Below are 230,192 nucleotides of genomic sequence, written 5' to 3' on the forward strand. Positions count from 1 at the left end.
ATGGTGGTTCCACCATTCTTTAAATTCCGGGCTTCTTTCAGTTAACTCATCGATCAGCTCTTTTATCCATGCTTCCCCAAGAAACCGGCTGGCTGTCGATCGAAACTGTGCGATCAGTTTTTTGGCGTGGCTTTCCCAGTCGTCAAGCAGATTCCGATACTCCTTCGAGGTGAAACATCGCCATATGGCATTTCTTTCCTTTCTGCTCATTTGGCCAAAATTGCCGAACACAGCACAAGCTGCTGTGTTCCAAGCAATAACGTCCCACTTTTCGTCAGTCACATAAACAGGGCAATTGGTTAAATGATCAATAAAGTGCCGTACAGCCAGAGGAAGGCTTTTATTTTCTTCATCCTGATCATCTAAAGGAACATGATGGCCCGCCAACAGAAAGACATGGCGTTTTTCCTCGTAATTCAATTTGAGCACTCTCGATATGCTTTCCAGTACCTGTGTAGATACCCGAATATCCCTTCCCTGCTCAAGCCATGTGTACCATGTGACACCTATACCGGACAGCTGGGCTAATTCCTCTCTCCTCAAGCCTGTCGTTTTCCTTCTGGTGCCCATAGGCAATCCAAACTCTTGCGGAGAAATCTGTGCCCTTTTAAGTTTTAAAAACTCCCCTAGCTCTTTCCGTTTTTCTGCCATACTGTCCACATACACACTCTCCTTCTGCATAGAATTTCCTATTAGTATTCTACATAAAAAGGAGAAGGTTTTTATATTATTTGTTTCGTTCTGCAAATACTTCCGCGGCCACAGGAAGAATGGTATTCAGCGCATTCGGGAAACCTGAATAAATAATCATCTGCATCATCACTTCTATGAGTTCTTCTTGTGTCCATCCGACATTCAGGGCTCCGTTAATATAGAATTTTAGCTGCTGGGTATTGCCCAATGCAGTCAATCCAGCAACGGTTGCTAATAATCTGGATTTCAGATCAAGACCTGGTCTTGAAAAAATCTGACCGTAGTTAAACTCCACGGCAAGCACACCAAGGTCCGGAGCGATGGAATGTTTAAAATTGTCCACGATCGCTTCATAGTTCTCCTCATCAATTTGTTTCAGAATATCTAACCCTTTTTTATAACGTTCACTTGTTTGCACCAGCTTCTATCTCCCTTCCAATATCGCTTTTTTAGTAGTACGATTTATGGTAATCCTTGAACTGAAGGCAATACCGACCATGATCATCCCCATAATACAAACGCCGTTCCAATGAAACAGCATCCAGACTGCACCCCCTGCATACGATCCGAAGGCGCCGCCTAAAAACGTGCTGACCATAAAGATGCCATTCAATCTGCTTCTCATTTCAGCCGACAATTGGAAAATCTCCGCCTGACACGCCACCTGATTCGCCTGAATGCCCATGGTGATGAATAAAGCGCCCAATACAATCACAATCAATGAAGTCTGGCCTGCCATTAATAAAACAAATGACAATAAGGTAAACGACATACAAAGCTTGTTGGAAAAAGCAGCTCCTTTTTGATCAATAATCCGGCCGATCAGCGGCGTTGCAAAAGCCCCGCCAATTCCCACCAAACCGATTGTTCCGGCAGTCTGGCTGCCAAACGAGAATGGAGGTTCACTCACCATAAACACTAACGCCGTCCAAAATAAACTGAAGGCGCCGAACATGAAGCCTTGGTTTACACATGCTTTTCTTAACACTTTCTCCTTAATCAAAAGGGGAAATAATGAAGAAATGAGCTTTCCGTAATGAAATGCATGTGTCCCTTTGCTTTTCGGAAAGCAGAAGTAAATGATCAACATAATGATGACGGCTGCCGCACAGGCAATCCAATACATCACGCGCCAGCCATAATGGGCATCTATCGCCCCGCTGACTACTCTCGCCCCTAAAATTCCGCAAACCAAGCCGATGGCTACGTTTCCGAGTACTTTTCCTCTGTTCCTGTCGTTTGCTAAACCTGCCGCAAACGGCACAAGGATTTGAGGAATAATCGTGAAGAATCCCAATAATAAATTTGTGATGACTAGCCATGGAAAGCTTACAGCTAACGCTGAAGCGGCCGAACAAACCCCCACTAAAAATAGCAGGCTCACAATGAAGCGGCGGCGTTCAAAAAGATCTCCCAATGGAACAAGCAGCAGGTTCCCAGCCGCATAGCCAATCTGCGCCAATGTAGCAATCATTCCCGCTTGTGCCGGCGTCACATGAAACGTGCCTGCCATGCTGACAAGCAATGTTTGATTGATATAGACATTAGCTACAGTAAACCCGCAAGTCACCGCTATAAGAAAAATCAAACCTCTCGATAATGAAATGGAATGGCTCATGTTTACCTCCTTTCTTCATGCATGATAAAGCAGGTTCAATCATGGCAACAGAAGTGAGTTTATACTGGTATAAAAAGTACTAGCAAAGCAAAAAAGCGAAACCCTGTCAGGCTTCGCTTTTGTAAAACATTTTGTTTATCAATCCACTTCTTTCTTAATACCCAGCATTTTCTCATCTAGGTAATGGGCGATTTCCGCGGCTTCCTTCAGCTCATCTGTTAATTGCTTTGGAACATCATTGTTTAATTTATAGTAAATTTTATGTTCAAGGCTCGCCCAGAAATCCATCGCGATCGTCCGGATTTGAATTTCTGCTTTGACGTATTCCACACGATTCGTTAAATTCACAGGCATCTCAATGATTAAATGCAGGCTTCGGTAGCCATTCGGTTTGGGTGTCTGGATATAATCCTTTACCTTTACGATTCTCAAATCTTCATGCTGCTTCAACACATTTACGACATTATAAATGTCAGAAATAAAGGAACAGATGATGCGCACGCCGGCAATGTCGTGAATATGCTCCTTCATTTCCCTCGTCGTAATTTCGCATCCCTTTCTCATTAACTTATTCACGATGCTTTCAAAGCTTTTGACACGGGATTTGGTATGTTCAATCGGGTTGTGTCCGTGAATGAGGTTATATTCCTGGCTGATAATTGAGAACTTTGTATCGAGTGCATCTAGCGCAAATTTATAAACTAATAATTCATTTTTCCAATCTTCCATTACTGTTTTTAAATCGTCCATATGTGTTACAGATAAATCCATTTTCGTCATCTCCTTTAACGGAACTTTATCCGCTGTCCATGTACTAGACGTCCCTGTCAGCTGCAAGGTTCTATGAATTTTTTTACAAAATGCGGTCGATTGTAACAAAAAAAGACCGCACGAAACGAGCGGTCTTTTTTTTATCGGAAATAGCTGATCAATAAACCGATTGAGAGCAGGAATCCGAAAAATGTATTTGTTTGGGCTGTTGATTTCATTGCGACAATCATATTCATCGGCATTTCTTTCTGGACGAAACCCTTCACTGCCTGAACCGGCTTAGGCACGCTCAAAAAGACGACAAACAGCCACGGGCTTGCGGCACCGGTAATAACCAAGCCGACAACCCAAATATAAGCGACGGCAAACGACGCAGCTAACAGAGTAACAGCTCCCTTATGCCCCATCAAAATCGCCAATGTTTTGCGCCCGCCTTTTTTGTCCTCTTCAATATCGCGAATGTTGTTTGACAGGTTAATCGCGCCGACAAGAATCGCAATCGGGATCGAGATCAAAATGCTTTGCATATTGATTTTATCTGTCTGAATAAAAAACGAAATCAGCACAAACACCGAACCCATGCAAATGCCTGAGAATAATTCACCGAACGGCGTGTACGCGATCGGCAGCGGCCCGCCTGTATACAGGTAGCCGATTGCCATGCCGACAAGGCCGATCAAAGCGAGCCACCAGCTGCTGCTCGCGCAAATATAGACACCGAGCAAAATGGCAATCCCGTATGATGCGAGGGCTAATTGCAAAATCGTTTTAGGCTTCATTCCGTGGCGTACAATTGCCCCTCCGATTCCGACTGATTCTGCTGTATCTAACCCGCGTTTAAAATCATAGTATTCATTAAATAAGTTCGTCGCGATCTGGATCCATAGGCAGGAAAACAGCATAGCCAAAAACAGCAGCAGATCAACCTTTACATAAAACATCGCCAAAACGGTTCCGAGCAGCACAGGCACAAACGATGCGGTTAACGTATGAGGACGGGTTAACTGCCAAAGGATCTGCCCCATGCTTTCTTTTTGCGGCGCTGTCTGACCCTCACCCTTATTTGTTTGGTTCATCTTCCTCTTCCTTTCTATTAAAAGGCTTACTTTTTTCAGCCGGCAGCTTAATAAAAAACTCCTTTTGCTTCCTTATCTATCATAATGACTTCTCCCTTATTTCACAAGATACCGCAAGAAGGCGTTTTCTTTCTTATTATACGCTTCCGCCCCGATTTCATTAGGTTTCTGCTTCCACTTGATCGAACAGGTACAGAAAAATTTTTTTAAGTACATTACGCTTTTTAAAAGTTAAAAAGATCTTTTGACTCCATGTATCTTTTCCTTTATTATGAATCAGCTCGAAACATTCCATTCTTGCCCCTGCAGGTATAAAGATTCATTTTTAAAAACAGACGCCGATATATTAATTTGAGGGAGTTTAGGGAAAAAATGAAACTTTTTGAGCATCTGATCGTCAAATAATCATGTGATTGTCGAAAAAACGGGAAGGGAATTTTTGATATGCTGCAATTAATGAAACAGCTGTATGAAAAACCCGCTGTCAAGTGGACATGTCATACAGGCTTTTATTTGATGATACTGCTTGTTTTGTTTTTTATGTATGGTTTTCACACCGCGAATACCGGTTCATATATTTATAACGATTTCTAATTGGAGAGAGAATAACTATGAAACTTTTACATGCTATTCAAACACATGCGGAAACTTATCCGCAAACCGATGCCTTCCGCTCTCAAGGCCAGTCGCTCACGTATCAGGAGTTATGGGAGCAGTCTGACCGCGCGGCTGCCGCGATCCAAAAACGCATTTCTGGGGAAAAGAAATCTCCTATCCTTGTTTACGGCCATATGGAGCCGCACATGATCGTTTCCTTCTTGGGAAGCGTCAAAGCGGGACATCCTTATATTCCGGTTGATCTGTCCATTCCGGCTGAACGGATTGCTAAAATTATCGAAAGCTCTGGAGCAGAGTTGCTGATCCATGCAGCCGGACTTCCAATTGATGCAGTCAGCCAGCAGATTCAAGCCGTTTCAGCGGAAGAACTGCTGGAAAACGAAGGCGGCTCTATCACCGAAGATCAATGGGTCAAAGAACACGAAACGTTTTATATCATTTACACTTCTGGAAGCACAGGAAATCCGAAAGGCGTGCAGATTTCCGCTTCTAACCTTCAAAGCTTCACAGACTGGATTTGTGCAGACTTCCCAGTCAACGGCGGAAAAGTATTTTTAAACCAAGCGCCATTCTCATTTGATTTATCTGTCATGGACCTATATCCGTGCCTGCAATCAGGCGGGACTTTACATTGCGTGACAAAGGATGCTGTGAATAAGCCGAAAATCTTATTTGAAGAGCTGAAGAAGTCCGGGCTGAATGTGTGGACATCAACACCTTCCTTTGTGCAAATGTGCTTGATGGACCCGGGTTTTTCACAGGAACTGCTGCCTGGTGCGGACACATTTATGTTTTGCGGAGAGGTTCTTCCGGTTTCTGTGGCAAAAGCGCTGCTTGAGCGTTTTCCGAAAGCAAAGGTTTTTAATACGTACGGCCCGACTGAAGCGACAGTGGCTGTCACATCGGTTGAAATTACAGATGACGTGATCAGCCGCAGCGATTCGCTTCCAGTGGGCTTCGCCAAACCAGATATGAACATTTTCATTATGGATGAACAGGGACAGCCGCTTCCTGATGGAGAAAAAGGGGAAATCGTCATTGCAGGGCCGAGCGTAAGCCGAGGCTACCTTGGTGAGCCGGAACTGACGGAAAAAGCGTTTTTCTCTCATGAAGGCCAGTGGGCATACCGGACTGGCGATGCCGGCTTTATTCAAGATGGACAGATTTTCTGCCAAGGGCGTTTGGATTTTCAGATTAAACTTCACGGCTACCGAATGGAACTGGAGGAAATCGAGTTTCATGTCAGACAGTCACAGTACGTTCGCTCTGCTGTCGTGATTCCTTATCAGCCAAACGGAACAGTTGAGTACCTGATCGCTGCTATTGTGCCTGAGGAGCATGATTTCCAGAAGGAATTCCAGCTGACAAGCGCTATTAAAAAAGAGCTTGCCGCTTCTCTTCCGGCATATATGATCCCGAGAAAATTTATCTATCAGGATCACATTCAAATGACGGCTAACGGCAAAATTGACCGAAAACGCATTGGCGAAGAGGTTCTTGTATGACGCCTTACAGCTCGTTTTTATTCTTTATACTGCTTGGCATTCTTCTCCTGCCGACGATCATCCTCGGCTTAAACGGAAAAAGATTTCAAGCATACAACATGTTCATATCTATCATTATATTGGCTTTAATTTTTTCGCACGACTTACATGGGGTCATTGCACTGTGCCTGTTTACAATATGGCAGGTGTTCTTGGTCAGCGGCTATCTGGCATACCGGCAGAAAGCGAACAGCGGCTTTGTGTTTTGCGGGGCTGTTATCGCGTCGATTCTGCCTTTATTTCTGTCAAAAATATGGCCGTTTCTTTCACACCCGCAGCCGCATCATCCGCCGCATAACCTGATCAGCTTTTTAGGGATCTCTTATTTAACCTTTAAAGGCGTTCAGCTGATTATGGAAGCAAGAGACGGACTGCTGAAAGAACAGCTGCCATTGCACCGCCTGCTGTATTTCATCCTGTTTTTCCCGACGATCTCCTCCGGTCCGATCGACAGATACCGCCGGTTCGTCAAGGATGAACAAAAGGCTTGGACGAAAGAAGAATACGCCGACCTGCTGTATACGGGGATCCATAAAATCTTCATCGGTTTCCTGTATAAATTTATTATCGGCTACGCGATCAATACGTACTTCATCATGAATCTTCACGCAATCACGCACAATAAGATTCTTGGGAACCTGCTGTACATGTACGGCTACAGCATGTATTTATTCTTTGATTTCGCCGGCTACACGATGTTTGCCGTCGGGGTCAGCTACATTATGGGCATTAAATCTCCAGAAAACTTTAATAAACCGTTTATCAGTAAAAATATTAAAGATTTCTGGAATCGCTGGCATATGTCTCTGTCATTTTGGTTCAGAGATTATGTGTTTATGAGATTCGTATTTTGGATGACAAAGAAAAAGTGGATCAAAAACCGCATGGCTGTCTCAAACATCGGGTATTTCCTGCTGTTTATGCTGATGGGGGTTTGGCACGGGCTTGCGCCGCAATATATCATCTACGGCCTTTATCACGCCGTGCTGATGACATGTTACAACTTTTTCGAGAAGTGGAATAAGAAATATAAATGGCTGCCGTCCAACCGCTGGACAACCATTCTTGCTATTGTGATCACGTTCCATTTCGTTTGCTTCGGATTTTATATTTTCTCAGGAAAACCATTTCATCACCACCATTAAAGGAGATTAGAAAGCTATGGATTTTAAACAAGAGGTATTAGACGTTTTAGCAGAGGTTTGCCAGGATGACATCGTAAAGGAAAATCCTGATATTGAAATTTTTGAAGAAGGTTTGCTTGATTCTTTTGGAACAGTAGAATTGCTGCTTGCGATTGAAAACCGTTTTGATATTTTAGTGCCGATCACTGAATTTGACCGGGACGTTTGGAATACCCCTAACAACATTGTAAATCAGCTGTCTGAGTTGAAATAATGAAAAAGCGTTTTTTCGGTCCAATTATTTTGGCGTTTATTCTATTCGCAGGCGCCATCGCAATTCCATCTTCATGGCTGACAGGCTTCATCACCGATAAGCGTGTGAAAGAGTCAGCAACAGCCTTGAATCCGAGCATGTTTCAAGGGCTATATTTACAAGATCAGATGCTCAAAGATCCGACATATCTTCCGATTTACGGATCTTCTGAGCTTTCACGGCTGGACGAGTTCCATCCATCTAATTATTTTCAGGTAAACAATGAGGGATTCACGCCATACCTTGTCGGCAAAGGCGGGTCTCAATCATTGATTCACTCTTTAAACTTCGCTGCCCATATGGATCAGCTGAAGGGCAAAAAAATCGTATTCATCGTGTCTCCGCAATGGTTTATTAAACGCGGGTCTGATGAACAGCATTTCGCGCCGAACTATTCTGCGCTGCAAGGGCTTGATTTGGCGTTTAATGATCAGATCGATCCTGAAATAAAAAAGAAAATGATGAAACGCATGCTGCGCTTTAAGGCTGTGCAAAACGATGCGATTCTTTCCGAGCTGTGCAAAGCAATCGTAAACGGCCAGACGTGGAAAGTGAATGCGCTAAAGCCGGCGGCGAAAGTGTATTACAGCATGCTGGAAAAGAAAGATCTGTATTATTCAACAACGGACTCATCCGGGCCAAAACGTTATATCTCACAATCAGTGAAGGATAAGTCATGGTCTGAATTGAATAAACTGGCGGATCAATCAGGCAAACGCCACTCTGGGTCTAATGATTTTCATATCGACAACCCTGTCTATAAAAAGCTGAAGCCGAAAGTGCCTAAGCTGAAGGGGAAAAACAAAGGCAAATCGTACGCAGTGTCCCCAGAGTACGGCGATTTTGAAATGATGCTTGATATTCTGAAGGCTGCGGGGGCTGAACCTATGTTTGTCACCATTCCTGTTAACGGGAAATGGTACGATTACACAGGCTTCCCGAAAAAAGGACGCACTGACTATTACAAAAAGGTAAATAAACAAATCAGAGCCAAGGGCTTCCAGGTTGCTGATTTCTCAGGGCATGAATATGACCCGTATTTCATGAAAGACACCATCCACATTGGCTGGAAAGGCTGGGTGTATGTCGATAAAGCAATTGACGAATTTTATAAAACCGGTAAAGTCACTTCATCCTGAGCATCTCATAGGACGCGGCTGTATATTTCCTGCTAAGATTTGAAATAGTAAAGAAATCACAGCCAACTGAATAAGAGGTGTTATATCCATGAAGATGACAGGCAATACGGTTTTAATCACAGGGGGTTCTGCTGGCATCGGGCTTGAACTGGCCAAGCGCCTGCTGGAGCTCGGCAATGAAGTTATCATTTGCGGACGCAGCGAAGCACGTCTTGCAGAAGCGAAGCAGCAGCTCCCAAACATCCATACCAAGCAATGTGATGTTGCAGACCGGTCGCAGCGGGAAGCATTGTTTGAATGGGCGCTAAAGGAATTTCCGGCCCTGAATGTTCTCGTCAACAACGCCGGCATTCAAAAGGAAATTGACTTTAAAAAAGGGACAGAGGAGCTTTTTGTGGACGGAGACGAAATTGAACTTAATTTCCAAGCGCCTGTCCATTTATCCGCCCTTTTTACGCCTCATTTGATGAAGCAGCCCGAGGCGGCAATCGTGCAGGTTACATCCGGGCTTGCGTTTAACCCATTAGCTGTTTATCCGGTGTACTGTGCAACAAAAGCGGCACTTCACTCGTTCTCGCTTACGCTCAGACACCAGCTTCGCGATACAAGCGTGGAAGTGATTGAAATGGCGCCTCCTATGGTGGACACGGGCTTAAACCAAAAATCGCGCGATAAACAAGGCCTGACGTACCGGGGCATTTCAACTGAAGAATATGTTCAATATTTCTTGGATGGCTTGAAGGAAGGCAAACAAGAGATTACAAATGAACGTGTTGAAGGTCTTCGAAATGCCACTCGCGCCGATTATGACAGGGTATTCGAGCAAATGAACTCGCAGGAGAATTAATTTCTCCTGCTTTTTTCATATGAATTTCTTACAAATTTGAGCAAACCTATTGCGATTATTTGTTGAAGGTATACAATAGAATATAATTATTTTCAAATAAGTTTGATAATATAAACAATTTAACAGCAGGGAGATTGACCATGACTAAACAAACGATTCGCGTTGAATTGACATCAACAAAAAAACCGAAACCAGACCCAAATCAGCTTTCGTTCGGAAGAGTGTTTACAGACCACATGTTTGTAATGGACTATGCGGCAGATAAAGGTTGGTACGATCCAAGAATCATTCCTTATCAACCCTTATCAATGGATCCGGCCGCAATGGTCTATCACTACGGCCAAACCGTGTTTGAAGGGTTAAAGGCTTACGTGTCAGAGGATGACCATGTTCTGCTTTTCAGACCGGAAAAAAATATGGAACGCCTGAATCAATCAAACGACCGCCTCTGCATCCCACAAATTGATGAAGAACAGGTTCTTGAAGGCTTAAAGCAGCTTGTCGCAATTGATAAAGACTGGATTCCAAATGCGGAAGGCACATCCCTTTATATCCGTCCGTTCATCATCGCAACCGAGCCTTTTCTTGGTGTTGCGGCATCTCACACGTATAAGCTCTTGATCATTCTTTCTCCGGTCGGCTCTTATTACAAAGAAGGCATTAAGCCTGTCAAAATCGCTGTTGAAAGTGAATTTGTCCGTGCGGTAAAAGGCGGAACAGGAAATGCCAAAACCGCAGGGAACTACGCTTCAAGCTTAAAAGCGCAGCAGGTAGCCGAAGAGAAAGGATTTTCACAAGTGCTTTGGCTGGACGGAATCGAAAAGAAATACATCGAAGAAGTCGGAAGCATGAACATTTTCTTCAAAATCAATGGTGAAATCGTAACACCGATGCTGAACGGCAGCATCCTGGAAGGCATTACGCGCAATTCTGTCATTACCTTGCTTAAGCACTGGGGCTTTCCTGTTTCAGAACGAAAAATTGCGATCGACGAGGTCATCCAAGCCCATAAAGACGGCATCCTGGAAGAAGCCTTCGGAACAGGTACAGCAGCCGTTATTTCGCCAGTCGGCGAGCTGATTTGGCAGGGTGAAACACTGTCAATTAACAATGGTGAAACAGGGGAAATCGCAAAAAAACTATATGACACGATTACAGGCATTCAAAAAGGCGCTGTCACAGACGAATTCGGATGGACGACCGAAGTTGCAGCACTGACTGAAAGCAAGTAAGAAAAAAGCCGGCCCATTACAGGCCGGCTTTTTTTACGCTTCAATTTTGTTGAAGAACTGCGGCAGATACGCTTTGTGCGCCTCCAGCATGTCGTCTAAAATCTGTTTGGCCACAGTATCGGACGGGACAAGCGGGTTAATCGTCATGGCAAGGAGGGCGGTTTGATAGTCACCTGTAACTGCCGCTTCTGCCGCGACACGCTCAAAGGATTTGATTTGCTGGACGAGGCCTCGGACAGACACCGGCAAGTCGCCGACAGCAATTGGCTTAGGGCCTGTTTTCGTCATCACACAGTTCACTTCAACTGCGGAATCGTCTGGAATGCTCGCTATTGCACCATTATTGATCGTGTTCACCGGCTGAATGTCATGTTTATCATTGTAAATGGAGCTGATTAGGTTACATGCTGCATCACTGTAGTAAGCTCCGCCCCGTTTTTCCAGCTGCGGCGGTTTGATCGCAAGGTTCGGATCTTTATAGAGCTCAAACAGCTCTTTTTCGACCTTTTGCACGACTTCAGCGCGGGTGCCCTCCGTTTGTGATGCTTCCAGTTCGTGCTCCAGCATTTCTTTTGTTTTGAAATAGTAACGGTGATAGCCGCAAGGGATCACATTGAGCGCTTTTAAGAAATCCGGTTCCCATTCGGCGCCTGAGATATTTTTCATCGTCATCGCGTTTTTCGGGTCACCCATCGCCTCGATGACTTGCTCTTTCACACTTACGCCGTCCAAGAAAACATCCAGCCCGAACACCATATGATTCAGTCCGGCGAATTGGACTTCTACGCGGTCCACATCTACATCAAGCGCTTTGGCTACGCCCATTTTAATGCCGATTGGAACATTACAAAGACCGACGACTTTCTTCAGGTTGGAGTAGCGAAGCAAGGCTTCTGTTACCATGCCGGCAGGGTTTGTGAAGTTAACAAGCCAAGCGTTCGGGCAGAGCTCTTCTATATCCTTTGCGATCTCAAGGATGACCGGAATCGTGCGTAATCCTTTAAACAGGCCTCCCGGACCGTTTGTTTCCTGGCCAATTACTCCGTATTTTAGTGGAATGCGCTCATCCTTTGCTCTTGCCTGCAAAAGTCCGACACGGAATTGAGTCGTGACAAAGTCTGCGTCTTTCAGCGCTTTTCTCCGATCGAGCGTAAGATGAATGTCGATCGGGACGCCTGCTTTTTCAACCATCCGTTTGGCGAGTGTGCCGACAATATTCAGCTTTTCTTCGCCCTCAGGGATATCGACGAGCCATAATTCACGCACAGGCAGCTCATCATACCGTTTAATGAACCCTTCCACTAGCTCGGGCGTATAGCTTGAACCTCCGCCAATCGTTACAATCTTCAATCCTTTTGTCATATGCTTGCTCCCCTTTGCTCGGTGATTTTTTCATATAACTCAATGATCTCTGCAGCCATATCCTTCACTGTCATCGCATTCATTAAATGATCCTGTGCATGAACCATCAGAAGCGTCATTTCCGTCTTATCTCCGCCTGCTTCATTTTGGATCAGCTCTGTCTGATAGTGATGGGCTTTTGACAATTCTTCAGCAGCGTCTTGAAGCTTTTTCCGCGCTTCTTCTGCGTCACCGCTTTTCGCTGCGGCAATGGCCTCCATTGCGGAGCTCCTTCCGTTTCCTCCGTGAAGGATAATTTGAAAAATGATTTGTTCCATTTTCTCATTCACGCGATTCACTTCCTTTCTCTACAGAGCCGCTTCCTTGTCATCTGATGCAGCAGGTGTTTGAACCAGCTCGAGATCGTTTTCTTCTTTCAGCTTCTGCTTATCCCACATTCTGAAGAATGGGTAGTAGACAACAAAGGATACGGCGATATTAATGGCTTGCATGACCGCGCCTGAGACTTTTCCTCCTGTCGCCAAGTAGCCTGAAAAGATCGGCGGCATGGTCCACGGCACTGCGATACCCGCCGGTTTGGCGACAAGGCCGGTGCTCATTCCGATGTACGTGAGTGTCACTGTGACAAGCGGCGTGATGATAAACGGAAGTAAGAGCATTGGGTTCATGACGATCGGCATTCCGAATATAATCGGTTCGTTAATATTGAAGATGGCCGGGCCGATCGCAAGTTTTCCGAGCTGTTTCATTTGTTTGCTTCGGGCACGCAGGAACATCGTGACAACCAGTGCCAATGTCGCGCCGCTTCCGCCGATATTGACCCAGATATCGAAAAATTGCTGGGTGAAAATCTTAGGAAGCTCCTCTCCTGCTTGGAACGCAATTCGGTTGGCATCCATTGCACCGTACCAAATCGGTGCCATGACGCCGCCGACAATATTGGCGCCGTGAAGTCCGCAGGCCCATAAAAGCATTTTGACGGCTTCGGCGACAAGGCTTCCTCCAAGACTTCCTCCAAGAATGGAAAGCGGAGTCCCCAGTAAAACGCTTACAATATTATGAAGGCTTTCAAACGGTGTCGCTTCAACTGCCAGCCGGGCTGCCCAAATCAGAAAGATGACGGCAAAGCCAGGAATTAAAGCGACAAATGACTTGCTTACCGCCGGCGGAACGCCGTCCGGCATTTTGAAGACTAAATTGCGCTGGATAATGAGGCGGTAAATCTCTGTGGACACCATCGCGATAATCATGGCGACAAACAGGCCTTTGCTTCCCATGAGCGAAAGCGGAATCCCGCCGCCGACCATGATTTCTTTCGTCGCTCCATCCGGTGTAAACGGCACTTGATAAGGTGTTGCTAATAAAAATGCCGCAAGGGAAATGGCTCCGGCCGACAAAGCATCGACGCCGTATTTCTCGGCGAGCCGGTAGGCGATGCCGAACGCGGCGACTAGCCCCATAATTTCAAAGGTGGCGTCAACTGGGTAGGCCAGTTTTTCAGACCAGGAGCTGCCAAACGTTTTTGCCATAAACTCAGCATACCCCGGGATTGGGAGATTGCCGATGATAAGGAAAAAGGAGCCGATGATAATCAGTGGCATCGTGAGGATGATACCATCACGCAGCGCCTGCAAATGACGCTGTCCTGCAATTCTTCCTGCTATAGGCATGACCTTTTCTTCTAAGATCTGATTGACTTTATTCACATAGCCCGCCCCTTTCTATGACACATTTCCAAGCTGTTCAGCTGATTTCAGCACTTCTGCCCCGTTGCAAGTGCCATAATGGACGGTATTAATGACGTCTACCGGAACCCCCTTTGACTCTCCTAATTTTTTGAGCTGCGGAAGCATATAACGGACTTGCGGCCCGAGAAGCAGTACATCCGCTTTATCGATATGATTTTGTACAGAATCGCCTGAAACTGCCCAAATGGTATAGTCTTTTCCTTGTTCCTTCGCACTTTTTTCCATCTTGCTCACCAGTAAGCTAGTAGACATGCCTGCTGCACAAACGAGTAATATATTCATGTAAAAGACCCCCTAGAGTTTGATCAATCTTGTTATATCCTGCTGTTGCTATCATCATATTATGAAATCGCTTTCATAAACACTCAAGGTTTTTCCGCAGGAAACGGAAAAAAGGTATATACAGGCTGTCAGCCCAGCTTTTTTTGGTCAAACACATCCGAAAGCTCTTGATACGAACGGCATTTGATCAGCTGGTTCACCGCCGCCGGGTCATCCAAAATGCTGCCCAGAAGTTTATACATGCTTTGCAAATCCGTTGTGTTCTCCTTCTCGACACAAAGCAGACAGACAAATTGAACACGCTGATTCTCCCAATCGATCGGTTTTTTGAGCGTACAAACGGCCCAAAACGTAGTTTTTGTCTGCGGAACGAGCGGGTGCGGGATGGCAACTAGATTGCCAAAGCACGTTGGCGACATGTCTTCTCTTTCAAAAATGGAATCTATGATTTCTTCATCTGCATAGCCGCATTCGACCGCTTTCTGCCCTAAAAATTGAATCACTTCTTCTTTTGTGCGCAAATTCTCCTGAAAAAAAACGAGTTCCTTTCTTAGATAGCGGTCTGCTTTTTCCTTTTCATCACTTAGAATGGATTCTATTTTTGTAAAGTCAGTTCCGCCTAAAAGTGTGTTAACCTTCAGTACGGGTACAGGGAGCTCTTTTTTCATCGGAATGGTGCTGATGACAAAATCAATGGATTCATAGGATATTTGGTCAAGACTGTAATACTCAGCCGTTCCAAGAATATCGAGCCGATTGCCGAAATGGGAACGGAGTTTTTCGCGCAGAAGCTGGGCGCTTCCGGCACCCGAAGCGCATACAATGATACAGCGTTTCGGCGGGCTTTCTGTTTTTTTTCGTTCAATCGCGGCGCCAAAGTGGAGAGCCAAATATCCAATTTCGTTTTCATGAATGTCGATGCCTGTTTGTTCCTTTATCACCAACCCCGCAATGATCCCAGCTTCAAAAGCGAGCGGGTAATGTTCCTTGATCGCTGCCAGCATCGGATTTCGAAGATTCATGCCATATCGGTTGCGGCTGATCGCCGGCTTCACATGCAGGGCCAATCCGATTTTCAGCTCTTTGTCATGCAGAATGCCGAGCTTCAGTTCACGATCAACGGCTTTGATCATGGCAAATGTCAGCTGATCGGTTTCTTCTTCTATTGAAAATGTGTCCTCTCCGCATTGTGGTTGTGTCATTCGTTTTGTGCCAAGGAGATGCATGGTGATGTACGCTGTCTCGTCTTTCGGAAACGTAACGGCAAGCGCTGATTCCAGTTCTTTTACGATGGCTTCTGCAGCCTGGTATTCTTTTTGATGCAGGATATGATCCATATCTTCAGGGAAAAGAGATACATAGTTTTCCGTTCTGATCCGTTTACAGGCGATAGCGATATGGATAATGAGGTTATTCAGTCCCAAGTTGGACAGAGGAATGCGGTCGTTTCTCATTTTTTTCAGGATGGCGGAACGGATGATCTCAATTTCTTCTTTTGGCAAGATATCAGCCTTTTCATTCAAAACATCCATCTCCGTTTCTCTTTCATCGACGATGTACTCCGCCATACAGTACCTCATCTGCACCTCGTCCCCGCGCAGCTTGAAGCCATAATTCGGACGTGTTTCCATGACGATGCGGTAAGGCAGCAGACGTTTCTTTACTTCCTTTACATCCGATTGGAGTGTAGATTTTGAGATAAATAGTTCTTCAGCCAGTTCATCGAGCTTGAGGTAATAATCCGCCAGCAGCAGACGTTTCATTAGATAGGCCATTCTCTCCTCCGGCAATACCGGCAGGCCCTTTTTTTGCTGAAACACATCTTGCAGAAGCACCCTAAAAGTCTGCTCGTCATTAATGATGAGCTTATAGCCCGAGCCTCTTACCGATTGTACAAAGGCACCGTGGCCGCTTAGTACACCTTGCAGTTCCTTTATATCATTGCGGACCGTCCGCGTCGTTACATTTAATTGCGTGGCAAAAAACGAGCTTGTCAACGGGGCTTCAGCCGCCATCAGCAAGCGCAGAATATCACGAAGTCGCCCATGAAGCATGAGAAAAACCTCCTATCTAGTAGATGCAGGGATTCAGTGAATAGGCAGAAAGGATGATGAAGGGATGCGAAATGTATATAAATTCTATAATGGAGAGAATGGCAAGTCAATGAACATCCGGAGGACGAGAGGAAAACTGACCCATAAAAAAACAGCCGGGGTCAGCCGGCTGTTCTGGATGTTGACATATTCTTTTGTTTAGATGCCTTTCGATCCTTCATGATTTTTCGAACAATCGGGTAAATGAGCGGCGCCCATTTGATAACGGTTTTGATCATCTTTTTCAAAGCTTCGATTCTCCCTTCTTTTTTCTCAACCATTCCCCTGATTGCCTCTTCCTTAAACATGCTAACGCGACACGTACCTGTTTCCCGTCACCCAGAAACGCCATGGATAATCGCGGGCCTCCCCGCTGTTGTCGATGCCGATGCGCGGACCGGTTGAAATCTGCTCCGGTGTGTACCCTTTTTCAATGTAAAGCGGCTCTTCCGTGATCCATCGCCCATAGTCATTCATCGTGACGCCAAGCGCTTTTGTGAGCTTTCCGGGACCGTTTGTCCATTCCCTAGGACTCCTGCCCGGTCTTCTCTCCTCCATTAACAGCTGGCCTTCATGCGGCTCAATCGCCCTGATTAATACCGCTTGCGGGACATCCTCTTCCGCGGCAACGACATTCAGCAATGTATGGGTGTGCATCACATATGTATACACCCGCCCAGCTTCTGCAAACATGATTTCAGTCCGCTTCGTCCGGCGGTTGTTAAAGCTGTGTGCCGCTCTGTCCCCAGCCCCCATATAGGCCTCTGTTTCCACAATATAGCCTGACGCTATGCCTTCGTCTGTTTCTTTTACAAGAAGGCAGCCGAGAAGCGACGGGGCAAGCTCAAGAGCGGTTTTTTGATAAAACGTGATGGACAGCGGATTTTTTTCTCTCGTCACGAATCGACCTCTCCTTTTACCGATTTTTGTACATTGTACCATTCCCGAAGCAGATGAAAAAAAACGGCTGTTTTAAAATCTTTCCATTCAGGGAATATTGTTACCGTTCAAAAAAGGAGGGTCAACCCATTGAAAGATGATCATCATAACAAGCAGCACGGATCAAATGCCCGGGGCAGCGAGGATGCGCTTTCTCATAAGACGTCCGGGAAAAATGAGTCAGAGGATACCTTAACGAATAGGCAGGGGCATCCTGTTACTGACAACCAAAATGTGAGAACCGTCGGGAACAGAGGGCCTACAACGCTTGAGAACTATGATTTTCTCGAAAAAATCAGCCACTTCGACCGGGAACGCATCCCAGAGCGCGTTGTTCATGCCAGGGGAGCAGGTGCACACGGGTATTTTGAAGCGTACGGAAGCTTCGGAGACGAACCGATTTCAACATACACCCGGGCCAAGCTCTTTCAGGAAAAAGGCAAGAAAACACCGGCATTTGTCCGTTTTTCAACTGTGAATCATGGAAAACACTCACCTGAAACATTGAGAGACCCGCGCGGTTTTGCCGTAAAGCTATATACAGAAGACGGAAACTGGGATTTGGTCGGGAACAACCTGAAAATCTTTTTTATCCGCGACCCGCTGAAATTTCCGGATCTTGTACACGCATTTCAGCCTGATCCAGTGACCAACATCCAGGATGGTGAACGTATTTTTGATTTCATTTCTCAGTCTCCTGAAGCGACGCATATGATCACTTTCTTGTTTTCGCCTTGGGGCATTCCGGCCAACTACCGGCAAATGCAGGGTTCAGGGGTACATGCCTATAAATGGGTAAATGAGGAGGGCAAGGCCGTTCTCGTGAAATACCATTTCGAACCGAAGCAGGGTATCCGCAACCTGACACAGAAGGAAGCAGAAGAGATCCAAGGGGAAAACTTTAACCATGCCACACAGGATTTATATGACGCGATCGAAAATGGCGATTATCCGGAGTGGGAAGTGTATGCCCAAATCATGAGTGATGATGAACATCCTGAACTGGACTTTGATCCTCTTGATCCGACAAAACTGTGGTATAAAGACGATTTCCCATGGAAACCGATCGGCAAATTGGTGCTTAACAAAAATCCGGAAAACTACCATGCGGAAGTGGAGCAAGCTTCATTTGGAACGGGGGTGCTTGTCGACGGTCTTGATTTTTCCGATGACAAACTGCTTCAAGGGCGGACGTTTGCCTACTCTGATACGCAGCGCTACCGTGTAGGCGCAAATTACCTGCAGCTCCCGATCAACTCGCCGAAAAAACATGTCGCCACCAACCAAGAAGGCGGGCAAATGCAATATCGGGTTGATAGAGCAGAAGGACAAAACCCGCACGTCAACTATGAGCCATCCATTATGGGCGGGCTGAATGAAGCGAAGCAGGATGGAAAAGACCATACCCCTCATGTCGAAGGTGATGTAAAGCGTGAAGCAATTGACAGAACAAACAACTTCGGACAGGCTGGGGAAACGTACCGGAGATTTACTGAATTTGAACGGAACGAATTGATTACGAATTTGGTGAATACGCTTTCTACGTGCCGAAAAGAAATTCAGGATCAGATGATTGAGAATTTCACAAAAGCTGATCCTGACTATGGAAAACGCGTCGCGGAAGGGCTGAAAAAAGCTTCCGAAAACAACAGCAACGGGCCGATCGGCACAACTGAAACGGAACAGGCTGCAAAGCAGGCTGAACAGGAGAGCCATCCATCTGATCCGTATTAAAAACAGCGAACAGGGCTTTTTTAGAAGTCCTGTTTTTTATTTTTCTATTGAAACGCTTTCAATAATTGTGTTGTACTGGAAGGAAAGGGGTGGAGAGAACAATGGAATTACAGCAGGACTTGATTCCTCAGAAAAAAACAATCGGCGCCTTAGATCACGCCGTTTTTTTATGCATGGTATTTTGTTTCTGGTTTTCAGGCTATATTTATGTGCCTGTATTCAGCCTGTATTTGGAGGATCTGCACTTTTCATACGGCGCAATCGGCATCATTCTCGGCAGCTACGGGGTCACGCAAATTCTTCTGCGCTTCCCGCTCGGCCTTCTGTCAGATATCCTGTTTTCTTTGCGCAAGCAATTGTTAATTGCCGGGTTCGGCTTTTCCGTCCTAAGCAGCCTGCTATTTCTGGTGTTTGATTCATTCTTCTTCGTGCTGGCCGCCCGGCTGTTTGCGGGAATTACTGCTTCTATGTGGGTGATGGCGACTATTTTATACGCACATTATTTCAATAATGGCAATGCATCAAAAGCAATGGGCATCATGCAGTTTTTTACCGTCATGCCCCAGTTTGTCAGCATTGTGTTCTGCGGACTCGCCGCAGCCCATTTAGGCAGACAGATTCCATTTTGGATGGCGCTGGCAGCCTCTGCCGCAGGTCTGGTGATCTGCTGCTTTATTAAAGATCCGTCTGCTCCTCCGGCGAACGGTGATACAATCCGGGTCAAACAATACATCCAAGACACATTGCGGCTGCCGAAGCTGAAGCTTTTCACCATCTTGTCTATGACGGCTCATGCCGTATTATTTATGACAGTGTTTGGTTTTACGCCGCTTTACATCAATCAGCTCGGAATGGGGGACGCAGAGCTGCTTTGGGTGATGAGCGCCTTTTTCCTCCCCCACGCAGCCGCCACATTAAGCTTTGTGTTTCTGCGCTTTACAAGCCCTATCGCCTACTCCGTGATGCTCATTAGTTTTGCTGTCACCGGGGTCTGCTTGCTATATGTTCCTTATTCAGCCACATTGTTCACGGTTTGCATCACACACGCCTGTATCGGGCTGGCGCTCGGCTTCGTTTTTCCTCTGCTGCTAAGCCATGTCGTCGAAATCAGTTCTGTCCGTTTAAAAATGTCAGTAATGGGGTTTTATCAATCATTTTATGCGCTAGGCATCTTCCTCGGACCCCTTTTTGCCGGGAAAATTGCACAGCTTTTCGGGCTTGCGGGAGTTTTTTATGGAGCCGGGTCGCTGGCATTTGCCGCCTTTTTTGTGATGCTCGCGCAAAAACGTAACATGATCAGTTAATAGCTTTCATACCGCTGGAAGCGCCACACAGAAAACATGGCAAGAAGCATGATGCACAGTATGGAGAAAGTGAGTGACCATCCGAAAAAATCTGCACGCTCTCCATGAAGAAGGATATGCTCCGCCTGCTTGCAAAGCTCGGCCGGAAGCCACTTCGCATAATCTGGGAATAGTGGGACAGCAAAGGAAACAGCTGCTGTGAAGCCGATCCCGCAAGCCGCAGCTGCTCCGAGAGACCGGAATATCGTGCTTCCGGCAAGGCCGGCAGTCACAATAAATATCACCCAAAGAGCGTAAAGGCCAAGACTTGCGGCAAAGCGGCTGAATGATGCGTCCTCAAACAGCAGCCGGACGTAATAATAAGCAAGCCCGTATCCAGCTGCGAACGACAGAATGCCGATCACACTTTGGGTGAGCCATTTACTCACGATATAATGGGCTGCCGTCACAGGCCGTGACATGATCAGCGCCGTTACCCCTTGATTCCTTTCATTGGCTACACAGCCCATCACGCTAAAGATGATCAGAGCCATGCCAAGCGTGTTGAATTGAGAAAGCGTGCTGACCATCACTTCAGACCCGGAGGGCACCGTAAAACTGATTTTCATGCCATCAGGAAGGTTTCCTCCATGTGCGATGATGTCCGGCATATAATAAATGGTCAGCGGCTGTGTCAGCCCGACGATCATCATCGCAATCGGCAGCCAAACCAGCTTGCCGCTTTTCCATCCTTCCAGCCATTCCTTCTGCAATAGCGCTATCATTACCTTCATGCGTGCACCACCTTGAGGTAGACGTCTTCGAGAGACTCGGTTTTCTGTTCAAAACGGGTGACGGTCAATCCCTTCCGGATACAATCACTTAATAAGGACCGGCCAGCGTGTATATCAGGCAGCTCGAAAACAGCTTGGGATTGATTCTTATAGACAATAGCTGAGATGTAAGGCTTCTCTTCAAGCCAGCCCTTCAGCTTCTCTTTCACTGTAAGGGTAAAAACGTTCGTTTGATGCTGTTTTTTCAGCTCCTGCAGCTCACCTTTCCATGAAACCTCACCGTTTTTCATAATCACCACTCGATCACACACCTGCTCTGCATCGTGCAAAACGTGTGTTGAAAACAGAACGGCCATATGCTTCTTCAGCTCCCGCATCATGTCCAGCACCTCGAACCGTCCTGTCGGATCAAGTGCAGACACCGGTTCATCCAATATCAAAAGCTTCGGTTTATGGAGCAGTGCCTGTGCCAGACCGAGTCTTTGTTTCATGCCTCCTGAATAGCCCCCGATCCTTTTGTGTGCCGCTTCGTGCAAACCGACAAATTCCAGCATCTCACCGATCTCCTCTTGGCACTTTTTCTTTGGAAGACCGGATAGTCGCCCGGCAAATATTAAAAATTCATTTGCGGTCATCCACGAATAAAAAGCAGGATACTGCGGGAGGTACCCAATCAAACGCCGATCCAGCTTTTTTTCTCCTAACAGCTTAATGTTTCCGGAGGTTGGCCAAAGCAGTCCGGCCAGCATTTGCAGAGTCGTGGTTTTGCCGGCTCCATTAGGTCCTAATAGTGCGACACACTCATTTTCATTCACGTGAAAACTGACATTCTTTACAGCTTCATGATGCCGATATGTTTTGCATAATGACTCAATAGACAGCATGCCATTCACCTTTGCTTTCTGCCGACGGTGAAAAATAAAATCGGCCCGATAATATTGATACATACGATGATTGCAGCCCACATCCACTTTGGCCCGTTTGTCCGCTCTTCTTTTATGCAGCTGATGAGAGCAAACACCGCCAAAGCCAACTGTAATACAATCAGCGGCAAAATCATTTCCCAAGAAATATTCATTGCTTGATCCCCCTTTTCTTCCGATCCGGCCTAATGACAAATAAGTAATAACAAATCAGCGGCATCGGGGCTGTAATCAGTCCGACAATCCCCCAAACCCATGCCATGCGATTTCGTTTTTTCGCATCAATAAATAAAAAGATTCCCTGCGCCAATACGATGAGATAAGCCGCAACCGTGATGACAATTTCTGTTTGTGTCATCGGCGCTCCACCTCGCATTCCCCGAGCTGTCTTTTTTTCTCGGTCACAATCAAAATCGGCAGGGTAGCAAGCACACAAACCTGAAGTACAATAAACACAGCGGGAGCTTGAGTGAATGCCAGGATCGCCGCACTCACAACCATCAGCGCGCAGAATACAAATAAAATGATCTCTTTTAGCAGTTTTCTTCTGCGTTCAGCTTTCATTTGTGACAGCTGGTAAAGCAGTTCTTTTTGATTCGGTATAGAGGGATTGGCTGTTTCATCAATTTTCTGCAATTCTGATTTTAAATGAAGAGATACTTTTTCTTTATTCATCGTCCCACTCCTTTCTGATTTGCTGGAGCCCTTTATGCACTCTGGACTTCACCGTGCCTTCCTTGATCTGCAGCATCAGCCCGATTTCGGCGTAGGTATAGCCGTAGTAATGCCTTAATAAAACCGGCGTGCGCAGTTTAGGGTCCAGCTTTGAAAACAGATCGAGCGTTTCGCTCCATTCTGCTCCTTTCACTGACACGTCCCACTTGATCTTGCGGATTGCTTCCTCCGTAACCGCCTGATTCCGTTTCCATTCTCTCTTTCTCTTTTTTTGGTGATCGAGGTAGAGCCTGGATGCAATAGAAATCAGCCACGTGGAGAATTTGGAACGGCCTTGGAAGCTTCTTAAATGAATGTACCCTTTCAAAAAGGTTTCCTGAACGAGCTCCTCGCTGAGGTCAGGATGAAGAGAAAGTTTTAGCAAATATTTATATAAAAAAGAATAATGATAGTGGAAAAGAGCTGTAAACGCTTCGTCGTCTCCCTCTTTCGCCTGTTGTATCAGCTGCTGTTCTTCGTGTGTATCCAATGGCCGCGATCCCCCCTTTTTTTGTTTTTCTGCCTTATGTGACGACACCGGATTTAAAAGCGTTCATCTTTTTTACAATTCTTTTCAGCCATTGACAGATCAGGCTTCCCAGCCGTTTGGCTGCATATCCTTATTTGTAAACCCCCTCATAGTCTGTTAAGCTATGACTTTATGTCGATTTCAAAAAAACATCCAATATGGAGGACGATGCATTGAAAGTAGAAAGGCGAACGATTGAATATATTCCGAATGAAGAAAGACATGGTAAAGCGAAAGATTTATTTCCCGTATGGTTCGGGGCTAATATGCATATCACCACGTTAGTGACCGGCACGATTCCCGTTGCAATGGGACTTAATTTGTTTTGGAGTGTTGCCGCTATTATTTGCGGAACCTTAATCGGTGCCATATTTATGGCGTCTCATTCCGCGCAAGGCCCTCAGCTTGGCATCCCGCAAATGATTCAAAGCCGTGCCCAATTCGGCGTAATTGGAGCGATTCTTCCCCTCTTCTTAGTCATGTTTATCTACCTTGGTTTCTTCGCAAGCAGCACGATTTTGGCGGCCGGAACCTTAAGCAGCTTTGTTCCCATCCCGGGATCATGGAGCATTATAGGCTTAAGCGCCGTATGTTTTTTACTCACCATTTTCGGCCATGATTTGATTCACAAAATGCAAAAAATCCTTTCTTGGACCTCTTTTGCTGTGTTTTTCGCTGCAACGATTCTTATTTTTCAATTGCCTATTCCGGCAGGCAGCTGGATTCCCGGAGCAGTTGATCTGCCCATTTTCTTGGTGGCAGTCAGCGCAGTTGCGACGTGGCAGCTTGCCTACGCGCCGTATGTTGCCGATTATTCAAGATATTTGCCAGTACAAACACCGGCTTCAAAAACATTTTGGTACAGCTATGCAGGTACATCTGTCAGCTCCATCTGGATGATGCTGCTCGGCGCTTTGCTGACAACTGCACTGCCTGACTTTACGGCAAACTCAGGAAGCCAGATTGTCCAATTGTTCGGCCCCTTCTCATTTATTATGCTGATCATTGTGTTATTTGGACAAATGGCAATCAATGTTTTTAACCTGTATGGAGCTTTCATGTCCACGACAACAACGCTGGAGCCGTTTCTGAAATTAAAAGTCACGCCCAAAGTCAGAATTACCATGATCCTGGGTGTCACGCTTGTCGGCACAGTCTTAAGCCTGCTGGGGCAAAGCAATTTTATGGAGCTGTTTTTGAGTTTTATCTTTTTCATCAGTTATTTCTTAATTCCATGGACGGCCATCAATTTAGTCGATTACTACTTCGTCCGCCACGGAAAGTATCAAGTCAAAGCCATGTTCGATGTAAACGGGCCTTATGGAAAGGTCAATTGGATCACCACGATTGCGTTCGTTCTGTCCATCTTGTTGGAAATTCCGTTTATCAATACAACCTTTTACATCGGACCGCTAGCCAAAATGTTTGGCGGCGGAGACATCGCATGGATTATCGGCTTGGCTGTTCCTTCTGTGCTTTACTATGTATTAATGAAACCGCGTTTGAAAAAACGGGCGGGGTATCAAGAAAAGCTGTCTTCTCTATGAAGACAGCTTTTTATCATTCAAATCGCTTCCACACGCGGGGCAGCATGTCAGAAAGCTCGTGAGCAAGCAGCGTATGAGCGGAATGCTCGTCCGTCCAGAGCTCGGCGCACGCGCCGTGCAGATAGACTGCGTTTAATATGGCGTGCTTTGAGTCCTCATGGCAGCAGAGCATCCCCAATATCATGCCCGTCAGCGTGTCACCGGTTCCGCCTTTGGCGAGCGACCCGTTTCCGGTTGGGTTGAGCCAGCAGTCGCCATCAGGAAACGCGATGACGGTTTGATTTCCTTTTAATACAATGATAGTCTGCAGCCGAGCCGCCCACTCCTTTGCATGCTCCGCTCTTTTGTTTTGCAGCTCGTTCACTGGCACTCCTGTCATGCGGGAAAACTCGCCCGGGTGCGGCGTAAGGATGACAGGCGCCTCCCGTTTCGGATATGTGCGCTTTGCCAACGCTCCGGCATCCAAAACAACAGGGCAATCCGCCGCAAGTGCATGATCGACTGCCTGCTGTACGTTTTCCGTTTGCGGAAGACCTGATCCGATGGCAATGGCCCGGTACTTCTCTTCAAGCTGAGCCTCCGCTGCTTTTTTCCAGCCGTTACGCCAATAGGTCGCCTCAGGCAGAACAGGAACAATCAGCGGGATCACGCTTTCAGACGTGCCGATGACAAGCTTGCCGAGACCGCTCCGCATCGCCCCGAGCCCCGCCAGAAGCGCCGCGCCCGGCATGTCGTCGCTTCCCGCCAGCAGCAAGGCCGTACCGTACGTGCCTTTATGGCTCTCGGCATCTCTTTCAGGGAGCGAGGCCCTCACATGCTCCTCCGTCCAAAATGGAACATTCATCTCTATCCCTCCTCTTCTTTCTCTTCCTATTTTTCCTGCACCTTTTCTTTTTCAAACAAAAAAGACAGCCTTTTAGGGCTGTCTTTTATTTTACAGGAACATCAAGGTGATATAGGCGGCGGTATCGTTCGTTTGCCGCCAACAGCTCCTCATGGGTTCCTTCCATTTCCGTTTTGCCGTTTTCGAGAAATACGATTTTATCGGCTGCTTCCACTCCCGCGAGATGGTGTGTAATCCATAGAATCGTTTTTCCTTTCAGCACCTCAAACACCGTTTCCATCAATTCACGCTCAGTGATGGGGTCGAGGCCGACTGTTGGCTCATCAAGGATGATGATCGGCGTATCCTGCAGCAAGATCCGCGCAAGTGCGATCCGCTGGCGCTCTCCACCAGAAAAACGGATGCCCGTTTCCTGTACAGAGGTATGATATCCGTCAGGAAGCGACTCAATGTAGTCATGCAGCTTGACCTGCTTTGCGGCACGGCGCACATCCTCGTCGCTTGCTTCTCCGTTTCCGAGCCTGATGTTGTTCAAAATACTTGTATCAAACAGGTGCGGTTTTTGATTTAACACAGCCACCGCATCAGCAATCTGATCCTTTAACAGCGCTGTCTCCACTCCGTTTAACGTCACAGAACCGGAGTCCGGTTTTAAGGCGCCTTCGATTAATGCAAGCGACGTTGATTTCCCAGAGCCGCTTCGGCCAAGCAGCGCCATTTTTTCTCCTTGGCGCAGCGTAAAGGAAAAGTTGTCAAGCACTTGGCTGCTGTTGTCATAAGAAAACGTCACATCACGAAAGGACAGGGTAACATCTTGGAGATCAAGCGTTTGTGCTCCTGATTCTGTTTGTGATGCCTCCGCCTGAGGAGCCACCCTGTTCATGCGTTTGATAGAATCCTGATAGCCCGGCACTTCGCCTAAGGCATCCGAAAGCGGCAAAAAAGCTTCCGTCAGCGGGAACACCACAAGCACAAAAGCGGCAATCATCGTTTTAGCGAGCTCGCCGTCCGCTTGCTGTCCTGCTGCCCAAAAGAGCATCAGCAAAATAAGGCCGGCGACAAGGCATTGCGCAGCAAAGTCCCGCCATCTTGTAAAGCGTTGTTTTTTCCGTTCAAGCTCAAACCAATCATGCTCCTCTTTTTCATACGCATCAATAAAAGCATGCCGGCGTCCGCTGAACATCCAATCGCTGACACCCATCACGGCATCTGTCAAACGGCTGTACAGCACATTCCGTCCGCTTTTCAGCTTCGCATTCCTCGCTCTCGTCACGAGCAAAGACACAACCGGAAACAATACAACAAGAACAAACAAATACAGCGCAATCAATATGGCAAACGGCCAAGAGAAGAAGCCGAGCGCTATCACTGACACAGCATACAGTAACAAGGCTGAGATCGCAGGAAAAATCGTTTTTAAGAAAGCATCCTGCAAATGTTCAATATCCTCAGACAAAATGCCGAGCATATCCCCTGTGCGAAAACGGGAACGCAGCATCAAGGCACCCGGCTCAAGCATATTGTAAAGGCGGACGCGCATGTCAGATACGATTTTCAAAATGATGTGATGGCCGACGAGCCGTTCCACATATCGCGACACAGACCGTGCAATCCCAAAGGTGCGCACAGCGACAATCGGCACATAAATAAGAAGAATATTTTCCGGCCTTGTCGCTGCTTTAGAAATCAAGAACCCTGAGGTGAACATAAGGAAAGCAGCAGAAAAAATCGTCACCGCACCCAAAAAGATAACCAGAACGAACAGGCGGGCATTTTGCTTAATATACGGCAAAATCCATTCTTCTTTCTTCATGCTCTTTCCCCCAGTTGTGCCTTCACGAGTTTGGTGTACACACCGTTTTTCTTCAGCAGTTCATCGTGAGTCCCGATTTCCGCAACCCTGCCCCCGTCAAGCACGATAATTTCATCCATATCAAGCATCCAGTGAAGGCGGTGAGTCGCGAGAAAGACGAGCTTATCCTCAAATAAATCCAGCATCGTTTCTTTTATTTCATATTCTGTTTCGATATCAAGATGGGCGGTCGGCTCATCCAGCAGCAGAATCGGGCGGTTTCCCAAAAAGGCGCGGGCCAGCGCGACACGCTGTGCTTGTCCGCCGCTGAGCGCCCGGCCGCCTTCCCCGATTCGCCCCTCTAATCCGTCAGGAAGCTTATCCACCAGCTCCGTCAGACCCGCCGCAGCAGCGGCACGGACTGTATCCTCTGCCAAAGCGCTTGGGTGGTAGAAGCGAATGTTATTGCTAAGCGTATCATCAAAGATGTACGGATGCTGAGGGATGTACAGAAGATTTTTCTGCCAGCTGCCGTCCTGCAAATGGGACCGGCTTGTGCCATTCACCTCAATCATCCCGCCATCCGGCTCTAAAAATCCGCCGAGGATATCAATTAATGTTGATTTTCCGGCACCGCTTGCACCGATAATGCCGATTTTTTTCTTACCTTTGAATGACAGATCAATATCAGACACCGAACGGCCGACTGATACGCCTGACAGCTTCAGCTCATCCTGATCACCCCAAGTCTCGAGCTGAAGCGGCGTCTCTTCTTTAAAACCAGGCTGTGACAAAATCTCTTGAATGGTTTTTCCTGCTTCCTGGCCGTTCAGCGTTGCATGATAATCATTCCCCACTTCCCGCACCGGCAGAAAATACTCAGGCGCCAGAATAAGCGCCGTTAAAGCGGGACCAAGCAAAATATCGCCGTCAATCAGGCGCAGGCCCAGAAACACCGCGACTGTCGCCACCGACAGCATCGTGAAGAAATCGAGGGCGAATGATGATAAAAACGCCACCCGGAGTGTGCTCATTGTTGCTTTGCGATACCGCTCACTCACGTAGAAAATATTTTTGCTGTGTGACTTGCTCAAACCTAGGAAACGCAATGTCTCCAGCCCGCGAAGAGAATCAACAAAATGATTGGAAAGTCTCTGATAGGATTTCCACTGGCGATCCGCTTTTCTCTGCGCGACAAGGCCAAGGAGAATCATAAAAATGATCAGAATCGGCATCGCTGCGACTAAAATGACGGCCGACGTACGATCCTGGAAAAACACATAAATGACAACCGCCGCAGGCACAATCGCCATACTGACCATTTTCGGCAGAAACAGCTCCAGGTAGCGGCGAAACTGGCTGATGCCTTCCATCGCCAGCGTCACCATTTGCCCCGTCCCCTCTTTCTTTGCAAAGCGGGGGCCTAAACGGAACAGCTGATCAAGAAAACTTTTTCTCAAATCTGCTCCTGTTCGGGCGGCATATTGATAGACGATTTTCTGGCGCGCCACCGTCACCCCGTGCCGGGCGATAAAAGCGATGAGGAAAAAGCCGATCACCGGAAACAGGGAGGCAATGCTCTTCCCATTGAACAGTCCGGTTACGGCTTCACTCAGCCACTCTGCCTGCATAATAATAGCGGCTGTCTGAATCAGCGTTAAACAAGTAATCACGGTGAGAATCCGCTTCATTCCTTTATATCGAAACAGGTCTTTTCCCATTAATAAGTCATAGGCTCCTTATGGCTGACGCGCTTCCGGAAGACATAATAGCTCCAGATCTGGCTGCCGATGACGAACGGCAATAGCGTTAATGCTGCAATTGACATGACTTTAAGCGAATAATCACCGGAAGAAGCGTTAGCTACTGTTAAATCGTATGCGCTTTTAAGCGAGCTGACCATTACGCGAGGGAATAGGGAAATAAAGATCATTCCCACGGTCAGCGCAAGACCAGCGCCTGTCATCCCAAATGTCCAGCCGTCTTTTTTCTTACGGATAAATACAGCCGCGAGCATAAAGCAGATGACAATCAAAACAACGAGCGGAATGGTAATTTCTCCGCGGCGTGTAAACATGTCTGTCTGATATGCAGAAAGAGCCGCGAAGGCAAGAACCGCTACAAAAACAACACCCATTATCTTTTGCGCCATTTTCCGGGCGCGGTTTTGCAAATCACCAATCGTACGCAGCGTGATAAACATTAATCCGTGCTGGAAGCAAAGAAGTGTTACCGTCACACCGCCAAGTATAGAATATACATTGATATAATCAGATACATGTGCGTGAATGTTCATGTCGGCATCAATCGGCATTCCGCGGAATAATGTCGTAAAAAGAACACCAAGCACAAACGGAGGAATCAGACTGCCGAAGAAAACAACCCAGTCCCAAACCTTTACCCATTTCAAATGATCCACCTTGCCGCGGAACTCAAACGCGACCCCGCGGCCCATTAACGCAAGCAGCACAATGACAAACGGAATGTAATAACCGCTCAGCATCGTTGCATACCAGTTTGGGAATGCCGCGAAAATGGCGCCCGCGCCAGTCAAAAGCCACACTTCATTCGCGTCCCAGAACGGCCCGATCGTGTTGATCAGCACTCTGCGTTCTAATTCATTATGGCCAAGAAAACGGGTCGCCATGCCGACCCCGAAATCAAAGCCTTCCAAAAAGAAGAATCCTACAAACAATACAGCAACGAGTATAAACCAAAGATCATGAAGAGATGCCATGGTATACCTCCTGACTAAATGGATCTGTTGATACAGGCACTTCATGATGATCATCATGCTCGGCACCTTTTTTAATCTCACGGATAAACAAGAAGACAAGCAGCGCGCCCAGAATCATGTACATCACACCGAATGCGATGATTGAGAATAACAAGGAGCCCGCTGTTACGTTAGGCGACACGGATTGAGCCGTTGTCATCAAGCCCATAACCGTCCAAGGCTGACGCCCGATTTCTGTCATAATCCAGCCCGCGGAGTTCGCAAGAAACGGGAAGGATATCAAAGCGATCATGATGCGCAAATACCATTTGCTGTTTTCAAGCTTTTTGCGGCGGTTCAGCCAAAGGCCGCCTAACGCTGCAAGAATCATGACAACGCCTGCGCCAACCATGATGCGGAAGCTCCAGAATGTCGTTTTGACCGGCGGAATATAGTCGCCTTTTCCGTATATTTTTTCGTACTCAGCCTGAAGTGTCTTCATCCCTTTGACACTTCCGCTGAATTTCTGATAAGCCAAGTAGCTCAAAGCATAAGGAACTTTGATCTCATTTGAGCTTTTTTCATTTTTTGTATCGATCGTCGCAAAAGCGGTCCAAGCAGCAGGATCACCGCTATCTTCCCACAGGCCTTCACTGGCAGCCATTTTCATCGGCTGTGATTCCATTAAGTGCTCAGCCTGCATGTGTCCGCTAAGGCCGACGCCAAGACCTGCACAAAGGCCAACGATCATTGCGAGTTTAAAAGATTGCTTAAAGAACGGCACTTCTTTTTTCTTCAATAGTTTAAAAGCACTCACTCCGGCAATAAAGAAAGCCCCGGTGGCAAGCGCACCGAAAATAACGTGCGGGAATTCAACCCAAAGCTGAGGGTTTGTGATCAGCGCGCCAAAGTCGTTCATTTCCGCGCGGCCGTTTTTGATCGTAAAGCCGACCGGCTCCTGCATAAAGGAGTTTGCTGTTAAAATCCAGAAAGATGACATGATCGTTCCGAATGATACGAGCCATATGCAGAGAGCGTGAATTTTCTTCGGCAGGCGATCCCAGCCAAATATCCATAATCCGATAAAAATAGATTCCATAAAAAACGCCAATAGGGCTTCAATCGCAAGCGGAGCGCCAAATACATCTCCGACAAAACGGGAATAATCAGACCAGTTCAGTCCAAACTGGAATTCTTGCAAAATCCCCGTTACAACACCGACTGCGAAATTTATTAAGAATAAGTGTCCCCAAAACTTTGCCATTTTGAGATACAGCTCATTTTTCTTCACAAGATAAAGAGTCTCCATCAACGCAACCATAAACACAAGCCCGATAGACATCGGCACAAACAAGAAATGAAACAACGTTGTAGATGCAAATTGTATGCGGGCTAATACCAATTCACTCATGCTTTCTCCTCCATTTCCGGTTGAATCTGTTAATTTGCTCACCACTTCACAAATAGAACCAAAACTTTGATCAGTAATTCACAAAATAGACGAAAAAAATATTGTTCAATATTTCACAAATGTGTCAAAAAGTCGTCCAATATGATGCAAGATTGCTAGACTGACAAAATGACACAATCTCTGACTGGTTCATATTAAGTACTTTACAACGATTCATTTCAAAAATAAAGCCTAAAACACCTAAAAAGTCCCATACTATGTGACGGTTTTTTGTCTATTTTGTTGCTTATTTATGTCGGCTTCTAGGATAAATGACCCTTTATCATCGTACATCAACACATCGTTCCTTGCGAACAAAATGCTCACACCCGCTTCAGCACTCGAGTCTCTGCATTCCGTCATAAACCGATTTTAGTCAGAATGCCTCTTTCCATTTAAGCCGGCAAGAGGAGAAAAGCTGAATAGTAAATTTTTAATATATTAATAATTTCAATTTTTTAGTATACTTAACATAGTGAACAATTTCACTGCATCAAGAATAGGGGAGGTTTTTCAATGGGAGAGCTTCAAACACACATGCAATTGCAAACGGATACAATTCACGAAGGGGTTCGAAAAGAGAATTGGTTTGCGAAAGCCATGAATATAAAAGTAGGCATCATACCGCTTCCTGTGTATGCCTTGCTGTTTATATTAATCACTGTTTTTGTTATGCATCACGATGTAAAAAGTGACATTCTGACATCCATTGCCGTCATGGCGTTTTTCGGATTTACCTTTGCTCAAATCGGCAAATCGATACCGATTGTTCGGTCTATCGGCGGCCCGGCCATCCTAGCTACTTTCATTCCATCCGCTGTCGTGTACTATCACCTGCTGCCTAATGATATCGTCAAATCCACCACAGAATTTACAGAAAACTCAAACTTTCTATATTTGTTTATCGCCGGTATTGTCGTCGGAAGCATCCTCGGCATGAAAAGAGAAACACTCGTAAAAGCATTCATGAAAATCTTTATTCCGCTTATTGTCGGTTCTGTCACAGCCGCTATTGTCGGACTGGCTGTCGGGACATTGCTCGGACTCGGGTTTCAGCATACACTGCTGTATATCGTTATTCCTATCATGGCCGGAGGAGTCGGAGAAGGTGCTATCCCGCTGTCCATTGGCTATTCTGACATCATGTCCATTTCTCAAGGGGAAGCGTTTGCACTTGTTCTCCCATCGATTATGCTGGGCAGCCTGTGCGCGATTATTCTAGCGGGCTTGCTGAACAGAATCGGAAAGAAAAAACCGGAATGGACTGGAAACGGCAAAGTGGACCGCTCTGAAGAAGAGTCCCCTGCGCTGGAGGAATCACAGAGCGGTCAGCACATGTTCAACCTTTCTTTATTTGCGTCAGGCGGCATCCTTGCTGTTTCTTTATACTTAGTCGGCATGCTCGCCCACGATTTTTTCGGATTTCCGGCACCCGTTGCCATGCTGTTACTGGCTGTTCTAATCAAGCTGTTCAGATTGGCGCCTGCCTCAATTGAAAATGGCGCGTTTGGAGTATCCCGCTTCTTTTCAACAGCTGTGACCTACCCGCTGCTCTTTGCGATCGGGGTATCCATGACGCCGTGGGACAAGCTTATCGCTGCTTTTAACCTCAGCAATATCATTACAATTCTGTCTGTCGTTGTGACCATGATGGCCGTCGGCTTCTTCACCGGAAAATGGCTGAACATGTATCCGATTGAAACCGCCATTATTAATGCATGCCATTCAGGGCAAGGCGGCACCGGTGACGTCGCTATTTTAAGCGCGGCGGAAAGGCTTGAGCTGATGCCGTTCGCCCAGGTGTCTACCCGCATCGGGGGAGCGATTACAGTATCCTTAACCTTATTGCTGCTGCACCAATTTTATTGATACACCTCGGAGCAAGTTCTTCGGAAAACGAAAGAGCTTGCTTTTTGCATGTCCGTGTTTTTGCAAGTTCCCATCCCATGCTATAGTAATAGTTGGAAATACTAGATAGAAAGGAATTTGGCATGCCTATGGGAACTCATCTATTTCTCTTTATGCTTCTCGGGCTGGGATTTTATTTGATATCAGCCCTGGCTGCAAAACTCATTCCGGCCATAGACTTCTGGATTGATATTGTGCTATGGATCGGCGCTGCAGTTTACATCTTCTCTCATCTCTCATTCATGGACGGCATTGTCTCAATCGCGACAATGTTCTACTGCTATTGGACCGCAATGGATCTCATTGTTTCAGAGCGTGCGGAAAAACCTTCGGGAGACTGGCAGGAAATCGAGCTTGCCAGAAACAAAACACGTCTCCTGTCAGACATTACGCTGACTGCCATTGTGTTTGCAGGAGCTGTTATTTTTTTCATCTATGGACCTGACCCAAGCCCTCTCAAATATGTGATCCTTCTCGGCATGATCTCCGGCGGAGGGGCACTGGTGAAGCGAATACTGAATGTTTTCAGCGTAAAGGTTTTTTATTCAGCAGCCTTAGAAAAATTGCATATCAGCTCACACTATGAAACCCGGTCATACCCGCTTTCCGATTTGAAGGACATTCAGCTTGAATCAACGGCTGATCTCTTAAAGCTCCATCCGCTTATGACGATGTATTCATCACGTTTAGATTTGACAACAAGCTTTCAGCAAGTCATTAAACTGTCTCTTCCCGGCGAAACACTGTTTCTGACGGTGAAGGAACCGCAAAAATGGAAAACGATTTTCCGAGAATACGCAGATGAAGAAATCAATGTGGACAATGTGATTTCTGTTTTGCCGTTTTATCATAGAAAAAATGTGAAGCGGCTGCTCGGGAAGCTTTATTTTGCCGCCAGCGTAAAAGGGATATCCGCTTACGCCTTATTGGTGCTCGTGTTATACGCATTACACGCCTCTCCATGGGTCATGGCTGCAGCGGTTATCCTGTATTGGGTATTCAACATGTATATGTCAGACCGTGTGTTGCGGGCGGCGATGGACGCCAAGCCCTGTCATCATCCGCATGTACAGGCAGCGGCTGACGAGATTTTCCGCAAGGCCGGCATTTCCCATGTCCGCATATACGAAACGGAGAGTGATGATTACAACGGAATGGCAGTCGGCATGAATGTCGGAAGGTCAATGGTCATTCTGACAAGCGCCACACTAACCCTGCCGCTGCGTGTCATCGAGGGCATTCTGGCCCATGAGGCGATTCATATTAAAAAACGTGATGTACTGTCATCACAGATTTTGCGTTTTCTCTATCTTGGAGCTGTCGTTGGGATTATCCTCTTGTTTGAGCAGCATATCATCCACCCCGAGGCCCACAAAATTGCGCTTTGGGCTTTCATTATGGCAATCATTATCCTGTTTCAGCTCTATCAATCCTTTTGTTCACAATGGATGGAGGTGCGTGCTGACAACCTTGGCGCATCCTTGCTGGAGGGCGGTTACAAACAAATGGCTGAAGCTTTGAGGGTCTTGGCGGTTCGGCAAGATGAGGACATACAGAAACAAAGTGCCTATAGCGCTGAAGCAGATGAAGACGAGCTTCAAATTGACTCTCTCACCCGGGATAAAAGCTGGCTTTTCAGATTGATTGATTTTCAGTTCGCCCCTCATCCTCCTATGTATTGGCGTGTCGGCACTTTATTGTCAAACAAAGGACACGGGGTGCTGAAGCGTTGGCTCAGAGACCGCCTGAAAGAATCGATCACTTTGAAATGAAACCGGTCAGCGTTTCATCCGTATAACAGATATGGTGAAAAAAGGGAGTGACGAGAAGTGATTGTGATCATCTTATTGTTTATATCTATTGTTGTTTTTCTTTCAGTCATTCAGCCGCAGCCATCGGAGCATAAAAGCCGCCAGCAGGCGGACAGCGGGTATTTCGGCTATTCAGACAATGGCTCACACCATGATGGATGCAGCAGTGACGGGGGTTTTAGCGATTCCGGATGTGGCGGCGGAGGCGATTGAGCGCCTCCTTTTTTTATTTCATTGATTCGACGTACGCGCCAAAAGCCGAGCCCGACATGCCTGGGGACACGCGCACGCGATGGAGGGCGTACATTCCCTGGTCTCTCGAAGCCGCGCCCGGTTCTGTCGTCACGCCCATTTGATAGCCCGTTTCTTTGGCGGCCTTCAGCGTCTCTTCATTGTAGCGTCCTACCGGATAGCTGATGATGGTGGTTTTCTGATGAAACATGTGGTCAAACAGTTTTTTCGAATCTGCCATCTCGCTTTGCTGCCGTTGAGGCGTTAACCCGTTCAGTTCAAGGTGGTCAATTGTATGGCTTTCAATCGATATGCCGTGCTGTGTCATTTCTTTCATTTGGTCCTCTGTCAGATGGTGCTTATGTCCGATCGATTTGCCGATCATAAAAATCGTCGCCTTCATCCCGTACTTTTTCAGCACCGGATACGCGTCTTGATAATTGTCGGTGTAGCCGTCATCAAACGTAATTAGCACGCATTTCTCACACGGCTTTTTATCCTGCGTCAGCATGAGATACGCCTCTTTTGGCGTTAATGTCTGATAGCCGTTATCGTGCAGCCACTTCATATGCGCTTCGAATTCTTTCTTTGGGACACGAAGGCTGTTTCCTGAGGAAATGCTGTGGTACATCAAAATCGGCAGCTTTGCCGGTGTCTCTGTTTTGATCCATCCGGCTGTATCGTTTTCTTTTTTCTGAACTTGTACTGCTTTTTCTTCCGGTTTCTTTTGTTCCGCTTTGGGCATCGTCTGCTCTGCATTCGCCTCTTGATCAGCGCAAGCCGCAAGAGCCAAGCAGCTTCCCACAAGAAAGATGCTTAAGATAAAACGTTTCATCGGTTCCCTGCTTTCTGTCTATTTCTTCCTCCTTTTTCATCGGTCTGATTCTGAGATTTTCAATAGCAAAAAACCGGACATGAAATCATGACCGGCTCACATTTAAGAAAACTGATTCAAAACCAGCGAGGTTAACAGGCCGAGTGCGGCGATTAAACCTGTCATCGGACCGCTGTCTTCGTACGCCTCAGGCATCATCGTTGAAGCAATCATCGCAATGATGCCTCCGCCCGCAAATGCTGCAATCGCTGACATGCCTTCTTCAGAAGCGCCGTCGAGAAAGAAAAATCCTGACCATGAGGCAAGAATTGAAATCACGAGCACCGCGGCCCAAAGCAGCATAATTTTCGTTTTCGAGTACCCGCTGTTTTTCAGTCCTGCTGTACTAGACAGCCCTTCAGGGATGTTGCTGATAAAAATGGCGATCACCAAAAGAAAGCTGACCGATTGTTCTTCGAGAAGGCTGGCGCCAATCATAATCGATTCTGGGACAGCGTCCATGATCGTGCCGATAAAAATGGCGATTCCGCCGCCGGCAGCTGTTTGTCCCGATCTTTTTCTTTGTGACGCGCCCCGTTTGGAAACCGCGCAGTCAAAAATCGTAAACACAACAGCTCCCGCAATAAATCCCGCGCCTGTCGACACGATTCCGCCCTCTGCTACTGCGTCCCCAAGAAGCTCGTAAGCGGCCGCGCCTATTAATACACCTGTGCCAAAAGCCATAATATAGCCGATGATCTGTTTGCGAATCGGAAGAAACATGGACGCCAGCGCGCCCAGCAGTACAGCAGAGCCCGATATCCCGCCCCACATTGCCGCATTCCACATCTCTATCTCCCCTTTCTTACCAACCACTACCCGCTGCCGTTTTTTCCGTAAACCTCGCAAACAAAGAACACAAAAAACCGGACATGTCTCCATGTCCGGTTTTGCTGATCTTATCGAATTCTCACTTCTGTCTCACTGTCAAAGAAATGGCCTTTATTCATATCAAATGCAACCGTCAGCTCATCGCCTGATTGAATATCGAGGCGGGCGTCGATCCGCGCAATAAAGTCTTGGTTGTCGATCTGCGAATAAATCATGATTTCTGAACCGAGCAGCTCTGCGACATTGATTTTTGCTTTAATCGAGGAGTTCTTATACGATTCCACGACAATCAATTCATCATGAATATCCTCAGGACGGATGCCGAAGATAACCTCTTTGCCGATGTAGCCTTTTTCACGCAGCACCTTCATTTTTCCTTCCGGGACGGTTAATGCCGCAGAACCGATTTTGATTAAGCCATCCGTGAGCTTTCCTTTGAAAAAGTTCATCGCCGGTGATCCGATAAACCCGCCGACAAAGACGTTTTCAGGAAACTCGTATACATCCTTCGGCGTCCCGATCTGCTGGATTTTCCCGTCTTTCATGACTACGATCCGTGTCGCCATCGTCAGCGCTTCTGTCTGGTCATGCGTCACATAAATCGTTGTGGTTTGCAGTCTCTGGTGGAGCTTAATGATTTCCGCCCGCATTTGCACCCTCAGCTTCGCGTCCAGGTTTGACAAAGGCTCATCCATCAGGAACACCTTTGCATCCCGCACGATTGCCCGCCCAAGCGCGACCCGCTGTCTCTGTCCTCCTGACAGCGCTTTCGGTTTACGGTGCAAATATTCCTCAAGCCCGAGAATTTTAGCGGCTTCCTCTACTCTTTTTTTAATTTCTGGCTTCGGCATTTTCCGAAGCTTCAGTCCGAACGCGATATTATCGTAGACCGTCATATGCGGATAGAGCGCGTAGTTTTGAAACACCATTGCGATATCCCTGTCCTTTGGCGCTACATCATTGACCCGTTTTCCTTCAATATAAAAATCGCCTTTCGAAATTTCTTCAAGTCCTGCAACCATTCGCAGCGTCGTTGATTTTCCGCAGCCGGACGGGCCGACGAATACGATAAATTCCTTATCGGCAATATGAAGGTTAAAGTCATCAACCGCCGGTTCCTTCTGATCATAAAATTTATAAATGTGCTCCATCCGCAATTCAGCCATCTAACATCCCCCTTTGTTATTGTAAACGCTTTCTTATATTGAGTGTAACAGCAATTTTCTCCCGCTAAAATGGGCAGCGTTCATAAAATCACCCAGCCCTTTTTCGTGCATATTTCCAATTTATTCTGAACTTTCACTTTGCAGGCAGATAAAATAGGCAAGAAGCGCGCCTTTGTACGATTTGATATCTATCCCTGACCGCTCAATAAATTTATCAATCCGATATTGCAGACTGTTGCGATGCAGATGCAGCTTTTTTGCTGTTAATGTGACGTTTGAATTGTTTTCAATAAACAGCTTAATGGTCTTCCTTAGCTCAGATTCACTTCCAAATAAAAGCTCAGCTTCTTCTGATAGCAGCGTTGCCAATTTTTCTTTTTCTGTTTCTAATAATATGAAAGGAAAAATCATCTCAAAGGTCACACTCTGCACCTGAGGAAGCCGTTTTTCAGCAAACAGGAAATACGCCTGTTCACGAGCGTAATGTTTTCGCAGGCACTCATCCGGCTCGTAAAATCTTCCCGCGTAAAAACGGACACTGAAGTAGAAATCACTTTCAAGAACCTTAGCGAGCGATTCCAGTTCGTCCTTCTCCGCCGCCGCTTCACTTTCCTGCTCAACAATGACGCCTCTGTCCTCATGGATCCACACAATCACAAAAGACACCGGCCAAAAATGGCGTACCGCTTCCGTAAAGGACGTCCTGTCTATTTTGCCGAATAAATGAAAGTGAACAAACCTTGTCCGTTTCTTTATATTCGCCGGCAATTCTCCTCTTGAAAAAAGGAACGAAAACCACTTGTTTTCCTCCGGTGATTTCATAGACATTTGATTGCCCTCATCCGCAGCCGTCAAAAATGACTGCAGCACCAATACCTCTTTTTCGCTGATCTCTGTTTTCGGAATGGAGATGTATCTCTGACTGCTCTCATCAAAAAAACATAGACAGCCTTCCCTTATGCAAAGCTCCTCAGACACAGTCGAACCGGGATAAATAGCCAGCAGCGATTTCATAGAGTCTCCTCTCTTATGTAAGGATCTGTATATTCAGTATAAGGCGAAATACACATGTTCTCCACTAAAAAAGAGTATATCCGGTATAGATAGACGAAAAACTTAAAGGGAACCTCATTCGTTTACATATTGGCGTCAGCGGAAATAGAAGAGGATATGCGGGACCAAAAGGAGGGTCATCTTATGAGTTTCGAAACGTTAAACAAAAGTTTTATCAACGGAAAATGGACTGAGGGAGAAAGCGGACGTACGGAGGACATTTTGAATCCGTATGACCAGTCTGTGATCACAACAGCATCTTTGGCAACGGGCAAACAGCTGGAGGATGCGTTTGACATTGCACAGAAAGCCCAAAAAGAGTGGGCCAAAAGCACGACGGAAGGCCGAAAAGCCGTGCTGCAAAAAGCGCGCGGCTATTTACAGGAAAACCGTGATGACATCATCTTGATGATTGCCCGCGAAACTGGCGGAACGATTATGAAATCAACGATTGAGCTGGAACAAACGATTGCCATTTTAGATGAAGCCATAACGTATACTGGTGAATTAGGCGGCGTCAAAGAAGTTCCATCCGACATTGAGGGGAAAATCAATAAGATTTACCGCCTTCCGCTCGGTGTCATTTCATCGATTTCTCCATTTAATTTTCCGATGAATTTATCTATGAGAACGATTGCGCCCGCGATTGCGCTGGGAAACAGCGTTGTTCACAAGCCTGATATCCAAACCGCTCTTTCCGGCGGAACCATCATTGCGAAAGCGTTTGAGCACGCTGGTCTTCCTGCCGGTGTCCTTAACGTCATGCTGGCGGATGTAAAGGAAATCGGGGACGGCATGCTCACCAATCCAATCCCGAGATTAATCAGCTTTACGGGATCAACAGCAGTCGGGCGCCACATCGGTGAAATCGCCGGCCGTGCCTTCAAACGGATGGCACTTGAGCTCGGCGGCAACAATCCATTTGCCGTCCTTTCAGATGCGGATGTCGATCGTGCTGTGGATGCCGCGATTTTCGGAAAATTTATTCACCAGGGACAAATCTGTATGATTATCAACAGGATCATCGTTCATCAGGATGTATACGATGAGTTTGTAGAAAAATTCACCTCCCGTATCAAACAGCTTCCGTACGGCGATCAAACCGATCCGAAAACCGTTGTCGGCCCGCTGATCAACGAGCGCCAAATCGAGAAAGCGCTGGAGATCATTGAGCAGGCAAAGGCAGACGGCATAGAGCTTGCGGTTGAAGGAAAACGTGTCGGAAACGTACTCACGCCGTACGTCTTTGTCGGTGCGGACAACAACAGCAAAATTGCCCAAACGGAGCTGTTTGCCCCAATCGCAACCATTATCAAAGCCGGCAGCGATCAGGAAGCGATTGACATGGCAAATGATACCGAGTATGGCCTCAGCTCTGCGGTTTTCACATCTGATTTAGAAAAAGGCGAAAAGCTCGCCCTGCAAATTGACAGCGGCATGACCCATGTCAACGACCAGTCCGTCAATGATTCACCGAATATTGCCTTTGGCGGAAACAAAGCAAGCGGTGTCGGCCGCTTCGGCAATCCGTGGGTCGTCGAGGAATTTACTGTGACGAAATGGATTTCGATCCAGAAGCAATACCGCAAATATCCGTTCTAAACGAAAAAATCCCTCTGCTTCAAGTACAGAGGGATTTTTCTTTATTTTGATATGTCCACAAATCCTTCACCAAACACGTCGCGTACATCATGAACGATCACAAACGCTTTTTTGTCGCAGCTTCTAATGATTTTTTTCAGCATGGACAGCTCCTGTTTGTTAATGACGATATATAAAATCTCTTTTGATTGGCCCGTATAATTTCCCTTCCCTGATAAAATCGTCACGCCCCGATCCATCAAGGTATTTACCTGCTCTGCAATCTCACTCTTATTTTCCGAAATCACCGTAATGGCTTTTTTCGTATTCAAACCTTCAATAATGAAGTCCATCACTTTCGTACCGATATACAGCATCACGATCGTAAACATCATTTTTTCCGCACCAATAATAAAATAAGAGCTAAATACTACGATTAAATCAAAAAACAAGAGCGCATAACTGATATTCCAATCTAAATATTTATTAGCAATTCTGGCCAGAATCGCGGAACCGGCTGTCGTCCCGCCGACCCGGATAATCATACCGATCCCGACTCCCGCAAATACACCTGCGAAAATCGTATTAATAATCAATTCATCAGATGGAATGCTCCACCCATGTGTCAGATGAAGAAAAAGCGAATTTGCCGCGACCGCAATGATCGTATAAACGGTTGTTTTTCCATCCAGAAACTTATAGCCGATTAAAAGCAAAAACGCATTTAAGATAAAGTTCGTGACACCGGGAGACCATTGAAACAGATAATACAATATCAGCGTAATCCCAGTGACTCCGCCTTCCCCAAGATCATTGGGGATCGCAAATAAATTAACCGCAAGCGCGAAGAAAAAAGCGCCAATCACAAGCATAAGTACATCCAGCATTCTCTTTTTCATCACGAAAACACTCCTTCTCATAGTTCTGTTCTAGCAAATAAAAAAACCCAGGAGAACGCTCTCGAAAAAGAGCAGAAACTCCTGGGCTTTTATCCCACCGTGTCATAACAGCCAAGCTGCTATGTGTTTTCTCTCGGTCACAGTCCAATTTGCATTGCGGAACCCTAGAAAACCACTGTTTTGATCATATCCTTTTCACTTTCCAATATTAGCATTATACGGGACGGCTCGAATTGGTTCAAGGGGTATTTGCGGAGATTTCATCAGTAAATTAATAGAATTAAAAAGATGGTCGCTGTTAATAAATAAAAGTTTTAGTCGATATGAAACAAAGTACCCCCTTTTAAGAAAAAAACTAAAATCACATTTCTAATTTATCATTGACTATATGAGATTATATAGGCAAAATAGAACATATATATTAAACAATTAATTACATAGGAGGAAATATAATGTCAGGTAAACTATTGCACTGCAAAGCTTGCGGTCAAGAGATTGCAAAAGGTGTTAAAAAATGTCCAAATTGCGGTAAAGACCAACGCAACTTTTTTATGAGACATAAAATCATCACGTTAATTCTAGCAATAGTAGTCATTATCATTATTGCAAACCTTGGAAACAGTGGAGACTCTCAAGCTTCTACTACAACAACCAGCTCCACATCTAAAAAGTCGACAAAAACAGTGCAAAAGGCTGATATAGAGAAACTATATACCAATGCCAATCAATTCAAAAATTATAAAGTTGATCTGTATGTAAAAGTTTTTGACGTTGAACAGGACGATGATGGTACATATCTTCAAGGCTACAATAATCCAGAAAAGTTAAGCAAAAATACGCTTATAATGAGCGACGACTCTGATTTAGACATTAAAGATGACGACATTATTCATGTAGTCGGTACGGTGAAAGACAAATATGATGGTGAAAATGCTTTGGGCGGTTCCGTTTCAGCACCGAGAATCATTGCCGATTCCATTGAAAAAAGCGACTATGCAACAGCTTTTGCTCCAGCTCAAAAAACAATTAACGTGAATAAAACACAGAATCAGCACGGATTTGCACTCACGCTTCAAAAAGTGGAACTTGCTGAAAAAGAAACTCGCCTTTATGTAAAGATAGAAAACAAATCACAAGATGAAATCAGCTTTTATGACTTCAATGCCAAAATTACGGCTGATAATAAACAGATTGAGCCTAAATCCGACCTTTCTGAGTATCCTGAAATTCAAAGTGAAATCTTACCGGGAGTTAAAACTGAAGGAATTATTGTTTTCCCTAAAATCGACAGCAAAACGGCAAACATTATTTTAGAAGGATCTTCCGAAAACTACGATATTACAATCAATCCATTTACATTTGAAGTAAACTTAGATAAATAACAAAAGGCTGGGGAGAACCCCAGCCTTTTGTTATTTTACACTCTTATACCCATTCACATTAGAAGACTGCCATCTCCAGGAATCTGCACACATTTCCTCAAGGCCGCGTTTCGCTTCCCAGCCCAGTTCCCGCTTGGCTTTCGCAGGATCTGCGAAGCATGTGGCGATGTCTCCCGGGCGACGGTCCGCAAAACGGTACGGAACCTCTTTCCCTGACACTTTTTCAAAGGCTTTGACCATTTCAAGCACACTGTAGCCTGTGCCTGTTCCAAGGTTGTATGCATCGGCCCCAGTGGAGTTCAATACTTTTTCCAACGCTTTGACATGGCCTTCTGCGAGATCAACGACGTGAATATAATCGCGTACGCCTGTCCCATCTTTTGTCGGATAGTCATTTCCGAATACGCTTAATTGCTCAAGCTTGCCGACGGCTACCTGTGCCACATACGGCATGAGGTTATTCGGAATTCCGTTCGGGTCTTCACCGATCCGTCCGCTTGGATGGGCACCGAACGGATTAAAGTAACGAAGCAGCGCAACGCTCCACTCCTTGTCGGCTGTATGCAAATCACGCAATATTTGTTCCAGCATGAGCTTCGTCTGTCCATAAGGGTTTGTCGCGCCTAATGGAAAGTCTTCCGTAATCGGCGATGTTTCCGGAACGCCGTACACTGTCGCAGATGAACTGAATACGATTTTCTTGACGCCGTATTTCTCCATGGTCTCGCATAAAATAAACGTTCCTGTCAGATTGTTATGATAATATTTGAGCGGAATCGCAACAGATTCACCGACTGCTTTTAACCCCGCAAAATGAATCACAGCTTCGATTTCATTTTCAGCAAAAACGGAATCTACCGCTTCCCGGTCCAATAAATCCGCTTCGTAGAACGTTAAATCTTTTCCTGTAATCTCCTTTACACGGTTCAGCGCTTCAGCCGAACTGTTGGACAGATTATCAAGAACAACAATCTCGTAGCCGCTGTTCAATAGTTCAACACATGTGTGGCTGCCAATGTATCCGGCACCGCCAGTAACAAGTATTGCCATGATGTAAACCCTCCTAAAAAATGACCTGTTTTCATTATATAGTGTTTAGAACCGGTCCACATCCATTTTCAAGAAGTTTAATCGTTTATTAATAGTTTCTTCATATATTATCAGCATTTTCATACCTTTATGCAGCGCGAACAAGTCTAGCAGCTGAAAAATCAATCTGCCGGTTGACGTTTTTCTTTCCTATTTTCGCTATGCTTAATGCAGAAAGGATTTGATGACATGGCGATGAGCCCTTATATTTTTATTGTCTTTATTCTTATTGTTTTATCGATGTACCGGGAGAGAACTGTCAGACCCGGGAAGTTGCTGATCATTCCGCTGCTGCTCTTATGGGGCGTATCCGCATCGTTTCAGCCGGCGTATTTTCATTCCGTATTACATGTTGCGATCAGCGGCATTTTATTACTGATCGGGCTGGCCTGCGGGTTTGGCATTGGAAAGATGGTAAACGTGCGGATTCACCCGGAAACCGGAAAGGTCACTTCACGCGGCTCCCTTGGAAGTGTTATTCTCATTCTAGTGATACTTTCTTTGCGCATGGCCGCGAGAACATGGCTTCCGGAGAGCAACGAAATGTTTATTGCCATTATTCATTCTATGTTCTTCATTCCCCTCGGCACCATCACAGCCCGTAACATTATGCTTTATAAAGCATACAGACGGCTGACCGCTGGCAAAGTATCCATTCAATAACTGAAAGAAGGACCAGCATGAACGGACTATCTCCGGCTCGGCACTACAAGAAGCTTGTGCCGAGCCTTATTCTCATTTTGAATTGCATACAATTTTTATCTCACCCAGCCAAAGCCGACCCCATTTTGTTGGCATTTGTATTCGCGGTGTACTTAGCATTCATTTGGGTCATTCCCTATGTGGCATCCGCTGCTGTTCATTTGAGCATATTCGTCGGGCTTTGGCTCCTGACCGTTTTTCTTTGGGCTGTTTCAGGACAAGAGCAGGGAGCCGCCTTTTTCTTACTCGTATTTTTAATGGTTTATGCGGCCATAAAGCTCCCTGCACGGCTGTCTTTGATCTTTACAGTGTGCCTAATTGGGGGCAATGTTTTCTTTTTGTATACTGTTTTTGACACCAGCTGGGACGATATCGTCAGCAACATCTCGATCATGATCGGGTTGTACGTCCTCTTCTCCTCCATGCGTTTCAGACGAGAAGCGAGAAAGGAGGCTGAACGAAATCATGCTGAATTGGCGAAAATGCATGTGCAGCTGGAGCATGCTCATCAAGAACTCCAGAAAGCGCATGCAGAGCTGCAGGAGGCATCTGTTCTTTCATTAAGGTACGCGGTCCTCGAGGAGCGTACAAGAATTGCCCGAGACATTCATGACAGCATCGGCCATGAGCTGACTTCTGTGATTGTTCAGCTTCAATCTCTTCCCTATATCCTCAAAAGCAGCGAGGAGGATTCAGAAAAAGTCATTCAAAATGTACTGAGTGTCGCCAGAGAATGTCTTCAAGAAGTGCGGTCTGTCGTTCATCAAATGGGCCGAAGTGAATCGATGGTGGGACTTACCGCTTTGCGGGGGCTGATTCATCAAGTGGAGGAACGGAGCGGCTTGCACGTTTCTTTAGATACTGCCGGACTGTCAGAAGAGTCTTGGCCTCAAAACATAAGCGAAACGATTTACCGCATCTTGCAGGAAGCGCTGACCAATATCATTCGTCACGCCGACGCTTCTCATGCGGCGACTGTCATTTCTAACGACGAAACCCATCTCTATGTCACAATCATCGACGACGGACAATTCACCGGCAGCCTTACTTATGGATTTGGCCTGACAGGAATGAAAGAACGCGCTGAAAAAGCAGGCGGTTCCCTTACCTTTAGCGCCGTGCAGCCGAGCGGCCTGCAAATTGAGCTGTCATTGCCGCTCACGACAACGAATAAGGAGCAAAAAGATGAACAAAGATAAAATACGCGTCGCGCTTGCCGATGATCAGCCGCTTGTGCGTGAAGGCTTCCGGTACGTCATCAACGCCCAGACGGATATGACAGTTTCCGGCGAGGCCGGCGACGGTCACGATATTATAGCACTCGCAAAACAAACAAAACCTGACGTCATCCTCATGGATGTCCAGATGCCGCATTGCTCAGGCATCGAAGCGGCGAAAGACATTATGTCCGCCCTTCCAGATACAAAGATTGTCATTTTAACGACCTTTGACACGGAGGAATATGTATTTGAAGGCATCCGTGCGGGCGCAGTCGGCTATTTGCTGAAGGATACGCTTCCTGAAGAATTGATAGATGCGATTCGCGCTGCGGCCAGAGGCGAGGCGATTTTCCGCACAGTCACAGCTGCTAAAATTATTAGTGAGACATTTCGGGCGAAACAGCAAACTCATGTCGAAGAACTAGCAGAACCGTTCACCAAAAGAGAGCTCGAGGTTCTTCAGCAAATGGCCTACGGGCTGAGAAATGAGGACATTGCGGAAAAGCTTTTCGTCAGTGAAAGCACCGTGAAAACCCACGTGCACCGCATCCTGCAAAAATGCAATGCCCAAGACCGGACACAGGCAGTCGTTTTTGCCATTCGAAACGGTATTGTGCAATAGAAATCTCTCAACCCGCCATGATAAAATAAGACAAAGGAGATGATTGGAAATGAAAGAAGAAATCATTGAACGGTTTACTACATATGTAAAAGTCGACACACAGTCCGATGAATCCGTTGACACCTGCCCTTCCACACCCGGCCAATTGACATTAGGAAACATGCTCGTTGATGAGTTGAAGTCCATCGGCATGCAGGATGCAGCCATTGATGAAAACGGCTATGTCATGGCGACGCTCCCCTCCAATACTGAAAAAGACGTGCCGACAATCGGCTTTCTCGCTCACGTCGACACCGCTACAGACTTTACCGGCAAAAACGTGAATCCGCAAATCATCGAAAGCTATGATGGTAATGACATCGTTCTTAACGAACAGCTGCAGGTTACCCTGTCACCTGATCAATTCCCTGAGCTGTCTGGCTATAAGGGCCACACACTCATCACCACAGACGGCACCACCCTTCTCGGCGCAGACAATAAGGCCGGTATCGCTGAAATCATGACGGCCATGGATTACCTCATCAAACACCCTGAAATCAAGCACGGCACAATCAGAGTCGCCTTTACGCCTGATGAAGAAATCGGAAGAGGACCGCACAAATTTGATGTGAAACGGTTCAATGCATCCTTTGCCTACACGGTTGATGGCGGCCCGCTCGGCGAGCTTGAATACGAAAGCTTCAATGCCGCTGCCGCGAAAATTACGATTAAAGGCAACAACGTACATCCCGGAACGGCAAAAGGGAAAATGGTCAACTCTGCGAAAATCGCGATGAAGCTGAACAGCCTGCTGCCGGCTGACGAAGCGCCTGAATATACAGAAGGCTATGAAGGCTTCTACCATCTGCTGTCGATTCAAGGAGACGTAGAGGAAACAAAGCTTCACTACATTATCAGAGACTTTGACAAAGAGAACTTCCAAAGCAGAAAAGAAACAATGAAGCGCGCCGTTGAAGAGCTTCAGAACGAATACGGGCAAGACCGGATTTTGCTGGATATGAACGACCAGTACTATAACATGAGAGAGAAAATTGAACCTGTCATCGAAATCGTCAACATTGCCAAGCAAGCGATGGAAAACCTCGGCATCGAACCGAAAATTTCCCCCATCCGCGGCGGCACCGACGGATCGCAGCTATCCTACATGGGACTTCCGACGCCAAACATCTTTACCGGCGGGGAAAACTTCCACGGCAAATTTGAATACATCTCAGCTGATAACATGGTCAAAGCCGTAAATGTCATCGTTGAGATTGCAAAGCTGTTTGAAGAGCAAGCGTAATGCCAAAAGCCAGTCCAAAAAAGGGCTGGTTTTTTTTATGTGAAAATGAAACATTTTAAACACGTCCTCCGTAAAACAAGTATCAACAAATGAGGAGGAAAAACAATGACAAAACATGCAATTGCTGCAAAGAGCCTATTGAAAAAATGGATCATTTCCAGGCCGCTTAACACGCAAAAGAAATCCAGCCCATTTCAAAAAATCAGAAAAATGTTCAAACGCTTCTTCTGACCAGTCATCCAAATCCCCAAAACAAAATCCGCATTCTCTCGTACCGCCCAAATGCTCCGTAATTTGGGTTTTTTGTGTTCAATTCCGCAAAATAGGGTATAAACTAATTAAGAAAGATAACGGCATCCAAAAACAGGTAATTTGAATTACTTTAATTTAGGTTAAAAGTTATATAAAGGAATTCATTTTATCGTCGATAGTAACTATAGAACCAATCATCAACAAGAACAATCACCATAATTCAAGACTATTTTCAGGTCATCAGGTTAGACTGTTTTTGAGGGGCAGTTATTTATTTTTATTTGATTTAGAATTTTTTGAATACTTTTTGACTTTTTATCCGTACAATAGAGAGTACCAAAACTTTTTTTGGGAGGTATGTAATATGATCCTATTTATTATCATCGCTTTATGCGGCTATCTTCTTTTTTCTTTCAGCAAGGACAATCGCCGCAAACCGCAAAAGACAAGCCCTCTTCCAGCAGCCGCATCTCATCACAACAACCTAATCGACCTTGACGCTATCCGCCAAAAACGCCGGATGCATCTTTCCTAATTCTATATTTCAAACGAAAAGGCTGCGGAATGACGCAGCCTTTTAAAATTATGTTGAGATAGAGCCTGAAACCTTTTTATCCTCTATCCGTAATTTCATACAAGGCAAATCCAAAAGGAGACTTCTGCAATGATCGAGTTATTTATGAAACAAAAAATGTTCTCATTTAAAGATGCATTCCACATTTATGACCGGGATGAACAAGAAATCTTCAAGGTGGAGGGGCGTTTTTTCTCGTTAGGGGACTCATTACAAATGACAGATTCATCCGGGAAAACGCTCGTTTCCATAGAACAAAAACTCATGTCTTTATTGCCGCGCTATGAGATTTCAATTGGCGGGAAAACAGTTTGTGAGGTAACGAAGAAAGTAACGTTTTTCAAACCGAAATTTGTGATTTCCGGCCTTAACTGGGAAATCGATGGTGACTTATGGAGGGATGAATTCCAGCTGACGGACGGGGAAAATGTCCGGATGTCAGTGAGCAAAAAGTGGCTCAGCTGGGGTGATTCCTATCATTTGCAGATTGCAAACGAGGAAGATGTTCTGATTTGCACTGCCATCGCGATCGTGCTTGATATGGTTTTATATAACGATGAAGATGAAAGTATTTTCTAAAAAGCATTGACAATTGATCCAAAAGTAATAATATTAAGATAATTGAAATCTAAATATGAAGTTGTACCTTATCAAGAGAGGTGGAGGGACTGGCCCTATGATACCCGGCAACCGCTGTTTCAAACAGAATGGTGCTAAATCCTTAAGAACATTGCGTTCTTGCAGATGAGGCGGAGATTTGATCGTTCAAGCTCTTCCTTACACAAAGGAAGAGCTTTTTACATGCTCAATAATTCAGAAAGAGGCGAATAACATGGCCCAACAAACGAATGTTACAGGACAAAAAACAGAAAAACAACGCAAAGCACCTTTCCGCGCCGATCACGTCGGCAGTTTGCTTCGTTCCGCTACGGTGAAGGAAGCCCGGCAAAAAAAAGCGGCAGGTGAGATAACAGCGAAACAGCTTCGTGATATCGAAAATCAAGAAATCACCCGCATCGTGGAAAAACAAAAAGAAATCGGTCTTGAAGTGGTAACAGACGGGGAATTCCGCCGTTCCTGGTGGCATTATGACTTCTTGGAAGGACTTGACGGAGTGGAACCCTTCATCCCGGCTGAGGGGATTCAGTTCCATAACGCGAAAACGAAAGCGCGCAGCATCAAAGTGACGGGAAAACTCGATTTTACGAGCCACCCAGCACTTACTGATTATCAATTTTTACATGAAGTTGCCGGGGGCGCGATACCAAAGCTGACGATTCCGAGCCCGAATATGCTGTTTTTTGGCGAAAAGGCGGATAAAGGCATCTATGACGATCAAGAGGAATATTTTCATGATTTGGCCCAAGCGTACAAAAAGGCAATCAAAGCCTTCTATGATGTTGGCTGCCGTTATCTCCAGCTTGATGATACGTCATGGTCTCTCTTCTTTGAGGAAAAAGGCAGAGAGGTTGTCCGGGCACTCGGAGGCGATCCAGAAACATTGCCCGCCTTGTTTGCCAAAACGATTAACGATGCAGTGGCAGACCGGCCTAATGATTTAACGATCACAATGCATATTTGCCGCGGCAACTTCCGCTCAACCTGGGCGGCATCAGGAGGGTACGACGCTGTAGCGGAAACGATTTTGGACGGCTTAAACCTTGACGGCCTGTTTTTGGAATACGACGATGACCGCTCCGGAAACTTCGATCCGCTCCGTTTTGTGAAACGCAAGGATCTGCAAATCGTGCTTGGCTTGATCACATCGAAATACGGCGAGCTTGAAAATCCAGAGGATGTGAAACGCCGTATCAATGAAGCGGCGCGTTTTGTCAGCTTGGATCAGCTGTGCCTCAGCCCGCAGTGCGGTTTCGCCTCTACAGAAGAAGGCAACCTTTTGACAGAGGAACAGCAATGGGCCAAGCTTCGCCATGTCATCGACATCGCCAACGATGTGTGGAGATAATCTATCATTGACAGAAATAGAAAATGTGTGAATAATAGATACTATCAGAAAATTTCATAAAAAGGTTTTCCTTATCAAGAGAGGTGGAGGGACTGGCCCTGCGATACCCGGCAACCGCTGTTTAACAGAATGGTGCTAAATCCTTTAGAGCAATGATTGCTCTTGAAGATAAGGTTGAGATTGTCACGCAAGCTCTTCCTTATCCAAAGGAAGAGCTTTTTTATATTTGAATGGAAAGAAGGAATGGACAACATGTCACAACAAACAACACCCGCAGAACAAAAATCACTTCAAAGAAAAAAACCGCCGTTTCGCGCGGATCAAGTCGGAAGCCTGCTGAGATCTGAGCCCGTCAAAAAAGCGCGGCTGCAAAAAGCGGCCGGCGATATTACGGCTGAGCAGCTTCGCCAGATCGAAAACGATGAAATCATCCGCATTGTGGAGAAACAGAAGGAAACCGGCCTGAACGTCGTGACAGACGGTGAATTCCGCAGAGCGTGGTGGCACTTTGATTTCCTTGAAAACTTAGATGGCGTTGAGCCGTTTACTCCTGAGCAAGGCATTCAATTCCATAACGTACAGACAAAAGCACGCGGCATTAAAGTCACAGGTGATATCGATTTTTCAACTCATCCAATGCTTGAAGATTATTCATTTCTCCATAGCATTGCCGGTGACGCGACGCCAAAAATGACGATTCCAAGCCCGAATATGCTGTTTTTCCGCGGAAAACTGGAAAAGGATGCGTATAAAAACGACTATCATCTTTTCCAGCATGATGTATCCAAAGCATATAAAAAAGCGATTCAAGCGTTTTATGACAGAGGCTGCCGCTACCTCCAGCTTGATGATACGGCGTGGGCCGTTTTCTTATCAGAAAAAGGCTTAAAACAAATCGAAGCGTTCGGAACAACGCCTGACGAGCTTCGCCAGCTGTTTGCGAAATCCATTAATGACGCGATTGCAGACCGTCCGGATGACTTGACGGTAACCATGCATATTTGCCGCGGCAACTTCCAGTCCACTTGGACAGCAGAAGGCGGCTATGACGCAGCAGCCGAAACCATTTTTGACGGCTTGAATCTTGACGGCCTTTTCTTAGAGTATGATGATTCACGCTCAGGCGGATTTGAGCCGCTCCGTTATGTGAAACGGTCTGATCTTCAGCTTGTCCTTGGCTTAGTGACATCTAAATTCGGTGAGCTTGAACATCCGGATGACGTGAAACGCCGTATCGAAGAAGCGTCCCGTTATGTCAGCTTAGACCAGCTTTGCCTCAGCCCTCAATGCGGATTCGCTTCAACTGAGGAAGGCAACAAGCTGACTGAAGAACAGCAATGGGCGAAGCTCCGCCATGTGGTTGAGATCGCGAATGATGTTTGGAAATAAGCAAAGAAAAAACACACTTGATTCCTAGCGGAGCAAGTGTGTTTTTATGTCATTGTGCGGTGTAGCCCCCATCAAGGACGACAGCCTGCCCAGTGACGCCCTTCGCCTTCTCGCTTGCTAAAAACACGGCATAATCCGCAATTTCCTTGACGGAAAGAAGCCGTTTTTGCGGCACAAGCGGAAAAATGACCTCTTCAAGTACCGAGTCGTAAGGGACATTTCTTGCTTTTGATAGATCGCTAAGCTGATTGCGGACAAGCTGGGTATCGACATAACCCGGACAGAGCGCATTGACTGTAATGCCGTGGGACGCGCCTTCCAGCGCCCCGACTTTTGTGAGTCCAATGACGCCATGCTTGGCGCTATTATAAGCGGATTTTCCCGCAAAGCCGACTAAGCCATTAACAGACGCGATATTAATGATTCTGCCATACTGCTGTTTTTTCATGATCGGAAAAACATGCTTCATTGCAATAAAGGGCGCCGTCAGCATAACCTTGATCAGCTGTTCAAAGGTTTCTGTCGGAAACTCTTCAATCGGGGCGACGTGCTGCATACCGGCATTGTTCACCAAAATATCCAAGCGGCCGTATCGTTTTTGGATGGTGTCCACCATATCAGCAACTTGCGCTTCTTTTGTCACATCACACGAAATGGCCGCCGCGTCAAAGCCTTCTTCTGCAAGCTTAGAGGCTGCTTTTTCGCATGCTTCCTGACGGAGGTCTGAAACGATGACGCTGGCGCCTTCACGGGCGAATTCTCTTGCCATTTCGAATCCGATTCCGCCGGCAGCCCCAGTCACCAAGGCGACTTGTTTTCTCATGTCAAACACCTTCCTATTAAGAATTGAGTACAGACTGGCTTACTGCGAAATTCGCTTCTGTTTTTTCATAAACCTCTTCAATTGTGACGCCATCCTGAAGCTCCGTCAGTGTCATGCGGCCGTTCACAAAATCAAAAACAGCCAAATCCGTAATCAGCCTGTGCACGACTTTCTGGCCTGTCAGCGGCAGAGAGCATGTTTTTTTTACCTTTGATTCGCCATGCTTATTGACATGCTCCATGATGACAACGATTCGTTTCGCCCCGTTGACGAGATCCATGGCGCCACCCATCCCTTTTACCATTTTGCCCGGGATCATCCAATTGGCCAAATCACCCTGCTCCGAGACCTCCATTCCGCCAAGGATAGCCAAATCGATATGCCCGCCTCTTATCATCGCGAATGATTCAGCGCTGTCAAAATAAGAAGCGCCCGTCACTTCGGTAATTGTTTCCTTCCCCGCATTGATCAAATCCGCATCTTCCGTCCCTTCCAAAGGATAGGGGCCGATTCCGAGCAGGCCGTTTTCTGACTGAAGCATGACGTGAACGCTATCGGGTATCTCATTTGCGACAAGCGTCGGCATTCCAATCCCGAGATTCACATTCATGCCGTCCTTGATTTCTTGTACAGCCCGTTTGACCATCCGTTTTCTCGCTTCCTTCACTTCGTCTCACCCTTTCCCGATGCTTGCTGAACTGTTCGCTTTTCAATCCGTTTTTCTTGGCTCGTGCCAAGCACGACATGCTGTACGTAAATTCCCGGCGTATGGATATGATCTGGATCGAGCTCTCCCGCTTCCACGATTTCTTCCGCCTCGGCAATCGTGATCTTGCCTGCCATGGCCGCAACAGGATTAAAATTTCTCGCCGTTTTTCGAAAAACCAAATTGCCCATGGTGTCCGCTTTCCACGCTTTGACGATCGCCACGTCACCGGTAATGCCTCGCTCCAGCACATATGTCCGGCCGCCGAATGTTTTATGTTCTTTTCCCTCGGCTATGCTGGTGCCGACGCCTGTCGCCGTATAAAATCCCGGTATGCCCGCACCGCCTGCACGAATTCTCTCAGCGAGCGTTCCTTGGGGAACAAGCTCGACCTCAAGCTCTCCGCTTAAAAACTGCCGCTCAAAAATTTTATTTTCACCGACATAGGATGCGATCATTTTCTTGATTTGCCTATTTGCCAAAAGCAAACCGAGCCCCCAGTCATCGACTCCGCAATTGTTGCTGACAACGGTTAAATCCTTTACTCCTCGATTTCTTATCGACAAAATGAGCTGTTCAGGAATGCCGCACAGCCCAAATCCTCCCGCAATCAGCGTATCTCCATCATGAATCAATTTCGCAGCTTCTTTAGTAGATGACAACACTTTTCCCATATTGATGCCCCTTTCGTTTTCTCTTACACTAGGCCGGTCAGGCTGTAAATCGCGATCACAGCAAATACGGCAGCCGTTTTGATGAGCGTGATCGCAAAAATATCGCGATACGATTGCCTGTGAGTCAGTCCCGTCACAGCCAGAAGCGTAATGACGGCGCCATTATGCGGCAGTGTGTCCATCCCGCCTGACGCCATTGAAATGACTCGATGCATCACCTCTGGCGGAATATTGTAAGCCTGAATCGCCTGTAAGTATTGTTCTGACATCGCGCTTAGCGCAATGCCCATACCACCTGAAGCCGAGCCGGTGATTCCCGCCAGCGCAGTTGTCGTAACGGCGCCATTGACAAGCGGATCGGTAAAAGTATGAGAAATTCCGCTGCTCAGCTTATGAAACCCCGGCAGCGCGGCGATAATGCCGCCGAACCCATACTCGGCACCCGTATTCATAGATGCCAGCAAGGCTCCGCCGATCCCTTCATTCAGCCCTTCCTTCATTTGGGCAAACACGCTTCTCCAATCAAATAAAATCGTTGTGATGATGCCGATCACTAAAGCAATCTCCACCGACCAAATGGCAGCGGCAGAAGAAATATCAAGCCTGCCGAACTCCTTTAATCCTATGGAGGAAAAATCAAATCCATTCGGATACCACTTTGGCAGGTAAATGGTGAAGCATTTATTCACTGCACCGACAAGAATAAGCGGGACAAAGGCAAGTGCATCCCGAATCGGGCTTTTGTCCGGTTTAGCACGGGACTCAGTCGATTCAGGCGCAACATTCAGCGAATCAAAACCGCCATAACCCTCGCCAGATGCCTGCGCTTTTTTTCGCCTTGATTCCAAATAGAGCATCCCAGCTGCCAGCACAATGACTGCGCCCATCAAACCCAGCCAAGGGGCGGCATAAATGTCTGTTTTGAAAAACGCCGTCGGAATGACATTTTGGATTTGCGGCGTTCCCGGAAGCGCGTCCATCGTAAACGTAAAAGCCCCTAAAGCAATCGTTCCCGGGATGAGGCGTTTCGGTATGTTTGCTTCTTGGAACATGTTTTTCGCAAAAGGATATACGGCAAATACGACAACAAACAGGCTGACGCCGCTGTACGTCAAGACAGCGCCCATCAGCACAATGGCAAGTATCGCTCTTTTTGCCCCGACAAGCCTGACAATCGTTTTCGCGATCGATGCCGCAAGTCCGGCCATTTCAACGACCTTTCCAAAAATCGCACCGAGCAAAAACACTGGGAAATACAGCTTAATAAACCCTGCCATCTTCTCCATAAAAATTGATGAGAAAAAAGGCAGCACATGGCTTGGGTCTGTTAGCAGCACCGCGAATAACGCGCAAATCGGCGCAAACAATATGACAGAAAATCCCCGATATGCCGTAAACATCAGCAAACCTAACGCCAATAGAATGATGATCAGTTCCACACACATCCCCCATTTCCTCCAACTAGAAAGCGTTTACAAAACCTGTCCGCATCGGCTGTTTCCGTCCCCTTTCCATATGTACGAGAAGTGTGGGCCAACTATTCCGATTAAAAAAGGAAAGCCCCTTTTTTCGGAGCTTTCCTCTGCCATTCATTTCATTCCTATTAGGATATCAACATCAACCGTAATATCGGCTGATGTCATTTCTTTCAGCAGGCTGACTCGGTCTTTCGGCGCCGACCAGGCAAGCGGCGTCATCTTGAGAAGCCAGTGGATCGCCTGCCGGTCAAGCGTTTTGATATAGCGGAGCCTGACAGGACGGCTGTGCGCCGCATGTGCTGTAAAACGCTCAACAGCTGCCGCATTAGAGTACGTACGCCTTGGTGAATCAGTATATAAAAATTGCCTTAATTCTATTAAATAATCGCTTCGCGGCACTACTTTTATGAGCATGCCATCATCCTTCAGCAGTCTATGAAACTCTGCATAATTGGATGGCGAAAAAATAGATAAAACAACATCAAATTGGCGATCATGAAATGGAGCACGCGCCACATCGGCAACCGCCCACATCTGATCTTTGAATGCCTTAGAAGCTTTTAAGATCCCATCCTTCGAAAGATCGATGCCGATTCCCATCGCTGCTTTCCCTGCATAATCAAACCCGCAAAGCGCATTCAAATGAGAACCCTCCCCGCAACCGCTGTCCAGGATGGTGAATACCTCTTGACCGGATTTGGGATGGCTGATGAGTTCTGCTATCGTATCATGGAGCGGCTCAAAAAAACCACATTCTCCAATCAGCCTGCTTCTCGCTTCAAAAAGCTCGGCACCGTAACCGGATTTGACCGGCTTCGTCAGGAAGTTCACGTAGCCGTGCCGAGATAAATCAAATGTATGCCGCCGTTCTGTACAAATCAAGCTTTTTCCTGATGCCGCATCCATGGAAGAACCGCAGAGCGGACATCGAAACAAGCTGAAATCAACGGTTTGCTTCATGATAAAAAACACCTCATTCATTCATTTTTAGATAAATGAAAAAGGCATAGACAAATAAACCTAGGCCTATCTCAAAAATTGGCCAGGTCTGGCAGTTTGTCTACACCTGTCTTTATCTATAACGAATGAATTGGATAATCATGAAAAAACTCCCTTTTTGCTGTATGGGTTTCCCCTCTCCTATCATACAACAATTACCCAGAAACCGGAATGAGATGTTCAACGACTGCTTGTTTTCCAAAGTCATCCTGATTCAGAAAATGAAGTAATGCGTCTGCGGTTTCTTCAGGAGACTGTAATTTCCCCGCTTTCTCTAACTGAATGAATTCATCAACATAAGGAAAATCTTCTTTGCGGACGGAGCGGATTTCAGTTTGCAGCCGAGTGTCCACCACCCCGGGATAAACCGCTGCGATTTTCACTGGATTCCGCTGATTCTCCTGTTCTAAATTGATGCTTTTCGTAAAGGAATCCAGCCCCGCTTTTGACGTGCTGTAACAGCTTTGTGAGGGCATTAAATATTTGGCTGAAGCTGACGAGATATTCATGATTCGCTTATCCGTTTCGATGTGCTTCGTGTGCTGCACAAAATGGGAGGTCATAACCATCGGGGCAATTAAATTGATCTGCATATGCCGGGCAATATCCTCCGCTTTATTATGTTCTATCGGCGCCACAGGTGACAGCACGCCGGCATTATTGATCAAATAAATGCCTTCCGGATGCGGATCTCGTTTGATATGTGCAAACAAATTTTGAAAGAATGCTTCAATTTTGTGGGTCTCTTTGAGGTCGAACGAGTAATATTGCATATGGTTGTCCTGATCTATCAGGTTTTGATTAGGACGTCTTGATATACAATACAGCCGATGGTTAGAATCGATGAGCTTTTGGGCTAAGGCTTCTCCAATTCCTCTTGACGTGCCCGTAATGATAATATGCTTCATTATTTTTCCCCTCCTGATTTTCAATCATCATATCAACATAGCAATCCAGCATGTTTTTCCTTTATTTTCTCATTTCAGAATATAAATTTTATTATTGTGAAAATAGTTAAAAAGGTTGATTTTCAAAAAGTGAAAGGATAAAATACTGCTATCATCTTAGAAAAAGACATTCTTGTATATGATCAGTAATATGGTCTGATTGTTTCTACCTAGTAACCGTAAAAAACTAGACTACAAGAAAGTTTGAATAAATTTGAACGAGTTGAAAAGGACAAGTTCTTTTCTGTTTGCTCTTATTTTTCACACTTTCTGCACTTCCAGAATTTGTGAAGGATAAGAGCTTTTTTTGTTTCCATAATAACCCTCATAGGAGTTGCTATCATGTACTTTTTACTAAACCTTGTTGGTCTCATTGTGATTATGGCAGTTGTATTCCTATGTTCTCCGCAGAAAAAGAAAATCAAGTGGCGCCCGATCATGACATTAATTGTTCTGGAATTGCTGATTACTTGGTTTATGCTGGGAACAAAAGTCGGAAGCTGGGCCATCGGTAAAATTGGTGATTTCTTCACTTGGCTGATTGCTTGCGCCAGTGACGGTATCGCGTTTGCCTTTCCGTCAGTGATGGCGAATGAAACAGTAGACTTTTTCTTTAGTGCGCTTCTTCCAATTATCTTTATCGTCACATTCTTTGATATTCTAACATATTTCGGAATTTTGCCTTGGCTGATTGATAAAATCGGATGGGTGATTTCAAAGGCTTCCCGCTTGCCGAAATTAGAAAGCTTTTTCTCTATTCAAATGATGTTCCTGGGAAATACCGAGGCACTTGCGGTCATCCGCCAGCAGCTTACGGTATTAAATAACAACCGCCTGCTTACATTCGGTTTAATGAGCATGAGCAGCATCAGCGGCTCTATTATCGGATCTTACCTGTCAATGGTGCCGGCAACATACGTGTTTACAGCGATTCCTTTAAACTGCTTAAATGCGCTGATTATCGCAAACCTGCTGAACCCTGTTCACGTGCCGGAGGATGAAGATATCATCTATACACCGCCTAAAGAAGAAAAGAAAGACTTTTTCTCTACGATTTCTAACAGTATGCTTGTCGGCATGAACATGGTTATCGTAATCCTGGCCATGGTGATCGGATATGTCGCACTAACGTCAGCAGTGAATGGCATTCTTGGCGTTTTCGTACACGGCCTGACCATCCAGACGATTTTTGCTTATCTGTTCAGTCCGTTCGCATTCCTGCTTGGATTGCCAGTGCATGATGCGATGTATGTTGCTCAGTTGATGGGCATGAAATTGGCAACGAACGAGTTTGTTGCGATGCTTGACTTGAAAAACAATCTCAAATCCCTTCCGCCTCACACCGTTGCGGTGGCGACGACATTCCTGACGTCCTTCGCAAACTTCAGTACGGTCGGCATGATTTACGGCACGTACAACTCGATCCTTGACGGAGAAAAGTCAACGGTCATCGGGAGAAACGTGTGGAAGCTCCTCGTCAGCGGAATTGCGGTATCTTTATTAAGTGCTGCTATTGTCGGCCTGTTTGTGTGGTAGAAACATTGAGCCATATCCCTTTTCGGATATGGCTCTTTTGATTATTGATAAATAGAGGCTGGAACCTGGACATCCCGAATTCCTGCTACATAAGGCCCCAAGTCATACTGGCCGAAGACGATGGCGATCCCGTTTGCCGTAAAGTAAAACATTGTGTTTTGGTTCAGGGTGATATCCTCTTTCTTTACATCAGGGAAAAACAGCTCATCGTGTTTTTTGATATAACTATACAGATAATCTCTCGTTTTGCTGACTTTTGTTTTGGTGTTCAGAATCTGATTCAGCGTCACGCGCTTTTGTGTGTTCAAGTCATAGTTGAAAGACTGAACAGACGTTAAACCATGGGCACCGCCTGAATAGATATAATTGAGCGTTTGAATGCTGAGCTTGCCCGCCGCATTGTACTTGACGCTGAAGGATGTTTGATATTCCGTTTTGAAGCCTTGTTGTTCACCTGCTTTTTTGTTTTTCAGATATTCCTGATACGATTGTTCAATGTAGGCTTTCAGCTCTTGATTGATTTTCTTTTCAAAAGCGGCATTCCCGATGTGATGCACTTGTGGATACTTTAATTCCTTGATTTTTTTGTACGTATGGGTGCTGACAGTTGGTTTTTTCGTTTGAACTGCGTTTAAAGATGGGGCTGCATATGCAAATACGGAAAAAAGCAAGACTGCAATCCCCGCAGCTTTCAGTATGTTTTTCCACTTCATTCGATCTCCTCCTTTGATGTCGCTGTTTATCATTCCCTTATTTAAGCAATTCACACTTTTATAGACTGATTAAGTCGAAAGAAGTTTCTAGGTCTAACAGCATGATTTTTCCCACTAAAAAAGAGACACAGAATGTCTCTTTTTTATCGCCCGGAAATCGCTTCATGAACAGCTTGTGCCAAATCTGTATTTCCGAACATCTCTAATACCGCAATGACAGTCTGGTTCGGAATGTGCTCTGCTTCGTGTTTTGGCACGACCAGATCGTCCATGGTTTTTTTCAAGCTTTCATTCAGCTTTTGCTGCGGATACGCTTTGGCGTACAGCTCCATCGGATCAAGGTCATGGTTCACGCACCATTGGGCAAACACCAAAATCATCATATTTTCGTCGCGTTCGTAAGCTTCAGCGAGCTGTTTTTCGTTCATTTGTCATGCTCCTTATGAAAAGTATCTTTCTTTAAGATACAGGAGCCGATCAAATTCGTCTATCCCAATGGCGATGAGCGGCAACCGCATCAATAAATGTCTTGCTGAATGCGGTGTAGTCAGATTCATCTTTAGCCGTCACGATGCCTGGTCCCTCTGTTGTTCCGACAGAGGATTGAAGAAGGTCAATTCCTTCATTTGCCGCACCGATCGCCTTGTAGTGATTGTAAGCTTCCCTGATAAATGCCATCGCTTGTTTGTTGTCTTTTAACTCCGGCCCTCCTGCGGCATAGACGGCATCATACAGAACAGAGTCAACAGTCAGAAACGTGCCGCCGGCCTCAAGCTGCTGGCCGCTGTCGCTTGTCATATACCCTAGATTTTGACTGATGATATCCACTATGACTCCTTCATTCTTTAAAGCATCCAGCACTGTTTGCAGCTCTTTTTCATGAAATCCGTTTCCAGCAAGTACAGCGACTTTTCTTGTTGACGCGGTTTTCACTGTACGGGCTTGGCTTAACGCAGGCGAAGTAAGAATTTCTTTAGATGCTTTACGCTTCGCGGGCGCCGCCACGCCTACTCCTTTGGCGATTTCTTGCGCCAAATCTTCATCGACATTGCTGAAGACATCAACGACTTGCCGCTGGACGTCCTTGCTTTTGACCTTCCCGACCTCGAAGCAGAAAGCAGAAATGATGTGTTGCTTTTCCACTGGAGACATGCTGTTCCAGAACAGCTTCGCCTGTGAGTAATAATCGTTGAAGCTGTCGCTTCGCTGGCGGATTTTTTTGCCCTCGACTTTTTCCTGATAGTGGACGTATCCGCCTTCTTCAGCTGTCGCAGGCGACGGATCATTGTTTTGCAGAGAGTTTTTATGATAAGAGACAGGTCCCTTATTGATCGTCATCCGGTGATAGCCGTCGTACTGGTTGTTATGGAACGGACATACCGGCCGGTTAATCGGAAGCTCATGGAAGTTCGGGCCGCCAAGACGGATGAGCTGTGTATCTGTATAAGAGAAAAGCCGCCCCTGCAGAAGCGGGTCATTTGTAAAATCGATGCCCGGCACGACATTTCCAGGGTGGAATGCGACCTGTTCTGTTTCCGCAAACACATTATCCTGGTTGCGGTTCAGCGTCATTTTCCCAATGATTTTCACCGGCACGAGCTCTTCCGGCCACAGTTTGGTCGGGTCAAGAATATCAAAATCAAACTTGAATTCATCCTCTTCGTCAATCATCTGCACGCCAAGCTCGTATTCAACCGTGCCGCCGTTTTCAATCGTTTCCCACAGATCGCGGCGGTGGAAATCGGGATCTTTCCCGGCAATTTTTTGCGCTTCATCCCATACGAGAGAATGCACGCCGAGCACCGGTTTCCAATGGAATTTCACGAAACGCGCCTTTCCTTGCTCATTGACAAAACGGAACGTGTGGACGCCGAAGCCTTCCATCATTCTGTAGCTGCGCGGAATGCCTCTGTCTGACATCGTCCACATTACCATGTGAGCCGACTCAGGGTTATTGGCGACAAAATCCCAAAACGTATCGTGGGCGGTCGCAGCCTGAGGCATTTCATTGTGTGGCTCAGGCTTAAACGCGTGAACCAAATCCGGGAATTTGATCGCATCCTGAATGAAAAACACCGGAATGTTATTACCCACAAGGTCATAATTTCCTTCTTCAGTATAAAACTTTGTCGCAAAGCCTCTGGCATCCCGCACCGTGTCTGCGGAGCCTTTAGAACCCGCAACCGTAGAGAAACGGACAAATACCGGTGTCTTCACTGAAGGGTCCTGAAGAAATTTGGCCCGTGTGTACTCGGTCATCGGCTCGTAAACCTGAAAAAAGCCATGCACGCCATACCCGCGCGCATGCACAACGCGCTCCGGAATCCTCTCATGGTCAAAGTGCGTCATTTTCTCCCGGAAGTGAAAATCCTCCATTAGGGTCGGGCCGCGAACCCCGGCCTTTAACGAATGCTCATCCTCCGACACCCGCACGCCTTGGTTTGTCGTCATTTTCTTCCCGCTGTTATCGGTCCTGTACTGTTCAAGCTGCTCGTCCTTTGAGTGTTCATTTACACGTTTATTTTGATCATTACTCATGTCTGTTCCCCCTTTTTAAAACGAAACATTCTACAGCACATTTACCCGTGGCGTTCTTGATATAAACTGCCAATCCGCTCAATAGGATTTTAGGTCTACATATCAGGATGAGGTCATACACATTTGAAATAAGCCTTCTTTACAGAAAGAAAGTATGGAAGCGCTTACGAAAAAAAGCTGTTGAATAGGGGAGGTCATATCATGCTTGCCATACTCGGTTTTGTGATGATGATTGTTTTTATGTACCTTATTATGTCTAACCGGCTTTCCGCACTTATTGCTTTGATTGTCGTTCCTGTTGTGTTTGCCCTGATCAGCGGATTTGGCAAAGATCTTGGCGAGATGATGATTCAGGGTGTTACAGACCTCGCTCCTACCGGGATTATGCTGTTATTCGCCATCCTGTATTTCGGCATTATGATCGACTCAGGCCTGTTTGATCCTCTCATTGCCAAAATCTTATCGTTTGTCAAAGGAGACCCGTTAAAAATCGCCGTAGGCACAGCGGTTCTGACTATGACCATTTCGCTGGACGGAGATGGGACAACAACCTATATGATTACGATTGCGGCGATGCTGCCACTGTACAAACGGCTCGGCATGAATCGTTTGGTGTTAGCGGGAATAGCGATGCTCGGTTCGGGGGTTATGAATATTATCCCGTGGGGCGGGCCGACTGCGAGGGTTTTGGCCTCCTTAAAATTGGACACGTCAGAGGTCTTCACGCCGCTGATTCCCGCTATGATCGCCGGCATTCTCTGGGTGATCGCCGTTGCTTATATCCTCGGAAAGAAAGAGCGGAAGCGGCTCGGCGTCATTTCGATTGATCACGCACCGTCTTCCGATCCAGAGGCTACGCCGCTGAAGCGTCCCGCTCTCCAATGGTTTAACCTGCTGCTGACTATCGCTCTGATGGCCGCTCTGATCACCAGCCTGCTGCCGCTCCCTGTTCTTTTTATGACCGCGTTCGCCATCGCCTTGATGGTCAACTATCCAAATGTCAAAGAGCAGCAGAAACGAATCTCGGCGCATGCGGGTAACGCGTTAAACGTTGTCTCAATGGTGTTTGCGGCAGGGATATTCACAGGCATTCTCTCCGGCACAAAAATGGTGGATGCCATGGCGCATTCTCTCGTTTCACTCATCCCTGACGCCATGGGTCCGCATCTGCCGTTGATCACTGCGATCGTAAGCATGCCCTTCACCTTTTTCATGTCGAATGACGCCTTTTACTTCGGTGTCCTTCCCATCATCGCCGAAGCCGCTTCCGCTTACGGAATAGACGCCGCTGAAATCGGAAGAGCCTCCTTGCTGGGTCAGCCCGTGCATCTGCTCAGCCCGCTCGTGCCTTCCACCTATCTATTAGTCGGAATGGCAGGCGTCAGCTTTGGCGACCATCAAAAATTCACTATTAAATGGGCCGTGGGGACAACGATTGTGATGACGATTACGGCGCTTTTGATCGGGATTATTTCGTTTTAATCAAAAAAGGATTTCCGCTGGCGGAAATCCTTTTCTGTACATTATTTTTTTGTATAGCGCACCCAGTCGTAATGAGCGTATAGCGGATTTACACCATTGTAGGAACCGAGCCATTCATCGACACCCGTGCCATTCCACAAGTTCATCATGATTTTTCCTGGTGTTGTCGGAATTTGGTTTGTTGCAGTATGTTTTAATTGCCCATCGACATACCATTTAATAGAGTTTGGCTGCCAATCGAACGCATACGTATGATAGGCATTGGCTGCATCAAACCCGAGATCCACAATCTTTTCATGGTTTCCTGCACCATTTGTATAATAGTTAAATTGAACCTTTGTTGTGTCTTTTCCTAAAAATTCGATATCAATCTCATCCCAAGGGGTTCCATCTGTCGGACCTGTGTAAGTGAAGAACGATGAAACGATCCCTGTGTTTTTAGCTGGTTTCATTCTGACTTCATATAATCCATAGCCATATGTTTGGACAGAGCGGTTTTCCCCGCAATCAAACTTGTTATAAGATGGACTTGTTAGCGCCAAACGCATTTCACCCAATGACGTCATTGATACGTTGTTAGCACGCCAAGTGCAGTTGAACATATCTCCATTTGAATAACCATCTGCTTTTTGCCAAAAGCCAGAGTTATAGCCGTTAAAAGGGTCAAAAAACGATCCACCTGTTTGAGCCGAGGCAGTAGAAGTGACTGCAAACAAACTCATAAACAATCCAGTGACAAGAAGCAACAACACTCGTTTCAGATAAGGCATATTGGCATTCCCCTTTCATTGAAAGCGTTTTCTATGTTGATCTTACATGATTCTTTTAAAAGGGAACATCGGTCAAAATAATGATAATAACGAATCTTACTGATTACTATGATCGCCCTCCCTCTAAAAAAATAAAAACCTAAATTACCATTAGCACAGATAAATGATCCGCACTCATTGTAATTTAGGTTTTGCCTGCTTTATCAGTAACAATCCTACCATCATCATATTGAAATGTAAGAAAAAACGAACACACGAAAATAAAAATGTCAGCGCTCTCATTATGCTTGTTTGACTATCCTCTCTATGTGAATCGTTAAATACAATAGCTCGTCACTGGTGAGCTTGTGCTCATACTCCCGCTTAATGTAGGTTTGGATTTTCTTCGTGCAGTCATACGCCCGATGATACTTTTCTCTCACTGTCTCCAGCAAAAAATCATCCTGGCTTTCCATATGTGTACCGTTAAAAAGACGCTGTGCGAAAAACTTTAAGTGGGTGACGAACCGATAATAGTGAAGCGATTCTTCATTGAATTCAATTTTAAAATGGTATTTTACAATACTCAAAATCTCTTGCATGACTTTTGTAATGTTGATGATATTGGGCATCTCTTCATTCAGCTCGGCATTGACAATATGCAGAGCAATAAAGCCTGCTTCATCCTCTGGCAGAGACACGCCAGTCTTGTTTTTTACCATGGCCAACGCTTCTTTGCCAATGGCAAATTCGTCTTTGTACAGCCGTTTTGTTTCCCACAGCAAGGCGTTTTTGATATCAAGCCCTTTCTGATTGCGCTGGATGGCAAAGTTAATATGATCGGTCAGCGACACATAGATGCTGTCGTTGAGCTTTTTGCCGAGCTGTAATTTTGCGTAGCTGATAATCTCTTCGGATACTTCCATGCACTCGATCGGTATATCATACAAAAGGGTTTTAAATTTTTCTGATACATCCTTGTTATCGAGCGTAAACACCTTCTCAATGCGGGCTTCATCGACATCATCGCCGGACTTTTTCTGGAACGCGAGCCCCCTGCCCATGACAACCAACTCTTTTCCCTGTTCATTGACCACGCTGATCACATTATTGTTGATCACCTTCGCAATTTTCATGACATGTCCCTCCAATCAACTAAGAACAGGCTATATCTTGATTGTACATCCTTTTTGCACTAGGTCAATATCATCAGGGAAAGACGGGAACCAGTTAGTACAATTCACTCAATACCGGCTGTCCGGGCTGTTTTTGAAGCAGCGCCTCCAGGTAGCGTTCAAATAATGCCTTATCCGCTTTCTGCTTTTTGACAATGCTATTTATGATTTTGACGCTTTCAGCGCTGTATTGTGTATATTGTTTTTTCAGCTGATCCAGCTGCTGTCTTGTCGTCTTCGCGTTTTTCGGTGTGACTTGACTGATGAGGTTGATCATACGGCCTGTGATCTCAAAAAAAGCGGCTCTATTTTCTTTCAGCTGCTGAATTTCGCTGCGGATCATGTCTTGATTTCGCGTTTTTTCAAGCAAGGCGATCGCCTCGCTGTTTTGTTTTTTGAGCGATTTGCTTTCAATTTTAATCGATTCAAGGTTCTCTTTCGCAATGTCTGCTTCTTCTTCAGTCATGCTGCTTCGCACGAAGTATTCTGGATTGCCGATCCCATAATCAAATGCTTCGCTCACTTTGATCATGGAACTGAACACAATGGCCAGCTGCCTTTCGCTTGCAAGGGCTTGGAAATCCTGCTTTTTCTTACTGCTCATCGGTTTGGCTGCGGTTTGTTTTACTGTCTTTTGATCACAGTCTGCGAACGTCTGAGCCTCACCTTCACTTTCGCATGCGCTCATCACAAGAACTGTGACCAGCAGGCTTATACACAAGCCTATTCGCCTCATGCTCTGTCTCCTCTCTGCTGAATCCTTCTGGAAAATACCATAAAATATAGTTAAATGGTACCAGATGCACCTAACCCCAGCAATAAATCAAAAGTATGATTTGAAGCGAAAAAACATAAATATTTTGTAAAAATTGACGTGCATTCCATTCTTTTCAGGACCATTTCTCGTACAATAGAAGTATCGTTACCGGAGAGGGGCTCTGATGATGAAACGTTTTACGAAACAAGAAAACAGCTGGGTATTATATGACTGGGCAAATTCGGCTTACTCAATTGTCGTGACCACCGCGGTGTTTCCGTTATTTTATAAATCAGCGGCTGCGGAAAGCGGTGTCAGCGCCGCTCAATCGACTGCCTATCTGGGCTATACCATTGCGATTTCAACGTTTATTCTTGCATTGCTCGGGCCGATCTTAGGCACGATCGCCGACTATGAAGGGTGCAAGAAAAAGTTCTTCGGTTTCTTTGTGTCAGCCGGTGTCGCCAGCACCGCGATGCTCGCCTTTATCCCTAGTGAACATTGGCTGCTATTGTTGCTGTTTTATACAATATCGGCTATCAGTTTTTCCGGCGCCAATGTGTTTTATGATGCCTTTCTCGTTGACGTCACGCCTGAGAAACGGATGAATCTCGTCTCGGCACGGGGTTTTGGCTTAGGATACATTGGAAGCACAATTCCATTTATCATCAGCATTGCTGTCATCCTGCTCGCTCAAGCAGAAACAATTCCAATGTCTGTATCGGCTGCAAGCCAGCTGTCCTTTTTTATAACGGCTGCTTGGTGGGGGCTGTTCACCATCCCGATGATCAAGCATGTCCATCAGCGCTATTACATCAAAAGAGAACCTCATATCGTCATCAACAGCTTTAAACGGCTCGGCCAAACGATGAAACGGATCAGGCAATACCGGGCACTGTTTCTCTTTTTGCTCGCTTATTTCTTTTATATCGACGGTGTCGGCACGATTATTACGATGTCGACATCCTATGGATCAGATTTAGGGATCGGCTCCTCAAGCCTTCTGATCATCCTGTTTGTCACCCAGGTCGTTGCCGCGCCGTTTTCGATTGTCTACGGAAAACTGGCAGAACGCTTCACGGGAAAGACAATGCTGTACGTTGGGATCGTTATTTATATGATTGTCTGCGTGTACGCCTATTTTATGGAGACAACGATTGATTTCTGGATACTGGCCATGCTTGTCGCTACCTCGCAGGGCGGTATTCAAGCCCTCAGCCGTTCCTATTTCGCCAAGCTTGTGCCAAAGCGCCACGCCAATGAATTCTTCGGCTTCTACAACATTTTCGGGAAATTCGCCTCAATTATGGGACCACTGCTCATTGCCGTGACCGCCCAGCTGACCGGAAAATCCTCGACTGCGGTGTTCAGCCTGATCATTTTGTTTGTGATTGGCATTGGGATTCTTGCCTTTGTTCCGGAGGAGACCAGCGCCGATGTCAGCCAGCAGCAAAATGACCTGCCCCTTTAACTGGGAGCAGGTCATTCATCATTTATTCGCTTTATTCACCTTGAGCTTTTTCCCTTTGACGGTTGTGTTCTTCATCACTTGGAGAACATGAGGTCCTTTCCCATTTAAAATCTCAACGTATGAGGCGTTATCCATAATCGTGATGATGCCGATGTCATCAGCTGACACACCATCAATTTTGGCAATCGTTCCTACAAAATCAACGGCTCTTATTTTCTTTTTCTTTCCGCCGTTAAAATACAGCTTCATAATGTCTTTATTCAGCTCTTCGCTTTTGTCCTTTTTGCTTTCCGGCCGGTCATTCATTTTAGCTAGAAATTCAGGTTTCTTTCTAGCCACTTCCTCTTGAGAAGGGGCTTCCATTTTTTGAATCTCAAATCCGATATATTCTTCAATGTCGGCTAAAAACCGTTTTTCGAAGGCCGCGACAAACGAAATGGCCTTTCCTTTGTTCCCTGCGCGACCTGTCCGGCCTGTGCGGTGCACGTAGCTTTCCTTTTCAAGCGGCAGATCATAGTTGATGACAAGGGAGATATTTTCAATATCAATCCCGCGCGCGGCGACATCTGTCGCGACTAGGTAACGGTACTCGCCCCGTTTAAATTCATTCATGACGTCGAACCGGTCTTCCTGAATCATTCCGCCGTGAATTTTATCGCATGGATATCCTAAGTCATCCAATTCATCGGTCAGCTGATTGACGTGCTCTTTCGTTCGGCAGAAAATGATGCAGCTATCGGGATTCTCCGTCATCAGCACATCTTTCAGCAATGAAAATTTATTCTCTTCTCTTACTTGAATCACCGCATGTTCAATATTTCTTGTGGTAAGCCCAGCCGCTTTGATTTCGATATGCTCCGGTTTTTGCATATATTGACGGCTCAGCTTCTCGATATCCTGCGGAAGCGTCGCCGAAAACAGCATCGTCGTGCGCTCAGTCGGCAGATGCTTGATAATCGCCTCGACCTGCTCGATGAAGCCCATATTCAGCATCTCATCCGCTTCATCAATGACCAAATAAGAGAGACGATCCAACGGCAGCGTGCCTTTTTCGATATGATCCAGAACACGTCCCGGCGTGCCGACAACAATGTGGCTTTTTTGCTTAAGCTCGGCTTTTTGTTTATCAAAGGAGGACTTTCCAAATACAGCTGTCGCTTTGATTCGTTTAAATCGTCCGATGTTCGTGATATCCTCTTTTACTTGCACCGCAAGCTCACGGGTCGGTGTTAAAATAAGCGCCTGCGGCTTGTTTTCATCCCAATCCGCCAGCTCACAGAGAGGAATCCCGAACGAAGCCGTTTTCCCGCTTCCCGTCTGTGATTTGACGACAAGATCCTTTCGTTCAAGGGCAGCGGGGATCACGCTCTGCTGCACCTTGGTCGGTTCTGTATATCCCAGTCCTTCCAGTGCTCGTAAAATGTCATGACTGATTTGATAGTTTTTAAAATGACTCATGTATAAACTCCTGTCTCTTGCAGATGTTCTCATTATACTCTAATTGACGAAGGCGTATGTGTTTTGTCGAAAAAATGACGTGTTAAAAGCCATCGATTCCCTGGCGTTTTAGCTCCTGAACAGCCAATCGCGCCAGTGCGTCGGCCCCCGTGCGGTTCGGATGCAGCGTATCTCCGTCCATATAAAGCGCGAGTGTTTTTTCCGGACCGATCGATGTAAAGTATGCCGAGCTGAGGACATTTAAGTCAATGAGGTATGTTTTTTCCTCTTCGGCCAAAGCCAAAATAGAGGCCCTGTACCATCTGTTTACAGACGAATGGATGCCTTCAGAAGTAAAATCGGTCGCCCGGCCCTGAGGCGTTGATAGGATGACGTCCGCTCCTTTCGCTTTCACCTGGCGGATCATATCACGCATCATCTCTTTAAACTCCGCTTCAGATTCATTATGCTTCGGATTTGTGTCATTAATGCCAAGCTGCAAGATAAAATAATCCCCCGGCTTGATGTACTTCAAAATCGCCTCCAACTGCCCCTCATTTCTGAATCCTCTCGCGATCTGTCCGCCAGACGCCATGTTTCTCACTTGAAAGGTGTGTTTATCGATATAGTGAGGCAGCATCTGCCCCCAGCCCGCCTGCTTGCTGCTGTTGAGCGGATAATAATTGCACACCGTCGAATCGCCGCCGACATAAATGGTTCGGTTCGTCACCGACTGATCAGACAATTTCTTTATTTTCAAGGCGCTGAGCGTAAAAGTGGTGCCAGCTTTCCCCTCTGTCACCAGCAGATTCAGCTGCCCGTCGGTGACAGGAATTTGGAACGTATCCTCCGCGCCGTCCCCCGTCATATTGATGACCTGAAACACGCCCTCCGCCGCCACACTGGCCCTTGCCGTATTGCCAAGCATCACCTTCACCTCGTAAAGGCCGTTCGGGAGATCCACTTGAAACGTGTTATTGCTTTTCGTCCCATACGCTAAAAATTGAACCGCATCACTCTTCACACCAGTCCCGGATGCCGCCACATCCTTCATATTCTCCGGTGTTTGAAAACCGTATCCCTTTGACGGGTCATACCGATCAGACGCCCTGACACCAATATAACCAGGCTCAACCGAACCGCTCCCAAAATCAAACTGATACACCTTCGGCTCCGCCGCCTTCACACTCTCATTCCCGTCAAAACACAACATCAGCATCATCACAAAAACCGCTACAATCCATTTTTTCATCAAGACTCCCTCCTCTATAAAAACGCATACATTAAGGCATACTCGATGATTGTTTCTTTATGATGACTGAAGGGAGAAAAAAATGGCGTTGAGGAATAAAAATGAGGGGAGAGTCTCAAGAAGGGGAAAATCAGTGTGACTCCTTGTCACACTTGATCACATCCCAACCTCCGCAATAGAAGCTTATTTGGTCTTCTTCGTCATACACATAATAACGGAGTCTTTCCCATTGATCATCAGTCGGTTCAATCTCCAACTCAACCGCATCGATGGATTCAAGGTCATCCAGCTTTGATGCACTAATGTTTTCAAACCGCAATTGAATGTCACAGGTTTGAGCAGATAGTTTTAATTCAAACACAGGAATTTGAATATAACGATCATCTTCTTTCATATAGAAAGAAAACTCGTTTAATGTAAATGGACCTGTATCCTCATCAGAAAGATGCTTTTTCAATTTCTCGTATTGTGTGATATTCAAATGAATTCCCCCTATCCTTAGTTACCGCCAACCATATAGATGTCTACAGCATCGTATTCAAACCACATGATCCGTTCGCCTGAGTCCGTTAGACACTGGAGCTTCCCTTCTGAAAAATAACTTTTATCCGGTTGAGGATCAGTGATCAGAAAAACATCATCATTGATGGAAGCGAGCAGAAAGAGAAAATCTGCAATATCCCTGTCTGCTTCCTGTAATATGGATTGGAAATGGAATTCCCTTTTGGCCAGCTTCGTCACCTTGTAAGCATGACCTTCAAAGTACTCGGACAGGCCTTCTATAAATGAACCAGTCGTTATTACCTGTATCATGATTCGATCGTAGGCAAGCCCTTCCCAAAAACGATAAAACGACTCTGCATCTTCAAGTTCACAAGACATAACAACTTGGTGAGGCTTAAGAACGATCATGTCCAAATTGCCAATACTGCTTATAGAGGTTATTTCCATAAAATCTTCCCCTTATCAGTTGGATAGCGCAACGCAAATCTCTTGTCTGACTTGTTCATACAAGAGAATGTGATGATACAGATCCTTATCGTTTTTGATCATATCCGGAAGTATGTCAGGATACAGCTCAAAAAAGCTTTTCTCCAACGAACGCCGCTGATGCCGGGGCATCCTTTTATTCGCCAGCACATAATCCAAACTGCCATCAACTAGCATAAAAAACTCATAGATGTCCTCTTCAAAGCCGTACAATTCATCAGGGTACGGCTTTTCTTCAAGCTCTCGCTGTCTTTTTTTCAGTTTTTGAAGCACGTTGATCCTCTCCTCAACCTATTCAACTTCCATCACCTCATATTGCCGGCAATAAAAACGGAACGTCTCCTCTTCCCATTCTTCCACAAGGTAGATGCCTTGCGGCTGCGATTCAATGCTGAGAAGGCAATCAGACATATCCGAAAGGGTTTCGATTTCTCGTATCGTAACGGCTGAAACGTCTTTGAATATGACAACAATCGTGCGTGAATGATAAACAGCTACTAGCTCAATCGTATAAATGGCACCAAGCACGTGATCTGTTTCCCGATAAAAACGCCATTTCTTGATATGCTGAAACAAAATAGGAGTAGCTCCTGAAATACTCAATTTTGATTCCTCCGTTGATAGCGTCTTTATACTCCATACTCACAGTAAGGCTTCAAATCAGGAAAAGCATCCTTCAACATTCTTTCTATGTTTTCATCGGTCACTGTAAATATAATATCTGTTGAATCAAAGAAACCGACTTCAAAAATACACTCTTTCACAGGAGAAACATAATCATCTACATAATAGTCAACATTCCCATCGACAAAAGGCACATTTGTTAGATTATAGGGTAACGTCTCTTTAGGTACAGCTGTTAAAGTAGAAAAAATCACATAAACCTTAAATTCATTTAATATTCGATGAAACTCCTCACCTGTGATAAAAAGATAGTCTTCACGCCCGCCAATGATATCGTTCCAATGATCTTTATCCTCGGATACATCCATCATATTCAAAATATCGCCAATGACCCAATGATACTCAGTGATAGGGAGAGGGAATTGTTTGAAAAAATCACTTAAAAGAAAAAGTTCAGAATTCGCATATGCCAGACAATACCTGCTCATATGTACCTCCCCACCAATAAAACCCTTTTTACAACTCATACTTGATCAATTCCTCCATCGAGGTTCCTTTGAAATATTGATAAAGAATATCCTCGATACTTAAATGACCAAATAGCCCAATCGGATTGCTAAACGTCTTCCCCCGCTTTTCATCAACCTCTATTAAATCACTCTCTGCCGCTAATGAATCGTCTTGGCTAATGAGGTATTTTCCATCTTCATACATAACAAATGTTATAGTAGAATGATCAAATTTTTTCATCAAATCTATCGGCACCTTGGAAACAACCTTCCAATTCCCCTGAAGAAAGCCTGTATATCCTGTATTCGCAATAAAAAGGGTTCTTTGCTTTTCTGCCATCATGAGAGAAATGTCTTTTTTACTCAAGCGTTGATCTGTAAAAATATCAAAATACTGAATGAGAAGATCATCATTTTTATCTGTTGCTAAATCTCCTTTTACCACTAATGCATATGTAAACTGATTGATTTGCCGTAAAGGGATTTCAATGACAACACCAGGCCTAACTTCACTTAAAGTAGTTCTTTTTTTCATCTTTAGGTTGATATCGGTGACTTGTTTTCCTTCTAATTCTTTAAAAAGCGAATCGCCGTCTGAGTTTAATACCTGAAAGAGAGTATAAATAAATTCATTTAGAGTAGGCTTGCGATCCAATTGTTCCAAGAACACAGCGTGAAAATCTTCGATGGCGTCGTGACAAATATCCAAACCATCATCACTTACGAATATCTTTTTATTTTTATATTTCTCTTCCCAAAAGCCCATGTTTCACCTCCGTTTTTCAGAACACTCATCTATTTTGAAACAGAATCGGCGGATATTTATCTATCGCCTCCAACAGCTCTTCACCAAACACAGTGATTGTCAATTTCCACGGGTCTCCCAAAAGTCCCCAAGAGAAGTCCTGATGAAAAAAGAAATAATAGTCTCCATTTGGAAATACGGGAACAGGCATTCGCCAAATTCATCCTTAGGCATTGCCTGATGAGGACTAAAGGTATATCCGTCATGCTGCCAATCTAGTGCGTACATTACTTCGTTCTTTCCAGTACATAATTGAAATGCTTTTAAAATAGAAGTCTCTAAATCACTCAGCACTCCGCTCACATCATTATGACCAGCTTTACTGCTCATCTCGCTTGAGATATCAAACACTCGATATGGATCAGGCGGGATGATGTGATGACATTTGTTTCCGGGTTTCCATTTTATGAGCTTGTTCACTTCTGACCAGATGCGGTCTTGTTTTGTCTGACTTAAAGCGCGCCAATTCATCATGATCTCATCCCTACGCCTATTGGATATCCTGTTTATAAACACCAGAAGAGGCCACTGCATAAACAGCGTTACTTGTCAGTTTCAGCTGTTGAACGTCTAGGGCTTCACCGTTAGAGTCACAGCATGTTATCTCTTCCATCTCTTGACTCACATCGGCAGAAATTAAATAAAGAGACGACTCGAGCTCTTCACTGTAACAATTGAACGTCCCAACCAAAAAACCTTCTTCAGATATCGCAAGCTGATAAAATGCTTCTGAGTTCGGCTCTTTATCCGACAGAATCCATACCCGCCTCACGACCGTGTCGTCAAACGCAGCAATGACTGCATCTCCGTAATACAGCATATAAATCAAGCCGTTTTTTTCTGCAAGCCCATAACAATCATCTACAGCCGGCGCATCCATTTCTTCGAGCTTTCTATCAATGTGTATTTCCTTCTGCTGACCATCTAACGTAAAACACCACACACTATGGCCGTTGGGATTTTCATCATCATAAATGCCTTCATCATTTAAACCCACCCAAAGGTTTTGTTTCTCATCCAAAAGACAGCAGGAAACCCCTGAAGGCAAGTGAAAAGCACTTTTCACCCTTCCCTCTTCTGAAAAAACCTTTACCTTCGGCTCGTACGATTCGTAATAAACGAAGACATAGCCATCTGCACATTGTTGAAAGAGCTGAATATCGCTGTATGCAATCTGCTCTTTCACTCTAAAATCCCGAACGTCACCGGAAGGATCATAGATTGAAATGGTGATATCTCCTTTCTCACCTTTTCCAATGTAGACACACCCCTGTGGATCGGCATGGAAAAAACAATCTTGGGTGTCCGTGTTGATGATTTTATTCATTTTTAATTTTTTCATTGGTTATGCTCCTAGGTTATAAATTCTCTTATTCGTTAACCTTATACGCATAAAATTGTTTTGAATCAAAAGAAACAGTCTCAGCCTCTACAGCTATTAATCTTCTGTTTATGTCAACGAGAAAATTTGCATTTGATTGATACTCTGGAATTACAGGATTTGATAGGTTTCCGATTCCTTCCGGATGATAACTAATCTCGAAAATTTGCCAATTAAACTCCTCCGGAACAGCCCTTTCCAATCGAATATCCCCATCACCTCCATTAACATAAACAGAAGCTACATTTTGAAAAATAATATTATGCGTATATTCAGCTTTATTTTGAACAACCTGAATCTCAAGTAAGAGTTCTTTTTTAAAGAACTGATAATCGACCTTTAAAACATTGCAACCCCCATCAATATAATCTATCCATTGTTCAATTGTTTTGTACATTCTTCCTCTCCTGACTAATCTCTGTTTATATATCAATAATTCCAGACAAATTATTTAATAATTGTTAAATGATATTTGGAATATTTTCTCTTTTTATTGATCCTATTCTGATAGTCTCGGAGTCTATTATTTCTATATGGCAGAAGACCACATTCAGTAAATCTTTAACAAGTGTTTTTTCTGTTAAATGAACTCTGCTCAATATATCTTTTAACTCAACATTTTTTTCAATAAAATGATATTCTCATGAGCAACAATTATGTTTTAAATTCTTCTGCTGATGTTTTCATAAAAGAAATTTTTTTATAATTAAACAAAGAATTAGTTTTTAAATTCGCAGAGTATATATAATCATTGCTATCATTTTTTGATACCGAGTAAGAGTATATTTCATATTGTTCATTTTCTATATTTTTCAATACATCGAATATTATATACTCTATTGTTTTATATTCTTTTTCAAGCCAATCATAGTCATTAAGAGTTGATATTTCATAAAATAGTACATTCACTTTTCCCCTTACCGCAATTGTGAAAGCCTTTTCCCCACCAAGAATTTGAAATAACTGTATTATTGATTTAACATGTTAGCGTCATTGGAATAGGATTACAATATTTTTCTGGAATGTTTATATTATTTTAAGAATCAAAAAAAGGCCGCATAGGCCTTTTTACATTTTTTCATTATTGGATTTGTTCAATATCCGTACCTTCAGCTGCCACATTCTCCTTCCCCCGCCTCCTGACAAGCGTCAAGGCCATGCCTGCAAAGATCAGCACGATGCCGAGCGTTTGATAGAGGTCAGGGCGGAAACCTGTGAAGACGGTATCGAGCACGATCGCGACAGCGGGGTCGAGAAATACAATGATTGAAATAAATTTCGTTGATAAAAATCGCAAGCTGTCAAAAAACAACAAATATACAATACCCGTATGAATAATACCGGTAGATACCACCATAATCCAGTTTCCCTGAGAAAGGTCAGCAAAAGCGCCGAAGTGAATAAACGGAATCAGAATGATAACCCCTAAACCCGTTTGCAGGAAGGTGGTCGTGTAAGGGCTGAGGTTTTGAATGCCTTTTCCCAATAAAGTGGTGAACGCATAAAACAGGGCGGCGAGAACGGCCCAAATGATCCCTGATCCCATCAGCTGCGTCAATGAAGTATTGCCGTTAATCCCGGAAATCAGCGCAGTTCCCAGAAAACAGATGATAATGGAGCTGACGGAGATGACATGTAATCTCTCTCTGTAGATGATGCTTCCCAGGAGAAGAACAAGCACCGGTGCTAGGTGATAAACGGAGATAGCAATTGTAACGGACGTTTCTTCAAAAGACTTAAATAAGAACACCCAGTTGAATACAAGAAAGAAACCGCACGCCAATGTTTGCAGCACGTCTCTCTTTCTCCATTTTTCGGTTTTATATTGGCCGGACGCCAGCCAGCAAAAGCTTAAAAATAGCGTCGCACAAAGGCAGCGGACAAAGACCAATTCAAATGACGGCAGATTGGTATGCTCTGAGAAAAAGCCGATGGAGCCGAAAATCACCATAGAGATGACCATTTTGATTACGGCTGTTGATTTTTGTTTTGGTGTGATTGAGAGATCTTGCTGCATCAAGCGTATTCTACCTCCAGTTATGTATAGGGAAAAGCACCCCAACTGCAAGGTGCTTTTCCCTTTTTTATAGTTTCTTGCCGGCCGTCCAGCCGCCGTCTATGACAAAGTTTGAACCTGTAATAAAGTGCGCCTCATCAGAAGCCAAATACTTCATACAGGAAACAATATCACTCGGCTGCCCCCACGTATGAAGGGCATGGTTATCCTTGATCAGCTGAACCATTTCATCGTCTTGAAAATACTCTTCCGTTAATTCTGTTTGGATCACGCCCGGTGAAATGCTATTCACCCTGATCCCCTTTGATCCAAATTCCATAGCGAGCTGCTTCGTCAGTCCGATGACCGCGTGCTTGGAAGACACATAGGCAGCCCGCGCAGGCTCTGCCATCAGACCGGACACAGAGGCGATGTTGATTATACAGCCTCGTTTTCCCAGCTTTGACCACAGCCTTGCCGCATCTCGGGAAAGAATAAAGGCTGCCGTGAGATTAATGTCTATGACCTTTTTGAATGATTCTGCCGATAATTCAAGAACAGGGGTGATTTCTCTTATCCCTGCTGCATTGATCAAAATATCCGGGATCAATCGGCTTTGTTCAAGTTTTGGCATCAAAGATTCCGCCTGCTGGACATCAGACAAGTCTGCTTTTTCCATGTGAAACTCACTGTTTACTATAAATTCTGACATTTTATTCGTTTGAATATCCACTCCAACGACTCGAAAGCCTTCTGTTAGAAATTGCTTTACTGCCGAAAAGCCGATTCCGCTATTTGCCCCAGTGATCATTATATTCTTTTTCTTCATCATTTTACATTCTGCCTTTTTTCATTTTGGTAATTTGTAATAATCTGAATATTATTATTTGACAATATATTACAAATAATTTAGCATTGCACTACATCCTCTATTTTCCACATTTTCTATCATACAGGAAATTACTAAAAAAATCATCACTTTTTAAGGAGAGATTCATATGGTTCAAGTTTCAAACGTACAAAAAGAGTTGACATCCGATATTTCTAAATATGCTTCTTTTTTAAAGGAAAACGGTTATTCGTATATTCCAGCAGATTTCTACCGGCAAAAAACTACAGACGCCGCAGTCCGCAAATTACAGCTTACATATGATGCTTTGAAAGCTGACCCTAAAGGAGGCGGCCGTTACAGAGCGCATTCCCGCTACATTTTGGCTCCTCACTCCGACACTCTTGAATTAGATCCGGATAATGGATATTTCCAATCAAAAGAATATAATTATGATGATGGCGGTATCGTCAGACAATTTGAAAAAATATCAGATGAGTTTCTACAGCATCCTATTACGCAGCAAATGATACATTCAAATGTAGAAATGGCCCGCCAAACCGATTTTGTAGATTGGGAGAAAGAAGTGATCGTCGGGCTTCACCAAGTCAGATATCAAGTGACACCTGACGCGCCTTCATACAGCTCACCCATTTGGCTGCATCGTGACGATGAACCGCTTGTTTTCGTCCATCTATTTCAGCTGAGCGAGGATGCTATCGGAGGAGATAACTTAATTGCTCCGTCTGTTAAGCAAATTGATAAAGTGCTGCGGCTGACAGACCCGCTTGAAACACTTGCTCTCGGGCAAAAGGTCTTTCATGCGGTTACACCGGTCGGCACTGCAAATAGAGATGGTGCGCATCGAGATATATTATTAGTTACATTTTCTAATAAATAAAAAAAGCGCCCAAGGGGCGCTTTTTCAATAAATCTATCGAACAATCAAAACCGGGCAGGTTGATAATTGAGACACTTTATGGCTGACGCTTCCAAGCATCATTTCTTTCAGGCCGCTGATCCCCCGGCTGCCAACGATGATCAGGCTGACGCCTTTCTCTTTTGCATGATTTAGTATTTCATGTGCCGGCTCGCCATTCGCGTAAATGATTTCAGCTTGAACACCGTTATCGGCTGCTTTTTCTTTTGCGTTCTCTAGGATTTTCAGGCCTTCTTTTTTAACTTCGTTCCTGATTTCATCAATAAAATGTTCAGGCACATAGACAATTCCCGTCAGAGAAGAAGTCGTGACGACGGCTTCTCTCCCCACATGAAGAATGCTTAGTTCCGCTTGCTGCTCTTTGGCCAAATGCACTGCGGCATCAAGCGCTTTTTCACTCATATCTGATCCGTCAATCGCAACTAACATTTTGTTAAACATGCTCTTCCCGCCTTTCGGACTGTGGGTGGTTCATCTTTCTCTTTTATTGTCCGCCTGCTTTTCGTTATTGTCAATTGAAGCGCATGAGTTTTCAAAAAATTGTCAGAGACTCTCTCCGTTTGTAGCGATGACCTGCTGATACCAGTTGAAGCTTTTTTTCTTGATGCGGTTTAATGTTCCGTTTCCTTCATTGTCCCGGTCCACATAAATGAAGCCGTAGCGTTTTTTCATTTCCGCAGTAGATGCACTGACAAGGTCAATTGGCCCCCATGATGTGTATCCGATTAATTCAACGCCGTCCGCAATGGCTTCGCGCACTTCAATTAAATGATCACGCAGATAGTTGATTCTGTAATCGTCCTGAATTGAGCCGTCATCCTCAACTTTGTCTACAGCGCCCAAGCCGTTTTCAACAATGAACAGCGGCTTCTGATAGCGGTCGTATAATGTGTTGAGCGTAATGCGCAAGCCTTTCGGGTCAATTTGCCAGCCCCATTCTGATGATTTCAGGTAAGGGTTTTTAACTCCCCCCAGCAGGTTGCCGCCTGATTTTGCAAGCTCTTCCGGATCAGTGCTCGCCGCCATCGACATGTAGTAGCTGAATCCAATGTAATCTACCGTATGTTCTTTCAAGAGCTCTTCATCGCCTTCAGCCATTTCAATTTCAATATTGTTTTCAGCCAGATAGCGTTTCATATATCCCGGGTACGCGCCTCTTGCTTGAACGTCTGAGAAGAATAGTGTTTTGCGCTCATTCTCCATTGCCGCGAAGACATCCTCCGGCTTAGAGGTCATCGGATAGGTTGTCGTGGCCGCTATCATACAGCCGATTTTCGAATCAGGAATGATTTCGTGACCCGCTTTGACAGCAAGAGCACTGGCGACAAATTGGTGGTGTGCCGCCTGGTACATCGCGTTTCGTTTGTTTTCTCCTTCTTCAAAGACAAGACCGCCTCCGGTAAACGGGGCATGGAGCACCACATTAATTTCATTGAACGTCATCCAATACTTCACTTTGTGTTGATAGCGTTGGAATACAGTTTTGGCATAGCGTTCATAAAACTCTATGACTTTGCGATTCTTCCAGCCGCCATACTTCTTCACTAAATTGTGCGGCATTTCATAATGAGAGATGGTTACGACAGGCTCAATATGATGCTTTAACAGCTCATCAAACAGATCATCATAAAATCTAAGACCTTCTTCATTGGGCTCCTCTTCATCGCCATTCGGAAAAATTCTCGTCCATGCTATTGATGTACGGAACGCTTTAAAACCCATTTCCGCAAACAAAGCGATATCCTCTTTATAACGATGATAAAAGTCAATCCCGGCGTGATACAGATTCAAGGAAGTCATTGATTCATCAAATGGAGACATAATCCCGTTCGGCGATACGTCAGCTGTCGAAAGCCCCTTACCGCCCTCGTTATAAGCACCCTCCACTTGGTTGGCAGCAACCGCGCCGCCCCATAAAAATCCTTCTGGAAATCGTTTTGCATTTGAACTCATATTGATCACCCCATCAGTTTTTTAAGATAAAGCAAGCAGCGCTTCTTTTGTCTGCACTTTACCGATCTCTTTCACCGGCGAAAACGAATATTGGTCTGTATTGGTCACAATCACCGGGGTAATGACGTCATATCCCGCGGCTTTGATTTGCTCCAGGTCAAAGGATACGAGCGGATCTCCCGGTGCGACCTTGTCGCCTTCTTTGACGTGAGCCGTGAACCATTGTCCCTCCAGCTTCACCGTGTCCAATCCAATGTGTATGAGAATTTCAGCTCCCTGATCACTCGTAATGCCAATTGCGTGTTTTGTTTTAAAAATGGTGGTAACACTTCCATGAACAGGCGAGACCACTTCTCCTTCTTCTGGCTCTATAGCAAATCCTTTTCCCATGATCCCGGCAGAAAACACCCCATCTTTGACTTCGCTTAAGGCTTTCACTTCTCCCTTAATCGGGCTGTGAATGATTTCTCCGCTGCCTTCATGCACTGCCGGCTGCTGGCTGCCGTCAGAAGACACATCCTCGAATCCAAGCAAATACGCAGCTGCTGTTCCCGCCACAAATGCAATCACGAGACCGAGCATCGCGTAAATAAACGTTGGCCCGATAAAGACAGGGATGCTCGGCAGTCCTGCATTTCCACCGACGATATAGGAAGCAACACCCGTCATGCCGTAAAACGCGCCACCTGCTGCACCGCCAATCAAAGCGGCCGCAAACGGCTTTTTCAAACGCATATTCACGCCGTACATCGCAGGTTCTGTGATCCCCATCAGCGCTGTGATGCTCGTGGTAAGCGCGAGTGATTTGAATTTTTTGTTTCTGGAGCGAAGGAAGACGGCAAATGATGCCCCGGCCTGCCCCATATTCGCCAAAAACATAGCCGGCAGTAAATAATCGTGTCCGTTTTGAGCGATGTTGTTGATCATAATTGGCACAAAGGCATAATGCATGCCCGTCATAATGATTAAAGAGAATGTTCCCGCCAGCAAAATCATCGCCACAAGCCCTGCATGATCAAACAAATAATTGACCCCAGAAGACAAGTATTCTCCTAAAATAGCACCAAGCGGACCGACTGTAATCAATGTCAGCGGCACGACAATCAATAATGTCAACGTCGGAACCACAATCAATTTGAGAGACGAGTGTGTAAAACGGTCAATCCATTTTTCCACGTAGGAAGCAATCCAAATCGCCAGCAAAATCGGAATGACTGTTGACGAATAAGTGGCAGCGGTTACAGGAAGCCCGATAAAGGAAATCGGTTTCCCCGCACCGAGCAGGGCTGTCAAATCCGGGTGCAGAATCGCCGCCGCAATGGCTGCCGCTACGTACGGATTGCTTCCGAATTTTCTCGCCGCACTCATCGCAAGCAGGAGCGGCAGGAAGTAGAACGCGCCATCACCGACAGCCGTCAAAATGACATGAACCTGGCTCTTCTCCGCCATCCAGCCAAACGTAACTGCCAGCGCAACAAGCCCTTTGATCATCCCCGCTCCCGCAATCGCAGGCAGAATCGGAGTAAACACACCAGAAATCACATCAAAGACCGCACTCAGCACATTCTTTTTCTGAGAAGATGAACCAACGCTCTTTTCATCACTGAGATTGCTGTGCCGCACAATCGCCTGATACACCTTCGGCACATCGTTTCCGATAATGATTTGAAACTGCTCGCCACTGATATTGGTGCCCATCACCCCCGACAGCTGCTCCAGCTGACTGCGATCTGCCTTCGCGTTGTCATGAAGATTAAAACGCAGTCTCGTCATGCAGTGAATCACGCGCTGAACATTTTCTTCCCCGCCTACGAGTTGTAATATGTCTTTCGATAATTTATCATAATCCATGTGTATACCTCCTTTTTATGAGGGGACTGCTGGATGAAAGGTGGCCGCCTTTCACCAGCTTTTTTTGTATCAACTGCCGCATCACCTCCTAAAAGAGAATAAAAAAAACCTAAACGACACAGATTGCGAGAGTCTCCTCCTGCACCTGCACCATTTAGGTTTTGCCTGCTTTCGCAGTAACAATCCTGACGGGTCGTTTTATTTGTTTGTAGGTATACTTTAGCACTAGATTTGCGTGATGTCAACGCTTTCATTTTTGGTATTGGCTAAGGCTATTACTCAATAAGGACTATTTTTTATAACGGTAAGCCATTTTGTATATTTTGTTTCTCCTTTACTAAAAAATCTTGAAACAAATTGCATAATCTATTTATATTTTTTTCATAGGAATGTAAATGCGGGTTGCATCCGTTATTAGAAGGATGATAATGAATAAAACCCTCCATATCTTCAGGATAATTCATATCTGCATAAACTTCTGCAAGCTTGCTCAAAAGTTCAATTGCATGATCACTATACTTTGATTTTACTTCAAGAAGAATAACATATCTCCATTTTCTTTTTTCAATAGCATAGAAACTATTTTCTTCAACTCGTAATATATTCAGTATGGCTTCTTCAATATCATCCTTGTCTCCCCAAGCCAGTTTTAGAATTTCTTCTTGTTGTACACCGGGATGGTTCATCAAATATTCAACAGCATAATTCATTACTTCAATTTTGTTTATCCACCCTTGCTTCAACCCAACGTAAAGAGTTTTCCAATCGTATTTTATATGATGTACTTTGAAAGTATTTAAGGCAATTTTCATTTTCTAACGTCCTTGCTTTCATATATGTCGTTAAACAAAAGTAATTCCAAGTTGCTTTTTAAATATAACCTTTACCTTTGGTTCGTTATGAATATATATAAATAGATCAGAATTACATCTTTTTAATTGAGTAACATTTATAAACTTAGATTCAAAAACAAGCAACTCATTGAAGGTGAGACTTAGATTGCACTCCAAAGCGTATACATCCATTGTCAGAATCAGTCTAAAGCCTTTCATATCTTGGATAGAGTACATAAATATTTCTGCAAGGGGGTCACTCACCACGCTTATTGGCTCGCTATCAAACAGTTCTAATAAATCATATTCATTGTAAGTAGTGAACATTTTTAAACTGCCCCTTAACTTTTTATTTGTTGTTGCTAGAAAAAGATGATAATTGTCAAAAACCTTGAAAGGTTCACCCTTCAAAGTTTTTCTTTATTATTATTTTAATGCCTGTTCTAATATGTTGATTTCATTATCTCCTACATCGTTTATAATGACACCACAAATATTGTCATCACAATCCAAACAAAATAATACGTGATTATTTTCTATAAGAGATTCTATCTCATGAGCTGAAAATTGAATATAAACTGTCTTATCTGTTATATATACGTTTAATATTCCTTTTTCATCGATATACGTTTCATTCTGTTGTCGGTCTACGCTAAGAACAGGAAGCCCTTTTATTGGTTCAATGTTTTTCCATTCTTTAGATTTATAAACACTTTCACACAGAGTTAATGTAATAGAACGAATTTCTCCTGTTTTTTGTGTAAATCCTACTTCGATTAATGATTTTATAAAATCTCCGGTTCTCCAGTATACCGTTTTATCTTCTGGTATATTCCTGTTTCCAAATTCTATATTAATTGGTGTAGAGACATCAAATTCTACTTTCATAGGCTTTTTATCTCTACATTCTAATGTTTTTAACATAATTTCAAATGACCTTCTAATAATAGTTTCAAATCCTATTCCCGGATGACTTTCTTGAATGGATTTTTTTCAACCCAATGGCTCTTAGACTGTACGTTCACGTATTAGAAACTTATTGATATCCGTCTAAATCATTTAATTTTTTTATAAGTATTCTTTTCCTAAATATATAAATACCTAAAGGGAACAAAAAGAAAAATACACCATATGAAAAACCAGCAATTACATATAACTCTATATCGTTAACTTGATTGGTATTTGCTAACCAGATTGTCGTGATAGTTAGAACTATTCCTGCTAGGGGCAAAACAATCTGAATGATTAATAATGATTCATTTATTTTTCTCAATAAAAATTTCTCATCTATCTTCTTCACTCTCTACAATCACCTTATGTATTTCTTCAGCTATTATTTATGGGAGTGTCAATCAAGGTTTCCTTCATTTGTTTTTCCTAATTATGTTCAAAAACAAAACCTTTTCATAAAAGAATTTAAATTTCCAATGTTTATAAACCTTTTATTTTTTATATTTAAACAGCCTCCCTTAAAAATTCTATACTTATCCTGTCAACCTTCATCTCAACATTTTTCCCAATTAAATGAGGATATTCAGAAGAATACTGATCTTCATCAGTAAGAACGATTCCTGCATAAATTGAATCTTCTTGCAAAATTCCCCTAATATAATATTGATATCCTAATCCAATCCGTTCTAATTCTTTTGTTTTTTCTTTATTTTCACGAATAACTAACTCATCCAAAATTGTAAAACCAACTAACACAGGATATTTTTTCCCCACTTCAATTTCATAAGGATAGACAGAAGAAAAACCTGTGAATTCAATACCATCAATTTCGAGTATCACTTCCTCTTCTATATGTGGATCAAGTCCTTTAACAAGTGCTTTATATATCATAGGAGAACCTCTTTGATTTTTATTATATTGAATGCAGATTAAAACCTTGAAAGACGTTTTGCCAATCAAGGTTTTATTATATGCAAGACTCAAAAGCTGTTTTTTCTGGAAATACACCTCCTTCTCTTACTAAACAAACAGCTAATCTTTGTGCAGCTCGATCAAAATAAAATGTTGACGGGAGATCTTTATCAGGAATTTCTCTGAAAACTTCCTAGTTATTTTATAATCTCATTTTGCCCATAGTATTTTCATGAGGCCCGAATTTGTAAACCACAGTTTCATTATCTTCATATTCTTTTAGTTTTTAAAATGTATACCGCCACTGTTTATTCCTCAATTAGTAAAATTCAATTCACTCCACTTTTCTTTTATCCATCCCATTCTTTCATCAGCTTCTTCTGTTGCTAAAACATCTCTTTTGTTTTTGTACTTAATACTTTCTTTTGCCTAGATTAAAATAATCTTGATATATTCCACCAATACAATGAGTATTTTCCAATCTTACTTAATTGAGATTATTTTTCTCTCAGTTTCTAGAAATTCTTTCAGGAGTTCTTTTACTGTATATTTCGAATCGGAAGGATAATAAAATGCATCCGATACCTTTCTAAAAAAATTGTGCATATGTTCAGTTGTATTAAAAATAGAAAAAATAATTTTAATGTCGCTAAACATAATATCATCAGAAGAATTAATATATATCCTTCAAAACGATGTATAACCACTTATGATACTCTCTATTCAAGACTTCAGAACGGCTATTAGAGACTATGTGTTCTAATAATGCATCTGCTCTTTCTTCAGTTTGTTCCCACGGCAATTCAAAGATATTCTCATCTTTAATATTAGGATTATTCTCTAGATAATTAACCGCATAATTTGTTACATCTTGTGAAGAAATTAACTTAAACTGCCTACTAATAAACAATGTAACAGTTACATTCAAATTCGTTTTTCTTGATTATCTCAACTGTATGCACCGTCTATCTCTTTCTTGTGGTTTATTTTACCTGATGCCTTTAAAATTAGGAGCTGATTCTGCAATAGGAAAAGCTTATTCCACTCCACATCACTGTGTGAGAATAAGCTTTAAAAAGTTATCATTGACTTTTAAGCATTGTTGCATAAACAATTCTATAACAAATTATAAAGAATGAACCTTCTCAAGGAAGTCTTCAAGTATTTTCTTTACTGGGGCACTTGCTTTTGGCAACTTATCATTTATTCGCTGAAGTATGGATGGATCGTTCAATATCATTTGTTTACTCTCGGGAGTGACAAAGCTTCTTAGAGAATCTATGCATACCTCAAATAGCTCATCATCATCAATACTAAGTAGTGATAGTAATATTGAAAATTCATGTGAACTTCCGTTATTATTCATACAGTAAGCCAGTTTTTTTTGCCATTCCAAAGGTTTAGTAAGTGCTTCGTTTTTTAATTTCCCCCAATCATCTGCTCTAAAATCTGACAATATATCACTTGCAATTATACAACCATCATCGTACCATGAGTCCTCAGTTGTTTCAGCAGATAAAAGATTATCCAATTCTCTATACATTTTTTATCACCTTTCAATTTACATCTTAAAAACCTGATGGACGAGGCGCATTTACCTTTCCTGTTGGGTAACCACTAGTTACATCGTCACCATTTTTGATAACATCTATTTCCACTCCATTTTTTGATGCTCTATGCCAAGTTGATCTATCCCTCAACCTTGTAGATATAGGTGGTGTATTTCCAACCTCTATAATACTCTTAAGAATCTGATCATCATTCCACGATTCCGGAAATAATGTACTCTTTTTAATTTTAGAAATATTACCATCTACAAATTGCTTAGTAAACATAACATTTTTCGTCCCATCTGCATTAGCAGATAGTACTTCCACTGCGAAATTATCATTAGCATTGTTTATACTTGAGGAATGTCCACCTATTAAAATATTTTTTGGAACTTTACGTTGTCCTTCCAATATTTTCGCTTCCATATCTGAGCTAATAACCGTCTTTGAAGATACCAATTTCCTACCTTCACTCGCACCCTTTGAAGCAACCTTATTAACTTCACCCTTACTTTCCTTCTCCGCTACATGTTTAGCAACATCTGTGACAACACGCTTCCCGCCTCGAACCGCCAATTTTTTAACAGCGCCCTGAGGGCTTACCCACTCAATAAATTCATACTGCGTTCCAGCGAGAAATGAATCAAGTGACTCGGCTCCGCCTACGTTATCCTCTGGAATGTAAGACACTTCTTCTAGCCGCTTTTTCCCTCCGGCGTAGAATTCTCTCACAATTTGGCCGTTTGCATATACAAAATATTTGCCGCCGACGTAGTCGATGCTTGCAGTATCGCGAGTTAGTTCGTCAATCACTTCTATCGTATCTATCTTTTTTAATCCTTTATGATTATATAGTTTATCATTTATCACCCGTATGTCTCCATAGACTTTCGGATGGGCCTCTGCTTCTTTTTGCAGAACTGTTACGTTACTGTCATCACCATAAATCTCACGCTCAATCTTCTGTTGTTTGCCATCCTTCATCACGGTATCAACGTTGGACTGCTTATGTTTCTCCAGCTTCTTCAACATCATCTCCATCGGTGAATCATCCGCCTGCTTCATTTGAGAGTTAATAGCGCCGAAGGTTTGGTTGATGTTTTCTTCTTCCTGTGATTTCAGGATGGAGCCGCTTTTGTAGCCTGTGATTTCAATTTTCGGGCCAGTGTACATGGCTTCGAGCTGATCAATGTATTTTTTCATCGTTTGAAAATCTGATTTTGCAGTTTCTAGTGCTTGGGTTTGCTGGCCGTCAAATTGAAAGAGCTTATGCAGGGTGTCTGAAATCAGCCGCTCAGCCTGTTCTGTTTCCATACGGAAAAAGGTATCATTGACTGTCGGCAAGCTGACGATGTGGCCGATGGCTGATGTCTGGCGATTGACTGCGTCTGTGAGCTGCTCTGTCACTTCTCGTGCATGCTTAACCCCATGTCTCGCATCGTGTGAGAGAAAAGCCTCTGCAATCATGCCGTGGGAGTCAGATTCTACAGAAGAAATCGCATGCTGGGTTTGTTTCAGCACTTTTTTGTATTCGTCGATAAACATGCCAAAGAAAAGGAGAAAAGGCTTGTGGCACTCCTCGTAAAAGGTCCGGATGGCGTCTCCACCTTTTCCTTTTAGCGCATCCTTCATGCCTGCCAGATGCTCAACGCTTTTTTCCAGCTTCTCCAGCTGCTGTTTTTGCTTGTCCAGTTTCTCAATCGTATGCTGAATGCCCTCGTGAAGAGCGTGGACATCTAATGTTTTCAATCCCTTGTCCTCCCGCGCTTTATTTCATGGAAGATGATATGTTTTCATCCGTTTCCTTCATAGCGTTTACTGCACTTTCCGTTTGTGCAATATGCTTGGCCAGAACGGACGCATATGCTTCAGTGAGCTCTTTGATGTCCTCATTTAATTGCTCGATGGACTTCACAACATTCAAATGGTTTCTGCCTGAGAGATGACCGGGCAAGGAGGATTTGAGTTCAGCTGAATTCTTAAGCTGAGAAAGCCCTTGCTTCACTGTGCCATAGACCATTTTAATTTCCTGTGCCATTTGTGCTCACCTCACTTTTTATGTTTTTCCTTCTCTATTTCATGCTCTATCCTCGTGATTTGGTGTCTGATGGAATACACATCGCTCTCTAATGAGTGGATTTTTCCTTCTATGCTTTCGATGATTCCGCTGACTTGATCGCTTTTGATTTGCTGATATGCTTTGTTCATTCCTTCACGAATATCTTCAAACCGCTCCGCATGTGTTCCTCTCCATGCCTCCCGGTGAAGATGAGGCCGGTGAATGAGATGCTGGGCCTCAGAGAAATCGTGTTTGATTTGCCTAATTTCGTGCAGCACTCGTTTTAATTGATGGATCTGTTCCTGCTTTTCATGTAAGTCGGCTTTTACCGAATGTAACAACATTTCACTATGCATGCCGCAACACCTCGTGTTTCTATCAAACTGTGTCAATTCTTTACAATACAGACTATTTTCATATTACATGATGGGTCATATTGGATAAATAGGTAAAAAGGTTTGTCTTAAGGGAAGTTAAAGCGGTTCTAATTTGCTAAAAATACGTTTTTTACGATTTCACAAGAGGGCGAATAATCACAATAGGGACTTTTCATTCAGGTCTTTCATCTCACTATCATTTACATTTCCCCCTCGTGCTTAACTGTTACTATTAGTCAATAATAATCATAAAAAAACGCCTTCCCTCGAAGGCGCTTCTTCATCTTATTTAGATCCCCAAACAGCCTCACCGCTGCCATTCAACACACTAAACGTCATCACCTTCTTCTCTCTCACCGAATCCCACTGGCGTACAAATACCCCGTTATACTTCTTGCCCGCTAATGTGATCTCAGCTGTGTTTTTTCCGGTTTTCTTCCATGTTCCGGTCATTTCCCCGGAAATGGTGTGGTTTTTGTTGAGCTGGATGTTGATGGTTTTTTTGATGTCGGCTGAGATGTCTTTTCCGTGCTGGATGAGTTTGTACGTTCCTGTGATGTCTTTTTGTTTTACTTCTTTCAATGTTTCGCCTGCGTAACGATATGGCGCTGCTACCGGCCAGCCGTCTTTGTTCATGAACAATTGGTGGACTCTGACTTCGTGTTCTTCACCTCTGCCCGGGAAGCGGGTGTGGAAGATTAAATAGGAACGCCCGGTTTTCTCGTCATAGTATGCGGAGTTGTGGCCTGGTGAAACGTACCCGGTGCCTTTTTCATTTTCTGTTTCAAAAGTGTAGCTGCCCATGAGTTTGACGCCATATGGTTCGATGGAGCGGTCGTCGAAGAATGTGCCTTCTTTGCCGCGGACGTCGAGCATTGGATTGCCTTCTGCATCATAGTAAGGACCGTCCGGTTTCTTGGAGCGGGCCACACGGATGTTATAGCCGCCTGTTGCATCGAGACCGCCGAATGACAGGTATAAGTAGTAGTATTGGGTGTCTGGATTGTAGAGAACATACGGGCCTTCGATTCTGCTGTGATTGCCGCCGAGCAGTTTTTTCCCGTATCCCTGTCCAGGAAGCGGGAAGCCTGTTTTCGGGTTCATTTCAAGTATGAAAATGCCGCCTGAGTATGATCCGTACACCATCCACAGCTTGCCGTCTTTATCAAAGAAGGTATGCGGGTCGACAACATTCGGGTGTTTAGTTGCGTCATACGGTGTTCCATCGCTGCTTGTGCCTTCCATTCCTGACTTCAAAAAGATGCCTTTGTTTTTGTATGGCCCTTCGATGTTGTCAGCGACGGCAACACCCATGGCGGACCTAGGCGAGTCGCCGCGGCAGGCGTTGTAGTACATGTAGTATTTGCCGTCCGCCAGCTGCGTGACGTCAGCCGCCCAAAGAGTGTCGGATTGGGCCCATTCGAAGGTTTCTTTTAATTCTTCATAGACATTCGGAATCAGTGGGTTGTCATTGCTTACGCTGGTGGTCAGCTGCTGCCATTGCATGAGGTCATTCGTTTTTGCTGAAGCGAGATGAGATCCAAAAACATAAAAGGTGCCGTTCGTTTCAATGATGGAAGGGTCATGGACGCTAACTTCTTTAAATACTGGTTTTTGTGCATAAACGGAGTTTGGGAGGGTGAAGGCCATGATAAGAGCCGCAAGAAAACATACACGGAACAATCGGTTGAACATCTAAACAATTCGCCTCTCTTTTTTATTAAATTTTAAACGCTTACATTTCACTATGAAAATACCCCGCCTATTAAAAACAGCCGAATGTTTTCATATTCAAACAAATAGGTGATTTCTCTTACATAGTCAGACTGATGTCTGTCAGTCTTGCGCAGAACTGCTGCTTGCATATCCTCTCCTTCATAGTTCAACTCTTTTGCTGTTTCTCCTTCTTTCATCACTCTGTTTTCATTCGCATACATGTAATAACTGCTTTGTCAGGTTTTGCATCGACTGTGATACAGCCATTTCGTTGTCGGCGTTTTTTAAGATGATGGCTGATTGCCCGTCAACACCTGAGGCAGTTGGCTGGCTCTTTAGAAAATGCCTTGCGAAAAATACGACGTAGTAAATGCATATTGAGAGTAAAACAGCGGCGCTTGCCTCCTGTCTGGATATCTTGTCTGCGTCTCGCTATCACAATAGCAATCTAACTTGTTAAAGACTGTAAAAAATCTTTTGACTTCTGCTGCTGAACCAATTAATATAATACTCAGTTAATAGTTATCAGAATTTTTAGGAATTGAGTGATTCATATGACACTGCACAAAGAGCGTCGGATCGGACGGCTGTCTGTTCTCCTGCTGCTGAATGAGGCTGAAGAGAGTACGCAGGTTGAGGAGCTGGGGCGAGACGGATGGAAGGTCTGTCTTGGCAAGGTAGGATCAATGGACGCGCATAAAGTAGTAGCCGCAATTGAAACCGCTTCCAAAAAGAGCGGTGTCATTCAATCTGAGGGTTATCGGGAGTCACATGCGCTTTATCATGCGACGATGGAGGCTTTGCATGGCGTGACCAGAGGTGAAATGCTGCTTGGATCACTGCTTCGGACGGTGGGCTTGAGGTTTGCTGTTTTGAGGGGAAATCCTTATGAAAGTGAAGCGGAAGGCGATTGGATTGCTGTCTCGCTTTACGGAACAATCGGGGCGCCGATTAAAGGTCTTGAGCACGAGACATTCGGTGTTGGAATTAATCACATATGAAACAGCCCATAGATCATAGACGATAGGGGGCTATGCGTGAAAACAGATGTTCACAGCATAGCTCCTTTTTGTATGGGCGCTTTACCAAAGTAAAGAAAAAGGAGTTGGGCTTATGGTGACTTTAGACGGTTCTTCATTGACAACAGCCGACGTCGCTCGTGTGCTGTTTGATTTTGAGAAGGCAGTGGCTTCCGAAGAAAGTATGGAGCGCGTGAAAAAAAGCAGAGCGGCGGTGGAACGGATTGTACGTGACGAAAAGACAATCTACGGCATCAACACCGGATTTGGCAAATTCAGCGATGTCCTGATTCAAAAAGAAGACTCGGCGGCGCTGCAGCTGAATTTAATCCTCTCTCATGCCTGCGGTGTCGGCGATCCTTTTCCTGAGTGTGTGTCCAGGGCAATGCTGCTTTTGCGCGCCAATGCGCTGTTAAAAGGCTTTTCCGGTGTACGCGCTGAGCTGATCGAACAGTTGCTTGCTTTTTTAAATAAACGCGTCCATCCTGTCATTCCCCAGCAAGGATCACTTGGCGCAAGCGGAGATTTGGCGCCGCTTTCCCACCTGGCGCTTGCGCTGATCGGGCAAGGAGAAGTCTTTTTTGAGGGGGAAAGAATGCCGGCAATGACAGGCTTGAAAAAAGCCGGTATTCAGCCGGTAACGCTGACATCCAAGGAAGGGCTTGCCTTGATTAACGGGACTCAGGCCATGACTGCAATGGGAGTGGTCGCCTACATTGAAGCTGAGAAACTAGCCTATCAAACAGAGCGAATTGCCAGCTTAACGATTGAAGGCTTGCGGGGAATTATCGATGCATTTGACGAGGATATTCACTTAGCCCGCGGCTATCAGGAGCAGATCGATGTCGCAGAACGAATTCGCTTCTATCTATCTGACAGCGGCCTGATAACCTCCCAGGGAGAACTGCGGGTGCAGGATGCCTATTCATTGCGCTGTATCCCGCAGGTACACGGTGCAACTTGGCAGACGCTAGGCTATGTTAAAGAAAAATTAGAGATTGAAATGAACGCCGCTACAGACAATCCGCTTATTTTCAATGATGGTGACAAAGTGATTTCCGGCGGAAACTTTCACGGACAGCCGATCGCCTTTGCCATGGATTTTCTGAAAATCGCAATTTCAGAGCTTGCGAATATCGCAGAGCGCCGGATCGAACGACTTGTGAATCCGCAGCTGAATGACCTGCCGCCGTTCCTAAGCCCTCATCCCGGTCTGCAATCCGGTGCAATGATCATGCAGTATGCCGCGGCCTCACTCGTTTCTGAAAATAAAACACTGGCCCATCCTGCAAGTGTGGATTCTATTCCGTCATCCGCAAACCAAGAAGACCATGTCAGCATGGGAACCATCGCTGCTCGGCATGCTTATCAGGTGATCGCAAATACAAGGAGAGTCATTGCGATTGAAGCGATTTGCGCATTGCAGGCAGTTGAATACAGAGGCATAGAACATGCAGCGTCCTATACGAAACAGCTTTTTCAGGAAATGAGAAAAGTCGTGCCGTCCATTCAGCAGGACCGTGTTTTTTCCTATGACATTGAACGCTTGACTGACTGGCTGAAGAAAGAATCTTTATTACCTGATCATCAGAATGAAGAACTAAGGGGGATGAACATATGACTGATGTAAAAAAATCAATCCGTGCCAACAGAGGAACAGAGCTTGAATGCTTAGGGTGGGAGCAAGAGGCGGTGCTTCGGATGCTTCGGAACAACCTTGATCCGGAAGTCGCCGAAAAGCCAGAGGATCTCATCGTATATGGCGGCATTGGCAAAGCCGCACGGGATTGGGACGCTTTTCACACCATTGAGCATTCCTTAAAAACACTAAAAAATGATGAAACCTTGCTCGTGCAGTCCGGAAAGCCTGTTGGCATGTTCCGTACACACCCGCAGGCCCCGCGCGTGCTCTTAGCAAATTCTGTTCTTGTTCCGAAGTGGGCAGACTGGGAGCATTTCCACGAGCTGGAGAAAAAAGGGTTAATGATGTACGGACAGATGACGGCTGGCAGCTGGATTTACATTGGCTCACAAGGCATATTGCAAGGAACCTATGAAACCTTTGCTGAGCTCGCACGACAGCACTTCGGAGGCAGCTTAAAAGGAACATTGACGCTGACAGCGGGTCTCGGCGGAATGGGAGGCGCCCAGCCGCTGTCTGTCACGATGAATGAAGGCGTCGTCATTGCCGTCGAGGTTGATGAGAAACGCATCGACAAGCGGATCGAAACAAAATACTGCGATCGAAAAACAGCATCGATTGAGGAAGCCTTAGCGTGGGCTGAAGAGGCAAAATTGGCAGGAAAACCTTTGTCCATTGCGCTTCTCGGAAATGCAGCTGAGGTGCATCACACACTTTTGAACCGCGGTGTCAAAATTGATATTGTGACCGATCAGACATCTGCCCATGACCCTTTAATCGGTTATGTTCCCGAGGGCTATTCACTTGATGAAGCTGACCGTTTGCGTCAAGACAATCCAGATCTTTACGTGCGCCTTGCGAAGCAAAGCATGAAAAAACATGTCGAAGCCATGCTGGCCTTTCAACAAAAGGGCTCTATTGTATTTGACTACGGCAACAATATCCGGCAAGTCGCAAAGGATGAAGGGCTGGAGAATGCCTTCGATTTTCCGGGGTTTGTCCCTGCCTACATCCGCCCCCTATTCTGTGAAGGAAAAGGACCGTTCCGCTGGGCGGCGCTTTCCGGTGATCCGGCAGATATTTACCGTACGGATGCGTTATTAAAAGAACTGTTCCCGACAAATAAAGCCCTTCACCGCTGGATTGATATGGCACAGGAAAAAGTCACCTTCCAAGGCTTGCCGTCCCGTATTTGCTGGCTTGGATATGGAGAACGAAAAAAGATGGGCCTCGCCATTAACGAGCTGGTTAGAACCGGGGAGCTAAAAGCGCCTGTCGTAATTGGGAGAGATCATTTGGACTGCGGGTCTGTCGCCTCTCCAAACCGGGAGACAGAAGCGATGAAGGACGGAAGTGACGCTGTCGGCGATTGGGCTGTGCTGAATGCGCTTGTCAACACGGCGGCGGGTGCAAGCTGGGTTTCCTTCCACCATGGCGGCGGCGTCGGAATGGGCTATTCCCTGCATGCCGGTATGGTTGCCGTTGCCGATGGAAGTGAGCTGGCTGACGAGCGGCTCGCCCGTGTCTTAACGAGCGACCCGGGAATGGGCATTATCCGCCACGCTGATGCCGGTTATGAACGTGCCGTTGAAGTAGCGAAGGAACAGGACATTATCGTGCCGATGCAAAAATAAAGGAGTGATGATATGCCAAAGCAAATTGATACGATTCTCACCAACATCGGTCAGCTTTTAACGATGGAAAGCAGCGGCCCGCGTGCAGGCAAAAGCATGCAGGATCTTCATATAATCGAAGACGCTGTTGTCGGCATCCATGAACAGAAAATTGTGTTCGCCGGACAAAAAGGGGCTGAAGCCGGTTACGAGGCAGACGAAATCATTGATTGTTCGGGACGCCTTGTAACGCCGGGACTCGTCGATCCGCACACCCATCTTGTATTTGGCGGATCTCGCGAAAAGGAGATGAACCTTAAGCTTCAGGGCATTTCATATTTGGATATCCTGGCGCAGGGCGGCGGGATTCTGTCTACAGTCAAGGACACCAGGGCAGCATCAGAAGAAGAGCTGCTGCAAAAAGCCCATTTTCATTTGCAAAGAATGCTGTCCTACGGCACGACCACGGCAGAAGTGAAAAGCGGCTACGGCTTGGAAAAAGATACAGAGCTGAAACAATTGCGTGTCGCAAAAAAACTGCATGAAAGCCAGCCAGTTGATCTTGTTTCCACATTTATGGGAGCCCATGCGATTCCTCCCGAATATCAAAACGATCCAGATCAATTTCTTGATCAAATGCTTTCCCTTTTGCCGGAAATCAAAGAACAAGAGCTCGCCAGCTTTGCTGATATTTTTACAGAAACAGGCGTTTTTACAGTCAGCCAATCCCGCCGTTATTTACAACAAGCAGCTGAGGCGGGCTTCGGATTAAAAATACACGCAGATGAAATCGATCCGCTTGGAGGAGCCGAATTAGCAGGTGAGTTAAAGGCTATATCAGCCGACCATTTGGTAGGTGCATCGGACGAAGGCATATCGAAAATGGCCGAGGCAGGAACGATTGCCGTCCTCTTGCCGGGAACAACATTTTATCTTGGCAAAAGCACATACGCCAGGGCAAGAGCTATGATCGATGAAGGGGTATGTATCAGCTTGGCAACGGATTTTAACCCTGGCAGCTCGCCGACTGAAAATATCCAGCTGATCATGTCGATTGCCGCGCTTCATTTGAAGATGACAGCAGAAGAAATATGGCATGCGGTCACAGTCAATGCCGCATATGCCATAGGAAAAGGAGAAGAAGCCGGTCAGCTCAAAGCTGGCCGCTCAGCTGATCTTGTCATTTGGCAAGCCTCGAACTATATGTATATTCCGTATCACTACGGGGTCAACCATGTACATCAAGTCATGAAAAACGGAACAATTGTTGTCAACAGGGAGGGAGCCATTCTTGGATAAGTACCCTTTTCTTAGAGAAGCCGGTTATTCGTTTAAGGACCGGGATGTCACAAAAATGAGCGACCTCATCGCAGGATGGGACGGCCAAGACATTAAGGGACCGGCGTTGATAGGTGTCCCCCTATCAAAATCATCCATCAGTCATTCCGGCGCTTCCTTTGCACCCGGAACAATACGTCAGGCTCTGAAACATTCATCAGCCTATTCTGCTGAGCTTGGAGAGCACATCATATCAGATCTTCTATATGATCTGGGGGATATCGATATTCATGTCACTGATATCGTAAAGTCACATCATCACATTTTCCAAACCATGCATGCTCTGCTTTCGGACCATCCGGATTGGGTGCCGCTCGTACTCGGGGGAGATAACTCGATCAGCTACTCCACCATAAAAGCGATAGCACAAACAAAAGGAACGACAGCAGTGATTCAATTTGATGCCCATCATGATGTCCGCAATACGGAGGACGGGGGGCCGACAAACGGCACTCCCTTCCGCCGCCTTTTGGATGAAGAGATTATTGAAGGCCAACATTTGATCCAGCTGGGTATCAGAGAATTCAGCAACAGTCAGGCCTATGAAGCTTATGCAAAAAAGCATAACGTGAACATTCACACGATGGGCATGATCCGGGAAAAAGGACTACTCCCAACGATAAAAGAGATTTTGCCTGCCGTTCAAAAAAGAACAGATTTCATTTTTATATCTGTTGACATGGATGTCTTAGACCAGTCCCATGCACCCGGCTGTCCAGCGATTGGCCCGGGCGGTCTCTATACAGATGAGTTGCTTGAAGCCGTCAAGTTCATCGCACAACAGCCCAATGTCGCCGGGATTGAAATCGTTGAAGTTGATCCTACCCTTGATTTTCGAGATATGACAAGCAGAGCTGCAGCCCATGTTCTGTTACACGCATTAAAAGGAATGAAACTCTCCCCATTCAAGTGATCTTCTGGCAGGTTGTATTTTGGGTATGAGAAACTCATCTGCCTAATGAATGGCAGCTAAAAGGAGGGCGAGACAGTGAATCTTCAGGAGAACAGCGGCCAACAGCTAAAACGCACAATGAAAAGCAGGCACTTATTTATGATCTCATTGGGAGGCGTCATAGGCACAGGACTTTTTCTCAGTACAGGCTATACGCTGCATCAAGCCGGACCCGGCGGTACGATACTCGCTTATGTAATCGGTGGGTTGATGATGTACCTCGTCATGCAATGTCTCGGCGAATTGTCGGTTGCCATGCCGGTAACCGGCTCTTTTCAAAAATATGCGACAACATTCATCGGCCCATCAACCGGTTTTATGGTCGGCATTATGTATTGGATCAATTGGGTGGTGACGGTAGGTTCTGAGTTTACCGCATCCGGTATTCTCATGCAGCGCTGGTTCCCGGACAGCAGTGTGTGGATGTGGAGTGCGATTTTTGCGGCTCTTCTTTTCGTATGCAACGCATTTTCAGTTAAGTTATTTGCGGAAACTGAATTTTGGTTTTCCAGCGTAAAGATTGTCACCATTATTTTATTTATCATTTTAGGAGGAGCCGCCATGTTTGGCCTGATCTCTTTAAACGGGATGGCGGATGCTCCTATGCTGTCAAATTTCACAGACCATGGCGGGCTGTTTCCGAATGGCTTTCTCGCCGTTTTTATCGCGATGATATCTGTGAGCTTCGCCTTTTCCGGTACAGAGTTAATCGGCGTTACAGCAGGAGAATCAGCAAATCCTCAAAAGGATATTCCGCGATCCATCCGTAATGTCGCATGGAGAACAGTCATTTTTTTCATTGGCGCTGTCTTCGTCTTATCCGGGTTGATTTCGTGGCAGGACGCAGGCGTGATTGAAAGCCCGTTTGTCGCCGTATTTGCGGAGATCGGAATCCCTTACGCCGCGGACATTATGAATTTCGTGATATTAACAGCCTTGCTGTCTGTCGCCAACTCAGGCTTATATGCTTCGACCCGTATGATGTGGTCGTTAGCAAATGAAAACATGATCAGCTCCCGTTTTAAGAAAGTCACATCGAAAGGGATTCCTTTAAATGCCTTAATGATCAGTATGGCTGTATCTTGTTTATCTCTCATTTCGAGTATCGTGGCCCCCGGAACTGTCTATGTGGTGATGGTTGCAATTGCTGGATTTGCAGGAGTCGTGGTCTGGATGAGCATTGCCTTGTCCCAGCTCTTGTTTCGAAAGAGGTTTCTGAAAAAAGGGGGAAATGTAAAAGACCTGACATTTCGCACCCCGCTTTATCCTCTTATGCCTATAGCCGCTCTCTTATTATGTTCAGCTTCTTGTATCGGTCTTGCTTTTGATCCCAATCAAAGAATCGCACTTTTCTGCGGAATTCCTTGTATCATCCTTTGTTATCTCATCTACCATTTTAAAAGAAATGTTTCAAAAACGAAAAAAATCAGCCAAGAGGAATATCCGGCTGATCACATCCTATAATCAAAAAAGCACACCCCCGCTCAGCATGGGATGTGCTTTATTTTTTATTCTGTAATCAACGTATGAATCAGCTTCGGCGCCTTCGCTTCCGCGGCGAGGCGGATGTTGCCATAGACTTTTGCGATGACTTCATCGACGTTTTCGCGGTTGGCGTAAAGCGTCACGAGCGGTTCGCCTTTTTCTACTTTGTCGCCGACCTTTTTGCGGAGCATGATGCCGACGGCTAAATCAATTTCGTCTTCTTTTGTGGCGCGTCCGGCACCCAGCAGCATTGCTGCGACGCCGATTTCGTCCGCGACGATTTCGGAGACGACACCCGCTTCTTTCGCAGGCACCTCAATTTGATATGCCGCTTGCGGAAGCTTAGACGGATCGTCAACAATTGAGCTGTCGCCGCCTTGGTTTTTCAGGAAATCCTTGAACTTCTCAAGCGCTTTGCCGTTTTTCATGACTTCTTCCAGCTTCGCTCTCGCTTCGTCCAATGTGTCGGCTTTTTTTGCAAGCACAACCATCTGGCTGCCGAGCGTTAAGACAAGCTCATGAAGATCCTCAGGCCCCTCGCCTTTGAGCGTGTCGATCGCTTCTTTGACTTCAAGCGCGTTTCCGATCGCAAAGCCAAGCGGCTGGGACATGTCTGAAATAACAGCCATTGTTTGGCGGCCGACGTTATTTCCGATGCGTACCATTGCTTTGGCAAGTTCAGCTGCGTCTTCTTCTGTTTTCATGAAGGCGCCCGCTCCCGTTTTTACGTCAAGCACGATGGCGTCCGCCCCGGCAGCGATTTTTTTACTCATAATCGAACTTGCAATGAGCGGAATGGAATTGACCGTTCCCGTTACGTCACGAAGCGCGTACAGTTTTTTATCAGCCGGCGTTAAATTGCCGCTTTGGCCGATGACCGCAACCTTGTCGCGGTTCACAAGCTTAATAAATTCATCCTTCGTCAGTTCCACGTGGAAGCCGGCGATTGCCTCTAATTTATCAATCGTCCCGCCCGTATGGCCGAGACCGCGGCCAGACATCTTGGCAACCGGCACATCAAGAGCCGCAACTAGCGGGGCGAGAACGAGCGTTGTCGTGTCGCCGACGCCGCCGGTGGAGTGTTTATCCACTTTAATTCCTTCAATGGCAGAAAGATCAATCGTTTCACCGGAGTTCACCATAGCCATCGTCAAGTCCGCGCGTTCACGGTCACTCATATCCTGGAAGAAAATCGCCATAGCAAGCGCGCTTGCCTGATAATCAGGAATGCTTCCGTCCGTATAGCCGTTCACGAAAAATTGAATTTCTTCAGTGGTGAGTTCTTTTCCGTTTTGTTTTTTGATGATGATATCTACCATTCTCATGTTTGGTCACCGATCCTTTTCGATTAAGTTCAGTAAATCAAGCCCACAATTGCTGCTGATAAAAAGCTGACAAGCGTAGCACCGTATAATAATTTCAAGCCGAAACGAGCGACGACATTTCCTTGCTTTTCATTCAGTCCTTTTACGGCACCGGCAATGATTCCGATTGAGGAGAAGTTCGCAAATGACACAAGGAATACCGATACGATTGCTGTTGTACGGCCACTGAAATGGAAACCATTTTGCGTAAGCGACGTCATGGCGACAAATTCATTCGACACCATTTTTGTTGCCATAATGCTTCCCGCATTAACAGCTTCATTCCATGGGATACCCACAAGAAAAGCGAATGGAGCAAACACATATCCAAGAATGCCTTGGAACGAGATACCGAATACTGCATTAAAAATGCCATTGATCAAGGCGATAATCGCGACAAATCCAATCAGCATCGCAGCGACGACAACCGCTACTTTGAAACCGTCAAGGATGTATTCTCCGAGCACTTCGAAGAAGGATTGTTTTTCTTCTTCCTCAACACGAAGCATATCCTCTTCTTTTGCAACCTCGTACGGATTGATAATAGAAGCGATAATGAAACCGCCGAATAAGTTCAAAACAAGCGCTGTTACAACATATTCCGGTTTCAGCATTGTCATATACGCGCCGACAATCGACATTGATACAGTGGACATCGCAGATGCGCAAAGCGTGTACAAGCGCTGCTGATTTAAAAGACCCAGTTCTTTCTTCAAGGAGATAAATACTTCCGACTGACCTAAAATCGCAGAAGCCACTGCGTTATACGATTCCAATCTTCCCATACCGTTTACCTTGCTGAGGGCAAGGCCGATATATCTAATAATAAACGGGAGGACTTTCCACTTTTGCAGAATCCCGATCAGAGCAGAAATAAACACGATCGGCAAGAGAACATTCATAAAGAATGTCGTTTGGTCCGCATTCACCAAGCCGCCAAACACAAAGTTGATTCCCTCTGCCGCGTATTCAAGCAGGTAACCGAATCCTTTTGCAAATCCTCCTACGAGGAAATTCCCTATCCCGGTATTGAGGAGAATGTAGCCAAGGATAAATTGCAAGATGAGCATAACAACAATTGGGCGGATCTTAATTCTTTTTTTGCCGCTGCTCGCGATCCACGCGAGGCCTAAAAACACGATTAAACCGGTAATCCCAATCAAATACTTCATATGTGTTTCTCCTTTATTTGTATTCGCTTACAATCACTTTTTCCTCAGAAAACGGAAAGCAGTCTGCCTTCCGTCAGCTTTTTAATAGTTGTCCCCGCTTGATGCGTTTTCTCCTTTTACGATGGAAACGCCCGCACTGGCGCCGATTCGGCTTGCTCCGGCCTCAACCATTGTGTCTACATCTTCTTTCGTTCTGATTCCGCCAGATGCTTTCACGCCGATATCAGGACCTACTGTTTTGCGCATTAAGGCGATATCTTCCTTCGTTGCGCCGCCTGTAGAGAAGCCTGTTGATGTTTTCACGAAGTCCGCTCCCGCAGAAACCGCTAAACGGCACGCACGTTCTTTTTCTTCATCGGTCAAAAGGCATGTTTCGATAATGACTTTGACAAGCGCTTTTCCGGCTGCAGCTTCCACCACACCGCGGATATCAGCCTCCACCACATCGTCTTCCTTGTCTTTCAAAGCGGCAATGTTAATGACCATGTCCACTTCAGTGGCGCCTTTTGAAATCGCGTCTTTTGTTTCGAACGCTTTTGTTTCAGTTGTATTGGCACCGAGCGGGAAGCCGATGACCGTACAAACGTCGACTCCAGTTCCCTTAAGCTCTTTCGCAGCAAGCGCCACCCATGTCGGATTGACACATACTGAAGCAAACTTGTATGTTTTCGCTTCTTCAATAAGTTTGAGAATTTCCGCTTTTTGTGTATGCGGTTTCAAAGCTGTATGATCAATTATGTTAGCTAATGACATCCTTCGCACACTTCCTTTTTTGTTAAGATATTTTTTAGCATAACCGACTTTTGAACATATGTAAATTGGTAATTGAAATTTTGTTCAGCGAACGGTTTGAACGTGTCACAAATCATTAACAAGCACCCTTGCGGTATGCTGGTCAATGATTAAAACATTGGCATATTTTCCGGTTAATGCTCCGTGAATGGAAGATACTTTTCTGCTTCCGCCGGCCACTAAAATCGAGCGTTCCTTCAGTCTGAGGTCTTCAAGCTCAACACCGATGGTCCGGTCATTGATGGCACTGCTGCAAATATTCCCTTTCGCATCAAAAAAGCGTGAACAAATATCCCCAACGGCCTGTTTTTTCAGCAGGGCTTTCTCTTCTTCGTTAAAATATCCGAGCCGAAACAACAGCGCTTCATCACGGACAGTCCCGACCGTGAAGAGAGCGATATTCGCCTGCTTGCCCATTTCAATAATCCGCTCAATATGACGGTCTTTCTCTACCATTCGCTTCACATCCGCATTATCAAACACGACGGGAAGCGGGAGATAGCGCGGCATCGTTTGAAAAGCCTCCGCAAACAGCTGAATTGTTTCAGCGGAATACGTGTTCACCCGCGAGTGGCTGATACCGCCTTTCAGCTGGACGACCTCGACGCCTTTTACCTGCTTCGGCTGCATGTTTTGCGCGATTTGATACATGGTGGTTCCCCAGCTGACGCCGACAATGTCGCCGTCTTTTACCGTTTCATGCATATATTCTGCACCATAGCGGCTTAGGTCATGTGTAATTCCTGCATAATCGGGTGTCGGGGAAAACACAACATGAGCCTCGAGGAGACCATATTTCTCTTCAAGCATGGAACCGAGCGCATCCAAATCCTCAAAAGGGTCCATGACGCGAATCTGGACATACCCTTTTTCCTTTGCATATTGCAGCAGCCGGGAAACGGTTGGCCTTGAAATGTTGAGCTGCTCAGCAATTTGCTGCTGACTGTAGTCAGACTGATAGTAAAGCCTTGCCGCTTCTATGCTTAATTGTTGTTTTTCCCGATCCATTCCGCACCTCCTTGTGGATCAGTCCTGATGAAAACTGCTTTTGATTTGCTTTTATTATACAGGCTGGCGCCAGCTTTCATCCACCTGATTTCAGAGAAACTGAAAAACGCCCTTGGCGCGGACCTGCCCAGAGCTCACTCCTCCCATGTCATGTGCTGATAAATGCCTTTCATAATGGCATACATTCCATATAAGATCAGGCCTAAAGCCAATATAGACAGAATCAATTTGCCATGCGGCTGCTGCGCGAGTTCGGCGAGCGCGCCGTCAAAGCCTCTTGTGTCGTCGGGATCAGCGGTCATGGCTGTTTTGATGAGAAAATAGCCTATAGCCGAGAAAATAATGGCCCGGGCGATATTGCCTGCACGTCCGGTGTTTTTCGTAATGCATATCATCTGTTTGTTCATTTTTGACGTATCGAATTCTTTCATAAAAGCAGCCCGAACGCCTTTCATAAATTGAACAATCGCAAATACGATAAAACCCGCACCCGTAAGCCCTGTAAGCCATTGGCCGAACGGCTGCGCCAATATGTAAGCTGACCACGTCTGTTCTGAAGTGCCGCCTTTCCCTTGGCCAAACACAAATCGCAAGGCATTCCAAGCGATGGATGCGTAAACGGCGGCACTGAAAAAGTTTCCTATTCTCCGTGACAGGCCGCGCCTGCTGTTTCCGTGGCCCTCCGTGTCCTTGATCGCGCTTAACACCATCCAGATCACATAGCCGATAAGGCAGACACCTATTAAAAAAAGCAATAACGATCCATACGGCATATGTGATAGCGTTTGGAGCGCTCCGCTCGAGTCTTTCGCGCGGCCTGCCCCGGCAGCCGTCATAAATGCCAAAATCCCAAGCAGAATAAAAACGCCGCCGAATGCAAAATAACCAAGCCTCCCGAATCGTTTGATCCAAGGCTTGGTTTCCTGTTTTATTTTTGACACGTACTGGTCTTTCCCCGCCATGTGTCCAACCCTCTTTCACAGAAATCTTTACTGTAACATTCCCGATTGGACAAAGTTGAAACAGCTTCTGCCTCAGCTGTGGCCGGCTGAGATACGTTTTTGCTGATCAGCTGATTGTGCAGGCATCATCCAAGCAGCCGCCGCGGCAGCTGTGACTCCGCCAGCTACTTTTCCAATGATCATGGCCGCCGCCATTTCTTTTTTCATTCCGGCTACAAAACCGAGATGGCTGCCGAGTACAAAGGCGCCGCTGACCGCAAACGCAACATTGATGACCTTTCCTCTCGGCGTCATATCCTTTAATGAAGCCAGCATCGGGATATGATGCGCCAAAGAGGTCACCAAGCCTGCTGTTGCTGTCTCATCTAAATGAAGGCATTTCCCAAGAGCCTGAAGCGGTTTTTTAAAGGTTTTTGTAATAAAAGCCGTCATCGGAAACGCCCCTGCCAGAGCAATGGCGATGGTCCCTGTCGTTTGTATCCCAGTCTCGACATTCTCCATTCCCGGAATCAGCACAATGCCTGTCAGCGTTTCAACGGAGACAGCCGCAAGCCCGATAATCGCAACCACACTGACCGCTTTCCCGAAGAGATGAAACAACCGAATCATACTGTCGGTATACCGCCATAACCCAAAAGCGATCACAGCAGATAACAGACTTGGGATCAGAAGGTTTTTACCTATCATGCCGATGTCAAAGCCCGCGCATAATCCGCCGGTGAAACAACCGATCGGCACTGTGCACAGCCCGATTAATATGCCTTTCGCAAAATACGGATGGTCCTCTTTTTCGATGATGCCAAGAGCGACGGGAATCGTGAAGACGATTGCCGGTCCCATCATTGTTCCTAAAAACACCCATGAAAACAGCCCGGCCTGCGGATCTTTCGCCATTTCTCCGGCCAGCGCATATCCTCCCATATCAATCGCCAAAATGGTGTTCGCAAAGGAAGAAGGGTCCGCGCCAATCGCTGTGTAAACCGGAGAAACAATGGGAATCAGGATTGCCGCCAGCACGGGCGCCAGTGACACAATACCGATCATGGACAGCGCCAGCGGCCCCATAGCTTTAAAGCCGTCCGCAAACCGCTCGCCAAGCCCCCATCTGTTTCCCAAACAATAATCCGCCGCTCCCCATAGTAAAAAGGCAGCCAAAATGAATACAACCGCGTCATTCACCGTCATGGTTTTCTCCTTTTTCAAACGTATGATTGGTTTTATCATATCATCTGAAATCATCGAATAGAGCTGAATCTTATTCTATATGAGCTAAAAATTCTTTGATATCGGCTTTTTCAACAGCTGTTATAATGCGTCGCGTTTTTTCCTGCGGAACCGTTACTCTCAATTTTTCTTTTATGTCTTCTTCCGACAGCTCATTTCCTGGAGCCCCTTTTGGACAGTCCACACGCGCTTCGCAAATCCGGCCGTCTGATAAATAGGCCCGGACAATCGTGAAACGGCCTTTCGGAACGGCATGTGGAGCCGGCTGAATAACATTGTCATATACCCGATGAATTCGCCCAATTGTTGTTTGAATGTTGCTAGGGATCGGCTGGTTGTTGAAATGTTCAACGGTCAGCTCGTGTCCATGCAAAGCAAGAGCAATCACATATTCAACGCTGAAACGGCCTTCCTCTCCAGTTTTCGGAGACCGTTCCGTCAATGCAGCATCTCCGCCTGGCGGAAAAACCACTTCAATCCGCTCGGTATTGGCAGCAGAAATGGCTTCTTCAGAGATAAGCTTTCGTACCGCGTCTGCAGCATGGTGTGCCGCGGAACAAAATGGATAAATTTTAAACCATAGGCCCGGCTTTACGATTCTCCACGGTCCGCCCCAATCGTATAGCAAAGTGTGTTGTGCTTTTTCCAAATCACCGTACAGATTGAAAAAACCAGCTTCTCCATCAAGTGCCGTACGGGACCCGCCAAATTCTGATTGGGCCAGCTTAACGGCCAGCAAGCCAGCCTGGGCCGCCAGACCGGCGTGCAGCGGTTTCATTTCTGTTCCAAATTGCATCCTCATCCCAGCAGATTGCGTAGCCGCAAAACCAATCGCTTTTTCCAGCTCTTTTTGAGGCAGTCCCTCAGCATAACCTACGGCGCAGGCGGCAGCAATCGCACCAAGCGTTCCTGTATTATGCCAGCCCTTTTCATAGTGGCGGCTGCCAATTGATTCGCCCAGCCGTGCCATTACTTCAACACCAACAACATAAGCGCCAAGAAGCCGCTCGTCATGTCCGCGAGCGGCAGAAGCCATAAGAGCAGGCACGATGACCGCACTAGGATGCCCTCTTACATCGGAGTGGACATCATCAAAATCCAATGCATGAGCGATAAACCCATTGAGCATCGCGGATTGTAATGGCGCGGCCTTTTTGCCTTGTCCGATAAGAGGAACAAGGGGCAGGCCTCCTTCATCCTCTATCAGACGGAGGAGCTTTTGAATGCCTTTATCTTCTCTTCCTGCAAATGAAGCGGCAGTAAAATCAAGTAATCCTTTTTTTGCTTCGCGAATCGCGTCAACTGAATGCTCCGGCTGTGACGTTCTCACAGCCTCTGCAAGACCTGCTGTCAGTCCTTGTTTGCTCATTTGATAGTCCCCAATACAATAACCGCCAGCTCCGCAAAGTAGTGAGAAGCAACCGTAAGGGCTTCTTCATCCAGGGTAAAGGCCGGATGGTGCCACTCCTCCGTTCCGTTCGTTCCCATCCAGACAAAAAATCCCGGGATCTTCTCTTGATACAGAGCGAAGTCTTCTCCGCCCGGAGACTGCTCAGCGTGAACAGTTTGGCAGCCAATCCGTGCCGCAGCTTCGGATGCCGCATTCAAAAAGGTGCCGTCATTCTGAACGGAAGGCAAATAAGGAAACCACTTGAATTCCGCTTGTGCCCCATAGCCCGCTGCAATTCCTTCAGCCACCCGTTTCATATGCTCCGGAACAGCCTGCCTCGCTTCTTTTTGAAAGGTTCGAACCGTTCCCTCCATTTCAGCTTGATCTGGAATCACGTTCCACGACGTGCCCGCCTGTACTCTTGTGATACTGACGACTGCGTTTTGCAGTGAGCTGATGTTGCGGCTGACCACAGATTGCAGGCCGCTGATGATTTGTCCTGCGGCAGCGATTGGATCAATACTGTTATTTGGGATGCCGGCGTGTCCGCCTTTCCCTTTGATGACGATCTCAAACCGGTCAACACTTGCCATTAACGGACCTTCCTTTACACCAATGGTCCCGACAGGCAGATCCGGCTTATTGTGCATGCCGAAAATGGCGGAAACACCATCAAGCACGCCAGCTTCTATGACCTTTCTTGCTCCCGCGGCAATTTCTTCGGCCGGCTGAAAGATAAAGCGGACGGTACCTTTCAGCTCGTCCCGTCTTTGGTTCAGCAAAATGGCTGTGCCAATAATTGAAGCGGTATGAAAATCGTGCCCGCACGCATGCATCGTACCGTCAACCTTAGAAGAAAACGGCAAGTTCGTCTGTTCATGGATCGGGAGCGCGTCAATGTCCGCCCGTATCGCTATCACGGGGCCGTCTTCCCGTCCTTTGATTTCCGCAATCACACCAGTCTCCAATTGAGGAACGTCCAGTATTTCGATTTGCTCCTCCTCAAGCCAGCGGCGGATTTTTTTCGTCGTTTCAATCTCTTGAAATGACAGTTCAGGATGTTCATGAAGATCACGCCGCATATTGATTAAACGGGTATGAAACGTTTTGTCGGCCATTGTTCTTCTCCCCTTCTTATATAATCTCTGCAGGCTCTCCCACCTGCTTGATAAACCGTTTTGTCCGTTCGTTCTTTGGATGGTCAAACAGTTCTTCTGGCGTTCCCTGTTCGATAATATGGCCGTCTGCCATAAAAATCACTTGGTCAGCGACCTCTTTTGCAAACGCCATTTCGTGTGTCACGATGATCATCGTTGTTTGTTTTTCCGCAATGGATTTGATGACCTGAAGCACTCCTGCGACGAGCTCAGGGTCAAGCGCTGACGTTGGTTCATCCAGCAAGATCGCATGCGGATTGACCGCAAGCGCCCGAGCGATGCCAATTCGCTGCTGCTGGCCGCCAGACATTGTGATCGGATAGCTGTCAGCCTTATGCTCCAGACCGACTTGTTTCAGAATCTCCATTCCAATGCGTTTTGCTTCGTCGCGTGATTTGTGTTGAGCCACGATTAAAGCTTCTGTAATGTTTTGCAGAGCCGTTTTATTTTTAAACAGATTGTAGTTTTGAAAAACCATGGCCGTTTGCTGGCGAAGCCGGTGTGCTTCTTTGCGTGTAAATTTTTCCGCGTTCAGTTTGGCTTCTCCGATTTCAATGAGGCCTTGATCCGGACGTTCTAATAGATTCAAGCACCGGAGAAGCGTTGATTTTCCGGAACCGGACGGACCGATGATCGCCACCACTTCTCCGCGCTTCACTTCTAGATCGATTCCATCTAGCACGACGAGATCTTTAAACGCTTTGCGAATATTTTTTACTGTTATCAACTGATTTCACCTCTAAGTCCGGTATGGCTTGCTCATGGCGCGTTCAAACAAGTCCTGCAACATGCTGTAGATAATGGTAAGAACCCAATAGACGATCGCAACCGCCAAGTACGTCTCAAAATATTTGAGGTTTCCTGAAGCGTACATCTTCCCTTGGGCGAACATCTCCATGACCCCTAATGTAAAGGCCAGTGACGTTTCTTTCAGGAGTCCGATAAATGTATTACCCGTTGCCGGAATCGCATTTCGGATCGCTTGCGGCAAAATAATCCGTCTGTATGCCTGAAGTTTTGTCATGCCGACAGACAGACACGCCTCCAGCTGCCCGTCATCAACAGAATTGAGGGCCGCCCGGAATATTTCTGCCAAATAAGCTGCGTTTTTTAAGCTTAACCCGATGATGGCGGCAGTGAGAGCTGTCATTTTGCTCATCTCTGGAAACAGCTGCGGCAGCCCGTAATAGATTAAGAACAGCTGCACCAGTGTCGGCACGCCTCGGAAAAAGGATATATACAGCTTTGACAGCTGATGAAGCACTGGAATTTTGTTCTTTGTAATGAGTGCGAGAATAAGTCCACCGATAATGGCAAAAATCATAGCCGCTATGGCCATCAACAAGGTGATCGGAAGGGCCTGAATTAAAGTCGGGAACGCTGATATCATGAATTCCCAATCAATCGTGTTCATTCTGGTGATTCACCGCCGTTTCTTAATGCTTCTGTTCTACTGTGATATCTTCATTAAAGTATTTTTCAGAGAGTTTTTTCAGTGTTCCGTCTTTACGCAATTCATCAAGCGCCTTATTGACTTTTTTGCGGAGCTTGTCGTGCGCATCGTCCTTGGCGAATGGGAATGCAACCTGTTCGTAAACAATCGGATCTCCGGCAAGCTTTAACGGTAAACCGGTTTTCTTGATTTGCGCGATCAATACAGTTCGGCTGTTAACATAAGCGTCAACACGGCCGTACGCAACATCCTTCAGCGTGCCCTCTTGTGTTTCGTACGTTTTGATATTGATTTTTTTATCAGGATCTTTGCTTTCAAGGTTTTTCGCGTGGTTTGAACCGAGAACGGCCGCGACTGTCTTCCCTTTTAAATCGTCTACTGATTTGATATCTGTATTGTCTTTTTTGACGACAATCTGTGTTCCCGCATAAGCGTATGGTTTCGTAAAGTTATACGTTTCCTTGCGTTCGTCTGTCACAGCTACCTGGTTGGAAATGGTGTCAAGCTTGCCTGTTTGAAGCTCTCCCATCAGCCCGCTGAATTCAAGCAGCTTCCAGTCCAGCTTCATATCAATTTTCTTAGCGACCGCTTCCATCACTTCAACGTCAAAACCTGTCAGCTTTCCGTTTTCTTTATAAGCAAATGGGTAACTTTGTCCTGTCGCACCGACATGAAGCACATTGTCATCCTCTTTACTGCTGCTGTTTCCATTGCCGCAAGCGGAGAGCACCGCTAATAATGCAGCAACGACCAACAAAGTCCATTTTTTCATTTTCATTTGATTTTCCCGCCTTTTCTTTTTTTTATAGATCATGTCGCAATTGTTTTTTCATATAAACTGTGATATGCCCTTTGCCAAGGTCTTGTTCACCTGCGCGAACATACCCTTTTCGTTCGTACATCTCAATCAGCCACGGATGCTTATTCGCTGTTCCGAGTGAGACAAACGGAACCTTTAACGTATCGCGGAGGATTGTTTCCTCCAGCCATTGAAGCAGCTTTGTTCCGATTCCTTTTTTACCGGTGTCAGGGTCCACAGCGAACCACCAGATATGCGGAACGCCATACGGTCCCGGCTGCTGTCCCCACGGCATTCTTAAGGAGATGGTCGCGATAATCCGCCCGTCTTCTTCCATGACGTAGCAGGCGTTTTTCCGGATATTTTTCAGCACCAAATCCAAATCCGCATGAGCGGCGGCAAAACGAATGCCAAGCTTTCGAATCGGTTCATAAGCCCGCAATGTCAGCTCGAGAAGCTGTTCAGCATCACGTTCAACTGCAAGGCGATATTGTGGCTTCATCTAGCGTTCCTCCTTACTTTGCATAGCGGTTGACCGGCTTTTCCAAACCGAAGTGCTCTCTTAATGTTGTGCCTTCATATTCTTTTCTGAACACGCCGCGCTCCTGTAAAATCGGAACCACTTGATCAACAAACACTTCAATTCCTTCTGGTAGAAGCGGAGGCATGATATTAAACCCGTCACACGCTTCCTTATCCACCCATTCCTGCATCTTGTCAGCGAGCTGCTCCGGCGTGCCGACGAAGATATGGTGTCCTCTGGAGCCTGCAACGTATTTGTAAAGCTCGCGTATCGTCATATTGTCTCGCTCAGCCATTTCCTGAACAAGCTTGAAGCGGCTTTTTACCGCATTGGAAGCATCTGCGTCAAGCTTCGGCAGAGGCCCATCAAGCGGATACGCCGACAAATCAATTCCGCCTAAATAATTTTGGAGAATTTGCAGACCGACGGATGGAATAATCAGGTCTTGAAGCTCCTTGTATTTGGCTTGTGCCGCTTCTTCGGTATCAGCAATGATCGGGAAAATACCCGGCATGATGGCGATTTTCTCTGGATCACGTCCGAATTCTGCAGCCTGTTCTTTAATGGATTGATAAAATTCTTGAGCGGATTCCAGGTGGTTTTGCGCTGTGAAGATCACTTCTGCTGTTCTGGCAGCCAGCGCTTTTCCGTCTCCTGATGATCCTGCCTGGATAATGACTGGCTGGCCCTGCGGCGTTCTTGAAACGTTCAGTGGCCCGCGAACCGAGAAATATTCTCCTTTGTGGTTCAGCTCATGCATTTTTTCCTTCTCAAAGAATTCACCTGTTTCTTTATTGCGGATAAAGGCGCCCTCTTCCCATGAATCCCAAAGCCCCTTTACAACCTCGACAAATTCCTCTGCCCGCTTGTAGCGCAAATGGTGTTCAAGGTGTTTTTCACCGCTGAAATTCAGCGCTGTTGATTCAATCGATGAAGTGACGACGTTCCATCCGGCACGGCCGTTGGACAGATGATCCAATGACGCAAACTGTCTGGCAATGTGAAACGGCTCGCTATATGTAGTGGAGGCTGTTGCTGTCAGTCCGATTCTTGATGTGACCTGCGCCAGGGCAGAGAGCAAGGTGAATGGCTCAAACCTTGTTAATACATTTGGATGTGATTTACTGTCAATTGATAGGCTATCTGCTAAAAACAGCATATCCAGCTTGCCCCGCTCCGCTGTTTTCGCAAGCTCTTTAAAATAATCCAAATTCATGCTCGCATCTGAAGGCGCGTCAGGATGCCGCCAAGACGCGACGTGATGGCCTGTGCCTGCTAAAAATACCCCTAATTTGATTTGTTTCTTTTTGCTTGTCATGGCGATACTCCTTTTATCATGTTTTAGGCTGAATAATCCGAAAAATAAACTCCTATATTCCTAGTCGTTTAATATGAATAAATCAAAATGTACCTTTGTCTTGGACGTTTGTCAATGAGTTAAGATCAAATTTTTCTTTTTAAGCTGAAAAGAATCTCGCAGCATCATGGAGCGGCATTTGTGCAACCTGTATCCTTACAAAACAGCCTGATGATGCTGAGACTCGTTTTGATTCAAAGTTTTATATAAATGCATATCTGTACTTCCGACCATACGCGTTTTGCCGCCGCTTTTGCTCTTTGCTAATAAACGCACGTGATCGCCGTCGCAGATCGGTCCACTTTGACTCATTCAGAAGCTGAGACATCGCATAAAAAAATGAGCTGATCCCGGATTCATACCGAAATCAGCTCATTGTATCTTAATTAAGTTCTAGAATACTTTCTTCCGCTTTAGCAGAAAACACTTTAGGCTCAAGGCGGTCTAGGTCTTCATGAAATAAACTTACTTTTTGGATTTGCCGATTGTCGTAGTGGTGAAAGTAGTAGTTTCCCGTGTCGCTGCACATCACAGAAGTGTATTGCGTATAATCAATTTCGTCTTCTTCCGTTATCACAACACCCTTGGGTATCGCCATGTTTGCCAAAAGCTGAAAAGCTGCTGATACACCTTTCGTTTCATCTGCCGCAGGCTCTAGATGTTCTTTCAGAAAACAAGCTCTGACAAACCGTGAAGGCGGTGTATAATCTCCCGGCAGCCCCACTGTACCCGAGCCTTGGCCAAAAGCGGACAGCATCAATCCGCCCAACTCCTTGCTCTCGAATTGTTTCGGCCGTAATCCTATATATTGCCGAAGATTGGCCACATGCCATAAAAAGTCGGGGCTGTTCGTCATGACACCTGGTTGATTGTCAAAGATTTTGATGCCGTCTGCTCTCGGTTCGATCGTCAGGCTGCGTCCCGTCCGGTCTGACAATATCCAGTGCAGCGGTAAAACGGTATCCAATAGATCTAATTTCTTCTCCACAATCGTTAAAGAGTGGATCTTTTCTTTTACGTCATCCAAAGACTTACAAACTGATAGCGCCCATGTTACAAATTCATGCGGGGCAATATGAACGCCGTCTCCCCGAAGTGTTTTTTCGTACTCCGCATATCCCATAAAATAAAGCGCCGCACAAGATAAACCGCTTTCATTAACTCCGTCGGCAAATAATATATTTCCAAGTTTTCTCCCCATACCGATAAACGCGTACTGTGTTTGATGCACCCTTCCGTCAGCTTCACTCTTCCAGCTGTAACGGCGCGGATAGAGAATGACCTCCGTCCCCAGCTGAAATGCAAAATCCATTGTTCTCGCTAATAAATGATTCCGGTCAGCAGTTTCCAATGTAAGACTTGTGCACATCTGATCCAGTCCCCTTTCCATTCAGGCTAAAATCATACATTTTGTGAACAACTTGTTTTATCAGCATAACGAAAGACAAAGAGATTCGTCAAAAGATTGACATCACCTTCCAACATAAAGACGAAGAGATTCTTTCAATGTACTATGCTGATGTTTATGGTGAAAGCTTCCTTTTTATTTTTACTAGCCCCTGCTGTATCAGAGCCAATCAGAAATGTTGCAGTTTCATGATCAATCGCTGATATTATAAGGCAGCAGGAAAAGAAGTTGTAGCGTCCATTCCGCAAAAAGGCTTCATGGCGCTTACAGACCGGCCGGGCACAACATAACAAAAAATCCAGCCTAAAAGGCTGGATTTCATTATTATTTCGCCAAAACAAGCTCTTGAATCGCATGCGCAACCCCATGTTCATTATTGGAGCGTGTTTGAAAGTTCGCGGCTTCCAATACTTCTGGGATGGCGTTTGCCATGGCCACCCCGCAGCCCGCCCATTCGATCATTGTCAGGTCGTTCCCGTTGTCGCCTATGCACATGACTTCCGCCTGTTCAATTCCAAGCAGCTGTGCCAGCTGGCGTACAGCATTTCCTTTGCTGGCTTCCGGGTGCAGAATTTCGTAAAAGAACGGCGCGCTTCTGACCATTGTATATTTTTCTCTCACGTCTTTTGGAATCGATGTAATGACGCGGCTTAAGTTCTCCGGTTTATCAATAAACATCACTTTCGGGATGAGGATATCTTTAGGCACCTCGTCAATCTTGCGGAAATGAAGCGGCACCTGTGTCACATAGGATTCGTATACGGTAAATTCGCTAATATCCCGGTTAGGCGTATACAAATGAGATGAATCAAAGAAATGCATCGGCGTCTTCAGCTCTAAGCTCAGGTCATATAATGAAGCCAAATCATCATAGCCGAGAGACAGCTCTGAGACCACTTCATTTGTATGCGTATTTTGAACAAGCGCTCCATTATACGCGATGACATAGTCGCCTTCTTCAATTAAATTCAGTTCATCTAAGTATCTCCGCACACCCCCGATAGGCCGGCCGGTGCAAAGCACGATTTTGACACCTTCCGCTTTTGCCGCGTGAAGCGCGTCGCGGACCTCCTCTGTTACTTCATGATGATCATTTAAAAGTGTTCCATCCATATCAATTGCAATGAGTTTGTACATCCTGCATCTCCTTCATGTCGTTTTCAGTCTATAGTCCCATCATATCGTTTTTCCTTTTTGATATTCAACCGGAAGAGATGGTTTTCTCCGGATTCTGTTTAGACGCCGCCCTTGTCTTCGGATACGTTTTCGTGGTTCCCGCTTTCTTTCTGTTTTCACGACGTTTTCTGCTTTTTTCTGTTTCATCAGCATAAAGCCGGCAGCTAAAAACGGAATGCCGGTTATATTCAAGATGGCAAGCTTCACACCAGCCGCGATGAAAAAGAACCCCCATGATGATGCAGGATTCCGTCTGATCATAACGTAAGCCGCCATTTCCAGAACGATCAGGATGGCATGAAGCACGATGCCATAAATAAGCAATACAAGGGCAAAAAACAACACATAATTCACGATTGCCCCTGAGTACACCATAGCGCGCATCATTTGTATAAACGATAAGGACTGCATGGAGCCGCTGATGACATTAGGGTTATAGATCGTATAGTCACTAAATAAATGTTTGACCTTGAGAAAAGCCCATAATATAAATATCCACTGAATGATATGTAAAACAAGTCCCGCTGCCACCAGTCTTTCAGCTTTTTTATGTCTCATCTTTTTCCTCCCTGCCGGTCTTTTGATTCGATTCTTGTCATCGTTTTTGTCTGTCCATTTTGCTCCCATATCAACGTCCCTTTTTCTCCTCTTTTCAGCGTGCTTTTGAGCGGATAATAGGGGCCGAGATACTGAATCTCGATAGACCCGTCAGCGCTTTGGGAAATCACCTTGTATGCCATAAAAGGCAGCTGAACCTCTCCTCTTCCTTCCATCACTTCCGTTTCCACAACCTCGTCTTTGGTAAATGTGACCGTTGCTGATTTCACGCCGTCCGTTGGCCCGGGAGCAATTCCCTCATCCCACGTTCCGTAATAAAACGGCGTCTCTTCTTTTTGCTGCTGGCAGCCGGATACCATCATGCATACAGCAATGAATAACAAAATGCCATATTTGTTTTTCAAGGAGATCCCCATCCTTTCCTCCTTTTTTTAGGCGAATGCCGTGGCACTGTGCCAATGACTACATAAGTTATAAGGAATTCACCCACAAGGAGATTGATCATAATGAACCCTTATCAATATTACAGCCCACAGCTGCCTCAGCAGGAACCTTACTATAGCCACTATGAATACAGCCCTTATCCACAGCAGGATATATACGAGCCATACCAAATGGAAAGACAGCCTGCATTGGAAAGAAGAATCGCGGCACTTGAACGGCAAAATGAACAGCAGTCGAGAGAATTAACCCGTCTGACAAACGAAGACCGCCGTCAAAATCGGGAAATTGCACGGATTGCCGAACAGGTCAATCAGCTAAGCCAGGCTGTTGAACGCCATACACGCCGCTTAAATCGGCTCAATCAGCGCCTCCGCACAGTAGAAAACAGACTGAATATCCCATTTACTGCAGGGGAAGGCGGTTTCTGAGCAAACAAAGAAAAAAAGCGGAAGACGATTCTCCCAATTCAGGGTTTCGTTTTCCGCCATTCTTATATGTTAAAACGGAACATTTACATAAAAAGGGTTTGTACCCAGTATACAATCTTTACCGTTTTCATTCAAAGACAGAGGGGCCGAGGAAAATAATTGTAGTTCCTCTTTGACAGAATTTCTTTTCATGCCAGTTGCATGATAATACCGACTCACGTCAATCGATCACATGGAGGAATGATTTATGCATCATACACAACACGGCTTGCAGCAGCTGAACCAATGCCGCCAAACTGCTCAGCAGCTCATTCAGCAAACACAGCAAAGCAGCCAGCAATACCGCCAAATGCTTCACCAGGAGCAGCAAAACATCCAAATGCTGCAGCAAATTCTAAACCACGAACAACAAGCTGCACATACGATTCAACAAGCGCTGCACGGACATGACATGGCGATTCAAAAATGCCAGCAGGTTGTCAACATGTGCAACCAAATGCAGCAGGAACTTACTGGACAATCCAGCGTGATGAATACGAATGTGTCTACACTTCCATTCGGCCAAAATACGCCATTTCAACAGCAATCCTACCAGCAGTAGGATAGAAAAAGCTCAACACAATGCGAGTGTTGAGCTTTTTTTTCTTACTGTTCCTTGCGAATATGTATATCCTGAATAGACTGTTTCGGCGCATGAAATCTGCTTTCGGCTTCACTTCTTGCCTCGGCAAAAGCCCGTGCCTCCACATGATCCTTGTAGACATCCAGCTGAATCAAATACAGCGGGCGCACTTTAAAGCCGTGAATAATGGTCACAGCCCACAACGGGAGCACAACAAAAACGCCAGGCAGATCGGGCAAAACAAAACCAAACGCAAAAATGAAAAAATAAATGATGCCGTACATCATCCACTTTCTATTTCTAACCTTGATGCCAATAAATAAAAAGGCAAAAAAACTGGTAATGGCAAAAGGCATGAAAATAAACAGCATCCACCAGCTATGCAGCCATTCCCAAGCGGCACCTCTTTTTGTAATTCCCATATTTTCCTCCTCCTATTTTCCTATAATAATCGATTAGGCATACCGCGTCACCTATAAATGAAAAAACGTTCTTCCTTGAAAATAGTGATAGACGGAGAATGGGTTTCTTGCTATATTATTAATTGATAATGATAATCATTACTAATCTATTCACATACATATTGGGAGGGTTTTTGATGAAAAAGAACACATTGCTCGTGGGCATGCTTGTGCTGCTTCTCATGTTTGTCAGCGCTTGCAGCGGCACGGCTTCTAAAGGGAGCTCAAGCGATTCTGCTTCCGAAAAGACAGAAATGAGGACATACAAATCACCTAAAGGGAACGTCAACATTCCTGCACATCCAAAACGCATCGTCACTGATTTTTATGCCGGTGAATTGCTTTCTGTCGGGGCCAATGTAGTCGGCTCAGGCTCGTGGTCATTTGATAATCCGTTTTTAAAATCAAAGCTGAAAAATGTGAAGGATGTCGGTGATCCAATCAGCGTTGAAAAAGTGATGGAGCTTCAGCCTGACCTCATTGTTGTCATGAATGAAGAGAATGTCGATAAATTAAAGAAAATCGCTCCGACTGTTGTCATACCTTATAACACTGCGAAAAACGTCGAGGACACTGTCAGCATGTTCGGAGATATCGCAGGTGCGAAAGACAAAGCAACCTCATTTATGGCTGACTTTAACAAAAAAGCGGACGCAGCTAAAAAGAGAATTGCCGGCGTCATCGACAAAGATGCGACCTTCGGCATTTATGAAAACACAGACAAGGGCGAATTCTGGGTATTCAATGACAATGGCGGACGCGGCGGCCAAGCTGTATACAATGCGCTCGGGTTAAAAGCGCCTGAAAAAATTGAACAAGATGTCATCAAAAAAGGAGAGATGAAACAGCTCTCTCAAGAGGTGATTCCTGAGTATGCCGCAGATTATATGTTCATTACGGACTACAACCCGAAAGGCGAAAGCAAAACACTCGACAAGCTGGAGAACTCCTCTATTTGGAAGAACCTTGACGCTGTTAAACATAATCGCGTGTTTATCAATGACTTTGACACGTTCTACCCGTACGATCCGATTTCTGTCAGCAAACAGGTGGATATCATCGCCGACATGCTGATCAAACGGGCCGAAGAAAATAAAAAGTAAAGAAAAAGGCACAGTCCCATGGATACTGTGCCTTTTTTATGAATCATTTTAATGCTGACTGTACGGAGTCCGGCATATCTTCAAACCTGACTTCCTCCCAAGTCTCGACATACTTTCCTTTCGCCTTCACCTTCAAATACGCGTTCTTCCGAAGCTCTTTGCCGGCGAAAAAGGTCACTTCTTCTTTTTTCCCGGATGCATTGTATCCGTCTAATGTATATTCAGTACCGCCCGGGCTAAGATGTCTGCCATCTCGATCAATCTGCACATAGACATCTTGCTGGTGAATAAACGGATTAAATCTGTCTGTAACATCATTATGAAAAAAGAGAAGACCACATATTACGGCAGCAGCCGCCAAGACGGCCAGGATCGCCAATGCTTTTTTCATCTTTGCACTCCCCTTACTTGTTCATTTTTTTCAAATAGTTTGATCGCACCACGAGGAAGAACAAAAGCTGAAAAATGAAAAACCCTCCGATCGTGAGACTGAGCGGACCCGCTACATCGGAATAGCCTTCGACGGCCAATGTTCTCAGGGCAAACAGCGTATGCATGACGGCAATGACAAATGGAAAGAAAAAGAGAATCGCCAATTGTATCGTCACGCTTTGTGACATTTCACGCTCACTCAGGCCGATTTTGGCCAGTGAACGGTAGCGCTCCCGATCTTCATCTAAATCGGTGAACAGCCTGAAATATAAGAAACTTGCTGCAGCGACAAAGAAGACGATCGCGATAAACAGCCCGATGAATAAACTCAAGCTCGGCAGCTGCACCGTATCATAGTAAGTACCGGCTTTTGCCATAAAATCAGAATGCACGTCGATATAGTTGCCGTAAATCTCATTTTTCAAGGATTGGCTGATCCCAAGACTGTCTTTCCAATGATCATAGCTGTAGCCGTATAATGACGCTTTATCACCTAGTGATTTAAGCTGATCAAAGGTTTGATCGTTAACCGCGATGATAGCATTCAATGAAATCAGCGGTTTTTGGACTTCTTTTACCGACAGTTTTTGATCAGACGGCTTGCCTTTTTGATTCAGCAGCTTCAGCTGATCCGGCGCTTCGTTTTTGAAATTGCGATCATACGTGCCCGGAAAATAGACAGCCTCATCATTTTTCAGGCCGTTCAGCTTAACATGGAAGTATTTTGATACATCCGATTCGCTGATCATGTAAACAGGGGGAACAGTTTCTCCTTCCTGATAGCGAACATAGGAAACATCTATTTTGTCTTTCTTATACGTAAAGCCGTGTGTTTTCAGTTCATGGTCAATATCTTTCAAATGAGTCTGTTCTTTTGGATTGTTGCTGAAAGATATATATTCCATCTCATAAGCGGACTCTTCAGCCCCGACAGTCGATTTGTACATGGCGAGCACGCCTGTCGCCGTAAACGCAACCGCGGAAATAATGCTGACAATAAAGAACAGGCGGGCGTTGTCTTTTAAACGATAGACAAGATCAGAAACCCAAATGACATTTTTCCCGCGCAAATAAAAGGTTTTCCACTTCTTCAACGCGCGCAGAATCCAGATGCTGCTTTGGCTGAAAAAGAAATACGTACCGATGACGGTGAGCAGTAAAATGATAAACGGTTGAGTCCCGTGAACATTGCCTTTCAGAACCATTCCGTACCCGCCGCAAAGGCAGGCGATGCCGAATAAGGACAGAAGCACGGACGGCTTCGGCTCCGGCTTGATCTTGTCAGTGCCCTTTATTAATTTGATAACGGTATTTGATCTGACAAAAAGGATCGTAAACTGCGATAAAAGGAAAAATAAGAGCAGAAATCCGCCGGCCGTAATGCCTAGCGCTTTCCAAGGCATATACAGAGGCAGCGCGTCCATTTCTAAAATATAAGCGCCGACCGTAAAGAACGTCTTTGAAAAAATGAATCCTCCGATAATCCCGGCTGCAATCGACATGACGCCAATGATCATGTTTTCCGCTGTAATGAGCTTTCTCAGCTGCACCGGCGTAATACCCTGCATAAGCAAAATGCCGAATTCTTTATTTCTCGATTTCAAAAATGCATTAACCGAATACAGAACAAATAAGAAAGAAAAAACAAAGATCATCCATTCCGCAGCAGTTAAGCCTTTTCTGGCGATGTTATTCAGGTAGCCTTCCTTTAATGCCGGATGAAACAGGAACATCGCAAAGGTAAAGAAAATCAAAACGGAAAAGGCGCTGCTTAAAAAGAATGCAAGATAGGCTCTTTTGTTTCTCGTGACGTTTTTATAAGCGAACTGAAGAAAGGTCATTTGCGTTTCCCCCCAGCATAGACAGCACATCAAGAATTTGTTCATAAAAGACTTGGCGGTTTTCTCCGCGGTAAATCTCATTAAACAATTCGCCGTCTTTTATAAAGATGACGCGGCGGCAGTAGCTTGCCGCAACCGGATCGTGGGTCACCATCAAAGCCGTGACATGATCATCCCGATTCAGGCTCTGCATCGTTTCCATGACGTCTTTTGACGCTTTGGAATCAAGGTTTCCCGTCGGTTCATCAGCCAGAATGAGCGATGGCTTATGAATGACCGCTCTTGCAATGGCGGCCCGCTGACGCTGGCCTCCGGATACTTCAAACGTCCGTTTGTTAAGCAGGTTTTCGATACCGAGCTTTGCCGCGATGGCGTGCAGTTTTTCTTCCATGACAGACGGCGCTTCTTTTTCAAGCGTTAACGGCAGCATGATATTTTCACCGATTGTCAGCGTGTCCAGAAGGTTGAAATCCTGAAACACAAATCCGAGCTGCTTGCGTCGGAAATGAGCGAGCTTTGTCCGCTTCAGGCGATGCGGGTTTTCTCCGTGAATCAGGATATCGCCTGAATCTGGACGGTCAATCGTTGAAATGATATTCAAAAGCGTTGTTTTTCCGGATCCGGACGGCCCCATCACCGCCGTGAACCCGCCTTCTTCTATTGAAAATGAAATTTGTTTTAAAGCTTGATAGGACACTTGTCCTTTATAGGTTTTATTTATATGTTTGACTTCAAGCATATTCGCCATGAGAATCCTCCTTATGATTTTATTCTTGTTGATCTGGACTGCTTTCATGTAGTGCCGGGGCATTTAACATAAAAATCCCCTTGACGTAAATCCATGTTATCAAGGGGAAACAAAACGAGCTATGTTGTTTTCTTAACGCAGCCTTACATTTTTGTAAGAAATGAAAATCGAACCGATGTCCCTTCACCGGGAGACGAGCTGATGTCCACCGTATGATTGAGTTTGTCCGTAATTTCTTTGACGAGATGGAGGCCGATTCCCGTAGATTCTTGGTAACGCCGCCCGTTTTCACCGGTATAATAAGGGTCAAACACCCGCTTGATGTCTTGCGAGGGAATGCCGACACCGTAATCTTTGACTTCAAGCACCGTCCTGTATTCATCGCGGAAGACATTCAGCTCCAGTCTGTCACTCTTGCCTGCCGAATACTTGACCGCATTTGTAACCACTTGGCCGATCGCAAATTTGAGCCATTTTGCATCAGTGTATATCTGATGGTCATCGCGAATGTCCATTTTCGGATAAACGCGGTATTGAATAAAAAATCGTTTATAGCTTTGAATGACTGATTGGAGAAGCTCTGATAAGGAAACCGCTTCGACTTTAAAATCCCGCTCAAACAGGTCGAGCCTTGATGAATAAAGAAGCGTCTCCAGCCCGAATTCAATCTGCCGAACCTCTTTTTTGATTTGTTCAAAAACGGGTTCATCCTCTTCCTGAATGATTAAATTAATGACCGACAGCGGCGTCTTCACTTGGTGCACCCATTGATTCATATACGTCACCCGCGCTTCTAGCTTAGCTTCGGTCTCGTGGAGCTTCTGGTGCTGCAGCCGGATCAGCTCCATCTGCTTTTCATATAGCTCTGAACAAAACACTGAAGAACCGAGATACGGGATGTCCGTCCCTTCCTGCTCCGAGCTGAGCCAATGATACACGCCGCGGTCTTTGTACCAGCGATAGGCAAGATAGCCCGCCAAAATAAGAAGCTGGACGCCTAATATGTAAAACAGGTGAGAAAAAGAATGAAGACCTGCAAACCAGTAATAAAAGAAGACAAACAGCCCTTGAAGGAGAAAAAGCAGAATCAGCACTGCATGAGACCGGAGAAACAGCTTCATGACTGCGCCCTCAGCTGGTAGCCTTCGCCCCGCACCGCTTCAATAGAAACAGGCGCATTCAGCTCCCGCAGTTTTTTTCTGAGCCGCGTGATATACACGTTAAGTGTATTATCATCGATGAATATGTCGGTGTCCCACGTCTTTTCCATGAGACGGTCCCGACTCGTCACCTTTTCTCCCCGCTCCAGCAGCACTTCTAAAAGCTTGCTTTCTTTTTTAGAAAGCTCGCTTTTTTCATCCTGAAAACGCAGTTCAAACCGTTCCACAAAGAGCTGGACGCCGGCATATTCAACCACTTTCTCCCCCTGCTTTGCGGCATACTCTCCGTACGCCCTCCGGATCTGGCTTTTGATTTTCGCCAGCACAATATCGTAGGAAAACGGTTTTTCGATATAATCGTCTCCGCCGTTTTCAATCGCCATCACCTGATCCATTTCCCCGCTTCTGGCTGAAATGAAAATGATCGGGCTTGTGGAGTGCTGGCGGATCTGGCGGCACCAATAATAGCCGTCATAGGACGGCAGGTTGATATCAAGCAGCACCACATCAGGCTTTTCCCGCAAAAAGACATCAAGAACAGCCGTAAAATCCGCGGCTACTACTGTTTGATATCCGTATTTTTCAAGGTAATTCTGCAATAGTCCGCGAATGTCTTCACTGTCTTCCACAATCATGATTTTATTCAAACTGAACCACTCCCGTTTCTTACACTGCTGCCATCATCATAATCGTTTTGGGTGTATGGACGCAACACCGCGCAAAAAAACCGCCATCCCGGCGGTTTCTGATCTCTTCAGCCGACCTGCTGCTTAGCTGCTTTACCGGCTGATCCGAACTCTCTCATTTTGCTTCGCACTGTCTCTTCCACGGCTTCAATGCCGGGTGTCATATAGCCGCGCGGTTCGTACAGATCGCTGTTTTCCTGAAACATGCGGCGTGTTTTGTCTGTCCAGGCGACCATACATTCCGTATTGATATTGATCTTCGCGTGGCCGAGCGTGATGGCTTTTTTGATCTGATCCTGCGGAATCCCGGATGCCCCGTGAAGAACGAGGGGAATATCAGTCATGCGGGAAATAGCCTCCATTTCCTTAAATCCGAGATTCGGCTCACCCTGATATTTGCCGTGTACAGAGCCGAGGGCAGCGGCCAGCGCGTCGATATTGGTTTCTTTGACGATCCGCTCACATTCTTTGATATCGGCATAGCGGACCCCGCCGACCAGGCCGTCTTCCATTCCGCCGACCGTGCCGACTTCCGCTTCTACTGACACGCCGTGCTTTGCGGCATAATCGGTGACTTCTTTTGTCATCGCGATATTCTCGTCAATCGGCTGATGGGAGCCGTCGATCATCACCGAGCTGAATCCCGCGTCAATGGCCTGTCTGCAGCGTGCCGCACTGCTTCCGTGATCAAGATGAAGCACCACGGGAACGGTAATCGCCATGTCCTCCATTAACGCGCCGACCATGGCGGCAATCGTTTTAAATCCGCCTAAATAGTCGACCAGTCGATCGGAAGCCGCGGCGATGACTGGTGATTGCTCCTTTTGCGCCGCCTGCAAAATCGCCTTCGTCCACTGCAAACCGTTGATATTAAACTGGCCGATCGCATACTGCTCCCGCTTTGCATCTTCAAGAAGCTCTTTCATCGATACAAAAGCCATGTCCACCCCTCCTTTTTCCATTAGATATTGAAGTATTTTGATACGACGTCCACTGTTGTTTGTTTCGCTGTTTGAATGGCTTCCTCAGCACTCAGCTTATAGTATTCAGGGCGGAAGAGCTCAACCGATACAACATCTGAAAAACCGATTTCTTTCAATGCTGATAAGTGGGCATCTAAGTCAATCGCCCCTTGTCCCGGCCAGACGCGGTCTTCATCCGTTAAAAAGCCGATCGGGAAGTCTTCGGTATCATCGATATGATAGATGAAGATTTTCTTTCCGTCCGCCTGCTTTAAGCTCTCAATGTTCGAACCCATGGCGTGGAAGTGGAAACTGTCAAGGACAAGCCCGACATTGTCCCGGTTGACTGTGTTTATGATGTCATACGCCTGTTCAAACGTATTGACCGTACATTGCGGATGGCCGACAAATTCAAGCGCGATTTTTACGCCGTACGGCTCCGCGATATCTGAAAGCTCAGTCAGCACCTCTACACTGCTCTTTTTGATCTCTTCTTTTACAATCTTCTGCTCTGCCACAAGCGGAACGGCCACGACATAGTTCACACCGAGGGTTTTGCACGTTTCCATCATGCCTTTAAACTCAGTAATGATCTCATTATGGCCCTTTTCATCACGATTGTTGAAGAAAACAAGTGCATTTAAGGCAAGCGGCTTGATGTGATGAGTTTGAAAATACTCCACAAGCTCAGCCAGTGAATGGTCTTCTAAGTACTCCGGCAGCTTATCCATTGTGCGGATTTCAATATAATCATAGCCGTACTTTTCGCATAGCTCTAAATCCTGTTTAAGGTTTGAGTTTTCCAATGTTGTGGCTTCATTAAAACAAAGTTTCATGTCAGACTCCCCCATCTGCGTGTTAGATATGAAGGGAGTTCGGCAGGAAGGCTGTTCGCCATATCCCGCCGAACTCCATGCTCAGCTTATGCCAGACCTAATTCTTCTTTCATTTTTTTAAGCATAAATCGGCTTGATTCATCCGCTCTTTCGTCGACCCAAGCAAATACGGCATTCGTCGCAATTCCGTCGAACTTCATCTCTCTCAGTTTTCTGAAAATCGTCTCAAAATCAACTTCGCCTTGGCCAATGTCCAAATGCTGGTGAACCGTTACTTTCGCGTCAGGCGGATTGACGATGTAGCGCAGGCCATGAGCCGCTTTATGATTATAGGTGTCTGCAAATAAAACATGTGTGAGGCGGTCCCCGGCTTCGTCAAACATGGTCTCAATATCGCCTTTGCCGTCATCATAGAAGAACGTATGCGCAGTCGAGTAGACAAGATTGATCCAATCCTTGTCAAGCGCACGGATCATATCCATCGCACCTTTGTGCGTTTCGATAAAATCGTATGGGTGGGCTTGAAGATTGAGTTTAATGCCTTCTTTTTCAAAGACTGGGAGAAGCTCATCCATGGATTTGATAAATTTTTCTTCACTTGTTAAAGGATCATACTTTGATCCGCTGAATTCACTGTTCATCAAATCCACTTCAAGTTCAACCGCAATTTCGATCGCCCGCTTCCAATTGCGCACCGCTGCCTGCCGGCGGTCTTCATCAGGACCCGCCCAGTGGTAAAGCGGAAGGAGTGATGAAAGCTTAACACCTGTATCCCTTAAAAGGCGCTTTAATTGTTTGATCTTTGCTGAATCGACTTTCGGATATTTATAGAATGGACAAAAATCCTCTCGCGGCGAAAGTTCGATATATTCGTAGCCAAGCTCCGCCGTTTTATAGACCGTTTCCTCCAAAGTTAAATCATCACGATACATGGATGGATCTAATGCTAACTTCATATTTTCACTCCTCTGTTTTTTAGTTTTGAACTGTTGTATAAGATTGATAGAATTCCGGTCTTTCTTTCAATTCAACCTTTTCTTTTTGTCCGGATTCTTGGGCCTTCACACAAGCATCCGTTGTAACAGCGGCAATATAGCCGTCCCATGCCGTCGGTCCGCTGACCTCGCCTTTCTTTTGAATCGAATCAATAAAGTCTTGGATTTCCACATCATACGCAGCGACAAAGCGTCTCTGCCAATCCATCAAAATATCAGTACTGAATTTGCCTTCTTTTCTCAAGCTGATGCTTGATGGCTCGGGAAGCTTGATGATGCCGTCTTCTCCGACGATTTCGCATTGAATGTCATAGCCGTATTTACAGTTCACATAGATTTCAGCATTGATGACGATACCGCCTTTTGTTTCAATTACGACGATTTGCGGATCTTTTAAATGAGGGAGCGCATTTTTCGATTTTTTCGGGTAGATGACTTGAACGGACTCGTAGTCATCATTGACGAGCCAGTGCAGTACATCAATTTCATGAACAAGCGTGTCGACTACAGCCATATCCGTTGTATAGTTATCTCCTACAGTCGGGTTGCGGTGCGCGCAGTGAATCATAAGAGGCTCGCCGATGACATGATTATCGAGCGCTTCTTTTAGCTGTACGTATCCGCTGTCATAACGGCGCATGAAACCGACTTGAACAAGGCGTTTGCCCACTTTGATTTCTTCTTCGACGATGCGCATGCATCCTTCAGCCGTTGTCGCGAGCGGTTTTTCACAGAATACATATTTCTGGGCTTTAATCGCTTTCAGCACGCTCGACTCATGCGCAGGCCCCCAGCTTGTCACTAAGACAGCGTCTACATTTTCGTCTGCAAGCAGGCTGTCATCATTCGGGTACACCGTCGCTTTTAATTGGTATTGCTCAACGACCTTTTGTGCAGCTTCTTGATTAACATCCGTTACAGCTACGATTTCTGCGCCGGACAGCTTGTTCGTGATGCGGTTAATATGTTCTTTTCCGATTGCTCCAGTTCCAATTACGCCAATACGTAAACTCATTGACAGCCACTCCTTCTGTTGATTACATGATTTTGCTTTCTGTTCCTTGCTTTACTTGGCTCCGAGGAGATCCGTAGAGTTCCTCTTGAATTTGTTCAAGCGACTTGCCAGACGTATTCGGCGCAAAGAGTAGCCCGATGATCATGCTGGCCGTCACACATCCGAGTAGAATTGCAGCCATCGTTCCAATGCCAAAATTGGTGATAATCATTGGGACAAACAGACTCCAAATCCCTATTGAAATACGGACAAGGAAAAACATCAGTCCCTGTGCGGAAGCACGATATTGGGTAGGGAAGATTTCACTCGCCCATAACTGATAGTTCGCTTGCTGCCCGGCCCCGTTATTAATGCCGATCACGACAATAAACAGGAGCAGAATCGGCAGGCCTTCAACCGGCAGCAGAAACAGTGTCCAGCCGATCACCGCCATAAAAGCGGCGATTCCAAATACGGTTTTTCTATGTTTGTCGGCAAAGGGCATGAAGATCAAAGCGACCCCCAATCCTGTGAAAATAAACAGCCCCATTTGCAAAAGATTGGCCGTGCTGGCAGAAACACCGCCGACCTGCTGATAAATGTATGGCATAAAGAAGCCCATGACCCCGGCGGCTAAGTTCCAAATCAAGTACACACCCATCAAAAACAGGATGCTTTTGAGATACATAGGCTTGAGCAAATCAAAATACGATGTCTTATTCAATACTGCCGCCTTCTCTGTTTGAGCATCCGCCGGCTGATTTTTTGACTGCCAGGCATCTGACTCCGGAAGCCTGATTCTCAGGATGTACGTAATCAGCGCAATTACAAGCAGATGGGCAAATACGATTTTATTCCCCAAGAGGCCCAAGTCACCGGCCAGTACGGAGAGAAGCAGTACAACAACTGCCCCCGCGGCCCAAGCGACTTGTGCCACGCCACAATGACGAGCCCGATTCTTCTTTGGCGCATTTTCCGCAATAATGGTCCATGATGCGGTAATATCAGCTCCTACCGATAAACCGATAATCATGTAACCGCTTAACAACATGGGGAAATTAACCCCAAATAAAACCAGACAAATCCCTAGTGCATAAACCAGCATACTATTGGTGTAAACAGCCTTCCGTCCGACTTTATCAGCCAGAAACCCGCCGAGCAGCGCGCCGACAGCAGCAGAAATCGCGTTTGCGCTCAGCGCGCCGAGCAGCCCGATCTGCGCATCGGACAGGTTAAGGTAACTGACCCATAACGATAAACCGGCAGAGCCCGCCACAATTGAACCGGCATCAATATAGTTGGCTAACGCTGCCGCGATTGTCCGTTTATTGAAGGCTGAATCTCCATTGGTATTGCCCATATGTTCAGTCCCCATTAAGCCAAATCCAACAACTGCTGATCAATATAGTTTCTCGCGATCAATGCATATTCAAGCGGGTTTGCCACATCGGGGTCCTGTTCAGCTTCAATGACAATCCATCCGGAATAACTGTGCTTTAACAGCAGCTGATATACTTCTCTAAAGTCAATGCAGCCGTCACCGGGAACCGTAAACATGCCTTTTAAAAATGATTGCCGGAACGATTGTCCTTCGAGCCTGCATTGTTCCATGACATTCAGGCGGGCATCCTTAAAGTGCACATGCTTAATGCGGCCGATATGCTTCTCAAGCATCCCCATGTAATCGCCGTCAGAAATATACGCATGGCCTGTATCATAGAGGAGGTGTACATGCGCAGGGTCTGTTCCTGCCATCAGGCGGTCCACTTCTTCCGCTGTTTGGACACCAGTGCCGAGATGATGATGATAGACAAGCTTCAAGCCATGCTGAGCGGCAATTTCGCCAAGGTGATTCAGCCCTTCGCAAAGCCGCTCCCATTCATCATCCGTAAAGTGCGGCTTCTCTGTGAACACGTTTTTCTCCAAGCTTTGCACGCTGTACGTTTGTTCAGAGACAACTGCGACATCCGCGTTTACTTGCTGCAAATACTCACAATGCAGGGTAAATGCCTTTGCCGCTTCACCAAGTCCGTCACGCAAAATAAAACTGCTGAACCATTTGCCTGCAATGCGTAAATTCCGAAGCTTCAGCTCTTTGTTCAGGGTGGCAGGTTCGGGGAAAAAGCCCCCGACCTCCGTGCCTTGAAAACGTGCGACAACGATATCACTTAACAAATGCTGAAGTGTATTTCCCGCTCCAATTTCAGGCATGTCATCATTCCGCCACCCAATGGGAGCGATCCCCCACAGGATTTCATTTTTGCCCATCTATGATGCCTCCCCTCTAATACTGCTTCGCAGATTCCAGCTTTTTCTCTTTTGCTTCGTAGGCTTTCTGAACGCTTTCTTGTTCAGATACCTCTGCCACCCCGACATGCCACCAGCTGTCATATCCGTCCGTCATTGTTTTTGGCAGAACCTTCATTTCTATTAATGTTGATACATCCTGTTTCTTCGCATCCTCTAACGCCGCTTTTAATTCTTCTACTGTGTTCGCGCGGTAGGTTTTCGCGCCGTATCCCTCAGCGACTTTCGCGTAATCGACATTCAGGATTTGGTTGTCGTCTGTGCGGAACTCGCAATAGTAGCTGCCGCTGCCGTGATCCATTTGCAGGTTGTTGATGCATCCGAATCCCGAGTTGTCAAAGAGCAGCACATTGATTTTCTTGTTGTACTGAATCGCCGTAATCAGCTCGGAGTGAAGCATCAGGAAGCTGCCGTCTCCAACAATGGAATACACTTCTCTGTCAGGATGGGCCAGTTTAAGACCGAGTGTCCCTGACACTTCATAGCCCATGCAAGAATATCCGTACTCCAGGTGATACGTATTCGGAACATTAGAATGCCACAGACGCTGCAAATCTCCTGGAAGTGAGCCTGCTGAACAGATGATGACGCTGTCTTCAGGAATCGTCTCATTGATTGTCAGCAATGCCGTTGTTTGCGGAAGCTCAGTATTCAAGGCGTCGGCATATTCATTCAGAACCTCTTGAGAGAAATGATGTTTGATTTCCGGATCAAATGCTTCCCGCTTAAACGTCACTTTGCTGAGGCGTTCGCGTTCAGCGAGCCATTCGTCCTTCAGCTCCCGGATCGTTGTGCCGAACTCGCTCTCATAGCCTTCAAGCAAGCCGTGCAGTTTGCCAAGCGTCACTTTCGCATCCGCTACCACTTGGAATGCATCAAGTTTATACGCCTGCATTCGGCTAACGTTAATGTTCAAAAACTTCGCTTTATCAAAATCAAAAGCGGTCTTAGAGGATGTCGCAAAATCTGTATACCTTGTGCCGATGCCGATAATCAAATCAGCTTGGCGGGCCGCTTTGTTTGCCGCAAGTGTACCTGTGATGCCCATTCCGCCAAGGTTGTTCGCAAAATCAGCCTCAACAGTAGACTTTCCTGCCTGTGTTTCAACTAACGGAATGTTATAGGCTTCAGAAATGGCAACCAATTCATCCCGCGCACCGGAGTATTTTGCGCCTCCGCCGACGAGGATCACAGGTTTTTTGCTGGATTTAATCAGCTCGGCCGCACCTTGAAGCTCACGCTCGCTCGGCTGCATGCGATCAATATAGTGAACCCGTTTGACGAAGAAACTTTCATCAAAATCGTATGCTTCCCCTTCAACATCCTGAGAAATACAAATCGTTGCCGGTCCTGCTTTTGCCGGGTCAGTCATGACTTCAAACGCGCGCAGCAAACTGCTCATGAGCTGCTCAGGGCGCGTAATGCGGTCCCAATATCTCGAAACAGGTTTCAATGCATCGTTTGTTGTAATCGCCGCACTGTATTCTTGCTCCATTTGCTGCAGTACAGGGTCTGGCTGTCTTGTCGCAAATGTGTCTGCCGGAATCAAGAGAACTGGGATATTGTTTGCCAATGCAGTACCGGCTGCCGCCACTAAGTTAGCCGCTCCCGGTCCGACTGATGTAGACACCGCATATATTTTTCTTCTCAGCATTTGCTTGCTGTACGCCATGGCCGCATGCGCCATTCCTTGTTCATTTTTCCCTTGATAGACTTTCAAATGGCCTGCATCCTGCTCAAGCGCCTGCCCGATCCCCAATACGTTTCCATGGCCGAAAATCGTGAAAATCCCTTCGACAAAAGGCTCTTCCTTTCCATCTACATGGATGTACTGCTGGTTTAAGAATTTAATCAGCGCCTGTGCTGTTGTTAAGCGAATTTTCTTACCCACAAACGATCCCACCTTTACTCGATCTTTTTCAATTATGACTGTGCTTCAATAAGCTGTACGATTTCATCCGCAGTCGGCATCGCTTCTGACGAACTGTGCTTGCTCACCACAATGGAAGCTGAAGCACTGCCGTATTTCAATGCCGTTTCGATGTCTTTTCCGGTGACAAGGCCATAGATAAAGGCTGACGCATAGGAGTCACCGGCTCCAAAGGTTTTCAGCACTTTTGTCTTGTACGCTTGGGCACGGAATACGTCGCCGGATTTGCTGTATGCGTAAGAGCCTTCGACGCCGTGTTTGATGACAACGAGGTCGGCTGAATGGCCAAATAAATGATTGACGGATTCTTCATTGCTTCCGCCTGTGCGGTTTTCCATCACATCAAATTCATCGCGTGTGCCGATGACGATATCAGACTGCTCGGCAACCAAAGTGTAGTAAACGGCTGTTTCATCCGCTGACTGCCACGTATATGGCCGGTAATCCAGTTCGAACACCACTTTAACCTGATGCTTCTTCGCGTATTGAACAGCTTTTAACACCGCTTCCCGTGACGGACTTTTGGCGAGCGCTGTCCCGGAGACAAGCAGCATTTTCGCATTTGCGATATAGTCCTCACTTACCTCTGAAGGCTCAAGATAAAGATCCGCCACATCATCGCGATACATTAAGATGCTGCATTCTTCAGGGCTGAGGATTTCTGTAAATGCAAGGCCTGCTTTGTGTCCATCTTGATCAACAATCATCTGCTTAGTATCAACGCCGGTCTTTCTCATATAGGACTCTATGAATCTTCCATGCTGGTCATCTGGAATTTTGCCGATGAAGCCCGCTTTTAAGCCAAGCTTCGCGCTGCCGATCGCGATATTCGCAGGTGAACCGCCGACATATTTCGAAAATGTCATCGTTTCTTCCATTGGGCGGTTGTATTCGACTGCGTTCAGATCAATACATGCCCGGCCGATGGCAACAATATCAAAAGCCTTCTCTTCATTGAATGTATACTTCATCGTAAACAGCCACTCCTCACTTGTTAACGTTCTAAAATCCATTCATGCGCCGGGTCATTATGAAACTTCCATTTCCGCGTCGGCCCTGCCATGACATTTAAATAGTAGGATGTGTATCCGTCCGGCACACCTACCGGGTGGTATCCCGCAGGAACGATGACAACGTTTTCATTTTCTACAGTCATTGTCTCATCAATAGAACGGTCATCTGTGTATACGCGCTGAAACACAAAGCCCTGCCCCGGGTCTAACTCATGGTAGTACGTTTCTTCTAAGAAAGATTCTTCCGGCAAATTGTCTTGATCATGTTTGTGAGGCGGGTAGCTGGACCAGTTGCCGCTGTCTGTATAGACTTCAACCACTAATAGGCTGTTAGCTGAAGGGTCTGAATCCGGAAGAATGTTATGAACAGTACGTTTGTTTGAAAACTTCCCGCGATGCTCAATTCCGTTGTCTTCCGCTTTGATTAGCTTTGTCGGCAGCTGTTTTTCCGATGGAGAATAGCAAAGCGCCACTCTTGCGTTGCTGACCGCTGTAATCTCAAATGCACGGTCATTTGACATATAGACGCTGTCTGTCGGTTTTCGTTCGAATACGCTTTCACGGGTGCCGATATTCTCAAAAGTCGACTCATGATCCGTCACTGTAATTTTTCCCGTTACCGCCACAATACAGATTTCTTGTTTTTTCAATTCTTCTGCATAGCTGAAACCTGATGCAAGATCTAACACCTTAAACTCTACATAATTGAGATCAGAGTTGGATTTCGTTACTTCGTGCACCAGTTTGACTCCATTAGACACTTTATGTGACTGCGGCTTACGCAACAAATAACTCATAGTGAAGCCCTCCTCTTTCTATTGGCAGAATGAGTCCGAACAGCGCACATGGACGCCGTTCGGCTTTTCGTCGTTTAGTTGAAATCAGGTTCCGGATATCTCGCCGTAACCACTTTTTTACGCGTATAGAAGTCGACACTGTCTTTTCCGTTCGCATGCAGCGTCCCAAAGAATGAAGACTTCCAGCCTGAGAATGGGAAGAATGCCATTGGAGCCGGCACACCAAGGTTGATGCCGAGCATTCCCGCATCAATGTTTTCACGGAAATAGCGGATTGCGTTTGCGTTGGATGTAAACAGGCAGGCGCCGTTCGCAAACTCAGACTTATTGGCAATTTCAATCGCTTCTTTCAGGTTTTTCACACGGATGATAGATAAAACTGGAGCGAAAATTTCATCTTTCCAGATCGTCATCTCTGTTGTGACATTGTCAAAGATCGTCGGGCCGACAAAGTAGCCGTCGTCAGACACATTTTCACGGCCGTCACATACGAGTCTCGCGCCTTCTTCAAGGCCTTTTTCGATATAGCTGAGCGTGCGTTTCTTGTTGTCTTCACGAATCACCGGTCCTAAGAACACACCGTCATCAAGGCCATTGCCGATTTTAATGTCCGCCACTTTTTCCTGCAGCTTCGCCATAAATTCATCAGCGATACCTTCTTCAACCGTCACAACCGCACAAGCCATGCAGCGTTCACCGGCAGAACCGAAGGCAGCACCGACGATGTTTGTGACCGTGTCTTCAAGATGCGCGTCGTTCAAGACAATCGTATGGTTTTTCGCGCCAGTTAGAGATTGAACGCGTTTTAAGTGTTCGCTTCCTTTTTTGTAGACGTATTCGCCTACCGGCTTGGAGCCTACGAATGAAATCGCTTTAATTTCAGGATGCTCGAGGATGCCGTTCACAACGTCATGCGCACCGTATACGACGTTGAATACCCCTTTCGGAAGGCCCGCTTTTTCAAAAAGCTCGACCAATTTCTCTGTTAACAGCGGTGTCCGCTCTGATGGTTTTAAAATAAATGTGTTGCCGAGTGCGATCGCCATTGGGAACATCCAGCAAGGGACCATCATCGGGAAATTAAATGGCGCGATTCCCCCGACAACTCCGATGGGGTAGCGGTAGTTGGCCGCTTCAACGTCCGTTGCGATGGAAGCAAGCGAGTCACCCATCATTAGGGAAGGTGCTCCAGCGGCGAACTCTACGTTTTCAATTCCGCGTCCCACTTCACCTAAAGCTTCTTTTGTGTTTTTTCCGTTTTCAATGGTAATCAGATGAGCCAGTTCTTCTTTATGCTGGGACAGCAGCTGCTGGAAGTTAAATAGAATTCTGGCGCGGCGCGGAACCGCCACCTTTGACCATGTTTTAAATGCTTCAGCCGCTGTCTGCGCTGCGTAATCAATATCCTCTTTTGTAGAAATCGGCACTTGGCACAGTACTTCTTTCGTCGCCGGGTTGACGACATCTTCATATTGATCTGTTTTGCTTTCAACCCATTCACCGTTGATGTAGTTTTTTAATTTTCTGATTTCTGTCATTCTTATTGCCTCCTTCATTAGTAAACACATACACTTGTATGGATGGTTCAGGATAGATTCATATCAATATCCACTTTTCAGTAAGCCAAGAATTAAACGCTTTCAAAAAAACCAAAAAAATAAATGGCGGACGTATATTTACATACAAGCAACCATTTCATGCACATCAGGTTACTTCTTGGTCATTTCTTGGTTATATTCTAATCGTATAATACCCATAAGTCAATCATAAACACTACATTTTTTCATTATTTTTATGATATTAATCTTTTAATCAATGAGAATAGTGACGTGAAATCCATCGAATCTTGCGAAAGATATATAACGATGTTATCATTTTTTAAGCAACTATTGATTAACTTTTGGTTTTTATTATATATTTAAGTTACGTAAAGATTCAAGAAGGAGTTTTTGATATGAAACTGATGCGGATTCAGGAAATGGAGGAGTACATTTTATCGCATGGCACTGTTTCCTTAGATGAGCTGTGCCAGGTGTTCAATGTCTCCAAAAACACAGTCAGACGTGATATCAACAAGCTAACAGAAAAGGGTGCGATAGAAAAAGTATATGGCGGCGTAACATCTATTGAAAAAACCGCATTAGTTCCTTTTGAAAATCGCACCATTCAGCACCAGGATGAAAAAACAAAAATCGCCCATTATGCTTCCCGTTTTATTGAAGATCACGATTTGGTCTTTATTGATTCAGGAACGACGACAAAGTCTATTCTTGATACGCTTGACCCTGCCAAAAATGTCACCATCTTAACCAACAGTTTAGACATTATCAATGCGGCGTCAGCTTTGAAGAATATCAACTTAATCATTATCGGAAACAACTATAAGAGAAAAACCCGCTCCTTTGTCGGCATGGACGACCCGGCTATGCTTGATAAGTACAATATCAACAAAGCCTTTATGTCCGCTACCGGAACGACGCTGACACACGGATTGACCAATTCGGATCTGCTGGAGTATGAAATTAAAAAGAGGATTTCAGAAAAAGCAAAAGAAGTGTATCTATTGGCTGACCATTCTAAATTTGGAAAATCAACGCTTCTGACATATGCGCCGTTTGACAGGCTGCATTGCATTGTGACCTCTCAGCCATTAGACGACGAGTACACGCAGTACTGCAATGAGCATCAAATCGGCATTCATCTGGCCTAACGTTTACAATAGTGTTGAGAGTTCATATCCATTTTATTCTAGGAGGCAGATCATGAAAAAAGCGAAGCTCGGAAAATCAGACTTGCAGGTATTCCCTATCGGATTAGGAACAAATGCTGTCGGAGGGCATAACCTCTACCCGAACCTGAATGAAGAAACTGGAAAAGAATTGGTGCGCGAGGCGATTCGTAATGGCGTGACCATGTTAGACACCGCTTATATTTACGGGATCGGCCGTTCCGAAGAATTAATCGGTGAAGTGCTGCGTGAATTCAACCGTGAAGATGTTGTCATCGCAACAAAAGCCGCTCACAGAAAACAAGGCAATGACTTTGTCTTTGATAATTCACCAGAATTTCTAAAAAAATCTGTTGATGAAAGCCTGAAGCGCTTGAATACCGATTATATCGATTTGTTCTACATTCACTTCCCTGACGAACATACGCCGAAGGATGAAGCCGTTAACGCACTTAATGAGATGAAGAAAGCCGGAAAAATCCGCTCCATCGGTGTATCCAATTTCTCTTTAGAGCAATTGAAAGAAGCAAACAGAGACGGTTTGGTAGATGTATTGCAAGGCGAATACAACCTGTTAAACCGTGAAGCGGAAAACACATTCTTCCCGTATACGAAGGAGCATAACATTTCATTTATCCCTTACTTCCCGCTCGTATCTGGTTTATTGGCAGGAAAGTATACAGAAGATACAACGTTCCCTGAAGGCGACCTGCGCAACGAACAGGAACACTTCAAGGGCGAGCGTTTCAAAGAAAATATCAGAAAGGTCAACAAGCTTGCGCCGATTGCTGAGAAACACAACGTGGATATCCCTCACGTCGTATTGGCTTGGTATTTAGCAAGACCGGAAGTTGATATTTTAATCCCTGGAGCAAAACGTGCCGATCAGCTGATTGATAACATCAAAACAGCCGACGTGACGCTTTCTCAAGAGGATATTTCGTTTATTGACAAGCTGTTCGCATAAGAGAAAACAGCCTTCTCCATTGGGGGAAGGCTGTTTTTTTGCGCGATAAATTCCTAGAAGCAAAATCTTACAAAAAGAGCCATACATCCGATAAAATAAAGGGAGTTGAATCTCAGAAAGAAAGTGATGAAAAAGCAAAAGCATGCAATGTTAATCTCACCTAGAAATATAGACTCATATCAATCAAAAAAGCTGATCCAGCTTCTTTGATTCGCAGCTCAGAATAGCGGGCCGTTTCGGCGGTCTATGGAGGAAACAGAATGAAACTTAAATATGTAAAAGCCTTAGTCGCAGTAATTGTTGCTTTAGGTGTACTGCTGCCATCAACGATTTCTCATGCAAAAAGCTTTAGCGGCCGCTCATCATCTAGTTACAGCAGCCGAAGTTCAAGCTCATCATACAGCGGAAGCTATAAATCCAGCCCGAAATCAAGCTACAGCTCAGGATCAAGCTCTTCTAGCAAAAAATCCAAGTCTGACGATTCATCATCAATTTCGCTGAAAAAGAAGCCATCGGAAAAGGCAAGCTCATCAAGCGCTAAAAAATCGTCAGGCACCTTTTCCGGCGCTACATCAAAAGTAAGCGGAAAGACATACAGCGGGAAAACGACTAAAGCCTATGTTGGCGGACGTTATGTTTCAGTCAATCATTACTATCACGCAGGTTTCGCGCCATCAGGATGGTTTGGATATTATAGCGGTTTTACAATGGGGATGTTCATGATCAGCATGATGCACCCGTGGGGTTACACCTATCATCCAGTCGGAGGCCCGGGCTATGTTTCTTATGGCGCTTCCCCCATTGCCTGGATCGTTGATATCATCGCTTTAATCCTTATTTTCATCATTGTCATCGCACTGATTCGCGCATTTAAAGCACCGAAGACGTACAGAAGGAGATTTTAGGCAATGAGATTAATATTAAATGAGCAAGAAATGGTAGACGGAATTTGCGTGTATATTTCCAATGAAGAAGATATCTGCCCTGAAGACGTTGAAGTAAAAGAACTATCCTACAACAAGCGTACAGGATTCTTCGCTGAAGCCACGTTTGGCCTGCACCACAAGCAGCTTATGTCAGATGACATTTCGGAGGGCATTATTCAGTTCTTAGAGGAATACCACAACTTCAATCCGGACGTTACCGTCGTTGAATTGCAATTTGATAAGAAAAAAGGCTTCTCCGCCTTGGTTTTCGTCAACGAGGACGAATAAAAACCAAAACCTTACTCCGCGCGAGTAAGGTTTTTTGATGCTTTTCCCCTCCGGTCCATGAAATGCAGGTACAGAAACAGCATGTTTTCCGGTAAATAGGAAGAGCATCGGCTCCCTTTCAGTATAATATCCTAACAGAAAAATCATTTTTGTTTTGTAAGTTATATTTACAAATGATCATTTCATTATGCTGTTGTAAACCACGTATATAGATAAGCTGTTGTCCCTTCATAACCAAACACCATGAACAAATTCCAATCATCATAGATGACGACATGCCTGCTTTCATCCAGAAACAGCGACTCATCAATTTGAATACCGTTATTTTCATAGGTATGGATTCGCTGTAAAGCAGATGCTCCGTCAATTTTGGAAAAAATCCCATGTTCTATTACCGGTTCCAGTATGTTCGTTAATACAGCATCTCTAGTTTTCTCTATTGCTGCTCTGTTCCATTCCCGGCTTGCTTCGGCATACTCTTCCCTCTCTAGTAATAAACAAAAGACATCTTCAATTGATATATCTTCTGGCCTTTCAGCTATTAAGTAAAAAACGAATGATTCTGAATCAGGCTGGCGAAATTCCTGAATGCTGATATGCGGTAAAACATCCAATTGGCTGCTGCATACTTTCTTAAGCTTTTGCTTTTCCAACATAAAAAAGCCTCCTTATATTCATATCCTTGCTAAAAAAAGGTTTTGGCGCTTACAATAATTTTGAAAGGAATGATCACAATGGCAAATGCTCAATTCCCTCTTATCACACATAACCTATCTGTCGATCTTGTGAATACTGAAATCGTAAGCTATGATAAACGGCACGAGCTCATCCCGTCAGAAAAAGACCTGATGACATGGTTTGAAATAATGGGAGAAACAGCTCCTTTTCTCAGTTCTTTGACGCTACAGGAAGTCCGGGGACAATTGCAGCGGATTCATCAATTCCGGGCTGAGCTGAGAAAACACTTTGAGTGTATCGCCGAGGGCAGTGAACCTTCCCCAGCTTTTATCTCTTTCCTGCAAAATCAAATCACCGCCGCTCCTTTTTCTTATCAAATCATAGATGACAAACTTGCCCGCATTCCGAATGGAAAACCAGATGATTCCATTTTATCGCTTATCGCTTACGATGCGTTATGGCTGATTCACACAAAAGAAATCCAACAGCTGAAACGATGTGCAAATGAAAAGTGCATTTTGCTTTTTCTTGATAAAACAGGAAGACGAAAATGGTGTTCCATGAAGATATGCGGCAACAGACATAAGGTCTCACGCCATCAGAAAAAAAATAAATCATGAGTAAGAATCCGTTCCCCAGCGAACGGTTTTTTTATTGATACGAAAAACTAACCCCTAAAAATAAAATTGACAGGTTATTGTTTACCTATTATTCTAAATATACTGGAGGGATAAATTTGGAAAACAACTTCTTTTTAAAAATGAAAGGGACAGGAAAGACGCCTTTACGGGTAAACGGCAAAGACGCTGTTACAGGGCTTATCGGAGGATTTATAACCATACTGACACTCGCTTCGCTGACCGCTTATACATCAAGCTTATGGTTAATGGCGTCTTTTGGAGCAAGCTGTGTGCTCGTCTTCAGCGCTTGGAATGCTCCATTATCACAACCGAGAAATGTGATTGGCGGCCATTTTATTTCCGCGCTTACCGGGATTGTTGTCCTTCACATATTCGGCGCCCATCCATGGACCTTTGCATTGGGGACAGGGCTTGCCATTTGCTTGATGATGCTGACCAAAACCACTCATCCTCCTGCCGGCGCCGACCCGATTGTTGTTATTCAAGGGGCATATGCTTGGAGTTATTTAGTATTTCCCGTGCTCATTGGGTCTGTCATCATCGTGATTATCGCTCTCATTATTAATAACTTACGCAAAAATCGCCAATACCCCGCCTTTTGGCTTTAAAGTTTCCGTTTTTTCAAAACAAATGTTTCAAATGAGATAGGAAATGGGTACTAATCTATTAACTTTGTTACATATTTTTAGTTACTCATTGGCTCAACAACTGAGGAGGAGACATTTGTGAAGAAAGACACAAGGAAATATATGATCTACTTTTTCGGCGCTTTAGGGGGACTGCTTTACGGTTACGATACAGGCGTTATCTCCGGGGCACTCCTGTTTATCAATAACGATATTCCTTTAACGACTTTGACAGAAGGATTGGTTGTCAGCATGCTGCTCCTTGGCGCGATTTTCGGTTCGGCCTTGAGCGGCACATGCTCAGACCGCTGGGGCAGGAGAAAGGTTGTATTTGTCCTTTCCATCATTTTCATTATCGGAGCGCTCGCTTGCGCATTTTCTCAAACAATCGGCATGCTGATTGCATCTAGGGTGATTCTCGGATTGGCCGTCGGCGGTTCAACGGCGCTTGTGCCCGTATATCTTTCAGAAATGGCACCGACAAAAATTCGCGGTACACTCGGCACAATGAACAACTTAATGATCGTCACAGGAATTTTGCTCGCCTATATCGTGAACTACCTGTTCACACCGTTTGAAGCGTGGCGCTGGATGGTCGGTCTGGCCGCGGTGCCTGCCGTGCTTTTATTAATCGGCATCGCATTCATGCCGGAATCGCCAAGATGGCTCGTGAAGCGCGGCCGTGAAGAAGAAGCGAGACGAATCATGAACATCACTCATGATCTCAAAGACATCGAAATGGAATTGGCAGAGATGAAGCAAGGAGAAGCAGAGAAAAAAGAAACGACACTCAGCGTCCTAAAAGCCAAATGGATTCGCCCTATGCTTCTGATTGGCGTCGGCCTAGCTATTTTCCAGCAGGCTGTCGGCATTAACACGGTCATCTACTACGCGCCGACCATTTTTACGAAGGCCGGTCTTGGCACGTCAGCTTCCGCACTCGGCACAATGGGAATCGGCGTCCTTAACGTCATCATGTGTATCACTGCCATGATTTTAATTGACCGTGTCGGACGCAAAAAACTTCTGATCTGGGGAAGTGTCGGCATTACACTGAGCCTTGCTGCTTTATCAGGCGTGCTCCTGACACTGGGGCTTTCCGCATCAACAGCGTGGATGACAGTAGTCTTTCTCGGCGTCTATATCGTCTTTTACCAGGCGACATGGGGTCCGGTAGTGTGGGTGCTCATGCCTGAGCTCTTCCCATCCAAAGCGCGCGGAGCCGCGACAGGGTTCACGACTTTGGTGTTATCGGCAGCCAACCTGATCGTGTCGCTCGTCTTCCCACTGATGCTAAGTGCAATGGGCATCGCATGGGTCTTTATTGTTTTCTCAGTCATTTGTCTTCTCTCATTTTTCTTCGCTTTCTACATGGTGCCGGAAACCAAAGGGCGAAGCTTGGAGGAAATTGAAGCAAGCCTGAAAAACCGATTTAAAAAGAAGAAAAGCACCCAAAACCAAATGCTGAATGAGCGTACATTATAAAAAAAAGGAATCGTCTCCTTATGGGACGATTCCTTTTTCTGTTTACACCATGACCTTGCAAATATTGTTCGTAAATTCAACAGGGTCCTGAATCGGCAGGCCTTCGATGAGAAGCGCCTGATTGTATAAAAGGTTTGTGTATAGGCTCAGCTTTTCTTTATCCTGTGCAAACGCGTCTTGGAGCGTTTGGAATACCTCGTGATTCGGGTTAATTTCCAGCACTTTGTCCGCCTTTACATTTTGGCTGTCAGGCATCGCGTTTAAGATTTTTTCCATCTCAATTGTCACTTCGCCGTCAGCAGCAAGGCAAACTGGATGTGATTTAAGCCGTTTTGAGATTCTGACGTTTTTCACCTTGTCTGACAGAATGTTTTTCATTTCCTCAAATAGATCCTTATACTTGCTTTCCTCTTCCTCGGACTGCTTCTGATCCTCATCCGTGTCTATGCCAAGGTCTCCGCTTGATACGGATTTGAATTCTTTTTCCTGATAAGATGCCAGCATTTTAATCGCAAACTCATCGATGTCCTCAGTAAAGTAGAGAATTTCATAGCCTTTATCCGCCACCATTTCCGTTTGCGGCAGTTTCTCAATGCGATCGTATGAATCACCAGTCGCGTAATAAATGTATTTCTGCTCCTCTGGCATTCTGGAAACGTACTCATCTAAGCTGACCAGTTTTTTCTCTTTTGAAGAGTAGAATAATAGGAGATCCTTCAATTGATCCTTATTCGCGCCAAAATCATTGTACACGCCGAATTTCAGCTGTCTGCCGAACGACTTGTAGAACGTCTCGTATTTCTCGCGGTCTTTTTTCAACAGGCTTTGCAGCTCGCTTTTGATTTTCTTGCTGATGTTTTTCGCGATCAGCTTCAGCTGGCGGTCATGCTGCAGCATTTCTCTGGAAATGTTCAGCGACAGATCCTCAGAATCGACCATGCCCTTCACAAAACTGAAGTGATCCGGAAGCAGATCTGCGCACTTATTCATGATCAGCACGCCATTGGAATACAGCTCCAAGCCTTTTTCATATTCCTTGGAATAGTAGTCAAACGGCATGTTCTCAGGGATGAATAGAATCGCGTTATAGCGAACCGCTCCATCCACACTGATATGAACGTGTGTCAGCGGTTTATCAAACCCGTAATGCTTTTCAGCATAGAATTTTTCGTAGTCCTCATCTGTCAGCTCGCTTTTGTTCTTTCTCCAGATCGGCACCATGCTGTTGACCGTCTGCTCTTCCTGCACCTCTTCAAACTCATTTTCGCTGCCTTCCTTCGGCTTATTAATGGTTGTGTCCATTTTGATCGGGTAGCGAATAAAGTCGGAGTACTTCTTGATAATCGCTTTTAAACGATATTCCTCTAAAAACTCGTCATAGCTGTCATCTTCTGTGTTCTCTTTGATTTTCAGGATAATGTCTGTACCGACAGAATCCTTTTCACACGGCTCAATCGTATAGCCGTCTGCACCCGCAGACTCCCATTTATAAGCCTCATCGCTGCCAAGCGCTTTACTGATAACTGTCACGACATCGGCAACCATAAATGCCGCGTAAAAACCGACACCGAACTGCCCGATAATGTCATGCCCGTCTTTCAGCTCGTTTTCCTTTTTAAACGCAAGGGAACCGCTTTTTGCAATCGTGCCGAGGTGCTGTTCCAGCTCATCCTTTGTCATTCCGATCCCCGTATCAGAGATGGTTAATGTTCTCGCATCTTTGTCAGCCGCGACCTTTATGTAGTAACTGTCTTTATCAAACGTAAGCGCATCGTCCGTCAGCGCTTTGTAATAGATTTTGTCAATTGCATCACTCGAATTGGAGATTAACTCGCGCAGGAAAATTTCTTTTTGGGTATAAATGGAGTTAATCATCATATCCAGCAAGCGTTTAGATTCTGCTTTAAACTCTTTTTTCGCCACTCTTGATCGCTCCTTTAACGTTATGTAAACCCTTTTCAGCATCTATTTATCACATACGGTGACAATTGTCAATTAGATTGATAGATGCATATATATGTAAATTTAACATTAGTTGGGCTTGTTTTCACTCTTTTTCACACTCTTTCTAATAAAAAAAGAGAGGCTTCATCATCCTCTCTTTTTTTCTGCGTCATTCCAACGGCCAAACTCCCGCTTCATCCATATATGCACCGGGTAGAAAAACAAACCGAACGGTATCAAAAACAATAGATTATGCCATGAAGCATTCAGAAATGCGCTTGCAGTCACCGGAAATGTAATCTCTTGCAATACAAAAGAGATGACAGTCAGCACAACAAATGCAGCTGGAATGGTCACGAAGCAATAAAATGTGAGCTCCTTCTTATGCTGTACCTTCAAACTTACAAACCTCCCAACAATTTCTAATCCATCTTAACATATACTGGCATTCCTTTTCTCGCATGTTTATGACTGCACATAGCGGGAAGACAAATAGTAAAAGGAGGTCTCGTATCATGGGAAGACTTGAAAACAAAACAGCAGTGATCACAGGCGCCGCGACAGGCATTGGTCAAGCGACGGCAGAGGTTTTTGCCAATGAAGGCGCGCGCGTGATCATCGGAGATATCAATACAGATCAAATGGAAGAAACAGTGGACGCAATCAGAAAAAACGGAGGACAGGCCGAATCCTTTCACCTCGATGTGTCAGATGAAAACAGTGTGAAAGCATTTGCTGACCAAATCAAGGATGCATGCGGAACGATTGATATACTGTTTAATAATGCCGGCGTTGATCAGGAAGGCGGAAAGGTGCATGAATATCCGGTTGACCTGTTTGACCGCATTATCGCCGTCGACCTGCGCGGCACGTTCCTTTGCAGCAAATATCTGATTCCGCTCATGCTCGAAAATGGAGGCTCCATCATCAACACCTCCTCCATGTCAGGCCGTGCCGCGGATCTTGACCGCTCCGGCTACAACGCCGCAAAAGGCGGTATCACCAACCTGACAAAGGCGATGGCCATCGACTACGCACGAGACGGCATCCGCGTCAATTCCATTTCGCCGGGTACGATCGAAACCCCGCTGATTGACAAATTAGCAGGCACCAAAGAACAGGAAATGGGTGAAACATTCCGCGAAGCCAACAAATGGATCACGCCGCTCGGGCGCCTCGGCCAGCCGAAGGAAATGGCAACAGTAGCGCTGTTCCTCGCGTCAGACGACAGCTCATACGTTACAGGAGAAGACATCACTGCAGACGGCGGTATCATGGCGTATACATGGCCTGGGAAGATGCTGATTGATGAGAAGTGGAAATAAAATTCAGATGATTCATTAAGAGAGGGTGGATAGAAATCTGCCCTCTTTTATTGAATTTAGGATTAGCATTTCAAAAATCTTATACAGTAGATTATTAGAACATTATAGTAATAATCCAATTTATCCTCTTGAATATACATTTAAAGTCAAGTCGTTTGTCCAAAAGAAATTAAATAAACTCCAACATCTTCATCATCTAAAAGTAAGTTAATTACCAAAGAAAAATATAGTAAATGATATTGATTTTACCAATAATTTATACTAGAATAACTAGGAAACCAGTACAAAAGGAGGGTTATTTATGAAAGAATTATCTAATTTAGAATTAGAAAAAGTGGAAGGCGGAAACTGGCAAAATGTTACGAAGAATACTCTATTTGCTGCTGCTGATGGAGCTGCAATCGGAGGAATGTTTGGTGGTCCAGCGGGCGCTTTTGTTGGGGCTCATTATGGAGCTGCTGCATACGCTATTGGTTACGCTTTGGATCACAGAAAATAATACAATGTTAGGGGAATATACATATGAATAATTTAGAAAATAAAAGTTTTGAAGTCTTATCTGATAATCAGCTTGAGTTAGTAGAAGGGGGTTCAGGCTATGGTGATGGTGTAGCTGGAGGACTCACAGGAGGAGCTATACTAGGCGGTGTAGTAAAAGGGGCCCAAAATGGCGCGAAATATGGAAGACTAGGTGGAGCATGGGGAGTTGCCGCTGGTGTTGTAGTTGGAGGAGCCATCGGTGGTTACTTAGGATATAAAGGGGCTTAAAAATCCCTTAACTTAAGACGATCTGTTTGATTAACAGATTGTCTTTCTTTTTTAAAATAATTAGAATCATGGAGTATTTAGATGTTCTTTAAAAAGTACCAATATGTAAAACAAATTGATGAAAAAGACTGTGGAGCAGCTTGTCTAGCCACTATATTGAAGCATTACGGCTCCAAATTATCAATAAATAAAATTCGAGATATTGCGGGAACAGATAAACAAGGCACAAGCGCACTTGGACTAGTCAGAGCAGCTGAACAATTAGGCTTTTCAGCAAAAGGAGTAAAAGCTGACAAAACAGCTTTAGAAGAACCCTTTACACTGCCGGCTATTGCACATATCATTCTTAATGGACAATTATTACATTATGTTGTTATTCATAAAATTACAAAAGACCAGATTATCATTGCAGATCCTGGCCGCGGAATCATAAAGTACACAAAAAAAGAATTTTTAGAGGTTTGGACAGGAATCTTAATTTTACTGACTCCTTCTGAAACATATAAGATCCATGTAGAGACCAGTACTATACGAAGTGATATATTCAAATTAATACTTCATCAAAAATCATTGATCATCCACACAATTTTAGCATCCTTTATCATTACAGTTTTCGGTATTATGGGGACTTTTTATTTTCAAACGGTCATTGATGAGATTTTACCAAATGGATTGAATAGCACGTTACATATACTTTCATTCGGCCTCATCATTATGTACTTATTTAAAGTCCTTTTAACAGCCTTTAGGCAATATTTAATGATATTATTGGGCCAAAAATTAAGTATTTCAATAATGTTTGGTTATTTCAAACATGTACTTAGCTTACCGATGAAGTTTTTTAGCACTAGAAAGATCGGGGAGATTATATCTAGATTTAATGATGCTAGCAAAGTAATTGATGCTATTATTAGCGCCTCTCTATCAGTAGTACTTGATACAGTAATGCTTGTAATGGTAGGCATCTTTTTATATCTACAAAATACAACTTTATTTTTAATTACATTGGCTTTTATCCCATTTTATGTTCTTACAGTTTGGTTTTTTATGAAGCCATATGAATCCATCAACAATACTGAAATGGAAAACAATGCTCAGCTGACTTCAAAAATAGTTGAGACACTTAACGGTATTGAAACAATTAAAGCATATAATGCTGAATATATGATGTCATATGAGACAGAAAAGAGATTTGTGAAGTATTTGCGCTCTGCTTTTAAGCATGGAGTTATCGATAATCTTCAAAATTCTATTAAAATGTTTCTGGATTTAGCAAGTGGAGCATTCATATTGTGGATTGGTTCAACTCAAGTGATGAAAGGAACTCTTTCAATAGGTCAGCTCATTACATACAATGCATTGTTAACATATTTTTTGAATCCTTTACAGAACATAATAGGCCTTCAATCGAAACTCCAGTCAGCTTCTGTTGCTTCTAAACGACTGGGAGAAATACTAGAAGTAGAACACGAAATAAAAGATAAGGATGCTCAAATAACAACGCCAGGGTCTATTAATGGCCCAATTGAATTTATTAAAATTAACTTTCGATATGGTACTCGGCGACTAATCCTAAAAGATATTACACTACGTATAGATAAAGGGGAGAAAGTCGCTTTTATTGGAGAGAGCGGTTCCGGAAAATCTACTCTAACTAAGCTCTTAATGAAATTTTATACAGCTGAGTCTGGTGATATTTTAATTAATGGTTATCATATCAATGATATTCATGCTCATTCATTAAGAGAAAGTATAAGTTATATCCCTCAAGAATCTCACTTTATACAGGGTTCCATTTTTGAGAACCTTCTGCTCGGTAACTCAGGCAGTTTTACCTTTGAAGAGATTATAGAAGTATGCAAACAAACAAATGTACACGATTTTGTCAATGATTTACCAATGAGATACGATACTCTCGTAGAGGAAAACGGGTCTAATTTATCTGGAGGCCAGAAGCAAAGACTCGCAATTGCCAGAGCATTATTAAGAAAACCTAACATTCTCATAATGGATGAATCAACAAGCAATCTCGATACGACTACCGAACAGGGAATATCAAAAATGATATACGATCAGACTGTTGGTATAACTACGATTATAATCGCTCACCGTTTGAGTACAATTATGAATTGTGACAAAATATTTGTCATGGAAAATGGAGAAATCATAGAGTATGGGAACCACAATGATTTATTGAAGAAAAAAGGCAAGTACTATGAGTTGTGGGAGAACCAAATGCCATCCAGAGGGATGGTGACTATTTAGATGAAACGTAACTTTTTCAATTTACATGATTTGAAGGATAGCAGAGAATTCTATGAATCAAAACCCAAACCAATTGGTGTTTTCTTTACATATATACTGATAGCTTTACTTATTGCATGTATTGTTTTTAGTTTCTATGGAAAGAAAGAAGTGATTCTAAAAACGACAGCTGACATCCAATATACAAAGCCTAACAGCAACGTAACAAACGAAGTAGCCGGCAAAGTAAAAACAGTTGACATTAAACAGGTTGATAAGGTGAAAAAGGGAGATACTCTATTAACTCTAGACAATACGGAAATCCAAGCGCAGAAAAAAGCTGTTAAAGCAGATATCAAAGATTTAAAAGAACAAGCTGCGTTAAACAAAACTCTAAAAAAAAGTATTGAAAATGACAAAAATTTATTCAGTGAGGACGATCATTGGGGTTATCAAGATCAATATCTCTCGTACGAAAAACAAAGTATTTTGTTAGAGTCATCAAAAGAAAATGCAAAAACTCAGCAGAAAAAACTTAAGAAGCAGAAAAAAAGCATAAAAGATAGTCTGGATAAGACAAAAAACAAAGTCAAACTAAAGCTTCAAAGAATTTCTGATCTGCAAGACTCCATTAAAAACAATAAATCCTTTGCCAAACAGGATGATAAGTACAGTTCTTACTATAATAGTTATCAAACTAACAAACAAAATGTAGAGCAGCAGTTTGATGATCTACGGAAGATGAAAGATGAGCTCGATAAAAACCGTTTTTCACAGCAGAAAGAGAACTTGAACGGACAGCTTGAAAGTTTAAAACAAGATATGTTAGTAAAACTAAGTGAAGAAAAAGACGAATTAAATCAATCTCTTGATGAGATTAACAGTTCAATTAAAAGTGACGATTCTGACAGTGATTCCGATAACTCAGAGGAAACAAATTATAAGCTTTCTATTGAACAGCTCAAAACAAACTTGCTAAATCAGACATCTCAAAAGCAAACAGATCTTCAGACCACTCTTAAATCAAAAGAGGATGATCTAAAGATGATAGATTTACAATTAGAAAAATATAAAATAAAAGCAGCAAGTGACGGCTATGTTAATGTACTAACAAATATATCTCCAGGTGACAATTTACAAGCAGGCACTGCTATTTTGACTATTATCCCTGATAAAGAGAAGCTTAAAGCTAATATTTATATTCCGAGTCATGAGATCACAAATATTAATGAAAAAGATGAAGTAAGATTCCATATTGAAAATACAAATCAAACCATCAAAGGTGTCATTACAAAAATAAGTCCAGACAGTATTAGTGATCAAAACGGACAAAAATTTTATATTGCTGAAAGCACAATAGAGAAAAATAAAGTTATGAACGATAACGGATCAACTTTACACTTAAAAAATGGAATGCAGACCGATGTATCAATTATAGTGGATTCTAAAAGGTACATTGATTATCTACTAGAAATACTACATTTACAATAATATAATAAATATAAATCCAACAGAGGCAATCTGTTTATGGGTTACTCACCGGTCTGAAATAATGTACTTAGAATAAGTGAACCACTCAAAATAAACTATTATGCAATTTCATTTTTGTGGATTTATTTCTTGTTTTATGTAATTATGCTATAATTACAACTAAATTTTCAACAGAAAGGTCAAGCAATTTATGTCGCAAAACAAACTATTATTTTTACTCTTTTCATTTTCTTCTATCATTCACTTGCTCTTCAATACGATTTTAGATCCTACTTCAAGCTGGAAATCTTGGTCGGTGAACATTGCGCTAATTCTTTTAGCCCTTCTATTTTTAAATTTCACTTTGAAAGAAAAGAAAGAAACTCACAAGACCAAGTGACATAACGACACAAAGCCCGGACTGACTATCCGGGCAAATTTATATCCTGTAAACGTTACCTCTCTCAGGTTTTCTTTTCATAACATACTGAAGTTACTCTCCGGCCTTCCATTTCAGCCACTGGCTGGTTTATAGCAATACAACCTTATACTTCTTCACATCCAAAAACTGCAAAAACTCCCTCGCCAGCACTTCCGGCGGATGCGCCTTCCCTTCATCGAGCCGATACAATATCAGCCCGATAATCATTGCGGATACATAATGGGCATAAAGCTTTTTCTCCGCGTCAGTTTGCTGATGGAGATAAAACGATTTTAGCGCTTTGAACATATTAGGTATCACATGAGGAACACTCCATTCCCGATTAAGAAAATGAACAATGGGCATGTTTGATAAATCAGAAAGCAGGCCGGCGAGCGCCTCCTCCGCTTCTTCGAAGGAAAGCTCATTCGGACTTGAGGCAATCGTCAGGTGATCAATGATCTCCGCACATGATCGCTGTATCATGGTTTGGAGCAATTCCTCTTTATTGGCATAGTGATCATAAAAAGTTGCGCGGCGGATATTGCTTTTACGCGTAATATCCGAAATCGTGATGCCCACGTAGTCTTGTTTCTCCGCCAATACGTCCAGAAATGCCTGCTGGAGCGCCTCTCTCGTTCGAACCACCCGCCTGTCGATTGGCTTGTCCTTCTCTCGCTCTCCTGGCACAGCTTGTCCAAACAGCCAATAAAATCTCTTTTGAGAAACAAGCTCCCATACCTTTTGGCTGATAGCTTCCGGAGCCGCGGCCGCATCCTCATTCAGCCAATACAGGATAATTGCGTATGTGTACAAGGCCCGGTAATGTCCGTAAATTTCTCGTTCGATCGGCGTCAAATTCACATGGATCGGAGCCAGCAGCACATCATGCTGAAACACATCCTTAAAAAAACGATGGAAATGCCCTCTGTTCATCATCACAGAAAAAAAGGATTGATGCTCGTGAACAAAGGACAGAGTCGGATGCACCGTTTGCCGTTTTTTGTTCAAATGGAGGGTATCCAAATGACTGAAGGCGTCAAAAAGCGCTTTGCCCAGCTCTTCCTTCATGTCTTCGATTAAATCCTCAATGATTGAAAACTTATCCTCATAATAAAGGTAGAGCGATCCGCGGCTCACTTTGGCCCTTTCAGCTATTTCTTTCATTGTGATATGTTGAATATCTCTTTCTTCCAATAAGGCCAGCAGCGCCTGTTTCACTTGAGCTTCGGCAGATTCCGGCACAAAAGACACCTCCAATCATTAGACAGTTGTTCAATATATGTACGGTAACGTATAGATGGTTCACCGTTGTCTTTCTTATAAAAAAGGTACCACCTTATAATAGGTCCGAGAAAAGAAGAAAGCAAATGAGGGGGATCTTACAATGGAACAGAAAGTAAAGGACGACATCCAGCGTGTCTTTCAGCTTCAGAAAAAACAGCAAAAAGCCTTGCGTGCTTCAACAGCGGAACAGCGCAAAGAGAAGCTTCAGCGCTTTTTAGATTCCGTCATCGCCCATGAGGAAGAAATCATTGAAGCGATCCGCAAAGACGTCCGCAAACCATATCACGAGGTCAAAAAAGCGGAAATCGAAGGAACGAAAAAAGCGATCAGAGATAATATGAACAACCTGGAACAATGGATGGCGCCTAAGGAAGTCGGTTCATCGTTAAGCCCTGAGGCAAACGGGATTCTTATGTACGAGCCTAAAGGCGTCACACTCATCCTCGGCCCGTGGAACTATCCGTTTATGCTGACGATGGCGCCGCTTGCCGCTTCTCTCGCAGCCGGAAACAGCGCGATTGTGAAGCTGTCCGATTTCACGATGAACACAAGCAACATTGCCGCTAAAGTGATCAGAGACGCGTTTGATGAAAAAGAAGTCGCGATTTTTGAAGGAGAGGTTGAGGTGGCAACCGAGCTTCTTGATCAGCCGTTCGACCATATTTTCTTCACTGGAAGCACAAATGTCGGGAAAATCGTCATGACAGCGGCGGCCAAACACTTGGCATCTGTCACACTTGAGCTTGGCGGCAAAAGCCCAACGATTATCGACAGCGAATACGATCTCATGGACGCAGCGAAAAAAATCGCCGTCGGCAAATTCGTAAACGCCGGCCAAACCTGCATCGCACCTGATTACCTGTTCATTAAAAAAGACGTTCAGGACAGGTTCGCAGGCATTTTACAAACAATTGTCAACGCAGGATTTATGGAGGATGATCATAACCCAGATCGCAGCAAGTTCACGCAAATCGTCAATAACCGCAACTTCAACCGCGTCAAAGACCTGTTCGACGATGCCATCGAAAAAGGGGCGGAAGTCGTGTTCGGCGGCGTATTTGATGCCAGCGACCGCACGATCTCGCCAACCGTTTTGAAAAACGTCACGCCTGATATGAAAATCATGCAGGAGGAAATCTTCGCACCGATTCTGCCAATGATGAACTATGAAGACATCAACGAGGTCATCGATTACGTAAATGATCGCGATAAACCGCTTGCGCTTTATGTATTCAGCCACAACCAAGACTTGATTGACAACGTTCTTCATCACACGACATCAGGCAATGCCGCCATCAATGATGTTGTCGTCCATTTCAGCGACGTCAACCTGCCGTTCGGCGGCGTCAACACAAGCGGAATCGGCTCCTATCATGGGGTATACGGATTCAAAGAGTTTTCTCATGAGAAGGGTGTATTTATTCAGGCCGCTGAATAATTGTAGTGAAGAGAATCTGCATTAACTTGCAGGTTCTTTTTTATCATTCTATTCACCTAAAGACAAAAAGGCAAAATAAAGAAATATATAGTTATAAAATACCATTTTCACTACGAGACCAAATTCCTCTAGTATATCTCATTGAAACCGCGCAACCTCTAACGTATAATATCCCAGAAAACTTCAAAGGAGAGAATATTATACATGGAAAAGCCAGCTGGATTTTGGATTCGGGCAGTTGCCTCTATTATTGATGATTTAATTATCTATTTTTTTGCTTTTATTATGATCCAAATTAACACCTTCATTGTCCTGCCTCTCATTGATGCAGGAAGCTCCTATATGACAGAAGATCAATATAAATTTTATATCCTGATATTCGGGACGATTCCTGTTATCGCCATCATATATATCTTCGGTATTCTTTATTATAGCTTGCTGACTTCTTCAAAAATGCAAGCAACACTAGGCAAAAAACTTATGGGTATCATCGTTGTCAATCAGTATGGCGAGCGAATTTCATTTTGGCACAGCTTTGGCCGTTTTTTCGCTTACATACCATCAGGAATTTTGTATATCGGTTACATTATGGCGGCTTTCCCCTCTAAACTGGCATTACACGATTATATTTGCGGGACAAAGGTGATTTATAAAAATAAACATCTTGATTGATACCAAAAACAGGCTGCCGAGATCACCTCGCCAGCCTGTTCTGCTATTTCCCAAAAGCCATCAGCTTCGTATAACTTCCAATATAAAGTGTTCCGTCCTCAGCAAGCTGCGGAGATGACACGACGTTGCTGTCGGTTTGATAGCTCCATAATTCATTGCCGTTTGCGTCCGCCGCATAAACCTTCATATCATCTGACCCAAAATAAACCGTTCCCTTCGCATCAATCAACGGCGCCGTTCTGACAGGGCCGTCTGTGTAGAATGACCAGTTCATATCCCCGTTTTTGCTGATGGAAAACAGCTCGCCGCTTCCTGAGCCGATATAGATGTTGCCGTTATGGTCGATCGCAGGCGATGAACTTGAGAACCCGTTGAGCGGGAATGTCCATTTTAAGCTGCCTGTTGACGTATACGCATACAGCTGTCCGTCTTGGTTGCCCGCATAAACGGTGCCATCCTTATCAATCACCGGATATCCTTTAAACGCATTTGACGTCGTTCTGGACCATTTCACCTGTCCGGTTCCGGAATTGATCGCATAAAACACGTTATTGTATGTGCCGACATACACGGTGCCGTTTTTGGCAAGCACCGGCACAGAGCTGACGACACCATTTGTTTTCAACTTCCAGCGCTCTGTCCAAGTTGATTTGGACGTCGGTTTGACCGCGTGAACATAATTATCAAGTGTTGAGAAGTACAACGTGCCGTCTGAACCGATCACCGTTTCAGAGCTTGGCCCGCCGCTTAACGGAACCGTTGTTAAAATCTCACCCGTTTCCTTGTCGATAAAATAAATTTTTTTATCATAAGATGCCAGATAGATAACGCCGTTGGTTCCGAGTACAGGGGATTGTGTGAACGTTTTTCCCAAATTGCCTGTCACCCATTTGACTGAGCCGTCCGGATTAAAGGCTTTCATTTCCCCGTCTCTGGAATGAAGATATACTGTGCCGTCTCCGTCAATCACAGCCCCCGCTCCATTCTGCGGAGTCGTTCTGATGTCGTTTTGCCATTTCAGCGTCCCGTCTGTATTTCCGGCGAACCGGCTTTCACGTGACCAGTTAAACATGGCAGGCGCCATCGCTTGTACATCATATCTTCCTGTCAAAAAGCCGGATGCTTCATTATTTTGAGAAAACACCGTTTCCGCCGCATAAGCAGCTGCCGGCTGAAGCACTTTGGCAGCGGGCACATCAGAAACAGCGCCGGCCGAAACAGCAGCCGCCACCGCAGCTCCCGCTATCAGAGCTTTCATTCGAAATGACTTAACCATCATTGAGACCCCCATTATATGTATTTTCTAATATGTGACCATCATAACATATTCATCCATTTTTTCATTCTACTTCACAAAACCATCACAAACTAGAAAACTATGTAAGAGTATGCACAGACGTTTTTTCAGCACCCGAACGAAATGCAGCCACAAACCAAATAACGTTGACAGCAGCCGCAGCGAGACTAACCCCGACCACAAAAATCATCTCAGAAAGCAGGTGGTCACTAAAGAAACTAAACATCAAGCTAAAACCGGCCGAAGACAAATGGATCAGCAGCCCAAAGCCGCAAAGCACCGCCATGACATATCTCATCGCATCTACTCCGAGCATATAAATGAGAAAAGGAATGAAATACAAGACAAGGATCATCCCGACAGATGACCACATGCCAACTGAATTAAACTGATTGGACGCCGCTCCCGTCCCGGCCAGCGGCGAAAGTGAAGCCGCTACGATCACAGCGCAAAAAAGAAATGCAGAAATGGCTGTCATGATCGCCACGCTGTTTTTTCTAGACATCAAACTCCTCCTCAGATAGAAATATTAACCTTTTCATTATAAGGGAGCTGAGTAGAAAATTCATTATTTATTAATAAATTCCAGAATGCAAAAGCAAACGCTGGCTTCTTTCTAGTATATTTATATAGTAAAAAACAAAGGATAATAGACTCATTTTTCTGTAATATCAGGATTTTATCACCATATCATATTGCATGTACATGTTTTTCAAAGTATACTATTCCAGATTAATTCAGAGGAGAGAGAAAAATACATGGAAAAACCAGCAGGATTTTGGATTCGTTTTTTAGCTTATTTTATTGACGGCATTATTGTATCTGTTCCTAGTTATATTATTCTATTTATTATCAATTCTGTGTTTGTAGCTGGGGCTGTGGCAGCAAACCCTTACATGACCCAAGAGGAGTATATGGTGACATACATGACGATTGCATTTTTGCCAACTATGCTGATCATGATCGTCATCAGTGTGTTATATTACGGACTGCTCACAGCATCTAAAATGCAAGGCACACTCGGAAAAAAAATTCTTGGCCTGAAAGTGGTCAATGAACAAGGTGAACGGGTTTCTATCGGCCAGGCAATTGGCCGTTACTTTGCCTATATCTTATCTGGCATCATCTTTTATATTGGATTTATCATGATCGCCTTTGGTGAGAAAAAAGGCCTGCATGACATCATTTGCAAAACACGTGTCGTGTATAAATAATACAAAAAAGTCTAGCGCCAATAAGCGTCTAGACTTTTGTTTTTTTATAATAGACTGCCACGACAGATACGTAGCGCTTCTCCACAGCCACTCAAACGGACTCATTCGAAAGACGAGAAGCCAAAGATGGCTGAAGACCATTTGAGCGGCACAAACAGCAATCGTAATGAGCACACCGATCCGCTCATTTGCCAAAGTCGGCTGTAATGAAGACATAGCCATCACGCTCCTTTTTTCTGTACCTTTAGAGTATGAAAAAAAGGAGCACGGAACCATCGATTTAGGTGTCAGGCAGTCATGAAAACCTTACAATCCTGTCATCTTTATGGTTTTATTACCTTTAAATCCAACGCTTCAATATTCTGCAAAACGCGATCAAAGCGCAAAGCCTGAGGCTCACTTGGGAAAATGTGGCCTTCATAAGGGTCGCCTAACGTCCGGAAAAACGGTTCAAATAATCCTGGAACCAAGACACCCACCATCTTTGTATAATGAGAATCCAGTCGATAGGAGTGAACGGTATTTGCAGGGACATGCAGGAAATCTCCCGGGTTCAGCTGAATTTTCTGGCCATCTGCCCACATCGTCATCTGACCTTCAAGGCAATAAAATGTTTCTGTATGATGTTCATGGTAGTGATCAACGATTCGGTCGCCTTTAGGGCCGTCCGATACTACGACGATAAACTGGCCGTCTGTATTTTTTTGGGCAGCCACAATACGGTGAAGCTGATCTCCCGTCAATAATCGATCTCCTTCTCCAGATTCAAGAACGTATGGAACAGCTCCATCCGGAAGCTCTGTAAGTTCCGCTAATGTTGCCGAACATGCAGGCTTTTCTTCATCTAAAAATACAATGTCCGCTACAGCGGCAGCTTCTGCAAATCGCTCGTTTGGCACTTCTTCGCTTGCGAACGGCGGATGTTCAGCCTGATCATACGGATTCCCAATCACGGAATACATGTGGGCTGCGTTTCCTCTCATCGTGTAAGACACCAGTCTTGTTCTGTGGCTCTGCATCCGGTAGCTGTGCGGTATCCCCGCCGGAATGTTGGCATAATCACCTGATATCAGTAAATAGTGTTCTCCATCAAGCGTCAGCTCAAGCTTCCCGTCCAAAACGAGAATTCCTTCATGCGTATTCTTGTGGACATGAAGCGGAAAGGCATCTCCTTTTCCCCCGGAAAGCAGCACGATCTCAAACAGGTCGCCCGTGCTCCTTCCATTCGCCATCACCGTGGCAACCTGTCTGCCGAACAGATAACGCTCGCCTTCCCCGCTCCGGAGCAAATACGGCATTTTTTCTTTAGGCAATGAATGTTTCCATAATGTTTTCATAAATCGTTTCCTCCAATTTAGACCAGTCTATATACTATAACTTTCTGACTAGACCGTTCTATATAATTGTAGGAGAAAGGATAACAAAATGCTACCCTTTTTTTCTCACCAGCACTGGTATTTGTTCGGCAATGAGAAGAAGGGGCGTTTTGTCTTTATTCGTTAACGAAAGCATGATACCGCCCTCAATCATCGAATTAATCAGCATTCCAAGCTGATTTGCCTCTTCTTCTGCAAACCCGTTTTCCATTAATTTTCTGGCAAAAACCGCTTCCCAGCTTTGAAACACCTTCATGCAAACCGTCCGCAGCGGTTCACTGATTAACGCTGTCTCACTCGCCAGCAAACCGACTGGAATACCTGTAATGCTTTCTGTGTTGTCGAATTGGCTGGCTGTTTTTTTGATAAAAAACTGAATCGCTTCTATTGGATCAGAGCACTCCTCCATGCTTTGCTGTATCAGATGTTCAATCAATTTCCCTGTATATGTAACCGCTTCAATTGCTAATTCTTCTTTGCCATTCGGAAAAAAATGATAGAGCGATCCCTTAGGAGCACCGCTTTCTTTCACAATCTGGTTCAAACCTGTCGCGTGATATCCTTGCAGCTGGAACAGACGTGACGCCGTGTGAAGGATTTTTTCACGTGAATCTCCTCTGCTAGTCATTAAAACATTCCCTCCTAGGTATGGTAGAGCGACTTATATAATATAAAAAAGAACCCTGTGATTGTCAAAAGGGGTAAGACCCTCCCGGATGGGGTAAATGTTAAAAAACAGCCTCTAGGAGGGATCTCAATGGCAAACGATTATTCAGTCACGAATACAGAACAGATTGAACAACAGAACCCCGGCTTGAAAACGAAGATCAAACTGAAAAAACTCAAGGATCAAGTGATTGTCATTACCGGCGCTTCAAGCGGTATCGGACTTGTCACGGCGAGAATGGCAGCTGAAAAAGGCGCAAAGGTCGTGGCAGCAGCGCGAAATGAAGATGCGTTGAAGGAGCTCACTGATGAACTTAAGGATAAAGGACACGACGCCATATGGGTGAAGGCGGATGTCGGAAAAGAAGAGGACGTCAACCGCATCGCCGAAACCGCAATCAGCACATTTGGCCGCTTTGACACATGGGTTAACAATGCGGCCGTCTCGACTTTCGGACATGCCATGGATGTCACCGTTGAAGACATGAAGCGGCTGTTTGACACAAATTTCTGGGGGCCCGTTTACGGAACAAGAGCTGCTGTCAAACACTACACCGGCAGAGGCGTGCCGGGCGCACTTATTAATGTAGGAAGCCTGTTCGGAGACAGGGGAACGGTCATTCAATCCACATATGCGTCAGCCAAATTCGCGCTTCACGGCTGGACGGAAAGCATCCGAATGGAACTCGAAAAGGAACAGGCGCCCGTCTCGGTAACGCTCATCCACCCGGGCAGAATCGACACACCCTATAACGAGCACGCGCACAGCTACCTTGACAAACAGCCGGCTCATTACCGCTCCATGATCTATCCGCCGGAAGCAGTCGCCGAAGCCATCCTGTTTGCCGCCGAACACCCTAAGCGCGACATGTATATCGGGTCACAGGCAAAAGCCATCGCCATGCTGGGCGCGCTTTTCCCTCGTCTGACCGACAGACTGATGGAAAAAATCATGTATCACAGCCAGCATGCCGAAAGACCGTCCAACCCGCGAGAAGAAAGCGCGCTTTATGAAGCGGGCTACGGCATGCATGACAGGGGCACAAATAAAGGATGGATGCGGTCAAGGAGCTATTACACGAAGGCTGCGAAGCGCCCGATTGTATCGGCGGCTGTTGTTGCCGGACTAGTGGCTTGGGCTGCCGCCAAACGGTGCAAATAATCTCTGCCCATAAGAAAAACCCATGCTGTTCCATCGAACCATGGGTTTTTAGCTGTTAATCAATAAAAGCCTTGTTCATACGCTGCAGCAGCTCGCCGAATATCTCTTTTTCCTGTGTTGACCATTCTTGCAGCATCTGTTCATAACGTTCAAGGCGCTTTTGCTGATCGGCTTTTAAAATTTGTTTACCGAGCTTTGTAATGGTAAACAGGCTGACTCTCCCATCAGATGGGTCTGAAAAGCGATGGATGAGCTCCTTTGCCTCTAATGCAGCTGCTTGTCTTGAAAGAGTTGAAATATCAAGCTTGAACGATTCTGCCAATTCCTTAACACGAGCAGGCCCAAACTCATCCAATTGTCTCAGCAATAAGTAAGAAGATCTTTCCAAATTCCCTGTTCTTTTCTCTGATTGATCCAGATAAACGGCTCTCCTGATAAAAGTCGTCAGCTCATATTCAATTAATTCAACTGGATTTTGTTTTCGCAATCGCTCTCGCTCCCCATTCCAATCTCCGTCATTGACAACATCATATATACTTGTATAATACAAATGTATATTAACTGAATAAATACAAGTCGTTATATGACCAAATCAATTATTATACTTGTATAGTACAATCATATAAATAGAAAGTAAAGCGATTCCTCAGAACCATCCTAGAAGCAAGTCACCAGAAAGGAGGAAGCTGCTCTCATTGGAGAGCAGCACTTGATGTGAAAGTCATACGAGTTATCTTGCAAGTGTTGATATTATATGTATTTTTTATGATCGGGGAAGCCCTTCAGCACATGTTTCATTTACCTGTGTCAGGAAGCATCGTCGGATTGGTATTGCTGCTGATCTGTCTGGGCCTCCGTATTGTCCCCGTCTCCATCATTGAAGACGGAGCAGGTTTTTTATTGTCCTTTCTTCCATTATTGTTCATCCCGGCCATGACAGGAGTGATGAACTATCCGTCACTTATTTCATTCAATGGTCTGATGCTGCTGATTACAGTCGTACTCAGCACCATCGTCACCATCATTGCGGCTGGATTCGCCAGCCAGCTATTAGAGAAAAAAGCAAAAAAACGTGAGGAGAAAGAGAAATGCAGCAAGCATGTATCGCAATCATGATAATTCTTTTAACAGTGGCCGCTTATGTAGCCATGGCCAAACTTTATAAGCGATTCCCGCTTCCATTTCTGATCCCTGTTCTGACAACGACCATATTGATTGTAGCGGTTTTGATCATGTTCCATGTTTCGTATGAAGGCTATATGATCGGGGGGAAATGGATCAATTCTTTGCTTGGGCCGGCTGTTGTGGCACTGGCTTATCCGCTTTATAAACAATGGCATATCATTGTCAAACATTGTATTCCCATTCTAGGCGGCGTCCTGGTCGGATTATGCATGGGAATGATCAGCGGACTGGTCTTCGCAGAAGCATTCGGGATTGATCATGATCTTTTATTATCCATACTGCCAAAGTCGATCACAACCCCTGTCGCTATTCAAATCGCCGCTGGTCTAGGAGGCGTCCCTTCCATGACAGTCGTATTTGTCATGATAGCGGGTTTTTCAGGCGTCATCCTCGGGCCGCTTTTCCTAAAATGGCTTCGCATACGCAGCTCCCTTGGACAAGGCATTGCACTAGGAAGCGCCTCCCATGCGCTAGGCACCTCCAAAGCATTGGAATATGGGGAACTGGCCGTATCCATGAGTTCCGTCTCCATGACGCTTTGTGCGGTGCTCGGCTCATTCTTCGGCCCAATCGTCGTCTGGCTGTTTCATATTTAACAAGAAAGACTGCCCCGGCGGAGGGCAGTCTTTTTTTGTGTGTAATCGTAACGCAGAGATAGGAAACTGATCATTAAATATTATGTCAGGAAAAGCGATTGACAGTGTCACTGATAAAATGAAGGATCAATTATCATTTGATAAAGTTCGTTCTCATGTGTCGAGTGCAGTAAATTCCATTGGCTTATAGAATAAAGAAACCAAAAGCCGGCAAATTGCCTGCTTTTTTGCTTTCTCCAGACTGACATAGAGCTGTCTTACATAAGATATGTTTATCATTCACAAAATGAGGGTAATTCTTTCGTTGCACGATTAACATAAAGGAGGTTCAAATGGACCACTTAGACTTGCATCATATTTTCGAACTGGGTTTTTTGCTGGTTATGATCGCAGCCGGAATCACTGCGATTGCCAAGAAGTGCAGGCAGCCTTATCCCATCGCACTGGTGATTGTCGGAACGATCATTGGACTTGTACATATTCCGCTCTTAGAACCGCTTAAAGATTTTATTACTGAAGGAGAAGTATTTAACTTTGTCATCATAACACTATTCTTGCCGGCTTTATTAGGAGAAGCGGCGCTGAAACTTCCTTTTTCCCATTTGAGAGAAAACAAACGGCCCGTTCTGGCACTGGCTTTCGGCGGTACACTCATCTCGTTTCTGATCGTCGGCTTTTCTTCCATGTGGCTTATGCATCTGGCCATTCCTGCGGCGTTTGTTTTTGCGGCGCTGATGAGCGCGACTGACCCCGTGAGTGTGCTATCCATATTCAAAAGTGTCGGCGCGCCGAAAAAGCTTTCGATCGTCGTTGAAGGAGAAAGCCTGTTCAATGACGGGCTGGCGGTTGTGCTGTTCAACATTTCCGCTTTTTACTTGATGACATATCTGGATCTCGGCATCCAAGGCGCCGGTTTAGGCCTGTGGGAGTTTGTCAAAGTGATTTCTCTCGGCCTGATCATCGGAGGCATACTTGGATATGTCTTTTCCCAGCTCACCAAGTACTTTGATGATTACCCTTTAGAAATTATTTTCAGTATCATTCTGTTTTACAGTTCATTTCTATTGGCGGAAATGGCAGGTGCCTCCGGGGTAATCGCCGTTGTTGTCGCCGCTCTTATTTTCGGTAATTATGGCGCCAACATCGGCATGAGCCCGACGACAAAGCTGAATATCAATAACTTTTGGGACGTCGCCGCCTTGCTTGCGAACTCCCTTGTCTTTCTAATGGTCGGACTTGAGATTACGAGAATTGACCTCACAGATAAATGGGGTTTGGCCGTTACGGCGATTGTGATTGTGCTTATCGCCCGAAGTGCCGCCGTCTATATTAGTCTGGCCTTTATCAAAAACTTTCCGGCTTCATGGCAGCATACGATTAATTGGGGCGGGCTGAAGGGTTCTCTATCCATCGCACTGGTGCTGAGCCTGCCGAGAGACTTTCCGGGGCGTGAAGACATTCTTGTGTTCGCCTTCAGTGTTGTTTTATTCTCCCTCGTTGTCCAGGGCCTCAGCATCAAACCGCTTCTTGAACGGTTAGGCGTGAATCAAAAGGATGAAGGTAATCAGGAATATGAGGAACTGCTAGCAAAAGGACATCGCTTAGAAACCGCCATCAAAGAAGTCCAGGAATCCAAACATCATTTGCTTATACACGAAGCTGTCTCCAGCGAACTGACAGACCAATACAAAGAAGAAGTCAGCCAGCTGCATCAACAAACAAATCAATTATTTGAATCATATCCGGAACTCAAAAACAAACAACAAACCATCTTGAAGAAACATTCGTTATACGCTCAATACCAAGCGATTGAAAACCTATCAAAAGAAGATATCATCTCAAACGAAGTGGCTGAGCAAGAGCAAGCCCGGATCATTGATGAAATCGTTCGTTTGGAAGACGATCATTAATACACAAAAAAGCAGACTGTCAGCAGTCTGCTTTTTCCTTTATGATCTAAAAAAATCAATCAGCGGCTGAAAATCCTTAGACAAATCAACGTCATTCGGATCTGCTTGAAGCAGGCGGTCAATCATGCGCTCCAGCTCCTCAACATCATTCTTATCCGTATACTCAATGAAGTTTAAGCCTTCAAGCCAATCTCGGTATGAATGTTTGGCTTTGCCATAGCTGTTCCCGAAGACAAGGCAAGGTGTTTTCGTGATAATCGAGAAAATCATCGCGTGAAGGCGGTCGGTAATCACCAATTTACTGGAGCCGATGCGGTCCAGCATCTCCATAAAATGCTTTTCACGATCGGCGTAATCGATGGTGTCGACCGTATCCAGCACCGTATCGGTACGCTCCGTGTAAGTTGTTTTTTCTGCCCATTTCTTCATCTGTGAAATAAAATCTTCGTCAGTCACTTTCTCCTTATCCGCTCTTAAAATAAAGAGAACGCCGTCCCGCTCGAGCTCTCGCGGCACAATATCCAAGGAAAGCACCATGTCCGGTGTAAAGATCACATTGGAGTTGAAGGTCTCTTTCACCACATCGAGTGTTTGCGTCTCGCGCGCAGCAATCGTTAAGTTTGTATTTTGATGGTACGCATCCTGTGTTTTTTTCTTTTCCTTCTGCCCTTCCTCTGTATCCTCAAAATAAACGGATTGTGGCAAAGAAATCGATTTGTAGTCTTTAAACGCCGAGAAGACCTTTCTTCTGTCTTCCTCAATATCGAGATAAAGGTTTCCTAAGTTTCCTCCGCCTGTAAAGCAGACAATATCGTCTTCACGAATGATCTCCTTCACCAGTTCAATGCCCTCATCCGTCGCATAATCCATAATTTCAATGTATTCATAATACGGAAAATGATTTTTGATAAATTTCTCTTCCGCATACGCAATCGCTTGGTCGCCAATGTTTGTATAACTAGGGGAACCAAACAAAAATACTTTTCGTTTATCATTTAACAGAGCTTCCGGCTCCACATTTGGCGCAATGCCTTTAACTAGTTTTTTGCCTTTGATTTCTTGTACAGTCATATCTGCGTCCTCCTTCTGGGATGAATTCCTCATTATGTGTTAACTGTCTCTACCCCAAAAGAAGGATGGCTATGCATTGGCATGTGCACCGGCTATATCAAAAACATCGTTTTCGCCAATTTGATAGACGCCGCGATGTCCCGCGCCGTTCTTTCCATATATTCCGCGGCATGTTCAAACGCGTCTTCTAGAGGCACGGCTCCGGGAACGATGCTGAAAAGCGCATCGATGCCGTGCTGGTAGACGGCATCACTGTCCGGTGATATTGATCCCGCAATGCCGATGACGGGCACATCGTATGATTTAGCCGCCTTGGCTACCCCGATCGGCGTTTTTCCGTGAACCGTTTGGCTGTCAATCCGACCCTCACCGGTAATTACAAGATCTGCATCCTGAACGATATTTTCAAAATCAACCGCTTCAAGAACAATATCAATGCCTCTTTTCAAGTCAGCCTGAAGAAAAGTCAGCAGGCTCCACCCAAGACCGCCCGCTGCACCTGCTCCCTCTCTTTCTCGCAAGGTTGCTCCGAGCGCTTTTTCTGCGATATCAGCGAAATGGCTTAGGTTCTGGTCTAGTACATCCACCATGTCGGACGTCGCGCCTTTTTGCGGCCCGAAAACAGCCGTAGCTCCTTTTGGCCCTGTCAACGGATTATCCACGTCACACGCGACTTCCAGTTTGACATTCTGCAACCTGGGATCAAGCCCGCTGATATCTATTGATGCAAGCTGAGATAGCGCGCCGCCCCCTGGGCCGATCTCGCGTCCTGAGTCATCAAGAAACCTTCCGCCCAATGCCTGGATCATTCCGGCTCCTCCATCGTTCGTGGCGCTCCCCCCGATTCCGATGATCAAGCGCTCCGCTCCCGCATCAAGAGCCGCTCCGATTAATTCTCCCGTTCCTTTTGTTGTAGTGACGAGCGGATTTCGTTTATCAACGGGCACCAGATGCAGTCCCGAAGCAGCAGCCATTTCAATCACAGCTGTTCTCCCATCACCCATCATGCCAAAAAACGCTTTTACCGGTTTCTCCAGCGGTCCTGTCACAACCTGCTCTATGACCCTTCCATTTGTGGCATCAACGAGCGACTGAACCGTTCCCTCGCCGCCGTCCGCCATCGGCAATTTTCTGTAATCAGCACCCGGAAAGACCGATTTGAATCCTCTTTCTATCGCGTCGGCGGCCTCCAGAGCTGATAAACTTTCCTTAAAAGAATCAGGTGCAATGATGATTTTCATCCAAATCGCCTCTTTCAAAACATGATTCATTAACCTATTGATCTCCAATGTACCACACTATCGCTGGAAATAAATTCTATATAATATGGTAAAAATTTAATTAAAAATTAGAAATGAAAGTGTTTGCATAAAAGAAACATTCACGTTATCATACTTGTATACAAGTATACTCCTTGAGTGAGGAAGGTGAGTGTATGCTAGATTCCAAAGACCTGTTGTATCCCGCAAAGTGGCTCTCAAAAGCGTCAACCGGGGTTCGTGTCGCATACGAGCTGAGAATGCGGATCGTTTCAGGCCTGATTGAAAGCGGTACCATTTTATCAGAAAATACGATTGCCGCCGAGTTTTCAGTAAGCCGTTCGCCGGTTCGTGAAGCACTAAAAATACTCGCATCCGAAAAAATCATCCGCTTAGAACGAATGGGAGCGGTCGTAATTGGTTTAACTGAGAAGGAAATCGCGGAAATTTATGATGTGCGTTTACTATTAGAAACATTTGTCTTTGAACGGCTCGTCAAAATAGACATTGAGCCTTTAGTTAAGGATCTCAGCAAAATTCTTGAAATGATGAAAGTTTCAATCAAATATGAAGACGCTGACGAATTTTCATTTCAAGATGTGCTGTTCCATGAAACGATAATCAGAGCCATCGATCATTCATACATTCAAATGATCTGGAACAATCTAAAACCTGTCATGGAAAGCTTTATTCTTTTATCCATGCGGGTACGGTTAAAGGAAAAATATGATGACTTCACAAGGATTTTAGATAACCATGAGCTTTATATTCAAGCCATCAAAACAAAGGATAGGGCGCTGATGATTCAGTCGCTTCACCAAAACTTTGATGATGTGCAAGAAAAGGTAGAAGACCTGTGGCTCTCACAACAAATGCTGGCAAAAGGAGCTGAATACAACAATGACTAGTTATATGTTAGGAATCGATATCGGCACAACAAGCACAAAAGCTGTGCTGTTCAGTGAAAACGGAAATGTGGTACAGAAAGAAAGCATCGGCTACCCGCTCTATACACCGGACATCTCAACAGCTGAACAAAATCCGGAAGAGATTTTTCAGGCCGTCATCCAAACAACAGCGAGAATTACAAAACAGCATCCCGAAAAACAGATCTCTTTCATTTCGTTCAGCAGCGCCATGCACAGCGTCATTGCAATCGACGAAAATGACAAGCCGCTGACGCCATGCATCACATGGGCCGACAACCGAAGCGAAAGCTGGGCTCATAAGATCAAGGATGAATTGAACGGACATGAGGTGTACAAACGGACGGGAACACCGATTCATCCGATGTCGCCGTTAAGTAAAATTGCCTGGATCACGAATGAGCGGAAAGAAATCGCTTCCAAGGCAAAAAAATATATCGGCATCAAAGAGTACATTTTTAGACAGCTGTTCAATGAGTATGTCATCGATTACTCCTTGGCATCAGCGACAGGCATGATGAACCTGAAAAGCTTGGATTGGGACGAAGAGGCACTGCGCATTGCAGGCATCACGCCGGATCACTTATCCAAACTCGTGCCGACAACCGAGATCTTTCAGCATTGCAGCCCGGAAATAGCGATCCAGATGGGAATCGATCCGGAAACGCCTTTTGTCATCGGGGCCAGCGACGGCGTGCTCTCCAACCTCGGCGTCAACGCCATTAAAAAAGGCGAAATCGCCGTCACCATTGGAACAAGCGGCGCCATCCGGACAATTATTGACAAGCCGCAAACCGATGAAAAAGGGAGAATTTTCTGCTACGCCTTGACGGACAAGCATTGGGTGATCGGGGGACCTGTGAACAATGGGGGCATCGTCCTTCGCTGGATCAGAGACGAGTTTGCCTCTTCCGAAATCGAAACAGCGACACGGCTGGGCATTGATCCATATGACGTGCTGACGAAAATTGCCCAACGCGTCAGACCCGGTTCTGACGGTCTGCTGTTCCACCCATATCTCGCCGGAGAACGTGCTCCGTTGTGGAATCCAGATGTACGCGGCTCCTTTTTCGGCCTGACCATGTCGCATAAGAAAGAGCATATGATACGCGCGGCATTAGAGGGCGTCATTTACAACCTGTACACGGTGTTCCTGGCATTAACAGAATGCATGGATGGCCCGGTAACCCGCATCCAAGCAACAGGGGGATTTGCAAGGTCGGAGGTTTGGCGCCAAATGATGTCGGATATCTTCGAATCAGAGGTTGTCGTTCCGGAAAGCTACGAAAGCTCATGTCTCGGCGCCTGCATTTTAGGCCTGTATGCGACAGGAAAAATCGATTCTTTTGACGCCGTGTCCGACATGATCGGCAGCACATACAGACATACGCCGATCGAAGACTCAGCCAAAGAGTACAGAACATTAATGCCGATTTTCATCAATCTATCAAGATCCTTAGAAAATCAATATACGCAAATTGCAAATTATCAGAGGGGCTTAATCACACACAAATAGTACATGACATGAAGGGGAGGGCATTACCATGCCGTTAATCATCGTTGCACTTGGGATCTTAGCATTACTATTTTTGATTATGGGCTTAAAACTAAACACATTTATTTCCCTGCTGGTCGTATCGTTCGGCGTGGCACTGGCACTCGGGATGCCGTTCGATAAAGTTGTCAGCTCCATCGAACAAGGAATAGGGGGGACTCTTGGCCACATCGCGCTCATCTTCGGGCTCGGTGCGATGCTGGGCAAGCTGATCGCGGATTCAGGAGGCGCACAGCGCATTGCGATGACGCTCGTTAACAAATTCGGTGAAAAAAATATTCAATGGGCTGTTGTCATTGCCTCATTCATTATTGGGATTGCGTTATTTTTTGAAGTAGGACTCGTTCTATTAATTCCGATTGTCTTTGCGATTTCAAGAGAATTGAAGATTTCTATTTTATTTCTTGGAATCCCGATGGTCGCGGCACTATCCGTCACGCACGGTTTTCTGCCGCCGCACCCGGGACCAACGGCGATCGCTGGTGAGTATGGCGCAAACATTGGAGAGGTGCTGCTGTACGGCTTTATCGTTGCTGTTCCGACAGTGCTCATCGCAGGACCGTTATTTACAAAGTTCGCGAAAAAAATCGTTCCTGCATCATTTGAGAAAAACGGCAATATTGCATCACTCGGCACACAAAAAACGTTTAACCTTGAAGAAACACCCGGCTTTGGAATCAGTGTCTTTACTGCAATGCTCCCGATTATCATCATGTCGGTCGCGACCATTATCGACCTGCTTCAAGAAACAATCGGGTTTGCAGATAATGGCGTTTTAGCTTTTATCAGATTGATTGGAAACGCGTCGACTGCTATGATTATTTCGTTATTGGTTGCAGTCTATACAATGGGGATCAAACGCAACATTCCAGTCAAAACTGTGATGGACTCTTGTTCAACTGCCATTTCACAAATCGGCATGATGCTTTTAATCATCGGAGGAGGCGGCGCCTTCAAACAAGTGCTGATCAACGGCGGTGTTGGCGATTACGTAGCAGACTTATTCAAAGGAACGGCATTATCGCCAATCATTCTGGCATGGCTTATCGCAGCGATCCTGCGCATTTCTCTAGGTTCAGCCACTGTTGCCGCTCTAAGCACAACGGGTTTGGTCATACCGTTATTGGGGCATTCTGATGTTAACCTGGCATTAGTCGTGCTTGCAACAGGCGCCGGAAGTGTCATCGCTTCACACGTCAATGACGCCGGCTTCTGGATGTTCAAGGAATACTTCGGATTAAGCATGAAAGAAACATTTGCCACATGGACATTGCTGGAAACCATTATTTCCGTTGCTGGACTGGGATTCATTTTATTGTTAAGTTTAGTTGTATGAAATTAAGAAGGAGCTGTAACACATGTTGAATACGATTGGTGTCATAGGCTTAGGCGTAATGGGAAGCAACATCGCCTTAAACATGGCAAATAAAGGTGAAAACGTCGCTGTCTATAATTACACCAGAGATTTAACGGACCAGCTTGTCCAAAAGCTGGATGGACAATCTCTCAGCCCGTATTACGAGCTAGAGGACTTTGTTCAATCGTTAGAGAAACCAAGAAAAATCTTTTTGATGGTCACAGCGGGTAAACCCGTAGATTCCGTCATCCAATCATTAATGCCTTTGCTTGAAGAAGGCGACGTCATCATGGATGGAGGAAACTCCCACTATGAAGACACAGAAAGAAGATATGACGAGCTGAAGGAAAAAGGGATCGGCTACCTGGGAGTCGGCATTTCCGGCGGTGAAGTCGGCGCATTAACAGGGCCTTCCATCATGCCGGGCGGAGATCGCGACGTCTATGAGAAAGCCGCTCCTATCCTGACAAAAATCGCAGCTCAAGTCGGAAACGACCCTTGCTGTGTCTATATCGGACCAAAAGGAGCAGGGCACTTTACAAAAATGGTGCACAACGGCATTGAGTATGCCGACATGCAGCTGATTGCAGAAGCGTATACGTTTTTGAGAGAAACGCTGCGTCTGCCGCTTGATGAAATTGCATCTATTTTTGAAACATGGAATCAAGGTGAGCTGAAAAGCTATTTAATAGAGATTACAGCTGAGATTTTACGCAAAAAAGACGAAAAAACAGGGCAGCCTCTGATCGATGTCATTCTTGATAAAACCGGCCAAAAAGGAACCGGAAAATGGACGAGCATGCAGGCAATTGATAACGGCATCCCGTCCACGATCATCACAGAGTCCTTGTTCGCCCGCTACCTGTCATCCTTAAAAGAAGAACGCGTAGCGGCTCAAGATGTATTAGCAGGCCCGGAAACGGAAGAAAAACATTTTGATAAAGACACGTGGATTGAATACGTCAGACAGGCTCTTTACATGGGGAAAGTATGCGCCTACGCACAAGGCTTTGCCCAATACAAAATGTCATCTGAGCTTTACGGCTGGAACCTGCCGCTCAAAGACATCGCGTTGATTTTCCGCGGCGGCTGCATCATCCGCGCAGATTTCCTAAACGTGATCAGTGAAGCATTCAGCGAGCAGCCAAACCTGTCAAACCTGATGATTGCGCCTTATTTCTCAGATAAGCTCCAGGCTTATCAAACAGGCATGCGAAAAGTCGTTTGTGAGGGCATCAGCACCGGAAGCTCATTCCCATGCTTAACAACAGCGCTCTCTTATTACGACGGCTACCGCGCAGGGCGTTCCAATGCGAACCTCTTGCAGGCGCAGCGCGATTACTTTGGCGCTCATACGTATGAACGGACTGATATGGACGGCGTTTTCCATACAAATTGGTCTGAATAACCTGTATCAAAAACACGGTCAGTTTCAACTGAACCGTGTTTTTTTCATCTATGTTTTCTTCTCAAACAACAGAAGACATAAGTTATGTTTTAAATATCATAAACAGTGATACAATAATAGCTAGAAACAATCCCCAAGACCATCATGTGACAGCAGCTTGCTGTTTTGTTCTATTCTGCTTTTGGTCTTTGTCCTTTGCTCCTTGCCTATGGTGTCATAAAATGTTCAAATGCTTACAACGTCTTGGCATTCTCATTTATAAAAGTCCTTGAAAACCTTGTCTAATTGAGAATCAGCCTCTCATCTGTTATAAAAGAAATGCCTAAATCCTACCTGTCACACCTTTAACAAGATGAAAAAAAGTAGGTTATGGCTTGACAAAAAATATATATTAATTAATAATTCATATATAATTAGAATTATTATTGAAAGCGAATGTGCTTTCTAATACATTTTTAGGAGGAATATACATTATGTCTTTAATCGGTAAAGAAGTACTTCCATTCGAAGCAAAAGCATTCAAAAACGGTGAATTCATCGATGTAACAAACGAATCTTTGAAAGGCCAATGGAGCGTATTCTGCTTCTACCCAGCAGATTTCTCTTTCGTATGCCCAACTGAGCTTGAAGATCTTCAAAACCAATACGCTGCACTTCAAGAATTAGGTGTTGAAGTATACTCTATCTCTACAGATACTCACTTCGTACACAAAGGCTGGCATGACAGCTCTGAAAAAATCGGCAAAATCACTTACGCAATGATCGGTGACCCATCTCAAACGATCTCTCGCAACTTCGATGTTCTTGACGAAGAATCTGGTCTTGCTGACCGCGGAACATTCATCATCGATCCAGATGGCGTTATCCAAACTGTAGAAATCAATGCGGGCGGTATCGGCCGTGACGCAAGCAACCTGATCAGCAAAGTAAAAGCAGCTCAATACGTTCGTCAAAACCCAGGTGAAGTTTGCCCGGCTAAATGGGAAGAAGGCGGCGAAACTCTTACACCTAGCCTTGATCTAGTAGGTAAAATCTAAGGAGTGCATTCAATTGGTACTTGATGCAAATATCAAAGCACAATTAAATCAATATATGCAGCTAATTGAGAATGACATTGTTCTCAAAGTTAGCGCAGGCGAAGATGACACTTCTAAGGACATGCTGGCTCTCGTTGATGAGCTGGCTTCCATGTCATCTAAAATTTCAGTTGAAAAAGCTGAATTAAACAGAACGCCAAGCTTCAGTGTCAATCGTGTCGGAGAAGACACTGGCGTGACTTTCGCCGGTATCCCTCTGGGCCACGAATTTACATCATTAGTGTTGGCGTTGCTCCAAGTGAGCGGCAGACCGCCTAAGGTAGACCAAAAAGTCATTGATCAGGTGAAGAAGATCAGCGGTGAATACCACTTTGAATCTTATATCAGCCTGACATGCCATAACTGTCCTGATGTTGTACAAGCTTTAAACATGATGAGCGTGCTGAACCCGAACATTACGCACACGATGATTGACGGTGCAGCATACAAAGCAGAAGTTGAAAGCAAAAACATTATGGCAGTGCCGACCGTTTACCTGAATGGCGAATCGTTCGGAAGCGGCCGTATGACGCTTGAAGAAATTCTTGCGAAAATGGGCAGCGGCGCAGATGCATCTGAGTTTGCTGACAAAGAGCCGTTTGACGTTCTTGTTGTCGGAGGCGGACCTGCTGGTGCAAGTGCAGCGATCTACACTGCACGTAAAGGCATCCGCACTGGTGTTGTCGCTGAGCGCTTCGGCGGACAGGTTCTTGACACCATGAGCATCGAAAACTTCATCAGCGTCAAAGCGACGGAAGGACCGAAGCTTGCGGCAAGTCTTGAAGAGCATGTGAAGGAATATGATATTGATGTCATGAACCTTCAGCGTGCGAAACGCCTTGAGAAGAAAGATCTGTTCGAACTTGAACTCGAAAACGGCGCTGTCCTAAAAAGTAAAACAGTGATCCTTTCAACAGGTGCACGCTGGCGCAATGTCAACGTACCTGGTGAACAAGAGTTCAAAAACAAAGGTGTCGCATACTGCCCGCACTGTGATGGGCCATTGTTTGAAGGCAAAGACGTAGCGGTGATCGGCGGCGGAAACTCTGGAATCGAAGCAGCGATTGACCTTGCAGGTATTGTCAATCACGTTACCGTGCTAGAGTTCGCGCCAGAACTGAAAGCAGACGAAGTCCTGCAAAAACGTCTCTACAGCCTGCCAAACGTCACTGTCGTGAAAAATGCACAAACAAAAGAAATCACAGGCGATCAAAGCGTTAACGGCATCACATACACAGACCGCGAAACAGGGGAAGAAAAACACGTTGAACTCCAAGGTGTATTCGTCCAAATCGGTCTCGTGCCAAACACAGAATGGTTAGAAGGAACGGTTGAACGCAACCGCATAGGCGAAATCATCGTCGACAAACACGGCGCAACAAGCGTACCAGGCTTATTTGCTGCCGGCGACTGCACAGACAGTGCGTACAACCAAATTATTATTTCTATGGGTTCAGGTGCAACTGCCGCTCTCGGCGCGTTTGATTACCTAATCCGTAACTAATATAAGAAATCCGCTATATTGCCAGATTGGCAGGATAGCGGATTTTTCTTTTTCTACAGAAAAAACCCGAACCAGGCACTACGGTAAATTCGGGCCAGCTTCTTATAGTTCCTCGCCATTTGTTTGAATGACATTTTTGTACCACTCAAAGGAATCTTTCTTATACCGCTTCATGGATCCGTTTCCTTCATTGTCACGATCAACATAGATCATGCCGTAGCGTTTTTTCATTTCGCCAGTTGTGAAGGAGACAATATCAATAATGCCCCACGGCGTGTAGCCGATTAAATCAACACCGTCGTAAGTGACCGCTTTTTCCAATGCTTCAATATGCGATTTTAAATATTGAATGCGTTCCGGATCATGAACTTTGCCGTCCACCCCCAGCGTATCCACTGCGCCAAAGCCATTTTCAACGATGAATAACGGGATTTGGTATCGGTCATAAAAACGATTTAACGTATATCTCAGCCCGGTTGGATCAATCGCCCATCCCCAGTCACTCGAAGTGATGTACGGATTTTCGACACCATTCGGCAAGCCGCCATTTACAATATCGCCAGTGTTATCATTTTTCACATCGCTTTTCACAGTTGTTGACATGTAATAGCTGAAGCCTAAGTAATCGACGGTTCCGTTTCTTAAAATCTCATCATCGCCGTCTTCGAATGTGATGTTGTAGCCTTCGCGTTCAAATTCCTTCAACGCGTAGCTTGGATAATAACCGCGCACCTGCACATCAGGGAAGAAATAGCGCTGCCTCATTTCTTCTTCAGCCAGCATCACATCTTTAGGATTGGAGGAGAAAGGATAAATCGGCACGTGTGATACCATGGCCCCGATCTGGAACTCTGGATTGATGTCTTTTCCTTTTGCCACTGCTAATGCGCTCGCCACTAGTTCGTGGTGCGCCGTTTGATACATGACTTCCTTGGCGTTTTCGTTTTCGCCAACCACAACACCTGAATTCGTCCATAGGAACAACGGATTGTTCACATCCATTTGGTTGTTGATCTCGTTAAATGTCATCCAGTACTTCACTTTCTCTTTGTAACGGGTAAAGCAAGCCTCTGCAAAGTTGACGAAGAAGTCCACGACTTTCCGGTTTCTGAAGCCGCCATATTCTCTTGCCAGGTGCAGCGGCATTTCAAAGTGAGACAGGGTAATGACCGGCTCGATCCCATGCTTCAGCAATTCATCAAACACATCATCATAAAACTGCAAACCCGCTTCGTTCGGTTCAGCCTCATCGCCTTTCGGAAAAATGCGGCTCCAGCCGATGGACGTCCGCAGGCATTTTAATCCCATTTCCGCAAACAAAGCGATATCTTCCTTGTATCTGTGATAGAAATCAATGGCTTCATGGTTTGGATAAAATTCGTTTTCTTCAATCGTGTCCGTGATTTTTCTCGGCACGCCGTGCGCACCCGCTGTCATCACATCGACGACACTCGGCCCTTTACCGCCTTGATTCCATCCGCCTTCAAATTGGTGGGCAGCTAAAGCACCGCCCCATAAAAAATCCTTTGGCATGTTTCCCATGTTTAATTCCTCCTCAGCTTACGACTGTAAATATTTTTTGATGTAATGCACTTTCCTCAATCTCTTCAATCAGAATTTCCTGGTACGCATGTGAATTCGTGATGATGACAGGGGTAATCGTTGTTAACCCTTTTATCAAACTCAACAAGCACTTCGCCTTTTTTGACGGTATCGCCTTCTTTTACCTTCAAGGAAAAAGGCGTGCCGTCTAATGTCACCGTATCCAGCCCGATGTGCGCAAGCAATTCGACGCCAGACGCTGAACGCAGGCCAATCGCATGCTTTGTAGGCGCAACCATGACAACCGTAATAACGCCGGGATGGTGGCATCGATTTTACGATATCGTTCGCTTTAGGGGTAAACCGCTTCAGCACCAATCGAAGTCTGGTAGCGCAGCGAGAAGCTCCAATCACATTCTCTTCCCCGCCTACGGCCTCTAAAATGTCTTTTGCTAGTCTCGTATAATCTCTCACTTTCCCCGACATTTCACCCACCCCTTCGTTTTGGTTGCGCTTTCATTATAATTGTACCGGTATAATATATCAATACCGAAACAAAATATTTACGCACTAACTATCATTGTAAGCGGTTTATGCTATAATTTTGGCAGTGAAACTAAACGAATAAATGAGGAATGCGTATGTTAAAATACCAGCAAATCGCAGCGGAAATTGAAACATATATAGAAGAACACCAGCTTCAGCGGGGAGACAAACTGCCAGTCCTAGAAACCCTCATGGCCCAGTTTGAAGTCAGCAAAAGCACCATCACAAAGTCCCTGGAGCTATTAGAGCAAAAAGGCGCGATCTTTCAGGTCAGAGGAAGCGGCATTTTCGTCAGAAAACATAAACGAAAAGGCTATATCAGCCTTCTGTCGAATCAGGGATTTAAAAAAGATCTCGAGGATTTCAACGTCACCTCAAAAGTCATCGAACTGGACGTGAGAAAGCCAACACCGGAAGCGGCGGAAAACCTGAATATCGAAATAAACGAGGACATCTACTATGTCAAAAGGGTCCGCTACATCAACGGCCAGACCCTTTGCTACGAAGAATCCTATTACAACAAATCGATCGTGACGTATTTAAACAACGAAATCGTCTCCCACTCCATCTTCCATTACATCCGGGAAGGACTGGGGTTGAAGATTGGTTTTTCTGATTTGTTTCTGCACGTGGGCCAGCTTAATGAGGAAGAAGCGGAATATTTGGGATTAGAGGCTGGACTGCCGAAGCTGTATATAGAAAGTATTTTTCACCTGACAAATGGGCAGCCGTTTGATTACTCGAAGATTTCGTATAATTATAAGCAGTCGCAGTTTGTGGTGCAGGCTAATAGTTTTTTGCTGTAGAGCTGCTTCACTATGGAAGGTAGTCGACATGTACAAAATTATCATTCCTGCCATACTAGCCATCTTTGCGCTCTGGATACTCTTACAGATTTCACTAGAGATGAGCATCGTTAAGAATCCAATGAACTACTTTATCGTATTCATTATCTTTTTCCTCTTTGTAAAGATGGTGAAAGAAAAACAATAATAGTTTGCTTTGAACAGGAAACCAGATTTAACATCTGGTTTTTTTGTGTTTCACTTTATTCACTCGTTTCAATTGTCTATAAAAGCAGTTATGCGGTACTATCATATAAAGGTCCAATGATGAAAAACAATGTCATACTTTTACATTCACCTTATCATGCACATGCTCATAAATAGGGGTTTATTCTAAAAAGGGGATGGACGGTTTTGGAAAGCAAGTACCTAGATCTACTCGCGCAAAAATACGATTGTGAAGAAAAAGTGGTAACAGAAATCATTAATTTGAAAGCGATATTGAACCTGCCAAAAGGCACCGAGCATTTTGTCAGTGATTTGCACGGGGAGTATCAGGCATTCCAGCACGTGCTGCGCAATGGTTCAGGACGAGTCAAAGAGAAGATACGCGACATCTTCAGCGGTGTCATTTACGATAGAGAAATCGATGAATTAGCAGCATTGGTCTATTATCCAGAAGACAAACTGAAGTTGATCAAACATGACTTTGATGCGAAAGCAGCATTAAACGAGTGGTATAAAGAAACGATTCATCGAATGATTAAGCTCGTTTCATATTGCTCCTCCAAGTATACCCGTTCCAAATTACGCAAAGCACTGCCTGCCCAGTTTGCTTATATTACGGAGGAACTGCTATACAAAACAGAACAAGCTGGCAACAAGGAGCAATATTACTCCGAAATCATTGATCAGATCATTGAACTTGGCCAAGCCGATAAGCTGATCACCGGCCTTGCTTACAGCGTTCAGCGATTGGTGGTCGACCATCTGCATGTGGTCGGCGATATTTACGACCGCGGACCGCAGCCGGATAGAATTATGGAAGAACTGATCAACTATCATTCTGTCGATATTCAGTGGGGAAATCACGATGTCCTTTGGATCGGCGCCTATTCCGGTTCCAAAGTGTGCCTGGCCAATATTATCCGCATCTGTGCCCGCTACGACAACCTGGATATTATTGAAGACGTGTACGGCATCAACCTGAGACCGTTATTGAACCTGGCCGAAAAATATTATGATGATAATCCAGCGTTCCGTCCAAAAGCAGACGACAACAGGCCAGAGGATGAGATTAAGCAAATCACAAAAATCCATCAAGCGATTGCGATGATCCAATTCAAGCTTGAGAGCCCGATTATCAAGAGACGGCCGAACTTTAATATGGAAGAACGGCTGTTATTAGAGAAAATAGATTATGACAAAAATGAAATCACGCTGAACGGAAAAACATATCAGCTGGAAAACACCTGCTTTGCGACGATAAATCCGGAGCAGCCAGACCAGCTATTAGAAGAAGAAGCAGAGGTCATAGACAAGCTGCTGTTCTCTGTCCAGCATTCCGAAAAGCTGGGCCGCCATATGAATTTTATGATGAAAAAAGGCAGCCTTTATTTAAAATATAACGGCAACCTGTTAATTCATGGCTGTATTCCAGTTGATGAAAACGGCAATATGGAAACGATGATGATTGAGGATAAAGCCTATGCGGGCCGTGAGCTGCTCGATGTATTTGAACGATTCTTACGGGAAGCCTTTGCCCACCCGGAAGAAACCGATGACCTGGCGACAGATATGGCTTGGTATTTATGGACAGGCGAGTATTCCTCCCTTTTCGGAAAACGCGCCATGACCACATTTGAGCGCTATTTCATTAAAGAGAAGGAAACGCATAAAGAAAAGAAAAACCCGTATTATTATTTACGAGAAGACGAGGAAACCTGCCGAAACATCCTGGCAGAATTCGGCCTCAATCCAGATCATGGCCATATCATCAACGGCCATACACCCGTAAAAGAAATCGAAGGAGAAGACCCAATCAAAGCAAACGGAAAAATGATCGTCATCGACGGCGGCTTCTCCAAAGCCTACCAATCCACAACAGGCATCGCCGGCTACACGCTGCTCTACAACTCCTACGGCATGCAGCTCGTCGCCCATAAACACTTCAACTCCAAGGCAGAAGTCCTAAGCACCGGAACCGACGTCTTGACGGTGAAACGATTAGTGGACAAAGAGCTTGAGCGGAAGAAAGTGAAGGAAACGAATGTGGGTGAGGAATTGTTGCAGGAAGTTGCGATTTTGGAGAGTTTGCGGGAGTATCGGTATATGAAGTGAGGGATATTTAGGGTTCAGAGATGATTTTTCTCTGGGCTCTTTTTTGCGTTTTCCAGATCTATTTAGTGCGACACCTTCTTAAAAATAAACCATTTCCAATAAATGTATATAAATATGAACTAAAGAAGAATGGAGGCAATGGATGGTATCCAAAACAAGGAATATCTTGATGGATTCGTTTATTTATAGAATAAGTAAAAAGAGAAGCGGTTTTTATCCGCCTCTTACAATCCGAAGTATTCTCTTCTAATTCGTTCAGATGTATGTTGCCCTACCTCATCAAAAATATCGAGTAGTTCTGTATATGTATTTAAATCATTTCCAATCTGATTCCAAAAAGAGGAGTCAACAAGTACAAAGTTAGTATCATCCATATCAAAAAATTTTGCAGGTATTTTATGTTTTTGTTTTATTTTAGCTTTATTTACAAACACCATTATGTTGTGGGATATTCACTTATTAGTACTCCTACTGCAATTTTCCATATCATGTTTTTATCTCCAAAATAATATTTTTTATTATAAAAAGCTTACGAATAGAGAGGGGCCATTAAGGCTAAGGAGCGTATTTATAAACTCGTTTTTATTATTGAACTTCATAGAATCATTATAACTGATTATTTACATCTACATCGTAAATCAATGATTCTCTTAGAAACCACTTTAGAATTTCGTACATTTTATTCCAGTTGATATCAATCTCGTATTGTTCAAGAAATCGTGGTATATTACCAATCAACAAATTCCAATTACCAATGTATTCTCTATCTGATACTCTAGCAAACATTGCATTATGTATTATCTTTAAGTGGGACATTCTGATTTCATCCAAGTTATAAAGAGAATATAAATCTACAAACGGTAAACAGGAATGCCACCCATCAGAGTATCTTGATACTTCAAGATATCCGATTTGGTTTTCATGTATATACTCTATGTCTGCTTCATGAATACATCCATGTTTAAATGGGATATAGCTGTCTTCTTCTTTTACTTGCTTTAGTATTTCTATTCCTTTTTCAGTAATCATTTCCTCAATTTCTTCATCATCAATCAGCCCGAATATTTTGTAACCATAGTAATCTATAGCGTCAAGAACACGATTAAAGTACTTACTTCGCAATGGATTTAGTATATCTCTGTATTCAATGGTTTTTCCATAATTATGATATGAAAGCATTTTATATATTCTTTGATCAACGTGCTTAACATCAAGGCAATTTATTTTCTCGGGTGTTAAATCGAATATATCTACCGGAAAATCACTATCATTAAATGCACCAATTTGACCTAATTTATTTATAAGTGAATCATCTTTCAGATTTATATAGCTTCCAAGTAGATGCCTAATCCCTTTTTCACTTTGATTCATTACTTTTCTTAGTATTTCAATCGACTTTAAATCTTCTAAAAAACCAAATTTCTCAAACACTGTTAATGCACTATCTAGAGTATAAACACTGTAATCTTTTCGATTGTAATACATTGCCCACACTCGATTAACTGAATAAATATCAATCTGTCTCTTTTCATGATTGGCTAACCTTATAAAGGATTGTGCATACTCTACTGTTTCAAAAGATCCATTTGGAGCACTATTCCTTATAATGTCGCTCAAAGATTTACCATAAAAGAAATTCTTTTCTCCTAATTCACCTATCTCATTGAGTTGGTATTTAACAGATGATAGTATCCTAGCTGACCATCTACCTCTAATACCATTCTCTTCGACAATTTTCCTTAATCGATATGTTGCTATGTTTTCATCGTTATTCAAGAATTCATCTAGTATTTTATAATAGATATCCTCTTTATCTTGGTGAACCCAGACTTTTACCATATGTCTTATTAAGATATCTTGTTTACCAAATTCGAATATATCATTTTCTTGTAACTTTTCTAATGTTTCTTTGTAGTTCGGCTTTTCTTTCCGTTTTTCAAAGTAACAATGTTCATCATTCAATTTCTCATATAGTTCATTTATTTGATTTGGATCATACATTCTATCTGCTAAATACCTTTTATATGATGCTTCGTCCTTCAACTTTAAAAGGATAAAAATATTCCATAAAACACCAGTACTAAATATCTCTTCCTCTATAGTTAAATGATCATTCATATATATAAGAATTTGATACACTAAACCATCATATCCAATTAAGTCATTACGATTAGCCATTTGATAAACCAAAGCAAATGAATAATAATGATATAGATCTAGTACTCCTTCTCGTTGCTCTAATAACTTCTGTAGCTGGTTGTAAAATGAGGTTATTGAATTATAATCTAAAGTTCTTTCAAGTAGAGCTGAAAAATTATCAACCTCGCTATACATCCATAATAGTTCATTATAGAAATCTTCACTAAGTTCAAATGAAGACAATCTTGACATGAAATTAATATCTCCATTCAATAAACTACTCTGTACAAACTGATTCACTCTGCCTTTTAATTCTGGATAACTTTCTAGTTGATACCTCAAGTATGTATTAAAACTATCATGAATTAAAGAAATCCTATTCATTGTCCTTTTAAACAAGTATGGATGTACTTCAATAAAGTCCATGACTGCGTCTACCACGAAAGATTCGTTAAGAATAGTTCTAAGCTCGGATTCTGTGAAGAAACTATTGTTTGTTGCAAAAATAGATAATAATGACTTTGGATTAGCTTTTTCAAGCAAAATACTATAATATTGATTTAAGTTTTCAATCTCAAGCCCAATATTAATCTCTTTATGCATTATATAATGTTCAGCAATAAAATAAGTGATTATCGGATAACCATCGGTAACTTCGTAGATTTCCTTAACAACTCTGTATTCATAGATGTTGTAAGCCATAGCCAAATATAATGCAGTTTCGTCAAAACTCCAATTTATCAATTCCATAGGTTGCCAACTAACTTTAGCTAAAAGTGGTCTTGATAAAACAACCAAACGAGCTTCTTTCAATGAATTAATAAAATCTATGTATAGTTGAAGCTCTTTCGGATTATAATTTTCAACATGATCTAGACCATCAATAATCAATATTTTTTCTTGTCTAATAATTTCTTGAATCAGTTCTTCGATGGTGTAACTCCTTGGAGAATTGAAAATTCCTAGTGCCACATCATTTAAAAACGTATCAAATTGCAACCGTTTCATAAGTCGTTCATCTTGAGATCCAGTCCAAAACCTATACACTATTGCATCATTATATTTTTGAATCAACTCTTCGACATAATGGCTTTTGCCTACACCTGGCTTACCATATATCCATAAAATACCTTTCTCCACGCTTTCTAATGGTTCTCGAATTAAGATTGTTCTGTCATTTAAGTCTAAAGACATTCTTATCATTTTTGGTAGTTCCTCTTCATTTATCACAAAGTTTGAGGAAGTTATCAAAGAAAATGCGAACTGAATTATCTGAATTTCTCTACTTTCAGTACTAAACATCTCATCAAGTAAATCTTGTACATCAAATGGAGTTAGTGGTATTATCACAATTCCGTTTACTTTTTTTGCTGGAAAACCCATGAACTCTGAATCTGTATCAATCTGATCAGTATTAATTATTACAATATTATTCTCATCTTGATTGTAGTCATTAGAGTTTCCTTTGATTCGAACACTGTCTTTGGTAATAACAATGTCATCCAATGTAGTACTAGGGTAATTTTTTACTTGAATTCTATAATTCTCATCAGCCTCTATATATAAATCATCAAAGTTTCCACTAATAATCGTTTCCGATTCAATTTTTTTGATTTTCCTTTCAACATCCATCTTTGCTACAAACAGCGTAAATATGTAGTGTTGAAATGTGTAACCTTTAAGTGCATTTCGTGCAACTTGCCCCATAACTTCCCTCCTCTATTCATCAATACTTTATTAAATCTTTTAGTTTCTCTATATGCTATCACTTACTAAAGCGTAAATCTTACGCCTCAAAAACCTCATTTACTTATGGTACGGCTCACCACGATTAATCCGAAAAGCCCGATAAATCTGCTCGACTAGTATGAGTCGCATCAACTGATGAGGAAATGTCATCTTTGAAAACGACAGCTTCTCGTTTGCTCGCTTCATCACTGCGTCACTCAATCCGAGTGATCCGCCGATGACGAAGGTGACTTTGCTTTTTCCATATGTAGCCAGCTTATCTATTGTATCGGCTAGTTCTTCGGATGTTTTCATTTTTCCTTCGATGGCGAGGGCGATGACGTGGGCGTCGGGGCTGATTTTGGATAGGATGCGGTCGCCTTCTTTGTCTTTTATGATTTTCATGTCCTGGTCGCTTAGGTTTTCCGGCGCTTTTTCGTCCGGGAGTTCGATGATGTCAATTTTTGCGTAGGCCGAAAGTCGTTTGGTGTATTCTTCAATGCCTTGCTTGAGGTATTTTTCTTTTAGTTTTCCGATTGTCACAATATTGATATTCACAGGTCATCCCCACTTTAAAAACAAGTTATTCATATATGTTGTCCACAATTGTGGATATCTTTTCTGTATTTTGTGTAAGATCATTCGTTCCCCACTATATATACTGCGGGGTCTCCACATAATTCACAGGCTGTGGATAAACTGTTAGTATGTTCGATTTTTCTGATTTCGGGCGGCAGCTCGTGGTCGTCTATGTACATATCCAGCACGGTTTCGATGTGTTCTTCACAGGAATAATAGGTTTGTTTCATGTTCTAATCCTCCGATGGTTTCTTGCGTTTTTGCAAATATTCTCTTCCCAATATAACCTATTTATTCACATGTTAGTAGTGCTTCGGGCTGAGTTTTATCCACAATTCGACAAACAAGCTGTTGATGACTCTATTTCGCCCGTATGTTAGTTTGGATGTAACCGATGTGTGGGGAGTCTGCTTTTGCAGCTCAAATGGGTTTGGCTTTTTGTGATCATGTTGCTGCTTGCTGGGTGTCAGCCGTCTTATTGGGTGTTGGAGAAGGATCGAATCGGTGAAAGCAGTCCAGACTTAGAAATATACGCTAATTATCTCCAAATGCATGATGACGTGAAAGGATATCAAGTCTTCACCATTTTAGAAGGGAGAAAAATGGTTATTGTGTCTCTCGGAAGCAGCGAGAAAGATAAGAAGCTTGAAGTGTCAGACGTCAAATTCTCACCTAAAGAAACGATTGTAACTGTGAAACGCAAACCTGCTCCTAAGGCAAATGAGAAAAACCCTTATATTTTGATTGGACTGGACAAAATCGAAGGGGAATTCATCGTACAGGATGAAACGGGAAGTAGATTTGAAGAAACAGATTACCAGCAATAAAGCCGGCGTTCTGAGAACGTCCGGCTTTTTCTTTTACTTCAATGTTCCATGCGGATCGATGACGAATTTTTTGGCTGCGCCTTTGTCGAAGTCGCTGTAGCCTTTTGGCGCGTCGTCCAAAGAAATGACAGTGGCGTTGACGGCCTTTGCGATTTGCGCTCTGCCGCTCAGGATCGCTTTCATCAAATTGCGGTTGTATGTCATGGCGGGTGTTTGTCCGGTGACGAAGGTATGGGCTTTAGCCCAGCCAAGTCCGAAGCGGATTTTTAGTGAGCCTGTTTTGGCGTCCGCATCCTTTGCACCAGGATCCTCGGTCACGTATAAGCCTGGAATGCCAAGGCTGCCTCCGACCTGGGTGACGTCCATGATTGAGTTCAGCACGGCGGCTGGTGCTTCTCCTTGATTGCCGTGTCCAGATGCTTCAAAGCCGACACAGTCCACTGCGGCATCAACGGTTGGTTCACCTAATATTTGTTCAATTTGCTCGCCGAGGCGGTCGTGTTTTTGCACGTTGACCGTTTCACAGCCGAAGCTTCTCGCCTGTGCCAGTCTGTCTTCGTTCAGATCGCCGACAATCACGGTGGAGGCGCCTAGGAGCTGAGCGGAGTGTGCAGCAGCCAAGCCGACAGGCCCCGCTCCCGCGATGTAAACGGTTGAACCTGTTTGCACGCCCGCTGTGTAAGCTCCATGGAAGCCGGTCGGGAAAATGTCGGACAGCATCGTCAAATCGAGAATCTTTTCTAGCGCCTGTTCTTTATCAGGGAATACCAAAAGCTGAAAATCGGCGTACGGCACCATGACGTATTCAGACTGGCCGCCGACCCAGCCGCCCATATCGACGTAGCCGTAAGCCGAGCCCGGCCGGTCAGGATTGACATTCAGGCACACGTGCGTTTTCTGCGTTTTGCACATCACACAGCGCCCGCAGGCAATATTGAAAGGAACGGATACGATATCGCCTTTTTTGATAAATTCAACGTCCCGCCCCGTATCAATAACTTCTCCAGTAATTTCATGCCCGAGCACCAACCCTTCAGGCGCTGTTGTGCGGCCTCTGACCATATGCTGGTCGCTTCCGCAAATGTTGGTTGTAATGACTTTGAGAATGACCCCATGCTCACATTTTCGATTCACATTTGCCTTCGGGACGCCGGGCCCGTCCCTTAAGATTAACTCCGGATAACCGATATCCTCCACCGCCACGTTTCCTTTGCCTTTGTACACAACCGCTTTGTTTCCTGTCAACGCCATTCCTCCCATTCATGTGTTTGGACTCTTGGTCCTAGAACATGACTTCGGTTCGGCATGACCCTTTCCCTTTTTCACGACTGTTTTTTCTGTATTCTTATAACGATAAAGATGCCAAGAAAGCAGCCGATAATAGTTCCTGCGATGTCTAACCAGTCGACTTTACGTCCATTTAACAGGAATACAGTAATAGTCGAAACCAGGCTGATCATAACTGCCAGAAGAATAACCCGTTTGGTTCGCATGTAATTTCTCCTTTATCCATCATTGGATTGATATACCTTTTTACAACAATTCACAAATTTAACACAAAACTAATTTTAAATAGATAGGAATTTCATAAAAATCGTTGAATTTTTTATTTGATTTCAAAAAAATGGGAGGGAAAAAGATGTTTAAAAAAATTGTGATTGGAACTTTGGCTTTGGGAATTTCACTTGGTGTTGGGGGCACTTTTTCTAGTCCGGCTTCTGCGGCTGAATTCTCTGTACAGGACGTCAAAGCACAGGCCACCAAATATATCTCCAATTATAAAGTAACTTACTGGGGCTACTCTGATGTTGATGATATTCCCAAGTATTACAATTACTCACTAGACGGCTACACAGGAACATTAAAACTCTCTCATCTTGAACCTCGCTATGATGGGGGCTGGACAGCTTTCTATTATGGATATGTATCAAATTAAGCAACAGAAAAAGAGACTTCCTGCAAGTCTCTTTTTCGTATTTCCTGAGAAATAATGTGACAATAATAGTCGCTCAAAACCCCTTCATCACCTCAACATCATACAGCTTCAAATGACTCTTCGGCGTCACAATGTCCTTTACCTTCCCAATCTCTTTTTCCTTCAATTTCTTTCCGGTTTTCAGACTGTACTGTTCAATGTAGGCAGGCTTGTTATACGTGTATGTGAAGAAGTAGAGGCTGCTGCCTTTTTGGGTGATTTCTTTGAAATCGGCTTTCATTTTGTCTCGGGAAAGAGTGAAGGCGATGGTTGTTTTTCCTGTTTTGGCATCGATTTTGCGCACTTTTCCGAAGCCGTCAATGAAGTACAGGTTCCCGTCATAAGAGAAGAAGCTTTTTTTGAAGCTAAAGGGCATGGAGCTGTATATCGTTTGTTCGTCGTTTTTGTATTCGGCGATGTCGTGCAGCTCTACTTTGCCGCTTTTTTTGTTGATCTTGACCATTTGATAGAGATTGCGCGCCTTCTGGCCGCGAATCATGACATACACAGCTTGGTCGTCCACGGCAAGCTGGGATTCGACTGAGGCTCCTTCCCTGTACTGCCATTCAGTTATCTTGTGGTAGGTGAGCTTCTTCTGATCCGCTTGAATCTGAAGGAGCTCATAGCCTTTTTCGTCAGCTGTCGGGACAAGTGCGAAAATCGCACCGTTATGAAAACCGGAGGCCCGAATGTAGGATGGGATGACGTCTTTTTTCCACTCTCCGTCCATTTGGCGGTACAGCTCTGAGCGGTATCCGTCTCTCTTTTTGTCGTAGCCGGAGTTGTATAAGGTATAAAAACCGTCCGTGTTTTGCAGAAAGCCCGCGCTGTCTCCGGTGTGCTGATAGGCTCTTTTATGAGAACTCAGTCCGTTTTTGATCGTGTAAATCGTGTTTTTGTCCTCCAGCATCACACTGTCGCCGTGAACCTTGGCTGAGCCCAGCTCAAGACCCTTCATCTTAAAGGAAGACAGCGACCCGTCCTGGCTGATAAACAGGGCGTAGCTTTTCCCGCCGCCAAATGCGTCTTGATCCGCAGAGGATGAGAAATACAGCAGGATTTCTTTGTCATCCAGAAAACCGGGATCTCTGAGATCCTGCTGATTCACGGCTTTATGGCTTTTGAGAGGGGAAACGAAGACAAATAGTGCGATTCCTGCGAGAACAAGCATGGCAATGGTGATCATCCACTTTTTCATATCCCTCTCCTTATCTGATGGTCATAATGGTTGCTGTATAGGATGAACTGGTGATGTCGCGCGGATACACCCCTAAACCTCCGTTGCTGTCTATATCAATGCCAGCTTTCAGCAAAAAGGCGGACCATAGGAGCTTTGAACAGTTTTTGGCGCCGTCATGGCCGGTGCTTCTGTTATTGACGAAGTTAAATGAGTATGGGTCGCCGACTTTTGATACCGCCCAGTCGGCGGCAGCTGTTTTTTGAGATGAGGTAACGCTGACGGTCTGTACAATGGAGTTGTCTTCCACGTCTCTGGCATTGTAAGCGATCTGCCTGACACCGTCGCCCGGGACAGATTCAACAATTTTGTCTGCGGCGGAATACATGCCGACGTGGCCATGATTATAGTAGGCTGTGTAGGAGTTCGTGTAATAGATATTGCCTTTCGCGCTTGTCGGAAGTTTTTTCGTGCCGGACGAGCCGCCCATGATAGACATGCCGCTTTCCTTCGCGAGCTTGTCACCTTCTGCTTTGTCAGCTGTGATTTCCTTATAGAACTGTTTTAGGATAACGTCTTGCTTTACATGCTGCTGTTTGGCAATCTGGCTGGCCGATTTCATAATTTCCTCCGGTGTCGTGCCTGGCTGCAGTGCGGCGATTTCTTCTGCATAGTTTGTGGTCTTTACGGCTTTCGCTGGAGAAACAAACAGGCCGCCGCATATTGTAAGCGCTACAATAAATATTGATACCCTTTTCTTCATTCTCATTACATCTCCTCTTTTCATTTAAATGTAGGAAAATATACTTCCCTTCTCTATTATATTAGGAATATATGGAAAGAAACTAGTCCTTTTACAGAATTTTTAGAATTTATTTACAGAAGACTAAAAAAGGCCTTTACTAGGCCCTTTTCGTTAAAGCTCTTTGCTCATCACCACGTCTGTTTCTTGAAATCCGGTTCGCTCATACAGCTTTCGCGCCGTCTGATTATGGGCAAAGACGTGAAGGGACAGCTTCCGGATTCCCATGCTGCGGGCCGTGTTATCTAATGCTGCCAATGCTTGCTTTGCGTAGCCCTTGCCCCGATACGGTTCATATAACCCGAAATCGTAAATAAATGCTTCCTGCTGCGGATGCTCCAGTTCAGCATGGATCCAGAGCCAGCCAACGATTTCCTTTTCATTCAGCGTGAGGCTCCACAAATGGTGATGGGGGGTTTCCAGCCCTCTCGGAAGCAGATCAGTAAACGTCTGCCTAGACAAAAGCTGTGCGTCTTCAGGCAGCCATGCTCCCGCTTTTACCTTTTCTTCCGCGTAATGCTTTGTTGTGTACGTGAGATAGGACCGAAATTCTTCTGTCTGCATAGGGGTCAGTATGATTGTCATATCATCTCTCCTTCATATATTGACTAGAGGATTTTACATAAAATAGAAAGAGGTGTTACTATCAGAATAAGCAACTGAGATTAATAAGTCACTAGAGAAAGGAGTTTCACATGAATAAGATTGCACCTGCAGAAATCGCTAGCATGCTCAACGATTGGTACCTTGCTATCAAGAAACATGAAGTGGAAGAGTCCTCCCGTTTATTTGAAGAAGTGAAGCCTTTATTGGATGACATGGAAGAGGATCAGGAGGTGCTTGCCTACTTCTCCTTATTGGAACTGCGCCACAAGGTTTTGCTTCACGAGGCGAGAGGACAGGGTTTTCAGCATGAGGAGCCTTCTCATATGAATGCTACGTCTGACATGCTGAAATATTACTTTTTTCTGTTTGAAGGCATGTATGAGGCCTATAAAAATAATTATGATATTGCCATTGGGCTGTATAAAGATGCTGAGCAGTATCTCAACAACATTCCCGATCCGATTGAGAAAGCCGAATTTCACCTGAAGGTCGGAAAGCTCTATTATAAGCTGGGACAAAATATTGTGTCCCTCAATCATACACGGCAAGCGGTCAAAACGTTCAGGGAAGAGACTGATTATAAAAAGAAGCTGGCTTCAGCCCTGATTACCATGTCAGGCAATTTTACCGAAATTGGGCAGTTTGAAGAAGCTAAAACATATTTGGACGAAGCAATTCGGATCACAAGAGAATTGGAGGATCATTTTTTTGAAGCCCAGCTTTTGCATAACTTCGGACTTCTCCATGCGCAAAGCGGCCAATCAGAACAAGCAGTCTCCAAATTAGAAGAGGCCTTGCAGAACGAAGAGTATGCCCGCTCCGCCTATTATTATCATTCTGCCTACCTGCTGATACGAGAGCTGTTTAAGGTCAAAAAGAAAGAACAGGCCTTATCTTATTACCAAGAAGTGAAGGAAAAATTGGCTGCTGAGCCGAATAGAATATGTGAGGCAAAAATAGACATTTTATATGCCATTTATGCAGAAGGGGGTCATGCGGAAACGTTTTACTTATGCAAACAACATATGGATGACTTGTTGTCCGAGAAAGAGTATGACAGTGTAAGAGAACTTTCCATTTTGGCTGGCGAACGGTATAGGGAACTTGAGCTTTACAAAGAAGCTGCCCACTTTTTTTATGAAGCATTACAAATTGAAGAACTGATTAAACGAACGGAGGTTATATAAATGAAAAAATTTTTGATTGGCGCAGGCGTCGCAGCGGTGATGTTATCAGGTTGGTTTATTGCGGACCATCAAACCCATTCACAGGAGATGAAAGTCGCTGAGAAAATGATTGGATAAATGAAAAACCCCCGCGGGTGCGGGGGTTCAATTTAACGAAAGAATCCTAAAACGGTTTGTAGTTTTAGGATTCTTTCATCTTTTCAGCGTGATTGAAAACCCTTGAAGTCTAGTAAGAACGAGCATTGGAGCGCAGCGAATGTTTGGAATTCGTGAGCACCGAAGCGCAGGCCTGACAACGAATGCGAGGATTTGTCGACACGCTGAAACCCCCGCGGGATGCGGGGATTTTCTTATTACAGGAGCTTCTTCCCTAGCAGAGATTCTACAAGCTCTACTGCTGTTTTGCCCGTTTTGTTTTTGTGATCAAGGATCGGGTTAACCTCAACGAATTCGGCTGAGGTAATGATGCCTGCGTCATACAGCATTTCCATAGCCAGATGGCTCTCCCGGTAGCTGATGCCGCCGACGACAGGGGTTCCGACACCCGGTGCGTCGTTCGGATCAAGTCCGTCCAGATCAAGGCTCAGATGGACGCCATCACATGCTGATAAATAATCAAGGGTTTCTTCAATGACCTTTGTCATGCCAAGACGGTCGATTTCGTGCATTGTGTACACCTTCATGCCGCTTTCCTTAATGTACTTGCGCTCCCCTTCATCAAGTGACCGGGCGCCAATGATAACGACGTTTTCCGGTTTGATTTTAGGCGCGTAGCCTTCAAGGTTAACCAGTGACTCGTGGCCAATGCCTAGGCTGACCGCGAGCGGCATGCCGTGAATATTGCCGGATGGTGAAGTTTCAAGTGTATTCAAGTCGCCGTGCGCGTCATACCAGATGACGCCGAGATTATCGTAATGCTTTGCTGTGCCTGCCAGCGTGCCGATCGCAATACTGTGGTCACCGCCCAGGACAAGCGGGAATTTTTTCTCTTCGATGACTTTGTTGACTTTTTGTGCGAGTTTTTCATTTCCCGCCAAAACAGAATTCAGGTTTTTCAATTCCTCGTCATTTTTGATCTTTTCGCGGTTGATCGGAATGTCACCGAGATCTTCAACCGTATACCCCATGTCTGACAGCCGCTCAATTAGATGAGCGTAGCGGATGGCACTCGGGCCCATATCCACTCCGCGTCGTGCTTGTCCTAAATCCATTGGCATTCCAATAACCGAAATCGTTTTATCCATCTGTGATTCCACCTCAACATTTAAGATAATGTCCTATGCGGGTTCTAACAAAGATGACTTGCGGACAACGTTTTTAAAGCTCTAGCTGACGATTTGCCTGCTGGCGTTTTTTAATGACGACATGATAAATGATGTAGCAAATGATCATAAACGGTACGCCGCAATACAGCGCGATACGCTGCTCCGGATCAAATGCGAGGCTAATAAGCACGACTGTATTTAACGTCAGGCCGATCAGCGGAAGCACCGGATACAGCGGTGTTTTGAATTTCAGATCTTCTGTCTTGCCGCCTTCGCGGATATATTTGCGTCTGAACATGATTTGGGAAAGCGAAATCGTAATCCAGCCGACCTGCGCGCTCATGCCCGCCAATGATAACAGCACCATATATACGGTTTCAGCCTGCGCAAACTTTGTCAGAAGTGATAGGCAGGCCACAGCCATCGTTACGATTAACGCATACATCGGTACACCGCGCTGATTTGTTTTGCCGAGCGCTTTAAAGGCCTGTCCTTCATTCGCCATCGCGTACAGGATACGCGTTGATGCGTATAAACCTGAATTCGCAACAGATAACAGTGCGATTAAAATAACAAAGTTCATGATATCAGCAGCATATGGGATTCCAATTTGCTCAAATACGGCAACAAACGGACTTTCCACGACTCCCGCCTGTTTCCACGGAATCATGCCGGCAATGACAATGATTGAAAGCACAAAGAAGACAAGCGTTCTCCATACTGTCTGTTTGATCGACCGCGGAATCGTTTTTTCAGGGTCTTCACTTTCTCCGGCCGCAACCCCGATCAGCTCAGTTCCCTGGAACGCAAAGTTCACGGTAATCATCGTAATCAGCATTGCCTTTATGCCGTTCGGAAATAACCCGTCTTCATAAAAATGCGTCAAAAACGGCGCATGCTCTCCGCCCTTCAGATCAATCAGGCCAAACATGGCAGCTCCGCCGAGAATAATAAATAAAAGGATAATCAAAATTTTAATGCCTGAGAACCAGAATTCAGATTCCGCAAAAGCTTTTGTGGTGATCGCATTTAGAATAAACATCAGAGCCGCAAAGACCAGACACCAGATCCACACGTCTATATGCGGAAACCAGCGTTGCATCAGCTGCCCCGCTGATAAGAATTCAATGGCGCATGTAACCGCCCAGCCGAGCCAGTACAGCCAGCCGAACGCAAACCCAAAGGCCGGGCTGATAAATTTCGTCGCGTAGGTCTGGAAGGACCCCGATACAGGAAAGGCGACTGCCAGCTCTCCTAAGCAGAGCATGGTCAAAAACATGATAAAGCCGCCCACTAAATAGGACAGAACCGCGCCGAGCGGTCCCGCTTGGTTAATGGTAAACCCGGTTCCAAGGAAGAAACCGGTTCCGATCACTCCGCCCAATGAAATCATGAACAAATGGCGTGATTTCATTGTCCGCTGGAGCTGATTTCCGTTATCTTGGTTTGTATTCACATTCTGCACCCCTTCAGCAACTTGTATTGGATCTAAGCTGGAACATCTGCATGGTGCTATCCCAGTTTGCTGTCCAAAGAGCCTCTATCTATTTAATATAAAATTCACTTCTTCTCATAAAGATACATTATACTAAAATACTGTAGCTGAGCAAATAGGGAGTGCTGATTTTTCTGTTGTAAATTTATACAAACGAAGTGAATATCCCTTCATGGTGCGGGTTTATGCGTTTTGCAGCACGTGCTTGATTTTCTCTATCGCCCAATCCAAATCCTTTTTGGAAATGATTAATGGCGGTGCAAAACGAATAACTGTATCATGCGTTTCCTTGCATAAAAGCCCTTCTTCCTTCAAACGCTCACAATACGGACGTGCCGCTTCTGTCAATTCCACACCGATAAACAGCCCTCTGCCGCGGACTTCTTTAATGATAGGGTTGTCAATGCTCTCAAGCTCGCTTTTAAAGTATTCGCCAAGCTCAAGAGAACGATCCGCCAGTTTTTCATCCTCCAGCACTTCTAATGAAGCGATAGACACTGCACATGCAAGCGGGTTTCCACCAAATGTGGAGCCGTGTGATCCCGGGTTAAACACGCCTAAGATCTCGCGGTCCGCCGCAATGCATGAGATCGGGAACACACCGCCGCCAAGCGCTTTGCCCAAGATATACATATCTGGAACAATGCCGTCCCAGTCACAGGCAAACGTCTTGCCTGTACGTCCGAGACCCGTTTGAATTTCATCCGCAATAAACAAGACATTCTCTTCCTTACAAATCGCCGCCGCTTCCTGTAAAAATCCTTCAGGCGGAATGACAATGCCCGCTTCGCCTTGAATCGGTTCAAACAAGAATGCCGCTGTATTCGGCGTAATGGCCTGTCGAAGCGCTTCCACATCGCCGTAAGGAATGAGTTTGATCCCCGGAAGCATCGGGCCGAATCCTCGTTTATATTCCTCTTCAGAAGAAAGAGATACCGCCAGCATCGTGCGGCCGTGGAAGTTCCCGACACACGCGATAATTTCCGCTTGATTGTCTGCTACGCCTTTCACTTCATACGCCCAGCGTCTCGCCGCTTTCACCGCAGATTCAACCGCTTCGGCTCCTGTATTCATCGGCAGAATCATCTCTTTGCCTGTCAGCTTAGCTGTTTTTTCGTAAAACGGCCCAAGCTGATCGTTGTGAAACGCGCGTGATGTGAGGGTAATTTTATCAGCCTGATCCTTCAATGCCTGAATGATTTTCGGGTGTCTGTGACCCTGGTTTACCGCAGAGTAAGCACTCAGCATATCCATATATTCATTGCCTTCCGGGTCCTTTACCCAAGCACCCAGCGCTTCAGAAATGACAATCGGGAGCGGGTGATAATTGTTGGCTCCATAATGAGACGTCTGATCAATAATTTCTTTGGATTTAGATAAAGCTGGCATATTTGAATTCCCCCTTGTTTTCTGTTTCAACATGTTATCCTGCTTTCCCTTTATATAAATGCAAGTTCTGTGCCAAATCAAGAATTCGTGTGTTTTCTACAATTTTCGAGGACAAGGTGCAAAAACATTCTGATATTTCGAGCAAAAAGACTTCAGTAAGGGCAAAATTATTTTGCAGTTCAAATGAATATATCAACAAAGAAGGTATTCACAAGCCAGATAAAAAGATCCTTTTAATTAAAAAATTAAAATAAGAATGACATTTATAAGAAATATTTCCACTATAAAAAGGCGTAATCTAAATTATGATTACGCCTTTTACCTATAGTTCTTAGTTCAGTTTATCTGCAACATCCTTAACAAACATCTCTGTCGCAAGTTTAGACTCTTTATCATTAGAAGTTATTCCCCAAAATTTAGTTGCATTGTAAACGTACAGATAGTCTACAGCGCCACCTGCTGCTAGTACCAAAACAAAAATAGCAGCACCCAGAGTTTCAACACATTTACCTGAGACTAAATCCGCATGTTCAGAACTGCCCATGTTAACCTTCTCAGCAGCTTCTTTTAAAAGATCTCCACCCTTGCTGAATTCCTCATCAATTAATTTAAGATCCTTTTCATAAACCGATTTTTTCAAATCGTTAAAATATTGAGGATCGATTTTTTTCATTTCACTTATTAACAATTGAGTAAGTTCTTTAGATTTATCTGAATTTCTAACATTATAATCGTTGGTGTTCCAAATTTCAGGAAATTTTTTCGAGATTTCACCTTGACCAAAAACAATTCCAGCAAAAATTTCTTCACCTGAGTATTTATGTAGATTCTTTGCTTGAGTAATAGGTGTTGCACCAGAAAATATAGATACAACCAACACAATGAGCATTAAATAGACCAATTTAAGTTTTAAATCTTGAGCCGCTAAACGCATATCCATTTCTCCTCCCGATTTTTATTCCTATGGCTACGACTAGTGACAACAAAAACAATATCTATAATGACTTTCCTGCATCACCCCTTTTCATAAATAAATGGCTAATGGAAAACCGTTTTCCTAATGAAAAATGAAATTGTTTTTCTAAGGGCCTTAAATAGAGAATTAAAATACCTAGCATAATCATTGAAAAACTTATAAGACCAAACATTACTGCAAAAATTTCATGCATAAGTATTGCAATAATAAACATATATTTTCGATATGATTTAGGTGAAAATAAAAATGCAAATAATAACAATTGAATAATTAAAGTTCCCCAAGTTGGAATTACAACTAAAGGTGATGACAAAAAGTCATTAAATAAGGTATGTAATAAAGGCGGAAAACCTAACATTGGATCTTGAGCATAATAATAAACAGCCGTTCCATTTAACCAATCTTGATCAGCTAATTTTGCCGTAGCTGAATTAAAATATAAAATTGCAATTTGGATTCTAATAAATACAAAAGTTGTAAGTGCTATGACGCGAAAATATAAATCTTTCTTGTTGATTAGATCTGTACCAGTCTTTATATTTTCCCAATGCCATTTTCTTGAATCGGTCAAAGTTATAGGCAGGAGTAGTAACGTAAAAACTGCACTCACTTGCTCTCCCCCATCAATAGTCATAGCGGAAACTTGTAAACTATAAGATATCCACCAATGTATAATTCCAGTCAATCTGGGCCTCCAGCCTGACACAACAACCAGTAATAAGATGACACAAATCCATCGTATTAAATTAAGGTATATATGGTTATTAGGCACTGTACAAAAAATGCTATATGTTCCATTACAATACGGTGTTTCTTGTCCTGCACCCGGTCTAAAGAAAATGCTAGAATCATTTAAAGCAAGTGTTAAAGCTGTAGATAAAGCCATAATACTTCTTGCCAAACCATAGACATTGGTCCAAGGTACGTTATCATTTGCCCACTTATAAATTTTAATGTTTAACGTTTCGAACATTTTACATTCACCCTCATAACCTTAGAAGTTGGAACGACCTTATATTGGCTCCATGCCCATGGAACAAGACTTCCGCTTACGATTCCCAGATCACCACAAAGTGAAGCATTAGGCGTAGGGTTTGCAATGTCCACTTGTACCTTCATCTCATCAAGACAATTCTTTGCATCCTTATCGCATGTTTTCCATTTTAATGAACTTGGTAGTTTAGAAATAAGTAATCCAAGTTCTATGCCCTGTGCTCTGCCATATCTATTAAGTCCAAATACATTTCTTATTTTGTTATTTGGCCATGAAAGCATATCTGTATCTCCACTCATACTGTATGCATAAAGATGATCAGATCTTGGATCCCTACTGTAAAACCCCCATCCCTGTGGAATAAATTGTTTCACCAAAAACTCTGCTCTAACAGTTGTCGAGAGAGGATTTTTCGGTAATGCAACTATGATACTTGAGAAAAGCAAGATCGTTAGACATGCACAAATTGTTAAAAAAAAGAGGCCTATTCTACTTTTATCACTACTAAAATCGTTCAATTATGAACACTCTCCCGATTACAATTTATCCTATTTATTTCTAAATAAACCCATAAAATACAGAAGAATATTATCATAGGCTATATGAAAAATGAAGAGTTTTTTAATATTTAGTTATTTTTTCCCAGTTAAAAAGAGGTTAGAATAAGACTCTAACCTCTTTAAATAGGAAACATAACCCGGCTATTTATTTAGCTCTTTTTGATATATGAAATAAGATGCGAATACGGATAAGAGTATACTACCTATTGCCGCTATAAAAATAATCGGCTCGGTAAAAGACTCAGGAATAAATGCAGTTAAAACAATAATGATTCCGGCTAGAACAAATATTCTTGAACTCAATCTATGTGTAAGCCTCCATACATTTTCACTGCTTAATGTCCAAGGAGTTCTAATTCCCAAGAAAAAATTCGGTCTAACCTGCTGAATAAAATTACCAAAAACCATAAATATAGCTCCAAGAATAAATGAACCTAAATATGGAATAGGAAGTTTAATACCCAGCCCCGTCAATATTGTAATCAAATTAATGAGAAATAAGACGAGAAACATGGTATTAAAAATAGATAAGTATGCACGAGTAAAGGTCGGATAGTTTCGTCGGGGATCAATTTTAGGAATAAGCACCATAAGAATATATTGTACTATCATTATACCTACCAACGTTGCTATGGCCGTAGGTTTCTTTGAAAAGTCATCTGCTTCACCACTTATACCCCAGTGTGTTGCCAATTCATTAGGTAAGTGTGAATATGTTATAACCCAAGCTAAAATTGTTAAGGCTATCATAATTAGTGCAAAGAAATATTTTTTCATCATTCTCCACCTTCCTTCTTGTCATGGTCTGTATCTGTAAGGGAAAAAAACCAGCCAATAAGATCTTGAAGTACAGTCGTATTTAAAGAATAAATAATAAATTGTCCCTTTTTTTGGTCTCGTACTAAATCAGTGTTCTTTAAAATATTTAAGTGATGAGAAATACTAGGTTTTGACATATCAAATTGGTCAGCAATTTGCCCGGCTGTTAAATCTTGTTGTTTTAACAAATCCAAAATCCTTCTCCTTGTAGGATCGGCCAGAGCTTTAAAAGCCTTATTCAAATAATTCTCCCCCCCTTTGGTAAACATTAGGATTTAGATATTTACCTAAATAATAAAACATTTTATTTTTCCAGTCAATATACAACACCAGTATTTCCTTCCTTTACGATAAAACGATATTAGAATTAACTGTAATACAAATCCTAAGTGCAAAATTCTTTTGCATATCCTCTCCGTTTTTTTATAAAATAGAAGCAATATTAAGAAAATAATTGAGGGAGGTTCATACAGTGGTCAAGGACAGCGAATTCCTCACATTGGTTTTTCAGAGCATTTTAGATGAAATCGATGTTGGCCTGCACGTAGTGGACGAGCATGGTAACACGATCGTTTATAACAATAAAATGATGCAGATTGAAGATATGGAGAAGCATGACGTCCTGAATAAAAACCTGATGGATGTGTTTATGTTTTCAAAACAGCAGGACAGTACGCTGGTACAGGCTCTCCAGGAAGGCAAGACGATTAAAAATGTGAAGCAGAGCTACTTCAATAATAAGGGCCAGGAAATCACGACGATCAATCACACCTATCCCATTGTCCAGGACGGCAAAATCAAGGGCGCCGTTGAAATTGCCAAGGATGTGACCAAGCTAGAACGGCTGATCAGGGAGAATATGAACAAAAAGGGCAGCACCACCTATACGTTTGACAGCATCCTCGGCACCAGCCCGGCCATTCAAGACGTCATCGAAAACGCCAAGCGGGCAACCCGCACGTCATCATCTGTCCTTCTCGCAGGTGAAACCGGCACGGGAAAAGAGCTGTTCGCGCAAAGTATTCATAATGGCAGCGATCGTTCAGGCGGCCCGTTTATTTCGCAAAACTGCGCGGCACTGCCAGACAGCCTTGTGGAAAGCATTTTGTTTGGGACGAAAAAAGGCGCGTTTACCGGCGCTGTCGACCAGCCCGGCCTGTTTGAACAAGCCCATGGCGGCACGCTGCTGTTAGATGAAATCAATTCGCTGAATCTCAGCCTTCAGGCAAAGCTGCTGCGCGCCCTTCAAGAAAGAAAAATCAGGCGTATCGGTTCAACAAAGGATACTCCGATTGATGTACGTATTATTGCCACGATGAATGAAGACCCAATTGACGCGATTGCCGGCGAACGGATGAGGAAGGACTTGTATTACAGGCTGAGTGTCGTGACGCTGATCATCCCGCCGCTTCGGGAACGAAAAGAAGACATATTGCTTCTCGCCTCGGAGTTCATCCAGAAAAACAACCATCTGTTCCAAATGAATGTTGAACACATCAGCGAAGACGTGAAGCAATTTTTTCTTTCTTATGACTGGCCGGGAAATATTCGTGAGCTTGAGCATATGATCGAAGGCGCCATGAATTTCATGACGGACGAGCAAACGATTACGGCCTCCCATCTGCCTTATCAATACCGCATGAAAATCAAGCCTGCTGACATCCCAGAGCCTGAACCAAGACATCAGCCGGCTGCGGACTTAAAAGAAAAAATGGAAAGCTTCGAAAAATATGTGATAGAGAACGTGTTAAGAAAACACGGCCATAACATCTCGAAAGCCGCTCAGGAGCTTGGCATCAGCCGACAAAGCCTTCAATACCGGCTGAAGAAATTTTCTCACTCATCTGACGAATAAGCTGGTGCAGGAAGCCTGATCATAAATACAGTGCCTCTGCCGATTTCACTTTTCACGTCAATTGTCCCATTGTGGCTGTCGATAATCGATTTCGTTATGGCGAGGCCCAATCCCGAACCTCCATATTTCCGGGAGCGGGATGGGTCTGCCCTGTAAAACCGGTCAAACACATGCGGTAAGTGCTCCGGCGCGATGCCTGTGCCGTTGTCCGCTATCATCAGCATAACGCTATCACGGCCTTTTTGCAGTGAGATGGTAATGGCACCGGCTTTCTCATTTGTATACTGCACCGCGTTATAAACCAAATTCAAAATAACCTGTTTCATCTTATCCCTGTCAAACACCGCTTCAGCATCATCCTCAAGCAGCAGCTGCAGTCTTCTTTCTTTTGCAAGCAGACTGAGCTGCGGCTCCATTTCCCTTATGAGCGCATCGAGATTTCCTCTCTTCATTTCAAAGCTCGGCACCCGATCAATTTTTGCTAAAAACAACAGATCCTCTATCAGCCGAGTGGCTCTCTTCGACTCTTCATACATACTATTCAGCGCCCTATCTCTCTGATCCGGCTGAAGCGCGGCGCCACGCAGCAGCACTTCGATAAAGCCGTGTATGGACGTTAAAGGCGTTCTCAATTCATGTGAAGCGTCTGATACAAATTGCCGGATGCGCTCCTTCGCTTCTTTTTCTGCTTTAAATGACGTTTCAATCCGCTCCAGCATGCGATTAAACGAAATGGCGAGCGTGTCGATTTCCATTTGTTTTCGATATACAGGAAGCCTTTTATTCAAATTTCCTGCATTGATTTCACCCATCATATGTACCATTTGTGATAACGGTTTAAGCGTATGTCTGACCACTGGCAAGAATGTAAAAAGCCCGAGCAGGAGCGCGACAAGCGAGAGCGTGGAGTAAGTGCTGATTTGCCGGAGCAGTACGTCCTTCAGTGGTTCTGTTAAAGCACTCATTTGAATCACGCCTGCTTCTTTTCCATCGATATTAATAGCCTGAAATACAATCAGCACTTCCTCGCCGGATTCATTTTTCGTGACTCTATAATGCAAAGCCATCGTATCTTTTAATGCCTCATCATATACACTTTTTTTCACTTTCGGCGGCGCTCCCGCATATGGGTCGGTCGACAATACCGTACTGTCTTTTGTTTTCTTATCAATAAAAACAATGGTCACGCCCGGATAAATATAGGCGGGACGGACAGCACCATCTGACTTTTTCAAGCCGCCGGGATGGCTTTTGTATGTTTTAATGTTATTCCAGATGGTCGGCTCCGTCGAATTGATATAACTCTGAATGCTGACAGCCCGGTTTTCATATAATAGGCGTTTTCCAAACACATATTGTAAAGCGCCAACAAACACCAATAGAAGAACGAGAATGCATAATGAGCGGCATAAAAGCTGAAAGCGCAGCGTTTTGAATCGTTTTTTCATTCTATATCCACCCGATAGCCCGCGCCCCGAACCGTTCGGATTACTTCATGCTTTTTGTCATTCAGCTTTTCCCGCAAGGAACGGATGTACACTTCGACAATATTTTCTTCTCCGTAAAAATCATACCCCCATACTTTATCCAGAATCCTCGCTTTACTGAGCACAAGGCCGTGATTCAGCACCAAAAACTTTAAAAGCTCGTATTCTGTTGCTGAAAGCTTGAGCACCTCTTCCTGATAGCGGATTTCTCTGCGCCGATCATCAATTCGAAACGGACCGAGCGCGACTTCTTCAAACAGGTTGGGAAAGTGATCCCGAATTCTTGCATAGATTCGCGCCAGCAGCTCTTCAAAGCTGAAGGGTTTGATCATATAATCATCAGCGCCCTCTGTCAGCGCTTTTACCCGAACCCCCACCTCATCCTTGGCCGTAAGCATAATAACGGCGGTATGGCCGGTTTTTTTCATCATCCTCGATACTTCCAGTCCATCCATTCCAGGCATCATCACATCCAGGATGGCCACATGCGGCTGAAATGTCTTTACGGTGTTCATCGCTGTCATTCCGTCAGCTGCTGTCTTCACTTCAAAGCCTTCATTTTCAAGGCCCATTGTCAAAAAATCTAATATCGCCGGTTCATCGTCCACGAGCAAAATCTTGATGCCTTTCATCCTATTCATGCTGTGCTCTCTCCTTAGTTGGCATAAACCTCTGATTAGTTTTTTCCCTTCCCCTCCTATTATTCGTTTTTACCTGAAAACAAACTGAATCTTCCCTAAAAATCAGCTGAATTCAGCAAGTTTTCAGCCAGCCCTCATTTGATTTTCAGCTTCAGCCTATACAATTGCCTTAGTTGGTACAGCCAACAATGAAATAAAGGAGGAATCTCACATGAATATCACTAAAGTTTTATCAGGAGCTGCACTGGGAACGATTATTTCAATCAGTTCTTTCACTTCTGCTCACGCCGCGGTCATTCAAAAGGATGATACATCAACGAAGGTCGAGACGAAGCAGCAGGCTTCCATCACAATAGCAAAGGCAAAACAGGTTGCTTTGAACAAATGCAAAGGTACTGTTCAAACGGCCCAAATGAAGAAAGTGAACGGCACATACGTATATGTTGTGAAAGTTCTCGGTGAGGACGGCAAACAGCATACGATGAACGTCAACTGCAACAGCGGCAAAGTTGTGAAACATGATGTTCAAAAGAAACAAATCTATATCAGCAAAACAAAAGCCCAATCGATCGCTTTGAAAAACTGCAAAGGTGCGATTCAATCTTCTGAGCTGAAGCAAGAAAACGGTGTTTACGCTTATGTCGTGAAAGTAATGGGTGAAGACGGAAGCCTTCACACGCTCCATATCAATGGAGAAAACGGCAAAGTCGCAAAACACGAGCAAAAGAAACAAGCACATCTTTCTAAAACAAAAGCGCATCAAATCGCACTCAACAAATGCAAAGGCGCAGTTCAATCAGCACAAATGAAGAAAGCAGATGGCGTTTATGTCTATGTCATTAAAGTGCTTGGTGAGGATGGCAAAATTCACACCTTTAACATTAACCGCAGCAGCGGAAAAATCGTCAAGCATCACGTTGAACATAAACAAGCCGCGATCACAAAAGCAAAAGCACAAAGCATTGCGTTGAACAAATGCAAAGGTACCGTCACATCTTCTGCATTGAAGAAAGAAAATGGCACCTATGTGTACATCATCACCATCACAGCCAGCAACCACACGGTTCAAACCATTAAAGTCCATGCAGATAACGGAAGTATTTGCAGCTAACAGCCATTTACTGCTGTTTCACGTGTAACATCCATCTTGTATTTTTCTTCATATTCGATATATCCTTTTCAACTGAACGGGCGTGACCCCCGTTCAGTTTTTTTGCATATCAAAACAGCCTGGCAAACGATGCCAGACTGTTTGATTAACTTCCTAATTGGTCTGCGGACGACAACTTGATGTCAACAGATTTTTCTTTTCCGCCGCGGTAAAACTTCACCTTCACCCGATCACCGACTTTTTTCTGATAAAGCCGTTTTCGCAGATCAACAATATCATTTACTTTGTATCCGTCAAATTCCGTGATGACATCGAGTTCCTTCAGTCCTGCTTTTCCGGCAGGTGAAAAGGCGTCTACGCCCATCACAACCGCTCCATTGGTGACGTTCTTAGGAAGCTTTAATGTTTCATCCCAATGATAGCTTGCGATATCGCTTAAGGATTTCATCTCAATGCCAAGGAACGGGCGTTTGACCTTTCCGTATCTCTCTAAATCCTCTATCACAGGGATCACGAGCTTAGACGGAATGGACAGGCCAATCCCTTCAACTGCTGACTCGGCAATTTTCATTGAATTGATGCCAATGACCTTCCCATCCATATTTAACAAAGCGCCGCCGCTGTTCCCAGGGTTAATGGCCGCATCTGTTTGCAGGACTTCTGCGTTCCAGTCAGGCTGTCCGTCACCGTTTGAATCCACTGGGATCGCCCTCTCCGTACCCGAGATGACGCCTTGTGTGACAGAGCCAGCAAACTCAAGGCCTAACGGGTTCCCGATCGCAATAACCGGCTCCCCAGACTTCACTTTATCTGAATTTCCGAAATCGGCGACTGCTTTAATCTTATCGCTTTTCACCCGTAAAACGGCAAGGTCCATCAGCTGGTCGCTGCCGACAAGATCAGCTGATACACGTGAGCCGTCTTTCAAGCTGATTTCAATTTGGGAAGCGCCTTCGATGACATGATGGTTGGTCACGACATAAGCGGTATGGTCATTTTTCTTATAGATGACGCCAGAGCCGCTCCCAGCCTCGCCGCTCTCTCCCCGTATATCTGATTTTTGGATGTTCACAACACCGACAACGGCGGGCGACACATTGCTGACAATCTTGGTGACCGTATTGTTGACACTGACATTCACCGTCCTGATTGATTCCCGGCCGTTGTTGTTCTGCTGCTGATCTAAAGCGCCTGTATCTAGCCCTTCATTTGAAAGGTACGGCATGATAAACGCCATTAATACGGCACCGACAATCACGCCAATCAGACTTGAAAGAAAATATCCTTTTTTGCTTCTCTTTGGCTGTTCAGGAGTAGTATGTTCTTCCTCACGTTCGTAATCCACCATATTCCATCCTTTCCAAGAACGTTAATATGGTTATATTGTGGGTTAGAAACTCCTAGAATAGTCATGATTTACATAGAAAAATTATACAGCGCAAAGCGGAGTGGCCTTCTTCGGATCGGTGTCGTATAAGTCAAATGTCTCACCCGTCACAAATCCTTTAGAAGCCAATGTCTGCTGCACAGACATCCTTGCCAGCTCCTTCATGTTGTTGTCCTGGCTTAAGTGCGCCAGGTAAATACGGGACGTCTCATCGCCAATGACATCCGTCATCGCCAGGGCAGCATCTTCATTTGAAACGTGCCCGACGTCACTTAAAATCCGCCGCTTAATGCTCCACGGGTATCTTCCCATTTGCAGCATGCCGACATCATGATTGCTTTCAAACACAAACACATTCGCTGAACGGATAATGCCTTTCATCCGGTCGCTGACATATCCCGTATCTGTCATTAACGCGAGCTTTCGGCCGTTATAATGGAATACATAAAACATCGGCTCGGCCGCATCGTGGGAAACGCCAAACGATTCAACATCAAGTCCGCCGAACGATTTGACTGATTCCATCGGAAATACAAACTTTTGATCGGTGTCAATTTTCCCGATTTGATTCTCCATCGCTTTCCAAGTCTTCTCATTCGCATAGATCGGAAGCTTGTACTTTCTGGCGACCACACCAAGGCCCTTAATATGGTCACTATGCTCATGCGTCACAAAAATGCCGTCTACATCATCCAGCTTACGCCCGATCTGCGCCATCAGCCCGTCCATGGCTTTCCCGCTCAAACCGGCGTCCACTAAAAATGCGTGATCCTCTGTTTCAAGGTAAAACGCATTTCCCGTACTCCCGCTCGCAAGTACGCTAAATTGCAAGCTCATGTCTGTCTCACTCCATTATTTTCATTGATCTGTATCTAAAATCGTACTCTCCAAAGCATTCACAGTAAAATACTCTTGTACTGTCTTTTTCTCGCCGTTTACTTTTTTATCGTACTCGACTGTAATTCTCCATACCGGCGCCAGCACCTGCGTACTTGTCAGCGGATATTGTGCTACATAGCCGAATTTACAGCTCTTCACAGTGCTGTATTCTTTTAATTGATTTTGATAGTACAACAGCTCAACCGCATCCATTTCAGTAATTAAGCTTTCTTTCTGGATTTGCTTGAAGGTCTCAAGCGTTGTCTGGTCGTACGACACAACCTCGTTTTTACCGTTTAAGTGCAATACCACTTGCCCGATCATATTAGAGGGATTATCGGTCTTTTGGTAAATATAATGCCCTTCATACGTTTGGAAGAAAATAATTTCTTTCTTCGATTTATCAACCTTCCAAAGCTTATATTTTTCGCCATCTTGAATCTTCGAAGAAACAAGTGCCTGCGCATCGTCTTCGATATTCTTCTTTGAAAGGGCAATTGGATTTGCAAACTTCATTTTCAGGCTCGTTACTTTATGATCATCACTAGGCATGTCCATCAAAGGCTTTTGATCCTTCAGCGCCTCAATTTCCTCCTTGGTGAAGGCTTTTTGATTTGCTGTGATCCGATAGCCTTCTGTTGCTTCCTTATTCAAGCCTTCATACGTGATATGATCGGCCCTCATGTCGTGCTCGACATCATTTTTAATGACTTCATATTCCTTGCCGGTAGCCTGCCATTTTTGAAAAAACTGATAGCCTAAGAAAATATCTAAAATGAGGAAGGCAACGATGAAGATTGATTTTGTCTTATTCCACTCCACTGTTAGCCTCCTCCTTTTTCAATAAGTCCTTTGTAATCGGCACAATTTTTCCATTTACTTTCATCGCCCAAACCGGTTCCAGTTCAACGAGAGGATCATCGTTGGTTGATGTGGATACCAATTGATAAGCAAGAAAGATCTGATCAATTTTGTCCGTATCATAAGCGGTTTGTCTCGAAAGCAGCATCTTCACTTCGCTGCCGCTCATCAGCTCTGTTTCACTTGTTTTAATCGGATTCGTTCCGAGACTGTAATTCGGCCGCTTATAGCTGAGAATGTCATCATTCGCCCATTGCACCGTAATCGCCGATGTCGCTCCGAAAGGTTTGGTGGTGCTGTTAATGACCGGGAGCTGATCCATAAAGATATAGAAGCTCAGCTGTTGGCTGTCATTGATACTGAAAAATTGATAGTGATCCGTCCAGCTTCCGGTATCCTCAAGGTATTTTTGGCTCTTTTTGATTAATTCTCCCGTTTGATAGGATGTGCTCTGCACCAAATTGCGCTGCTGGAATTGCACCTGGCGCTGGCTAAGATTCACATCTAAACGGCTGATCCCATCTGTCAGTACATTTCTGTTGTTGTAATTCGAATCTTCCCTTACAATGCTCGGATCGCTAAACAAAGCCTGCTTAAAGGTATTTGTTTTAATCGATTCAGTGACAAATTCTTTTTTGTCCATCGTAAGCGGTTTGTTTGGCAGCAAGAACTCTTTCTTTGAGCCAATGGAGAACAAACTGAACGCCGGCATATTTGATTGCCTGTTTTTCAAGTCGTTCATAATGTTCCGGTAGTTTGCCGACTCAACCGTCACTTCAAGAATGAGCTGTTTGCTGTAAGACACCAAATAGATTTTCTTGTTCGCTTTTGTTTCATTGAACGGGATCAGAATATGATCAAACGAACTGTATTCAAACGACTGATTAGACCATTTAAACAGCGTTTGGAAAATATCAATCGGGATCGTATCGCTGAATTGCAAATCAAGCTTGGCTTCAGAACCGCCTATACCATAAAACCAGCTCTTGAATCCAGACTTGTCATACTGATCCGAAATATCTTTAATTCCTTTTACATCCCAATGCGGCAAGTCAGACCAGATTTCTTCATAGAGGGCATTGTCATCCACTTTGTAATGAGCGCCGTCATCATGGATAAACATGTCTCGCGGCCTTACCGTTTCAGACAGCTTTTGGGTCGTTTTTTCGATTTTATGTTTCTCACGCACGGTAGACTCTGTTGAGGATGAGCCTTCAGAAAAGTTTGGCTGGAACGTCCATATCCCCCATGTAAAAACAAGACTGATGACGACGAGTACGGTAAGTAATATCGTTTTTATATTTTCACGCTTCATCCCAATCATCCTCTTGTTCCTCTTTATATGGAAGAGTAAATGTAATCGTCGTGCCTTTTCCTTCTATACTGTCCGCCCAAATATCTCCGCCGTGCGCCTGTACCATTTCCTTGGCAATCGCCAATCCCAGGCCGGTGCCGCCAAGCTTTCTCGTTCTCGCTTTATCCACCCTGTAGAAGCGGTCAAAGACTTTTTCGACATCTTTTTTCGGAATGCCGATCCCTTCATCCTTCACGCTGATATAGAGCAGTTCTTCCTCTTCATTGACATCAATCGAGAACGTGACATGTCCGCCTTCGGGTGAGTATTTTAATGCGTTAGAAATAATATTATCGAGCACCTGCGTAATTTTATCCTGGTCAATCTCGACGTACAGGTTTCTGTCCGGCAGATTGCGGATAAACTCCACATGCTGCTCTTTTGTCATTTCAAAACGGTCAATAATAAGCGACATAAACCGGACAATCTGAATCCATTCCCGGTTAAATTGATAATCTTTACTGTCAAATTTCGACAGCTGAAGCAGATCATTGACAAGCCGGATCATACGCTCTGTTTCATTTTGCGTCACCATCAAGAAGCGCGGAGCAATGTCTTTATTTTCCCACGCGCCTTCAGCTAACGCTTCTAAATAGCTGCGCATTGTCGTGAGCGGCGTCCGCAGCTCATGTGATACATTCGCAACGAATTCTCTGCGTTCCTGATCCATTTTCTCTTGTTCGGTTACATCGTAAATGACAGCGATTAAACCATCAATTTTGCCGTGTTCCCTTTGAATCACAGAGAAATTCACGCGAAGCACCGTTAATTGATCATCGCGCTCAATTTCAAGCAGCATAGAATCCTGCTGCTCCACCAAATCTTCAAAAGTATAATTCTCTTGAAGCCCCAGCAAACTCGTAATCGGCATTTCTAAGGCTGTTTCACGTGAAACGTTCAACAGCTCCAACGCCGGACTGTTTAGGAGAATAATTGCTCCGTTTCGGTTTGTAGCGATAACGCCGTCTGTCATATAGGCAATAACAGAGGCTAGCTTTCTTCGTTCCCCTTCAGTCATCGCCTGAGCATCTTCAAGTTCTCTCGTTAAGTGGTTAAACGTTGTGGCGAGCTGACCAATTTCATCATGCCCGTACTTTTTAACCTTCCTTGAGAAATTCCCCTTCGCAAGCTCCATCGCCTGCTTTCGCATATCTGAAAGCGGGTGGGTAATGGTTCTTGCCAGAAAAATACCGAGAAGAGCCGTCAAAACGAGTGCCAAACCTGTGCCGGACGCTAGTATCGTGTTGATTGTCTTCATTTGATTAAAGACATCTTCCATACTCGCGACAACATAGATCGCGCCGACAACCTCTTGGTTTTCAGTCATGACGGGCTTCGCGGAAATAAGAACTCTGATTTTGCTTTTCGGATCATAATATTTTCTTAAATACGACTGTTTGGTAGAAAAAATCCTCTTAAAAATCAGATCGGTCGTTTGTTTCCCTGCCACTTCTTCACCATACGGCTTTGAAGACCCGACCACTTCATAGCTTTTATCTACAAAACTAATTTCCCGAACCTCATCACTTTTCGTGAAATCACTCAGGATACGGCTGACGTCATCCTTTATGACAGTGCTGTCGTTATCGCTCTTATATTCTTGTTCGATATAATAAGAAAGGTTGTCGATTCGCTGATTCAACGATTGTTCATAAGAGCTGATCAGCGACTTCTCTACCTGATTGACAAAATACACACCAATGATTTGCATAGCAATGATGATCAAAAGCACATAAATCAAGGTAATCTTAAATTGGATCGACCGAAAAAAACCAACCTTATTCATATGGGCATTAGTCCTGTTCTGGGTTTCTCAAGTAATAACCTACACCGCGGCGTGTGACGATCCAATTTGGATGGCTCGGGTTGTCCTCAATTTTTTCACGAAGCCGGCGGACTGTTACGTCAACCGTTCTGACATCGCCAAAGTAATCATAGCCCCAAACGGTTTGAAGCAAGTGTTCACGGGTCATCACTTGTCCGATATGTTTTGCTAAATAATGAAGCAATTCGAACTCACGATGAGTCAATTCGATTGTTTCATCTCGTTTTGATACAACGTACGCGTCAGGGAAGATGACGAGAGAGCCGATATGAATCTCATTAGAGGAAGGCTCTTCCTCCGCAGGCGCTGTTGTCAGCTGGCGGCGCAGATTCGCTTTTACACGCGCCAGAAGCTCGCGTGTGCTGAATGGTTTTGTGACATAGTCATCAGCACCGATTTCGAGTCCGATAACCTTGTCAATTTCTGAATCCTTAGCCGTCAGCATAATGATTGGCATATCGTATTTCTTTCTGACTTCACGGCATACTTCAACGCCGTCTTTATTAGGGAGCATAATATCTAAAAGAATTAAATCAGGCTGAAGCTCTTCTACCATTTCAACGGCTTCGTTTCCGTCGTGGGCACAGTGCACCTCATAGCCTTCTTTTCTTAAGTTAAATTCCAATATATCTGCAATCGGTTTTTCATCATCTACTACAAGGATCTTTTTATCCATCATTTTGATTTTCCTCCTGCCGAATGACTTCATTTCATCTATATCTCATTCGTTTCATCACTTAAGGCCCATGTAAAGAATGGGTCCTTGTCTATTATAACGGTTTAAGGGCAAAAGATAAAAAAAATAAAGGTTTAGAAAAAAAACACACATTTCACCTTTATCCGCCCATTGTTTATCTTTTGTCATGCTGGTCAACTTTTTTTAAAAAAGATAACTTTATTGAAACCTCCCCTCACCGGAGTGCGTCTTTATCAATGACGTCTTCTTCTTTGAACCGGCCCTAGGGCCGGTTCTCCCTTTTTCTTCTATTATAACATTCCTCATGTTTGCCTTTTTCCTATAAGAAAAAACGCACCTACGATTGCAGATGCGTTTGGTAAGTGGCTCGGGACGGAATCGAACCGCCGACACACGGATTTTCAGTCCGTTGCTCTACCAACTGAGCTACCGAGCCAAATGTTTTATTTTTCTCTACTAAGTAAAGTAAAATGGCGGTCCGGACGGGACTCGAACCCGCGACCTCCTGCGTGACAGGCAGGCATTCTAACCAACTGAACTACCGGACCTTACAGTAATTGCCCGGAGAGCTGTCGTGTCAGCTCTCACAGACAAATAAGGAATTTAGCAATAACGCTAAAGTAAATCAATGACCCGTACGGGATTCGAACCCGTGTTACCGCCGTGAAAGGGCGGTGTCTTAACCGCTTGACCAACGGGCCTTCACGAAATGGTGAGCCATGAAGGACTCGAACCTTCGACCCTCTGATTAAAAGTCAGATGCTCTACCAACTGAGCTAATGGCTCTTAAAGATGTCGGAATTTCTATAGAGCAAACGACTTAGATCTAGTTCTTATCTCGTACTCTATTGAAGCAGTTTCCGTAACAACGAGATTTATAATATCACGAACAAATAGAAGTGGCAATAACTTTTTTGGTTTTTTTTCATATTTTTTTCTCAGACCAACTTATATGCGGGTTTCAAACAAAAAACAAGCCCCTGATATAGGGGCTTGCAGGCATATTCTATTTAGTTCGCACGGTATACACTGCGAAGGACATTTGTTTGTGAACGGTCTGGACCGACAGAGAAAATAGAAAGAGGAATGCCTGTCAGCTGAGACACACGCTCAAGATAATGGCGCGCATTTTCCGGAAGCTCGCTCAAGCTCTTCGCACCTGTAATATCCTCAGTCCAGCCTGGCATTTCTTCATAAACCGGCTCACATTCAGCAAGTGCTTTAAGACTTGCTGGGAATTCTTCAATGATTTCGCCTTTGTAGCGGTACGCTACACAGATTTTCAACGTTTCAATTCCTGTTAAGACGTCAATTGAGTTCAGAGAAAGATCTGTAATTCCGCTCACACGGCGGGCGTGGCGGACAACGACGCTGTCAAACCAGCCGACGCGGCGCGGGCGGCCTGTTGTTGTTCCATATTCGCGTCCGACTTCACGGATTTGATCACCGATTTCATCTTTCAGCTCAGTCGGGAAAGGACCGTCTCCGACACGAGTCGTATATGCTTTTGATACACCGACAACGTGCTGAATTTTGGTCGGGCCGACACCAGAACCGATCGTGACACCGCCGGCAACCGGGTTAGATGACGTAACAAACGGGTATGTTCCTTGGTCGATATCAAGCATAACCCCTTGTGCGCCTTCAAATAATACACGGCGCCCTTCATCAAGAGCATCGTTTAAAACAACAGATGTATCGCAAACGTATTGTTTGATCTGCTGGCCGTACTCATAATATTCGTCTAAGATATCCTCAATTTTAAACCCTTCTGTCTCGTACATTTTCTCAAGCAGACGGTTTTTTTCTTCGAGATTGCGTTCAAGCTTTTCCGCAAACGCGTCACGGTCTAACAGATCCGCGATGCGAATTCCGATGCGGGCTGCTTTATCCATGTAAGCAGGGCCAATTCCTTTTTTCGTTGTACCGATCTTGTTAGCCCCTTTACGCTCTTCTTCCACTTCATCCAATTTCAAATGATACGGCAGAATGACGTGAGCTCTGTTGCTGATTCTCAGGTTATCTGTACTGACGTTGCGTTCATGAAGATACGCAAGCTCTGTGACTAATGCTTTCGGATCTACAACCATTCCGTTTCCGATGACACACGTTTTATCCTTATAAAAAATTCCAGATGGGATTAAGTGAAGCTTGTATGTGATTCCGTCAAACTTGATTGTATGCCCTGCGTTATTTCCGCCTTGATAACGGGCGATCACTTCTGCATTTTCTGATAGGAAATCTGTGATTTTACCTTTTCCTTCATCGCCCCATTGCGTACCTACTACAACTACTGAAGACATGTCCGTGCACCTCCGTTAACCTTTCAAAACGATTCTATTCAAACAAATCAAGTTTATCAGTGAAGAAACAGAAAGTCAATTGTAAATCCGAACATTAAATTATTTTAAATCTATATTCGTTCGCTTTCATTCGTTTTATAAGCGTTTTCTCACCATTTTGTCATAAAAAGCTTGTGAAACTTTCATCCTTTAGCATGAAAAAGAATTACTTGCCTGATATTCCTTTTGAATTCATAAAAACAACCCGCCAGCCGTCCGGGTCCTCTATCGTCACGCCCCCATTGCTCCAGTACGGATTCTCTGATTCAACCTCTCGATAGCCCATGTGTTTTAGCTTTGAAGTGACCGCTGCCAGTTCCTCTGCATTCGGCACATAAAAAACAAGGAGGCTGTCGGGATGGGGAACGGGGGCAGTGCTTTCCCCTTCATACTGAGTGAATTCCAAATGATAATCGGCATGAGGAAGGCCGAACATGACACCGTCATACCCGTTATGCTGTGAAAATTCTCCTATTCGTTTCAAACCCAGTCCCTCTTCGTAAAAACGAACAATCTCATCAAGCTGGCCTGTAGGACGCGCAATTCGGATTTGTGCTGCATGAAAAGATGTAAAACGGTTTCCCATATTGATACCATCTCCTTTTTGCACCATTTTATTAAAACGCTTTCAAATTTTCATCCGCTGAGCGGACGGTTTTTCTTCCACCTTTCGAACGAAAAAAACCCCAAGATCAGCTCTTGGGGCTTATGCGCCGGGCGGAACGCCTGCGTCATCAAAACGCCGTTCCAGGTTGACGAATTTGTTGTATTCTTTTACGAACGCAAGAGACACGGTTCCTACCGGGCCGTTACGCTGTTTAGCGATAATGATTTCGATGATATTTTTATTCTCAGTTTCTTTGTCATAGTAGTCATCACGATAAAGGAACGCGACAATGTCCGCGTCCTGCTCGATACTTCCTGATTCCCGGATATCAGACATCATCGGACGTTTATCCTGACGCTGCTCAACACCCCGGGAAAGCTGAGAAAGCGCGATAACAGGGACTTGCAGCTCCCTGGCAATCGACTTCAGTTCACGGGAAATTTCTGATACTTCCTGCTGACGGTTGTCCTTTGAACGGCCGCTTCCCTGAATCAATTGCAGGTAATCGATCAAAATCATGCCAAGCCCGCTTTCCTGCTTCAAGCGGCGGCACTTGGCGCGGATTTCACTTACCCGAATCCCCGGTGTATCATCGATGTAAATTCCGCTGTTCGACAGGCTTCCCATTGCCATCGTCAGCTTGCCCCAATCCTCTTCAGTCAGGTTACCTGTCCGGAGATTCTGGGCATTGATATTTCCCTCGGCACAGAGCATACGCATAACGAGCTGCTCTGCACCCATCTCAAGACTGAAAATCGCTACGCTCTCATCGGTCTTTGTTGCCACGTTTTGTGCGATGTTCAAGGCAAAGGCAGTTTTCCCCACTGACGGACGGGCAGCCACAATAATCAAGTCGTTGCGCTGGAAACCCGCAGTCATCCGGTCAAGCTCCGTAAAACCTGTTGGAATCCCTGTGATATCCCCTTTTCGATTGTGAAGCTGTTCGATATTATCATAGGTTTGAACAAGGACGTCCTTAATGTTTTGGAAGGCACTCGTATTTTTGCGCTGTGCCACTTCCATAATCGTTTTTTCCGCTTCACTTAGTAAATCCTCGACCTCATCTTCACGGGTATACCCGTCTTGAGCAATCGTTGTCGCGGTTCTGATTAATCGGCGAAGAATCGATTTTTCCTCAACGATTTTCGCGTAATATTCTATGTTAGCCGCTGTCGGCACCGAGTTTGCGATATCTGTCAGATATGAGATGCCGCCTACTTCTTCCAGCAGGTCTGTGTTCGCAAGCTCTGAAGTTACCGTCACCAGATCAACCGGCTCACCTCGGTCACCAAGCACCAGCATCGCATTATAGATTTTTTGGTGGGACATTCTATAAAAATCATCTGGAATCAATACTTCTGAAGCCAGTGTTAAAGCAGACGGCTGTAAAAAAATAGCGCCTAACACGGCTTGTTCGGCTTCTATATTTTGCGGAGGAAGCCGATCATTCAGAAGGTCTGTCATGCTAAGCACCGTCCTCTCATTAAAAAATCTCCAACCTCCATTCTACCATTTCTACAGAAAAAAAATAGAAAAATTGTCTGTTTCCTGTTTTTTTCAGTTAGCAGATTGGATCGTTTTGGACAGTAACAAGGCGGGAAAAATGCAATAAAACATAAGGGAGGAATGAAAAATGATAAAAAAATACGCGATTACACCGAATGTTGATGCGGATGGCTGGTTTATTGAGGTGGAGAATGTGGCGCCGACAGCTTTGTATACGTCTAAAGACGCCGCCATTGAAAAGGCCAAACAGGTGGCTAAGGAAAACAGTCCGGCAAAGCTTGTCATTTATGACCAGTTTAAAAATGTGGAAGAGGAACTCTCATTTTAGTGAATGAAAGCCTTCGCTGCAGCGAGGGTTTTTTAGCGGTTATCGGTTTATTTCATCCATTGGATGCCTATGTCCATCATCAAATCTGCCGCTTTTTGATACAGATCCCACTCCTCGAGCGAAGCAAATTTTCCCATCAGCTCTTGAAGCTTTAGCCTCACTGCTAAGTATTCTTCGAATGTGACAGCTTTTTCAGTGTCTATTTGGTGTTCCTTCAGCATTTGTTTTAATAAGGACAACGGTGCGTGCATAAGAGCCCTCCTTACCTCATTTATAACGGGCATTTTTCGATTGCTCTATTCCTTTGTTACATCTTCTTACATTTCACATCTGATTCTTGTACAATGGACAGAAGAGAGGAGGGATCTTTTGTGAGACCTTTGCAAATTTCTGCTGAAACTGCACAAAAGCTTGCAGAGTCCTTGAATCTGCCGCTTGAACAGATCATGCATATGCCTCAGCATATTCTGCTGGCCAAAATGGCTGAATTGCAAAAAGAGGACAAATCATAGCCTTCATTCACATACTTGCTTACCTGTTTCGGGATAATATGATGTATATGTTAGAAAAAAGGAGTAACTGCTTTGCCACATCCACAAAATAAAAAAATCCAATCATTTTGGCTGATCGCCGGCATTATCTTTATCGCCTTTAACTTACGGCCCGCGATCACTTCAGTCGGTCCGGTCATCAGCTCTATCCGGGCAGAGCTGCACATGTCAAATGGGGCAGCCGGGTTTTTGACCGCACTTCCGCTGCTTTCATTTGCAGTTCTTTCTCCGCTTGCGCCTAAGCTCGGACAGCGCCTCGGAAATGAGCGAACCTTATGGCTAGGTCTCGTGGTACTGTTGATCGGTGTTTTGACTCGTTCTATCGGCTATACTGCCGCTTTGTTTTTTGGAACGGCACTAATCGGAGTCGGAATCGCGATTGGAAATGTACTTTTGCCAAGCTTAATCAAACATAAATACCCTGAAAAGCCAGGGCTCATGATCAGCCTGTATACGACATCAATGAATATATTCGCTGCGTTGGCATCAGGTGTCAGTGTTCCTTTAGCGACCCAGATGGATGGCGGATGGAAACAGGCCTTTCTCTTATGGGGCGGGCTGGCTTTACTTGCATTGCTGATCTGGATACCCCAGCTGCGCCATCGGGATACGGCAAACAAGGCAGTGAAGCTTCAAAACAGTTCCATTTGGGCTTCCAAAATGGCATGGTATGTCACCATCTTTATGGGACTGCAATCGTTTTTATTTTACAGCAGCATCGCTTGGTTTCCTGAAATTCTCCGTTCACACGGGATTGATACGGCAACAGCCGGGTGGATGGTATCACTCATGCAATTTGCGAGTCTGCCTTCCACTTTTCTGACACCGGTTTTAGCTGATCGTGTGAAACAGCAGCGCGGTATCGTTGCAGCGCTGGCCTCAGTTTATTTGATCGGCCTCTGCGGATTATTAGCGGGCGGCAGCCATACATTGCTTGCCATCTGGATGATCATTATCGGTATCGGGCAAGGCTCCAGCATTAGTCTGGCGCTCACTTTGATTGGCCTCCGCAGTGAAAATGCCCAGCAGGCCGCTGCGCTGTCAGGCATGTCTCAGTCATTCGGCTACCTGCTGGCAGCAGTCGGGCCAATCTTTGTCGGCTATCTCTTTGACCAGACGCATTCATGGACGATGCCGATTGTGCTTCTCATTGCTGCCTTGATCGTAATGGGAGCAGCCGGACAGGGAGCCGGACGAGATCGATACATTTTTCAGTCAGCAAAACAAAGAAATTCAGCATGAAAGCGGGGAAGATATCTCCGCTTTTTTCTTTGAATATTTATGATTTATTCATAGGTTTTTCATATTTGTTTTTTACAATGAGACACTATAAAGAGGTGAAAAACGATGAAAACCAAACGATTCGACGCAGCTCTTATTCTTATTTTGCTTACAGCAGCTTTTCTGAATATGTATAACATTTGGCAGGATGACACAGCGAACCAGTACTATTTGGCTGCTGTGAAAAGCATGACGCAAAGCTTCCACAATTTCTTCTATGCGTCATTTGACCCTTCCGGATTTGTCACAGTGGATAAGCCGCCTGTTGTGTTATGGGTTCAAACGATTTTCGCACTGATTTTCGGCGTTCACACGTGGAGTGTGATCCTTCCTCAGGCTCTCGCCGGAGTTGGATCTGTATTCCTTCTCTACAGAATGATTAAGCCGACTTTTGGAGTTGGAGCGGCCCGCATTGCCGCACTTGTCATGGCACTGACCCCTATTGCAGCAGCTGTCAGCCGGACAAACAATATTGACAGCATGCTTGTCTTTACCTTATTGCTCGGTTCAGCTTGCCTGCTTAAGGCAGTAAAACAAGGCAAGCTGGTTTGGCTGCTGACGGCATTTGCCCTAATTGGGCTCGCCTTTAATATGAAGATGATGCAAGCATTTATGGTCTTGCCTGCATTTGTGATATTCTACCTGATTGCTTCCCGGGTTGCTCTGAAGAAAAAAATCGGATCTCTGATTCTGTCTCTTGTCCTTCTCACAGGCCTCTCCCTCTCATGGGCGGTTGCAGTGGATTCGATCTCACCCTCCAGCCGGCCTTATGTCGGAAGCAGCCAGACCAACTCCGTGTTAGAACTGGCCTTTGGCTACAACGGCACCGAGCGACTGCTTGGGCAAACTACGGGCCTGGCAAAGGGTGATATGAATGCTGCTGGCGGAGGGAACATGCAGAATCAAGACAACATGCAAGCGCCAAATGGTAACGGTTCATCTTTTTCTCAGAACGGAAATCAATCATTCGGAAACCATTCACAAGCGCCTCAGCCGCCTAACGGACAAACCGGCGCTTCCAATGGAGGCGGAGGCACACCTCCCACAGGCGGCAACGGACCTGGAAATGGAGGGCCTGGCGGTGGCGGCGGAAAAAGCATGAATATGTTCGGCACCGGTGATGCTGGACCGCTCCGTCTCTTCCAATCGGCACTTTCCGGCCAAATCAGCTGGATGCTTCCATTCGCATTGATCGGATTGCTAGGTGGAATCGTCAGCTGGTATCGTGATCGCCGCGGACAGGCTGCTGAAATGAAAGAAACGCTATTCTGGACGGCATGGCTCGTTCCTGTGGCTGGTTTCTTCAGCATCGCGGGATTCTTCCACCAGTATTACTTGATTATGCTGGCACCGCCGATTGCCGCGCTTTCTGGAATCGGCTGGCATTCGATGTACCGCTTATACAAAAACAATAAAGACTGGTCCAGCTATCTTCTGCCAGCAGCCGTTCTGATCACATCCGCGTTCCAGGTGTATATCCTGAGTGCTTATACAAGCCAAATCGGCAGTGTATGGATGTACGTACTGGGACTCTTAGGACTCGGGATCACCCTTGCACTTTTGATGCTTAAACGCAATCATCCGTTCAGTAAGCAACTGACCATCCTCAGCTTGTGCATTCTGCTGCTCACACCAGTCTATTGGTCAGCAACGCCGCTTCTATACGGAGGCAACAGCGTCCTTCCTGAATCCGGCCCGCAGCTCAAAAGCTCGGCAAACGGCGGGAACATGTTCTCTTCAGAGGTCGACAGCGGGCTTCTGTCCTATCTGAGAAAGCACAATACTGGCGAAGAATATTTATTTGCCACTTTGACAACCGTAACAGCTGCGCCATACATCATTAACGAAAATGAGTCTGTTATGGCAATGGGTGGGTTTAATGGCACGGATCCCATTCTGACTGTGTCCGAACTGAAAAAACTAATCAAAGAAGGCAAAGTGAAATACTTTCTTCTCTCAGAAAACAACTCAGGCAACAGCGAACTTGTTTCCTGGATTAAGAAAAACGGAAAAGAAATATCGTCTGAAGAGTACAGCAGTTTCTCCAACAGCACAAACAGCACTCAGCAAGGCATGATGAGAGGAGGACCTGGCGGAGAAAGCCAGCAAACTCTTTATCTCGTGGAATAAAAAAGAGGCTTGGATTGATCCAAGCCTCTTGTTCTATTAAGCTTCTTCTTTTACATGTACCTTTAACACTGCCTGCACCTCAGGATGCAGCTTCACAGGCACGTTTGTGTATCCTAATGCACGAATGCCGTCCGGCAGTTCAAGCTTCCGCTTATCTACTTTAATGTTATGGTCTTTTTGCAGCTGTTCAGTGATTTGCTTGCTTGTCACTGAACCAAATAAACGGCCGCCTTCACCTGATTTTGCGCTAAGCTCAACAGTCAGTTTTTCTAATGTCTCTTTCAAGCTCTTAGCCTGCTCAAGCTCGGCAATGGCTTCTTTTTTCTCTTTCTGCTTTTGTCCGTTTAGCGCGCTGATGTTTGACGCGTTCGCTTCAACCGCGAGGCCTTTTTTAATGAGAAAGTTATGCGCATAACCGTCTGCTACGTTTTTGACTTCACCTTTTTTTCCTTTTCCTTTTACATCTTGTAAGAAAATAACCTTCATCTCTGTACGCCTCCCTCAAAATACTCATCTATGGCGTGCTTCAGCCGTTCCAGCGCTTCAGAAACTGAAATGCCGGACAACTGCGTCGCCGCATTTGTTAAATGCCCTCCGCCTTCCAGCGCCTCCATGATGATCTGCACATTTACCTCGCCAAGTGACCGCGCACTGATACAAACCGTTTGTTCATCCCGTCTCGCCACCGCAAATGAAGCCTCAACCTCACTCATCGACAGCAGCGAATCGGCAGCTTGCGCAATCAGGACTTGATCGAAGTATTCCTCTTCATTTTCAGGAAGAGAAGCAATCGCAATGTTATCTTTATAGAGGACCGTATGCTGGATCAGCTTCGCCCGTTTAATATAAGAATCAACGGTTTCTTTCAGGAACTTCTGCACCAGCACCGTATCGGCGCCTTTTGCCCTTAAATAAGAAGCCGCATCAAAAGTCCGCGAGCCCGTGCGGAGAGAAAAGCTCTTTGTATCCACTATTATACCAGCTAATAGGGCTGTTGCTTCAATCATATTGATTTTTAAGCGCTTCGGCTGATATTCAAGCAGCTCTGTCACCAATTCCGCTGTGGAAGAAGCGTACGGTTCCATATAAACGAGCAGCGGGTCTCTGATAAACTCCTCACCCCTGCGGTGATGGTCGATGACCACGATATGTTCAATTTTATTGACCAGCCGCTCCTCCATAACAAGTGACGGCTTATGTGTATCAACGATCACAAGAAGCGTGTCATCATTAGAAATTTCCATCGCTTCTTCAGGCGTAATAAATCTTGACCACAACTCTTCATATTTTTTGATTTCCTCAATCAAACGCTGCACGCTTGATCCGATTTGATTTGGGTCAATCACAATAAAGCCATCTTTGTTATTTGCCTGTGCCACCTTTAAAATCCCGATCGCTGCGCCGATAGAATCCATGTCGGGGAATTTATGCCCCATGATAATCACATTGCTGCTTTCAGAGACGATTTCCTTTAAGGCATGAGAAATGACGCGGGCCCGCACCCTTGTTCGTTTCTCCATTGGGTTTGTTTTACCGCCGTAAAACTTCACCTTGCCGTTTGGCAGCTTAATGGCTACCTGGTCTCCGCCGCGTCCCAGTGCTAAATCCAAGCTGGATTGCGCCAAATCGCCAAGTTCTTTCAAGGAAGAGACTGAAGCCCCGACACCGACGCTTAACGTCAGCGCTACACCGTCAAATGAGGTTTTTTCCCGCACTTCATCAAGAATCGAAAACTTCGAATTTTCGAGTTCAGTTAAGATGTGTTCATTAAGCACAGCGATAAAGCGTTCTGAAGACGTCCGTTTCAAGAAGATCCCGTACTCCTGCGCCCAAGCGTTCAGCAGAGATGTCACCTGGCTGTTCATCGTGCTTCTTGTCTGGTCATCCAATCCTTGTGTCACATCATCATAGTTATCAAGGAAAATATAGGCCAGCACGGTTCTTTCGTTTTCATATAGCTTTTCAATCTGGATTTGTTCTGTAACATCAAAGAAGTATAAGAGACGCTCATCCCGTTTGATGACAACCCTAAACTTGCGGTCATTCAATGAAACCGTTTCCGATTCCACCTCTTGTTTGATCAGCGGTACCACCGATTCACAAGTATCGTAAAGTGATCTCCCCACTAAAGTGCTTTCATTAAAGCAAGAGGAAAGAAACGGATTTGCCCATTCTATATAATATTGGTCATTAAAAAGCATGATTCCGATCGGCATTTCCATCAATGCCTCTTCACCGACTTTTTTCAACCTGTAGGATAACGTTGAAATATAAGCATCTATCTCTTTTCGAATAAGAGAATCAGCACGTTTAATAAAAAACAAAATAACTGCCAGCAGCAGCACTTCGACGGCTCCTAAAATCCAGTTAAAATAAAAGCTGATGAGGATTGTAATGATTGACAGAGCAATCAATGCGTAGATGGGATACCGAAACAGCGGTTTTTCATAAAAGCTTGGCATTTCTATCACTCCCCACCATGTGAGTAAAACTCATGTTCACTTCACCTTATTCCTTATATGAAAGCCCATATCTAAGACGCCTAAAATGCGAATGACTGCCATGAATACCGGATGCACAAACCCGAGTACGACAGCAATCACAGCCGCAGCCTTCGGATATTGTTTCTTATGGCAATAGAAAAAGATAAATGATAAACCTTGGATAAAAATCAGAAACCCGAGTATAAACTCCCCATTTAAAGCGATAGAGTACAGCATTTGGCCTTTTTCTAAAGGCAAAAATGAAAGCATGACAATGATCAAATACAGCACTACAATACTTTGCGGAAACTTCAACTCTCTAAAAGGCTTTAGATTAGGAATATCGGGGGAGAATCGCCTTAAGAGCGGCTTAGCGATAAGGTAACTGAGGAAAGAAAAAATAGCTCCTACCATCACAATAGCTGTTGGAAAAAGATATTGAACGATACCCAATTGTTCTTCCATCAGTTTTAATTGCTTCTCAAACTGTTCAGCATTGCCCGACTGCTTCACTACATTTTCTACAATATCAAGAGATTGCCGGTATTGTGTCATCGCCTCATCAATGATATTGATACCCAAAAACTGAATGCTTATCACAAAATAGAAGACAATACTAAGCATATAAATAAGCGCGCCCGAAATAATGGCGTGCCCGGGCTCTTTCCTTTTGAAAAAATGTCCCATGGCAATGCCGGCGCAAGCTGACATAAAAGCTACAATAAGTCCATTAAAGGACCCGACAATAAAAACAACCGGAAGACTGACAGCGCCCATCCATATCCCTAGCTTCAATCCATGTCTGATCGTATACAGGATCATTGGCAGCGGCAGTGCAAATAACAGAATTGTTCCAATCACAGGAACATAAACGACCAAAAGCGTGATGATCGCAAACAGACTGATTAAAATAGCACCTTCCATTAATGCTCTCGTTTGTTTCACTTAGTCACCTCGTATCATCTTGAACATACGAATAGAAAAGAGCAGCATAAACGACTGCTCTTTTTTCATCGCTGCAAACGCTTTGCACCGAATGTTTTTATATCATCTCTAAATTTTACTTTTATATTTTAACATAAGTCCAAATCGCAAGTAAAATGACGCTAATGTTTCATGTGAAACATAAAAAAAGGAAAAGACATTCTTGGAAAAGAATGCCCATCACCATTAATGTTTATCATCCATAAAGCCAGAAGATTCTTTGTTTTTCTTTTTCGTTTTTCTGACATACATAAAAATTAAGATCACCAGTAAAATAGTTGTTGCTTGCAGAATGCCGCTGCTAAACAAGAAAAAGTTCTTTATCATGTCCCACATTGAATTTCACCTCTTTGTGCATGTTCTCAACCCGTAGCCTATATAAGGTGAATTTCCCTTTTTAAAAACTTCAAAACATCATGAACAACATTGAGCGTTGGGCATATGCTGATATGGAATCTGATTGATAAAGGAGAATTTTCACATGGATGAACGCAGAACATTGGCTTGGCATGAAACACTAGAAATGCACGAGCTGGTTGCTTTTCAATCAAACGGACTTATTAAACTGAAGAAAATGGTAAGAGAAGTAAAAGATCCTCAGCTCAAACAGCTTTATAACGTGTCTATTCAGGCCGTTGAGCAAAATTTGAGAGAGCTTCTTCCGTTCTTTCCACAGGCTCCGCACAGAGAGGATGAAGAAGAAGAACGCGCAGATAATCCATTTTACAGCGGTGACCTGCTCGGTTTTGCCAAAACGTCTGTCCGCAGCTATGCCATCGCCATTACAGAAACAGCAACACCTCAATTAAGAAACGTACTGGTCAAACAGCTGAATGCTGCCATCCAGCTGCACGGCCAAGTTTATCGATACATGTATCAGCATGGATACTATCCGTCTTACAACCTTTCTGAACTGTTGAAAAATGACGTCAGAAACGCCAACAGAGCCCTTTCAATGAAATAAAACAAGCAGCAAAGGAGTTCCCTTTGCTGCTATTTTTGCTGATCCTTCAGCAAGCCGTTCGTACGATAAGATTCCAGCACGTCTCTGTTGGATTCTCCCCATTCTTTCATTTGCAAAACAATCGGTTCAAGTGTTCGCCCGAATTCCGTCAGAGAATACTCAACCTTCGGCGGCACCTGTTGATAAACCTCACGATGCACGATGCCGTCCGCTTCCAGCTCCCGCAGCTGAAGAGTAAGCATTCTTTGAGTAATATTCGGGCAGATTCGCCGAAACTCATTAAACCGTTTCTTGCCCTCTATCATGTGATAAAAAAGAATTCCTTTCCACTTTCCGCCAATGACATCTAGCGTAAATTCAACTGGACAGCCTTCTTTGTTCGGGTATATATTCTTTTTTTCACTCATTTATGACCCTCCAATAGTACCTTTTTTGATACTACATTACATTTTGCAACTAAGCTACCCAGTATTTTACACAGCTTTTCTCCTCAGCTCAAAGAAAATGCTTCTTATTCACATCAATTTTTAAGGGTTTGCATGATTACACCTGCAGCAAGACGTGTTAAACTATATAAAGATGACACTACTTAAAAAAGGATAGGAGCTATCATGGAAAAGATACTTATTTTCGGACACCAAAACCCAGACACAGATACGATTTGTTCTGCGATTGCTTATGCTGATTTGAAAAACAAACTCGGCTTCAATGCTGAGCCTGTCCGTCTTGGACAAGTAAACGGCGAAACACAATACGCGCTTGACTATTTCAAACAAGAAAGCCCGCGCCTTGTTGAAACAGCTGCAAACGAAGTAAACGGCGTAATCCTGGTTGACCATAACGAACGCCAGCAAAGCATCAAAGACATTGAAGATGTTCAGGTTTTAGAGGTTATCGACCATCACCGCATCGCCAACTTTGAAACAGCTGAGCCGCTTTACTATCGTGCTGAGCCTGTAGGCTGTACGGCTACGATCTTAAACAAAATGTACAAAGAAAATAACGTGAAAATCGAAAAAGAAATTGCCGGCCTGATGCTGTCTGCGATCATTTCTGACTCACTGTTATTCAAATCCCCAACTTGCACGGACCAAGACGTAGCAGCAGCAAAAGAGCTTGCGGAGATCGCTGGCGTAGATGCTGAAGAATACGGCTTGAACATGCTGAAAGCAGGCGCTGATCTAAGCAAGAAAACAGTGGAAGAGCTCATTTCTCTTGATGCGAAAGAATTTACACTCGGCAGCAAGAAAGTCGAAATCGCACAAGTAAACACAGTGGACATTGAAGATGTGAAAAAACGCCAAGCTGAATTAGAAGCTGTGATCTCAAACGTTGTGGCTGAGAAGAATCTTGATCTGTTCCTTCTTGTTATCACAGATATCTTAGAAAATGATTCACTTGCTCTTGCAATCGGTAACGAAGCAGCAAAAGTGGAAAAAGCGTTCAACGTGACATTAGAAAACAACACAGCTCTCTTAAAAGGCGTTGTGTCCCGTAAAAAACAAGTCGTTCCTGTCTTAACTGACGCAATGGCTGAATAAGCAAAAAGCATCCCGTGTAGGGATGCTTTTTCTTATTCACCCAGCTTTTCAATCTGTCCCATCACATCAGTGATTTGCTTTGCGTTTTGGACCAGATCTGACTGCTCCAAATCTTCAAGTGATACCTTGCCTTCCTCGACTTGTTTCAACACCTCTTCAGCGCTTTTCTGCAAGGTTTCGTTATGCTCCTGAATGGTTTGATGAATCTCCGCTGCGGCATCAGGCGGTGCTAACTCATTAAAATCAGCGGCAGCCTTCTGAATCGACTCAAGCTGCGCTTCAAGGTTTTCTTTCGCCTCGGTGTCATTTACAGCTTTCTCAGCCAATTCAGGCGCTTCCTCTGCAAATGTCTTCACCTTCTCCACATACCCCGCTGCCTCACCCGTATAGTTCAACCCGTCGTTCACCTGATCAAGCATGCCGCATCCGCCTGCACTCAAAAGACCCACTCCGGCAAGTACTGTCAAAATAATCTTCATTGTCAGCCTCCTCAACGTTTCTTCTTCACTGTTTCTTTTAAGATCGGAATCAATTTCTCTTTCGCTAACGGCAGCCCTTTCCTCACCAACTCACGCTTCAGCCACTTTTTCAACGTAGACATCCTGACGCTCCTCTCCCTTTTTGATAAAAATGAAAAAAACTCCACCAATTTGGTGAAGTTCCGAAACAAAAAGACCTTCACCAAATCAGATTTGGCAAAGGTCTCGCTAACAATTAGATTGCCAGCAAAGCCGAGGACATCTTGTCCCGTAATGACGACTTTACTGTGAAAGCTACTCCCCTTTGGAGTGTTCATTTTTATTACTTTCATTCTAAAGCACCCATCTGTTCCAGTCAAATTCCTTCCGTTTACATAAAAGCGCGCTGTGGTATTTAAAATTTGAATGGTTTTTCCATCAGGAGATCATGCTATGAAAGAGGAGGTTTTCATCATGAGTCAAGAGCGTGTGAAACGGCCTGGGCATACCAGATGGTACATATCTTCGTTACTTAGCGGCATTATTATTCTTAATTATTTTGACCGAGTGGCCATCTCTGTAGCGGCACCTGCGATACAAGATTCGTTTCACCTTACTGCAACTGAACTCGGCATCGTATTTTCCATTTACACGTATTCCTATACACTGATGCAGCTGCCTGTCGGAAGTTTGCTGGACCGGTTTGGGGTGGCATGGGTCACAAGGGTTGGAATGACAATATGGAGCTTTTTAACGATCCTTCTTGCTTTTTTACAGGGGAAATTGCTGCTGTATCTGTTCCGGTTTCTCATTGGGCTGACAAGCGCCTCTGCGTTCCCTGCTGCCTCTAAGGCAACCGCTTTATGGTTTCCTCCAAGTGAGCGGGGATTGGCAAATTCACTGTTCGATTCAGCCGCCAAGTTTTCAAACGTCATCGGAGCGCCATTGGTCGCCTTTCTTGTCACAACGTTTGACTGGCGTGTCGCCTTTTTGACGATTGGATGCATCAATGTGCTGTTTACGATCTTTTTCTGGCAGTATTATGAACAGCCTGAACGGCACAAACGCATTTCCAAAAGTGAACTCAACTATATTCAAAAACACAACACCATTAATACAGAGCAAATCCCTTACAAAACGGGTCCGCTTTTAAAAAAGCTTTTCACCAACCGCAAAGTATGGGGCTTAATGATCGGATTTACAGGGTACGGGTATACATTCAATCTGCTGCTTACCTGGCTTCCGACTTTCTTTAAACATACATACGGGATGGATCTCATGTCGTCCGGTTTATTTACAGCCGTGCCGTGGCTGATCTCAACCATTTCTGGAATCGCTGTCGGCGGATGGCTCGTCGATTATTTTATTAAGAAAGGCTATCCAAACACCAAGGTGTATCGAACCGTAATCATAGTCGGGATGAGCTTCGGCTTTTTCTTTTTGGGCTCCATTCTGACGAACAATATTACCGTAGCGATTATTTGTATTTCCATCGGGCTCGCTGGAATTTCTGCTACCGCTCCGGTTGGCTGGTCCATCTCCGCTGAGCTCGCGCCGATCGGTTCCGTATCCATGCTGAGCTCTATGGTGAACCTCGCAAACAACCTGTTCGGGGGCATTATTGCTGCATCACTGACAGGGTATTTGTTTGATGTGACAGGCTCCTTTACGCTCAGCTTTCTGGTAGCCGGTTTTGTGCTGTTGCTGGGCTTGGTTTTTTATGTGTTTGTATTAGGGGAAGTGAAACGGATTAAACTATAGAACATGAAAAAGAGAGCTGCCAGTTGGCAGCTCTCCCATTACATCAAAGAATCCGGCCCGTCCCCATTTACCTTCTCCTCGTCCTGTTCCTCTATATCAAGCCCCGAAGCTAGCATTTCCTGCTCTATCTGTTCGAGCACCTGCTCGTTTTTTCCTTGAAGACCACCTTCATAATGAAAAGCATCCTGTGTGCCGTTTTCCTCTATTGTCGCTAAAATATCGTGGATATCATTATGGTCTCCTGAAATGGAGCCGAATCCTTGGTTTTGTTTTTTATAATTCACAAAACCGCTGGGGAGGTTGTTTCCGAGGTTTACACATGATGCGCCTTCAACCGTACCAATGGAAATGGAGCCAATAAAAAAAGAGGGAGAAAACCGTTTCACGTTAAACATCCTTTCCCTGATTGATGGTATACGGCACTGGTTTTCCGTCTATTTTGACCTCAATATCATCTTTTTTTGTTTTCTTTAATCGAGACTGCGATGTGGATTTCTGATGAACATGAGGAGAGAATACGTTGCCAAGATTCAGCATCCCGCTTAGCTCCTGTACATCCAGGTGATCGAGATGAAACGCTAAATCGTCTAAATGCAGCTTCTCTACATTCAATTCCTGTACATCCATCTTCACAAAAACAGAAGGGGTGCGTTTCTCCTGGGAGGATTGTTCAAGCGTATGGACTTTTCGGGCTAATTCTTCAAGCTTTTTTAGGACCTCATCTATGCTCATATACGCCATCCCTTTTTAAAAACTTTTCTCCACAGCTCCCGCATTTCCTTTGATTTTATTATGTTTCCCCTTTATGGCGCCAAAACCTTCATTGATAAAGGTTTCACTTTTTCTGCCTTTTTGGACATTTGTTCCGACAAAGAGGCCAGAAGAATTTCTCAGATGGTTAACCCGCAAAGAACCGTATTTGATAGAGGTCATCACTCTTCTCCTTTTTCATTAGTGCGGTGCGGAACGGTAACCGTTACTATTCCGCTTTCAAATTTCGCACGAATCTGACGCAGATCATACTCTTCGGGAATGGCGATCTCCCGTTTGAAAGGGCCGTAAAACCGTTCTCTGGCGATCCACTCTTGTTCCTCTTCCATCGGCTGGGGGGTAATCTTTCCTTCAATGATGAGTGTGCGATCCTTTTGGCTGATTGACATATCCCCTGCACTTGCACCAGCTGCATCAATGGTTATCGTCAATCTGTGGTTTGTTTTTATGAGATCGGCTCTCGGTTCGACAAAGGGAGCAATTTCGCGCAGCAGCTCAGCGAAATCCTTTCCCATCATTTCTTTCACATGGGGATAAAAATGAGATTTTGGCATAAATAAAAACCCCCTGCACATAGCCATACATCTTTAGAATCTATAACTATGCTTATGTGCTTTTTTTGGAGGTATGCTAAAAGAAAACTATTCACCGTTAAAGAGTTTGATTTTGTACACTTGGCGATATATTTTGGTTATTCATGACACCGTCTATGCCATCAGGGTCAATAACCGTTGAAACATTCCCCTGGTTCAAGACATTTCCTGCGAAGAAGCCGATTCCGTTATTTACCTTACGATGCGCAGCCCATCCGGGTAACTGATTTTCTCCAATCGCGATGGCTGTATTTGTCTGCTGGGAATTCACATTGATTGCACCGAGTGTAAAACCGATAGCCAAACAAATCCTCCTCCTTTTCAAACCAAGGCAGCCTCTTAAAAGTAATCATTTATTTGACAGTCATTTTCGTCGTTATCTATCACGAATGACGAGTTTTGAGTGTTTTGAATCGTGCCTAATAACCTTCCCTGGCCGGACGTTCGTTTACTATGTGAACTCCAGCCGGTAAGTTCGTTTTCGCCAACTGAAATGGCGGCACATGTATCCAGAACGTTAATATTCATTTCTCCAACATCAATATCATTCTGGTTTTCTCCCGAGTTCCCTTCAAAGGAAATCCTGTTTTCATGATGAATCGGCGTATCTACCTCATCGTTATCCATCACATAGCTAAAATTATGAGACACCTGGGAGTTGGTCATTGATCCGAGTCCGTAATTGTTTTTCCGATGCGAAGACCAATTATGCGCATAATTGGTTCCGATAAATATTCCTGAGGAGGTATCAATTGAAATCACGCTAATGTTGCTGACTTGAACCTGGTTTACTGCTTGTCGATGATTCAATCTTATTCAGTCCTTGATATGTCTTTTCAGTCCATTACTTTACAATATGTTTTACATCGATTATTGGTTCGGGTTCTTTTTCAAGCAGTATCTGACTTGGACACGTCCGTAAGCTAAAGACCAATTAAATCCGTACCATATGAATTATCGATTACGCAAAGCCACTCGCCTTGCGCATTCTTCTTAAAGACATAGGTCGCCCTTCTTTCCATCGCATACTCGGAGTCCTTTTTATCCGAATCAAGCAATGTCTGAGAAAGGACGAGGACAGTGTCACCTGCTTCCAGCATGATCATTTCTCCTTGTGTCGGCACAATATGATGATTAAAATAGTTCGCGATCGTGATAAACGCTTTTTTAATTTCTTCTTTGCCTCGCGCGATCATGCCAGGCTTCACAACTAAAATGGCATCTTCCGAGTAGTAATTCATCAGTGTATCAAAATCTTCATTTTGGATTGCCACATCACATGCAGAGATGATGTCTTTCAATTGCTGTTCCAAATGAATTCCCCCAATCATCATGATTGGATATATTATACAATGTTTGACACGCTGAAACCCTAAAAACAAAATGAAAAGGATCCCTATTTCCTATATAATCAAATAGATATATTTAACAAAGTACCCAAGTGAAGGGGTGGACAATTTTGTCTGCGGAAGTAACGTTACATGACCATATACATCATGATTTAAGCGCGGATTGCCAGCATTGTTTTGGCCTGTGCTGTGTCGCCTTGCCTTATGCGAAGTCGGCAGATTTTGCTTTTGACAAAGACGGAGGCACGCCTTGCCGCAACTTACAATCAAACTATCAATGTTCGATCCATAAAAATCTCAGAGAAAAAGGATTTCGTGGCTGCTCTGCATATGAATGCTTTGGCGCCGGACAGAAAGTATCCCAAATCACTTATGGGGGAAAGGATTGGCGAAACAGCCCCAAAACGGCCAACGAGATGTTTGGCGTTTTTCCTATCATGCAGCAGCTGCATGAAATGCTCTGGTATTTACATGAAGCTCTTTCTATAGATATAGCCAAGCCGATTCACCCTGAACTGAGAACCAGTTTCGAAAAAATAGAAAAGCTCACCAGACTCAGCAAAGAACGCCTGCTGACACTGCAGGTGGACGAGCATCGAGCTGAGGTCAATAAATGGCTGTTAAAAACGAGTGAGCTGGTGCGTGCCCAAGCCCGCAATCCAAAACTCCCGAAAAAAGTCAGCCGGGGAAGTGTCCTGATCGGTGCAAAACTAAAAGGGCTTGATTTGCGAGGAGCAAATCTAAGAGGAGCGCTGCTCATAGCCGCAGATCTGAGAAATGCCGATTTGAGAATGACAGACTTTATCGGTGCAGATATGAGAGACGCTGATCTCAGCGGCGCCGACCTGACCGGATGCATCTTTCTGACACAGGCACAGGTGAACGCCGCCAACGGTGATTCGAACACAAAGCTGCCGCCGTCTTTACGAATCCCTGCCCATTGGAAATAAAAAAGGACCCGCTTACGGTCCTTTTTTTACTGTCATCAATTCAATCCTTTTTCGTTCCTTTTATCCGGCATTTTCACACTTTTTGCCAAGTATCCCGACAGCCATAACGCAGCCAGCAGCATGAAGGTGATCATACCGACCACGCCCAGCCAGTGAAAAGCAGACCAGAATAGCCCTCCGACTGTTCCGCAAACGCTTGAACCGGCGTAATAAAAAAACAAATACAGCGATGAAGCCTGTGCTTTGTTGTAAAGAGCTCTCCTGCCCACCCAGCTGCTTGCAACTGAATGCCCTCCGAAAAAACCGAATGTAAAGAGGGCAATCCCCAGTATTTTCACTGCCAGCATACTGTTTATCGTGAATAAAGCACCTGCAATGACAATGAAAATATTCATCACCAGTATTTTCGGATAGCCATACCGATCAACCATTCTTCCAATGAAAGATGAGCTGAAAATGCCTACAATCATCACAATAAAGATCCAGCTGGCAAATGCTTTATTAAGCGAGTACGGTGGGCCGAGCAGCACATACACAATGTAATTAAACAATGCAACATTGCTTCCGAGCAGCA

235 protein-coding genes, 4 tRNA genes, 10 pseudogenes and 4 riboswitches (2 of these 253 running past the window's edge) are annotated in these 230,192 nt (G+C 44.6%); of the genes and pseudogenes, 79 read left to right on the forward strand and 170 right to left on the reverse strand.

The genetic code is table 11. The annotated features are described in order from the left end of the window. The 6 genes from CDO84_RS18830 to CDO84_RS21515 all read right to left on the reverse strand — a co-directional run. Positions 1–660: the 5' portion of a helix-turn-helix transcriptional regulator gene (locus tag CDO84_RS18830; RefSeq protein ID WP_040081414.1), read on the reverse strand. Its footprint begins 180 nt before the window's first position; 660 of the gene's 840 nt are visible here — the first part of the coding sequence; it begins with the start codon at positions 658–660; its stop codon lies off the left edge, out of view. Positions 661–727: 67 nt separating this feature from the next. Continuing rightward, on the reverse strand, positions 728–1,111 hold the full coding sequence (locus CDO84_RS18835; RefSeq protein WP_069150568.1) for a carboxymuconolactone decarboxylase family protein: 384 nt from the start codon (positions 1,109–1,111) through the stop codon (positions 728–730). A gap of 6 nt (positions 1,112–1,117) precedes the next feature. After that, entirely contained in the window at positions 1,118–2,311 is a 1,194-nt protein-coding gene (locus CDO84_RS18840) for an MFS transporter (protein ID WP_040081411.1), read from the reverse strand. A gap of 138 nt (positions 2,312–2,449) precedes the next feature. Further along, positions 2,450–3,082, reverse strand: coding sequence for a GTP pyrophosphokinase YwaC (gene ywaC, locus CDO84_RS18845; protein WP_014665885.1), 633 nt, complete (start codon positions 3,080–3,082; stop codon positions 2,450–2,452). A gap of 140 nt (positions 3,083–3,222) precedes the next feature. Further along, positions 3,223–4,158: a 1,4-dihydroxy-2-naphthoate polyprenyltransferase gene (locus tag CDO84_RS18850; RefSeq protein WP_017697250.1), complete on the reverse strand. Its 936-nt coding sequence runs from the start codon at positions 4,156–4,158 to the stop codon at positions 3,223–3,225. Between the two features lie 160 nt (positions 4,159–4,318). Continuing rightward, positions 4,319–4,453: a hypothetical protein gene (locus CDO84_RS21515; protein ID WP_052438131.1), complete on the reverse strand. Its 135-nt coding sequence runs from the start codon at positions 4,451–4,453 to the stop codon at positions 4,319–4,321. A gap of 149 nt (positions 4,454–4,602) precedes the next feature. On the opposite strand from CDO84_RS21515, the gene CDO84_RS18855 reads away from it, so the two are divergent. The 7 genes from CDO84_RS18855 (at position 4,603) to CDO84_RS18885 (ending at position 10,975) form a co-directional block, all read left to right on the forward strand. Next, positions 4,603–4,752 (forward strand): teichoic acid D-Ala incorporation-associated protein DltX, encoded by a 150-nt coding sequence (locus CDO84_RS18855; RefSeq protein ID WP_003227330.1) that lies wholly within the window; start codon positions 4,603–4,605, stop codon positions 4,750–4,752. Between the two features lie 17 nt (positions 4,753–4,769). Further along, a complete protein-coding gene (gene dltA, locus CDO84_RS18860; RefSeq protein WP_040081408.1) occupies positions 4,770–6,281 on the forward strand; it encodes a D-alanine--poly(phosphoribitol) ligase subunit DltA in 1,512 nt (503 codons plus the stop codon). Then, positions 6,278–7,465, forward strand: a complete 1,188-nt coding sequence (dltB, locus tag CDO84_RS18865) for a D-alanyl-lipoteichoic acid biosynthesis protein DltB (RefSeq protein WP_040081407.1) — start codon at positions 6,278–6,280, stop codon at positions 7,463–7,465. Before dltA ends, dltB begins: the two co-directional genes overlap by 4 nt. Before the next feature lie 16 nt (positions 7,466–7,481). After that, a complete protein-coding gene (dltC, locus tag CDO84_RS18870) occupies positions 7,482–7,718 on the forward strand; it encodes a D-alanine--poly(phosphoribitol) ligase subunit 2 (RefSeq protein WP_003227325.1) in 237 nt (78 codons plus the stop codon). After that, positions 7,718–8,896, forward strand: coding sequence for a D-alanyl-lipoteichoic acid biosynthesis protein DltD (dltD, locus tag CDO84_RS18875; RefSeq protein WP_040081404.1), 1,179 nt, complete (start codon positions 7,718–7,720; stop codon positions 8,894–8,896). Before dltC ends, dltD begins: the two co-directional genes overlap by 1 nt. Positions 8,897–8,984: 88 nt before the next feature. Further along, positions 8,985–9,743: an SDR family oxidoreductase gene (locus CDO84_RS18880; RefSeq protein WP_040081403.1), complete on the forward strand. Its 759-nt coding sequence runs from the start codon at positions 8,985–8,987 to the stop codon at positions 9,741–9,743. Positions 9,744–9,883: 140 nt separating this feature from the next. Next, positions 9,884–10,975, forward strand: a complete 1,092-nt coding sequence (locus CDO84_RS18885) for a branched-chain amino acid aminotransferase (RefSeq protein ID WP_040081401.1) — start codon at positions 9,884–9,886, stop codon at positions 10,973–10,975. Positions 10,976–11,008: 33 nt separating this feature from the next. On the opposite strand, the gene licH is transcribed toward CDO84_RS18885, so the two are convergent. From licH to CDO84_RS18920, 7 genes are all read right to left on the reverse strand, one after another. After that, positions 11,009–12,337 carry a 6-phospho-beta-glucosidase LicH gene (gene licH, locus CDO84_RS18890; RefSeq protein ID WP_040081400.1) on the reverse strand — a complete coding sequence of 443 codons (1,329 nt, stop codon included), beginning with the start codon at positions 12,335–12,337 and terminating at the stop codon, positions 11,009–11,011. After that, positions 12,334–12,666, reverse strand: coding sequence for a PTS lichenan transporter subunit IIA (gene licA, locus CDO84_RS18895; RefSeq protein WP_040081398.1), 333 nt, complete (start codon positions 12,664–12,666; stop codon positions 12,334–12,336). The genes licH and licA overlap by 4 nt, the downstream gene beginning before the upstream one ends. Positions 12,667–12,684: 18 nt before the next feature. Then, positions 12,685–14,043 (reverse strand): PTS lichenan transporter subunit IIC, encoded by a 1,359-nt coding sequence (gene licC / locus CDO84_RS18900; RefSeq protein WP_014665896.1) that lies wholly within the window; start codon positions 14,041–14,043, stop codon positions 12,685–12,687. A gap of 15 nt (positions 14,044–14,058) precedes the next feature. Then, the gene (licB, locus tag CDO84_RS18905; RefSeq protein ID WP_040081396.1) at positions 14,059–14,367 is read right to left on the reverse strand and encodes a PTS lichenan transporter subunit IIB; all 309 of its coding nucleotides are present in this window, start codon (positions 14,365–14,367) and stop codon (positions 14,059–14,061) included. Between the two features lie 128 nt (positions 14,368–14,495). Further along, positions 14,496–16,421 carry a transcriptional regulator LicR gene (gene licR, locus CDO84_RS18910; RefSeq protein ID WP_040081395.1) on the reverse strand — a complete coding sequence of 642 codons (1,926 nt, stop codon included), beginning with the start codon at positions 16,419–16,421 and terminating at the stop codon, positions 14,496–14,498. A 161-nt stretch (positions 16,422–16,582) separates the two neighbouring features. Continuing rightward, positions 16,583–16,741 (reverse strand): hypothetical protein, encoded by a 159-nt coding sequence (locus CDO84_RS18915; protein WP_052438130.1) that lies wholly within the window; start codon positions 16,739–16,741, stop codon positions 16,583–16,585. Between the two features lie 28 nt (positions 16,742–16,769). Continuing rightward, a complete protein-coding gene (locus CDO84_RS18920; RefSeq protein WP_040081394.1) occupies positions 16,770–17,360 on the reverse strand; it encodes a DNA-3-methyladenine glycosylase in 591 nt (196 codons plus the stop codon). Between the two features lie 129 nt (positions 17,361–17,489). On the opposite strand from CDO84_RS18920, the gene katX reads away from it, so the two are divergent. Both katX and CDO84_RS18930 read left to right on the forward strand, forming a co-directional pair. Then, positions 17,490–19,133: a catalase KatX gene (katX, locus tag CDO84_RS18925; protein WP_040081393.1), complete on the forward strand. Its 1,644-nt coding sequence runs from the start codon at positions 17,490–17,492 to the stop codon at positions 19,131–19,133. Positions 19,134–19,234: 101 nt separating this feature from the next. Beyond that, positions 19,235–20,437 (forward strand): MFS transporter, encoded by a 1,203-nt coding sequence (locus CDO84_RS18930; RefSeq protein ID WP_040081391.1) that lies wholly within the window; start codon positions 19,235–19,237, stop codon positions 20,435–20,437. Here CDO84_RS18930 and CDO84_RS18935 read toward each other — a convergent pair. From CDO84_RS18935 to sigY, 6 genes are read right to left on the reverse strand one after another with little or no spacing between them, the layout of a single operon-like run. Then, positions 20,434–21,210, reverse strand: coding sequence for an ABC transporter permease (locus CDO84_RS18935; protein ID WP_040081390.1), 777 nt, complete (start codon positions 21,208–21,210; stop codon positions 20,434–20,436). The genes CDO84_RS18930 and CDO84_RS18935 overlap by 4 nt on opposite strands. Then, complete coding sequence (locus CDO84_RS18940; RefSeq protein ID WP_040081388.1) at positions 21,207–22,094, reverse strand: ABC transporter ATP-binding protein; 888 nt, start codon at positions 22,092–22,094, stop codon at positions 21,207–21,209. The genes CDO84_RS18935 and CDO84_RS18940 overlap by 4 nt, the downstream gene beginning before the upstream one ends. A 5-nt stretch (positions 22,095–22,099) precedes the next feature. Next, positions 22,100–22,288: a sigma Y negative regulator YxlE gene (gene yxlE, locus CDO84_RS18945; protein WP_003227293.1), complete on the reverse strand. Its 189-nt coding sequence runs from the start codon at positions 22,286–22,288 to the stop codon at positions 22,100–22,102. Further along, the gene (gene yxlD, locus CDO84_RS18950; protein WP_040081386.1) at positions 22,285–22,491 is read right to left on the reverse strand and encodes a sigma Y negative regulator YxlD; all 207 of its coding nucleotides are present in this window, start codon (positions 22,489–22,491) and stop codon (positions 22,285–22,287) included. Before yxlD ends, yxlE begins: the two co-directional genes overlap by 4 nt. Continuing rightward, entirely contained in the window at positions 22,488–22,808 is a 321-nt protein-coding gene (locus CDO84_RS18955) for a YxlC family protein (RefSeq protein WP_040081385.1), read from the reverse strand. The genes yxlD and CDO84_RS18955 overlap by 4 nt, the downstream gene beginning before the upstream one ends. Continuing rightward, entirely contained in the window at positions 22,801–23,337 is a 537-nt protein-coding gene (gene sigY, locus CDO84_RS18960) for an RNA polymerase sigma factor SigY (RefSeq protein ID WP_014665908.1), read from the reverse strand. The genes CDO84_RS18955 and sigY overlap by 8 nt, the downstream gene beginning before the upstream one ends. Before the next feature lie 212 nt (positions 23,338–23,549). Here sigY and CDO84_RS18965 point away from each other — a divergent pair, with 212 nt between their 5' ends. Next, entirely contained in the window at positions 23,550–24,923 is a 1,374-nt protein-coding gene (locus CDO84_RS18965) for a cytosine permease (protein ID WP_040081383.1), read from the forward strand. Between the two features lie 13 nt (positions 24,924–24,936). Here CDO84_RS18965 and CDO84_RS18970 read toward each other — a convergent pair whose 3' ends face one another. From CDO84_RS18970 to cydA, 5 genes are all read right to left on the reverse strand, one after another. Then, the gene (locus CDO84_RS18970) at positions 24,937–25,767 is read right to left on the reverse strand and encodes an NAD(P)H-hydrate dehydratase (RefSeq protein WP_040081382.1); all 831 of its coding nucleotides are present in this window, start codon (positions 25,765–25,767) and stop codon (positions 24,937–24,939) included. 85 nt (positions 25,768–25,852) lie between these two features. Then, positions 25,853–27,580: a thiol reductant ABC exporter subunit CydC gene (gene cydC / locus CDO84_RS18975; protein WP_040081380.1), complete on the reverse strand. Its 1,728-nt coding sequence runs from the start codon at positions 27,578–27,580 to the stop codon at positions 25,853–25,855. Further along, on the reverse strand, positions 27,577–29,280 hold the full coding sequence (gene cydD / locus CDO84_RS18980; RefSeq protein WP_040081378.1) for a thiol reductant ABC exporter subunit CydD: 1,704 nt from the start codon (positions 29,278–29,280) through the stop codon (positions 27,577–27,579). The genes cydC and cydD overlap by 4 nt, the downstream gene beginning before the upstream one ends. Next, entirely contained in the window at positions 29,280–30,296 is a 1,017-nt protein-coding gene (cydB, locus tag CDO84_RS18985) for a cytochrome d ubiquinol oxidase subunit II (protein ID WP_014665914.1), read from the reverse strand. Before cydB ends, cydD begins: the two co-directional genes overlap by 1 nt. Beyond that, the gene (gene cydA / locus CDO84_RS18990; protein ID WP_014665915.1) at positions 30,280–31,686 is read right to left on the reverse strand and encodes a cytochrome ubiquinol oxidase subunit I; all 1,407 of its coding nucleotides are present in this window, start codon (positions 31,684–31,686) and stop codon (positions 30,280–30,282) included. Before cydA ends, cydB begins: the two co-directional genes overlap by 17 nt. Positions 31,687–32,241: 555 nt before the next feature. On the opposite strand from cydA, the gene cimH reads away from it, so the two are divergent. The 3 genes from cimH (at position 32,242) to CDO84_RS19005 (ending at position 35,657) form a co-directional block, all read left to right on the forward strand. Further along, positions 32,242–33,594 carry a citrate/malate transporter CimH gene (cimH, locus tag CDO84_RS18995; RefSeq protein WP_040081376.1) on the forward strand — a complete coding sequence of 451 codons (1,353 nt, stop codon included), beginning with the start codon at positions 32,242–32,244 and terminating at the stop codon, positions 33,592–33,594. Positions 33,595–33,716: 122 nt separating this feature from the next. Beyond that, complete coding sequence (locus tag CDO84_RS19000) at positions 33,717–35,405, forward strand: M56 family metallopeptidase (protein ID WP_082032938.1); 1,689 nt, start codon at positions 33,717–33,719, stop codon at positions 35,403–35,405. A 57-nt stretch (positions 35,406–35,462) separates the two neighbouring features. Continuing rightward, positions 35,463–35,657: a hypothetical protein gene (locus CDO84_RS19005; RefSeq protein WP_040081374.1), complete on the forward strand. Its 195-nt coding sequence runs from the start codon at positions 35,463–35,465 to the stop codon at positions 35,655–35,657. A gap of 13 nt (positions 35,658–35,670) precedes the next feature. On the opposite strand, the gene CDO84_RS19010 is transcribed toward CDO84_RS19005, so the two are convergent. The 4 genes from CDO84_RS19010 to CDO84_RS19025 all read right to left on the reverse strand — a co-directional run bounded on the left by CDO84_RS19010 (position 35,671) and on the right by CDO84_RS19025 (position 39,560). Next, complete coding sequence (locus CDO84_RS19010; RefSeq protein ID WP_040081372.1) at positions 35,671–36,510, reverse strand: polysaccharide deacetylase family protein; 840 nt, start codon at positions 36,508–36,510, stop codon at positions 35,671–35,673. A gap of 102 nt (positions 36,511–36,612) precedes the next feature. Next, positions 36,613–37,338: a ZIP family metal transporter gene (locus CDO84_RS19015; protein WP_040081371.1), complete on the reverse strand. Its 726-nt coding sequence runs from the start codon at positions 37,336–37,338 to the stop codon at positions 36,613–36,615. A gap of 110 nt (positions 37,339–37,448) precedes the next feature. Then, positions 37,449–38,546 carry a maltodextrin ABC transporter ATP-binding protein MsmX gene (msmX, locus tag CDO84_RS19020; protein ID WP_003242648.1) on the reverse strand — a complete coding sequence of 366 codons (1,098 nt, stop codon included), beginning with the start codon at positions 38,544–38,546 and terminating at the stop codon, positions 37,449–37,451. A 120-nt stretch (positions 38,547–38,666) separates the two neighbouring features. Then, positions 38,667–39,560, reverse strand: coding sequence for a PucR family transcriptional regulator (locus CDO84_RS19025; RefSeq protein WP_040081369.1), 894 nt, complete (start codon positions 39,558–39,560; stop codon positions 38,667–38,669). 183 nt (positions 39,561–39,743) lie between these two features. On the opposite strand from CDO84_RS19025, the gene CDO84_RS19030 reads away from it, so the two are divergent. Then, complete coding sequence (locus tag CDO84_RS19030; RefSeq protein WP_040081367.1) at positions 39,744–41,201, forward strand: aldehyde dehydrogenase family protein; 1,458 nt, start codon at positions 39,744–39,746, stop codon at positions 41,199–41,201. 41 nt (positions 41,202–41,242) lie between these two features. Here the strand turns inward: CDO84_RS19030 and CDO84_RS19035 are convergent, their stop codons facing one another. Then, the gene (locus CDO84_RS19035; protein ID WP_003242615.1) at positions 41,243–42,079 is read right to left on the reverse strand and encodes a YitT family protein; all 837 of its coding nucleotides are present in this window, start codon (positions 42,077–42,079) and stop codon (positions 41,243–41,245) included. A 76-nt stretch (positions 42,080–42,155) separates the two neighbouring features. After that, a riboswitch (guanidine-I (ykkC/yxkD leader) is annotated at positions 42,156–42,258 on the reverse strand. Positions 42,259–42,531: 273 nt separating this feature from the next. Here CDO84_RS19035 and CDO84_RS21950 point away from each other — a divergent pair. After that, a complete protein-coding gene (locus tag CDO84_RS21950) occupies positions 42,532–43,461 on the forward strand; it encodes a zinc ribbon domain-containing protein (RefSeq protein WP_052438129.1) in 930 nt (309 codons plus the stop codon). Positions 43,462–43,491: 30 nt separating this feature from the next. On the opposite strand, the gene galE is transcribed toward CDO84_RS21950, so the two are convergent. Beyond that, a complete protein-coding gene (gene galE / locus CDO84_RS19045) occupies positions 43,492–44,511 on the reverse strand; it encodes a UDP-glucose 4-epimerase GalE (protein ID WP_040081366.1) in 1,020 nt (339 codons plus the stop codon). Positions 44,512–44,739: 228 nt separating this feature from the next. Between galE and CDO84_RS19050 the strand changes: the two genes are divergently transcribed. The 9 genes from CDO84_RS19050 (at position 44,740) to CDO84_RS19085 (ending at position 52,557) form a co-directional block, all read left to right on the forward strand. After that, entirely contained in the window at positions 44,740–45,213 is a 474-nt protein-coding gene (locus CDO84_RS19050; protein ID WP_040081363.1) for a DUF1453 family protein, read from the forward strand. Positions 45,214–45,230: 17 nt separating this feature from the next. Next, a complete protein-coding gene (locus tag CDO84_RS19055) occupies positions 45,231–46,451 on the forward strand; it encodes a sensor histidine kinase (RefSeq protein ID WP_040081362.1) in 1,221 nt (406 codons plus the stop codon). Next, positions 46,438–47,094, forward strand: a complete 657-nt coding sequence (yxjL, locus tag CDO84_RS19060) for a two-component system response regulator YxJL (RefSeq protein WP_040081361.1) — start codon at positions 46,438–46,440, stop codon at positions 47,092–47,094. Before CDO84_RS19055 ends, yxjL begins: the two co-directional genes overlap by 14 nt. Before the next feature lie 49 nt (positions 47,095–47,143). Continuing rightward, a complete protein-coding gene (gene pepT, locus CDO84_RS19065) occupies positions 47,144–48,376 on the forward strand; it encodes a peptidase T (protein WP_040081360.1) in 1,233 nt (410 codons plus the stop codon). A 105-nt stretch (positions 48,377–48,481) separates the two neighbouring features. Next, positions 48,482–48,607 carry a hypothetical protein gene (locus tag CDO84_RS21860; protein WP_014665931.1) on the forward strand — a complete coding sequence of 42 codons (126 nt, stop codon included), beginning with the start codon at positions 48,482–48,484 and terminating at the stop codon, positions 48,605–48,607. Positions 48,608–48,884: 277 nt separating this feature from the next. Further along, on the forward strand, positions 48,885–49,163 hold the full coding sequence (locus tag CDO84_RS19070; RefSeq protein ID WP_080478290.1) for a hypothetical protein: 279 nt from the start codon (positions 48,885–48,887) through the stop codon (positions 49,161–49,163). A gap of 129 nt (positions 49,164–49,292) precedes the next feature. Then, positions 49,293–49,781, forward strand: coding sequence for an LURP-one-related/scramblase family protein (locus tag CDO84_RS19075; protein ID WP_014665933.1), 489 nt, complete (start codon positions 49,293–49,295; stop codon positions 49,779–49,781). 65 nt (positions 49,782–49,846) lie between these two features. Then, positions 49,847–49,953, forward strand: a riboswitch (SAM riboswitch). A gap of 81 nt (positions 49,954–50,034) precedes the next feature. After that, a complete protein-coding gene (locus tag CDO84_RS19080; RefSeq protein WP_040082488.1) occupies positions 50,035–51,168 on the forward strand; it encodes a 5-methyltetrahydropteroyltriglutamate--homocysteine S-methyltransferase in 1,134 nt (377 codons plus the stop codon). A 68-nt stretch (positions 51,169–51,236) separates the two neighbouring features. Further along, positions 51,237–51,343: riboswitch (SAM riboswitch) on the forward strand. A gap of 77 nt (positions 51,344–51,420) precedes the next feature. Beyond that, positions 51,421–52,557, forward strand: a complete 1,137-nt coding sequence (locus tag CDO84_RS19085) for a 5-methyltetrahydropteroyltriglutamate--homocysteine S-methyltransferase (protein ID WP_040081358.1) — start codon at positions 51,421–51,423, stop codon at positions 52,555–52,557. Positions 52,558–52,606: 49 nt separating this feature from the next. Here CDO84_RS19085 and CDO84_RS19090 read toward each other — a convergent pair whose 3' ends face one another. The 6 genes from CDO84_RS19090 to CDO84_RS19115 form a co-directional block, all read right to left on the reverse strand. Next, the gene (locus CDO84_RS19090; RefSeq protein ID WP_040081356.1) at positions 52,607–53,380 is read right to left on the reverse strand and encodes a 3-hydroxybutyrate dehydrogenase; all 774 of its coding nucleotides are present in this window, start codon (positions 53,378–53,380) and stop codon (positions 52,607–52,609) included. A gap of 16 nt (positions 53,381–53,396) precedes the next feature. After that, the gene (locus tag CDO84_RS19095) at positions 53,397–54,047 is read right to left on the reverse strand and encodes a CoA transferase subunit B (RefSeq protein WP_040081355.1); all 651 of its coding nucleotides are present in this window, start codon (positions 54,045–54,047) and stop codon (positions 53,397–53,399) included. After that, the gene (locus CDO84_RS19100; protein ID WP_040081353.1) at positions 54,044–54,760 is read right to left on the reverse strand and encodes a CoA transferase subunit A; all 717 of its coding nucleotides are present in this window, start codon (positions 54,758–54,760) and stop codon (positions 54,044–54,046) included. Before CDO84_RS19100 ends, CDO84_RS19095 begins: the two co-directional genes overlap by 4 nt. A 23-nt stretch (positions 54,761–54,783) precedes the next feature. Then, a complete protein-coding gene (locus CDO84_RS19105; protein WP_040082487.1) occupies positions 54,784–56,199 on the reverse strand; it encodes a GntP family permease in 1,416 nt (471 codons plus the stop codon). A gap of 150 nt (positions 56,200–56,349) precedes the next feature. Then, positions 56,350–57,198: a methyltransferase domain-containing protein gene (locus tag CDO84_RS19110; RefSeq protein ID WP_040081352.1), complete on the reverse strand. Its 849-nt coding sequence runs from the start codon at positions 57,196–57,198 to the stop codon at positions 56,350–56,352. Positions 57,199–57,392: 194 nt separating this feature from the next. Beyond that, entirely contained in the window at positions 57,393–58,145 is a 753-nt protein-coding gene (locus CDO84_RS19115; protein ID WP_040081350.1) for a (S)-benzoin forming benzil reductase, read from the reverse strand. Between the two features lie 152 nt (positions 58,146–58,297). Next, positions 58,298–58,399: riboswitch (purine riboswitch) on the forward strand. Positions 58,400–58,526: 127 nt separating this feature from the next. On the opposite strand from CDO84_RS19115, the gene CDO84_RS19120 reads away from it, so the two are divergent. Next, positions 58,527–59,720 carry a NupC/NupG family nucleoside CNT transporter gene (locus CDO84_RS19120; protein WP_014665943.1) on the forward strand — a complete coding sequence of 398 codons (1,194 nt, stop codon included), beginning with the start codon at positions 58,527–58,529 and terminating at the stop codon, positions 59,718–59,720. 41 nt (positions 59,721–59,761) lie between these two features. On the opposite strand, the gene CDO84_RS19125 is transcribed toward CDO84_RS19120, so the two are convergent. From CDO84_RS19125 to CDO84_RS19135, 3 genes are all read right to left on the reverse strand, one after another. Next, positions 59,762–60,433: a DUF3298 and DUF4163 domain-containing protein gene (locus CDO84_RS19125; protein ID WP_040081349.1), complete on the reverse strand. Its 672-nt coding sequence runs from the start codon at positions 60,431–60,433 to the stop codon at positions 59,762–59,764. Positions 60,434–60,576: 143 nt separating this feature from the next. Then, complete coding sequence (locus tag CDO84_RS19130; protein ID WP_014665945.1) at positions 60,577–60,861, reverse strand: protein YxiS; 285 nt, start codon at positions 60,859–60,861, stop codon at positions 60,577–60,579. Positions 60,862–60,910: 49 nt separating this feature from the next. Next, positions 60,911–62,971 (reverse strand): catalase, encoded by a 2,061-nt coding sequence (locus CDO84_RS19135; RefSeq protein WP_040081347.1) that lies wholly within the window; start codon positions 62,969–62,971, stop codon positions 60,911–60,913. A 201-nt stretch (positions 62,972–63,172) separates the two neighbouring features. Between CDO84_RS19135 and citH the strand changes: the two genes are divergently transcribed. Next, positions 63,173–64,453 carry a citrate transporter CitH gene (gene citH / locus CDO84_RS19140; RefSeq protein WP_040081345.1) on the forward strand — a complete coding sequence of 427 codons (1,281 nt, stop codon included), beginning with the start codon at positions 63,173–63,175 and terminating at the stop codon, positions 64,451–64,453. Between the two features lie 41 nt (positions 64,454–64,494). Here citH and bglS read toward each other — a convergent pair whose 3' ends face one another. From bglS to CDO84_RS19155, 3 genes are all read right to left on the reverse strand, one after another. Beyond that, the gene (gene bglS, locus CDO84_RS19145) at positions 64,495–65,223 is read right to left on the reverse strand and encodes a beta-glucanase (RefSeq protein ID WP_040081344.1); all 729 of its coding nucleotides are present in this window, start codon (positions 65,221–65,223) and stop codon (positions 64,495–64,497) included. 281 nt (positions 65,224–65,504) lie between these two features. Continuing rightward, a complete protein-coding gene (gene licT / locus CDO84_RS19150) occupies positions 65,505–66,338 on the reverse strand; it encodes a transcriptional antiterminator LicT (RefSeq protein WP_040081343.1) in 834 nt (277 codons plus the stop codon). Positions 66,339–66,432: 94 nt separating this feature from the next. Continuing rightward, positions 66,433–67,113, reverse strand: a complete 681-nt coding sequence (locus CDO84_RS19155; protein ID WP_040081342.1) for a hypothetical protein — start codon at positions 67,111–67,113, stop codon at positions 66,433–66,435. A 205-nt stretch (positions 67,114–67,318) separates the two neighbouring features. On the opposite strand from CDO84_RS19155, the gene CDO84_RS19160 reads away from it, so the two are divergent. Further along, positions 67,319–68,605 (forward strand): MFS transporter, encoded by a 1,287-nt coding sequence (locus tag CDO84_RS19160; RefSeq protein ID WP_082032937.1) that lies wholly within the window; start codon positions 67,319–67,321, stop codon positions 68,603–68,605. Between the two features lie 18 nt (positions 68,606–68,623). Here the strand turns inward: CDO84_RS19160 and dbpA are convergent, their stop codons facing one another. The 15 genes and pseudogenes from dbpA to CDO84_RS19235 form a co-directional block, all read right to left on the reverse strand. After that, on the reverse strand, positions 68,624–70,063 hold the full coding sequence (gene dbpA / locus CDO84_RS19165) for an ATP-dependent RNA helicase DbpA (RefSeq protein WP_040081340.1): 1,440 nt from the start codon (positions 70,061–70,063) through the stop codon (positions 68,624–68,626). Positions 70,064–70,145: 82 nt separating this feature from the next. Further along, a complete protein-coding gene (locus tag CDO84_RS19170) occupies positions 70,146–71,294 on the reverse strand; it encodes a rhamnogalacturonan acetylesterase (protein WP_040081338.1) in 1,149 nt (382 codons plus the stop codon). 352 nt (positions 71,295–71,646) lie between these two features. Then, positions 71,647–71,775: pseudogene (locus tag CDO84_RS21775) on the reverse strand (hypothetical protein); the annotation flags it as partial. A gap of 17 nt (positions 71,776–71,792) precedes the next feature. Continuing rightward, positions 71,793–72,245, reverse strand: a complete 453-nt coding sequence (locus CDO84_RS19180) for a hypothetical protein (RefSeq protein ID WP_040081335.1) — start codon at positions 72,243–72,245, stop codon at positions 71,793–71,795. A gap of 15 nt (positions 72,246–72,260) precedes the next feature. Next, a complete protein-coding gene (locus CDO84_RS19185; RefSeq protein WP_040081333.1) occupies positions 72,261–72,557 on the reverse strand; it encodes a YxiJ family protein in 297 nt (98 codons plus the stop codon). An 18-nt stretch (positions 72,558–72,575) separates the two neighbouring features. Next, positions 72,576–72,887 carry a hypothetical protein gene (locus tag CDO84_RS19190; protein WP_040081332.1) on the reverse strand — a complete coding sequence of 104 codons (312 nt, stop codon included), beginning with the start codon at positions 72,885–72,887 and terminating at the stop codon, positions 72,576–72,578. A 26-nt stretch (positions 72,888–72,913) separates the two neighbouring features. After that, positions 72,914–73,396, reverse strand: a complete 483-nt coding sequence (locus tag CDO84_RS19195) for a hypothetical protein (RefSeq protein WP_040081330.1) — start codon at positions 73,394–73,396, stop codon at positions 72,914–72,916. A gap of 28 nt (positions 73,397–73,424) precedes the next feature. After that, complete coding sequence (locus CDO84_RS19200) at positions 73,425–74,183, reverse strand: Imm26 family immunity protein (RefSeq protein ID WP_040081329.1); 759 nt, start codon at positions 74,181–74,183, stop codon at positions 73,425–73,427. A 25-nt stretch (positions 74,184–74,208) separates the two neighbouring features. Beyond that, a pseudogene (locus CDO84_RS19205) lies at positions 74,209–74,696 on the reverse strand (DUF2716 domain-containing protein). A gap of 16 nt (positions 74,697–74,712) precedes the next feature. Then, positions 74,713–75,165 (reverse strand): hypothetical protein, encoded by a 453-nt coding sequence (locus tag CDO84_RS19210; protein WP_080478367.1) that lies wholly within the window; start codon positions 75,163–75,165, stop codon positions 74,713–74,715. Positions 75,166–75,237: 72 nt separating this feature from the next. Further along, positions 75,238–75,564: pseudogene (locus tag CDO84_RS19215) on the reverse strand (DNA-binding protein); the annotation flags it as partial. 28 nt (positions 75,565–75,592) lie between these two features. Next, positions 75,593–76,000, reverse strand: a complete 408-nt coding sequence (locus tag CDO84_RS19220; protein WP_040081327.1) for a YxiG family protein — start codon at positions 75,998–76,000, stop codon at positions 75,593–75,595. A 257-nt stretch (positions 76,001–76,257) separates the two neighbouring features. Further along, positions 76,258–76,512, reverse strand: a complete 255-nt coding sequence (locus CDO84_RS21780; protein ID WP_231560756.1) for a hypothetical protein — start codon at positions 76,510–76,512, stop codon at positions 76,258–76,260. 172 nt (positions 76,513–76,684) lie between these two features. Then, positions 76,685–77,620 (reverse strand): DMT family transporter, encoded by a 936-nt coding sequence (locus CDO84_RS19230; protein ID WP_040082485.1) that lies wholly within the window; start codon positions 77,618–77,620, stop codon positions 76,685–76,687. Positions 77,621–77,687: 67 nt separating this feature from the next. After that, positions 77,688–78,431, reverse strand: coding sequence for an SDR family NAD(P)-dependent oxidoreductase (locus tag CDO84_RS19235; RefSeq protein WP_014665965.1), 744 nt, complete (start codon positions 78,429–78,431; stop codon positions 77,688–77,690). A gap of 166 nt (positions 78,432–78,597) precedes the next feature. On the opposite strand from CDO84_RS19235, the gene CDO84_RS19240 reads away from it, so the two are divergent. After that, positions 78,598–79,329 carry a 2OG-Fe dioxygenase family protein gene (locus tag CDO84_RS19240; RefSeq protein ID WP_040081326.1) on the forward strand — a complete coding sequence of 244 codons (732 nt, stop codon included), beginning with the start codon at positions 78,598–78,600 and terminating at the stop codon, positions 79,327–79,329. Positions 79,330–79,362: 33 nt separating this feature from the next. Here CDO84_RS19240 and CDO84_RS19245 read toward each other — a convergent pair whose 3' ends face one another. From CDO84_RS19245 to CDO84_RS21520, 16 genes and pseudogenes are all read right to left on the reverse strand, one after another. Further along, the gene (locus CDO84_RS19245; RefSeq protein ID WP_040081325.1) at positions 79,363–79,809 is read right to left on the reverse strand and encodes a universal stress protein; all 447 of its coding nucleotides are present in this window, start codon (positions 79,807–79,809) and stop codon (positions 79,363–79,365) included. Between the two features lie 102 nt (positions 79,810–79,911). After that, entirely contained in the window at positions 79,912–81,321 is a 1,410-nt protein-coding gene (gene bglH / locus CDO84_RS19250) for an aryl-phospho-beta-d-glucosidase (protein ID WP_040081324.1), read from the reverse strand. A 21-nt stretch (positions 81,322–81,342) separates the two neighbouring features. Beyond that, positions 81,343–83,172, reverse strand: coding sequence for a PTS beta-glucoside transporter subunit IIABC (gene bglP / locus CDO84_RS19255; RefSeq protein WP_040081323.1), 1,830 nt, complete (start codon positions 83,170–83,172; stop codon positions 81,343–81,345). 296 nt (positions 83,173–83,468) lie between these two features. Next, complete coding sequence (locus tag CDO84_RS19260) at positions 83,469–83,984, reverse strand: DUF2247 family protein (protein WP_082032936.1); 516 nt, start codon at positions 83,982–83,984, stop codon at positions 83,469–83,471. A 30-nt stretch (positions 83,985–84,014) separates the two neighbouring features. Further along, entirely contained in the window at positions 84,015–84,332 is a 318-nt protein-coding gene (locus CDO84_RS19265) for a hypothetical protein (RefSeq protein ID WP_040081322.1), read from the reverse strand. 99 nt (positions 84,333–84,431) lie between these two features. Continuing rightward, positions 84,432–84,929, reverse strand: coding sequence for a hypothetical protein (locus CDO84_RS19270; protein ID WP_040081320.1), 498 nt, complete (start codon positions 84,927–84,929; stop codon positions 84,432–84,434). Between the two features lie 112 nt (positions 84,930–85,041). Then, on the reverse strand, positions 85,042–85,305 hold the full coding sequence (locus tag CDO84_RS19275) for a hypothetical protein (protein ID WP_014665973.1): 264 nt from the start codon (positions 85,303–85,305) through the stop codon (positions 85,042–85,044). Positions 85,306–85,460: 155 nt separating this feature from the next. Continuing rightward, the gene (locus CDO84_RS19280; RefSeq protein ID WP_040082483.1) at positions 85,461–85,847 is read right to left on the reverse strand and encodes a hypothetical protein; all 387 of its coding nucleotides are present in this window, start codon (positions 85,845–85,847) and stop codon (positions 85,461–85,463) included. 76 nt (positions 85,848–85,923) lie between these two features. Continuing rightward, positions 85,924–86,173, reverse strand: a pseudogene (locus CDO84_RS21785) (hypothetical protein). Between the two features lie 368 nt (positions 86,174–86,541). Next, a complete protein-coding gene (locus tag CDO84_RS21790; RefSeq protein WP_040081319.1) occupies positions 86,542–86,796 on the reverse strand; it encodes a DUF2247 family protein in 255 nt (84 codons plus the stop codon). A 198-nt stretch (positions 86,797–86,994) separates the two neighbouring features. Continuing rightward, positions 86,995–87,411, reverse strand: a complete 417-nt coding sequence (locus CDO84_RS19295) for a hypothetical protein (protein ID WP_040081318.1) — start codon at positions 87,409–87,411, stop codon at positions 86,995–86,997. Positions 87,412–87,436: 25 nt separating this feature from the next. Beyond that, positions 87,437–89,167, reverse strand: coding sequence for a T7SS effector LXG polymorphic toxin (locus tag CDO84_RS19300; RefSeq protein ID WP_040081317.1), 1,731 nt, complete (start codon positions 89,165–89,167; stop codon positions 87,437–87,439). 19 nt (positions 89,168–89,186) lie between these two features. Then, a complete protein-coding gene (locus CDO84_RS19305; protein WP_014481382.1) occupies positions 89,187–89,456 on the reverse strand; it encodes a YwqI/YxiC family protein in 270 nt (89 codons plus the stop codon). 11 nt (positions 89,457–89,467) lie between these two features. After that, complete coding sequence (locus tag CDO84_RS19310) at positions 89,468–89,833, reverse strand: YwqH-like family protein (RefSeq protein ID WP_040081314.1); 366 nt, start codon at positions 89,831–89,833, stop codon at positions 89,468–89,470. Between the two features lie 306 nt (positions 89,834–90,139). Continuing rightward, the gene (gene abnB / locus CDO84_RS19315; protein WP_040081312.1) at positions 90,140–91,549 is read right to left on the reverse strand and encodes an arabinan endo-1,5-alpha-L-arabinosidase AbnB; all 1,410 of its coding nucleotides are present in this window, start codon (positions 91,547–91,549) and stop codon (positions 90,140–90,142) included. A gap of 161 nt (positions 91,550–91,710) precedes the next feature. Next, positions 91,711–91,837 (reverse strand): annotated as a pseudogene (locus tag CDO84_RS21520) (hypothetical protein); the annotation flags it as partial. Between the two features lie 287 nt (positions 91,838–92,124). Here CDO84_RS21520 and hutP point away from each other — a divergent pair. The 6 genes from hutP to CDO84_RS19350 all read left to right on the forward strand — a co-directional run bounded on the left by hutP (position 92,125) and on the right by CDO84_RS19350 (position 99,598). Next, positions 92,125–92,571 carry a histidine utilization transcription antiterminator HutP gene (gene hutP, locus CDO84_RS19325; protein WP_040081310.1) on the forward strand — a complete coding sequence of 149 codons (447 nt, stop codon included), beginning with the start codon at positions 92,125–92,127 and terminating at the stop codon, positions 92,569–92,571. A 112-nt stretch (positions 92,572–92,683) separates the two neighbouring features. Further along, complete coding sequence (gene hutH / locus CDO84_RS19330; protein ID WP_040081309.1) at positions 92,684–94,210, forward strand: histidine ammonia-lyase; 1,527 nt, start codon at positions 92,684–92,686, stop codon at positions 94,208–94,210. Continuing rightward, on the forward strand, positions 94,207–95,865 hold the full coding sequence (hutU, locus tag CDO84_RS19335) for a urocanate hydratase (protein ID WP_040081308.1): 1,659 nt from the start codon (positions 94,207–94,209) through the stop codon (positions 95,863–95,865). The genes hutH and hutU overlap by 4 nt, the downstream gene beginning before the upstream one ends. Before the next feature lie 12 nt (positions 95,866–95,877). Continuing rightward, positions 95,878–97,143, forward strand: a complete 1,266-nt coding sequence (hutI, locus tag CDO84_RS19340) for an imidazolonepropionase (RefSeq protein ID WP_040081306.1) — start codon at positions 95,878–95,880, stop codon at positions 97,141–97,143. Next, positions 97,136–98,095, forward strand: coding sequence for a formimidoylglutamase (hutG, locus tag CDO84_RS19345; protein WP_040081304.1), 960 nt, complete (start codon positions 97,136–97,138; stop codon positions 98,093–98,095). Before hutI ends, hutG begins: the two co-directional genes overlap by 8 nt. A gap of 75 nt (positions 98,096–98,170) precedes the next feature. Beyond that, positions 98,171–99,598: an amino acid permease gene (locus tag CDO84_RS19350; protein WP_040081303.1), complete on the forward strand. Its 1,428-nt coding sequence runs from the start codon at positions 98,171–98,173 to the stop codon at positions 99,596–99,598. A gap of 44 nt (positions 99,599–99,642) precedes the next feature. Here CDO84_RS19350 and CDO84_RS19355 read toward each other — a convergent pair whose 3' ends face one another. The 17 genes and pseudogenes from CDO84_RS19355 to CDO84_RS19435 all read right to left on the reverse strand — a co-directional run bounded on the left by CDO84_RS19355 (position 99,643) and on the right by CDO84_RS19435 (position 116,378). Then, positions 99,643–100,944, reverse strand: coding sequence for a pyrimidine-nucleoside phosphorylase (locus CDO84_RS19355; RefSeq protein WP_040081302.1), 1,302 nt, complete (start codon positions 100,942–100,944; stop codon positions 99,643–99,645). A gap of 29 nt (positions 100,945–100,973) precedes the next feature. After that, positions 100,974–102,155, reverse strand: a complete 1,182-nt coding sequence (gene nupC, locus CDO84_RS19360; protein ID WP_040081301.1) for a nucleoside permease NupC — start codon at positions 102,153–102,155, stop codon at positions 100,974–100,976. A gap of 81 nt (positions 102,156–102,236) precedes the next feature. After that, positions 102,237–102,908: a deoxyribose-phosphate aldolase gene (gene deoC, locus CDO84_RS19365; protein WP_040081299.1), complete on the reverse strand. Its 672-nt coding sequence runs from the start codon at positions 102,906–102,908 to the stop codon at positions 102,237–102,239. A gap of 105 nt (positions 102,909–103,013) precedes the next feature. Beyond that, entirely contained in the window at positions 103,014–103,955 is a 942-nt protein-coding gene (deoR, locus tag CDO84_RS19370) for a DNA-binding transcriptional repressor DeoR (RefSeq protein WP_040081298.1), read from the reverse strand. Positions 103,956–104,089: 134 nt separating this feature from the next. Next, the gene (locus CDO84_RS19375) at positions 104,090–104,917 is read right to left on the reverse strand and encodes a DUF1206 domain-containing protein (RefSeq protein WP_040081297.1); all 828 of its coding nucleotides are present in this window, start codon (positions 104,915–104,917) and stop codon (positions 104,090–104,092) included. Between the two features lie 72 nt (positions 104,918–104,989). Next, complete coding sequence (gene eutH, locus CDO84_RS19380; RefSeq protein WP_040081296.1) at positions 104,990–106,102, reverse strand: ethanolamine utilization protein EutH; 1,113 nt, start codon at positions 106,100–106,102, stop codon at positions 104,990–104,992. A 70-nt stretch (positions 106,103–106,172) separates the two neighbouring features. Beyond that, positions 106,173–107,510: an MmgE/PrpD family protein gene (locus CDO84_RS19385; protein ID WP_040081294.1), complete on the reverse strand. Its 1,338-nt coding sequence runs from the start codon at positions 107,508–107,510 to the stop codon at positions 106,173–106,175. Further along, the gene (gene sndB, locus CDO84_RS19390; protein WP_040081293.1) at positions 107,507–108,649 is read right to left on the reverse strand and encodes an N-acetyl-sulfur-metabolite deacetylase SndB; all 1,143 of its coding nucleotides are present in this window, start codon (positions 108,647–108,649) and stop codon (positions 107,507–107,509) included. Before sndB ends, CDO84_RS19385 begins: the two co-directional genes overlap by 4 nt. Positions 108,650–108,665: 16 nt before the next feature. After that, the gene (locus CDO84_RS19395) at positions 108,666–109,415 is read right to left on the reverse strand and encodes an amino acid ABC transporter ATP-binding protein (RefSeq protein WP_040081292.1); all 750 of its coding nucleotides are present in this window, start codon (positions 109,413–109,415) and stop codon (positions 108,666–108,668) included. A 12-nt stretch (positions 109,416–109,427) separates the two neighbouring features. Continuing rightward, complete coding sequence (locus CDO84_RS19400; RefSeq protein ID WP_040081291.1) at positions 109,428–110,102, reverse strand: amino acid ABC transporter permease; 675 nt, start codon at positions 110,100–110,102, stop codon at positions 109,428–109,430. A gap of 22 nt (positions 110,103–110,124) precedes the next feature. Then, positions 110,125–110,919, reverse strand: coding sequence for an amino acid ABC transporter substrate-binding protein (locus CDO84_RS19405; protein ID WP_040081289.1), 795 nt, complete (start codon positions 110,917–110,919; stop codon positions 110,125–110,127). Positions 110,920–110,944: 25 nt separating this feature from the next. After that, a complete protein-coding gene (snaB, locus tag CDO84_RS19410; RefSeq protein WP_040081288.1) occupies positions 110,945–111,442 on the reverse strand; it encodes a sulfur-containing aminoacid acetyltransferase SnaB in 498 nt (165 codons plus the stop codon). Between the two features lie 13 nt (positions 111,443–111,455). After that, entirely contained in the window at positions 111,456–112,781 is a 1,326-nt protein-coding gene (locus CDO84_RS19415) for an LLM class flavin-dependent oxidoreductase (RefSeq protein ID WP_040081287.1), read from the reverse strand. A 421-nt stretch (positions 112,782–113,202) separates the two neighbouring features. After that, on the reverse strand, positions 113,203–114,189 hold the full coding sequence (locus CDO84_RS19420) for a penicillin V amidase (protein WP_040081286.1): 987 nt from the start codon (positions 114,187–114,189) through the stop codon (positions 113,203–113,205). Between the two features lie 363 nt (positions 114,190–114,552). Beyond that, on the reverse strand, positions 114,553–115,365 hold the full coding sequence (gene yidA, locus CDO84_RS19425) for a sugar-phosphatase (RefSeq protein ID WP_040081284.1): 813 nt from the start codon (positions 115,363–115,365) through the stop codon (positions 114,553–114,555). Positions 115,366–115,404: 39 nt separating this feature from the next. Beyond that, complete coding sequence (locus CDO84_RS19430) at positions 115,405–115,962, reverse strand: hypothetical protein (RefSeq protein WP_040081283.1); 558 nt, start codon at positions 115,960–115,962, stop codon at positions 115,405–115,407. Then, a pseudogene (locus CDO84_RS19435) lies at positions 115,952–116,378 on the reverse strand (DUF3255 family protein). The gene CDO84_RS19430 and the pseudogene CDO84_RS19435 overlap by 11 nt, the downstream one beginning before the upstream one ends. Before the next feature lie 90 nt (positions 116,379–116,468). Between CDO84_RS19435 and cotNE the strand changes: the two are divergent. Both cotNE and CDO84_RS19445 read left to right on the forward strand, forming a co-directional pair. Next, a complete protein-coding gene (gene cotNE / locus CDO84_RS19440) occupies positions 116,469–116,834 on the forward strand; it encodes an inner spore coat protein CotNE (RefSeq protein WP_014666005.1) in 366 nt (121 codons plus the stop codon). A gap of 247 nt (positions 116,835–117,081) precedes the next feature. Then, positions 117,082–117,435, forward strand: coding sequence for a hypothetical protein (locus CDO84_RS19445; protein WP_014666007.1), 354 nt, complete (start codon positions 117,082–117,084; stop codon positions 117,433–117,435). A 44-nt stretch (positions 117,436–117,479) separates the two neighbouring features. Here CDO84_RS19445 and CDO84_RS19450 read toward each other — a convergent pair whose 3' ends face one another. Continuing rightward, positions 117,480–117,878, reverse strand: coding sequence for a hypothetical protein (locus tag CDO84_RS19450; RefSeq protein WP_040081279.1), 399 nt, complete (start codon positions 117,876–117,878; stop codon positions 117,480–117,482). Positions 117,879–118,054: 176 nt separating this feature from the next. Here CDO84_RS19450 and CDO84_RS19455 point away from each other — a divergent pair, with 176 nt between their 5' ends. Continuing rightward, positions 118,055–119,020, forward strand: coding sequence for an iron-hydroxamate ABC transporter substrate-binding protein (locus CDO84_RS19455; RefSeq protein WP_040081278.1), 966 nt, complete (start codon positions 118,055–118,057; stop codon positions 119,018–119,020). Between the two features lie 43 nt (positions 119,021–119,063). Here the strand turns inward: CDO84_RS19455 and CDO84_RS19460 are convergent, their stop codons facing one another. The 15 genes from CDO84_RS19460 to iolA all read right to left on the reverse strand — a co-directional run bounded on the left by CDO84_RS19460 (position 119,064) and on the right by iolA (position 135,259). Continuing rightward, a complete protein-coding gene (locus CDO84_RS19460; RefSeq protein WP_040081276.1) occupies positions 119,064–119,411 on the reverse strand; it encodes a YxeA family protein in 348 nt (115 codons plus the stop codon). Between the two features lie 13 nt (positions 119,412–119,424). Next, positions 119,425–121,293, reverse strand: coding sequence for an ABC transporter permease YxdM (yxdM, locus tag CDO84_RS19465; protein ID WP_040081274.1), 1,869 nt, complete (start codon positions 121,291–121,293; stop codon positions 119,425–119,427). After that, positions 121,268–122,041 carry an ABC transporter ATP-binding protein YxdL gene (yxdL, locus tag CDO84_RS19470; protein ID WP_014666012.1) on the reverse strand — a complete coding sequence of 258 codons (774 nt, stop codon included), beginning with the start codon at positions 122,039–122,041 and terminating at the stop codon, positions 121,268–121,270. Before yxdL ends, yxdM begins: the two co-directional genes overlap by 26 nt. Positions 122,042–122,184: 143 nt before the next feature. Beyond that, positions 122,185–123,162 carry a two-component system sensor histidine kinase YxdK gene (gene yxdK / locus CDO84_RS19475; protein ID WP_040081272.1) on the reverse strand — a complete coding sequence of 326 codons (978 nt, stop codon included), beginning with the start codon at positions 123,160–123,162 and terminating at the stop codon, positions 122,185–122,187. Then, a complete protein-coding gene (gene yxdJ, locus CDO84_RS19480) occupies positions 123,159–123,848 on the reverse strand; it encodes a two-component system response regulator YxdJ (RefSeq protein WP_014666014.1) in 690 nt (229 codons plus the stop codon). Before yxdJ ends, yxdK begins: the two co-directional genes overlap by 4 nt. 107 nt (positions 123,849–123,955) lie before the next feature. Continuing rightward, on the reverse strand, positions 123,956–124,828 hold the full coding sequence (gene iolJ / locus CDO84_RS19485) for a 6-phospho-5-dehydro-2-deoxy-D-gluconate aldolase (protein ID WP_040081269.1): 873 nt from the start codon (positions 124,826–124,828) through the stop codon (positions 123,956–123,958). A 20-nt stretch (positions 124,829–124,848) separates the two neighbouring features. Next, positions 124,849–125,685 (reverse strand): 2-keto-myo-inositol isomerase, encoded by an 837-nt coding sequence (gene iolI, locus CDO84_RS19490; protein ID WP_040081267.1) that lies wholly within the window; start codon positions 125,683–125,685, stop codon positions 124,849–124,851. A gap of 86 nt (positions 125,686–125,771) precedes the next feature. After that, a complete protein-coding gene (locus CDO84_RS19495; RefSeq protein WP_040081265.1) occupies positions 125,772–126,641 on the reverse strand; it encodes a sugar phosphate isomerase/epimerase family protein in 870 nt (289 codons plus the stop codon). Positions 126,642–126,660: 19 nt separating this feature from the next. After that, positions 126,661–127,695, reverse strand: a complete 1,035-nt coding sequence (gene iolG / locus CDO84_RS19500) for a bifunctional inositol 2-dehydrogenase/D-chiro-inositol 1-dehydrogenase (RefSeq protein WP_040081263.1) — start codon at positions 127,693–127,695, stop codon at positions 126,661–126,663. A gap of 22 nt (positions 127,696–127,717) precedes the next feature. After that, positions 127,718–129,034, reverse strand: coding sequence for a myo-inositol transporter IolF (gene iolF / locus CDO84_RS19505; RefSeq protein ID WP_040081262.1), 1,317 nt, complete (start codon positions 129,032–129,034; stop codon positions 127,718–127,720). 14 nt (positions 129,035–129,048) lie between these two features. Next, positions 129,049–129,942 carry a myo-inosose-2 dehydratase gene (gene iolE, locus CDO84_RS19510; RefSeq protein ID WP_040081261.1) on the reverse strand — a complete coding sequence of 298 codons (894 nt, stop codon included), beginning with the start codon at positions 129,940–129,942 and terminating at the stop codon, positions 129,049–129,051. Between the two features lie 16 nt (positions 129,943–129,958). Beyond that, positions 129,959–131,872: a 3D-(3,5/4)-trihydroxycyclohexane-1,2-dione acylhydrolase (decyclizing) gene (gene iolD / locus CDO84_RS19515; protein WP_032725033.1), complete on the reverse strand. Its 1,914-nt coding sequence runs from the start codon at positions 131,870–131,872 to the stop codon at positions 129,959–129,961. Between the two features lie 32 nt (positions 131,873–131,904). Next, a complete protein-coding gene (iolC, locus tag CDO84_RS19520) occupies positions 131,905–132,882 on the reverse strand; it encodes a 5-dehydro-2-deoxygluconokinase (protein ID WP_040081258.1) in 978 nt (325 codons plus the stop codon). A 23-nt stretch (positions 132,883–132,905) separates the two neighbouring features. Next, complete coding sequence (gene iolB / locus CDO84_RS19525) at positions 132,906–133,721, reverse strand: 5-deoxy-glucuronate isomerase (protein ID WP_040081257.1); 816 nt, start codon at positions 133,719–133,721, stop codon at positions 132,906–132,908. A gap of 74 nt (positions 133,722–133,795) precedes the next feature. After that, complete coding sequence (gene iolA, locus CDO84_RS19530; RefSeq protein WP_040081255.1) at positions 133,796–135,259, reverse strand: methylmalonate-semialdehyde dehydrogenase; 1,464 nt, start codon at positions 135,257–135,259, stop codon at positions 133,796–133,798. Between the two features lie 416 nt (positions 135,260–135,675). Here iolA and iolR point away from each other — a divergent pair, with 416 nt between their 5' ends. The 4 genes from iolR (at position 135,676) to CDO84_RS19550 (ending at position 138,630) form a co-directional block, all read left to right on the forward strand. Further along, complete coding sequence (gene iolR / locus CDO84_RS19535; protein WP_003227050.1) at positions 135,676–136,431, forward strand: myo-inositol utilization transcriptional regulator IolR; 756 nt, start codon at positions 135,676–135,678, stop codon at positions 136,429–136,431. Between the two features lie 52 nt (positions 136,432–136,483). Then, positions 136,484–137,416, forward strand: coding sequence for an aldo/keto reductase (locus CDO84_RS19540; RefSeq protein ID WP_040081253.1), 933 nt, complete (start codon positions 136,484–136,486; stop codon positions 137,414–137,416). Between the two features lie 260 nt (positions 137,417–137,676). Next, complete coding sequence (locus tag CDO84_RS19545; RefSeq protein ID WP_040081252.1) at positions 137,677–138,321, forward strand: hypothetical protein; 645 nt, start codon at positions 137,677–137,679, stop codon at positions 138,319–138,321. A gap of 3 nt (positions 138,322–138,324) precedes the next feature. Further along, a complete protein-coding gene (locus tag CDO84_RS19550) occupies positions 138,325–138,630 on the forward strand; it encodes a DUF2653 family protein (protein WP_014666028.1) in 306 nt (101 codons plus the stop codon). 185 nt (positions 138,631–138,815) lie between these two features. Here the strand turns inward: CDO84_RS19550 and CDO84_RS19555 are convergent, their stop codons facing one another. After that, entirely contained in the window at positions 138,816–139,286 is a 471-nt protein-coding gene (locus tag CDO84_RS19555; protein WP_040081250.1) for a hypothetical protein, read from the reverse strand. Between the two features lie 78 nt (positions 139,287–139,364). On the opposite strand from CDO84_RS19555, the gene CDO84_RS19560 reads away from it, so the two are divergent. From CDO84_RS19560 to CDO84_RS19570, 3 genes are all read left to right on the forward strand, one after another. After that, positions 139,365–139,928, forward strand: coding sequence for a CGNR zinc finger domain-containing protein (locus CDO84_RS19560; RefSeq protein ID WP_082032934.1), 564 nt, complete (start codon positions 139,365–139,367; stop codon positions 139,926–139,928). A gap of 140 nt (positions 139,929–140,068) precedes the next feature. Beyond that, positions 140,069–140,557 carry an HPP family protein gene (locus tag CDO84_RS19565; RefSeq protein ID WP_231560765.1) on the forward strand — a complete coding sequence of 163 codons (489 nt, stop codon included), beginning with the start codon at positions 140,069–140,071 and terminating at the stop codon, positions 140,555–140,557. Positions 140,558–140,674: 117 nt separating this feature from the next. After that, positions 140,675–142,060 (forward strand): sugar porter family MFS transporter, encoded by a 1,386-nt coding sequence (locus CDO84_RS19570; protein WP_040081246.1) that lies wholly within the window; start codon positions 140,675–140,677, stop codon positions 142,058–142,060. A gap of 42 nt (positions 142,061–142,102) precedes the next feature. Here the strand turns inward: CDO84_RS19570 and htpG are convergent, their stop codons facing one another. Together htpG and CDO84_RS19580 are read right to left on the reverse strand one after the other, a co-directional pair. Continuing rightward, the gene (gene htpG, locus CDO84_RS19575; RefSeq protein WP_040081245.1) at positions 142,103–143,983 is read right to left on the reverse strand and encodes a molecular chaperone HtpG; all 1,881 of its coding nucleotides are present in this window, start codon (positions 143,981–143,983) and stop codon (positions 142,103–142,105) included. 168 nt (positions 143,984–144,151) lie between these two features. Then, positions 144,152–144,403 carry a hypothetical protein gene (locus tag CDO84_RS19580; protein WP_040081243.1) on the reverse strand — a complete coding sequence of 84 codons (252 nt, stop codon included), beginning with the start codon at positions 144,401–144,403 and terminating at the stop codon, positions 144,152–144,154. 116 nt (positions 144,404–144,519) lie between these two features. Between CDO84_RS19580 and CDO84_RS19585 the strand changes: the two genes are divergently transcribed. From CDO84_RS19585 to CDO84_RS19605, 5 genes are all read left to right on the forward strand, one after another. Next, positions 144,520–145,329, forward strand: a complete 810-nt coding sequence (locus CDO84_RS19585; protein ID WP_040081242.1) for an SDR family oxidoreductase — start codon at positions 144,520–144,522, stop codon at positions 145,327–145,329. A 301-nt stretch (positions 145,330–145,630) separates the two neighbouring features. Then, complete coding sequence (locus CDO84_RS19590; RefSeq protein WP_040081241.1) at positions 145,631–145,828, forward strand: Blp family class II bacteriocin; 198 nt, start codon at positions 145,631–145,633, stop codon at positions 145,826–145,828. Between the two features lie 23 nt (positions 145,829–145,851). Continuing rightward, positions 145,852–146,097, forward strand: a complete 246-nt coding sequence (locus CDO84_RS19595; RefSeq protein ID WP_040081239.1) for a Blp family class II bacteriocin — start codon at positions 145,852–145,854, stop codon at positions 146,095–146,097. Positions 146,098–146,178: 81 nt separating this feature from the next. Next, positions 146,179–148,362, forward strand: coding sequence for a peptidase domain-containing ABC transporter (locus CDO84_RS19600; protein WP_040081237.1), 2,184 nt, complete (start codon positions 146,179–146,181; stop codon positions 148,360–148,362). Next, a complete protein-coding gene (locus CDO84_RS19605; protein ID WP_040081235.1) occupies positions 148,363–149,832 on the forward strand; it encodes a beta-barrel domain-containing protein in 1,470 nt (489 codons plus the stop codon). A 508-nt stretch (positions 149,833–150,340) separates the two neighbouring features. On the opposite strand, the gene CDO84_RS19615 is transcribed toward CDO84_RS19605, so the two are convergent. After that, positions 150,341–151,477, reverse strand: a complete 1,137-nt coding sequence (locus tag CDO84_RS19615) for a TetR/AcrR family transcriptional regulator (RefSeq protein WP_040081234.1) — start codon at positions 151,475–151,477, stop codon at positions 150,341–150,343. A 142-nt stretch (positions 151,478–151,619) separates the two neighbouring features. On the opposite strand from CDO84_RS19615, the gene CDO84_RS19620 reads away from it, so the two are divergent. Continuing rightward, positions 151,620–152,957 carry an aldehyde dehydrogenase family protein gene (locus tag CDO84_RS19620; RefSeq protein WP_040081232.1) on the forward strand — a complete coding sequence of 446 codons (1,338 nt, stop codon included), beginning with the start codon at positions 151,620–151,622 and terminating at the stop codon, positions 152,955–152,957. A gap of 204 nt (positions 152,958–153,161) precedes the next feature. Continuing rightward, entirely contained in the window at positions 153,162–153,629 is a 468-nt protein-coding gene (locus CDO84_RS19625; RefSeq protein WP_040081231.1) for an RDD family protein, read from the forward strand. 43 nt (positions 153,630–153,672) lie between these two features. On the opposite strand, the gene CDO84_RS19630 is transcribed toward CDO84_RS19625, so the two are convergent. After that, positions 153,673–154,905, reverse strand: a complete 1,233-nt coding sequence (locus CDO84_RS19630; RefSeq protein ID WP_040081229.1) for an outer membrane protein assembly factor BamB family protein — start codon at positions 154,903–154,905, stop codon at positions 153,673–153,675. Positions 154,906–155,005: 100 nt separating this feature from the next. After that, on the reverse strand, positions 155,006–155,431 hold the full coding sequence (locus CDO84_RS19635) for a DUF5391 family protein (protein ID WP_040081227.1): 426 nt from the start codon (positions 155,429–155,431) through the stop codon (positions 155,006–155,008). Between the two features lie 253 nt (positions 155,432–155,684). On the opposite strand from CDO84_RS19635, the gene CDO84_RS19640 reads away from it, so the two are divergent. After that, positions 155,685–156,140, forward strand: a complete 456-nt coding sequence (locus tag CDO84_RS19640) for an RDD family protein (RefSeq protein ID WP_040081225.1) — start codon at positions 155,685–155,687, stop codon at positions 156,138–156,140. Positions 156,141–156,173: 33 nt separating this feature from the next. Here CDO84_RS19640 and CDO84_RS21795 read toward each other — a convergent pair. The 3 genes and pseudogenes from CDO84_RS21795 to yxaF all read right to left on the reverse strand — a co-directional run. Next, a pseudogene (locus CDO84_RS21795) lies at positions 156,174–156,317 on the reverse strand (DUF418 domain-containing protein); the annotation flags it as partial. Positions 156,318–156,463: 146 nt separating this feature from the next. Further along, positions 156,464–157,477, reverse strand: coding sequence for a quercetin 2,3-dioxygenase (locus tag CDO84_RS19650; protein WP_040081224.1), 1,014 nt, complete (start codon positions 157,475–157,477; stop codon positions 156,464–156,466). Positions 157,478–157,568: 91 nt separating this feature from the next. Continuing rightward, positions 157,569–158,144 (reverse strand): transcriptional regulator YxaF, encoded by a 576-nt coding sequence (gene yxaF / locus CDO84_RS19655; protein ID WP_014666045.1) that lies wholly within the window; start codon positions 158,142–158,144, stop codon positions 157,569–157,571. Positions 158,145–158,273: 129 nt separating this feature from the next. Here yxaF and CDO84_RS19660 point away from each other — a divergent pair, with 129 nt between their 5' ends. Further along, a complete protein-coding gene (locus CDO84_RS19660; protein ID WP_014666046.1) occupies positions 158,274–159,344 on the forward strand; it encodes an SDR family oxidoreductase in 1,071 nt (356 codons plus the stop codon). Between the two features lie 55 nt (positions 159,345–159,399). Here the strand turns inward: CDO84_RS19660 and CDO84_RS19665 are convergent, their stop codons facing one another. After that, positions 159,400–159,831, reverse strand: coding sequence for a MarR family winged helix-turn-helix transcriptional regulator (locus tag CDO84_RS19665; RefSeq protein WP_040081221.1), 432 nt, complete (start codon positions 159,829–159,831; stop codon positions 159,400–159,402). 227 nt (positions 159,832–160,058) lie between these two features. Here CDO84_RS19665 and CDO84_RS19670 point away from each other — a divergent pair, with 227 nt between their 5' ends. From CDO84_RS19670 to CDO84_RS19680, 3 genes are all read left to right on the forward strand, one after another. Further along, positions 160,059–160,460 (forward strand): CidA/LrgA family holin-like protein, encoded by a 402-nt coding sequence (locus CDO84_RS19670; protein WP_040081219.1) that lies wholly within the window; start codon positions 160,059–160,061, stop codon positions 160,458–160,460. After that, a complete protein-coding gene (locus CDO84_RS19675) occupies positions 160,433–161,125 on the forward strand; it encodes an LrgB family protein (protein ID WP_040081217.1) in 693 nt (230 codons plus the stop codon). Before CDO84_RS19670 ends, CDO84_RS19675 begins: the two co-directional genes overlap by 28 nt. Positions 161,126–161,457: 332 nt before the next feature. Continuing rightward, a complete protein-coding gene (locus CDO84_RS19680; RefSeq protein WP_040081215.1) occupies positions 161,458–163,035 on the forward strand; it encodes a Na+/H+ antiporter in 1,578 nt (525 codons plus the stop codon). A gap of 39 nt (positions 163,036–163,074) precedes the next feature. Here the strand turns inward: CDO84_RS19680 and CDO84_RS19685 are convergent, their stop codons facing one another. After that, a complete protein-coding gene (locus CDO84_RS19685) occupies positions 163,075–164,106 on the reverse strand; it encodes a polysaccharide pyruvyl transferase family protein (protein ID WP_040081212.1) in 1,032 nt (343 codons plus the stop codon). Positions 164,107–164,198: 92 nt separating this feature from the next. After that, complete coding sequence (locus tag CDO84_RS19690; RefSeq protein ID WP_040082481.1) at positions 164,199–165,347, reverse strand: glycerate kinase; 1,149 nt, start codon at positions 165,345–165,347, stop codon at positions 164,199–164,201. Between the two features lie 194 nt (positions 165,348–165,541). Here CDO84_RS19690 and gntR point away from each other — a divergent pair, with 194 nt between their 5' ends. The 6 genes from gntR to ahpF all read left to right on the forward strand — a co-directional run bounded on the left by gntR (position 165,542) and on the right by ahpF (position 173,191). Then, positions 165,542–166,273 carry a gluconate operon transcriptional repressor GntR gene (gene gntR, locus CDO84_RS19695; protein WP_014666057.1) on the forward strand — a complete coding sequence of 244 codons (732 nt, stop codon included), beginning with the start codon at positions 165,542–165,544 and terminating at the stop codon, positions 166,271–166,273. Beyond that, entirely contained in the window at positions 166,266–167,807 is a 1,542-nt protein-coding gene (gntK, locus tag CDO84_RS19700; RefSeq protein WP_040081211.1) for a gluconokinase, read from the forward strand. The genes gntR and gntK overlap by 8 nt, the downstream gene beginning before the upstream one ends. Positions 167,808–167,835: 28 nt before the next feature. After that, positions 167,836–169,182 (forward strand): gluconate permease GntP, encoded by a 1,347-nt coding sequence (gene gntP, locus CDO84_RS19705; protein WP_014666059.1) that lies wholly within the window; start codon positions 167,836–167,838, stop codon positions 169,180–169,182. A 22-nt stretch (positions 169,183–169,204) separates the two neighbouring features. Then, complete coding sequence (gene gnd, locus CDO84_RS19710; RefSeq protein ID WP_040081209.1) at positions 169,205–170,611, forward strand: decarboxylating NADP(+)-dependent phosphogluconate dehydrogenase; 1,407 nt, start codon at positions 169,205–169,207, stop codon at positions 170,609–170,611. Between the two features lie 473 nt (positions 170,612–171,084). Continuing rightward, positions 171,085–171,648 carry an alkyl hydroperoxide reductase subunit C gene (gene ahpC, locus CDO84_RS19715; protein WP_014666061.1) on the forward strand — a complete coding sequence of 188 codons (564 nt, stop codon included), beginning with the start codon at positions 171,085–171,087 and terminating at the stop codon, positions 171,646–171,648. 13 nt (positions 171,649–171,661) lie between these two features. Beyond that, positions 171,662–173,191, forward strand: a complete 1,530-nt coding sequence (ahpF, locus tag CDO84_RS19720) for an alkyl hydroperoxide reductase subunit F (protein ID WP_014666062.1) — start codon at positions 171,662–171,664, stop codon at positions 173,189–173,191. Between the two features lie 102 nt (positions 173,192–173,293). On the opposite strand, the gene bglA is transcribed toward ahpF, so the two are convergent. From bglA to CDO84_RS21800, 3 genes and pseudogenes are all read right to left on the reverse strand, one after another. Beyond that, entirely contained in the window at positions 173,294–174,733 is a 1,440-nt protein-coding gene (bglA, locus tag CDO84_RS19725; protein ID WP_040081206.1) for a 6-phospho-beta-glucosidase BglA, read from the reverse strand. A gap of 13 nt (positions 174,734–174,746) precedes the next feature. Next, a pseudogene (locus tag CDO84_RS19730) lies at positions 174,747–175,047 on the reverse strand (PTS sugar transporter subunit IIA); the annotation flags it as partial. Between the two features lie 91 nt (positions 175,048–175,138). Next, positions 175,139–175,219, reverse strand: a pseudogene (locus CDO84_RS21800) (PTS sugar transporter subunit IIA); the annotation flags it as partial. A 155-nt stretch (positions 175,220–175,374) separates the two neighbouring features. Here CDO84_RS21800 and CDO84_RS19740 point away from each other — a divergent pair. From CDO84_RS19740 to fbp, 3 genes are all read left to right on the forward strand, one after another. Continuing rightward, complete coding sequence (locus CDO84_RS19740) at positions 175,375–176,085, forward strand: GntR family transcriptional regulator (protein WP_040081205.1); 711 nt, start codon at positions 175,375–175,377, stop codon at positions 176,083–176,085. A 28-nt stretch (positions 176,086–176,113) separates the two neighbouring features. Next, positions 176,114–176,272, forward strand: a complete 159-nt coding sequence (locus CDO84_RS19745; RefSeq protein ID WP_009968424.1) for a hypothetical protein — start codon at positions 176,114–176,116, stop codon at positions 176,270–176,272. A gap of 206 nt (positions 176,273–176,478) precedes the next feature. Further along, a complete protein-coding gene (fbp, locus tag CDO84_RS19750; protein WP_040081203.1) occupies positions 176,479–178,404 on the forward strand; it encodes a fructose-1,6-bisphosphatase in 1,926 nt (641 codons plus the stop codon). Positions 178,405–178,628: 224 nt separating this feature from the next. Here fbp and CDO84_RS19755 read toward each other — a convergent pair whose 3' ends face one another. The 4 genes from CDO84_RS19755 to CDO84_RS19770 all read right to left on the reverse strand — a co-directional run bounded on the left by CDO84_RS19755 (position 178,629) and on the right by CDO84_RS19770 (position 183,080). Further along, positions 178,629–178,841, reverse strand: coding sequence for a TdeIII family type II restriction endonuclease (locus CDO84_RS19755; protein WP_040081201.1), 213 nt, complete (start codon positions 178,839–178,841; stop codon positions 178,629–178,631). A 169-nt stretch (positions 178,842–179,010) separates the two neighbouring features. Beyond that, complete coding sequence (locus tag CDO84_RS19760) at positions 179,011–182,250, reverse strand: hypothetical protein (RefSeq protein WP_040081199.1); 3,240 nt, start codon at positions 182,248–182,250, stop codon at positions 179,011–179,013. A gap of 99 nt (positions 182,251–182,349) precedes the next feature. Next, positions 182,350–182,829 (reverse strand): 23S rRNA (pseudouridine(1915)-N(3))-methyltransferase RlmH, encoded by a 480-nt coding sequence (gene rlmH / locus CDO84_RS19765; RefSeq protein WP_040081198.1) that lies wholly within the window; start codon positions 182,827–182,829, stop codon positions 182,350–182,352. A gap of 80 nt (positions 182,830–182,909) precedes the next feature. Beyond that, a complete protein-coding gene (locus CDO84_RS19770; protein WP_003236479.1) occupies positions 182,910–183,080 on the reverse strand; it encodes a CxxH/CxxC protein in 171 nt (56 codons plus the stop codon). 183 nt (positions 183,081–183,263) lie between these two features. Between CDO84_RS19770 and CDO84_RS19775 the strand changes: the two genes are divergently transcribed. Continuing rightward, positions 183,264–183,677 carry a hypothetical protein gene (locus tag CDO84_RS19775; RefSeq protein ID WP_040081197.1) on the forward strand — a complete coding sequence of 138 codons (414 nt, stop codon included), beginning with the start codon at positions 183,264–183,266 and terminating at the stop codon, positions 183,675–183,677. 33 nt (positions 183,678–183,710) lie between these two features. Here the strand turns inward: CDO84_RS19775 and fdhA are convergent, their stop codons facing one another. Both fdhA and CDO84_RS19785 read right to left on the reverse strand, forming a co-directional pair. Then, entirely contained in the window at positions 183,711–184,937 is a 1,227-nt protein-coding gene (fdhA, locus tag CDO84_RS19780) for a formaldehyde dehydrogenase, glutathione-independent (RefSeq protein WP_082032933.1), read from the reverse strand. 62 nt (positions 184,938–184,999) lie between these two features. After that, positions 185,000–185,170 (reverse strand): hypothetical protein, encoded by a 171-nt coding sequence (locus CDO84_RS19785; RefSeq protein ID WP_040081193.1) that lies wholly within the window; start codon positions 185,168–185,170, stop codon positions 185,000–185,002. A gap of 146 nt (positions 185,171–185,316) precedes the next feature. Between CDO84_RS19785 and CDO84_RS19790 the strand changes: the two genes are divergently transcribed. After that, positions 185,317–185,613, forward strand: coding sequence for a hypothetical protein (locus tag CDO84_RS19790; protein WP_040081191.1), 297 nt, complete (start codon positions 185,317–185,319; stop codon positions 185,611–185,613). A 73-nt stretch (positions 185,614–185,686) separates the two neighbouring features. Here CDO84_RS19790 and CDO84_RS19795 read toward each other — a convergent pair whose 3' ends face one another. From CDO84_RS19795 to CDO84_RS19805, 3 genes are all read right to left on the reverse strand, one after another. Further along, on the reverse strand, positions 185,687–186,850 hold the full coding sequence (locus tag CDO84_RS19795) for a hypothetical protein (protein ID WP_040081190.1): 1,164 nt from the start codon (positions 186,848–186,850) through the stop codon (positions 185,687–185,689). 10 nt (positions 186,851–186,860) lie between these two features. Beyond that, complete coding sequence (locus tag CDO84_RS19800; protein ID WP_040081188.1) at positions 186,861–187,598, reverse strand: YiiX/YebB-like N1pC/P60 family cysteine hydrolase; 738 nt, start codon at positions 187,596–187,598, stop codon at positions 186,861–186,863. A 147-nt stretch (positions 187,599–187,745) separates the two neighbouring features. Then, positions 187,746–188,216, reverse strand: a complete 471-nt coding sequence (locus tag CDO84_RS19805) for a GNAT family N-acetyltransferase (RefSeq protein WP_040081186.1) — start codon at positions 188,214–188,216, stop codon at positions 187,746–187,748. A 110-nt stretch (positions 188,217–188,326) separates the two neighbouring features. On the opposite strand from CDO84_RS19805, the gene rapG reads away from it, so the two are divergent. Both rapG and CDO84_RS19815 read left to right on the forward strand, forming a co-directional pair. Further along, positions 188,327–189,424 carry a response regulator aspartate phosphatase RapG gene (gene rapG / locus CDO84_RS19810; protein ID WP_040081184.1) on the forward strand — a complete coding sequence of 366 codons (1,098 nt, stop codon included), beginning with the start codon at positions 188,327–188,329 and terminating at the stop codon, positions 189,422–189,424. Continuing rightward, positions 189,425–189,541, forward strand: coding sequence for a Phr family secreted Rap phosphatase inhibitor (locus CDO84_RS19815; protein ID WP_014666080.1), 117 nt, complete (start codon positions 189,425–189,427; stop codon positions 189,539–189,541). Between the two features lie 236 nt (positions 189,542–189,777). Here the strand turns inward: CDO84_RS19815 and rocF are convergent, their stop codons facing one another. The 8 genes from rocF to CDO84_RS19860 form a co-directional block, all read right to left on the reverse strand. Then, a complete protein-coding gene (gene rocF, locus CDO84_RS19820) occupies positions 189,778–190,668 on the reverse strand; it encodes an arginase (RefSeq protein ID WP_003226959.1) in 891 nt (296 codons plus the stop codon). A gap of 73 nt (positions 190,669–190,741) precedes the next feature. Continuing rightward, a complete protein-coding gene (locus CDO84_RS19825; protein ID WP_040081182.1) occupies positions 190,742–192,145 on the reverse strand; it encodes an amino acid permease in 1,404 nt (467 codons plus the stop codon). 222 nt (positions 192,146–192,367) lie between these two features. After that, positions 192,368–193,573: an ornithine aminotransferase gene (rocD, locus tag CDO84_RS19830; RefSeq protein ID WP_014666082.1), complete on the reverse strand. Its 1,206-nt coding sequence runs from the start codon at positions 193,571–193,573 to the stop codon at positions 192,368–192,370. 331 nt (positions 193,574–193,904) lie between these two features. Next, a complete protein-coding gene (locus CDO84_RS19840; protein WP_014481468.1) occupies positions 193,905–194,513 on the reverse strand; it encodes a sporulation delaying protein family toxin in 609 nt (202 codons plus the stop codon). A 55-nt stretch (positions 194,514–194,568) separates the two neighbouring features. Next, positions 194,569–195,522: a sporulation-delaying protein SdpB family protein gene (locus CDO84_RS19845; protein ID WP_040081179.1), complete on the reverse strand. Its 954-nt coding sequence runs from the start codon at positions 195,520–195,522 to the stop codon at positions 194,569–194,571. Next, positions 195,507–196,061: an SdpA family antimicrobial peptide system protein gene (locus CDO84_RS19850; protein WP_015715050.1), complete on the reverse strand. Its 555-nt coding sequence runs from the start codon at positions 196,059–196,061 to the stop codon at positions 195,507–195,509. The genes CDO84_RS19845 and CDO84_RS19850 overlap by 16 nt, the downstream gene beginning before the upstream one ends. Positions 196,062–196,244: 183 nt before the next feature. Beyond that, positions 196,245–196,880, reverse strand: coding sequence for an SdpI family protein (locus tag CDO84_RS19855; RefSeq protein ID WP_014481470.1), 636 nt, complete (start codon positions 196,878–196,880; stop codon positions 196,245–196,247). After that, positions 196,880–197,164 (reverse strand): autorepressor SdpR family transcription factor, encoded by a 285-nt coding sequence (locus tag CDO84_RS19860; protein ID WP_015715052.1) that lies wholly within the window; start codon positions 197,162–197,164, stop codon positions 196,880–196,882. Before CDO84_RS19860 ends, CDO84_RS19855 begins: the two co-directional genes overlap by 1 nt. Before the next feature lie 230 nt (positions 197,165–197,394). On the opposite strand from CDO84_RS19860, the gene rocR reads away from it, so the two are divergent. After that, the gene (gene rocR, locus CDO84_RS19865) at positions 197,395–198,777 is read left to right on the forward strand and encodes an arginine utilization regulatory protein RocR (protein ID WP_014666083.1); all 1,383 of its coding nucleotides are present in this window, start codon (positions 197,395–197,397) and stop codon (positions 198,775–198,777) included. Here the strand turns inward: rocR and CDO84_RS19870 are convergent. Further along, positions 198,759–200,225 carry a sensor histidine kinase gene (locus CDO84_RS19870; RefSeq protein WP_040081178.1) on the reverse strand — a complete coding sequence of 489 codons (1,467 nt, stop codon included), beginning with the start codon at positions 200,223–200,225 and terminating at the stop codon, positions 198,759–198,761. The genes rocR and CDO84_RS19870 overlap by 19 nt on opposite strands. Then, positions 200,222–200,905 carry a response regulator transcription factor gene (locus tag CDO84_RS19875; protein ID WP_014666085.1) on the reverse strand — a complete coding sequence of 228 codons (684 nt, stop codon included), beginning with the start codon at positions 200,903–200,905 and terminating at the stop codon, positions 200,222–200,224. Before CDO84_RS19875 ends, CDO84_RS19870 begins: the two co-directional genes overlap by 4 nt. A gap of 211 nt (positions 200,906–201,116) precedes the next feature. Between CDO84_RS19875 and CDO84_RS19880 the strand changes: the two genes are divergently transcribed. Then, on the forward strand, positions 201,117–202,016 hold the full coding sequence (locus tag CDO84_RS19880) for a PepSY domain-containing protein (protein ID WP_040081176.1): 900 nt from the start codon (positions 201,117–201,119) through the stop codon (positions 202,014–202,016). On the opposite strand, the pseudogene CDO84_RS21525 reads toward CDO84_RS19880, so the two are convergent. The 14 genes and pseudogenes from CDO84_RS21525 to dnaB all read right to left on the reverse strand — a co-directional run bounded on the left by CDO84_RS21525 (position 202,013) and on the right by dnaB (position 213,432). Then, a pseudogene (locus CDO84_RS21525) lies at positions 202,013–202,142 on the reverse strand (hypothetical protein). The gene CDO84_RS19880 and the pseudogene CDO84_RS21525 overlap by 4 nt on opposite strands. A gap of 19 nt (positions 202,143–202,161) precedes the next feature. Next, entirely contained in the window at positions 202,162–203,364 is a 1,203-nt protein-coding gene (htrC, locus tag CDO84_RS19885) for a serine protease HtrC (RefSeq protein ID WP_014666088.1), read from the reverse strand. Between the two features lie 81 nt (positions 203,365–203,445). Beyond that, positions 203,446–204,240, reverse strand: coding sequence for an MBL fold metallo-hydrolase (locus tag CDO84_RS19890; protein WP_014666089.1), 795 nt, complete (start codon positions 204,238–204,240; stop codon positions 203,446–203,448). Positions 204,241–204,261: 21 nt separating this feature from the next. Beyond that, positions 204,262–205,104, reverse strand: coding sequence for a WalRK two-component regulatory system regulator WalI (gene walI, locus CDO84_RS19895; RefSeq protein WP_014666090.1), 843 nt, complete (start codon positions 205,102–205,104; stop codon positions 204,262–204,264). Beyond that, on the reverse strand, positions 205,091–206,458 hold the full coding sequence (gene walH / locus CDO84_RS19900) for a WalRK two-component regulatory system regulator WalH (RefSeq protein ID WP_014666091.1): 1,368 nt from the start codon (positions 206,456–206,458) through the stop codon (positions 205,091–205,093). Before walH ends, walI begins: the two co-directional genes overlap by 14 nt. Then, complete coding sequence (gene walK, locus CDO84_RS19905) at positions 206,448–208,283, reverse strand: cell wall metabolism sensor histidine kinase WalK (RefSeq protein ID WP_014666092.1); 1,836 nt, start codon at positions 208,281–208,283, stop codon at positions 206,448–206,450. Before walK ends, walH begins: the two co-directional genes overlap by 11 nt. A gap of 7 nt (positions 208,284–208,290) precedes the next feature. Next, complete coding sequence (gene walR, locus CDO84_RS19910) at positions 208,291–208,998, reverse strand: cell wall metabolism DNA-binding response regulator WalR (protein ID WP_003244363.1); 708 nt, start codon at positions 208,996–208,998, stop codon at positions 208,291–208,293. 384 nt (positions 208,999–209,382) lie between these two features. Next, a tRNA-Phe gene (locus CDO84_RS19915) sits at positions 209,383–209,455 on the reverse strand. A 35-nt stretch (positions 209,456–209,490) separates the two neighbouring features. Next, a tRNA-Asp gene (locus CDO84_RS19920) sits at positions 209,491–209,567 on the reverse strand. Positions 209,568–209,648: 81 nt separating this feature from the next. After that, positions 209,649–209,720 (reverse strand) — tRNA-Glu (locus CDO84_RS19925). A gap of 9 nt (positions 209,721–209,729) precedes the next feature. Then, positions 209,730–209,805: transfer RNA gene (locus tag CDO84_RS19930), tRNA-Lys, on the reverse strand. A gap of 224 nt (positions 209,806–210,029) precedes the next feature. Beyond that, positions 210,030–211,322: an adenylosuccinate synthase gene (gene purA, locus CDO84_RS19935; RefSeq protein WP_014666093.1), complete on the reverse strand. Its 1,293-nt coding sequence runs from the start codon at positions 211,320–211,322 to the stop codon at positions 210,030–210,032. A gap of 205 nt (positions 211,323–211,527) precedes the next feature. Next, positions 211,528–211,947: a VOC family protein gene (locus CDO84_RS19940; RefSeq protein ID WP_040081174.1), complete on the reverse strand. Its 420-nt coding sequence runs from the start codon at positions 211,945–211,947 to the stop codon at positions 211,528–211,530. Between the two features lie 120 nt (positions 211,948–212,067). After that, positions 212,068–213,432, reverse strand: a complete 1,365-nt coding sequence (dnaB, locus tag CDO84_RS19945; protein ID WP_003226923.1) for a replicative DNA helicase — start codon at positions 213,430–213,432, stop codon at positions 212,068–212,070. A 169-nt stretch (positions 213,433–213,601) separates the two neighbouring features. On the opposite strand from dnaB, the gene CDO84_RS19950 reads away from it, so the two are divergent. Then, entirely contained in the window at positions 213,602–213,802 is a 201-nt protein-coding gene (locus CDO84_RS19950) for a DUF2188 domain-containing protein (protein ID WP_014666095.1), read from the forward strand. A 47-nt stretch (positions 213,803–213,849) separates the two neighbouring features. Here the strand turns inward: CDO84_RS19950 and CDO84_RS19955 are convergent, their stop codons facing one another. Next, on the reverse strand, positions 213,850–214,053 hold the full coding sequence (locus CDO84_RS19955) for a hypothetical protein (RefSeq protein ID WP_014666096.1): 204 nt from the start codon (positions 214,051–214,053) through the stop codon (positions 213,850–213,852). A 120-nt stretch (positions 214,054–214,173) separates the two neighbouring features. On the opposite strand from CDO84_RS19955, the gene CDO84_RS19960 reads away from it, so the two are divergent. The 3 genes from CDO84_RS19960 (at position 214,174) to CDO84_RS19970 (ending at position 217,764) form a co-directional block, all read left to right on the forward strand. After that, positions 214,174–214,314 carry a YycC family protein gene (locus CDO84_RS19960; protein ID WP_003242786.1) on the forward strand — a complete coding sequence of 47 codons (141 nt, stop codon included), beginning with the start codon at positions 214,174–214,176 and terminating at the stop codon, positions 214,312–214,314. Positions 214,315–214,386: 72 nt separating this feature from the next. After that, the gene (locus tag CDO84_RS19965) at positions 214,387–215,595 is read left to right on the forward strand and encodes a CynX/NimT family MFS transporter (protein ID WP_040081171.1); all 1,209 of its coding nucleotides are present in this window, start codon (positions 214,387–214,389) and stop codon (positions 215,593–215,595) included. 105 nt (positions 215,596–215,700) lie between these two features. Further along, entirely contained in the window at positions 215,701–217,764 is a 2,064-nt protein-coding gene (locus CDO84_RS19970; RefSeq protein WP_040081169.1) for an ArnT family glycosyltransferase, read from the forward strand. 36 nt (positions 217,765–217,800) lie between these two features. On the opposite strand, the gene rplI is transcribed toward CDO84_RS19970, so the two are convergent. The 4 genes from rplI to CDO84_RS19990 form a co-directional block, all read right to left on the reverse strand. Then, entirely contained in the window at positions 217,801–218,250 is a 450-nt protein-coding gene (gene rplI / locus CDO84_RS19975) for a 50S ribosomal protein L9 (protein WP_003226915.1), read from the reverse strand. Then, positions 218,247–220,226: a cyclic-di-AMP phosphodiesterase GdpP gene (gdpP, locus tag CDO84_RS19980; RefSeq protein ID WP_040081167.1), complete on the reverse strand. Its 1,980-nt coding sequence runs from the start codon at positions 220,224–220,226 to the stop codon at positions 218,247–218,249. The genes rplI and gdpP overlap by 4 nt, the downstream gene beginning before the upstream one ends. Positions 220,227–220,262: 36 nt before the next feature. After that, a complete protein-coding gene (locus CDO84_RS19985) occupies positions 220,263–221,192 on the reverse strand; it encodes a YybS family protein (protein ID WP_040081166.1) in 930 nt (309 codons plus the stop codon). A gap of 225 nt (positions 221,193–221,417) precedes the next feature. Next, positions 221,418–221,567 (reverse strand): hypothetical protein, encoded by a 150-nt coding sequence (locus tag CDO84_RS19990; protein WP_040081164.1) that lies wholly within the window; start codon positions 221,565–221,567, stop codon positions 221,418–221,420. Between the two features lie 145 nt (positions 221,568–221,712). On the opposite strand from CDO84_RS19990, the gene cotF reads away from it, so the two are divergent. Then, the gene (gene cotF / locus CDO84_RS19995; protein ID WP_014666104.1) at positions 221,713–222,195 is read left to right on the forward strand and encodes a spore coat protein CotF; all 483 of its coding nucleotides are present in this window, start codon (positions 221,713–221,715) and stop codon (positions 222,193–222,195) included. A gap of 29 nt (positions 222,196–222,224) precedes the next feature. Here the strand turns inward: cotF and hypR are convergent, their stop codons facing one another. Beyond that, complete coding sequence (gene hypR / locus CDO84_RS20000; RefSeq protein WP_014666105.1) at positions 222,225–222,602, reverse strand: transcriptional regulator HypR; 378 nt, start codon at positions 222,600–222,602, stop codon at positions 222,225–222,227. A 204-nt stretch (positions 222,603–222,806) separates the two neighbouring features. On the opposite strand from hypR, the gene CDO84_RS20005 reads away from it, so the two are divergent. Continuing rightward, on the forward strand, positions 222,807–223,736 hold the full coding sequence (locus CDO84_RS20005) for a manganese-dependent inorganic pyrophosphatase (protein ID WP_014666106.1): 930 nt from the start codon (positions 222,807–222,809) through the stop codon (positions 223,734–223,736). 32 nt (positions 223,737–223,768) lie between these two features. Here the strand turns inward: CDO84_RS20005 and CDO84_RS20010 are convergent, their stop codons facing one another. Together CDO84_RS20010 and CDO84_RS21885 are read right to left on the reverse strand one after the other, a co-directional pair. Continuing rightward, positions 223,769–224,215, reverse strand: coding sequence for a DUF6376 family protein (locus CDO84_RS20010; RefSeq protein ID WP_040081163.1), 447 nt, complete (start codon positions 224,213–224,215; stop codon positions 223,769–223,771). An 11-nt stretch (positions 224,216–224,226) separates the two neighbouring features. Then, positions 224,227–224,547: a hypothetical protein gene (locus tag CDO84_RS21885; RefSeq protein WP_040081162.1), complete on the reverse strand. Its 321-nt coding sequence runs from the start codon at positions 224,545–224,547 to the stop codon at positions 224,227–224,229. Positions 224,548–224,647: 100 nt separating this feature from the next. On the opposite strand from CDO84_RS21885, the gene CDO84_RS20020 reads away from it, so the two are divergent. Further along, positions 224,648–225,955: an MFS transporter gene (locus CDO84_RS20020; protein ID WP_014666109.1), complete on the forward strand. Its 1,308-nt coding sequence runs from the start codon at positions 224,648–224,650 to the stop codon at positions 225,953–225,955. Between the two features lie 38 nt (positions 225,956–225,993). On the opposite strand, the gene CDO84_RS20025 is transcribed toward CDO84_RS20020, so the two are convergent. From CDO84_RS20025 to CDO84_RS20055, 7 genes are all read right to left on the reverse strand, one after another. After that, on the reverse strand, positions 225,994–226,341 hold the full coding sequence (locus CDO84_RS20025; RefSeq protein ID WP_014666110.1) for a hypothetical protein: 348 nt from the start codon (positions 226,339–226,341) through the stop codon (positions 225,994–225,996). Position 226,342: 1 nt separating this feature from the next. Continuing rightward, positions 226,343–226,687 (reverse strand): hypothetical protein, encoded by a 345-nt coding sequence (locus CDO84_RS20030; protein WP_040081160.1) that lies wholly within the window; start codon positions 226,685–226,687, stop codon positions 226,343–226,345. 15 nt (positions 226,688–226,702) lie between these two features. Beyond that, positions 226,703–226,888: a hypothetical protein gene (locus CDO84_RS20035; protein WP_014666112.1), complete on the reverse strand. Its 186-nt coding sequence runs from the start codon at positions 226,886–226,888 to the stop codon at positions 226,703–226,705. Next, complete coding sequence (locus tag CDO84_RS20040; RefSeq protein WP_040081158.1) at positions 226,888–227,280, reverse strand: Hsp20/alpha crystallin family protein; 393 nt, start codon at positions 227,278–227,280, stop codon at positions 226,888–226,890. Before CDO84_RS20040 ends, CDO84_RS20035 begins: the two co-directional genes overlap by 1 nt. Positions 227,281–227,377: 97 nt before the next feature. Beyond that, the gene (locus CDO84_RS20045; protein ID WP_014666114.1) at positions 227,378–227,623 is read right to left on the reverse strand and encodes a hypothetical protein; all 246 of its coding nucleotides are present in this window, start codon (positions 227,621–227,623) and stop codon (positions 227,378–227,380) included. A gap of 35 nt (positions 227,624–227,658) precedes the next feature. Next, complete coding sequence (locus CDO84_RS20050; RefSeq protein WP_040081157.1) at positions 227,659–228,129, reverse strand: hypothetical protein; 471 nt, start codon at positions 228,127–228,129, stop codon at positions 227,659–227,661. Between the two features lie 113 nt (positions 228,130–228,242). Continuing rightward, positions 228,243–228,632 carry a YybH family protein gene (locus CDO84_RS20055; protein WP_040081156.1) on the reverse strand — a complete coding sequence of 130 codons (390 nt, stop codon included), beginning with the start codon at positions 228,630–228,632 and terminating at the stop codon, positions 228,243–228,245. 146 nt (positions 228,633–228,778) lie between these two features. On the opposite strand from CDO84_RS20055, the gene CDO84_RS20060 reads away from it, so the two are divergent. After that, positions 228,779–229,618: a pentapeptide repeat-containing protein gene (locus CDO84_RS20060; protein ID WP_040081154.1), complete on the forward strand. Its 840-nt coding sequence runs from the start codon at positions 228,779–228,781 to the stop codon at positions 229,616–229,618. A gap of 35 nt (positions 229,619–229,653) precedes the next feature. Here CDO84_RS20060 and CDO84_RS20065 read toward each other — a convergent pair whose 3' ends face one another. Further along, positions 229,654–230,192, reverse strand: the final stretch of a protein-coding gene (locus tag CDO84_RS20065) for an MFS transporter (protein WP_040082475.1). Its footprint extends 676 nt past the window's final position; the window shows 539 of its 1,215 coding nt (coding positions 677–1,215); its start codon lies off the right edge, out of view — the gene reads right to left on this strand; the stop codon is at positions 229,654–229,656.

Origin of the sequence: Bacillus sp. MD-5, assembly GCF_002201875.1 — a bacterium.
Lineage (GTDB): Bacteria > Bacillota > Bacilli > Bacillales > Bacillaceae > Bacillus > Bacillus stercoris.

What these genes read in the sequence shown, in the direction of transcription:
- CDO84_RS18840 (WP_040081411.1), bottom strand. Translation starts at nt 2,311, where the DNA reads ATGAGCCATTCCATTTCATTATCGAGAGGTTTGATTTTTCTTATAGCG.
- ywaC (WP_014665885.1), bottom strand. Translation starts at nt 3,082, where the DNA reads ATGGATTTATCTGTAACACATATGGACGATTTAAAAACAGTAATGGAA.
- CDO84_RS18850 (WP_017697250.1), bottom strand. Translation starts at nt 4,158, where the DNA reads ATGAACCAAACAAATAAGGGTGAGGGTCAGACAGCGCCGCAAAAAGAA.
- CDO84_RS21515 (WP_052438131.1), bottom strand. Translation starts at nt 4,453, where the DNA reads ATGGAATGTTTCGAGCTGATTCATAATAAAGGAAAAGATACATGGAGT.
- CDO84_RS18855 (WP_003227330.1), top strand. Translation starts at nt 4,603, where the DNA reads ATGCTGCAATTAATGAAACAGCTGTATGAAAAACCCGCTGTCAAGTGG.
- dltA (WP_040081408.1), top strand. Translation starts at nt 4,770, where the DNA reads ATGAAACTTTTACATGCTATTCAAACACATGCGGAAACTTATCCGCAA.
- dltB (WP_040081407.1), top strand. Translation starts at nt 6,278, where the DNA reads ATGACGCCTTACAGCTCGTTTTTATTCTTTATACTGCTTGGCATTCTT.
- dltC (WP_003227325.1), top strand. Translation starts at nt 7,482, where the DNA reads ATGGATTTTAAACAAGAGGTATTAGACGTTTTAGCAGAGGTTTGCCAG.
- dltD (WP_040081404.1), top strand. Translation starts at nt 7,718, where the DNA reads ATGAAAAAGCGTTTTTTCGGTCCAATTATTTTGGCGTTTATTCTATTC.
- CDO84_RS18880 (WP_040081403.1), top strand. Translation starts at nt 8,985, where the DNA reads ATGAAGATGACAGGCAATACGGTTTTAATCACAGGGGGTTCTGCTGGC.
- CDO84_RS18885 (WP_040081401.1), top strand. Translation starts at nt 9,884, where the DNA reads ATGACTAAACAAACGATTCGCGTTGAATTGACATCAACAAAAAAACCG.
- licH (WP_040081400.1), bottom strand. Translation starts at nt 12,337, where the DNA reads ATGACAAAAGGATTGAAGATTGTAACGATTGGCGGAGGTTCAAGCTAT.
- licB (WP_040081396.1), bottom strand. Translation starts at nt 14,367, where the DNA reads ATGAATATATTACTCGTTTGTGCAGCAGGCATGTCTACTAGCTTACTG.
- licR (WP_040081395.1), bottom strand. Translation starts at nt 16,421, where the DNA reads ATGCTTCATGGGCGACTTCGTGATATTCTGCGCTTGCTGATGGCGGCT.
- CDO84_RS18915 (WP_052438130.1), bottom strand. Translation starts at nt 16,741, where the DNA reads ATGGTTGAGAAAAAAGAAGGGAGAATCGAAGCTTTGAAAAAGATGATC.
- CDO84_RS18930 (WP_040081391.1), top strand. Translation starts at nt 19,235, where the DNA reads ATGGAATTACAGCAGGACTTGATTCCTCAGAAAAAAACAATCGGCGCC.
- CDO84_RS18935 (WP_040081390.1), bottom strand. Translation starts at nt 21,210, where the DNA reads ATGAAGGTAATGATAGCGCTATTGCAGAAGGAATGGCTGGAAGGATGG.
- CDO84_RS18940 (WP_040081388.1), bottom strand. Translation starts at nt 22,094, where the DNA reads ATGCTGTCTATTGAGTCATTATGCAAAACATATCGGCATCATGAAGCT.
- yxlE (WP_003227293.1), bottom strand. Translation starts at nt 22,288, where the DNA reads ATGAATATTTCTTGGGAAATGATTTTGCCGCTGATTGTATTACAGTTG.
- yxlD (WP_040081386.1), bottom strand. Translation starts at nt 22,491, where the DNA reads ATGACACAAACAGAAATTGTCATCACGGTTGCGGCTTATCTCATCGTA.
- CDO84_RS18955 (WP_040081385.1), bottom strand. Translation starts at nt 22,808, where the DNA reads ATGAATAAAGAAAAAGTATCTCTTCATTTAAAATCAGAATTGCAGAAA.
- CDO84_RS18970 (WP_040081382.1), bottom strand. Translation starts at nt 25,767, where the DNA reads ATGAATGTTCCATTTTGGACGGAGGAGCATGTGAGGGCCTCGCTCCCT.
- cydC (WP_040081380.1), bottom strand. Translation starts at nt 27,580, where the DNA reads ATGAAGAAAGAAGAATGGATTTTGCCGTATATTAAGCAAAATGCCCGC.
- cydD (WP_040081378.1), bottom strand. Translation starts at nt 29,280, where the DNA reads ATGGGAAAAGACCTGTTTCGATATAAAGGAATGAAGCGGATTCTCACC.
- cydB (WP_014665914.1), bottom strand. Translation starts at nt 30,296, where the DNA reads ATGGCATCTCTTCATGATCTTTGGTTTATACTCGTTGCTGTATTGTTT.
- cydA (WP_014665915.1), bottom strand. Translation starts at nt 31,686, where the DNA reads ATGAGTGAATTGGTATTAGCCCGCATACAATTTGCATCTACAACGTTG.
- cimH (WP_040081376.1), top strand. Translation starts at nt 32,242, where the DNA reads ATGGGAGAGCTTCAAACACACATGCAATTGCAAACGGATACAATTCAC.
- CDO84_RS19000 (WP_082032938.1), top strand. Translation starts at nt 33,717, where the DNA reads ATGCCTATGGGAACTCATCTATTTCTCTTTATGCTTCTCGGGCTGGGA.
- CDO84_RS19010 (WP_040081372.1), bottom strand. Translation starts at nt 36,510, where the DNA reads ATGAAACGTTTTATCTTAAGCATCTTTCTTGTGGGAAGCTGCTTGGCT.
- CDO84_RS19015 (WP_040081371.1), bottom strand. Translation starts at nt 37,338, where the DNA reads ATGTGGAATGCGGCAATGTGGGGCGGGATATCGGGCTCTGCTGTACTG.
- msmX (WP_003242648.1), bottom strand. Translation starts at nt 38,546, where the DNA reads ATGGCTGAATTGCGGATGGAGCACATTTATAAATTTTATGATCAGAAG.
- CDO84_RS19025 (WP_040081369.1), bottom strand. Translation starts at nt 39,560, where the DNA reads ATGAAATCGCTGCTGGCTATTTATCCCGGTTCGACTGTGTCTGAGGAG.
- CDO84_RS19030 (WP_040081367.1), top strand. Translation starts at nt 39,744, where the DNA reads ATGAGTTTCGAAACGTTAAACAAAAGTTTTATCAACGGAAAATGGACT.
- CDO84_RS19035 (WP_003242615.1), bottom strand. Translation starts at nt 42,079, where the DNA reads ATGAAAAAGAGAATGCTGGATGTACTTATGCTTGTGATTGGCGCTTTT.
- CDO84_RS21950 (WP_052438129.1), top strand. Translation starts at nt 42,532, where the DNA reads ATGTCAGGTAAACTATTGCACTGCAAAGCTTGCGGTCAAGAGATTGCA.
- galE (WP_040081366.1), bottom strand. Translation starts at nt 44,511, where the DNA reads ATGGCAATACTTGTTACTGGCGGTGCCGGATACATTGGCAGCCACACA.
- CDO84_RS19050 (WP_040081363.1), top strand. Translation starts at nt 44,740, where the DNA reads ATGGCGATGAGCCCTTATATTTTTATTGTCTTTATTCTTATTGTTTTA.
- CDO84_RS19055 (WP_040081362.1), top strand. Translation starts at nt 45,231, where the DNA reads ATGAACGGACTATCTCCGGCTCGGCACTACAAGAAGCTTGTGCCGAGC.
- yxjL (WP_040081361.1), top strand. Translation starts at nt 46,438, where the DNA reads ATGAACAAAGATAAAATACGCGTCGCGCTTGCCGATGATCAGCCGCTT.
- pepT (WP_040081360.1), top strand. Translation starts at nt 47,144, where the DNA reads ATGAAAGAAGAAATCATTGAACGGTTTACTACATATGTAAAAGTCGAC.
- CDO84_RS21860 (WP_014665931.1), top strand. Translation starts at nt 48,482, where the DNA reads ATGACAAAACATGCAATTGCTGCAAAGAGCCTATTGAAAAAATGGATC.
- CDO84_RS19075 (WP_014665933.1), top strand. Translation starts at nt 49,293, where the DNA reads ATGATCGAGTTATTTATGAAACAAAAAATGTTCTCATTTAAAGATGCA.
- CDO84_RS19080 (WP_040082488.1), top strand. Translation starts at nt 50,035, where the DNA reads ATGGCCCAACAAACGAATGTTACAGGACAAAAAACAGAAAAACAACGC.
- CDO84_RS19085 (WP_040081358.1), top strand. Translation starts at nt 51,421, where the DNA reads ATGTCACAACAAACAACACCCGCAGAACAAAAATCACTTCAAAGAAAA.
- CDO84_RS19090 (WP_040081356.1), bottom strand. Translation starts at nt 53,380, where the DNA reads ATGAGAAAACAAGTCGCCTTGGTGACTGGGGCTGCCGGCGGAATCGGA.
- CDO84_RS19100 (WP_040081353.1), bottom strand. Translation starts at nt 54,760, where the DNA reads ATGGGAAAAGTGTTGTCATCTACTAAAGAAGCTGCGAAATTGATTCAT.
- CDO84_RS19110 (WP_040081352.1), bottom strand. Translation starts at nt 57,198, where the DNA reads ATGAAGCAAACCGTTGATTTCAGCTTGTTTCGATGTCCGCTCTGCGGT.
- CDO84_RS19115 (WP_040081350.1), bottom strand. Translation starts at nt 58,145, where the DNA reads ATGAAGCATATTATCATTACGGGCACGTCAAGAGGAATTGGAGAAGCC.
- CDO84_RS19120 (WP_014665943.1), top strand. Translation starts at nt 58,527, where the DNA reads ATGTACTTTTTACTAAACCTTGTTGGTCTCATTGTGATTATGGCAGTT.
- CDO84_RS19125 (WP_040081349.1), bottom strand. Translation starts at nt 60,433, where the DNA reads ATGAAGTGGAAAAACATACTGAAAGCTGCGGGGATTGCAGTCTTGCTT.
- CDO84_RS19130 (WP_014665945.1), bottom strand. Translation starts at nt 60,861, where the DNA reads ATGAACGAAAAACAGCTCGCTGAAGCTTACGAACGCGACGAAAATATG.
- CDO84_RS19135 (WP_040081347.1), bottom strand. Translation starts at nt 62,971, where the DNA reads ATGAGTAATGATCAAAATAAACGTGTAAATGAACACTCAAAGGACGAG.
- citH (WP_040081345.1), top strand. Translation starts at nt 63,173, where the DNA reads ATGCTTGCCATACTCGGTTTTGTGATGATGATTGTTTTTATGTACCTT.
- bglS (WP_040081344.1), bottom strand. Translation starts at nt 65,223, where the DNA reads ATGCCTTATCTGAAACGAGTGTTGTTGCTTCTTGTCACTGGATTGTTT.
- licT (WP_040081343.1), bottom strand. Translation starts at nt 66,338, where the DNA reads ATGAAAATTGCGAAGGTGATCAACAATAATGTGATCAGCGTGGTCAAT.
- CDO84_RS19155 (WP_040081342.1), bottom strand. Translation starts at nt 67,113, where the DNA reads ATGAGGCGAATAGGCTTGTGTATAAGCCTGCTGGTCACAGTTCTTGTG.
- CDO84_RS19160 (WP_082032937.1), top strand. Translation starts at nt 67,319, where the DNA reads ATGATGAAACGTTTTACGAAACAAGAAAACAGCTGGGTATTATATGAC.
- dbpA (WP_040081340.1), bottom strand. Translation starts at nt 70,063, where the DNA reads ATGAGTCATTTTAAAAACTATCAAATCAGTCATGACATTTTACGAGCA.
- CDO84_RS19170 (WP_040081338.1), bottom strand. Translation starts at nt 71,294, where the DNA reads ATGAAAAAATGGATTGTAGCGGTTTTTGTGATGATGCTGATGTTGTGT.
- CDO84_RS19180 (WP_040081335.1), bottom strand. Translation starts at nt 72,245, where the DNA reads ATGGAAATAACCTCTATAAGCAGTATTGGCAATTTGGACATGATCGTT.
- CDO84_RS19195 (WP_040081330.1), bottom strand. Translation starts at nt 73,396, where the DNA reads ATGAGCAGGTATTGTCTGGCATATGCGAATTCTGAACTTTTTCTTTTA.
- CDO84_RS19200 (WP_040081329.1), bottom strand. Translation starts at nt 74,183, where the DNA reads ATGGGCTTTTGGGAAGAGAAATATAAAAATAAAAAGATATTCGTAAGT.
- CDO84_RS19220 (WP_040081327.1), bottom strand. Translation starts at nt 76,000, where the DNA reads ATGTACAAAACAATTGAACAATGGATAGATTATATTGATGGGGGTTGC.
- CDO84_RS19230 (WP_040082485.1), bottom strand. Translation starts at nt 77,620, where the DNA reads ATGCAGCAAGATCTCTCAATCACACCAAAACAAAAATCAACAGCCGTA.
- CDO84_RS19235 (WP_014665965.1), bottom strand. Translation starts at nt 78,431, where the DNA reads ATGATGAAGAAAAAGAATATAATGATCACTGGGGCAAATAGCGGAATC.
- CDO84_RS19240 (WP_040081326.1), top strand. Translation starts at nt 78,598, where the DNA reads ATGGTTCAAGTTTCAAACGTACAAAAAGAGTTGACATCCGATATTTCT.
- CDO84_RS19245 (WP_040081325.1), bottom strand. Translation starts at nt 79,809, where the DNA reads ATGTTTAACAAAATGTTAGTTGCGATTGACGGATCAGATATGAGTGAA.
- bglH (WP_040081324.1), bottom strand. Translation starts at nt 81,321, where the DNA reads ATGAGTTCAAATGCAAAACGATTTCCAGAAGGATTTTTATGGGGCGGC.
- bglP (WP_040081323.1), bottom strand. Translation starts at nt 83,172, where the DNA reads ATGGATTATGATAAATTATCGAAAGACATATTACAACTCGTAGGCGGG.
- CDO84_RS19260 (WP_082032936.1), bottom strand. Translation starts at nt 83,984, where the DNA reads ATGAAAATTGCCTTAAATACTTTCAAAGTACATCATATAAAATACGAT.
- CDO84_RS19265 (WP_040081322.1), bottom strand. Translation starts at nt 84,332, where the DNA reads ATGTTCACTACTTACAATGAATATGATTTATTAGAACTGTTTGATAGC.
- CDO84_RS19270 (WP_040081320.1), bottom strand. Translation starts at nt 84,929, where the DNA reads ATGTTAAAAACATTAGAATGTAGAGATAAAAAGCCTATGAAAGTAGAA.
- CDO84_RS19280 (WP_040082483.1), bottom strand. Translation starts at nt 85,847, where the DNA reads ATGATATATAAAGCACTTGTTAAAGGACTTGATCCACATATAGAAGAG.
- CDO84_RS19295 (WP_040081318.1), bottom strand. Translation starts at nt 87,411, where the DNA reads ATGTATAGAGAATTGGATAATCTTTTATCTGCTGAAACAACTGAGGAC.
- CDO84_RS19305 (WP_014481382.1), bottom strand. Translation starts at nt 89,456, where the DNA reads ATGGCACAGGAAATTAAAATGGTCTATGGCACAGTGAAGCAAGGGCTT.
- CDO84_RS19310 (WP_040081314.1), bottom strand. Translation starts at nt 89,833, where the DNA reads ATGCATAGTGAAATGTTGTTACATTCGGTAAAAGCCGACTTACATGAA.
- abnB (WP_040081312.1), bottom strand. Translation starts at nt 91,549, where the DNA reads ATGTTCAACCGATTGTTCCGTGTATGTTTTCTTGCGGCTCTTATCATG.
- hutP (WP_040081310.1), top strand. Translation starts at nt 92,125, where the DNA reads ATGACACTGCACAAAGAGCGTCGGATCGGACGGCTGTCTGTTCTCCTG.
- hutH (WP_040081309.1), top strand. Translation starts at nt 92,684, where the DNA reads ATGGTGACTTTAGACGGTTCTTCATTGACAACAGCCGACGTCGCTCGT.
- hutU (WP_040081308.1), top strand. Translation starts at nt 94,207, where the DNA reads ATGACTGATGTAAAAAAATCAATCCGTGCCAACAGAGGAACAGAGCTT.
- hutI (WP_040081306.1), top strand. Translation starts at nt 95,878, where the DNA reads ATGCCAAAGCAAATTGATACGATTCTCACCAACATCGGTCAGCTTTTA.
- CDO84_RS19355 (WP_040081302.1), bottom strand. Translation starts at nt 100,944, where the DNA reads ATGAGAATGGTAGATATCATCATCAAAAAACAAAACGGAAAAGAACTC.
- nupC (WP_040081301.1), bottom strand. Translation starts at nt 102,155, where the DNA reads ATGAAGTATTTGATTGGGATTACCGGTTTAATCGTGTTTTTAGGCCTC.
- deoC (WP_040081299.1), bottom strand. Translation starts at nt 102,908, where the DNA reads ATGTCATTAGCTAACATAATTGATCATACAGCTTTGAAACCGCATACA.
- deoR (WP_040081298.1), bottom strand. Translation starts at nt 103,955, where the DNA reads ATGGATCGGGAAAAACAACAATTAAGCATAGAAGCGGCAAGGCTTTAC.
- CDO84_RS19375 (WP_040081297.1), bottom strand. Translation starts at nt 104,917, where the DNA reads ATGGCGGGGAAAGACCAGTACGTGTCAAAAATAAAACAGGAAACCAAG.
- eutH (WP_040081296.1), bottom strand. Translation starts at nt 106,102, where the DNA reads ATGACGGTGAATGACGCGGTTGTATTCATTTTGGCTGCCTTTTTACTA.
- CDO84_RS19385 (WP_040081294.1), bottom strand. Translation starts at nt 107,510, where the DNA reads ATGAGCAAACAAGGACTGACAGCAGGTCTTGCAGAGGCTGTGAGAACG.
- sndB (WP_040081293.1), bottom strand. Translation starts at nt 108,649, where the DNA reads ATGGCCGACAAAACGTTTCATACCCGTTTAATCAATATGCGGCGTGAT.
- CDO84_RS19400 (WP_040081291.1), bottom strand. Translation starts at nt 110,102, where the DNA reads ATGAACACGATTGATTGGGAATTCATGATATCAGCGTTCCCGACTTTA.
- CDO84_RS19405 (WP_040081289.1), bottom strand. Translation starts at nt 110,919, where the DNA reads ATGAAAATGAAAAAATGGACTTTGTTGGTCGTTGCTGCATTATTAGCG.
- snaB (WP_040081288.1), bottom strand. Translation starts at nt 111,442, where the DNA reads ATGAAGCCACAATATCGCCTTGCAGTTGAACGTGATGCTGAACAGCTT.
- CDO84_RS19415 (WP_040081287.1), bottom strand. Translation starts at nt 112,781, where the DNA reads ATGACAAGCAAAAAGAAACAAATCAAATTAGGGGTATTTTTAGCAGGC.
- CDO84_RS19420 (WP_040081286.1), bottom strand. Translation starts at nt 114,189, where the DNA reads ATGTGCACAAGTCTTACATTGGAAACTGCTGACCGGAATCATTTATTA.
- yidA (WP_040081284.1), bottom strand. Translation starts at nt 115,365, where the DNA reads ATGTACAAACTCATTGCAATTGATATGGATGGAACACTTTTAAATGAT.
- CDO84_RS19430 (WP_040081283.1), bottom strand. Translation starts at nt 115,962, where the DNA reads ATGAGACATAAAAAAGCTGAAAGACTGGTGGCAGCGGGACTTGTTTTA.
- cotNE (WP_014666005.1), top strand. Translation starts at nt 116,469, where the DNA reads ATGAACCCTTATCAATATTACAGCCCACAGCTGCCTCAGCAGGAACCT.
- CDO84_RS19445 (WP_014666007.1), top strand. Translation starts at nt 117,082, where the DNA reads ATGCATCATACACAACACGGCTTGCAGCAGCTGAACCAATGCCGCCAA.
- CDO84_RS19450 (WP_040081279.1), bottom strand. Translation starts at nt 117,878, where the DNA reads ATGGGAATTACAAAAAGAGGTGCCGCTTGGGAATGGCTGCATAGCTGG.
- CDO84_RS19455 (WP_040081278.1), top strand. Translation starts at nt 118,055, where the DNA reads ATGAAAAAGAACACATTGCTCGTGGGCATGCTTGTGCTGCTTCTCATG.
- CDO84_RS19460 (WP_040081276.1), bottom strand. Translation starts at nt 119,411, where the DNA reads ATGAAAAAAGCATTGGCGATCCTGGCCGTCTTGGCGGCTGCTGCCGTA.
- yxdM (WP_040081274.1), bottom strand. Translation starts at nt 121,293, where the DNA reads ATGACCTTTCTTCAGTTCGCTTATAAAAACGTCACGAGAAACAAAAGA.
- yxdL (WP_014666012.1), bottom strand. Translation starts at nt 122,041, where the DNA reads ATGGCGAATATGCTTGAAGTCAAACATATAAATAAAACCTATAAAGGA.
- yxdK (WP_040081272.1), bottom strand. Translation starts at nt 123,162, where the DNA reads ATGAAGCTGTTTCTCCGGTCTCATGCAGTGCTGATTCTGCTTTTTCTC.
- iolJ (WP_040081269.1), bottom strand. Translation starts at nt 124,828, where the DNA reads ATGGCTTTTGTATCGATGAAAGAGCTTCTTGAAGATGCAAAGCGGGAG.
- iolI (WP_040081267.1), bottom strand. Translation starts at nt 125,685, where the DNA reads ATGAAACTTTGTTTTAATGAAGCCACAACATTGGAAAACTCAAACCTT.
- CDO84_RS19495 (WP_040081265.1), bottom strand. Translation starts at nt 126,641, where the DNA reads ATGAAGTTAGCATTAGATCCATCCATGTATCGTGATGATTTAACTTTG.
- iolG (WP_040081263.1), bottom strand. Translation starts at nt 127,695, where the DNA reads ATGAGTTTACGTATTGGCGTAATTGGAACTGGAGCAATCGGAAAAGAA.
- iolF (WP_040081262.1), bottom strand. Translation starts at nt 129,034, where the DNA reads ATGGGCAATACCAATGGAGATTCAGCCTTCAATAAACGGACAATCGCG.
- iolE (WP_040081261.1), bottom strand. Translation starts at nt 129,942, where the DNA reads ATGGGCAAAAATGAAATCCTGTGGGGGATCGCTCCCATTGGGTGGCGG.
- iolC (WP_040081258.1), bottom strand. Translation starts at nt 132,882, where the DNA reads ATGAAGTATACATTCAATGAAGAGAAGGCTTTTGATATTGTTGCCATC.
- iolB (WP_040081257.1), bottom strand. Translation starts at nt 133,721, where the DNA reads ATGAGTTATTTGTTGCGTAAGCCGCAGTCACATAAAGTGTCTAATGGA.
- iolA (WP_040081255.1), bottom strand. Translation starts at nt 135,259, where the DNA reads ATGACAGAAATCAGAAAATTAAAAAACTACATCAACGGTGAATGGGTT.
- iolR (WP_003227050.1), top strand. Translation starts at nt 135,676, where the DNA reads ATGAAACTGATGCGGATTCAGGAAATGGAGGAGTACATTTTATCGCAT.
- CDO84_RS19540 (WP_040081253.1), top strand. Translation starts at nt 136,484, where the DNA reads ATGAAAAAAGCGAAGCTCGGAAAATCAGACTTGCAGGTATTCCCTATC.
- CDO84_RS19545 (WP_040081252.1), top strand. Translation starts at nt 137,677, where the DNA reads ATGAAACTTAAATATGTAAAAGCCTTAGTCGCAGTAATTGTTGCTTTA.
- CDO84_RS19550 (WP_014666028.1), top strand. Translation starts at nt 138,325, where the DNA reads ATGAGATTAATATTAAATGAGCAAGAAATGGTAGACGGAATTTGCGTG.
- CDO84_RS19555 (WP_040081250.1), bottom strand. Translation starts at nt 139,286, where the DNA reads ATGTTGGAAAAGCAAAAGCTTAAGAAAGTATGCAGCAGCCAATTGGAT.
- CDO84_RS19560 (WP_082032934.1), top strand. Translation starts at nt 139,365, where the DNA reads ATGGCAAATGCTCAATTCCCTCTTATCACACATAACCTATCTGTCGAT.
- CDO84_RS19565 (WP_231560765.1), top strand. Translation starts at nt 140,069, where the DNA reads ATGAAAGGGACAGGAAAGACGCCTTTACGGGTAAACGGCAAAGACGCT.
- CDO84_RS19585 (WP_040081242.1), top strand. Translation starts at nt 144,520, where the DNA reads ATGGGAAGACTTGAAAACAAAACAGCAGTGATCACAGGCGCCGCGACA.
- CDO84_RS19590 (WP_040081241.1), top strand. Translation starts at nt 145,631, where the DNA reads ATGAAAGAATTATCTAATTTAGAATTAGAAAAAGTGGAAGGCGGAAAC.
- CDO84_RS19595 (WP_040081239.1), top strand. Translation starts at nt 145,852, where the DNA reads ATGAATAATTTAGAAAATAAAAGTTTTGAAGTCTTATCTGATAATCAG.
- CDO84_RS19600 (WP_040081237.1), top strand. Translation starts at nt 146,179, where the DNA reads ATGTTCTTTAAAAAGTACCAATATGTAAAACAAATTGATGAAAAAGAC.
- CDO84_RS19605 (WP_040081235.1), top strand. Translation starts at nt 148,363, where the DNA reads ATGAAACGTAACTTTTTCAATTTACATGATTTGAAGGATAGCAGAGAA.
- CDO84_RS19620 (WP_040081232.1), top strand. Translation starts at nt 151,620, where the DNA reads ATGGAACAGAAAGTAAAGGACGACATCCAGCGTGTCTTTCAGCTTCAG.
- CDO84_RS19625 (WP_040081231.1), top strand. Translation starts at nt 153,162, where the DNA reads ATGGAAAAGCCAGCTGGATTTTGGATTCGGGCAGTTGCCTCTATTATT.
- CDO84_RS19630 (WP_040081229.1), bottom strand. Translation starts at nt 154,905, where the DNA reads ATGGTTAAGTCATTTCGAATGAAAGCTCTGATAGCGGGAGCTGCGGTG.
- CDO84_RS19635 (WP_040081227.1), bottom strand. Translation starts at nt 155,431, where the DNA reads ATGTCTAGAAAAAACAGCGTGGCGATCATGACAGCCATTTCTGCATTT.
- CDO84_RS19640 (WP_040081225.1), top strand. Translation starts at nt 155,685, where the DNA reads ATGGAAAAACCAGCAGGATTTTGGATTCGTTTTTTAGCTTATTTTATT.
- CDO84_RS19650 (WP_040081224.1), bottom strand. Translation starts at nt 157,477, where the DNA reads ATGAAAACATTATGGAAACATTCATTGCCTAAAGAAAAAATGCCGTAT.
- yxaF (WP_014666045.1), bottom strand. Translation starts at nt 158,144, where the DNA reads ATGACTAGCAGAGGAGATTCACGTGAAAAAATCCTTCACACGGCGTCA.
- CDO84_RS19660 (WP_014666046.1), top strand. Translation starts at nt 158,274, where the DNA reads ATGGCAAACGATTATTCAGTCACGAATACAGAACAGATTGAACAACAG.
- CDO84_RS19675 (WP_040081217.1), top strand. Translation starts at nt 160,433, where the DNA reads ATGCAGCAAGCATGTATCGCAATCATGATAATTCTTTTAACAGTGGCC.
- CDO84_RS19680 (WP_040081215.1), top strand. Translation starts at nt 161,458, where the DNA reads ATGGACCACTTAGACTTGCATCATATTTTCGAACTGGGTTTTTTGCTG.
- CDO84_RS19685 (WP_040081212.1), bottom strand. Translation starts at nt 164,106, where the DNA reads ATGACTGTACAAGAAATCAAAGGCAAAAAACTAGTTAAAGGCATTGCG.
- CDO84_RS19690 (WP_040082481.1), bottom strand. Translation starts at nt 165,347, where the DNA reads ATGAAAATCATCATTGCACCTGATTCTTTTAAGGAAAGTTTATCAGCT.
- gntR (WP_014666057.1), top strand. Translation starts at nt 165,542, where the DNA reads ATGCTAGATTCCAAAGACCTGTTGTATCCCGCAAAGTGGCTCTCAAAA.
- gntK (WP_040081211.1), top strand. Translation starts at nt 166,266, where the DNA reads ATGACTAGTTATATGTTAGGAATCGATATCGGCACAACAAGCACAAAA.
- gntP (WP_014666059.1), top strand. Translation starts at nt 167,836, where the DNA reads ATGCCGTTAATCATCGTTGCACTTGGGATCTTAGCATTACTATTTTTG.
- gnd (WP_040081209.1), top strand. Translation starts at nt 169,205, where the DNA reads ATGTTGAATACGATTGGTGTCATAGGCTTAGGCGTAATGGGAAGCAAC.
- ahpC (WP_014666061.1), top strand. Translation starts at nt 171,085, where the DNA reads ATGTCTTTAATCGGTAAAGAAGTACTTCCATTCGAAGCAAAAGCATTC.
- bglA (WP_040081206.1), bottom strand. Translation starts at nt 174,733, where the DNA reads ATGGGAAACATGCCAAAGGATTTTTTATGGGGCGGTGCTTTAGCTGCC.
- CDO84_RS19740 (WP_040081205.1), top strand. Translation starts at nt 175,375, where the DNA reads ATGTTAAAATACCAGCAAATCGCAGCGGAAATTGAAACATATATAGAA.
- CDO84_RS19745 (WP_009968424.1), top strand. Translation starts at nt 176,114, where the DNA reads ATGTACAAAATTATCATTCCTGCCATACTAGCCATCTTTGCGCTCTGG.
- CDO84_RS19755 (WP_040081201.1), bottom strand. Translation starts at nt 178,841, where the DNA reads ATGGTGTTTGTAAATAAAGCTAAAATAAAACAAAAACATAAAATACCT.
- CDO84_RS19760 (WP_040081199.1), bottom strand. Translation starts at nt 182,250, where the DNA reads ATGGGGCAAGTTGCACGAAATGCACTTAAAGGTTACACATTTCAACAC.
- CDO84_RS19770 (WP_003236479.1), bottom strand. Translation starts at nt 183,080, where the DNA reads ATGAAACAAACCTATTATTCCTGTGAAGAACACATCGAAACCGTGCTG.
- fdhA (WP_082032933.1), bottom strand. Translation starts at nt 184,937, where the DNA reads ATGGGAGGAATGGCGTTGACAGGAAACAAAGCGGTTGTGTACAAAGGC.
- CDO84_RS19785 (WP_040081193.1), bottom strand. Translation starts at nt 185,170, where the DNA reads ATGCGAACCAAACGGGTTATTCTTCTGGCAGTTATGATCAGCCTGGTT.
- CDO84_RS19790 (WP_040081191.1), top strand. Translation starts at nt 185,317, where the DNA reads ATGTTTAAAAAAATTGTGATTGGAACTTTGGCTTTGGGAATTTCACTT.
- CDO84_RS19795 (WP_040081190.1), bottom strand. Translation starts at nt 186,850, where the DNA reads ATGAAAAAGTGGATGATCACCATTGCCATGCTTGTTCTCGCAGGAATC.
- CDO84_RS19800 (WP_040081188.1), bottom strand. Translation starts at nt 187,598, where the DNA reads ATGAGAATGAAGAAAAGGGTATCAATATTTATTGTAGCGCTTACAATA.
- CDO84_RS19805 (WP_040081186.1), bottom strand. Translation starts at nt 188,216, where the DNA reads ATGACAATCATACTGACCCCTATGCAGACAGAAGAATTTCGGTCCTAT.
- rapG (WP_040081184.1), top strand. Translation starts at nt 188,327, where the DNA reads ATGAATAAGATTGCACCTGCAGAAATCGCTAGCATGCTCAACGATTGG.
- CDO84_RS19815 (WP_014666080.1), top strand. Translation starts at nt 189,425, where the DNA reads ATGAAAAAATTTTTGATTGGCGCAGGCGTCGCAGCGGTGATGTTATCA.
- rocF (WP_003226959.1), bottom strand. Translation starts at nt 190,668, where the DNA reads ATGGATAAAACGATTTCGGTTATTGGAATGCCAATGGATTTAGGACAA.
- rocD (WP_014666082.1), bottom strand. Translation starts at nt 193,573, where the DNA reads ATGCCAGCTTTATCTAAATCCAAAGAAATTATTGATCAGACGTCTCAT.
- CDO84_RS19840 (WP_014481468.1), bottom strand. Translation starts at nt 194,513, where the DNA reads ATGGATATGCGTTTAGCGGCTCAAGATTTAAAACTTAAATTGGTCTAT.
- CDO84_RS19845 (WP_040081179.1), bottom strand. Translation starts at nt 195,522, where the DNA reads ATGTTCGAAACGTTAAACATTAAAATTTATAAGTGGGCAAATGATAAC.
- CDO84_RS19855 (WP_014481470.1), bottom strand. Translation starts at nt 196,880, where the DNA reads ATGAAAAAATATTTCTTTGCACTAATTATGATAGCCTTAACAATTTTA.
- CDO84_RS19870 (WP_040081178.1), bottom strand. Translation starts at nt 200,225, where the DNA reads ATGAAAAAACGATTCAAAACGCTGCGCTTTCAGCTTTTATGCCGCTCA.
- CDO84_RS19875 (WP_014666085.1), bottom strand. Translation starts at nt 200,905, where the DNA reads ATGAATAGGATGAAAGGCATCAAGATTTTGCTCGTGGACGATGAACCG.
- CDO84_RS19880 (WP_040081176.1), top strand. Translation starts at nt 201,117, where the DNA reads ATGAATATCACTAAAGTTTTATCAGGAGCTGCACTGGGAACGATTATT.
- htrC (WP_014666088.1), bottom strand. Translation starts at nt 203,364, where the DNA reads ATGGTGGATTACGAACGTGAGGAAGAACATACTACTCCTGAACAGCCA.
- CDO84_RS19890 (WP_014666089.1), bottom strand. Translation starts at nt 204,240, where the DNA reads ATGAGCTTGCAATTTAGCGTACTTGCGAGCGGGAGTACGGGAAATGCG.
- walH (WP_014666091.1), bottom strand. Translation starts at nt 206,458, where the DNA reads ATGAAGCGTGAAAATATAAAAACGATATTACTTACCGTACTCGTCGTC.
- walK (WP_014666092.1), bottom strand. Translation starts at nt 208,283, where the DNA reads ATGAATAAGGTTGGTTTTTTTCGGTCGATCCAATTTAAGATTACCTTG.
- walR (WP_003244363.1), bottom strand. Translation starts at nt 208,998, where the DNA reads ATGGATAAAAAGATCCTTGTAGTAGATGATGAAAAACCGATTGCAGAT.
- purA (WP_014666093.1), bottom strand. Translation starts at nt 211,322, where the DNA reads ATGTCTTCAGTAGTTGTAGTAGGTACGCAATGGGGCGATGAAGGAAAA.
- CDO84_RS19940 (WP_040081174.1), bottom strand. Translation starts at nt 211,947, where the DNA reads ATGGGAAACCGTTTTACATCTTTTCATGCAGCACAAATCCGAATTGCG.
- dnaB (WP_003226923.1), bottom strand. Translation starts at nt 213,432, where the DNA reads ATGACAGACCTTCTGAATGATCGGCTTCCTCCGCAAAATATAGAAGCC.
- CDO84_RS19950 (WP_014666095.1), top strand. Translation starts at nt 213,602, where the DNA reads ATGATAAAAAAATACGCGATTACACCGAATGTTGATGCGGATGGCTGG.
- CDO84_RS19955 (WP_014666096.1), bottom strand. Translation starts at nt 214,053, where the DNA reads ATGCACGCACCGTTGTCCTTATTAAAACAAATGCTGAAGGAACACCAA.
- CDO84_RS19970 (WP_040081169.1), top strand. Translation starts at nt 215,701, where the DNA reads ATGAAAACCAAACGATTCGACGCAGCTCTTATTCTTATTTTGCTTACA.
- rplI (WP_003226915.1), bottom strand. Translation starts at nt 218,250, where the DNA reads ATGAAGGTTATTTTCTTACAAGATGTAAAAGGAAAAGGAAAAAAAGGT.
- gdpP (WP_040081167.1), bottom strand. Translation starts at nt 220,226, where the DNA reads ATGCCAAGCTTTTATGAAAAACCGCTGTTTCGGTATCCCATCTACGCA.
- CDO84_RS19990 (WP_040081164.1), bottom strand. Translation starts at nt 221,567, where the DNA reads ATGTGGGACATGATAAAGAACTTTTTCTTGTTTAGCAGCGGCATTCTG.
- cotF (WP_014666104.1), top strand. Translation starts at nt 221,713, where the DNA reads ATGGATGAACGCAGAACATTGGCTTGGCATGAAACACTAGAAATGCAC.
- hypR (WP_014666105.1), bottom strand. Translation starts at nt 222,602, where the DNA reads ATGAGTGAAAAAAAGAATATATACCCGAACAAAGAAGGCTGTCCAGTT.
- CDO84_RS20005 (WP_014666106.1), top strand. Translation starts at nt 222,807, where the DNA reads ATGGAAAAGATACTTATTTTCGGACACCAAAACCCAGACACAGATACG.
- CDO84_RS20010 (WP_040081163.1), bottom strand. Translation starts at nt 224,215, where the DNA reads ATGAAGATTATTTTGACAGTACTTGCCGGAGTGGGTCTTTTGAGTGCA.
- CDO84_RS21885 (WP_040081162.1), bottom strand. Translation starts at nt 224,547, where the DNA reads ATGAAAGTAATAAAAATGAACACTCCAAAGGGGAGTAGCTTTCACAGT.
- CDO84_RS20020 (WP_014666109.1), top strand. Translation starts at nt 224,648, where the DNA reads ATGAAAGAGGAGGTTTTCATCATGAGTCAAGAGCGTGTGAAACGGCCT.
- CDO84_RS20030 (WP_040081160.1), bottom strand. Translation starts at nt 226,687, where the DNA reads ATGAGCATAGATGAGGTCCTAAAAAAGCTTGAAGAATTAGCCCGAAAA.
- CDO84_RS20035 (WP_014666112.1), bottom strand. Translation starts at nt 226,888, where the DNA reads ATGACCTCTATCAAATACGGTTCTTTGCGGGTTAACCATCTGAGAAAT.
- CDO84_RS20040 (WP_040081158.1), bottom strand. Translation starts at nt 227,280, where the DNA reads ATGCCAAAATCTCATTTTTATCCCCATGTGAAAGAAATGATGGGAAAG.